Source organism: Bradyrhizobium sp. USDA 4506, assembly GCF_054058795.1.
The window spans coordinates 1-230,686 of the sequence record NZ_JBSSBM010000002.1 but is presented as its reverse complement, the minus strand read 5'-3'; the positions used below and the strand labels follow the sequence as shown (position 1 = coordinate 230,686).

Here is a 230,686-nt window from a genome sequence, read left to right as displayed (position 1 = left end):
AACAGGTCAAGACGATCGCCACTCACCTCAAGGTACCCGAACGTGAAGTCGTGAATATGGACCGTCGCCTGCGTGGCGACCTGTCCCTGAATTTACGTCACAACGATGCCGGCGACGTCGGCGATGCCCTCGAACGGCTGGTCGATCCGTCGCCTACTCATGACGTGACGTTGGCCGAGCACCAGGAATTGGCTCAACGGCGCCAAGCATTGACAGCAGCCATTGAGAAGCTAAGCCCCCGTGAAAGACGTATCTTCACAGCACGCTATTTGAGTGAGGATCCCCCGAAGCTCGAAGCGCTTGCCTTGGAGTACGAAATATCGCGCGAGCGTGTCCGCCAAATCGAGCAGCGGTCATTTGAAAAGGTACAGTCCGCGATGCTGGCAGGAGGAAGCCTGTCTGAAAAGTCCATACAACATTCGAAGGAATGGTAAACACACCTTCGGCTCAGGCGCTTGACTATACGATACTAACGCCATTCATTCTTTGTCTGATGACCGCGAACAGCATGGCCGCGGCAGGAGCCATCTGCGCGGCACGACATATCTCCGCCATTTGAAACTGCTCGCCTGCGCTCAACGTCATTACTACAAAGGCATCAGAATAGTGCTGACGTCAGCTCGTTCGCCAAAGACACGGAGATTCGCGATTCCGCCTGAGGCGGTGCCACGCATTGCAACAATAGGGATTCGGGACGCACCGTAGTGGGCTCCCTCTTCCAGGTGGAGCTTGGTAAGCCCGACGCAGAAATTTCTGCATCGAACCCAGAATTTTTCTCAGACCCCTCTTGGAGCCAAACTCGTTTTTCCAACTCATTCTTTGCCACAGCCGCGGTGCCGGCCGCCTGATCGGGGCCGGCGGATTGAACTGCACACTGGATTGGTGTCCGGCGCTCCTTCGTACCCACCTTGCTCTTTGCAGGACCTGGTTATGAGGACCACGCTTGACTTCACGTCCCTGTGGCCATGATTGGAGCACCCGTTTTCCAGTCGCCGAGTCGGCGCTTCGCATCCGTGTCAGCGGTTGTGATCGATGGCGAAGCCGTGCTGCTCGGCATCGATGGCCGGAGCGACTTCAATGGCCTGCACTCGCGCCGGCATGACAACGAGGTGCAGCTGTACGCCTTCGACACTCGCTCAACGTGGTTCGCGGATGAGGCCACCGCTAAGCTTCGCATGGAGCTTATCCAGCAGTGCACCGGCGCTTTTGTTGATTTTGTGGACCGTCGGGTCAAGTTTCAGATCGGCCATTTGATAGACAGAGGCGCGCTCGTGCATCATCTCTTTGATCGTCTCTTCTGGATTATCGGTTTGCAGTAGCGGACGCGCCGTATCCCTGGCCAAGCGCTTGGTGATCGTGTCCAGATCGGTATTGATCCAGATCGAGATTCCCTTCTCACGGGTACGGTCGCGGATCTTCTCACTCATGAAGGCGCCGCCGCCGGTTGCGAGCACAATGGGGCCTCGCTCGAGCAATTGCAGGATCTCGCTCTCTTCCAGATCCCTGAAGTACTGCTCACCATGGTCTTTGAAGATCTCGTTGATCTCTTTGCCGGCCCTGGTCTCGATCACTTTGTCGGAATCGACGAAATCGAGGCCCAGCATGTTCGAAAGCTTGCTGCCGATCGAGGATTTCCCGGCGCCCATCATGCCGACGAGGACGATCGGCCTCTCGCCCAGGGCTGCAACGATTTGTCCGGCCATGGGAGAACGCTTGGGCATCTTGGGCTGGGCATTTCGCAATGCAAGGACCGCGCTGGCATCAGCGGTGCCGTCTGCTTCTGCTTCCCAATTCGGGATACTCGTCGCTTGATCGGGAAGTGGAACCTCGCCAACGATCTGTCTTGCGCGCTGCACGAGGTGCTCGACTCTGGATTGATCCATTGTCCCGCTGCCTCGCTGCAGCATCTTGTAAGTATCGTGATTGGCAAGCTTGGCCTGGTAGCTGGCTGGTGTATGGAACTCGACCTCGAAGCGGTAACCTTCAGGCGTTGCAAAGACGGTTTTGATCCCGGCATAGGTGGGATTTCGCGTCCTGAACCAATTGGTTGTGCTGAGCTCGGTATAACCCTGCTCATCAAGCGTAAGGACGGCTTTCCTGAAGCCCGTTGTAAAATCGCCGTCAGGGATTTCAAAGACGTGCCGTACGGCGTTGCTGATCAGCTGTGAGGTGGTGCCGGAGGGGAGGCTCTTGCCGGTGAGTTGGTCGGTCAATGATTGGTCGGTCCGCAGGCGATGCTGATCGTGCGGCAGATTCACCTGAATGCCGTGTTGTTCCTCCAAGTTCGCCACGACATCGCCGACTGTTTTCGTGATCGCCTCATCTTCGCGTCTTGCCCGATCCGTCTCGCGCCTGGCGCGGACGGCAGCCTCCTCGCGGCTCAGCGTGATCATCGCGCCGTCTTCGGCGGCAGGCCGGGCGTCGGACGGCTCTGGCAGAATACCGCTTTCCACGCTGAGCCTGATCGAGGCTTCCATGACGGAGGCTGCCAGCGTCGGATTGTCCTTCAGATCGGTCAACGTCGCCTCGACGTCCAATCTGCCGCGGTTGAGATGGGCCGCCATGCTCTTGGTATAAGGCACCGACTTCGGTGTCGGGGTTGCCTGCAGCAATTCCTGCAGACGTTTGCTTTTGGCCGCGTACAGCCGAGCCCCCGTGTCGGATTTATAGGCGTCGGTGCCAACCTTGACGCCGAGGCTCAGGAAGTTGTTCGCGCTTTTGACTAGATCGTCGGCAACGTAACCATCGGGCAAGGGATGCATACGCGCGGGATAGTTGTCGACGAGAAGCTGGATGCGCTCTCGCGGCTGAACAGCTGCCGGGTAAGTCTCCGCCAGATCCGGGAAAAGTTCGCACAGCTCCGCACTTAATGTCAGCCTTGCGTCATGCGGCCCGTCGTGCGCAACACCCAAGGATTGCTCCCAGGCCTCGAGATCGGCAGTGAGCCGATCGGCCATTTCGCGGGCGACCGGATGGCGTGCCGCCTTGATCTCCGCTCTCGCTCGGTCGAGCTTGCCCTCAATATCGGTCCGGTTCACCTGTTCCTGGTCCAGCAGCCCACGCAGCTCGCGCTTGAGTTCGTGGTGAACACCTTCGTAGGTGCCGAACAAGGCACGCTCGGCAAACCAGTGTCGCGCTTCATGCGATTGCCCCAGAAAGCTTCGCAATAGGCCGGTATAGGTTTCCAGCACACCCTGCGTGGCGGCGAGGATTTGGCTCGCGCGGCTGAATTGATACCGATTGTCCTCGATCGCGGGGGTGTGCGATTTCGGCGGCTTGAGCGAACGGACGCCACGCGCCTGCTCCTCCTGATCGAATTGCCGCACATGCTGATAGAGCGCGGGACGGTCACCGACGATGATGACGGCGTCTCCGTCGAAATCGCCATCGAGCCGTTTCTGTTCGACAGGCGGCACGGCAACCAGCGAGCCCGGCGCGAACACTTCGGTCGCCTGCAGGATCCCGACGGTCTCGAGCGCGGTGTCCTGTTTCGCGCGGTCCTTACCGCTCGTCCAGCTCGAATGGATCTTGACGTCCTCGGAAGACATGACGAGGTCGCGGTCGGCAAAGTCAGCTGGCCAGATCTCGTCCGGCACCACGATCAGCAAGCCTTTTGCAAAGAAGGTCGGATCGTCCGCGACCAGTTCGTCGTGCGATTTCTGGGCGACATTCAAGCTATATTGTATGGCAACGCACCGATCGAGGAATGCCGCCGTCGGGTCCCCATCGGCTGCCGATCTGACCTGCTCAGCTGAAAATGGACGCAGGTTCGGCTTGTCGTACGGCGATCGCCCGACCAGCACGCCTGTCGTACCCGCCAAGGTGTCGCTCTTGATGGTCGGCACATGCAGACGCCCATCGCTTGAGGGGACGGCAACTGCGGCAGGAGCATCGATGTGTGCGGCCGTCACGGTCCGATAGAGCTCCTCGGACGTGAGTTCCATGTTGTCTCTGCTCTTGAGCCAGATCCTGGCCTTCTCTCTTGCCTCCTCCGCGACGGTCTCGCTGCGAGGATAATGATGCAGCGCCGAGGCAGGCAGGGATGCTCTCTTGCCCTCGGCATAAGCCGGGAGGCGATCGGGACCATTCTGGTCGCCGGCGCGGCAAACGGCGCGCATTTTCTCAGCCAGTGAGGTCTTGATGAATCCTGTGCCGTCATGCGGTCGCAACGCGATTGGACCTTGCGGTCCAACGAGCGCGAATGGATGAGCCCGCTCGGCAGGCCGGTCGGGGAGAACGGAGATTTTGAAAGCGCCTTCGAGGACGCTGTCCTGGGGCGCGAGACCTTTGATGGATGGTGAGCCCGCAAATCCCCTGCGCTGGGTATAAAAGTAAGCTTCCTTGAATGGCCCCCAGGCGCGCGACAGCTGCTCGAAATCCGTGCCCGCTGCGGTGTCGGCATACGGAATTGCCAGGAGCTTGCCGCCGGTCTGCTCGATCCGCCGCCCGCCTGGCGCGCGCGCGGCGACCTGCGCCAGGGACAATCGCGGCGGTTTGAGCTTGCTGCCGCCGAACAGATCCATCCGATACGGTACGCCATCGACTGCGAGCGTGCGGGTCAACATGAAGCTGCTGGGTTTTCCGGGCAGCTGCACCGCGACCACCGGTACTTTCCCCTGCGTCAGACGATGAAAGACCGAATATCGTACTTCCGACTCCATGGTCAGGGGCTGTCCCCGCATGTCCACGACCGGCAGCTGCATCAGTCCGGCATTGCCCTGCGGTGGACGCGGCTCGTGGTCCATGTCGCGCAACACCTGGTGGGCGTCAAATCTCGCGGCAGGACGTTGAGCATGGACCGTTGCGACATTCTGCTCGAGGAACGAATCCAGCGCATCGAGCGGGTTATCCGCCTCGATGTCCGCTATCAGGTTCCAGCTCATATTGGACAGATCGCGCTCGATCAGATCGCGTGTGCTGCGCAGGATCTCTCTGGTCCCGCGCTCCAGCTCCTGCTGCCTGATCCGCAAATCCGATCGGTCGCCTTCGACATAGGGGCGTCGATAAAGCTTCTCGAGCACCACACGGGCTTTAAGGACCTGGTAGACCGACAAAGCGGGGGTGCGGCTCGCGTGTGGGCCTCGGATCCGCTCCGCATCGGTGGCTGCCAGATGCGCCGCGATCTTGTCTTGCGTGACGCCTTGAATGTCGTTCAACAGGTTCAGCGCTTGCCTGCGATGCCAGCGCAGCTGCTTCTGCGAGCTGCGCGCCAGGGGCAAAACAGCGACACTGAGGTGACCCATGATCTCGAGGTTATGCTCGGTGGCAAAATCGTCACCGGTGCTCAGTTCCGCAAGCCTGGTCAACCCCAACGGCGCCAGCAAGGACAGATCGTCAAACAGCCGCGCCTTACCCAAGGCTTTGAAAACGTTGGCGATGCTCAGAACGCCGGCCTGCTGCAGGCGATCGTTCGCATAGTACAGATGGTGCGCGAGCTTGTGCAGGCGGTTCTTCAGAACAGCGGCTTGATCGTTCTCTCCACGATCTTCGGCCTCCATCGTGCAGCGCGCCAGAGCATTGGCAAGCATGCCGAACTCTGCCGTGGTGAAGGCATTAAATCGCCGCGCTCCGCTCCCAAAGCTGCGAGCGATCTCCATCACCGCCTGCTGGCACGCCTCCTCTTCCGGCCATTTGGCAAAATCATGCACAAGGGTCGCGACCGCCAATGGCTCAAGGTCAGACAGTCCGCCCTCGCGACGCATCATGCCGCGGGCGATAGCAGCTGTCGCCTCGCCGCAGCGTTCATGTTCCAGCTTGCCGAATCCATTCGCAAGGTTCCGCAAATTCTGCTGGGTAAAGCCGGACAGCCCATCACCCCGGCCGGCGCGGCCGCAGATTTCGGCCGCGATTGCCAACATGGCCTCGCTACAGTTCCTCTCGCGTGGCCACTTGCTGAACCCGTTGACGAGGTTTGCAAGTCCTTGCGGAGAAAATTCAGCGAGCCCGCGCGCGCCAGCCGCGCGGCGCGCGAGGTCGCCGCCCAGTAAAGCTGTCGCCTGTGCGCAGTCGTTATCGTCTGCCAGCTTGCTTAGACCGTTCACCAGCATTGACAAATGTTGGCTATTGAAGCGAGCGAGCGAGTTGGCGCGGTGACTGACCAGTTCAGTGGCGATCGAAACCAGGGCTGGGCCAGCGGCCTGTCCTGGCCACTTGGAAAAGCCGTTCGCCAGATTTGCCAGGTGCTGCTCACTGAAATCAGACAGTCCGCTGCCCCGGCCAGCGCGATCGCGCAGCTCGCTGGCAAGGGCGACGGCCATGGAATGTGAGCTCAGCTCGCCGGACCACTTGCTCAATCCGTTCACGATGTTCGCCAGGTCCTGCGGACTTGCGTTTGCAAGGCCGTTGTCGCGCTCAGCGCGGCGGCTAAGTTCCGTTGCAATCGGCACTGCGGCTTGACCTGCCCGTTCCGGCCATTTGCTGAAGCCATTCACCAGGTTCGCCAGGTGCTGAAAGCTAAGATCTGCGAGCCCGTCGACGCTCGTCGCGCGGCGACGGATTTCGGCCGCGATGAAAGCTGTCGCCTGGCCACAGTCTTCTGTCGGCCATTTGCTAAAGCCGTTCACGAGACTAGCAAGATCCTGCTGATTAAAGCGGGTGAGCCCGTCTGCGCGCGCAGCCCGAACCACGATCTGCCTTGCGACCTCGACCGTGGCCGCGCGGTTGACATTGTCGTCCGCCAATATGGTCTTGCTGAAGGCGTTCACCAGGTTCGCGAGCTCCCGCTCGTGAAAACGCGGGAGCTGGACGCGGCGGCCCACGACCTCGCGAGCGATCGCGCTTGTTGCCTGGACCGCTTGCGTCATGTCCGGCCATTTGGCGAATCCGTTCGCCAAGCTTGCCATGTCCTGTGGGTTGAATTCAGACAGACGGGCCGGTCGGTCGGCGCGGCGAAGAACCTCACTGGCTAGCGTGCGCGCAACGTCCTCGGTTGGTACTTGTCCGGTTAACTTGCTGAACCCGTTGACGAGATTGGACAGATCCTGGGACGAAAAATCCGAGAGTTGAGCTGGACGCTCGGCGCGCCAGACGATCTGCCGGCCGATCTCGCGGCTGGCGTGAACACATACTTGCTCTTCCGGCCTGTTGGCGAAGCCGTTCAGCAGCATTGCCAGGTCCTTTGGCTTAAAACCGGACAGACCCGGTCTGCCGCTTGCGCGACGATCGATTTGGGCCGCGATCAAGACTTCGGCGTGGCCAAGATTTGCGTCTTGCGGCCATTTGCCAAAGCCGTTGACGAGGTTCGCCAATTGCTGCTCATCGGCACGAAAGAGCCCGCTTGCGCCGCGATGGACGAGTTCGCTCGCAACCGCAATTGTGGCTCGCCCGCAAGCCTTCTCCTGCGGCCACTTGCTAAAGCCGTTCACCAGGGTGGAGAGGTGTTGCAAGGCAAAATCGGTCACCCCATCGGCCTCAACATGTTCTGCCACCACGAGGGCGGCGTCGCGGCAGGGCCCCTGGTCGGGCCACTTGCTGAAACCGTTGAGCAGCAAGGATAGATCCTGACTGCTTGACCTATTAAGCCCCCTTGGCTCATCGCGGCAGAATTCGGCGATCCGGATCGTCGCATCGCGACATTGCATGGACCGGGAGTGGCGGCCAAAGGAGGAAGCAAAAAGGGAGAAGGCTCCGGGGGCGACCTGTTTCATATGATCATTGTCGAGGCGCGATAGGCGAGCCGCCAGCGCTCTGCAAGCATTTGCTCCGACCTCGCCTGCGCGGCTGACCGCGTTGCATGCCATCGCGTAGGCCCATGAGGAGCCGATGTTGTCCTCGAACTGCGGAATAAAGCGCGTCTCGAAATATGCAGCCGCCTTTTGCTGGAATTCGGCGAGTTCCTGTCCGCGGAATTGTTTGCCGTGACGCACCACGGCACGCGAGAAGGCATCGATGTTGCGAGCGCCGGCGATCTCTGCGAGCGCGGCATTGAGGTCGTCCGAATCTCTGGAATGAGCTTGCGAAGTTACATGCCCAACGTTCCGGCCTGTGGCATTGTGAGCGCGCCATCCAGCTCCGCCACCTGGTCCTGCGACCGATTGAGGATGGGGTGCAAGCCGGCCTCTTTGCTCGGGGTCGACGCGGCCCTGAGTGCGCCAGGGCTGCTCTTGCGGACGCGTGTCAGTAGCCCCTCGGTAAGCTGCGCCACCGGGAACATCATAAGGCTGCGAATTCTGATGCGAAGGCGCAGCGTCAGGATGCCGTCCGTCCCTCTGGTCCTGGCGACCGGGAAGCGGCCGGGTATGTCGCTCGAGTGCACCTTGCCGCGAGCTGGCGGCCATTCGATCGCTCCGCCAAAGCTCTCCATCTCGACCCGGAAGACGGTCGTTCCCGCCTGGTGCGACATTGCCTCGATCGGGTTGATCGGAGCCTGAGCGATGAAGGGGCGTCGCAGGCACGCCCTCAAAGGGCCAGCCTGGCGCTCCGCCGCGCCAGTTGGAGACAAATTTCGATTGCGAGGCCAAGCCGCCACCTTGCGGTGCTCCGCCGGCTCGATCGGCACGCCACGAGCCGCGGTCCGAACGCGACGAGCTTGCCTCCGGATGCGGTGCGCCCCGATGACCTCCACGATCTCGCTCAAGTCCTCGACCATCGGCTGACGGCGCGGGTCGCTCCTCGAGGCGCCATCCTTGCACTCCGCTGCCCTGGCCGAAACCTGCTTCCATATGCGAGTGCCGCGGCCCTGCCGGCAAGCGTCCAGCGGCTTGATCGCCGTGCCAAGACCTGCCTGAGAAACGTGAGGAGGTAGCATCGCCATCAGGAGCAGGGCCATCGCCTCCGTAAAACCGGTCAGGGCCAGCACCAATGTTGTGCGATGGCCTATCGTCGACGCGCCAGGCTGGCATTTCGCCAGGGCGAGCGAAGCGGCCTTCTATATTAGGGCCACGCGCGCCTTCTCGCGCGCTTTCCTCCGCTCGATCAGCACGCCAGCGTTCGCCGGCCGGACGCGCGCCGCCTGCGTTCCCTAGCGGTGCGCCATGGCCGGCATCAAATCGCTCAGATCGTGAGCCGTCGGCCGCTTGTAAGGGCCTGTTATTGGTGTGCCAGCCGGGCGCCCCGCCAACACGATCCGAATTGCCTTCCCTATACGGCCCGCGCAAAACAGTTTGCGCGCTTCCATCCAATCGATTGCCACGCCACGGCTCGTCTGCCGAACGCGTGGAAGCTGCGCCCGCATTTTGTGCGGGCTCGTGGAATTGATCCGGCCTCCAGGAATCCGGAGCACGAGCGCTCGGCGCGGATCCATCGTCTACGCGCGACCTTCCTGAGACATCTCCCCTGCTGGACAAACGCCGTTCCTCCCGGAGCGCGCGCCCCGGCGAGGTTGACGTCTGCGGATCATCAAACGAGGATCTTGCAACGGTACGCAGCGCGCCGGCGGCGGCGGAAGAGCACAGATTCTGGTTGGCTCTGGTCGCGTTGTGCAGCGCATGCGCCAACATCCGATGGGCAGCGGAAGTTGGACGGACAGGCCGCTCCGACAGACCAGGGCTCGCACGGCGCTCCTCACCAGATGAGGTCGTGGGCAAATCATCAGGATCGGAGCGCATTTGATCCACGACAGAGTTGAATGATTGACGCTCTTCACCCTGCCCAGCAGCCGTTTCAACGCGAGCACTATCGGCGTTGTCGGCCTCGATGCGACCAGCCTCCGACATGAACGGTTTGCCGCGCTCATCAATGCCCCGCATAGTTCATCTCCGATCCAGACGGGAAAGCACGACCTACCCGCAACAAACTGGCTTCCCGACGCGAACAATTGTCACGAACGGCGGGGCAAGGCCGATACCGGATTCAGCTGACGGAAAGCTGACTTGAACTGATCACTGCAGTGAATTTGTCAGCTCATATGGGAGCCAGGCAGCTATCGAGCGCCGGCGATGAGCCGGGCGAAATGCAGGCCGCGGGTAATATCCGCTTGGCCTTCCGGACACCAAAATTTGCCGGCCCTTCCGCTCGAGCGCGCCTTCAAAACCCGAGCTGGCAGAGGGCGACAGATTGGCAGGTGATACCTTCTGGTGCCCGCGTACGAAATCGGCTTTCCCGACCACGTTGGCACCTCCGGCAAAACTCTGAACAACTGCACACGTAAGGACAATGGTGTCCCGGCCTCACGGAATCAGATGCACAACGGCACGCGGCCTCGTCGCAGCCAGGGACGAAGCCCGTCAGCTTCTCGCATTGATTGCCCTATCTTGGATCGATGGCGCGGCCTGGGGACTGAACGCTCGCGGCGAACGAAAGATGCGGCATTAATTGGCGATAACTCTAATATATTCAGTACCTTAGTCTAATTTTTGCATGATTTTTCAATGAGAAACTTTGCACAAGGGAGCGTTTTGGCTATGTTATCTATCATGACGAAGCTCGAACAGTTCAAGCGGCATCTCAAGCCAGGCCACGCCTATCGGCGGGCGGAATTGGCCCAATGGTCAACGTCTGTTGATCGGCATCTCAAGCAGTTGGTGGAAAGCGGCACGCTCAGGAAGCTTTCGGGCGGCCTTTACGCCTACCCGAAGGACACGGCCTTCGGTCCGGCTCCCGCCTCCGACAAGGAGGTCGTCGGCGCCTTCCTGAAGGACGACAGGTTTCTTCTCGCGTCACCAAACGCCTACAACAGCCTCGGCGTCGGCACCACGCAGCTTTACGACAAGACCGTCGTCTATAACCACAAGCGCCACGGCGAATTTCAACTCGGCAATCGCAAGTTTGCCTTTCGCGTGAAACCGCGCTTTCCCAAGTCGCTGACGCGGGAGTTTCTGCTCGTTGATCTGGTCAACAACGTCGATCAGCTTGCTGAAGCGAAGGACGAGGTTCTCAAGAGGGTCGCCCAACGCGCCACGTCATCGGACCGGCGGCGCCTGCAACAGGCGGTTCGTTCCTATGGAAACGAGCGAACAAGGAAGTTCTTCGATCGCGCCTTGAGAGCGAGCGGGTCGCATGCCGCGTGATTTCCTTCACAGCCATCCGCAATTCGGCGACTTGATCCGCATCGTGGCGGAGGAAAAAGGCATCGATCCAGCCCTGGTCGAACAGGACTACTGGATCATGCATTGCCTCCATGGACTCCAGCAGTTGGGCTTCAAGTTTCAGTTGAAAGGCGGCACGTCCGCTTTCCAAGGGGCACGGTATCATCGGCCGCTTTTCGGAAGATATCGACATTCTGATCGAGCCTCCGGCTGAGCGGGGATGTAAAGACCGGCAAGAACCACGACAAGCCGGCACATATTCAATCCCGGAAGGATTTTTACAATTGGCTGGCGCAAAGCATCAAGATCGACGGCATCGCGAAGGTCGAACGGGACACAGAGTTCGATGATGTCCCGAAATATCGTAGCGGGGATCAAGCTGACCTATCCCGGCACGGTCGAGGCCATGGAAGGTCTTCGCGACGGGGTGTTGCTCGAAGTTGGCTTCGATGCCGTTTCACCAAACGAGCCGAGGGACATCACGTCGTGGGTTTATGACTACGCCGCGGGCAAGGTCGAGATGATCGACAACCGGGCCAAGGCTGTCCCTTGCTATGACCCGCGCTACACCTTCGTCGAGAAGCTGCAAACGGTGGCGACGAAGTTCCGCCATCAGGAGGCTGACGGCCGCGACCCTATCGCGTTCATGCGCCATTACTACGACATCCACCAACTGCTGAAACGCGAGGATGTCCAAGCCTTCATTGGCACCGAGGCCTACAACAAGCACAAGGATGATCGTTTTCCGAAAGCGGACAACAAGGATATCGCCACGAACGAGGCCTTCATCCTGAGCGACGCCGAGACGCGCGCGCTGTATGCCGACGCCTACGAGCGCAGCAGCGCCCTGTACTATGAGGGCAAGCCGAGCTTCGACGAGATCCTGGTGGAGATCGGAAATTGCATCGGCAAGCTTTAGCAGGCTGTCATAAGAAAAGCGGAAACGTATTTTGAAGCTCAAACCCAACATCGCGGACCAAAAATTCTCAAAATCTGCACCTTGATCGTGATGAACGGCCCAGACAAGGAATGTCATCCACCGTCGCCGATGGCTGAGACCGGTTCATGATGGTCAAGATCAGTCGCAACCAACCGTGTCTGTGCGGGAGCGGATGGCAGTTTTGCGCGGCGCGGTGACGCCTTCCTCGGCGGTGTCGCAGAGGATGTCGACATCTTCCTGCACTTCCTTGGGCCAGGTAGATTCGGGATTGCCAACGGAGACCGAGTTGAATGTCCTCACTCACATAGCGGAGACGGCAAGGCTTGAGGTTCGCGTCTCGGCTCGTCGGTCAGATGCCGGGCTTCCGGCCTAGATGCTGCGAGATATGTTGCGCTTTCCATCGGAGCGCGGGAAAGGCTTCGATACTTTTTTTGACATCGTCATTCGCAGGAAGCGTATCGACTTCAATGCTTCCGCGGTCGTAGAGCGCGTCGAGGAAGGCCAGTTCTCCGTCATTATGCTTGAAGAGCGGCGCCAGTTTTTCTTGACATTCCGCTAGTATCCGGTCGCACCATTTCTTCGGGCCCCCCTCCGCGTCGAACACACCGTTCTTGACCACGGACAAAAGTTTGTTGTTCAGGTCGTTGAGATCGTAATTGTAGTCCTTCAGCGATACCGTGCGCCAATCCAGATTCCTGGAGGCGGCGCCGATCGCAAGCGCTCCGACCTTAACTTGCGCCCAGTCGATGTTTTCGTTCTGCATCAGCCTCCAGGCATCGTACAGATCGCGCGATGCCCGCCGGGCCACCAGGGCGACGATCTTGCCGGCGGCGATTTCGTGGAGGTCGACCACACCGACGTTCTTCGCTTCGTAGTCGCCGAGCTTTGCGGAATTCATCCTGTCCCAACCGAAGAACGGCGTCCGGAAGAGATAGTTCACGTCCACTTCCAGCGTGCCCGGGCGCTGATAGGCCGAGACGTACCTGAAGCGCCACTTGCCGCCAGCGTGTTCGCCGGAAGGATCGCGGCCGATTTCGTACCCCTTGCTCTGCAGGAGCGCGGGAAGGCGCGTGTTGATGATCTTGGAATCCCGCAGCATGGCTTCCCTATCCGGGGCGCCGACGTAGTTCAGATCGATGTCGACGGAAAGCCGGTCGAGTGCGAGATAGAACAAGTTGAGCGCGGTGCCGCCTTTGAGTGCGAGCAGCTTCCCGAGCTCGCGGTCATTTGCGATCTCGTGGAGCACGTCGATCAACCGGATGACGCGCTCGACCGAGGCCGGCTGGAACGAAACGTCGGTGGCAATCTTTTCGAGGCGTTCGACCGAGATCACGGCATCATCTCCGGTGACATCCCTTCGAAGGACGGGTTGAGGAAATCCGGAGGCAGGACGACGTTCCAGCCCTCCATTGCATGGCCTTTGGCGTCGCTTCCCAACGCGGGTCGCGGTGCCGGGGGGGCGGCACGCTTCAATTCGTCTAGTGTCTGCGTGTCGACGAAGAGATCGTCTTTCCGGCTCTCAAGCCAGGCACCGCACACGCCGACGAGCGTCTGGTTGTCGCGACCAAGCGCGAACTTCGCGAATTTGCCAACGTCGAACGCTTTGACGCTGTGGAGCGCGTTTGCGAGTTCCTCGACGCCGCCGGTCAGGTCCGGCCGCTCGATGCAGTCGACGAGCGTTCGCTCGACGCCAGTCGCAATAACGTCGAGACCGCGGCGATCCATCGTGATCGTGCCGGACATTTCCTCGGAGCGACGGCGCAGCGAGGCGGGTTGCGCGACGAACCTGACGACACCAACGATCGTTTCTATCTCGCCGGGGCGACCTGCGCTGAGGAGTTGGGTCTGAGAGCTTTCCGAATAGGCGAGCCCGTGCAGTTCGAGTGCGGTGTGGTACGCAACGACACCATCGGCGCGTATGCGCGATGCGACCAGGATCCGGTCGGGATGGAAGTTCGCCGGATCCAGGTGCGGCGGGACGAAGGCATACACACCCGGCGCGACATGGCGTATTCGTCCGGAGGCGGCGTGGTACTTGAGCAATGAGTCCGACGATGAGCGCGGCTGGCCGGGAGACACCGTTTCGCGGAACTCGGTCCGGGTAAAGACCGGGTGCGAAGACAGGAACCTTTCGACTTTCCCTTTCGGTCCGACCATCTCGATGTTCTCTTTGGGGTATATTATACCCTAAATTTCGCATTACGCAAGGATAATAAGTCCAATGTTCATATTGGGGTATAAAATACCCCAATTTCTACAACGACCCGACTCCCAGGGTACGAGACTCCAATCCGCCCCCTCCGATTCCAATAAGCCCGAATCGGGCAACAAAACCGGCGCCCATCATGCGCTGCCGCATTATCCAATGCCGCCGCTGCCGCTCAACGGTTTGCCGCCTAGTGGACGATCAGTTACCGGGACGTCGTCTTCTGGCGATCTCTTTGGTTCGCGTAGATATCGTCGATGACGATCGACATCGATGTGAACTTCATTACGCCCGAAGGCCCCGATGATCGGCAGCGCTCAAAGCTGGCTAGGCTGATGGGGCGACCTCTGGCGTCGGCGCGCCAGATGTTAAGTCCCAGGACCTTTCCGAGCCGCCTGGCGAGCCGACTCTTGCCGCCGCCCGGTTCGCCAACGAAAAGGAGTGGACGCGGTCGGACCGCGGTACGCCCCACCACATCAGTCAATACGAAGTTATCAATCGATGGCGCACGGGAATTCGAACATTAGCGTGGTTCGCCCTGGTACAGCGCGGGTACTCTACCAACGGCAGCGTAATCTTAATGGCGTTCTTTAGCGGCGCGATGATGTCCTTCAACTTTCCGTTCTTCATCACATCGTTGCTCAGACGCGCGACCCAGGTGATGATCAGGAACGATCTTGGTTGCAACTGCGTGCCGGGAAGCGACGCTTGAGCTTGCAACGCTTCCCTCTGCCAGCGGCGCCCTTTCTCCTCACGCTCGTGCTCCTTCTTGGCTTCGAACAAGGCAAGTCTGTGCCGTACTCGGAAACGTCAGATCGCCTCCGCAGGACGCTGGAGGCGGCAGGCATACGATTTCGATTCAGCAAGATGACCGCGCGGTTGGCATCGAGACGGTGGCTGACGCGGAGGACGGCTCTCGGCAGGATGAGCCGTCTCGTTGTGGCGGCACGCGTGCGGCCTGCGGTAACGCAGCAGGAGAGCTGCGCGCACTGACTCATTGCAGAGCGCGCAGCTAGGCCGGCTGGGTCTGTATTCAAATTTTGAAGCTGCCTTGATCTGCATATCCTTTGGGCCGAATGTCGAGCGCAGCGACCTGGTTCAAGCGGTGCTTTCGGCAACAAAAATGTGGCGAGCTCCCTACCTGAAGCCACGCTCCATCACGGCGCTCGAGCCAACCCGACGCAACCAGCTCGCCAGCTGAGAACCCGGCATTTGCCGCGCGCACCCGTTCTTCGCTGTCGGGTGTTGGCCAGAGCGCAACGTGGATCGACAACTCGTCCCAACCCGCGTCGCGGACCCAGCCGATTGCCGGAATACCCTCGAGGATGAACCGGTAGCTTCGACCGTCATCGCCGCGCGTCGGGTCTGCCGGCGGCCACCGGTTCTCTCCCGGACGCGGCGTGAACAGGCCTTGGTCAATGCCCGCATTGATCCCGGCCACCATCGCGTTGCGCCAGGCCCGCAACCTTTTGGACTGGCCATAGTCAATATTGCGGGCTCCACTCGACGCGGTGCGGATTACGTCGGCACTTTCATACTTGAGTCGATCAAAGGAGAAGCCACGGAGCGCATCGGCTGGCATCGGAGCACCCGTCACGGTAGCAAGCCGGCGCAAATAGGGCAGCTCCTCGAGCAGCACAAAATCCGGACGCTCCAGCCCGCGCTCGGCCATGTAGGCTCGCAACGCGGCATGGCTTGCATAGCCGCACGCGGCCGCAATCGCCTCGGTCAAATGGGATGACTTATAACTCGGGAATTTCCTGCCTGATCGCATGCTTCACGCACGTGAGAGCAGATTCAGTCAACGGGATAGCTGCCAACGGATCCACCTGTCCATATCGTTGGGCGATGTCCGCAGATTACGCATCGACCCGGATATGACGGTCGATCCAGAAGTATCGAAAAACGGTCCACTTTGACCCTGCGGCAGGTCGGGCGAGACGGCCGATTCGGATCATGCACGGTCTGCGGATCGCTTTCAAGAGAGGCGAACCAGGCTGGCTGCGCTTCAGCGAGATTGAGTGCCCCCGATCGCTGCCGCGCCCATCCACGTCCTCTCCTCGCGCAGGCGCTTGAGGCGACTTCCGACCTCCGCGTCGTCGATCCATTGGAGCTCACCGGCCGAAACGGCGCTGGCGGCCATCCATTCGTCGATAACGAACTGGATCGCGTCCGCAGTCCTCTCCGACTTTCCGCCGCGAGCCAGCGGTCGGCATACTCGAACGAGTACGCCACTACCCATCTGCTCAAGGCGATCGATCGGGACACCGCCCATCAAGACATTCAAGAACTTGCTCATCGGCCCGGTCCTTGAGAGAGCTTGGCTCGCCGAGCGCGAGGTCACCAGTGTCCAAGGGCTCGTCCCGAACGGACTTTGGAAAGCTGTCGCTGAACAAATTCACCCCCCGAATGGCCATCGCCTTGAGCACCGTCCCGAGACTTGGATTCTCGAGGCGGCCCGCTTCGAACAGGGATATCCTTTCCTGGTTGGTTCCGAGCTTGGCGGCGAGCTGCTTCTGGGTCAGGTTCCGTTTCTGGCGGGCCTGTCTCCGTCCCACGTCGTTAATTGTCTTCAGAATCATCGAACGCATGATGCTGCGATCTCCGACAAGTCATTGCACGAGGAGCTCCGGTGAGCCGATCGAGGTCCCCCAATGCGCTGAGCACGGGCCGATCCTTCTGCCGCGAAAAGGCCAGCGGCAGGGGATCGAGCTTGTGAAGCCTGAGCGTTCGGATCGATACGATGGCATACCATCACCAAGGAGGCCGGGTTTTTTCTCCTGGAACGATCCCTTGACCTGTCGGCCGGCCGTGCTCTGAGACGGGCTGCCACACGTGAGATCGGCGCACATCACGCAAGCGCATCACGGACAAATAGATCATCGGATCGCGGTCCGGTGATTGTCCTGGTAAGCGCCATTTCTGAAATCACGACGGGCGGATGGATGACCTCTGTGCGGGCAGATCAGCGCGATCTCGATCTGCTCTTTCTGGCGGATCAACGCGCCGTTCGTAATTGGCGGCCAGCTGCAACAAGCGCTTCTTGATGAACGGGTCAGCTTGCTCTGCAAGAGCCCGCACGGTCCGCGCCCTCTCTCTACAAAACTCGTCGTCCATGGCATCCCCTGAAATCGCCTCCCGGATAATGCCAGCTGAGAAGTTGGGCTGCATATGACCCAGGTTACATTGCAAGATATTTTCCCGCAGTTCCTCAACGCTTGGGAGCAAGCGCCCGCCTCGTTCAGCAACAAGCGCGAGCCCTAGGCGGTGTGGACAGTTATCGCAGCCATAGGACGATGGCTGCGAGAGTGATGACGGCAAGGTAATTTCGGGCGGTCTTTTCGAAGCGGGTTGCGACGCGGCGGAATTGCTTGAGCTTTGAGAAGCAGCATTCGACGAGATGGCGCTGGGCATAGAGATGCTTGTCGAGCGGATACTTGAGCGCGCGTGACGGGTTGTTGGGGATGACGGCGAGCGCGCCCTTGGCTGCAATGTCCTGGCGCAGGTGATCGGCGTCATAAGCCGTATCGGCCATGAAAACCTCGGCAGGCAATCCCTCGATCAATGTGGCGGCTTGCGGTGCATCGCCCTTCTGGCCTGCGGTGATCGTGAACCGTACCGGACATCCCAAGCCGCGAACGGCCATATGTATCTTGGTGCTCAGGCCGCCGCGCGAACGGCCAAGCGCCTGATCTTCAGACCCCCTTTTTTGGCCCCGGCAGCATGCTGATGGGCTCGAACAATGGTGGAATCGACAATCAGATATTCGAAGTCCGGATCTTCGGACATTGCCTCGAAGATCCGCCACCAGACGCCTTTGGCACTCCATCGGCTGAAGCGCCGGAACGCGCTGTTCCAATCCCCGAACGCTTCCGGAAGATCACGCCAGGGAGAGCCCGTGCGAACGATCCACAGCACACCTTCCACGAACATCCGATTGTCGCGCCCGGTCGAGCCCTTCTGGTCAGGCCGGCCTATGATCAGCGGCGCCATCCGCTCCCAAGCCGCATCGCTCAACACCAGACGATCCATCACACCCAAGACTGCCTCCCAAAAGCAGCCTTGAATCTGATTTGCTCCTAAAAGGGAATCCTTAGAGTCCACACCGCCTAGCCTTGCCCTTTTCCGCCAGACGACTTTGTACGAGCAGGTCCTGTGTTCGGCGGAACGAACACAGTGAACCGTTCACGAAGGGGCCATGGAGAGCCGCCCTTCAATGCTGCCTCTCTTGATGCCTCGCAGCCACAGCACGGCGACATGGACCCAATCTGATCATAGCGTCATCTAGCGACGGATTACGCGCAGGCTTTGGCCGGGTCGGAAAAAGGACAATCATTCCAAGCCCATCAACAACCACTGTAAATTTGATCGATGCTACGCAGAGCGATAGCATTTTTACCAAGGTCACGTGCCGCACGCGCCTCGCATGGGGTCCGGCGACAGCTTCATGCTGTACGTCGATCGGATCCGCCTTTCCTGCGGCGTCGCCGCGGCCTCTGACGGCGACTGCGGGAAGGAATAAGTGATAGTGTCGCATCCGCGACCGCTTGCGCAGCGCCTTCGCTGGATGAGCGATCGATGGTTGATCGAGGCAGCTCTCTTTGATCGGCGACAGCCTTTTCGAGCGCAGAGAGGAATTGCCGTCCGTTTTCCGTAATTTCCCAACCGAGAGCATCGCGAAAGACAAACTTCGCCGAAAAGATATTCAGGTCCGGCGCGTGTCCGGCTAACCGCTTCATGCGATCGGTCCAGTCATGGCCGCTGTTCATCAAGATCTCCACGGCGCGTCGGACTTCGGCAACGGAAGCCCGCCCGGCAGGCTGGCCGGCCAAGACCTTCAGGACGGTCAGCTGGAAGGACACTTGCCGTGTCTCCGATGGCTGTGTGGGTACGGTTCCCCTGCAATGGATCAAGGTCAGGGGCGCATCGTCAACAACATGGCGCCGTTAACCTCAACTATATTGACTAACCCCGAGCACCAGCGTCCTGGGATTTGACCTCGCCGCGCCGTATCAAGCTCGTGCGCGACCGGTTTTCGAGCGGGCAGGTACGTCGGCGAAGCAGAACAGACGTGCAGCCGCAGCGCCACGCGCCAGCACGGTCCATAACGGACGAACTCCGCTGTGCGGGCTCCTTCATACGCGACAGCATTACGCTTCGATCGGGAGCACCGGCCGGTGCATCGTTACTTGGGGCGAGACATCAGCAGCTTATATCTCCTGGCCTGACCGGCACGAGCGTACGGTTCGGACCGTTTACGGCCTACCTTGCCATCGCTCACGCTGTACCAGGCCGATAAAGCCTGGAACTGCTGTGGTTGCCGACCGACGGCTTGAAAAGATCAAGCCGTCATGCAGTGTGCGAGACAGCCTGATGGTTGGGAGAAAAAGTCGCACGGCAAACGCCCGGCGCAGTGACAGGACATCTCCAGACGCAGGTGCGAGAACACGCCCTGCAGGCCGACGTTTCCCGGAGGGCGAACTGGATCAGCCAACCCTGAGATCCTCGGCTGACGCCTTGCCCGAACGTCCGGCCTTGAGTTCGTAACTTACCCGGGCTCCCTCTTCGAGGGTGGTGTAACCGGCCTTTTCGACGGCACTGATGTGCACGAAGACATCGGCACTTCCGTCCTCCGGCCTGATAAAGCCATAACCCTTGGTCGCATTGAACCACTTCACAATACCCATTGCCACGGCGGCATCTCCATAAGTGAACCGTTATGATCTAGCGAAGAGTCTCGCAGCCATCAAGGTGAGCGGCAAAGAGACGCTCGTTCGCTGCGCCGGTGAAGTCCGCGACTTTTTTGCCGCACGACTCACGCGACCGACATTTCGTGCGGTGGCCGACAGCAGGACCCTGACGCCGAAGATGCTTCGCCTCACGGCTTCGGCTCCGGATGACGTCTGAAGGTGTGGCTCATTCATCGCGCGTGACCGCATTACAGGAGAGTTGCAGAGCCGAGACCATGCCATGCTCCTCCGCAGCCGAGCTGGAGCGAATGGTCTGCTCCCCCTTGCAGAACCAGGCGGCCGTAAACTCCTTCGCACAGCCCGGAGCAGGATCGCCAATCCGCGCCATGCCTGCACTGAAAGTACACTCGTCCTTGCCATTACACGCTGCTGCAAGCTCGCCCGTGGCGTTGCCGCGCGCCGAGATCCACCGGCAGTTACCGCCATACGTGGCAGAAACGACCGAAATACCTGATTGCGTGACGGCATCCCCCGCCGCATTTCGCAGCGCGTAGGTGGCTGCCGCACCGACAAGAGTGGCAAGGCCAACACTTCCCAATCGCACCAGACGCCTGCGCTGTTCCGGCGAGGCTGCCTGATAGGCGGTGCGAATTCGCCTTCGGGCCGGCACCTCGAATCCGAAATGCAGCAGGATCGCGCCACAGGTGGCCAAAGTGAAAGCTAGAGCGAGCGCACCGAGATGGCCAGCCAGTTGGCTGGCAGTTTCCCAACGCACCACCGGAAAGCGCCGGTAGATGACGATGTGTACAAGATAAAGGGCAAAGCTGGCCTCTCCGAGGAAGACAAGCCACCTTGCCGACAATAGCCGTCCTGCACTGCTGAAGGGCTGCGCCGCCGCGACAACGATGAGCGCAACCGGCGCCGCCAGGGCGATATTGTTGCGTGCGATATCGAACAGGCTCATGGTCGCCCCAAATGGCGGCTTGTGGGCGGTAAACCAGAACACCCAGACTGTCGCGCCGACACCAATGATTGCGGCGGTATCGAGCAGAGCCCGAGATGGTCTGAAATCCTCGGCCAACCACACTTCATGGAGCTTCGCCAAACAACAGCCGAGGGCGAATTCCCATACCCTGCAAAACGGCGAGAAGTAGACGACCCAGAGGATGAGCGTGTTCTTCCAGTTCGGCAGAGCCGCGTCAGTCCCATAGGCATGAAGCGCAAACAGATTGATGCGGCTCTGAAGCATGACCACCGCCAGGTCGATGCCAAGCTCGATTGTGACTGCGCCAATCGCGCATAGAATCGCGGCAGGCACGGTTCTGATCCGCGCAAGTAGCGGACAAACGAGCGGAAAAAAAAGATAGAAGAACCATTCGGTGCTCACTGACCAGGAGACGATGCCGATCTCTTCGTACTGCCAGACGGGCGCAACACCGGCTACGTTTGCGAAGAACCAGCTCTGGATCATCCCGAGTTGAAACGGGACAACGCGCCACGAAAATCCCTCGGCCGGCACCTCGGTTCCGAGAAACCACGGCCAGACCATCGGCCCGGTCAGGAGCTCGAAGAGAAAGAGAACAACAAACAGAGGATAGATTCGCGCTATGCGCGCTACGAGAAATTCCGGGATCGCTTTACGCGGGCTGCCGACAATCGAGCCGCCATAGTTATATTGAATGACAAAACCACTCAGCGTGAAGAAGACGGACATCCCGAACAGACCCAGCGTCCCGATGCTAATATCGAGTGCGAGACTTGTACCCTGCAGGAACAGGCTTCCACCGTGAGACAATGCCACTGCTGCTGCCGCGAGAAACCGGATGCCGGTCAGCGCGGGTATCTGCTTAACCATCGAAGTCGCTCGTCATTTGCGAGGTGGCACAAATCCTGGCGATCGATGGCACAAAGGGCGCGCTGCTGGGGACAGAACGCAGCAGGCAAGGAGTGCAGATCGCATCGCGCGAGCGTGCCATGCGATCTGCCACACTCCTTCGGGTAGCTCAAATTCCCTATCGGAGCGCCCGCGCAACTTACCGGGAAGCCGGTCAACGCTGAAACTCTGCCTTCTGGTAGGGCGGCCTGGATTCGAAGGTCTTATTCCGCGCTCAAGCGGCTTTGGCGCAAGGTGCGTCCCCTGATCGGTCAGCGCCATACTCGGTGCACCGCGCATTGCCTTTCCGGAACGCTTCCTCAATGGCGGGTCGCTGCGCCAATTTGCTCGCGGTGCGAACCGCTAGCTCTTGGCGCCGAACGGGCTGGATGCAAGTCCAGGTCAGAGCAGAGCAACAGGCTGCATTCGCGACACGCCATTAGGCCCAGCCTCCGGTCACAACCTGTTCAAGCGTCATCCGCAGCAACCATGACGTTCATGTGCGGCAGTGGAGCGCATAAGGTGCTCGTCCTCCGTGGCACTCTTTGCAGAGGTTCATCTCTACTGCCCCCACGAGGTGCGCTTCGGGGCCGTTGAGCGTGAGATCGCGATATCTGAGCGCATCGCGAAAGGAAGGCCGCAAGTAATGCGTCGGCCGGGCGTGATGGGCTAATGTGCGCCGAGGTCAACCGCATGGTCAACAGTCGGTGCAATTTGATCGCCATGCGACCAACCAAGGCAAGGCAAACGGTGGTCCGCAGCCTGGCGCTTGCCAATTGGGCGGGTTTCGCGATCCGCTGCCACCTCTCGACACCGGCGGGGCTCGGATGTTGAGTGATCTTGTTGTCCTCGCGGATCCGGATTACCGAGCCGCTCAGCAGCAATCGCAATCTAGGGCCGTGGGGGCAGTTCGAACACTGCGGCTGCGATTGACAATGCCGTCGAGTGGTGGCCCGCCAGACGCTCATAAGTGAGCATGTATGTGAAACGGGGGTTCCAACCGTCAGCACCGAACTGTAAATCTGGCGCCCGTCTCTTCGTCGGTTCCACCATCTGTGCATACGGCACGATCAGCTCGAGATATGCCGCGGCTCTCGGAGTCGTCCGAATTGTAGGACGGCCGCGCATGCAAATCGTCGCGTGCTGCGTCATCGACCCGATCGCGACCTGCGGATGAGAAAAATAAGGATCGCGCGATCAATTTCCAGCGGAGAACGGAACTCCGCATTTGCATGCGTGCCGCGTAACTTGCGGTATCGAGATCGCACCTTGTAAGCGGCACAGGTGCCAATCCACAGGCGTAGCGCCACCCGGGCCCTCCTTTCATTTTTCTTGACAGCGACTATCAAGGAATCTCGCTGCGGATTGGTGCGCCAATTCACTATCCTTTACCTGCACGACCGGCCGCGCGCTCGCTCGGTCTCTCGTGCCTGACAAGGAAAGGGAAGCGTGATGAGAAAGAAGATCGCTGAGATCAGGACCACCATCCGCACCACCACTCCGTACAAGGGGACGGTCTAGGCTGGTTCGACAGGTGCCTTAAATGCATCCACCTGATGAGAGCATAGCGCGACATCGGAGGGTGGTTCTTTCGACCACCCTCCTTTGCGACAGGTTGCAGGAGAATAAAATGGCTGATCTGATCCAGCAGCGCATTGCTCCGGCAATATCATCATCCGTCGATGTCAACCCGATCACCATCTTGAAGGCGGAAGCCGGCATGGCACCGGTGCCGACGATCAAATTGGCACTAGCGAACTCTAGTTCCGACTTATCGGTCAACGATGGCGACTGGCGGACCGGCGGCTATCTTGCCGGCCTGCAAAAGCTCATCGACGAGCAACTGAGGTGGGCTGCTGAAAAACGGCCAAAACTGGTTGAGGCGGCACAACAATCCCTCAAGCGGCTGTTTCCTCTCCTGGTCAGCGATGCCTTTACCGTGCCGAAGGATCTTACCAATACCTCGAGCAAGGAGGAGCGGACACGCTTCTATCATCACGAATATCAAAATAAGCTCCTGGTTGGATTAGCCGAATTCCTGATCAAGTGTGCCCAGGAGCGCAACGAACGTCACATCATCGTCATCGACCGGGCGGCTGCCCTGTCCGGTTCGGCGAAGAATCTGATCAAGCTGCTCGTCAGGCTGGATGACAATGAGCGTCTGTTTCGGTTTGTCCTGATTGATTACGAACAGCGCCTCTATTTTCAGGGCGCCAGTGAAGTCCACTTCGGCAGATATAGCTCGCAGGAAATGGAGCCGGTCCTTGATCGGGATCTCGCTGTTGAGAAACAACGGCAGATCTACGAGGCAAGTGGCGGAAATCCGCTGATCGCGGAGGCCTTAAGCAAATGCGTGGCAGCCGGATTGCCGGTCATCGGCTATCTCGACCCGATCGCGATCGTGGACCTCTATCTCGCCAGCCTCAAAACCGGGGAACGGCACATCCTTCTCAGGTCGTACATTGAATCAGACTGCACGACGGCTGATCTGATCGCACAACGAAACTATGCAACCTTCGAGCAGGCGACCGCAGATCATCTGCACGAGCAGCTGCACCGCGCTCGCCTTCACCGCTATCTGGCGGCCGAGGCGCCGCTCGTCTTGCTTCATGCTCTATCTGTACGGGACAAATACAAGCGGCTGGCACTTCTCGCAGAACCGAGTGAGATCCTCCAGAGCATCGGTCTGTACGATCTGTGGTTTGGCTACTTCGGCGAAATCTTCGCCGATCCGGCGCTTCGCGCCTACGGCTCCGGAGATGCTCCGGTGAACGCCGCCTTCATCAGCGCGGCTTTTGTGCTGTACTCGCTAGGCTGCGGTCGGGTGTCGGTTCCCTATCTGGATGAATTCTACGAGACATTCCCGAAGAGCCAATACACACCGACCGTTCTCTATGCCCAATCAATGACGTACGGACGCTACCAGCAGCCGGTCGACCTCCCGATGGCCGAAGAGTATGCCGTGCGCAATTTGCAGACCATCGAACGGGATTTCAAAGGTCACGACAAGTACGATTATATCAAGGTGTTTGCAGAGAACGCATATGCCTACATCAAGGCCAAGCAGGAAAGGTATGACGAAGCGCTGACCCTTTGCGCGGAAGGCCATGGCAAGATGCTTAAGGTGTATGGCAACGAGCGCTTCAGGCTTCATCAGTCGATTCTTATCTACAACACCAGTCAGGTCTATGAACTTGTCGACGATCTTCCTCGAGCTGAAAAGCAGTTACGTGAGGCCATTGCCTACGATCCCTATTACGGAGAGTATCACAATGACCTCGGCAACCTGCTTTCGAAAGTACCCGGACGGGAAGCCGAGGCTCTAGAGGCATATGCGCGGGCCATTGAGCTTTGCCCACCCTATTACGAAGCCCATCTGAACAGGGCAGCCCTTCGCGACAGAACGGGAGATGCCGCAGGCGCCCTAACCGATCTCGACAGGGCACTTGCCATCAAGCCGAACGAATGGCGAGCTCACTTCGAGAAGGGCAACATCCTGATGCGGCAAGATCGGCCGAAAGCTGCTTTGGAGTCCTATCTAGCCGCAGCCGAGATCAATTCCAAGAACCCCGACTTACAAAGCAATCTCGGCCTTGCCTATTCTGAGCTCGGCAAGGCGAACGAGAGCATCGCGCATTATCTTCGAGCCCTTGAAATCAACCCTCGGCATGCGCTTACGCACAACAATCTAGCCATCGAGTACTTCAACGAGGGCCGGCCAGATATCTCACTGAACCACGCCACCGTCGCTGTCGAAATCGGTGGCGATCCAGACTATCTCATCACCCGCGAGCATATCCAGTCAAGTCTGCAAGCTGATCTGGCTTCGCGACGAAACCGAACTTCTGCGTCTTCTTCCGAGCCGGCATGAGCTTGCGGCTCACGGCACTGCTTGCCGTCGCATTGGAGCCGCGTACGACAGGGTGGTCGGCAGGAACATGGCAACTGCACCTCAAAGCTGATGGGCGATGTCTGGCGGATCCTGTTGCGCGGCAAGCGTCTTCAATTCAGGGATCCGGCCAGGCAAGGAGGACCGAGTTGGCCGGCGTTTTGTCCCGAGCGACCGCACGCCACAGGGAGGCAGATATGATGCCTTTTCACCAGTCGTCCTATTGCGAGAGCGTTCGGCATCCTCTTGCGGGCTCATCGCACCGATCTCGCGGCACGATGACCTGCGTCATCTTCGCTTCTGCATCAAGCGATATTCACGCGATGACGCGAGGCTAAGTCATCATGAGTGGGGCGGGCACACGGCAACTCGTCTATCTGTCGCATCTGATCGTTCAGATCGGCGGCTGGGCCTTCCGAATCGGCATCCTGATCGGCCTTCTTCAAACCGGCATGAGCGCCGCGGGCCTTGGCGTTGCGGTCATTTTTGCTCCCATCATGCTTGGGAGCCTCTTCCTGTCGCCGCTGGTCGACAGGCGTGATCCGATCACCGCCATGATGATCGTCAATGCAGTTCGCATATGCGCGCTGCTCGCCATCTTCCACACGGACGGGGCCGATTCGTTCTTGAGCTATGTCTCGATCGCCGTCCTGAGCCTGGTCCAGCCCGTCTACCTGTCCGCTGAAGTCTCTTTCTTCCGCCGTATCACATCGGAAGACGGCATGATCTCGGTGCTGCGCAACATTGCCAACATCGACTGGCTCACCTATCTGCTCGGAATGTTTGCAGGTGCCATGCTTTCCGACCAACTGCACTTGCCTGGCGTTCTGGCGTTCAACATATCGGCGATCATCCTTTCTCTGGTCGTGCTTCTGGGCATCAAGCAGCAGTTCAGAAGGACACCACCAGTCCTTGAGGCGCAGCCTTCCGGAACCGTGCTGGATTTGACACCGCTCTATCCCGCATTCTTTGCTGTCTTTCTGCTTAATCTCGGCGCCGGCATCATCAATGTCTATCCTGCAATACGTGCCACAGCTGGAGGGGTGCTCGACAAGAGCGTTCTATTGACGATCGTCATGAGCAATGGCGTCCTGGCCCTGCTGGGGGCGCTGGCCGTCAAGCCGATTTTCGACCTGTTGGGCGCCTTACCAACGATCGCCGGGGCCGCAGTGCTGCTTGCGGCATGCCTTGCAATCATGTCACTCGATGCCGGCCTCCCTGTGGTCATCGCGTCCAGCAGCGCGATGCTGGGCCTAGGCCAAATATTTGCGGCTGCCGCTCACACGCACATGGTCTCAACAGTGGCTCCGGATCGGGCCGGTCGCCTTTCCGGGCTGTTTCAATGTTGTACGTATGGGGGCGTCGCGGGAAACGGCATTGCCTTCTCGCTTTTAGGTGATCGGCTGCCTTTCGGCGTGATCGTGCTGCTATGCGCGGCGAGCGCATTTCTCGCTTTTGCGGTCGCGACCTTCGCCGTTGTCAGATCCAGGTATTCTCAAGTTTCAGGCCCTGTCGATCGGTAGATCCGCGAACCCGCTATGCCCTGGGATCAGCTGTTCCTTTTAAAGCGCCCCTTTGCAGATCCGGCATTTCCAGGACAACAATTCTATTGCTGGCAATGCGCGCTGCTGGAAGGCGTGCTGACCGCGTTTCCAGGCCGCGCCGCGAGGCTCGACGTCCGTCGGATTGACTGGGCCAAGCCTCGAACCGCACTCATCGAGAAGCTTGGCCCAGATCATCAGTCCGCGCCTGTTCTCATATTCGAGAAGGGACGCCCCGCACCGGAGAACGCGAAGTACGCGAACGGGCTCGCCTATGTCGACGATCCGTTTCTAGTCCTTCATCTTTTAGCTGTGCGCCACGGATTTCCGGCCCCTCATCCGTGACGAGTTGCGCCCTCTAAGCCCATGATGGCCATCAACGGGCTGGCGCCAGCAGTGACGTAGCTGGCAGCTTCAATTGATCGGCCTGATTGATCTTTGAAGTTGCGGCCTGGAAAGGCAATAGCGGATGATTCCTGCTCAGTATTTCTGACAGGACCCAGCGTTCAAATTCTTTAACAGCCGCGAGCTTTCGCGCATGTCCATTGACAAACATGTAGATTGAACGATTGACCGGCACAAAGCCAAACGGAGCCACGAGTTCTGCCTTCTCGAGGTTGCTCCTGACCAGAATTTGGGAGGATATTGCGGTTCCAAGCCCACTTTTTGCCGCCTCGACAGCCAGGGAAAATGAATCGAACACGACGTTCCGGGATCCCTCCAAGCATATTGCAGCTGCGCTGGCCCATTCGTTCCAGGCGTCCATCTGAACGGCCTCGTGCAGCAGAGGAATAGATAGAATGTCTGTCGGGCTTTTGATCGCCTTGAGGGCAGCAGGCGCACAGACAGGACCAATCATCTCGTTCGATACGTGCACCTCACGGACGGGAAGCGGCCGTCTCAACAGGCCGGAAACGAACAATATATCCACCGCACCAACAGCCAGCGCGTCCAGATCGGCACCGGTCTCGAAGACAAAATCAATCTCCGAATGAAGCTGGCGGAACTCACCGATACGGGGCAACAGGCCATGCGACAAGAATGTGGTTGAGCAGCCCACCACCACCGAACGTCCTGCGTTGTTCCTCCGTAGCTCATAGCAGCCTTTCTCGAGCATTGTGAACGCGCTCGCACAGCTGCGCTTGAGCTGCTCGCCGTCGGATGTCAGCCGCACGCCTGAGCTATGCCGAACGAATAGCCTCCTGCCGAACCAGTCCTCAAGGAGGCGCATCTGGTAGCTTACCGCGCCTGTCGTCATGTTTAACCGCTCGGCCGCCCTTGAGAAGCTTGGAAACTCGCTGACCGCCTCAAACAGATGAAGGCTTTTCAGAATAGGTAGCTTGCGCATCTGACTTGCTTCTTTCCCGCCTCTAGCTGCGATGGTTGTTGTTATTGGACTTTCATGCGCCCGACTTTCTCCAGGAACGACGACCGCTATTGCTGACAGGGCATACACGCCTGACCAGTCGGACCTCGTTTGGTCCTGGCCTGTCACGCGAGTTCAGCGGCCCGGCTCTCTGCCCTGGCTGTCACCCGGATCTCGATTGAGGTACACAGGCGGCTTGGATCTTGTGGCCTCAAAGGCACAGCTGGATTTGAGATCCCGTTCGGTGCAGCGTTGACTGCTGCTCGATCTCTCCAGAACAAGACGACGGAGCTTGCCGTCTGGAGTAGCAAGTCGCGGGCCAATCAAGCCCGGCAAAACCTTGACCGCCGGCCGGGAGGCGCCGGCCAGGCACCTTACATGCCCCTGGTAATTGCGGGCTTGCGTTCGAGCGTCCTCCATAGCGCTGAGAGAATTCCTCCAGTCGCCTCGAAGTCCGGCTCCAGCATCCTGCCCGCCGGTTGGCTGGTTCGCTGCTGTCGCCTCGCTCGCGACTCGTTGAATTCAGCTGACGGACGTGGTGACGTCGAGATTATGAATGGTCTGGACTCGGTTCGATCAGCCCATCTGCCGGTTTTATTCAGAACAAAGCCGCCTCGATGCGTAGGTGTATTCAAGAGCCAGCCGACGCGCGATTTCGATGAGATTGGCCGCGGCGCTGTGCCCTCCATCGATGTTCTCGTAGTAGAAATAAGGCTGGCCCAGCGCGGCGAGCTTCGCTGCAGCCTTGCGGCCGTGCCCGGGATGCACGCGATCATCCTTGGTGGAGGTGAGAATTAAAGGCGCCGGGTAGGTCTTGCCAGGCACCAGTTTCTGATAGGGCGAGTAGGGTTCGATCCACGCACGCTGCTCGGCGATAGCGGGATCGCCGTACTCCCCGATCCAGGAGGCGCCCGCGCCCAGGCTGGTGTATCGAAGCATGTCAAACAGCGGCACCTGGATGATCGCTGCGTTGAAGAGCTCGGGACGTTGGGTGATTGCGGTGCCAACGAGCAGCCCGCCCTGGCTGCCGCCTATCACTCCCAAGCGGCGCGGACTTGTGACCTTGCGGCGGATCAGGTCCTCGGCAACGGCGATGAAATCATCCCACGTCGTCTGCTTCTTTGCCCCCTGGGCGGCTTGATGCCATTGGGGGCCAAACTCGCCGCCCCCACGCAAATTTGCAACGACATAGGCGTTGCCGTGTTCGAGCCAGAGCCGCCCCACGGGTCCGAGATAGGAGGGCAGAAGCGAAGCCTGGAACCCGCCATAGCCATAAAGAAGTGTCGGAATGGCGCCGTCAAACCTTGCGTTCGTCGGAAGCACCACAGAATAGGGAATTGACGTGCCATCACGCGAAGTCGCTTCGAACTGCTCTACGACATGAGTGGACGCATCAAAGGCAGTGAGTGTCGTCTTCAATTCCTCAAGCTTTTGAGTTTCGGCATCAAAATACCAGAGTGACGTTGGCCTGAGATAGTCTGAGACGGCGAACATCGCCTGGTCCGCTTCATTGGAGGCGGCTGATACGCTGACATTTGTATGTTCCGGCAGCTGGATCGGCGTCGCCGACCAGGCTCCCTGATCGTACTTGTAAACGAATGCTTTACTCTGAACGTTCTCAAGGATCGTCAAGATCAGCAAGTTCCTGGTAGGACGGACCCCGCTTAGAGCCTGGCGGGCCCCGGGCTGGAAGACAAGCGAGGCTTTGGCGTGCAACGGATCCTGTTTCCATTCGGTCAGGTCATACGAAATCAGCGAGCCGGCGCTGAAGCTGACATCACCGGATGGCGTCCATTCCTCGTCAAGCTTCACAAGCAGACGGCCACTCACGAGGCCTATGATCGCCGCCTTCTTCGGAAGATTGAGCTTGACGGGCCCATCGGGGCGAAAGACCACGTACTCGTGCTCGAAAAACCCGATCGAGCGGATGGCCCCGGTCGCATGGACATGGCCTTCACTGTCACGAAGTACCAGGGGCAGCGCCCCAACATCGGTGGGCTCGCCGCGAAAGATCTCGCGGGCCTCACTGAGCGGCTGAGCGCGTTTGAGCTCCTTCACCACAAAAGGGTAACCGGCTTGCGTCAAAGAGCCCTCGCCCCAGTCCCGTGCAACAAGGAGTGTGTCACGATCGACCCAGCTGAAGGTCTGCTTGCCCTCTGGAAGATAAAAGCCGTCCGCAGCGAAGGTCCTGGCCTCGCGATCGAACTCGCGCGACGACGCGGCGTCCTTGCCGCCATCGGAAAGACTGATCAGGCAGAGGCGCTCTTCAGGCGGAAGGCAGCTGCCACCCTGAAAGACCCAGTTCCTGTTCTCGGCGACCGCCAACGCGTCGACGTCGAGGATGGTCTCCCACTGCGGATCCTGGCTACGATAGCTCGCCAGTGTGGTGCGCCGCCAGACACCGCGCACCTGCTTCTCGTCTTTCCAAAAGTTTTCCAACCCGTGCCGGTCCAATGAAACGTATGGAATTCGATCCTTTGCCTGCAAGATGGTGAGGGCCTGCTCGTAAAAACGTTGGTAGCGGGGGTCTGACTGGAGGACCCCGAGTGTCTTCTCGTTCTCGGCACGAGCCCAAGCCAATGCCCCTGGCCCTTCGATCTCCTCGAGCCAGAGGAATGGATCATCAGCCGGCACCGGAGCCAAGCGCTCCTGTGAAAGCGCCGTGGAGGTGAAGCAGGCAATCGAAAGCAGCGCGGCGGAAAGAAACGATGTATTCATGGACTTCTCCGGCTGAGGTCGAACCGCGCTCGCAGGCCCGTCAAGGAGAAGCGCAAGCACGCAACCCATGACACAGCGCGGCTTACGCCATCTGGTGGTCCATTCACTGCAAGCTGCGTGCCGGCTAAAGAAACGCAAGTTTCAGCCGCTCAAGCCTGCACGACTACGTCCGGTTGCCGACATTGGTTGCGAAGCAGACACCAACAGGGGGGCGTCGGGATCGACTGTCAGACGCCACCAGTATTTTCGATCCTCAGTGATCAAGAGGGGACACAGCGACACAGCGCCGGCCAGCGCAATGCTTATCCGCATATGGGCCGGTTCGTCGCAGCGGGCGTTATCGGGCAGATTTATCGATGACGATCATCAAGACAAAGAACGGCGCACTGATCGCGCAGCCGGATCGCGATCAGGTCAAGGGCGGCGTGCGTGGTGATTTCCGGTTCGTGACCGCAAGTACCTGCCGAGTGTAACGAGCTCCGCTTTGCGAAACACGCAAAACATACCGACGACCCGGTTCATCGACTGATTGCAGATGAGCTTGCACACGACACGATGATGAGGGCAGAAGCGCAATTGCGGGCCTGCGTAGCAACGCGTGTTGGAACCGAGCCAACAGTCAACAACAGGTTCAAGCGCCAGATCAGGTTCTATCTTGAGACAAGATGGCGCAACGAAGCTGTCATCAGCAGCCTTTTAGGGAGCTGGGGTCAGGCTCGAATGATCCCGAATCGACCGGCGGGCACGAGCCCGTGGTCCTTCATCGAAGGCGTACCACGCGAAGGATGTCATCGGCGCGAGATTTTCAATCGAGCTAGCCAGGCCATCCGGGCTAGCAGGAGGCGAGTGCAAGCCTGGCTTCGAACTGTTCCGCAACAACGCTGTTGCGATGCATAGGCAAGCGCCCATTTCCGGCGCGGAACGATCAACGGACAGCATCGCGCCGACCGGTGGCGCCGCTACCCGCATCAGCGTCGTTTACATTCAGCAACAAGAAGTTGGCTGCATCGCTCCCATTCTGGTCATGGGCCAGTCGCATGCTGGCTTGACGCAGCTCATTAACGTTCCCGGTCATCACCCGGGCCTGCGCGGCCCGCAAGAACCGCGTCAGCGCCAAAGATCTGGATCGTTGCTCTATGCTGCTACAGAGACGTGTAATCCGCCGTGCTATACTTTTCGCCCGGTCACTCCACGCCGGCACCGAGCGCTTGCCCGCGACGAATATCGAGCGAAGCTGTCAGCGCCGTCCGATCCCAGAGTCTGTCCTGTGTATGCTTCAGTGGGGCCGAAAGCGCCTCAAAGGCCGACTTCACGTCTGCATAGGCAGCCTGCTTCAAAGCGGCATCCGCGGGGTCGATCTCGTTGTAGGCGGTGAGAGCCTCGGCATAGTTCCGGTACAGGGGCATTTGAGCCTCGTTGGTCCAGCCAAGACCGAGATGGTGGAACTGATCAGCCGGAACCGTGACACGGCTTTTGTCCAGCTCCTGGACGTAGTCCGCCGACCATTTGTGAATGGTGTATGATTCAAGTTTGTGCATCATCGACTCCCAGCGCTCGATGCGCTCGTCAAGCGGCATGTTGGCCGCCTTCGAAATAGCGCCAGCGATCTCCTCGGGGTGATTTGGATCCACCAGCAGCGCCTCGTTGAAATCTTCAGCCGCGCCGGCAAACTTCGATAATACCAGCACGCCGGGATCCTTCGGGTCTTGTGCAGCAACATACTCTTTCGCTACCAGATTCATGCCGTCGCGCAACGGTGTCACGACGCCAACATGGGCAGCACGGTAAAGACGCGCGAGTGCAGCCTGGCTGAACGAGTCGTTCTTGTAGTGGATCGGCCTCCACTCGTCTGTGCCATGCTGGTTATTGACGTGGTTGATCGCGTTCTCCACGTCGTCTTTGTATCTTTGATACTCTTCGACGTCAGCGCGTGACGACGGCGCGATCTGCAACAGCGATATGCTGCGCGGCGGCTCGGTGGCCAAAACCTGATTGAACGCTTCGACCCGCTTGTCGATCCCCTTCGTATAGTCGAGCCGGTCTACGCCGATTGCAAGCTTGGCGCCCTCGAAGCTTTGCAACAGCGAGGAGATTCTTTCTTGCTCTGGGGGCGAGAGGTCTGCCGCAAGATAATCCGCGAACTGCCTGGGATCGATACCGATTGGGAATTTTTGAAGTCGCGTCTGGCCGCGCTCGGTGGTCACGACGCCATCCTTGCTTTCCAGCCCGAAATGGGTTCGCAGACAGGCCACGAAATTGTTCAGATCCCGGTTCGTCTGAAAGCCCAGCAGATCGTAGTTCAGCATCGACTTCATCAGTTCAAGATGATTGGGCACGCGCTCTATCATGTCGGGCGTCGGCCAGGGCGTATGGAGGAAAAAGCCGGTTGGCCGCTCAATGCCGAGCTCATCCAGGGCGGCCCCGAGCGGAAGCAAATGATAATCATGCACCCAAAATGCGTCCCTATCTCGTACGTCGAAGGCCGCACGCGCAATAAAGTCGTTGATCCTTCGATAGCTGGCATAATCCTTTTGCGAGCCCGACATCCGGTCCGGCAGGGAATGCAATGCTGGCCACAGCGTCGAATTCGAAAAACCTCGATAGTAGCCAGGATAGTCCGCGGCTGGCAGATCGAGCCTCGCCACATGGCCTGCACCAGTCTCGACGAGTGGCAGGGGTCGCTCGGTCCCGTCGCCGCGGTTCTCCGAAGAGCCCACCCAGACCGCGCCGGAACGTTCCACGACCGGCTCGAGGGCCGCGGCGAGTCCACCGGTCTGAGGTTTATTGGGATCGAAGGGTGCAATGCGGTTCGAAATGACGACGAGCTTCAAATCGGGGTGCTGGTTGACCGCATCGAGGCGATCCTCCACCTCGTCGAAGACATCAGGATCAGAAGGACCTCCAGCGGCTTGCTGCTCCGGCGGTATCTCGTCCAGGTGCAGGTCAAAGGCCGCGTGGCCTATGGTTTCATCTTGCTGGGTGGCCTGTGATGTACTGTCGGGACCCGATGTTGCCGCGTCGAGAGTGTCATGGATTCGAACCATTACGTAACTCCGTTTGACGATGTTTCCGTTTGATGCAGTTCGCAGATCAGCCCCGAGATGACTCCACTTCGCCAGATTGGCAGGTCCAGCTTTCGGGAAGCTGACCGGCCACCAAGCTAAACAGCCGCATCGGTTCACCATCCAGGACCGCATGCGATTGTGGCGGATGAGGCGCCGGCACGTTGGATTTGAAGGCAACTCCTCCGTCATCGTCTTGATGAGTGCACGCAAGGCGATGAGCCTCACTGGCGGCCTAATTGTCGAGAAGCGGTAATTTGCGCTGATTGCGGACCCTGGCTTTCAGAACAGGCCATATTCGCGATCGCGTATATTCTCTTTTCATACGGTTTTGCGTATAGATTCTAAATATACGAGATCGCGTATATTGACAAAATATACGCAATCCCGTATATTTTTGGCGGAGGTTTGATATGATATGACGCAGGATATTGCCCGCACGGAAAAGCAGCTGGGAGCCATATTACGCCGGGCTCGCAAACAGGCCGGACTGACGCAGTCCGATCTGGGCAAGCGCATGCATCTGCGCCAGGGAACAGTTTCCCGCCTGGAGGGGGGCGCGCCTGCAATCCAGCTGCGCACCCTGATGGAAACCCTGGCGGCCCTTGATCTCGAGTTGGTCATCCGCACGCGCAGCAAGGCGAGCGCTGCCGACATTGAAAGCGTCTTCTGATGGCCCGTCCGCGAACAAACGCTCCCTTGCATGTGTTCCTCAACGGACGGTTGGTCGGCACGCTTCGGCGCGAGTCAAGCGGAGCAATCGATTTCCGGTACGATCCGCAATGGCTGGCCTGGAAAGCCACTTTTCCGATTTCTCTATCGCTGCCCCTTCGGGAGGACCGCTACATCGGCGCGCCGGTCATCAATGTATTCGACAATCTGCTTCCCGATAGCGAACCGATCCGCAGACGCGTGGCCGAACGTGTTGGCGCGAGTGGAATCGACGCCTACAGCATGCTGACCGCGCTCGGGCATGATTGCGTTGGCGCGCTCCAGTTTTTGCCTGAAGGGATCGATCCAGGTCCGGCCGGGAAGGTCGACGGCAAACCCATCAGTAACGCCGATATTGGCAAGATCATCCAGAACCTCGCCGCAGCTCCGCTGGGGGTTGGCGAGGATGAGGAATTCAGAATTTCGATTGCGGGCGCGCAGGAGAAAACCGCCTTACTTCGCCGCGATGGCAAATGGTACAAGCCGGTCGGCACTGCCGCGACCACGCACATTCTCAAGCCGCAAATTGGCCGGCTGCCAAACGGCATAGACCTCTGCAACAGCGTTGAGAACGAATATTTCTGCCTGAAACTGTTGTCCGGCCTCGGCGTGCCAACTGCCAACGCGGAGATCGGTGACTTCGGGCGACGCCGAACGCTCATCATCGAGCGATTTGATCGCCGCTGGACAGGCGACGGGCGCTTGCTGCGCCTTCCCCAGGAAGATGTTTGCCAGTCTCTGTCGGTTCCGCCCTCCAGGAAATACCAGTCGGAAGGCGGCCCGGGGATGAAAGAGATTCTGGAGCTGCTCAAGGGCAGCGACGTGCCGGCCGAGGATCTGGCGACATTTTTGCGCGCAGCCATCGCTTTCTGGCTGGTTGGAGCAGCGGATGGTCACGCCAAGAACTTCAGTGTGTTTCTAAGCCCCGGAGGGCGCTTCCGCCTCACTCCCCTGTACGACGTGCTCGCGGCCCAACCGAGCCTGGATGCAAAGCAGATTCAACCCAAGGCGTTCAGGCTCGCGATGTCTGTCGGCAAAAGCCGTCACTATAGAATGAGCGAAATTCAGCCTCGCCACTTCATCCAGACGGCCGAAATCTCCGGTGTCGGAGCTACCGTCGTCCGTGCAATTTTCGAGTCTCTGGTAGAAAGTTTCGAGCCGGCTTTCGCCCGGGTTCTTGAAAAGCTTCCGAAGAACTTTCCGTCGGAACTGACGGAGTCGATACGGATCGCCGCTCTGCACCGGATCACCAAGATCAAGCAAGCCAGGTCCGATGCAGTATCTTGATCCCGGCTGAGACCAATAAAGGGGTGCCGCCGCCAGCAAGAGATTCTTGAGGTTCGACTCATGCGTTCCTCGAAAATATAAACAACGCGCGCCTCACCTTACAGAGCTCCGATCTCAGCTCGAGAAGAACGGCATTTCAGCTCGAACGAAATATTGGAAGGAACGCGATATCGAAAGCACCCGCGGCGACGGGCAGTCGTCCACACTCGGAACGGCGAACCCAACAGGATCAATTCGCCTTAGCCGTCAATCTGGCACGCGATCACAGCCAATCGATATTTCCGCGTCTATTTAAGGCTTTACGTCTGCTCCGGCGGAGGCCGACGGCCAGGAAGCGATCCAGCATGGCATTGACCTGATCTGCAACCTCGATCGTGTTGAAATGTCCGGCGAGCATTGTCTTCGCTATTACCAGCTGCGGACAGATCTCCTGCAGCCGATCCAGGTCGCGCGTTGCGTTCACCAGCGGAACATCTGCGGAAATATAGGCCATGGGAATCCGGCAGGCTTCCGCTGCAGGGACGGGATCATAATTCAAGGTTGCGTTCCGCATCATCGAATAAGCCACATGCTGTGGCGTTTTCTCGCAGGACGGAAGCACATAGGTCTCGTAGATCGTCTTTCGCCGGACGGGATCGTCAAAATCGCAGCCCATCTCCCAGGCGTTTGCCTTTGAGACCGCCAGATAGTCGGGCCCGCCAATGCCTTCCAGCAGCCTTGTAAGCTCGCGGGATTCGCGCAAGATCGGAGGCGGCATGACGATTGTGTCGATCATGACCACGCCTGAGGCCAGGTCAGGATAGCGGCCGCACAGTTCGAGCGCGATGCGGCCTCCCATGCTGTGGCCGATCACAACCGGCTTGAGAAGTTCCAGTTGAGCGCATTGCCAGGCGATATCGTCAGCAAATCCTGCGATGGTGTACTCCTGTTTTGGCGCATCACTGGCGCCGTGGCCGCGAATATTGACGGCCACGACACGACGGCTTTGAGCAAAATGGTCGATCTGCGGCGTGAAGATGCCGTGGTCGCCGGTCCAGCCATTGACAAGAAGCAGCGGAGGGGTTTGCGGGACTGCAGGTCCGGCCTCAACATGTGCCAAACGTACGCCGTCGCGACACAACAGGACGGGCTGCAATGTGCCACAAGAAATCACGGTCTTTTCCTCCCTAACCTGGTTGGCATTCAAGCAATCTGGACGGGATGTCCGGCCGAAAGAACGACGCCGGAAGACGAAACAAAAGGGTGAAGGCGAACGAATCGGGATGAATGCGCACGGCCAGATTTCTCCTGATCGGCGTCAAGGCTGGCGCCATGTCGCAGCTTCGAGATATTTCGTCAGGGAGACAATGCATTCGACCAGGCGCATGCGCCCCATCGCCGGATCGGGACCCGATGCAGTTCGTCACGAGCGGCTCCGTCGCCGGCGTCCGATCGCGGCAAGAATCTCCATCTCCTTGACAAGAGGCGATGTATCGATATCGGCTTTGATAACTTCGCCGAGCTTTCGGGCTGCGATCTTGAATTGCGATCCTTCGATCAGTTGCTTTGTCGCTGTCGCTATCTCCGGTTCGGATGCTGTCGGCGGCAATCGAAGCCCTACGCCCTTTGCTTCGACCCTCGCTGCGTTCGCCGACTGGTCTCGTCCCATTGGCAGAATGAGTTGCGGCAAGGCATTGATGATTGAACGGGTGACCGTCCCGTGGCCACCCTGGGATATGACAAGAGAAACATCCTTCATAACGGCGTCGTGGGGCGCGCCGCAAACCAGATGGACGTTCTTCGGAGCACGAAAGCCGGCTATGTCCAGACTCGGACCTGCGGTGAAAACAGCTTCGATATCCATGGCACCGACGGCATTGATGACGCGTTGAAACAAGTCTCGCTGGCCCTGCGCCCCCGTGCTGCAGGCGATCAGCGCGCGGGGACGATCGGGTCCCGCGGACCAGGGGGCCTGCCACGACCTGGACCAGCCCGGCACATCGAGCAAGGGTCCGATATAGCGGAAGCTGCCCGGAAGAGCGTCTGCTTCGAAATCGAAGGCCTGGCTGATTGCCAGCAGAACTCGATCAGCCTGATCGAACAGGTCCATGGCGTCTGGAAGAACTGGCAGGCCGAAATCGACGCGGGCTCTATTGAGGACAGGAAGGGACGCGTTCATCGCCGCAGCGAGCGCGGCAGAGGCTGCCTCGACCTCGGCGCGCTCCTTTGGCGTTTTCGGTTGCCCCAATCCGGAAGTCGCAGGCGGCATTCCCGGAAGAATCCGAATGCTGACGTGAGGCGAGAGAAACGCGAAAGGCACGCCACATGCCTGCGCCCCCACCGCCGCGCCGAACAGGAGGTCGAGACCGAGGACCGCATCTGTTGGCACGCGGCCAATCTCGTCGCGAATATCGGCCGCGTAAGCAGAGCAAGGCTCAAAGACGACCCTGCGCATGCGATCCCGCAGGTCCGAGACATCTGTCGGGTCCGCGGCCTCCCCCTTCGGGGCACGGCGCCATGTCACGAATTCGAAATCAGCGGCCTCGACTTCTGTCCGCATGGCCGGATCGGCGATCAGGCGAACATGATGACCATGCCGGCGCAATCGGCGGGCCGCTGTAAGCAGCGGACTGAGATTTCCGAGCGTGCCCCACGAGGCGAAGAGAAAATTGTAGGAGGTCACCGCTACTCCTTTGCAGTCGCGCATTCAAAAATCTTCGCTCTCGTCATGCGGTGCTACCCGAATTCGCACGTTCGCCAGCCCGGGGCGCTGCATGCGAGCCGTCCGGCATGCGCGAGACGGAAGCGTGTTACAAGCATGACAGAAAGGCGCCGGGCTTCCGACGCGCTGGAGCGATGTGGCGCGACTTCTCGAAGAAAACCCGACCGACGCACCGCGACGATGCCCTGACGCCTGGTGCGCCGAAGTCCGGATCTCCTGAAGAGAAGCGTGAAGCTCGTGACTTGCCGATGATTCATTGACGCCGCGTGTCGTTTTCGTCATGGCCTCAAACCTACAAGCTCACGCCACGTTCGATTCAAGCTGTTTTTGGCGGTCGTCTCGCAGACCTCATTGCAGTCTGTCGCCGGCGAAGTGCGCCTCCGCGCACTCCTTACCTTCGGGAGAGAGAAACAAGCTGCCGAATGCTGCTTGTTCCGCCATCTGATCCGCCTGACGCAACTCGCCGGGATCTACAACCTCGCCGCCCAGCGCCACGCCGGTCCGCAATCCGGTGCGCACGTCGTATCCGACAGAAGACACATTGCCGCCAGCATGCCTCTGGAACGTCGCCAACGAATTGTCAGATTTCCGACATTGCTGGTTTCAACCGACGTGGCTCTGATCTCACGTCGCCATAGTCCGCGACTGACGTGCTTCAACGCGACGCGATAACTACGATCCTATTCGGACGATCGCCCGGAAGGGACGCGGAGGGCCGCGAGCAGCGAACCGTCGTCGGCAAGCAGGTCCCAGATCATGATCCCGGCGAGTGCACGCTCGCGCGCGTACCTCGCCTTGCGTGCGATGGAGAGCGGATCGTCGTAGCTGATCCATATGCGCCGTTCGGCGTCATACAGCCACGGCACCTGGGCCTCCTCGCTCCAATACCGGCGAAAGCCCCGCTCTTGCGGTCGCCGCGCGACAAGATCCCGATAATCGATGCCGTCGCTCCCTCCCCACTCCCCGCTCACCGTCGCCCCCTTCTGAAAGAGCCCGCCGTTCTCCTGCGGAACGTCAGCAACCGCCCGGCCGTAGAAGGCTGCTCCGAGCGTGATCCTGCCCGGCGGCACACCGGCCCGGATCAACGCATTCACACTTGCATCGACATTGAGATCGGGGTCCGGATCGCCTGCGGTGGCGAACAGCGGAGCATTGAAGCCGGCAAAGGCCGAGCCCGCGTGATAGTCATAGGCCATCAGATGGATCCGGTCGACCAGCCGGGCCAGAGCGGCCGCCTCCAGATTGACGATCTTGTCGGGCGCGGCCGAAACGGCAATGGTGAGCTCCAGCTCCCTGCGCTCCTGTGCGGAAAACTCGTCGAGCTTTCGGCGGAGTTCGGCGATCAGGAGCGTGAAATTCGTACGGTCATCGAGGCGCGCGAGATTGTCCGGACGTCCTCCCGAGACGGGATACTCCCAATCGACGTCCACACCATCGAACAGCCCAGGATACGGTCGCAAGAACGCCTCGATGACGGAGTGCGCGAACCGCGCGCGCGAGACCGGCGTGGCAGCGGCAGCCGAGAAGTATTTCGATCCGCTCCAACCACCCAGTGAAATCAGGATCCGAAGCTCCGGACTAGTCCGCTTCAATCCGGCGAGCTGGGCGAAATTGCCGCCGAACGGACTCGCGGTCGAGGTGCCGTCGCAGGCTCCTGCGTCGAGGCAACGATCCGCAAGTCCGGCCAGTCCTTCCGCAGAAACGGAGCCGAACGCGTACATCAAATGGGTCAGCTCGCGAGCCGGGATCGTGGTAATGTCTGGACCTCCTGCCCGCGCCTTCCATGGAGCGACGTAGCCGGCGACGACGGGGCTCCTGGCCGGCGCGGTCCGCCCCTGCTGAACCTGCGCGTATCCGCATACGAGCGCGGAAAATCCGCCTGCAGTGAAGGTTCGACGATCAACGGACACGGCTTTGGGCCCTTCCTCGGTCAGATTGTATCCAGCGCCAACCGGCATCGCGATCGCCTCCACGACGTGAGCTTTCTCCATTTGCCACGAATCCGTCGATCTCAAAATGATCGACCCGATTCTCTCCACGCCAGGCGATCCCGCTAAACCATCCATTTCACACGCTCGCTTCATCGCTGATTGCGCAGCCATGTCCGCTGCAGTCGACGAAGCTGACTGGCCTCGCGTCCAGGGGCGATTCGAGTTTCTGCCGGTCCGCGAAACGTTGATCGAGCGCGGGAGCGCGATCCTTGCTGCAACGTCTCCAGACGCGTCCTGCATGTCGCGATGCTCCCTTGTGAATGAAGCTGCTGTCCCGGATTTTCCCCTGCCATTGGTTGAACCGCCATCGGCGTCTCGGACACCCTGCGAGAACAAACCTGCGGACTTTCTACCGGATTGAGCAACCACGATACCGTGTCAAATCAGTGTCGAGAACTGCTCCTCAAATGATGCACATCAACCTGGCGCGCGGCCTCCCGGGTTCAGGTATTGTCGTCCCTGTCTTTGCCCTTATGGCGGAGCAGGTCACGCCAGTCGCCTCGAATGAGGCGCAATCCCGTCTGGACCAGGCGAATGGTCCGGCTGCGCAGATCGTGCGTCTTCCAGCCTCGATCGGGAATGCGAGGCTTGCCAAACAGGCCTTGTGCAATGTTGCGATAGCTGTGACCTTCCAGCCACCCGTCCACTGCACGCATGGCGAGGACTTGCCGATGCCGGGTCCCGATCGATTGAGCAAGCGGCGGCCGTCCAACCGGGCGCTGTTCGAGCCCGAGCCAGAATCGATGTGCAGCCTGCAAACGGAGATCGAAATTGCCGTCGAGCGGCAAGTCGAGTCCGACCAGCGATCCGTCTGGCGGATACTCTCCCAGCCAAAGCCGATGCCTGGCTCCTCCGAGCTGCACGATGGCATGCCACCCATCCGGCGCCTGACGAAGCTCGTTGCCTGGCCGGCCGACGAGATCGAGTCCGTACGAACTTGACGCGGTGGAGCGGATCGCCACGCGGACGATCAGCACCGTCGAGAGCGCCTCAGGCGACCAGAAAACAGCTTGCTCGTCGAACCTCTTTTTCGGATCAGCCGCGAAACGTCAGCCCCCACTTCCGACGGAATTGATCCGTCCCACCTGGTTGTTTGCTCCTGAGCAGGGCCCTGAAGTCTTGTTGATACTCGCGATCACGCCGCAGCCACTCCCAGGCTATGTCCGCCGCTTCTGCTTCCTTGACATCCTGGTATGCGCTCTCTGATCTCCAATCGGCACCTGACATCGCGCTATTTTCCCCGCAAGTACTGAATGCACATGTAAGGAAACGGCATGGTTGTGACGATTTATGGTTGCACTCATTCAGATACTCAACATATGACCCACTTATGTGATGGAACGATCAATTTTTGCGATGATAAGAACGACAGGTCCGCTTCTGATACCGTCTTTCCCTCATCGGCCCCTCCGATGCAGGCGATGACGATGGTCCCGATGCGCGGACTGCCCAGCTGGCGCGGCTACTGCGTCGGGATGACGCCTGCGAAAGATCGAACGCTGGCACGCCGCAGCTCCCCCCGCGGGACGATCGCGATAATGGATGCCGATATTGTCGATTCACCTCAATCGGGCGCCAGGACCCGGACAGGCGGATTCCCGCCCTTGCTGCCGTGTGAGCAAGTGATTCATGAAGACAGGTCAATTGCCGTCGGCCTCAAGGCCAGCGCTGCATTGGGGTTGCCGGCTGAGCTGCTCAGCCGGCAATGTGGGCAGGGCGATCGCCATTGCGACCGGACATGGTGCTGAGGCTAGCGGTGGCTCGTTCGTGATACGATTGCAGCGCCCGGAGCAGTACATCCAGAGTGACCTGGCCGTTGACGAGCTTTCCCCTGAGCTCGCGAGCCAGTCCATCGAGCGCATCCTGGACGGCTATCACTGCCGAGGCGTCGGCTTCAGTCGGCTCATTCGCGGCCAGAGCCGGGGCGAGGTGAAGGAGCCAGTCGACCGCGCCGGCCCGTGCATCTTCCCGCGTGACCGGCGGAAATAACTGCTCCCAATGCGCCTCCACCATACCGCGCAGGACGCCAAGGCCAATGGCAAGACCCTCGTATCCCTCGACCCGAAACAAGCCATAAGTGACCCAGGAGCCGACCAGAAGGTCTTTTGACCGGCTCGACAGGATTTTGAGCGACAGAGTGTTGACCTTGCTCCAGTCAACCGCAGCCGGTCCTTCCAGGTCGATGCGCCGAACCTCGGCTTCGAGCCGGTTGAATACGGCTGTCTGTCGAATATTATTGCCGGCAGGCAGAGGACCGGGGACAGGCGCAGCGCCGTGACGCGAACGCGTAGCGATGTTGTCGCGGACCAGGATCCAGTAATCGATCATGCTGACAAACCCGCATGCGCGTTGCGATCGGTCGTGTCATCGGAACAACCGACTTCATGCCCAGTCCGGATCAAGCCGATGATGCAGACCACCGCTGCCGCTCCTTCCACGGGCTTTGCTGCTGACATGCCCCAATCAAGCCTTGTGCCAATTCCGAAAGCCTGATTGTAAACGCCGTTTGCCCAATCGGACGTGTCATGGATCCGACAGATGTTGCGCACCCGACATCAGAGCCTCTCGCAGTCCTCAGGCCGGTTTCGGTCGTTGCTCTGCAGAGTGCCTGAGCTGACCGTGCCTTTGCCGCTGTCTGAATACAATATACGAGGACTACGGCCGAACACCTGCGGCAACCAAGCAGCGGGGTGTCCTCCCGAGGAGGGCGTGCGCTTTCACACGCTTGGCCGGCGACCCGCCGGTCTGAGAGTGTGAGGGGTGCGGACCGCGAGCGAATTGACCAGGCGCCCGTGTAGTCCGAACACCGCAGGAAAGCAGCAAGGTCAACGCAATTTCCGCCAGCAAGGGTCGAACGTGTCGTGATCGCGGAAGTTCAGCCGTGCCCGCAATCTTCAGCGATTGCCCATCAATTTGAACTCCGGTCAACTACCAGCACTCGTCATTGATCCAGATGTCAGACACATGTCACGTTCACTGACGAACGTCGGCCGGTCAAGCGCACAAGGATCCGGTATGCAGGCCCCATCAGCTTCTGTCCTCGCCAACGGTCGTGTCCAGTCCACAGACCCGTCATATGCCGAACTGATGCGCTCTCAGGTCTGTTGCAGCGGCGAACTCTCTTTCCTCATGGAAGCGCATGATGGGCTCTCCGCCGCGATCGCGGAGCGCGCAGGTTTCAAGGGCCTCTGGGCATCGGGGCTGTCGATCGCGTCCTCGCTGGGTTATCGGGACGCAAATGAGGCATCGTGGAGCCAGCTTGTCGATGTAGTCGGCCGGATCGTGGACTCCAGCCGGTTGCCGGTTCTCGTCGACGGGGATGGCGGCTTCGGGAACTTCAATAACGCCCGTCTGCTGGCTCGCAAACTCCGCCAGTGTGGCGCGGCCGGCATCACGCTGGAAGACAGCTGCTTTCCGAAAACGAACTCGCTGCTCGGCGATCGGCATCCCCTCGCCGACATTGATGAGTTCTCCGGCCGCCTGCGCGCCGTAAAGGACAGTGTGGCGGACGATCTGATCCTGGTGGCCCGTATCGAATCCCTCATAGCCGGGCACGAAATCGACGAGGCGATCTCCCGCGCCCACGCTTATGCCGACGCAGGATCTGATGCGATCCTCATTCACTCGCGAAGAACCGCCGCGGACGAGATCTTCGCGTTCGCGCGGGCCTGGCAGAACAAGTTACCGGTCGTCATCGTTCCAACAAAGTACTACCGAACGCCGGTATCGGCATATCGAAGGGCCCATATTTCCACGGTAATCTGGGCCAATCACTCCCTGCGGGCCGCAATAGCGGCAATGCGGCAGGTCTGCAGTCGCATTGTCGCTGAGGAGAGTACTGCCAGCATTGAGCCCACGATTGCTACGCTGGATGAGATCTTCGAGCTATTCAGGTACGATGAACTCGCTGATGCGGAAGCGCGATATCTGCCAGGGCGACGACGCTTTGAGCGTCATGAACAAAGCAGCAATGATTTTGAAGGACTGCTGTCATGAAGTCGCCCGGCTTCCGATTCGAAGCGAACGTCTCGACGCTCCTTTCAATGCGCATAACGTCGAACGACGGACCTGTCCCGCCGTATTCGCCATGCATTACCGCCATCCCTTCTCTCAATCGCCTCACCGTCTCAAGGACTGACCATCCAGCCACCAGAAACGTCCGCCCTGCAGGATGACCAGCCTGCTTGAACGGGATGGTGATCGCCAACTTCGCTACGGCAGCAAACAGAGCCGACACGCTGAATGAAGCGTCAGACGCCTGACGCAACGCACGGCTTTCTCACCGACGACCAAACCCGAATTGACGACGCGGCGCGCCGGACACCGAAGGATACTCGAATGGCGAGCACCGATCCTGAACATGCCGTCATTCTTGCCGCCGGCGTCGGCTCCCGCTTGCGACCACTAACCGATCTGCGACCAAAGCCATTGGTCGAGGTCAATGGAACGCCGATACTCTACAACGCCCTGCGACATCTGGAGACGGTCGGCGTCCGGGAAGTGACGATCGTCGTCGGCTACCGAAAAGACGCAATTCAATATGCGTGTGGCAGTCGGTTCGGTGAGCTGAAGATCGACTACGTGGAGTCTTCGGTCTTCGACCGCACGGGCAGCGCATATTCGCTCTGGCTGGCACGCGACGCACTCCTGCGCGGCGGCATCTACCTCCTGGAGGGTGACGTCTTTTTCGAGGAGGACACGCTGCACTGTCTGGCCCGGGATTCATCTCGTGACGTAGCGGCCGTCGCGCCATTTCAGGCAACAATGCAGGGATCTGCAGTCCTGCTTTCCGAATGCGGGTTCATCTCGGGCTTTCGCATGAAACAGTCCGGCGCCGACCTGCCAGCCGGCGGACCGATGCTTTTCAAGACGCTGAACCTGCTTCGCCTCTCGGCATCCACGCTCCAGACGACGGTTGTTCCGGCGCTCGACGATATTATCGGATCGGGAGCTACCCGGGCGTACACAGAAGAGCTCCTCGCGTTTCTGATCGAACGGCGGGACCTGCGGCTCGCGGCATCGCGATGCGACCACCTGCGCTGGTGGGAGATCGACACGGCTGACGATCTTTGCATCGCCAACAACCTGTTCGCTGACCAGATCACAGCAGGGCGACAGGCCGCACCCCGGATATGATCGATTGCACTGAGTGAGGGATATGCTCCGGTATTTGCTTGATCCGGCCAATGCGATCACTGCGTCGGGCGTGATATTGTCAGGGGTCGCCTTGTCTCTTGCGATGGACGGTCGCATCGAACTTGCCGTTGCAATCGCCCTCTGGGCAATGCTCGCAGACCATCTCGACGGAGTCGTCGCGGGTCAGATCCGGAACCGTTCCGAAACAGCCGGAAAGATGGGCAAGAGCCTGGATGGCTTCTCCGACCTTGTATATGGCGCAGTATTTCCCTCGATCGCAATACTGCATTTGCACGGCGTTACCCCTCTATCTGCGGCTCTGGGGACAACGCTGCTTCTCGCAGGCGCCCTCCGTCTGAGCTACTTTGGCATCACTGGTCTGTCAGCGGATCGCTGCTTTACGGGTCTGCCGTTGTCTTACGACGTTCCGCTCCTTGCACTCTTCGTCTTGCTGGAGCCCCTTGTGAAGCAGCCATTGTTCTCCTGGCTGCTCCTCGGCTCGTTTTCCGCAATCGCCGTGCTCCACGTTTCATCAATTCGTGTGCCGGCCCCGACCCGCCCGATGTACATCGCAATTCTTCTGTTCAGCGTCACAGCATCGGCGACCCTGGCAATCCGCGCGATCATTTCCGGTTAACCGGCTCCCCAATGCGCAAGGAGACATGCAATGCGAAACGACGTTGTCGACCTGTCACGAGCCGTACCACCAATCGTTCCCGCCCTCGAGGCGGGGCTCGGAAGGAGCGTTGAGGCGCGACTTCACCGAACAGACGCCGGAGGACTGCTAAGAACAAACAGACCGCGCGGAACCGGGGAAGATCGACGAACCGGCGCTGAATGGATCTCCCAGCGATTGGCATTCACGCCGGACATCGATCGCATGATCGTTACCAACGGCACCCTGAACGTCCTGTTCCTGCTGCTAAATCAACTGGTGGGCAGAAGCGGCACCTTGCTCACCGAAGAGATGACCTACCCCAATATGCAGGCGCTATCCGGGATTCTGGCCTTCAATATCAGGGGCATACCTATGGACCGTGACGGGCTGGATCCGAACGCGTTCGAGGACCTTTGCCGAAAGACCAAGGCGCCCAGGGTTCTCTACACAATTCCGACTGTGCAGAATCCCACTGCGATCGTGATGCCTCCGGAACGACGACTGGAGATAGCCACGATTGCGCGACGATATAATGTTCTTATCATCGAAGACGACGTACAGGCGCTTATGGTCGAGGACGCAGGCGCTCCGATTGCAACACTTGCTCCCGAGCTTACCTGGTATGTGATGGGCCTGGCCAAAACGGTCGTGATGGGAATGCGAGTCGCGTTCTTGATGGCGCCGCGAGCAGAGGATGCAGCCGCATTGATGGACAGGTTCGGCAAGATGTCGATGTGGTTTGTGGCTGCACTACACGCGGAGCTGGCCCAGGCCTTCGTTGCGAATGGAATCGCGCATGGGGCCACAGCAAACATTCGGAAGATCGCGGCGGTTCGTCGCCGGATTGTGGCGGATGTCCTGCAAAGACCTGACCTCGCCAGGGGACCGCTCGGACTTCACGTCTGGGTCCCGACCCGGTCGGACGCGAGGGACCTGGCGACGGAAGCTCTGGCGTCAGGTGTACTTGTCCGTCCAGGGTTTCAGTTTGCGGCCGAGCCGACGTTAACCGAAGCGATGCACGGACTTCGGGTGTCATACTGCGAAACCCGTAACGAGGACGATCTGCGACGCGGTCTGGCAATTCTGGCGAAGATCATCTCGACCTAGGACGCTGACAGAATATCGCCGATCCTGTGCCGTTGGTACCCATGATGCGGCGAGATCACAACAAATGCCAAACGGTTGATCGCTGCTGAACAAATGTGGCCTCAGACGAGCATTCGCGTCCCTGGTCGTTCAATTCGTAACAGCACCGCACGATCAGGACGGGACCAACGGAGACGGCATGATGCAAGCCAGTGAATTGTTTCGCGGCGCGGCGCCATACTACGCGCGACACAGGCTCGGTTATCCGCAAGACCTGTTCCGATCATTGGTTCGCGTTTGCCGCCTCGCAGACGGCAGCCGCGCGATCGACCTCGGTGCGGGGACGGGGCAGATCAGCATTCCCCTCGCTCATTCGATTTCGGACGTGCTGTCCGTCGATCCCAGTGATGAAATGATCGAGGAAGCAAGGCAAACGGCGCAAGCCGGGGGAGTTACGAATATACGGTTTGTCAGATCAAGCTCTGAAGATCTACCAGAACAGGCATCGTTGTTTCACATTGCGACGGCTGCAAGCTCGTTTCACTGGATGGAGCGAGACAGGGTATTGGCGAAGCTGCGCCGAATGCTGGAGCGCGATGGGTGCGTTGCGATCATCGATCGCGAGCGCTACGGCTCGAAACCCGATGGATGGATCACTGCCATGTGGAACGAAATGAGAGATTTCTGGGGAGGAAGCTTTCCGGCAGGCCCTGGAACGGTTCGGCAAATGACGGTGTCGCACCGTGAGATGCTCAGCGCGTCCGCTTTCAACGAAATAACAGAGCTACGTCACTATTACGCGCATGAATGGAACATCGACGACCTTCTGGGTTACCTTTATTCAACGTCTGCAGGTGCCCCGGGTACTCTGGGTTCTCGTCGTGACGAATTTACCGCACGTATGCGGCGATTCTTGCAGTCCTGTTCGCCGGCCGGCTCTTTTGTAGAGCAGGGTTACATCACGACATTGCTCGGATACAGACCTTGATCGTCACTGATCCTCGCATATCCGGCGCCGGCATCGAGCTGAAAATGAATAGCACCCCGCTTTGATCTTCCAGACCCGAAGATTCAGCCAGGGCCTTCATCGACGTATCTTCCACCTGCGCACAAGAATCCGTTGGGCGGCCGCTTCAAACCGATATTCTCCCGCAGTGTTTGTCCTGAATAACCAGATCTGAATTTTCCGCGTCGGCGCAATTCGGGGACGACAAGCTCGACAAAGTCCTTGAGCCCGCCAGGGAACGTCGCGGGCATTACGTTGAAGCCGTCGGCTGCATTCTCGTCGACGGCATCTATCATCGCATCGGCAATTTCATCCGGTGTTCCCACGACCATCAGGTGGCCTTTGCTGTCCGATATGAAGCGGATCAGTTGTCGCCAGGTCATTTTCTGGCTTGCCGCCACCTCGAGCAGCAGCTTCTGTCGACTCTGGACGAGATTTGTCGGCGGCAACGCCTCAGGGACTTTGGCGTCAAGATCAACTGAACGCAGATCCACAACGGAACCCAGGACGCGATCGGCCAATCCCATTTGAGCGTCGATATGCGTATAGGCCTGCAGCCTTCGCAGAATCCCGAACGCCTCCTCTCTGGTCCTGCCAACGATCGGGATAATGCCCGGCATGACCAGCACTTCGGCGTCTTCCCGCCCGAGCGCGCGAGTTTTCCTTTTCAGCGTTGCGTAGAATCGCTTGCCTCCATCCAGAAACGGCTCGGCGGTGAATACGATTTCGGCGAATTCTGCAGCGAACGATACACCGGCGTCGGATGCGCCAGCCTGGACGAGCACGGGATACCCTTGCGGTGGCCTTGCGACGTTAAGCGGACCTCTGACTGACAGGAAGTCCCCCCGGTAATTCAGCCAGTGCAGCTTCGTGGTATCGACGAAAATGCCGGTTTTCTTGTCCCGGATGAAAGCGTCGTCTTCCCATGTGTCCCAAAGTCCCTTGACGATCCGGACGAACTCCTTCGCTCGCGCATAGCGCGTGTCATGATCGGGAAGCTCCTCCTGGCCGAAATTGGCGGCTTCGAATTTATGACCCGAAGTAACAATGTTCCAGGCCGCACGTCCCCCTGACAGATGGTCGAGTGAGGCGAGCATGCGTGCAAGATGATAAGGCTGCTGGTACGTCGTTGTCGCAGTCGCGACAAGGCCGATGTTTCTGGTTCTCGATGAAAGCGACGACAGGAGTGTGATCGGCTCGAACCCGTCATTCCGGCCTGCACGGGCAATCGCTGCCGGATCTGGCTCCATTACGCTTGGCGTATCGGCCAGGAATATGAAGTGAAATGCCACACCTTCAGCGAGCCCCGCCAGATGAGCATAATTGTCGATATCAATCCCGCCATTCGCAGGCACGCCCTGATCGCGCCATGCGCCTTCGTGATAACCCGCCTGATTGAGGAACAGTCCCAGTTTCATGTCGCCCTTGCGCCCCATGCCCACCTCCATTCGGACCAGATACCTCACGCGCAGCGTCCGGCAGGTTGATTGTGCAAAAGGATGCGCCGGCTCGAGGCTCGCGCCGGCGCATCAATCTGTCCGGCGGGGACTCACTCTCACTGACAAAGCCAACCTGACAAGGTACGTCGAGAAACCGATCAAGTGACATTGGAGCGGCGAACCACCGTGGGCCTCATGATTATTGCAGTTGAAGGAAAAACGGAGGGAGCGCCACCCGCCAAAATGGGTAGCGGCTGACCGTTCCGGACGCGCGCAACACACCGCTTCAAGACTGTCTATTATCTTGAAGGCGCCTGGACGTTCAGAACCCAGTAACTTGATTGCGTATTGCCCGCCCGAACGTGACGACGACGCTGTGCGCTTGCCTGTTTGGTTCTGCACCAAATGACGGTCGCGGCGGTTGACTAGCAGTTCGCCGGGTAAACGTGACCTCCGAAGTACGCGCCGTCTACTTCGCCGTGTCGCTGACGCCAGTGCCATTCACTTCTGACCCATGGCTTCGCGGACTTTTGCGCCGTCATCGGAAGCAGCCTTGCACTGGCAATCCAGGTTGCGGCTGAACTCGAGCGCCCTGTGCCCTCGTTTGCTACCTGGTACTGGGATCTCAAGGTCGACACGCCGTTCGCGAACTGAATGTTTGTATTGTGAACGAATGTTCCGTTTCGCCGCGACACAACGAGGGCACACGGTCAACTACCGTCGTTGAGCGATTGATGTAGGCGGTACTGCATGCAAGTATCGATCCCTCTACAACAGTCAGCTTGCACAAGCGCGGATATCGATCCGTCGGCTGCAACCTGCAGAGGGAGAGCGCGCCCAGACCAACTTCACCTTCGGCCTTACGGAGGGATGATCCGGCACGCCATTCGGCCGGTGGGAATGTCGGGATCACCAAGCGCAGGGTTCCCCGGAGAGCCGCGCTTCTACGACACGTGATATCGAACATCGCAGGATCTCGGGCGATGAACATCTTCGATCGTCCGGTCGACGGCATCCCGGTTCCTCGCCTGGAGCGATGGTGAGCAGAATTCAGAGCAGATGTCGGGAGGCAGTCATGATTGCGGGTGAGATATTCAGTGGTGCTGCACCCTACTACGCCCGGCACGCGGTGCCCTATCCAGAGGACGCCTTCAGATCGTTGATCCGGGTTTGCAACCTCACCACCAGCAGCCGTGTACTTGATCTCGGCGCCGGCACGGGGCAGATCGGCGTTCCTCTGGCGCGATCTGTTGCGCACGTGCTTTCCGTCGATCCCAGCGGCGAGATGGTCGGGGAAGGGAGGCGAATGGCGAGGATGCTGGGAATCGGCAATCTGGAGTTCCTGGTGTCGACGTCTGAAGGTCTGCAATTGCCACCGTCGTCATTCGAAATCGCAACAATCGCTCTCTCCTTTCACTGGATGGACCGACCCGGGGTCCTGGCAAAGCTGGCGCAAACGCTGAAACCTGATGGATGCGTGGCGATCATCGACCGCGTGCGGGAGCATTCCGAACCTGGAGAATGGTATAATGCGATGGTAAGCGACATTACAGACTTCTGGGGCGGAAGCTTGCCTGCAGGTCCTGGAGGCGTTCGCCCTTTACTGACAGAGTCTCACCGGGAAGTCCTTCGCGCTTCCGATTTCAGCGAAATCACAGAACTTCGCCACTATTACCAGTACCACTGGACTATTGATGACCTACTTGGCTGGCTGTCCTCGACCGCAATGGGCGCACCAGGTACTCTGGGGCCGCGGCGCGACGGGTTTTTGACACGCATTCGTCGGCTGTTGCTGTTGTACTCGCCGTCCGGATCTTTCATGGACCGGGGTCACATCACGACCTTGATCGGATATCGAGCCCGAGGCTCAAGTCTCTGAGCGAGAGCCAGTTCATCCGGTGGCGTACGGCTTGACAAGCGTGTCCGACGGTGCAGCAGGATTATCTGCGGGTTCGCCTGCCCGGAATACGATGGTGCTCCAGCCACAGGATCAGAGCGAGCAATCGAGATCGCCGTAGTCCATGCAGCGTTCTGGTTACAGCTCATCACAGCACGACGCCCACGACCACCATCGACGTGGTCCTTACCGCCTGGTCGCCTCGGCAATAAAACGAATATGCAGGCATCCTAACTGGAATGGCGTGTTTCGTTCACCCGCGTCCTCGTCCAGAGCAGGCCTTCGCTCCATATGTATTCGACGCGTCCCCAGCGACACGCGGCTGCGACGTCGGGAAAGAAGCCGCATCCATGGTGATTGGCGCTCGTGTTGCAGAGCAGCGGAATGCCGGTAAGCTTTTCATACTCGACGAGAAGCCCGGCGACCTTGTGCAGGGAGTCTCTCGGGATTGTCTGCAATCGCGCGGACCCGTCGAGGTGCACAGCAGCAGGGATTCTGCTTCGCAGTTCAGCCCGCGTCTGATGTTCGAAAAGCATATAGCGGTCCGGCGTTCCGGGGCTGAAAAATTCCGCCGCTCGATCCTCCAGGCAAATCGGCGCCACGGGACGGAAGTGTTCCCGACGTTTGATGCCGTTGAGATGGTCCTTCATTCCTGCAGAGGTCGCGGCGGCAAGAATACTTCTACCCCCCAGTGCTCTCGGACCGAGCTCCGCGCGGCCAGCAAGGAACACCACCGGGCGGTTGTCCGCCAGGATGCTCGCAAGTTCACGCATGCTGCATGGCGACGGCTGCCATTCGGGCGGTACATCGCCGTGCAGCAGAGCCGGGCCACTGTAGACGGACCATTCCAGCGGCACGAAACCCTTGTCCTTTGCCAGGGCGGAGCAGGCAGCGCCGATTGCCGACCCGCTGTCATTCGGAAACGGCGGCACCCAGACAGCATCGAACAGATCTGACGCGCGCAGCGCCGTGTTCCATTTGATGTTGAGGCCGCAGCCGCCGGCAATACACAGATTTCGTTTTCCCGCGAGGTACGGATGACGCCGCAAGGCGGCTGTCATTTCCCGGACGAGCATACGCTCGAGAAAGCAATGAAAAGATGCAAGCACATCTTCGGGCGAGTGGTCCCTCAGCCTGGCGATGCTGATCTCGAAAAGATCATGCAGGGCTGCAAGTGCGTAATCGATGCTCGTGACGTCGCCACTGTAATTGCGACCGAGCCTGTCGTCCGCCGCAAGGCGCTCCTCGTAGAGCTTTTGAAACATCGCCACGGCAGCTTCATCAAACGAGCCGAGCGCGATGTAGGCCATCACCTTGCCGGCAATGCTCCGGTCTCCCCCTCCGGAGCGGTTCGATCTTTTGTAGGGACCAAACTTGTGGCCCGCCACCACATAGGCATGTCCGATCATCGGAAACAGGTAGTCAACAAAGCGGGCCTCGCGGCGCTCTACATGATAAAGGCGCGGAGGTATGCCGCCGTCCCACACGAGGCAGAGCGCCGGTTGTCCCGCCTTCGCAAACGGGCTCGTGCAGTAAGCGGAGGCCAGATGCCCCGTCACATGTGGATAGCTCCTGTAAGGCAGGTTCTCACCACCCAGCATCAGGCCTGAGTCATCGCGCGCATTGAGCAGACCGCCGGCGTGTGGCTCAAGATAGGGCGCCCCTTTGAGAGTGACAGGCTTGCCACCACTCAGGACATCGAACCGCGCCTCCGGGTTTCCGGGCCAACCGTCGATGACAAACTCATCGACATCCTTCGGACCAAGACCCTGCCCGGCCAGAGCGGCTACAATTTCATCCAGCTCGCCAATATGCTGATAGCGCAGATTGTTACCTCGCTTTTCCTGCTCGATACAGAAAACAAGGCGCCCGTTCTCGATGAGGGCGATCGCTCCGTCATGTGTCAATTTGATACCGCAGATGCGCATCGAACCTCCATTCTGTTGCTGCGCCCCACGGTTCACTCTCAGAATCCAGCTTCCAGAGAGATCCCGTTCACCGGTTCAGCCTGGCACCGCGCGCAAGCGCCCGTCCCTCGTTGAGCCGGTTCGATCGCTGAGGATCATTGGACTCCCGCTCTGAAGGCCGCCGGTTCCGGTCCCACCCGTTCACGTGCGTGCAGAGGGTCAATTATTCTCAAAACGCTTTTGGCGTGATTTGCGTCCCTGCTCGACATGCGTCTTGCCCTGGCTACTACAGCCGCAGACGCTGCGTCTCCCCTGTCGTATTCTGAAGTTGGCGATGCAGTATGCAGGCCAAGGTGCGGCCCGGAAGACTCGCTCGCCTTCTGTGGCCTGATGCCAGTACTGCAGGATGGCGTGGCAGATTCCAGACATCAGGCAGGTTGATTGCGGACAGTAGTGAGTGAGGTCCGCCAAATCAGGTCCAGACTGCTGTTGCGGACGCATGCCGCAGTTCCGTGTTGTTGGTCGACACCGCCCTTGTCGACGGGTGCATTTCTGGCGCGTTCACGAGCAGTGTTGATCAAGCCCATAAGGAGCGGCATCCACCTGACGTCAAAGGTCCGGCTGCCTGGTACGTCGATCATCTGGAAGTACGGGGCACGCATCCGGGAAAGCACAATTCTGTAAGGCGCCTCGCCATCAGGTCAGATTCTGCCTTTTTCGCGGTCGCTCTACCTGCGCCTCGCGGATCTTCTCAAGTGCAAGGCTTCCGGTTTCATTCGCCCTCACGGCTCGGCTCAGGAGACAAACCGAGAGCTGCGTCAGGATCTGGCCGATTGCAGGAAATGAGGACCGCCGATCTCCGCAAGGGGTCGATATGAGATTGGTCCGGGTCCACGAGGCATCAAACGCGCACCAGATACTCAATGAACATGAACGCCGTGCCCTCCAGGAAGTGCAGCCTTCGGGTGAGAGAATTGTCGCGCCTGGCGAACACAACGTCACGGTCAGACTGAACATGACAGAAGCTCGCGGTCCACTGCCCGCCCGGTTCGCGCAGGCATGAAGACGACGGTCAAAAACACCTGCCGCATCAGGAGAGGATCACCACGCCTCTTCCGATGTTGCTTGTTACAGGCGACCCGAACCATCGCATCTTCCTGAGTTCGCATCGAATTAGTTGATTATAGTCATCCATTTGTAGCGCTCCGGATGCGATGGATCCTGCGCCAAGGGTCCTAATGTTCGGGGGTATTATGCGAGTCAAGATCAGAGACCGTGCTACGAGCACATGCGTTCGGCACGAGCATCACAGTGAGCTGTACGCGCCTGCGGACAATGTCCGGCCCCGACCAATCACAAAACAGGGCAGCCTTGTCATCGCGCTGTCGACGGCAGCGTGGCTTGCCGGCAATCCTGTGCCGGCACAGGCGGCCAGTGTCCTGGATCCGAAGGGCAATCCCCAGGATGAGGCCGGGAAACGAGCGCTTCAGGGGAAACAGGACCCGGTCTCGGGAGCAGATCATCGCCACAAAAAGACAGCGGTGCGGCACGTCGACATCCCGGCGCGGTCGCCGGCCGCCGTCAAAAGCCGCGGCGCGGATGAAGTAACGAACTACACGGTTCAGAGGAAGCCGGACCCGTTCGCAAAATTCGAGAAGCTCCGTGAAAAAGGCCTGGTCGTCAGCATACCCGGTCCCGCCGACACGGTGGTTCAGGATGCGGGCGGCGTGAGATCTGCGCTGGCCGAAGCCGGCATCGGCTATCTCTTGTGGTCGCAGGTCACCTACACAAACAATCTTTTGCCGAATGCAGCCAGAAGCACCATCGCGAACCAGCTCTACAACGGGCAAAATCCGACGTTCAACACTGTCAACTACATGTGGGTGACCTACGATCTCAGTCGATATGGCATTCCGGACGGCCAGATCGTCGTGGGCGCCGAGGAGCAATCGTGGACATGGCAACCCGGCGGGCCGGACCGGTTGGGCATCAACACGATCTCGTACTATCAGACCCTTTGGGACAGGAAGCTCGAACTCAAGGTCGGCTACCTCCGGAATTCACACGAATTCGCCGGCACAGTGGTGGGCGGAAATGCGGGAACAAATGTTTTCGGTCCCTCGTCGAGCATCCTTTTCCAGGGAGGCCTGAGCGCCGCCCCGGCGCCAACTCCCGCGCTTAACCTGAAGTACAATTTTAATGATCACCTGTACACGAAGGTATCTTTCCAGCGTGCTGACAGCCCGGACGGCCTGTTTACCCAGATCACCGAGAACCCCACGGGTCTGAACTGGAGCACGACGAACGCTGGCGTTCTCTACCTTGATGAAACCGGCTATCTGAACAAAGCCGCTCCAGGCTCGCCGCAGACCTGGCTGAGGGCGGGTGCAGGTTACAACACCAGCAGCTACAAAAGTCTGGCGCTACCCAACCAACAGAGAACCGATCCGAACACCTTCTATTACATAGCTGCGGACAGGCAGTTCTTGCAAACCAACGCCCAGGATTCGGCATCTCGCGGCATCTACGCTGGCTTCTCTGTGATGGGCGCTCCCCCTGATCTGAACAAGGTCAGTCAGTATTACGAGCTTCGTTTTTATGTAAACGGACCATTCGACTGGCGGCCTACCGATCAAATCTCGATCGTTGCCACGGATACTGTCTGGAGCAATCTGGCAGTGGATGCTGCCCGGGCTAAGGGGAGTCTTGTTCATGGTGACAGCAAAGCGATCGCGGCAACATACACTGCACATCTTGGACCCGGAATTTATACAAGCGTAGGACTGACATACATAAACAATCCAACGACCATCACGTATACCCCGCAGATCGGACATGCTTTGAACTTCTCGGTGTCCACCAACATATTTTTCTAGGCGTGTACAAGACGGGCGCTCCGAGCCCAGGAGCCGGTCGAGCGGCAGCCCCTGTTCAGGGTGCTGCCGTCGCGGCCATTGCGGGAACACGAAAGGACCCGCGGCCATGCCGGAAATGCAATCGGTGAGCTCGATCAGCAACGCGCTGCACGTCGCATTGCGATTTTCGCCATCACAGCCGAAACTGGCCTGGGAGGTGCCCGATATGCTGGAAGTGTGATCCTGCCGAGGAGAGTGCCTTTTCCGTTCCATCCGAACTATGGCGATTAAGTCCAATGTCATCAGCCTCGTTAACGAGGTCGAGAACCTTCGCTACTTCTTCTGCAAGATGATCCGACCGGTTTGCTCACACTCGGTCACGTGACGGCCGCCAATCGCGCTGATGCTGAATCGGCCTAGATCGAGAGAGCGAAAGAAATCGTTCTTGACCGCGATGCTGTGTTCCGAGGCAAGACCTTGCTCGACGTAGAACTGGTCGAATTTCCGGGAGAGATGCTTTTCGATGCTCCGCCCGAGAGCGTCCATGGACTCGACGCTTTGCTTTCCGGATGTCATTGATGCAGCCTCGCCAGACGAGCCCGGATGAACCTACCTAACCAGAATACGATGGGTCAATATGATCCCGGCTTTGCTTTTCTGTTCTGGTACGCCTGCTTAGGGGCCATATCGAGCGCTCTCACCGGTTGGTTGGCAACAGATCGCCAGCACGCATATTATCGATATGGAAGCTACGCGCTGATCCGACGCGCTCATTTTGTGAGCCCGGGCGTTCCGCCCCTTTTCGGCACCCTTCACGAAACCGGGGAAAGTCTCGTCAGCCTCCACGACGCCGCCCCTGCTCCCGTGGGAGGCATCTTCAAGCCGTTGACGCGCAAGGCTTCGCGACGTGAGAAGAACCGCGCAGTCTTGAGGGTGCACGCAAAGGTTCGGCGAACTCGTTGCTGCTGATGCCTTTCTTGATGAAAGTCATCTTCAAGATTGCTTTCAGCTCAGTGGTGCATCGCAATGGCGATGATGTGCGCTGATCGAGCCGCATGTCAACGAGCAGGAGACTTGCGAGGCGAGCCATGACGTACCGGAGAGGAACACTACACTGGCCCGCTGGCCACTATTCGTGCAAGGCGGGCAAGGCCTTCCTCCAGCGCCTCCAGCGAGACGTCGGCAAGGGAAACTCGAATTCCGTCCAGACAATCCGGCTTTTCCACTGCGAATTCGGAGCCGCTTCGCACCAGTACGCCTTCCATTCGAGCTCGCTCGACAAGTTTGTCACCGGAAAGCACATCGCTCTTCAACCAGACATGCAATGCGCCGATGCTCGAAGCGGAGATCCCGGGCATCAGCTTCGCTACAAGTGCGCGTCGTCGCACTCCTTCCGATCTTATCTCCTGAAGCAGATCTGCGGCTGCGCCCTCCAGAATGGCGCGCGTGGCAAGGGCCGCTGAGGGAACGGACGCGTACCACATTGCCATCGCGCCGAACCGGGCCATGACCTGCTCGATCGCGGATCTCCGGGGTGCGACGACATACGCGATCCGCACACCGACGAAAAAGCATTTCGACAAGCCCATCACTGTCCAGGAAATATCCGGCGCAATGTCAGAAAAGCCGGGCGGAAAATCTTCGCGAACCAGACCCTGGGGATCATCCTCGAGGATCAGGACATCATGGGAACGCGCGATTTCCGCGATCTGTGCCCGCCGATCCAGTGGAATCGTGCATGCGGTAGGGTTCTGCGCATTCGGCACACAGTAGAGGAGTTTTGGCCTGTGTATACGGCACGCCTTGTCAAAGGCTTCAGGAATCAGCCCGTTCGCATCGAGCAGGACCGGCACAAGGCGGATGCCCAGGATATGCGCCGCGTCGCGTACCTGGGAGTAGGTAGACGCTTCCACCGCAATCGAGTTGCCGCGTCCAACCAGTGTCTCGAGAAGGATCAGCAATACGTTCCAGGTGCCGTTCGCCAGAAATATCCTGTCAGTCGGGACGGGACCTCTGTTGCCGTTGGCGAGGTACTTTTGCGCCGCGAGCAGATCGTCCTGACTGCCGAGCCGTCGATGATGACGCATCTCGTCTGCACCGTCCCAGCGGCGTGCCAGCGACAGCAACGTCCTTCGCAGATATTCATCCGCTCCTGCTGTCCTGGGCGACGTGATACGTCGAAGATCAATCATATTCATGTTTCCCGCGCTTGAGTTGCGATCGGAACGATGGCTGTATGAGGCTGGCTTCTGATGGCATTCACGAGAGAGGCGTGAATAATTGCTCGAGCTGCGTTCCAGGTCTGTCGTCCAGGCGGCGCGGCTCCCCGCGCAGGTTTGCCAGCCTCGACGGATGGTTCACGCAGTTCGAACGATCATTGAACACACAATTCTCGCCCCCCGCTGTTCTAGGTCGAGGTCCGGTGATGCGGGCCCTCCGCTGCTGGCTGCGGTACGCTATCCCTGATGACCCGCAGTTCATTCGTCAAAGCTGTCATCCGGCGGTTGAGATCGGCCAATGCTCTGGCCGTGGCGGCCGCGCCGTTTTCACCGACAAAGAAGAAGTGCCCTCCTTCGACGGTACGGTTCATGGCCCTGGGCCATTCCACGGCCAGGGCACGCAGCCGGTCCCAGCTCTCCGGCGGCAGCCGGTTGAGATCGATTCCTGCGAGATGATTACGCAGCAGGCCCATCAGACCAATGGCGCTCCATATCGCGGCGTCAGCCAGAGCGTGCTCCGCATCGGTCGACGCCGTGGGCGAAATCGAAGCGCAAAGCGGCGCCTGTTCGAAGACGAAGGCCTGCGAGTCCGCCAGCGCCGCTTCAACGCTGATGAACTGGCTATCCGGACCGAGGCGATCGACCTCGCCGCGAAGCATCAGCGGGCCCTCGCCGTGATAGTGGATGCTGTGTGTCTCCGCACTGATGATCGTGCGGCCGGCCTGCCGGTTGACCTCCTCCAGTCCCGCGATCGTGCTCCAATGGTACAGGCTGGAATCCCACAGACCGTCTGCCCGGATCGGCTCGCCTTCCGCCAGACGGGGCGAAAGGCCCGGCCAGGGTGGTCGCGCGCAAAGCGACACAAATCCGGTCATGAGGACACCGCGCTCCTTCAGGGCACGGTTGAGGCGCAGCACGCCCTTGCCGGCCATGCTCCAGCCGGCGACCAGCACGGGGCGCCGGCCGACCAGATTCGCCGTGATTTCCGCGACACCCGCCGCCCACCGCGACAACGTCATCAGGGGATCCGGCCTGGAAAACACCGGATGGCTGGTCGGATAGGAGATGGCGAGCAGCGCCAGTCCGCTGGCTTCGAGATGGTGATCCAGGAAATCCGCTCGCCGCGCTCCGGGATGACCATAGGCCACGCGCGCCAGGTGGGCTCCGCCCGGCAGGAACAGCACGACAGGCGCACCGGCTTCAAGGCGGGCGTGCACCAGGAACTCGCCGGCGGCATTCGCGACGAGCTCTTCGTGGTCGAAGGGCTGCGACCTCACCCCGGTCTTTGGTTCGGGCCTCGACAAAGTCATGAAAGCATCCCGATGGGTGCAGCACGACCATGGTATGCTGCCATCCGGACTTTTCGCCGAATGCTCACACTTCGTTGCCGGGATTCAGTCATGCGGGTTCTCGCCCGTCGCTGCCATCCAGTGCGGGCGTGCCTGTGGGTGGTCGCGCAGAATCGCCTGGCGGCCTTCATCCAGGCGGGCCAGATGGCGTCGGCGCTGCCTCTCGTTGCGCCAGACGGCGAGCTTCTCGAGGTAGGCTGCGCCCCCCTCCAGCAGCGTGAGCAGATAGCTTGCATCCTTTGTCGAGCTTTGACGGCGGTTATCCACCGAGACGTAGACAGGTGACGTATGGGCACCGATGTCGATGGGGTGTTGCGTGTGCAACCTGCCGCGACCGAAGCAACGCGCCGCGAGCCATGAACTGCCGTCGATCGTGACTGTTGCATCCAGAGTAGCCGCGAGTCCGTCGGCACCTGCATTCGCGCTGGCTATGACCTGGCCATTGTGCACCACGTCGATGACTTCAAACGGCTGGGCCGAACGGGCTTGCGCCGTGATGCGCACTTGCCCGCCTCCGTCAGCCAGTTCAATCTGCTCGCCCGGCATCCTGCCGTTGACGCGCAGCTCCAGCATCGGGCCGGTGGAGACAAAGCTGTGTCCCTGCGCAACGGCGCTACACCACTTTGCGTAATCAAAACCCACGCCATCGCCGAGAAAGGCATAGGTGCGCAGCGCGCCCAGTGCGGTGCCATTGGACATCTTGTCGGTTCCGCCGACAGCAGGCAGACGGTAGCCGGCGTTGAGGTAGGCGTACCATTGCTGCACGCCGGGGCAGTCAAAAGGCGTTTCTCCCCATCGGCCGTCGATGTGGAGATGGGCCGTAAAATCAAAGTTGAACCATCTGACTTCCACAGCGTCGATCAGCCCGAGCGCAATGGCTGCGGTTGCCTCCGCATGCGGAGTGGGAGTCAGCTGGTTGAACACGAGGCCCCCCTGCATCTTGCAGGCCGCGCACCAGTCGACGAGGCTCACGTCCTCCCAGCCGCCGATTTCATCCCGCTCCGGCCCGCCACTCGAGAGCGGCAGGACCGGTTGCCTGAGGTTGAGCAAAAAAACGTCCCCCATCATGTGGTGACGATTTTCGCTGTCGATGCGCACTATTCGATCGGATGAACCAGTGTTGTATTCGCGGGCGATACCATGCCCGACACCTGTGAAGCCGCGCCCCCACTGGGCGGCCAGCAGGTTTGTGACGTTGACGTCTTCCGCCGCGCTCTCCAGCGCGGCCGTGACCGGATCAAGAAAGTGGACATGGACGTCGCCGCAATACCAGCCGCGCCGGCGCATATCACTCCAACGCTCCAGCTCGAATAGCAGTTCGGTTTGCCCTGGTTTAATTTCGAGAGCCGTGCGTATGACCTTGTATTCAAAGCCGTGAACGATTTCCGCGGCGACTTTCCCGACCGGCAGCATAATCTCGAAACGGCCGGGCACGTAGGCATAGCTCATGCTGCCCAGCCTGAGATCGGCACCGACGTTCTGGCCCCAGGCATCGTCCACAAGCGCAGCATGAGCGAGCGGCGGCAGGTACTCGCCATGCGCGCCGCGGAAGTGAACGCGTGAGGGCAGCTCCGTACCGTCGCTGGCGTCCACCACGCGCACGCAGAGCCGTACCCATTCGTGAGCGGCCAGCTTGATCGGTGACCTGTTTTCCAGAATATCCTGCCAGCGAAACCTGAGAAGCGAACCGCCCTGGCGCAGGAGGAGATGGGCTTGTTGCGCCGCCGTAATCTGCGCATGGATCAGCGAGGCCGGCTCTTTCGGCACCGGCGCTCCCCAGCCCCTGACGGGAGCAGCCAGCCACTCGTAGATTGATTCCGACGGCAAGGCCGAGCAGTGGGTAATCGTCCCCAGGTCGACGGCCAGAGCCAGATCCCGGGACGTCGAACCGCTGACCGGGACAAATCCGAGACCCGGCTCATAGTTACCAGGAGATGCCTCTTCGATCTTCGTATCGGCCAGTGCGGCGAGGTCGATGATCACGCCTTCGCGCGGCCCACGGCGCAGCGGATTGGCTGAATCCGTCGAGAGAGTGATGCCTGCAATGAGCACCACATCGGCATGGCGAGCCGCCAACTCGATTGCAACGATCTCCTTCATCGGCGAGGGATTTTCGAGTGTCATCAACCAGCAGGTCTGCCGGCTGCCCGCTGGCCCGGTCGTGATGCCGGTGAAGCGGGCACGGCTGTCGACAGGCATGTCATGCCGCTCTGAGGGAGCGTGCACCGGCTGGTACCAGCTATGAGGCAATGCGGCATAGGCTTGCGTGCCGATCGTCCCTTGCCGCCCCGCAATTTCAAATCGTCGCCGCACCGGGATTTCCGCGCGGCCGCCATCGGCGAACACAATCGTATAGGTTGCCAGCAGTTCGCCAGTCTTTGCGTTTGACTGCTCGAGGTCCGTAAAATGAGCAACCAGAATGCCGGCCGCGCGCTGTGATTTGGGTAAATGAATCGTCGCCTGCTGCGCGAGCAGATCAGCCCGGCTGGTCAATGCAAGCCAGCAACGCCCGTTGTTGACCGCGGGATCGATGAGATCAAACGGGACGCCATGGAAAAACCGATGCCCCACCAGAAAGCCTTCCAGGCTGGCAGGCTCGCCCGATGGCCACTGCCGCACCACCGGTCCCATCGCGCTCCAGCGCCACTCGCCGTCTGCGGCCTGCTTCGGCCCTGCATTCGCATAAGGGCTCAGGTCGATGGGAATGAAGCGACGAACGGTCTCCGTCCCGGAGGTGTCAACGTGAGGCTGAACAGGCTTCATTTCGCTCCCTGTCGCAGGATCGATTGCTGGCAAAAAAGACATTCGGGTTACAGCCTGGATTTGAGCCGGGAGGCGCGGGTCCCCGGATCGGCCTTGCTCACTGTGGCAGGAGCGCTTCGACGTCCTTCCTCAGGCTTGAAAGCGCCGTGGCCGGATCCTGCTTCTGCGAGACCACGAGGTAGCAGTGGTCCTCGATGGTCCTGATGATCCTGGAGTTGTTCTCGCCGGGGAATGAGAACCAGCCCGCCATCATCGCAATGCGCTGGTTGGCGACGCGATGTCCGGGGTGTTTCTCGAAAAACCTGCCGAGCCCGGCAGGATCACTGACCGCCGCAAGATTCACCGGCACGTAGCCGGTCGCCTCGACCATGACGGCCTGACCGGCCGGTCCTACTGCGAACCTGATGTACTCCCAGCACGCCTTCTGCTTGTCAGGATCATCAGTCATCATGACAATGCCATTGCCGCCGGCGGGAAGCCTGTCCGTCGCCGAGGAGACCGGCAATGATCCAACCTTCAATTCGAAATTGCCGGCCGCCGACTGCTGAAAGCCGGTCAGCAGGCTGCTTGCGGTGAACAGGATTCCGAGCGTTCCCGCCCGGAATGCCTGCCGGGCCTGTTCTGTATTGAACGCCGGCTGACCTTCCCTTGCGAGACGCTGCAACAACTGCAGCGCCTGAAGGCCGGCCGGCCCGTCGAACGCGATCTTTTTTTCGTCCTCGCTCATCATCCGGCCGCCAAAGGCGCCCACCAGTGTCTGGAACGACCAGCCGTTGTTGGTGTATTCGACATAAAGGCCGCCCGTGCCCTCCCCCAGGGCGCCGATCTTTTTGCCAAGCGCGATCACGCCGTCCCAGTCCCGGGGCAGGTTGTCGGGATCACCACCGGCCTTCTTCACCAGATCGGTGTTGTAGAAGAGCACCGGAACAGAAATCGCGAACGGCAGGGCACAGGTTTTCCCGCCGTAGCGCGCGAACGATGTCATAGCTTCGGGAACGCCGATCGTCTTCCAGGCCGGATCGTCCGCGATGAAACCATCGAGCGGCACGGCAATCCTGCGATCGACCAGAGGCCGGATCTGGTTCAAGCCCTGGTGAGAAACGTCGGGAAGCTGCTTGGTTATGTTCTGCCGCAGCGTCTGCTGGACGAGGTTGTCGTAATCGACGGCAGGACTGTCGAGAACGACCCTGATATCGGGATGGGCATCCATGAATCGCTGTGCAAGCGCCTGATACAGGCCTTTGGCAGGGGCTGACGCATAGGAAAGCCGGATCGTCGTCTGCGGCTGCGCACTGGCGCCCAGGAACGGCGTTGCGGCCGCAGCGGTTGCGGTCGACAGGAAGGCCCTGCGTGAAAGAAACATCGATCGACTCCATTGGCCTATTGTTTGACCGCGCCGCCGGTCAGCCCCTCGACGAACCAGCGCTGGGCAGCAAGAAAGGCGATGACGAGGGGCAGCACGACGAGAGTGGATGCGGCCATGAGGGGACCGTAGTCATTGCCGGCCTCTCCGTTCCTGAAAGCCATGATGCCCAGTGGCGGCGGCATCAGGGACTGGTCGCGCACCGCGATCAGCGGCCAGAAAAGATCGTTCCAGTGGCCGACCACCGAAAATATCGAGAAGGCGATAATCGCCGGCAGCGCCATGGGCACCATGATCCTCCAGACGATGGCGAGTTCAGAGAGGCCGTCGAGCCGCGCGGCGTGGACCACGTCATCAGGGACGGTCCTGAAGAACTGCCGGAACAGGAAGATGCCGAAGGGCGAGACCACGTAAGGGAAGATGAGCGCCGCGTAGGTGTTGAGGATGCCGAGCTGGTAGCCGAGGATAAAGAGCGGCAGCGAGAGCACCTGTTGCGGCAGGAGCAGACCGACCATCACCATGCCGAACAGCAGGTCGCGGCCGAAAAAGCGAAGCTTGGCGAGCGCATATGCGCAAGGGGCGCAGACGATAATCTGGAGCGACAGGATGAGGGCACAGACGATCAGGCCGTTGCCCATATAGTGCGGCAGCGGCGCCTCGGTGAGCGCCCTCGTGTAGTTCTCGACGCCATAGAATTGCGTTGGCCAGAACGACGCGCGGAAGATTTCGCCCGGCGGCTTGATCGACAGCGATACCATCCACACAAAGGGGGCTAGCATCAGCGCACTGGTGGCAAGCAGCACCGCATGTCGAAACACTGCGGCACCCGGTGGCAGGTGACTGGTGGATGTGATGCCGCTCATTGGCAGGGCGCCGCGCCGTCCATGGCGTGGACCTTGCGCATGGTGAGCGTTACGACGCCGGCGGGAAACACAACGGCAGCCGTCGCCCGTCCTGATGCTCCCGATACATGCGCGGCCATGGCCATTCCCCGATCGTCAAACGCTTGCAGAACACGGATTTGCGTTCCCTCTCGCGATCGAACGCGCCGCCGTTGTGTGAGAGCACACACACCTGAATTGCTACGAGTGGATGACACGCATCGAATAAGTCGATCGCTTGTTGCGCAAATGCGATGCCGTATCCCCAATCCGTCGCAGAATGAACTTTTTTTAGAAAAACAGGTGCGCCGCACTTGTTGGTGACCTGTCGCACCGTCTCCTGGCGACCGAGGACCTGTCCCGGCAGGCCGAGACACGGCAGCATCGGGAATTTCGTCAGCTTCAAATCCCGGAATATGTGCTCACGCGGCGATGCGGCGATCTCTTCCTCGAACTGCGAGCGGTCGGGCTCTTCGGGCCGGGCGCGCGGCGGGTATATGCCGGACGAACAGGAACTCCCGCCGGGTGCCGGCCGCCAACGAAGAACAGGGCCTGACCGGTCGGCACTCCGTCATCTCCTGCCCCGCGAAGGAGAATGGCGTGCAGTTCGCACAGATACTTGCACAAGCCGATTTTTGTCGGCAGAAAATCAACAAAAATCATTGCTTTACCACCAAGGGACTTAAGCTAAACTGAGCGTTCGCGGGGGAATCTTGTACAGGCAATCTCGAGCCAGGCCTGGCAACAGGAAAGTGTCGGGATCAGACGGGCAGCACCTGCGGCGACGCCACGGTGAAGGGATGGCGGTGGCAAAAGCCCTGTTACGAAAATCCGTTGGGGCATTGCCCGTAGCGGTTCGATTCCGGTCGCCCCGCACCACTCATTCACAAGATGTGCACCCACAAATCGTAGTGGTTGCCAGAATCTGCAACCTGACGGTAGTGTCGCAACGTGAGCAGCAAAGTACGTCCCATGGCCAGCGCAGATCAACTCAAGGCGCTTCTGAAGGCATATGCCGAAGGCGATGCCGCTCAGTTCCATTCAATCGCCATGCAGATTGCAGCCGGTGAGGCCCGCAGCGGGCACGGCAAGCTTGCTGAAGAGTTGCGTGACCTGATCGACAAATCGCGGACAAGGGTACCTTCTCCGGGGCCGTCGCCCATTCCGCTGGCGCGTCCCAGAGGTGAGATTGCTGATCTGCTGACCGTTACCTACCCGCAAACGCGCCTTCATGACCTGGTGCTGGGCACGAAAACCAGGACCGTTCTTGGACGCGTCGTCCGCGAGCACAAGACGGTACGAGACATTCGTGCCCATGGATTGGCACCTCGCAAGAAGCTTCTGCTGGTTGGGCCACCAGGGACCGGAAAGACGCTGACCGCCTCGGCAATCGCCGGTGAACTTTCATTGCCGCTTTTTGTGGTTCGTCTTGACCGGTTGATCACCCGCTTCATGGGTGAAACAGGCGCCAAGCTGCGTTTGATCTTTGACGCTATCGCCCAGACCAGAGCCGTCTATCTGTTTGACGAATTCGACAGCATCGGCTCCGAGCGGGGCCTGGGTAATGACGTTGGCGAAATCCGACGCGTCGTTAACAGCTTCCTGCAGATGGTCGAGCAGGATGAGTCGGACAGCGTCATCATTGCGGCCACAAACCATCCGACCATTCTTGATCGTGCCCTCTTCAGGCGATTCGACGATATTGTTGAATATTCGCTGCCGAGCGAGCAAGAAATTGTCACAGCCCTGAAGTTCAAGTTTGCCACTCGAAAGATCGCCGGTGAAACGAACTGGCTTGCGCTGGCGAGAAAAGCCAGAGGTCTCAGCTATGCGGACGTTACGCGCGCTGCCAGCGATGCCATCAAACATGCGCTGATTGAGCGTCGCGACATAACCGGCAAAGATCTGGCCTCAGCCATATCCGAACGCAAAACTGTGCTGGCACATAGAAAGCCCGCGAGATAGCTCAACCGCTGAATGGCACGCTATCCGCACCTGTTACTGGACACTTCTGCTGAGTCCGCCCGTTATACGGCAACGCGAGGGCATTCACCTCGCTTCAATCTGCCGGACCGTAACCGGGCTACCCACGCGGCTCATCTACGCGGGGCGCTGGATACTGCGCGCGCGCAGAGGGAGCAATTTCCAGTTCAGGTGGGAAACGGATTCTACGACTCTCCTGGTATCATCCTCGCTTTCGAAAGTGATCCAAACTTCCCGCTGGCGTTCGAGAGCCTGGAGCTGAGAAAAAGCGGCATCGAGCTCCTGTCCGTAACTACTGATGATCAGAACCGCACAATTGCGACAGTCGTCGTTCCCGACAACAAGATCACACGTTTTATCAAAGTACTGGAAGCTTACCGGGACGCTGTCCCCGGCAAGCGAGATAACAGGAAGCTTGTCGAGAGTATTGCCAACATCAAGCTCGCGACTTTGCGCGAGTTGTGGACCGATGATCCGGGCCTCTACCCAACTGCCAACACAAACTTCTTTTGGGAGGTCTGGCTGCGGTCGGCGCAGGAAGGCGCGGACCCGCTCGCGCGCATGCGAGAGGCCTCTGGCGACTTTGGCTATGAAGTGATTTCCAATGAACTCAGGTTTGTTGACCGAACGGTTGTGCTCGTCCGCGGTACGCCGGAGCAGTTATCGAGGAGCGCCGAGGTCCTCGGAGTTATAGCTGAAGTCCGCAAAGCCAAGGCTACGGCCGATCTTTACTCAACTCGCAGCGCAGAGGACCAAACCCTCGAAATCGAGGGCACTCTCTCACGACTTTCGCCGGCACCAGCTGACTCGCCCGTTGTCGGCTTGCTCGATACGGGCGTCAATCGGGGCCATCCTCTCCTGGCGCCGATCATCGGCGATAACGATGCACAGACACTAAAGCAGGCGTGGGGTTCTCACGACGGCAATCAGGGCGGGCACGGCACACAGATGGCCGGACTCGCTCTATACGGAGACCTGGCAGAAATCCTTGCCGACGATGGTCCTATAGAACTTACCCACGGGCTTCAGTCATTGAAGCTTATCCACCCGGCCGACCCTCACGACCCCGATCTCTATGGCGCCGTTACAATCGAAGGCGTTTCTCGACTCGAAGTGGATGCCACTCGCCGGAAAATCTACTGCATGGCGATAACGGCGACCGACGGCCTCGACCGCGGAAGACCATCGTCGTGGTCAGCCGCGATCGACAATCTTGCTTTTGGGGCAATCAACGATACACCGCGGATGATTTTGGTTTCCGCCGGCAACACTGAAGTTGCTGATCGCGCGAGCTACCCTGAGTCCAACGAAACATCATCGGTGCAGGATCCCGCTCAGGCCTGGAACGCGTTGACGGTTGGCGGATATACCGCTCTTGCCTCTATCGACGTTGACACAAATCCAGGTTGGACCGCCCTCGCCTCCCAGGGAGACCTCGCGCCGGGCAGCACAACGTCAGTTACCTGGCCACGCTCCAACAAGACACCGTTGAAACCAGACATCGTAATGGAAGCCGGAAACATGGGGGCGCCGCCCGACGGCAGTGACCCGGACTTTCTTCCCGAACTGCAGTTGCTGACGACCAACTACGTGTTCGAGACAGGTCGACCGCCACTTGCCGAGTTCAGGGATACCAGTGCGGCGACTGCTCTCGCTGCCAACCTGGCCGGTGAATTTGCAGCGCGTTACCCCACCTGTCGTCCAGAAACCATCAGAGCGCTTATGGTGCACAGTGCGCGCTGGACCGACGCAATGCGCGACCGCGTGAGGTATCCGGACGGTTCGCTTGACACCACCCGACTGCTCCGGACCTTCGGCTACGGCGTACCCGACCGGGAGATGCTGTTTTACAGCGCGCAGAACAATCTCACCCTGGTGGCGGAGGAGACCATCCAGCCGTTCTTTCTTGACGAGGAAGACAGCGCCATCAAGAGCCACGATATCAAGTACCACAACCTGCCCTGGCCGCGTGAGGCATTGGAAGCACTCCCGTTCGATACACCTATAGAGATGCGCGTCACGCTCTCCTACTTTATTGAACCCAGTCCGGGTGAGCGTGGTTGGGACCGAAAGTACGGGTATCCTTCCCACGGTCTACGCTTCAAGGTCATCCGGCCGACCGAGACGCTTCAGCAGTTCAAGCTGCGCATCAACACCTATGACCGTGACGAGGACTATGACGAGGACCACGCAGGCGAAACCGGCCACTGGGAGTTAGGCACCGGAAAGCCTACCAACGGTTCGATCCACTCCAATACCTGGCACGGAACTGCGGCCGAGCTTGCCCGCCGCGGACACATTGCAGTCCATCCGACTTCAGGATGGTGGCGGACGCGGAAAAAGGAGGGCCGTTACGACCGGTCTGTCCGCTACTCTTTGGTCGTGTCAATCTACACGCCGCGTCAGGAAGTCGATATCTACACGCCGGTTGCGGTTCAGATTGGTATAGAGGTGCCGATTGAAATTTGACGAGGCCGTCCGCTCCATCTCTCTATCAAGCGAAGCTCCGCAGTCGTGTCAAAGCGCAGCACTATCGATGATCAGGGTATAAATATCTGATGAACGTCGTGCTGTCCGCATCGGGACATCGCCGTATTCCTCTTTCACGATCGCAGTGAGGCGCGCGAGATAATCTGCGGACATTCTTTCACCGACAATAATTTCACTGATCGCATGCTTTCGGATACTTCCTGAAGTTCGGTTCGCTATCCTCGCGGCCGGAATGCACCAGCAGCCGCCGTTCCTCTTCGTAACTCCATTCCAGCGGCTTCGCGGCAAAGGCGTGCTGCCACATTTCGTGCTTTGCTTCAGGGCGACACTGGCGGCATCCCGATAGTCCGCTATCAGGCCGCGCTGCTCGATCTTGCCGGGATATCCTATGCGCGTGCGGGTCTCCTGTATTGCCGGTCACGTGGTAAACTTCCTGGTCATGCGCAACAGCGTAGACGAAAACCGCCAGCCAGCGGAGGTTCGCAAGACCGGCAGCATCGGTGATGTAGCCTTCAGGTTTGGCCCTGACCATCCGTTGTTCATCGAACACGATGCAGAAGCCGCGGAGCCCGTCTCCGTAGTGAGACCACATCAGTAAATTGTCCCGCTCTGAACCAAAGGACGCGATCCTGATGCCATCGGCCATCTGATCGAAGGGCGGCTGCAGCTCTTCGATTGACTCGAAATAATCCCTCGAATGTTCCAGGCCGTAGACAGACTTTCCTCGCTGAAACCCCAGGCAGTTATTGCGGCTATGAAACGATCCCGCTCCTTTTCCAGTCGGGAATGCCGTCACGGAAGTCGGTCCAGAACCCGAACGGATCGTTGAAGCGCTCGTAGTGTTGACAGGACCCTGTTCCGCAGGTTTTCCGGCGCCCAGGTGGTCGGGCCGGAGAACTTGAGCAATTCTCTCCGCGTCTTCTTCATTTCGCTATTCTACCTGAATGCTGCGCACACTGACGGTGTTGCTGATCTTGCCAGAGGCGGGCCGGAATCCCGGACTCCATCTGCAGTTGCGAATCGCCTAAAGGCATCTTGAGGAATTCGCGATGGATTGTCTGCACCCGCACTGTCCCGCAGGACACGGCGCAAAAAGCTGGAAGGATGTCGTTGAATCGCCGCTTCTCCGGGCGCGGCAGGTCGACAAGCCCGTGCTGCTGGCTGCCCTGGCGAAAGACTTCGGACCGCTCTCGTCGCCGGCACGCGCAAGAATGCTGCCTGTCCCGAACGCCGCCCTGATCGACCGGCTTGTCCGGCTCTGCCCCTGCCTTTTCAACCAGCTTGACCTGGCTGCGACTGCCGAAGCTGTCGTGCATCTTTGCGAGATATCGCTTGGAGCCGTCATAACATCGGCCAACGTCTATGATGCCTTTCAGGTCCAATACCCCGGGCGAGAGAGTTTTACGTTTCCGCCGATCAAGGGCTCGGCGATCGGCGGCACCGTCATGGAGATGTTTTGCAGCGAGGTGCTGCAGAACGAGCAGATACCGCGTATGGAGACGGATGATGAGGGGTGGCCCAGATGGCGGGTGCCCGGGCACATCCTGCTCAACCAGAAGAAGATGAAGGACCTTCAGGCCCTCGGCGACATCATGATCCCCTGCGCGCCGACCAACCTGCTGATCTCCGTCAAGACGGAAGCGGCCCGCGAGCGTCTCCTCTATTCTGCAAACAGCATCGAAGGTATCGGGTTCGGGTTTTTCAGCCAGCCGCACGAGTTCTGGACACCGGGGAGGATGCGTCTGTTCAAGCGGATGGGATTCAGCGCCATCTATCTGCCAGACAATACCCATCAGGAAATCGGCAGAAAGCTCGACAAGAACAGGGAGTCGCGGTTTGCCGTAAATCTCAATGGCACTGCGCTCTACCGACCCCTGAGCGAATTCGGCTCCGACATGCGGCGGGTCGTCGGCCGGTCAAGCTTTGATCTGTAGAGCTGCCGGCAAATGGATTTGCTTGCCGGCACCAATGCCTGCTCCTGGTCGCACACTTCCGGCTTCCGGGCAACCCGTTTATTGTGGGGATTTCACCACGAGGATCGAGACATTCCGGCCTGTCCTGTGAGCATCTGAATTGTCCTCGGGGACATTCAGTGTCAGGGTGTCAAAAATTGACACAGAGCGATTCGGAAGACCATGAGCCTCAAACCGACGAAGAAGCGGACAGAATTCAAGGAACTGCGCGAGCGGGCCGGTCTGACTATCCCCGAAACAGCCGATCTTCTGAAAGTGGATCTCCGCACGGTCTACCGTTACGAGCGCGGCGAGACCCGGCCGACAAAGCTGGCGCTCGACAAGATGCGCGAGGCCGTCGAGACGCGTCTTGCGCAGGAGCCCGCCGCCGCGCCCGGCATCCGGTTCATTGACCTGTTTGCCGGCATTGGCGGACTCAGGCTGGGTTTCCAGTCCATCGGCGGCCGGTGTGTTTTCACGTCCGAGTGGGACGCGAAGTGCCAGGAGACCTACAAACAGAATTTTGCGGATAATCACGAGATTGGCGGCGATATTCGCGAGTATTCCAGCAATCCCGGCAAGATCCCGGAGCATGACCTCCTCCTGGCGGGTTTTCCGTGCCAGCCATTTTCGATTGCCGGTGTGTCGAAGAAGAACGCCCTGGGGCGTCCCCACGGGTTTCTCTGCGATACCCAGGGCACGCTGTTCTTCGACACGGCCCAGATCATCGCTCATCACCGACCGGTCGCCTTTGTTCTCGAGAACGTCAAGAACCTCGAGCGCCACGACGGCGGCCGCACGTTTGCGACGATTATCAACGTTCTGAGGAACGAACTCGGCTATCATGTCCAGCACCGGGTGATCAGCTCGGAGCCCTGGGTGCCCCAGCGGCGCGAGCGAATTTTCATCGTCGGATTCCGCGAGCCCACCGCGTTCGACCTGTCCGCACTTCGCCTGCCACCAAAAGCACAGTGGCCGAAACTCGGCAGCATTCTGCAGCCCCCCGACGAGGTCGATTCCAAATACACCCTCACAGCCCACCTCTGGAAATATCTGCAGGCCTACAAGGAAAAGCACACGGCCGCGGGCAACGGGTTCGGCTTCAGTCTGTTCGGCCCGGATGATGTCACGCGCACACTCTCGGCGCGCTATTACAAGGATGGTTCGGAGGTTCTGGTCAAACAGCGTGGCACGCGCCCGCGTCGGCTGACGCCGACCGAATGTGCGCGCCTGATGGGCTTCGAGAACGACAAGCGAAAGTTCAAGATCGTCGTCTCCGATACCCAGGCCTACAAGCAATTCGGCAATGCCGTCGTGGTGCCCGTGGTCGAATTCCTGGCAAAGGCGATGAAGACCCATCTGGAAGCGGCGCTTGCAAGGCAGGCTTCCGCTCCGCCGCGGCCCATTGTCGTCCGCCAGGTGACCCGCCCCGACCGCCAGCCAGTGGCCGTCAATGGCTGACGTCGTCACCCCTGATGTGCGCAGCCGGATGATGGCTGGCATCCGGGGCGCCCACACGAATCCGGAAATGCTGCTCCGGCGCGGCCTGTTTACAAAGGGCTTCCGCTACCGGCTTCATGTGAAAGGACTGCCCGGCAGGCCGGACCTGGTGTTCCCCAGGTACAATGCGGTTCTTTTCGCGCACGGGTGTTTCTGGCATGGACATAACTGCCATCTGTTCAGGATGCCGTCGACGCGGCCCGAGTTCTGGAAAGCGAAGATCGCCCGCAACCGCGAGGTCGATGCACGGAACGAGGCCGCATTGCGCGAAGCCGGCTGGCGGTGCGGGGTCGTGTGGGAATGCGCGCTGAAAGGCAAAACGCGCCTGCCGTACCCCGAGGTCATCAACCGATCCGCATCGTGGCTGCGCTCCCGCAAGGACTGTCTTGAAATCCGGGGCGCCTGATGACGTACCGCCGCGGCATGCTGTCCGACTTCTTCGAAGGCATTGCGGTCAAGAAGCTGACGCTGGTCGAGACCATCGGTCCCAGATCCAACCAGCATGAAATCCAGGGCACGAAACCGTTGCGACGGATGTTCGGCGACGACGACCGCAAATCCATTCCCACGCGCTTTATCTGGCTGAATGACGAGAACGAGGGACTGAGCGAGGACGGTTTCATCAGCTGGTCGAACGTCCGCAAGGGTAAACCCCGCGCCGCCGAATATCACCTCTATTATTCCGGCAACATCGTCACCGGGGCCATGAAGCCTGGTGACACCCTGTTTCTCGCCTTGCGACGCGACGGCAGCGCCATGGTTGTGGTGGTGCCGCTGGACAGCACGATCCAGAGCCAGCTGCTGTGGCTCTTCGGCATCGACGAGCAGCCGGAGCTGGCCTTCGCCTTCAAGGAAATCACCGGCGACGATTCCGCGCGGCTGGATTTCGCCGCGCGCTACGTCCTCGACGAGCTCGGCATTGATTTTGAGGAGCCGGAGGTCGACGCGATTGATCCGCTGATCGCGAGGTTCGGGACAACCTTCCCGCCCACCCGCGAGTTTTCCGCATTTGCGCGACAGACACTGCGCGACGTCTCGGCACGCGATGATCCGGACGCCGCCCTGTTTGCATGGATGGAGCGTGAGGAGCTGCTGTTCCGGCGGCTTGAACGGCACATCATTGCCGGGCAGCTGACGGGTGTAACCGGAAACGCGCTCGTGGAGGGCGTCCTGTCGCTTTCGATGCAGCTTCATCAACGGCGCCGTTCCCGTGCCGGCCGCGCCCTCGAAAATCATCTTGAGGCGGTTCTGGAGGCACATGGCGTGCGTTATGCGCGCGGTGCCGAGACCGAGAATCGCAACCGGCCCGATTTCCTGTTTCCCGGCACCATAGAATACGCCGACGCGACGTTTCCGGCCGACCGCCTCACCATGCTCGGCGTGAAATTCACGCTCAAGGACAGATGGCGCCAGGTGCTGGCCGAGGCGAACCGGATTTCCGGCAAGCATCTTCTTACATTTGAGCCCGGGATCTCCGGCCAGCAGACCTCGCAGATTGCGGCAAGCCGGCTGCAACTGGTCATTCCACGGCCCATCCACTCCACCTTTACGCCGGCGCAACAGGCCGAACTGATGGACGTCCGGGACTTTCTCGGTCTTGTCCGGGCGCGGCAGGCCGGTTAAGCGGAGCGCAATATGTACAGCTGGTTTTTGCGCGATGGAATTCTCGGCATTCGTTCGCCTGAGGGCGAGCGGATTCCCCCAGCCGAGGATATCTACCGTTATTTCGGGGAAGGCGACCGCAGTTTCATCCCTGAAGGGGTCGACGAAAGCGCGGTCGAGAGCCTGCGTTTCTCAAAATATCCGCTCCGGGTCGCTCTTTCGCTGAAGGAGGAGAATGGCGTGGAGCTGCTGGTCCTGACCGGCACACACCGCGGGAAGACGATCACGATACCCGATACCGCGGCCCTCGATGCCGGCCACCTCGTAAGCAATGACCGCTGGTATCCGCTCGATGGTCAGTCGGCTGCGGAAATCCGCGAGCTCCTTGCAAAGAACAGGGCGCGTCCCGGCGAGCGTGTCACGCTGCAGATGTATCTCGCCATGCGCCAGGCTGGCGTCGAGGCTGAAGGCGATACGCGCCCCCTGGGCGCGCTCTCCTTCCTTACACCGTCGGATGCGAGGCCGCAGAACGTAAATGCGACACTCTATCCCTATCAGCTCGACGGGTGGCGGTGGTGCCGCTTCATTGTCGCCGAAGGTCTCGGCGGCATCCTCGCCGACGAGATGGGCCTCGGCAAAACCCTTCAGGTCATCGGCGCCATCGCCGACCCACTGAAGCCGCGCCAGGAGCCGGTGCTGATCGTGGCGCCCGGCTCCCTGCTTGAAAACTGGTCGCGCGAGTTCAAAAAATTCGCGCCGCACATTCGCACGCTCAAGCATCATGGACCCGGTCGCACCGGCCGCCCCGCAGACCTGAAACAGTTTGATGTCGTCATCACCGCCTACGACACCGTCGTCCGCGACAACTCCCTGTTCATGATGATCAACTGGTCGATGCTGGTCTGCGACGAGGCGCAGTACATCAAGAACAGCGAATCCCTCCGGGCCCGGTCCGTGAAAAAGCTGCGGCGCAGCTCCGCCATTGCCATGACCGGTACGCCGGTCGAGAACCGGCTGACCGACCTGTGGTCCATCACAGATCTTGTTCTGCCCGGCTATCTCGGCACCGCGGCGGAATTCCGGAAGCGCTTCGAGGACGACCTCAATGGTGCGACCAGCCTTGAACGGCTGGCGTCACCCATCATGCTGCGGCGGCGGGTGTCGGAAGTTGCAAAGGATCTGCCCGAGCGCATCGACATCCCGCAGGTAATCGAGCTGGAGGACGATGAGGCCAGGACCTACGAGGCCATGCGTGAGGAGATCGCGTCACAGTTCGGAGCCTCGGCAACGCTGGTGGCACTGACCCGCCTGCGGATGTTCTGCAGCCATCCATGGCTGATCGACGGTACGGTTCATACCGAAGATCCTGCCGGCTTCTCGAAATACGCACGGCTGGTTGATATCCTCGAGGAAATTTTCCAGGGCGGCGAGAAGGCCATCCTGTTCACGGCCTATACCGGAATGACTGATATTGTGGTCGCGGATATTGCGGCGCGTTTTGCGGTTTTTGCCGGCTACATCGACGGCCGGGTCGCGATCGACGACCGGCAGCCGGTCATTGACCGCTTTTCCGCCGAATCCGGCCCGGCCCTCCTGGTCCTTAATCCAAGGGCCGGAGGTGCCGGTCTGAATATCACTGCCGCGAACCATGTGATACACATACACGCTGGAGTGGAATCCTGCCCTCGAGGACCAGGCTTCCGCCCGGGCTTACCGGCGCGGCCAGACCCGGCCGGTGACGGTGCACAGGCTGTTTTGCGGGGGGACGGTGGAAGAAGTGGTTGATGACCGGCTGGGCAGGAAGCGGACCCTTTCAGAGGCAGCCGTTGTTGGTGTCCGTGGCGAGGCCGACGACTACGCCGATATCCTGGCCGCGCTGCAGCGTTCGCCGCTGGCCGAGAGGTCGGCGAAGACATGAAGCGTCCAGGCCAGATCTCGAAGATTCTCAGTCCGAACGACGCCGGCGAGACCGGGGCCCACCAGGCCGGTATCCTGATCCAGAAGAGCTCGGGTGTCGTCTCGTTTTTTCCGCATCTCGATCCGGAAGAATACAATCCGCGGGTACATCTGTTCTTTGCGGACGCAGCCGGCGAGCGCTGGGAATTTGCTTTCATCTATTACAACAACAGGCTTCACGGTCGCGGGACGCGGAACGAGTACCGCCTGACCCGGATGACGCCTTACTTCCATCGGCACGGTCTCAGGCCCGGTGACGAGATCATATTGAAGCGCTCCGAGCGCGACCATTTTTCGATAGGGCATCACCGCAAGAACCAGCCGGTAAGAACAGCGGGCGGCGTGCTGCGGCTCTCCGCCGGCTGGAAGATCATTGATATCTAGAAGGGGGTACACGAGTGGCAGGGCAAAAGAAGCAGGAAGGCATCATCCTTCCGCCGGATCCGAAGCGGATGATCATGGGTCTCCGCGACACCGGCTATGAATTCGACACCGCGGTCGCAGACATCCTCGACAACTCGATAGCCGCCGATGCCAACAACATCGACCTTCGCATCGAAATGGATATCAGGGGCAATATCACCCTCTCGCTGGCCGACGACGGCTGCGGCATGAACCGCGACGACCTTCTCAATGCCATGACCTATGGCGCACGGCTTCGCCCGAATCCGGCCAGTCTTGGCAAGTACGGTCTGGGCCTGAAGACAGCATCAACCGCCTTCTCCCGCAGGCTTACCGTTGCCTCGCGCGCATCCGGCAAGGCCGATGTTCTCGCAGCGACCTGGGACCTTGACCATGTCGCCGACAGCGGCAAGTGGGAAGTCCTGCTCAGCGATGACGTCGACGATGAAATCGTCGAGCATCTCGACGAGGTCGCGAAGGATTCGTCCGGCACCGTTGTGGTCTGGCAAAAGGTCGACCGTCTTCTGAAAGACTACGCGGATGCCGGCGGCAAGCCCGCGCAGAGGGCCCTGAAGCAGAAGGAAGACCACCTCCGCAGGCATCTGGCTATGGTCTTCCAGCGCTTCCTTGATCCGAAGGACAAGCGTGCGCGAACAGTGAACGTCAAACTTAATGGCATCGCCATCAAGGCCTGGAATCCGTTCCTGCCCGAACTCTCGGAGCTTGCCGCTGCCGAGGACGTTCCGGTGGAAACGCCGAGCGGAAAGGATGCCACCTTCAGCGTAAAAGCCTATATTCTTCCCCGCCGCGAGGATTACCCGTCACCGGAACTGGCGAAGGAGGCAGCCCTGTCTTCAGAAAACCAGGGCATCTACATCTATCGCGAGAACCGCCTGATCAAGGACGCGGACTGGCTCGGCATCTATCAGAAGGAGCCACACAGCACGCTGCTGCGCGTCGAATTCTCATTCGATCACAAGCTCGACGAGGTTTTCCACCTCGACATCAAGAAGAGCCAGATCATTCTCAACGAACAGCTCTGGGACTGGCTCAGCGAGCAATTCCTGACCGCGCCGAGACGCATGGCCAACCAGCGCTACCGCGAGGGCCAGAAGAAGGATATCGCAAAGGCGACGCAGGGCGCGCACGACGCCTCGAACACGACCATCAAGGAGCGCGAGGCGGCAGCCGGAGGAGCGAAGGTCAATGTCGTCAACCCGAACACCGGCGAGTGCGTCGTCCAGAATCCGCATGGCAGCTTCAAGATCAAGCTGCCCACGGGACCGGCCGCCAGGCCCGGCGAGGTTTACGTCAAGACCGTCGACAGCATCGACAGCGGCCTGCTGTTCGAGCCGGCTCTGATCCAGGGTCATCGCGCGGTCCATATCAACAGTTCGCATCCCTATTACGCGAAGGTCTATGTTCCGAACCTCAACAAGAGCGTCCTCGTGCAGGGCATGGATTCCCTGATGTGGGCACTCGCGGTCGCGGAGCTCACCGCCTACCACGACGAGGTCTCCGAACACTTCAAGGACATGCGCTTCGAGCTGTCGAAGATTCTGTCAAAACTGGTCGAAGGTCTGCCTGATCCGGAGCTGAACGAGAATGCCGCTTGAGCCCGGCGCGCTTGCAAGGCTGGTCTCCGACAGCTGCGGATTACCGTTCGAAGGACGGCGTCTGGCGGGAGCCAACACGCTGCAGATCTATCCCTCGGGTCTGCCGGTCCAGAACACCTTCACCATCCAGACTGCTGTCGGCTGGCGCAACGTGGAAGTGAGCTTCGTCCCCGGCTCGTTTGCGGGCGACTTCGTTCGCCACATGGGTCTCGCCGATCGCGGCGCGCGCAACAGTTGCGCGGCCGTGCTGGCCAGGTGCCTGCGCGACGGAGCGACCGTCAACCTCAAGATCAACGGTCAACCAGCAAAGCCCGACGAGCCGTCCGGCTGGGACGCCGAATGGACGCGGTTCGAGCTGTCCGTGCGGCGGGGCCAGCTCGATCTCGGCAACGGCGAGGAGGACAACGAAAAGATTTGTGCGTGGACCCAGCAGGTCACCGCTGCGATCGTCGCCCTGCTGCCGCTCGAGCAGGACGAGACGCTGACCGAAAATCTGCAGGGTGGTTTCCCCGAGGGGGCAAGGACGCAGGTCGAGGTCAACCGTTACGAGCGTGACCGGCGTAACCGTGCGGCTGCGCTGGCGATTCACGGCTATGCCTGTGTGGTCTGCAGCTCCGATCTCGGTGACCGTTACGGGCCCGCGGCCGTCGGGCTCATCGAGGTTCATCACCTGACGCCGGTGTCAAAGCTTGGCCCGGACTACTGCATCAATCCTGCCACCGATCTTGTGCCGCTGTGTCCCAATTGTCATCGGGTGGCTCATCGCCGCGACCCGCCGTTTATGGTGGAGGAGCTGAAGGCGATGCTTGTGCTGGTGCCCGGTGCCGCGATCTGACGACGTTGCGTGCTGATCCGCTTCTACGATGTCATTCAATTCAACGAGTCGTCCCGCAAGGCCGCAATTGCGTGTACGGCCGCGACCTCCTGTAGGTCAAGACAGTCGCCGCTTGCCGGCACGTCCGGTGCGCCAGGAGGAGCCTAATCCGTCGGCCGCGAGCGGATCATCGATAGAGGCGGCCTCCCACGACATTTCCGGATCCGCAGCAATGAAAATGTCGGTCTCGAGACGATACCAGGAATGCTCGCTGCAGACTCTCTGGAAGACCTCTTCCTGTGCAGCTACGCGCGTTCCAGCAGCTCCCTGATTTCGGCGCGAAGGTTGCGGACCTCGGAGTATAGTTCCGTGATATGGTGAGCTGTTTCCGCGGCTCCCCTCGCCCCTACAAAAAAGAAATGCCCGCCATCGACGTCCCGGGACAAACGCGAGGGAAGCGTCCGGGTCAGGGCACGCAACCTGCTCCATCGCTCCGCATCGAAATCGAGCGCCCGGGCCTGTGCCCGGATCTTCTGTATGTTGAAGAAAGTCCAGTTAACCGGGTCACCGAGGGCGTGCCCGTCGTCGGACCGGTCTGTGGGACTGATCGTTGCGGTCAGGGGAAACTCGGAGAAGGAAGAGGCCCTCATGTCGTCATGAGCGTCCTCGAGGTTCCAGAATGAGCCTGCGCCCGAGAAACGTTGGGGCGTGCCGCGAAGCATGACGGGCGTGTTGCAGAGATACTGTTCCAGATACAATCGTTCGTCGAGAATCCTGTGACCGTTGATCTGGTTCTGGTACGAGAGGCTCGGCAGAAAGCCATCGATATATACACCTCCCGTCCAGAGGCCATCCGGCGTCAGTGGATCGCCACCCGGTTGCACAAGATTGAGCCCGGCAATCGGCGGAGAGGCGGCCAGTGAGAGAAAGCAGACGGCATCGATTCCGTGGCCCTTCAGAGCCGTGTTGACTGCCGCAACCGAGCGACCGGCCATGCTCCACATGGCGACCGCGACAGGACGATCCGGCGTTTCGCGCAATACATCAGAGGCAACGGAAGCGATCCAGTCAGCCCAGCGTGCGATGGTCAGGTCAGGCACGATCGCGTCAATGCAAGGGTGATCGGTCGGATAGGACAGCGCAAGCAGACCCAGCCCCTTTTGCTCCAGCCAGTAGTCCAGGAAGTCGGCACGATCGGAACAAGGATCGCCATAAGAAATGCGCGCCAGATGCACCCCGCCGGGCAGGAATATGACCAGCGGACAGCTGGTGTTTCCAGGTCTGAAGTACCTCAACCCCCGCACACCGGCGCACTTGACCCGTTCTTCGCCTGCGAACAGGAGCCCGCTTTCCGTTCCACCCATGACGTTGTCTTCTCTGCTTCCAGTCTGTTCAGTGAATCTGCGGTGCCCGGAGGTGCCAGTCGGTGGCGCCCTGATAGGCATGGGCAACGGCAAGGAGGGTTGCTTCGTTGAACGGCCGGCCGACGAGCTGGCACGCGACCGGCATTCCGTCGGGGGTGAAGCCGCAAGGCACGGTCAGTGCGGGCAGCCCCAGGTAGTTGAACGGCCTCGTGTAGATGTTGACGACGCGGCTATGATTGAATTCGTCCGCGAAGCGCTGGTCGCGCATCTGATCGATCGTCGGCGGCGGAACAGGCAACGCCGGCGTTTGCAGAACATCCGCATCTGCAAACACCTCGTCACAGAATTCACGAAGGTAGCGGCCGCGCAGCGCCAGCGCCTCGAGATAACGGGACGCCGGAATGAAGTTGCCCCGCTGCAGCTGATTGCGGTTGGGTTCTGTGATATCTCCCCCGCGCTGGCGCAGATGCCGGCCAAGGACCGTCGCGGTTTCACAATCGCTGAGCACCGAGGCAAGGTCCCAGAGCAGATGCCCGTCGGGAAGATCTGTCGCCCTGATCGTGGCGCCTCCGCGAGCCAGGATTTCCTGGAAGCCGGCCAGTGCATCGGCCACATCGTCATCCACCGCGGACCAGAACTGCCGCTGGACGGCAATCCGGATTCCGGCGAGCCTGATGGAAAGGCCCGCCTCGTAATCCGGGACCGGCTCGTCGCTGGAGGTCGGATCACGCCCATCAAAGCCGCCTATGCAGCCCAGCAACCTGGCCACGTCCCGCGCTGTTCGCGCCATCGGCCCGATCGCATCGAGAGACCAGGAGCGGGTGAGCGCGCCATGCCGGCTGACCCGGCCGCAGGTCGGCTTCAGTCCCACGACGCCGCATACAGCGGCCGGAATCCGGATTGATCCACCCGTGCAGGATCCAAGGGAGCCAAAGGTCAGGCGAGCGGCGAGCGCCGCGGCCGGGCCGTACGATGAGCCGGGGTTGAAGCGTTGGTTATTCCAGGGGTTATGGCATGCGCCCAGCGGCTCTTCGCCGGGCGCATCGGAGCCCGCCAGCTCCGTCATGTTGAGAGTTCCGATCTCCACTGCGCCGGCGCGATCCAGCCGCTGCAGCACGGTCGCTGTCTCTGTCGCGATCTCGCCCGAAAAAATCCGGCTGCCGCAGCTCGAGGCGCGTCCTTCTCTTGAGAATATGTCCTTGTTCGCAAGCGGCACGCCGTGCAGCGGACCGAGAATCCGGCCTGCAGCAAGGCTGCGGTCGGCGTGCCGGGCCGCGGCCAGCGCCCCGTCGCGATCGATCGCCACAAAGGCGTTTATCCGTGGTTGCCAGGTATCGATCCGGTCGAGACATGCCGTGACCGCCTGGTGGGACGATATGCGGCCCTGCCTGATCGCATCAGCCAGCTCGCACAGGCTCAGGAATGTGATATCCCCCGTCATGGCAAGGCTCCCGCCGGACGCTTCAACAGCGCCAGCATCCGGGCGAACTGCGCCGGCTCATCGCCTCTCGCCAGTTGCGATGCAGCCTCGCGGACAAGCGAATTCAGCCTCGTCACATGCTCAGCCAGCGCCGCCGCCCGCTCACCACTCAATGACAAATCGTGCAATTCATTCGCCAGATCGGATATCGTTTCCTTCTTCAGCATGCCAATGCCCCCGACTCCATCCACGCCATGACCGTCACAAGGAAGCCACGGGCACTGTCGCCATGATGTCCCATGATGCCGTGCGGTGTTCTTCTTCCGGGCGTGCGCAATCCAGCGTCGTCCACGCGGGGTAAAAGCTGCAATGAGCGGTGCTGGAGTGAATGAAAGATTCTGGCAGAAGGACCGGCAGGGGCGGGCATCCGGGATCTGTTGAGAAGCAACGCGCTCGTCCGCGTAATATCTGTGGTCACAGAAACTCTGCAAAGCCCGCCCTGACTGGCGAGCGCCGATCGCATCATGCGCAAGGAGAGCCACGGCGGGGATAATCCCTACTCGTTCAAAACAGCGACCGCACGGATCGGACTTGCAGTCCCGCCGCGGATCCTGAGCGGAAACCCGATGAAGCGAAACCGCCCCTTGCCGACGAGCCTGTCGAGATTCCACATGCACTCGATGTGGGTGATACCGCGGGCCGCGCACGCAAGGTGCGCCTTGTAGTTGGCCTCACCTTCCGGTGCCGGGCTGATGGCTTCGACGCCAAACATCAGGACCTTGCGGTCAGCGAGCCAGTGCACCGCATCGACATGCAGGCCCGGAAAGTCGTGCAGATAGCCCGCCGTCCCCCACAGTCGCCTGTTGACAGCCATCTCGATGAGCACCGTATCGCGCGGCCTGATCTCCTGGCCTGATCGCGCGAGCGCCTCTTCCATCTCGGCAACCGTGATCTCGTGCCTCAAAGGCGCGTGCGACAGATCGAGACAGATCGCTTCGGTATAGAAGTCCTCCAGCGGAATCTGGTCGATCGAGGGAGCACAAGGGTCCGGGTTGAAATGACAGGGCGCGTCGACATGGGTTCCCGAATGGTCGCTGAGCGAGAGCGCCCAGGACTTCGAGCTGAAGCGCGTCGCGCCGGCCTGCCTGATTTCGCTGTGGTCGTTCCATACGCCCATGATGACCGGCGGATGCAGCGCGGGCGCCGGAGCTCGATGGTGAAGTTCGCGGCTGAGATCGATCAATTGCATGCCTGACATCTCCTGATTAATTTCCGGGGTGCATCCGGGTGACACGCCTGCATGGTTGAACGCGCCATGGGGTTCGTTGACGGTGAAGCAGGCCTGATCTGATTTCCTGTTGATCATTCGCGCAAAGCCAGGACGCACAGCGTGGCTCGACGGCACTCGCCGCATCGGCTTGCTCAGTGTGGCAGGAGCGCGTCAACATCCTTCCCGAGGCTCGCGAGCGCCGTGGCAGGCTCCTGCTTCCGCGAGACCACGCGGTAGCAGTAATCCTCGATCGTCCTGATGATCCTGGAGTTGTTCTCGCCGGGGAATGCGAACCAACCTGTCATCATCGCAATGCGCTGGTTGGCGACGCGATGTTCGGGGTGTTTGTCGAAGAACCTGCCGAGGCCGGCAGGATCGCTGATCGCCGCAAGATTCACCGGCACGTAACCGGTCGCCTCGACCATGACGTTCTGACCGGCCGGTCCGACGGCGAACCTGATGTACTCCCAGCACGCCTTCTGCCTCTCCGGATCCTCGGTCAGCATGACCATGCCGTTGCCGGCGGCCGGAAGCCTGTCGGACGCCGAGGAGACGGGGACCGGTCCAACCTTCAGCCCGAAATTGCCGGCCGCCGATTGCTGATAGCCGTTCAGCGCGCTGCTTGCGGCGAACAGGATACCGAGCGTGCCTGCCCGGAATGCCTGCCGGGCCTGGTCTCTTTCAAAAGCTGGCTGACCTTCCCTTCCGAGACGTTGCAACAATTGCAGCGCCTGAAGGCCAGCTTCACCGTCGAAAGCAATCTTTTTTTCGTCCTCGCTCATCATGCGGCCGCCAAAGCTGCCCACCAGCGTCTGGAACGACCAGCCGTTGTTGGTGTATTCGACATAGAGGCCGCCCGTCCCCTTCCCGAGGGCGCCGATCTTTTTACCAAGCGCGATCACGCCATCCCAGTCTTCAGGCAAGTTGTCAGGGTCTCCACCGGCCTTCTTCACGAGATCCGTGTTGAAAAAGAACACCGGAACGGAAATTGCGAACGGCAGGGCGCAGGTTTTCCCGCTGTAGCGCGCGAATGACGTCATGGCATCGGGAACGCCGATCGTCTTCCACGCCGGATCGCCCGCGATGAAACGATCGAGCGGCACGGTTATCCCGTGGTCGGCCAGAGGCCGGATCTGGTTCAGCCCCTGATGAGATACGTCAGGCAATTGCCTGGTTATGTTCTGTCTCAGCGTCTGCTGGACGAGGCTGTCGTAGTCGACGGCGGGACCGTCAAGGACGACCCTGACATCGGGATGGGCCTCCATGAAGGCCCGCGCGAGCGCTTCATAGAGAGTCCTGAGAGAGGCCGGAGCATAGCAAACCCGGATCGTCGTCTGCTGATGCGCACTGGCACCAAAGATCGGCGTTGTGGCGGCCGCGGTTGCTGTCGACAGGAAGGTCCTGCGCGAAAGAGGCATCAATCGACTCCGTTGGTCTTCAGCAAGCCCGGTTCCGCCGGAACGGGTGTTGCAGCAAGCAGGTTTCGCAGGACGGCCTGATCGGCGGGGATACGCTTGACAGGGATCGGGGACACAAGCGCGCCGGGAGCACCGCATGTCCAGAAATGACACGACGCCGCGACCGATGGCTACTGGACGTGATGACGCTCATTGGTAATGCACCGTCCTGTCCATGGCGCGGGCCTGAACCAGCGTAAGCGTCACGACGATGGCGAGAAAGACGACGGCAACGGCGGCGCCATATCCGGTGTGCAGATACTCGAAGCTCTCGCGGTACAGCGTGTAGAGCAGCACTTCGGAAGCGTGGCCGGGTCCTCCCTGCGTCAGCACTTTCACGGTATCGAAAGTCTCGAATGCCTTCAGCGCCACGACGATGACGACGAACATCGAGACAGGCCCGAGCATGGGCAGTGTGACCGTACGCAGCCGGTCGAACCCGTGATCTGCACCATCGATATCGGCTGCATCATAAAGGTCCTGCGGAATGCTCTTGAGTCCGGCGAGGAACAGCACCATGGCGTAGCCGAGGTTCTGCCAGACCCCGATGACAGCGAGCACCGGGAGCGCCGTATTCTCCTCCCGCAGCCAGTTGCCAACCGGCAGGCCGAGGACAGCGAGCATCTGGTTGACGAGGCCGATCGTGGGGTGGAGCAGCGCTTCCCATGCGATCGCCATGGCAGTGATCGTCGCCATAAAGGGAAGGAAATGAATGGCACGGTAAAAGGAGCGGCAGGATTTGCCGCCTTCGATGAGCAGCGCGATCAGAAGACCGGACACAACGGTACCCGGCACGACGCTCAGAACGTAAAAGATCGTATTGAGAAGCGAGGCCCTGAAGCCGGCATCAGAAAAGACCTCGCGGAAGTTTGCGAGGCCGACGAAGGAAAGCGACCGCGCCCCGAATTGCCAGTCGGTGAACGCAATGACGAAGACGCCCGTCACCGGAAGAAAGAACAGGATGAGCAGAAACAACACGGCAGGCCCCGAAAGTATCCAGGCCGCCAGTGCTTCCGCCGCATCCCACCCGCGCGCAGCGGTTGGCCACGTGCGAAGCCGACCTGCTGATGGCTCGAGGGCAGCGCCGGAAAGCGCAGGAGGCTCTCTCATGAGGCAATCTCCCGGATCGCTGCCAGCGATACCCGGTCAGCCTCGACATCCCGGCGCAACCGCCGTCCGTCACGGGTAAAGAGAAGCACGCGATCCGGCCGGACGCCGAGATGGATGGTCTGGCCGGGAGCGATCTGAGGCGCGCGTTCGGCGCGCAGCCTTGCGATCAAGGGGCGATCGATGCCCGGCAGGTCGAGGTGAACGAAGAGATCGGATCCCATATGCTCGATCAGGCGCACGGATCCGGTCAGCGTGTCCAGGCCGCCGTGTTCGGCGAGCTGAAAAGCCTCCGGGCGAATACCGAGGGTGAGAGGCACGCCGGCGAGCGCGTCGGCCGGAATTTTGACCGTCGATCCGGCGACATCGATCAGGCCGCGCTCGCGCACCACGCCGTCGAGCATGTTAATTCCAGGCGAGCCGATGAATTCGGCAACACGTCGGTCATCGGGATCCGCATAGATGTCCCGGGGCGGGCCGACCTGCAGCAACTCACCGTCGAGCATCACCGCAACGCGATCCGAGAGCGTCATGGCCTCGGCCTGGTCATGCGTGACATAAACGAAGGTGGCGCCGAGCCTCTGGTGCAGCTCCTTGATCCCGGCGCGCATCTGCACCCGCAGCCCGGCATCGAGGTTGGACAGCGGCTCATCCATCAGGAACACGGCGGGGTGGCGCACCATTGCCCGCCCGACCGCCACGCGCTGGCGCTGACCGCCGGAAAGCTGCCCCGGTTTGCGGCCCAGCAGGTGGCCGATGCCAAGGGAGCTGGCTGTCCGGGTCACTTCCGCATCGATCCCGGCTGTGACCCGCGCTCGTCCTGGCATCAGATGACCGAGAAGAGGAAGCCTCTGGAGGGCCGAGAGCCGGCGCATCCGGAGCGGCAGCCCCATGTTGGAAGCGACCGTCATATGGGGATAGAGCGCGTAGGACTGAAACACCATCGCGACATCCCGCAGCTTTGGCCGCAGTCCATCTACTGCCCGCTCGCCGATCGAAATCGAGCCTGCATCCTGCACCTCGAGCCCTGCCAGGATACGCAGCAGCGTCGATTTCCCGCATCCCGATGGCCCCAGCAGGGTCAGAAACTCACCGTCCGCAATCGAGAGCGACACATCGCGCAGGACGGACGTCGGGCCATAGTTCTTCCGGATGCCGTCAATCAGCACGGATGCCATAGCTGTCGCTCCAGACCATCTTGAAACCTGACGTGTTCGCCAGATTGGGACGACTTCAAGACGCGGACTGCTACGGCTGGATGACACCCATCGAATAACTCGATAAGAACTTCGAAAGATGCGATAGCGACCTTCAGGCAGTTCAACGGCTCCCTAGAGAAAACCAGGCACCGCTCGATGCGGTATGCATCTGCGCGAACAGCGACGCACGGCGAGGGGCCGATACCTCTGGAGTCTTTGGGACAGGAGCATTTGCGCTGAACCGGAAACCTGCCGCGACTGACAAATCCGGATTTACGGCCGAAACAATGAGCCACTTTTCGTCGGTCTTTGCCCAGTGTCCGGCCCGATCCTGGTCTGCGCCAAGTCCGCACTGCGACGGCCGCGAACCTGACAAGTGCGCACAGCGCGCGTCACCTCTCCCCCTATTTTGTATTTCAGGCCCTGGACAATCCATCCAGGAGAGGCGACGCGGCCATCAACTCATCGTCCATCAACAACCGGCAGCTTCGACGTCGCGAGAGCTTGTACTATCGGTTCGGTTCGGACCGGACTCTGTGCCAACGGCGCTGCACGATGCGCATCCGCACTGCGGTACGGCTGAGGGACGCGCCCGACGACTCGACGCGTCCAAATTAGCAAGGACGATCTGAGCGGAGATACGCGTCAAATGCCGCAACTTTCGATTGATTGATCCAGAAATGCGATAGCCCGATTGGCTGTCCCGTCCGGGAGCGGGTAGAAACCATCGAACGATCACTTTGACTTCTCCAGGTACCCTGTCTTGTTTCTTTATGCAGCACGGCTCGATTCCTTCCGCTCCTCTGAAACCAGAACAATGAGGGAGCTGCTGCGCGACCGGGACGCCGATACCATCGCGCCCGGTCAGGGTGCCGACGATTTCGACCTCGCCGGCTGCGTCTGCGAAACAGGCTTCGCGGCGATCCGCCCTGAGCGCATCCCACGCAGACAGGCCGGCGGGATCAACCCGCTACGCGAAGTCATCTGCAAGAGCTTCAACCCGGTGCCATGCGCCCGGTTGTATCCACCAACGCAACATTGCCGCCCGCGCGCCTCTGCCCTGAAAGATTTCATCATGTGCCCAGCCAGACGCCTCCGCGCCCGCATGGCCGAGACCGGTCTTGTCCACATCATGGCCGCCCACAGTCCTCTTTCCGCAATTCTCGCCGAAGAAGCCGGATTTGATGGCCTGTGGGCCTCCGGCTTCGAACTGGCAGCGCTTTACGGGCTCGCGGATATGAGTCTGATCTCGATGACGCACCATCTCGATATGCTGCGGGCGATTGCCGGACGCACGACGCTGCCGATCGTTGCTGACATCGATACGGGGTACGGCAATGCGATCAACGTCATCCATGCGATCGGCGAATATGAGCGGGCGGGCGCCAGCGCAGTCGTCATCGAGGACAAGACGTTTCCCAAGGTCACAAGCCTTGTTGCCGGTGGTCGGCAGGAACTGCTGCGCGTTGAGGAATTCCAGGGCAAGATCGAGGCCGCTGTCGCGACAAGACACAACGCGGATTTTCTCATCATTGCGCGTACCGAAGCCTTGATTGCGGGTCTGGGCGAAACAGAAGCTTTGCGTCGGGCTCAAGCCTATGTCGAGGCTGGCGCCGACATGATCCTGATCCATTCGAAAAAGAAGGACCCTTCCGAGATCGAGAGCTTTTCGCGCGCCTGGTCTGGATCAGCGCCACTGGTCATAGTACCGAACGCCTACCCGGATCTCGACGCCAGGCGCGCCATGGCACTGGGCAATGTCCGCATGATGATCTACGGCAACTACGGCATCCGCGCTGCGGCAACCTGCATGCAGGAGACCTTCCGCCGGATCATCGCCGACGGCGGCGTCCAGAACGTCCACAAGGATATTCTGCCGGTGGAGGAGATCTTCAGACTTCAGCGCATCGAAGAGATCAGGGCGGCTGAAGCTCGCTTCCTTCGCTGAACATTGGCCCGGTATTCCCGGTAACCAGCTTGATCGTGAGAGGCATGCCGAGCGCCCGGATTTCGCTCAGGCTCTACCTGCCCCGGAACAATGTAAGTCACCCGATTTGTCCTCCTCCAGGTGCTGCGATATCGAATCCGGAAGTATTGGGTGGTGGAAACCACACCCGGCGGCGTTCCAAGGTGCTCCTCTGAACATTTGCATCCGCAACCGGAATACCGGGCCACACGGCACGAATCGTACAAAGAAGCCGCTTTTGCGCACGAGACAGCATTGATAAGCAGGATCCCGGCTCTACTCATCGAATAATGTGATGGAGTATTTATTTCGGCAAAGGCCATCCGTGGCAGCGCACATTCCAGAAGCTACCGGAGCAGAAGATGGCCACCGAACAGGATGAAGTGCCCCTCAATGCAATCCGGGTGTTTGTGACCATTGCACGGGAAGGAAGCGTAACGCGTGCCGCCAACGCATTGGGAACGACACAGAGCTCCGTCAGCCGCTATCTGGCTGTGTTACAGGATTATCTCGGTACAGACCTGGTGGAACGGCGGGGCCGGGGAAGCCAGTTGACGGAGTTCGGAAGGCTTTTCGCCAACACCGTTGCCGAACCGCTTGACACGGTCTGTTTCACGACGAAGAGGATGCGGCGGCGCAACCGGTCGGACACGAACCGGATTGTGGTCCGCACATCGCTTTCGACCTTTGCCTACTCGTTTCTGATTCCGAATCTCCAGGCCTTCTCTGCCGAGATGGATGGCGTCATCGTGGACGTGATCAGCTCGTTGTCTCCGCCGACATCATCCGACAATTTCGACATCCTGATTACCCGCGATCTTACTATTATCGAGCCGGCCGACGACTGGGAGATCCACAATGAGACGCTCGTATGCGTGGGCTCCCCAAACCACGTTATGGGAAAGACGCTCTCGATCGTTCGTTCAATGCCAATTCTGAACGTCACGTCCCGGCCCGACATACTGCCGACATGGCTGAGGGCAATGAATCTGACCGCAAGCGACATGACGTCGGGGGCGCGATACGATCACAATTACCTTGCCCTGCCGGCTGTCCTGACAGGAAAATGCCTGCTGGTCGCGCCTGAAATCATCGTCAGCGATCTCGTGCGCGAAGGCGCGCTGCATGTGATCCCGGGATCGCGTACCCCCAGTGGCATGCAATATCGAGCCTATGCGGTCGACCGCAGTGACAATCCGGAAATCGCCCGCGCCTTTTGCCGATGGGTCGCCCGGCTCTGCAAAAAGGCCGCGATTGCAGAACCCGGCTGATCGAGCCTTCCGGTTATATCGGAACCTGGATCGATGGGCCTGGATGTAAGCTCCATAACTCAAATGAAGCTCCTTCGCCGTTGAGGCAGGCGGAATGCGCAAGCAGCCCGCCGGCTCCAGATAGCAGGTTTGCGCAGAGGCCAGTACCTCATCAGAGCCTGCTCATCGCGGGTCGTGGCCACGGCCCGTCCCTGGGGCGATGTCGGTGCATCTACGCAACAGCGGCCGCATCCTGATCATCTGAAGCCGCATGAGCAGCGCAAGGCCGATGTCTCCACGATCATGGACCGGATCAAGCCGGGCACGGCGGCCAAGCGGCAACATGCAGCCGGTCCATGACCTCAGTGTCAGGCACGGAATACGGAGGCATCCGTGTTCTTGCGCACGGACCCTGCTCATCCGCATTCTCCGCGAGGCGGACAGAAATAGCTCGGCTATAGCCCGTGGTTTGATGGCCATCCGAATGGCTGCCTTGGCGCATGAAAGCTCGTGCGCTCGTGGCCTGGAATGTGCGCCGGATCCGCGTAGATCGCGGTATTCCGCAAGAGCAACTGGCTTACGATGCCGGGGTTGATCGTTCCTATATGAGCGGTCTCGAGCGGCAATCGGCCAACCCGACGATCGACCTTCTCGATCGCATCGCTGAAACGCTGGATGTTCATTTATCCGAGTTCTTTGTTCAGCCCTCAAAAGGCGCGGCGGCTCCCGCGACCTTGCGCAAGGGGCGCAAGCCCGCCCGTGGTCCTCGCAAGAAGAAATAGCCCCCTCATGTCATGGCCGGGAACTGACGACAGGCTTTTGGCTGCAAGCTGAGGGTGACGATCTGGCCGCCGGGATGACGTTTGCTGTTTTTTTCGGACGGATGGTAACCACTCGGCCTGTCCGACTCAGGTTGAAACCGCGCCCGTATCTGAGGGTGAAAGCAATCGGCCGCAATCAAAGCCTTCTTGCTATCAGCCCCGGGTTCGGTGTCCCGTGAAGGTCTTTCCCGGCGCATTCACGTAGCGCACCAGACCAGATAATTTCCTGTCGTCGAAATCCAGATTGATCCAGGTGCTTGATGGAACAGTCTACTTTCGGGATTGAACCCGGAGCTCCCAACGTCTCAAAGTTCATTGATTATTCACCCGCCGGCCGACCGCGGCGCAGGAGGTCGCGGTAGCCGTGGCGCGCAACCCATCTGGCACGAGCCAGATGGCTGTCGAAAGCGCGGCGTGCGCGATCAGGCTCAAGCGCCGGATCAATACAAAGCACAATGCGTGCGACCTCGCGCCAGTCAGCGTTATCGGCTTCGGCGTCGAGGAGACGTATGTAAGTGACAGCGTGTTGCTCATCGTAGCCCGTGAGCTCGGGAGCGCTGGGTGCCACATCTGCGACCTTGGGATCGGACGACACTATCTGAAAATCCTGCAAAACCGGAAAAGCTTTAATCCGGGCGACTGTAGCGGTATTCAGAGCCCTTTCGTAGGGAACCGATCGTCGCGGTCGACAAAAATAATCTCCCTGTCGAGCGACGGCCGGCAGCGGAATCCCGTGCAAGGCGTCTTCCCCAGTTCGCCCCCATTCGCTCACCCGTCGGAGTACATCTGGTCGCCATCCATTTCGCTGGTAACGAAATCGAACCTCCCGCCCGGCAATCGTCAGTTTTGGTCCCCGTTGCCATAAAGAATCGTCCGGTGCGGCCTCGCCAGCAATGACGTGCCTGGTTGCCGATCGATGCTTTGGCTGCGCGGTGTACCCGGGCGGGGAAGAGCCTGCTCAAGGACGAGCTCCAGATGATCGATTTGCCATTCTGGTTGCCTCGCCGCGAGCACGCGCGATATTTGCGGTCGAGTATCCATTTGGCTCGGGCAAAATGGCTGTTGAACGTTTCGCAAGCGCGCGCAGGCCGGCAATCTGGAACAATGTGCCGGACGATCCGGGCGGCTTTCCTGCAGTCGGCACGGTCGGCTTTCACATCAAACAGTCGCCAGAAGGTCATCAGATGCGCCTGCCATAGATCGTCAGGAACCGACTCGTCTGGCGCGTTCGAGATCCGGATATTGCCGGCTTTTTCATTGAAGCTTGCGCGCAGCGATAGTTCATCTGCCTTCTGGACGAACTTACCGTAATACGTCGGTTATAGCCAGTGGTTTGATAGACAGCCAAATGGCTGCTTGAGCGCATGAAAGCTCGTGCGCTTGTGGCCTGGAATGTGCTCCGGATCCGCGGAGATCGCGGTATTCCGCAGGAGCAACTGGCTTACGACGCTGAGATTGATCGTTCCTATATGAACGGTATCGAGAACCAGAAGAAGAACCCGACAATTGATCTTCTCGAACGTATTGCCGGAATACTCGGTGTCCATTTGTCGGAATTATTTATCGAACCTCCGGAAGGCGCGCCGCCTCCCAGGGCCTTGCCCAAAGGTCGAAAGCCGATGCGTTCAGGCAAGAAGAAACAGCACTCCTGACATGGGAGTTGCCTTACAGAGGCACTTTACGGCGATCAGTCTGTAACGGCGTGGAGCGACAGTTCTGCTTGATCTGAATGTGGTCCAACTCGCGGGTCATAAGTGTGCAGAAGTGCGCGAGGAGAAAGGCTCGCCGGGACCAAACTTTCCGGAGCCCTCCACCTTGCCCAACCACATTTATCAGCGATCTGGATCTGATCGGCGTGATGGATCTGTTCGAGCGGCAGCTTGCCAGGTGCCAGGCTGCCGCCACCCAATCATGACGCCGGTCAGGAGGAGGATGTTGCCCGGACATTCTGGCGCGCCAGATGCTATTCCGGTTGACCGGCTCGCGAGCTGGAGAAATGTCGTTGGCATGACGCACAGGCTCTTGAACTTCACCGGATTCCAGGTCTTGCGAGACTGCACCTGACATACAGAACCCGCACTTCAATTCGTCCGAACCGTACCGACAATTTTGTCTCCTTTGTCCGGGCGGTATTGTCCCTGTTTCTGCGTCGCGCTAAGGGAAACATGCTCGGGATGGGAATCGTGGGCAAATAGCCAAATGAGCATCGACAGTGGGTCTGTATTGCAATGGCGCACGAACATTCCATCCCGGATGCGGCCCTATTGACGAGACCTTGGTGAGCGCCGTGGCCTCTACGCGCCGCGAGACGTCGTCCGCCGCGCGCTTGAGCAGAAACTGGAGAGTGTCTACGACGGTCGAACGGCCATCGACAACCTGCTTTCGAGTGAGCTGCGGGCTGGCGAGTGTCGTGTCGGTTGCCGTCTTTGGTGAGGGCGCGCCATGAGGATCGACTGCGATGTCCACGCCTTCCGCCAGGAGGCCCGCCTGACGGCACCCTTCATCGACGGCTCGCTGGAACGATTGGAGAGCGCTGCACAAGACTGTGCGATCACCGGCTTGGTACTGGTCCAACCAGCTTTCCTGTGCGCAGACCCGACGGAGCTGTTTGCCCAGGCAAACCAGGCCCGAATACCGGTGAGAGTCATTCCGCCCCTCGTGCAGCCGGTTGAGCCCGGAATTCTGGGGGAGTGGAGCCGATCAGGCGCAGTGGGTCTGACGCTGACCCTTGACGATCCCGATGCACTGGCAGAATCCCTTGAGGCTGCCCTTCAGCTGGGCTTTCACCTCGAGATCTCCGGCGGGATCAAAGAGCGAGAGCGTGTCGCAGAGCAGCTGCTGGCTGACGGTCATCGACTGGTGTTCCGGGACTTCGGACTTGCGCACAGTGCCCGTCATCCCGCCTGTGATCAGCGACTGGACCGCCTTCTGGCACTTGCTGCAGGCGCTGAGGTATGGGTGAAGCTTTCGGGGATCGGACGCGTTCCCGACGATTGGGCCAGGGCTGCGGCGAGCAGGCTGCTCCGGGAGCTAGGTCCGGGACAACTGCTCTGGGGGTCGGAATGGCCGCACCTGACGGCCGCTCACGCATATGCGCCATCCTATCCGCAGACGCTGGACTGGCTTGAGGAGCTCGTCCCGGACCAAAATGCCAGAGGACGGATCGTCGGCGAGACCCCTGCTGGCCTCTACGGCTTCCGAAAGTAAGTTCTGATACTGAAAGATTGGGCGCGGTGCGATCCGGTATCCAGCGGCTGGGGCGGCCCGAGCCGCTCAACATAATAGAGGCGCCCACTCTGGCGGTGAGAGCGGCTCGCCTTTCACACGCGCCGCTAGTGAATCTCTCTCGCAGCTTCTGCGAAGGGATTCGCTCCGGATTGGTGCAACAAACCTCTATCCTCGGTCCTGCATGACCAGCCGAGCGTTCTCCCGGTTCCTCATGCTTTCAAGCATGGAAAGGCCGATGAAAACGATGATTGAAGTTAACACTACTTTGGCAGATTGTGTTTTCGCCGCTGTTTTTCACGGATTTCCTTTCGGCAATATGGGCACTGCTGAGGCGGCGGCCGAAGGATGAGATCGACGATGGCGTGACGTACGGCTGGCATGGTTGGCTGAGGCGGAGGCCCGTTGATTCTTTTTTTTCCGCCCCGCGTATGCGAGGCGACGATGTTGCAGGAAGGCGTAGGCAATCATTGTCATCAAGGCGTGGCGATGAAGACCTTGCCATGATCGCCCTTCGAAGTGATCAAGTCCAAGTTCCTCCTTCAACTGCTGATGCGCCTGCTCACAAATCCACCGTGCCTTGATGGTGGCTGCCAGCGTGCGCAGATCCGTCGCCGCCGGAAGATTGGCGAGATAGTATTTCTTCTCCCCGGAGGCACGTTGCTCACCAATGAGCCAGGCTTCGTCGCCTGGGAGATGCTGCTGACCTTTATCCCATATCCGCTGCGGAGGGCCGTCGGCGGTGCAGACACGGAGAGCAGCAAATCGGGCTTTAAGCCGACCTTTCGTCCCGCTACGCCAACTCAGGGTTTTCCATTTGGCGCTGGCCAGCATTTGTTCGGCCGCAATCGATAAGATATCGGGCACGTGGTGCTTTCGTGGTTTGCCACGGACTTTGGTGATCGGCCAAATGAGCTTCACATCGACCGGATACACTTTCTGGTGCCGAGGGATACCGACAGCCCAGGTCAGCCCGCGCTCTGTTAGCCCTTGTCGAAACGGTGCGCTGAGGCCGTATCCTGCATCCGCCAGCACACATCCAAAGCGCACGTTGGCTGCCATCGCGCGGTCAATCTCGGCCAAAGCGATCTCCGGCTTGGACCGTGGCGTTCGGTGTTCGACTGGCACGCGAGCGCGCTTCAAACGAGACATGTCGCTTGTCCAGCTGTCAGGCAGAAAGAGACGTAACGCGACCATCACGGGCACTTCGCCGCGTGCAAGCGTCAAAGACACCAGCGTTTGGCAATTTGCGGTTTTACCGAGAGCCGACGCGTATTGAGCCGCAACACCGACCGAGCGCTCACCCTTCTTGGGAAGTGAGGTGTCATCGATAACCAGCATCGCATCCCTGCCGCCGACAAGTCGGTCCGCCTGGTTGAGCAGCTCCGTCTCCAGCGGCGTCGCATCCCAGACACCGTCCGCAATGAAATGGTGCAACTGGTCGTAGTTGCTCGTGGCAAGGCGTTCCGCCATCGGCTGAACGCTCTTGCGATCGCCCGGACCGATCAATCCCGCAACATACAGAGGACACATCCGCTTGCCGGGTCTTATGACCCAGCCGGTCCAAGAACGGCATCAGCCAGCGTTCGAGTTCGTCTTCCCATCTCGGCATGGTCAGCCCTCCAAGAGCCGACCACCCATGAATCATTGAAAAATTGATTCGGGAATCCTATAAAACGCGGCAAAATCAACAATCTGCCAAAGTAGTGTTAAGACGAGCAGACAACATGCGACGCAGTTTCGTACTGCGCTGTCCGCCGGTGCACATTGCAGCACAGACAATGCCGCGCAGCGTCTTATCACGGTCGGCGCTGGACACGATGCTGCCCCAAGTCTCGTGTCTTACGACACGCAGTATGTAAAGCGAGACCGATCCGTTCGTCTCCCTCCAAGATTGGTAGGAGGACTGTCCATTCCCTTGCTATATTCTTCATCGATGATGACCACCGGTTCGGGCACTAAAGCAACGTAATTTGTCAGTGGTGCAAGAAATGACGATTTGAGGCGACTGGAGGTTGTGAAGCCTTTCCGGGTTTGGGCCATTTCTCGGTGAAAAAGAAAGAGCCGATGTTAGCGGTGGGTGCATGCTGGAGTTTGCGGTGAAAGCTTACCCGATTGATCCTCATAAGAACTCGCTGACGAGGTTTGCAGTTGGTACCGAAGCGGCGAATATCAATGTCGGCATTGCCGCGAACTTCACCGAGTACGACAAGGAGATTGCTGCAGCTTTCGGACCGTCAGCCCGCGATGGGTAACAGCATAGGCGGACGAGTTTACAATCGGATCACGCTAAGCGCGTAGTTTCAGGTGCTTCTCCAGACAGAAGCCCCCGCCCGAAGCAAACGGGTCGAGGATGGCCTTCTGGCTCGCGGAAAGCCGTGGTGCCGCCTCTATTCAATCCTACGTTCTTGCGCGACAACTTGGGTCAAGCGAAATGTGAATGAACACGGCCTGCCATGTACGGATCTCTGATCTTTGTGATACGGGCGGCCGTGTCGGTGGGGCTGCTTTACCTCGGGTTGCGCGGCATCAATTTCGCGACGATCCGGTTCCGGCTGAACCACATCAACGCGCTCTGGATCGCACTTGCCATTACGACGGCCGTTTTCCAGATCTTCATCGGCGCGCAGCGGTGGCGCGAGATTTCAGATCTGTGCCATGCACCGCTAGGCAACCTGAAGGCGCTTCGTTACAATATAATTGGCAGTTTCTTCAACCAGACGCTGCCGTCATCGATCGGGGGCGATGTGGTTCGGCTTTGGCTCGTCAAATGTACTGGCGCAGGCTGGCGCGCGGCGACCTATTCGATCCTGATTGATCGCGCCGTCGGCCTGCTTGCGCTGGCGTTCATTATCATCGCAAACCTGCCCTGGAGCTACGCCATCATTAGCGACGCCAACGGCCGGCTCGCGCTGGTCTTTTTTAATCTCGCAACGCTCGGCGCAGGAGTGGGCTTTCTGCTGGTCGGCCACATGCACTGGGCGTGGCTGAAGCGCCAGTGGCCGATCATACATGTCCACGCCTGCTCGGCGATTGCCAATCAGATGATCTTTAACAAAAGCACCGGCCCCAAGATTGCGGTGCTGTCGCTCACCATTCACGTGCTTACGGTTGTGATCGCCTGGTGCTGCGCACGCGCCATCGACGCACCAAGCGATTTCGAGCGGCTGCTCATGCTGACCCCACCGATCATATTGATCACCATGATGCCCATCTCGATTGCCGGCTGGGGCGTGCGCGAGGCGACAATGATGGTTGCCTTCGGCTACGCCGGCCTCGCGCAGACCGATGGGTGCCGCCGTCTCGATCCTATTCGGTGCTGTCTACTTCATCGTGGGTGCGCTCGGCGGGCTGGTTTGGATCTTTAGCGCGGAGAAGCAGTCGGATCACATACGAGTGGCTCGCGCTGCAAAGGATTGGTCGTCCTCAACACGCTAGGTCGTATAGCGCGACAACCTGGCTGGAAAGCCGTATGCCTCATGTAGCGATGTTCCCGAATGCCCAGTCGTTGCCTCACCTATTTTGCTCCCCGACCGAATGGAGGAGGAGGCCGGTCTTGGAGCTGTCAGATCGCGTAACGACCGGCCTCCTCCGGGCATCGTTTGCCTCATTGTGTGCCGTCGGAGTGCCGTACTCGTGGTGCTGAACAGGAGCGCGTTGGCCTGCTCGTTGCGCCATGATTTGAGACGGCGCTGAAGCGTTCCCAGAAGTTTGTCAGGATAGCCGCCGGGACGTTCGGCCTGCAGCTTGCCAAGAAGCTCGCTGCCGGTACGCCACGCTCAGCTTCGAACCAGGGTTCGCAGTTCCGCAGTTGCCCGGATGAGCGGATCGGGGCGGCGACGTTCTCTCTTCCTTCACGACCGGTCGGTCTGTCGGCCGTACTCCGCCGTCTTTCCAGGCCGTTCGCAGGCTTGCCAGGAAGCGCTCGATTGACTGTGGTTCGGTGGAGTTGGTAGCCGGCTTTACATCGGCAAGCGCTGGCAGCGATTCCTGGGCAGCCCTGATGTCCCGCAACAGTGCGACCAGATCCAGCCGAGCATAGATGTCTTGCAGGTGGATACGGATTGCGTCGGATGTGCGAACTTCAGCGATCACTCGCTGATGCGGAGTCGCCGGCGCGCCATAGGCTTTGCCTACCCGTGCGCCGTCGCGCTGCTTGCCGATCAGCTTGAACGCGGTTGAAAGAAGTTCACGAAGAGCCGAACCGCGCGATAAAGCTGAGCCAGCAGGGCGGCTGCCTCAAGCCTCTCAAACCGGCGGCAGCCGACCATTCGCCGCACGACCGAGCCATTTTCCTGCTCGACGAATGCCCTATCGTTAATTGCGGTACGGCCGGCAACGCGTAAAAACAATATTTGCCTGATCGCAATACGTTTTCAGCGTCTCGTTCATAAAGACCGGCCGAGAAGCGGGGACGGAAGCCGCTTGCGCAGTTTGGCCAGCACCGTGCTCAGTAATGTCTGTTCGCGGACGAGCAATGGCTCACATTCCGTCCAGCCGGTTGCTATGTCGGTCAGCACGAAGCGTCTGAATGAAACTGCCGCGCGCTGACGGGCCAGTGTGAGCGACAAGATCGGCCTCAACCTGGCCAAGCGCCGGGTCTCCCCAATCAGCCGATGTCCTTATCGGAATGCTGTATCGGAGCGCGTTTGCCGCCGCCCGACGTCGCCGAGGTCCCGATCCCTCCCGGATCGGTCGCAGCGCCCGATCGATCGTTGCCGCGCTCATCGCCAGCAGCTTGCTATAGATTTCGGGCTCAAGCCTAAGATGACCATATCGTTCCATCGCCCTCGATCAGCACCGGAAGAAGCGCCTTCAACCCCTTGCTGCAAAGTCCGTCCGAGGCCCCAAAGCAGCACGAGAGCATTTCGCTCCGCGTCGTCATAAATCCGCCGCCGCGCGCAGCGCGCCGCTTTTCCGCCTCAAGGGGCCCGAAGGAGCCTCATGGCGCGCTTGCGATGAACACCCGTGATGACGACGAATTCATCCAGAATGCGCGCCTTCTCCGCGCGGTCTGACGATTTGTAACGCTTGCCAACAGCTCTTGTCAGTTTCCGCGTCGCCATGCGACGCCGCCTCATCGTTGCCCCTACTCGTCGCGTTCGGTGGGGAGCAAATTACGTGAGGCAACGACTCAATTTTCAGGAACATTTCGGCGAGGCAATGCGCGCTCCCATCCTGATTGGGTTCTTCTGTACATTTGGTGCAGAGTGCAGGATTCACGGACAGTGCGAATAAGGGCATAAGGTCGGAATCGCAGTCGACGCCCGTGATTCGCCTTGCTCCAAGCCTTCCGCTCGCTGGTTTCCCCCGAGCTTTCGATTGTGCAGATCCTTCCGCGGGCGGATGGGGTGGTGCTCGTGGCTCGGCCGAAGTCAGCGGTCTCGCTCTGTCCCTGTTGCGGCTGCCAGACGGGTCGCATCCACAGCCATTACGTGCGACGCTTAGCCGATCTGCCGTGGCAGGGTCGGGTTGTCGAAATCCGGCTTCACGCGCGACGGTTTCGATGCGCGAATCCGCAATGCCCGCGTCGGATATTCACCGAGCGGCTACCGGCAACAGTGCGGCCGAAAGCAAGACGCACAACCCGCCTCGGCGAGAGCCAACTGGCGATCGGCTTTGCGGTCGGCGGTGAGCCTGGCGCGCGCCTGTCGCGCAAACTGGCCATGCCGATCAGCGGCGACACCTTGCTCCGAATGATTCACTCGGCTCCCTTGCCGGATTTCGTTGCCCCGACCGTCGTTGGCATCGACGATTGGGCTTGGCGTCGTGGCCAGCGATATGGAACGATCATCTGCGATCTGGAGCGCAATTGCGTGCTTGATCTGCTTCCCGATCGTAACGCCGACAGTGTTGCGAGCTGGCTGAAGCGCTGGCCGGGAATCAAGGTCGTCGCGCGTGATCGTGCGGGACTTTATGCTGATGGCACACGCTGCGGCGCGCCCGACGCGGTGCAGGTGGCGGACCGCTGGCACCTGCTCAACAGTTTGGGTGAGGCCCTGCGCCACGCGGTCGGCCGCCATCGTCACAACGTAGCCGCCGCCGTGCAAATCCTGGCGTCCGCGCAACGAGCGAAGACCGGCAGTTCCACGCGGCCGCCCGGCCTTGCACAGTTGCGGGCGGATCGAAAGGCTGCGCGATGCGAACAATGGGATGAAATCTGTCGCCTACGCGATCAAGATTACCCTACATCCAGGATCGCCCAACTGCTCGGCGTCGACAGGCGCACCGTTCAGCGCTGGCTGGCCGCCGGCGGCGAGCCGGAGCACTCGCGTCCTCACAGACCTTCGCATCTTCTCGCGCCCTTTGAGGCATGGCTCGAAGCGCGGTGGGCCTCCGGCTGCCAGGTGGGCCAGCAGCTTTGGCGGGAGCTTCAGCAATATGGTTATACTGGAAGTCGGGTGACCGTTGCGCGATGGGCCGCTGACAGGCGTGCACATGCAGACTCGGGAGGAGCAGCACAACCGCACCCGACCTGGAAAGCTCCCACGCGCCGTCGCTGTGCTTGGTATCTAAGCCAAGATCTGGATCAAATCGATGCTGAAGCCAGGCTGTTCCTCGGTCACCTGTTTGCGCAAGCTCCGGAACTCGCAACGGCGGCGGATTTGGCGAAGCGGTTTGTGTCCCTTCTCAACGGTAGCGACGTCGCCGAGCTCGATGAATGGATCACGCAAGCAGGCAACAGCGAGCTGAAGAGCTTCGCCAACGGCATCGCGCGCGACATCGATGCGGTTCGAGCGGCGATAACGACCTCCTGGACAACCAGTCCAGTCGAAGGTCAGATTAGCAGGATCAAAGCCATCAAACGTCAAATGTATGGCCGGGCAAGCTACCCGCTATTGCGTCGACGCGTCCTTCTGGCTGCCTGAGAACGACCGAGCAACGTATCCAACCCCAATCGCTCAAGCTGCACCAAATGTGCGGAAGAACCCCTGATTGCCGCGCGGCAAGGTGCGATCCGACTCGACAGCCCAAACTTCAAATGAAGTCACCATTTGGTAACCCCCTAACTCTTGCGTCAGCCAGCAGGAGAATATCGTATTGGCCAAGGACCGGTTGGATTGCTTGTTCAACCCGTCGCTCATTCCGTGCGACCGACAATGACTATAACCACCTTTAGTGACTTGCCATTGCATATTTCCTTTTTTGTTATGCATTTGCCTTCTAAATTGGGGCATGACATTCATTCGACCATCCTCGGCAATCAAACGACGTACTTCACGAGCACTTTGTGGCAATGAGCGCCCCCGTCGCAACGTTCCGACATACGATACGCCGACCACCAAACTCTCTCTAATAAAGACCATCAAACTTCCCCGGCTCGCCACTTGCGCGCTGCGCCGACGATCGCGGGCAAGGCGCCAATCCGCACGTTCTGCAGCGTACCTGCGCGATGCACACCTGCAGGCAACCCGTGATGTGCGGAAGGCCTCACTCTGGTTCGCACTCGTTAGCCTGCAAAGCACCGAGGTCTATCCGCGCGCACGCGCTTACCCTACCGAGAAGCGTTCTCCGCCATGGTGCCGCCGATGCTGAAACCCGGACGCTTCCAGGCGCCTAACAAGCTGCTCGCTGTAGAGCTATGCGGAGTAAGATCTGCGAGAAAAGCCGCGGCGGCCGCGACATTCCGCCGCGAAGTCTGCTTAACCGTGCGCTCCGCATAACGGTGTAGCCGGTCGCAAGCCACACATGCACCTCAGTCAGCAATGGGATCATCGCCGCCCAGGACAATGCCGCCAAAGCCGTCCTCGACGTCGCTGCGTCAACCGTGACCGTGTTCCGAATCCGCGGCCCGGTCGCAAACTCAATCTCGATCGCGCCCACCGCTGCCAGTTCAGCCGGTATTGACAACGTTGGAACCAACATTACCGGAAATGAAGCCGGCCAGTTTGCCCGGGGTCACCTTCCTGCCCAGTTCGACCGCATTGCAGCAGCTGCGAGCGTGAGATGCCGTACCGCCGCGCTGTCGCCGAAACTTAGCGTGCCCCTTGCAAAGCTCTCAACGACAATCTTGAGCTTCTCATCCTCGAACCAGCGATGCCGCCGCCCCATCTCTCGACCGAATCAAGCCGTCCAATCTGAGCACTGTGAGCATGTCTGTCTAGTTCTCAACACAACGGTCCACCTGACAAGGAGGCCCCGAAAGAGGGCTTACGTTCTGTATTGTCGAAGCGAGATATTGGCCGCCAACATGTGAGATATACGAACGTCGATGCTGCAATCTTCAGAGACAATCTGCTTGAAGTTCACTTTGCGAACTCATCTCCAATACTGAGGTCGTTCAAAATGGGTTTGCTGATCATAGCGGAATGTCTTCCACTGATCAGGTAGCTACCTCGTTTTGCAGGTTGCGCTGAAGTACGAGTTATTATTTCCTAGCTCATGCTGAACAACCGAAAGCGTAGTGCAGAAAGCACGCATAACCGCGAGGCCGTGCATGGCGACCAGTGCTGATCTTGTGTCTCTACAGTGGACTTTGTATAGGTCGCGCAACCCCACCCGCCGATGGTTGCATAGTGCACGACGCGTGTGGATCGAGGATGCTATTCGTAGATTCGCCCAGCGGGATGGAAGAGCCGTCGAGGTCGGGCCCGGCTCGGGCATTTATGTTCCCACACTTAAGGAAGCTTTCTCCGAGGTATACGTGGCCGACTGCGAGAGGATTTATCTTGATCAGATCGAAAAGCGCTGTGCGGACGATACAGCATTTCACATCGTATTGGACGACATAACGGTGTCACGATTGCCAGAAGAGCACTTCCATCTTGTCCTCTGCACGGAAGTAGTAGAGCACGTTTCAGACTCTCGCGCAGCCTTTCTGCATATGGCACGCATTCTGAGACCTGAGGGAGTACTCGTGTTGTCGACCCCACAGCGATACAGCTTTCTCGAGCTCACAGCTAGAGTCGCACTCTCTAGGTGGGTTATTTGGTTGACAAGGATTGTCTATCGTGAGCCTGTATTGGAAATGGGGCATATCAACCTAATGACCGCAACCAATGTGGAAGCACAACTTGCTGCCGCAGGCCTTCGGGTCATGGCGCGCCACAAAAGCGGGCTCTATCTACCTGGAATTTCTGAATTTCTCGGCGCCTTCGGCCAGAGGCTGGCAGCCCGGTTAGAGCCTCTTATCCGCAATACTTGGCTCGACGGGATCCTGTGGACGCAATACTACATCGCGTGCCGCGTTCGCAGGTGAATTGTCGCTCGGGTCGAATGGTGAAGACGGCATGAACTTTGTTGACGTGCATGGCTACGCCGCTTGGATGGAGGGGTGTCGATACAGGAGGCGTCCCGTTCTAGGGTAACACCTCGTGCAGGCGGCTCTGTGGCATGTTGGCGATGCGCGTAAGAACGTCGGCAAGCCAGGCTTTCGGGTCGATGTCGTCGAGACGCGCTGTCATGATGAGCGTGGACATCACGGCGGTCCGCTCGGCGCCGCGATCAGAACCGGCGAAAGACCATGCTTTTTTCCCCAGAGCAAAACCGCGCAATGCTCGTTCCGCAGCATTGTTCGTCATGCAGATCCTTCCGTCGTGGACAAGGCGGGCAAAACCATCCCAACGGTTGAGCAGATAGTTGATCGGCTTGATCACGTTGGACGAACGCGAGCGCCCAGCAGATTCCGCCCGGAGCCAAGCCTCAAGGCCGGTTAGCCGCGGCGCGCTTCTCGCCCGCGGATCTGCAGCCGCTCCTCGGCGCTTAGCCCATAGATATCGCGCTCGATCTCGAACAATTGGTCACTCCGACGAACCGCTTCCAGCGCAACGGGGGAGATCGTCGTCGCCGATCTTCCGCGGCGAGCGTTCTGGGCGATGTCGGCAAGTTCGAAGAATGCTCTCCGGCCATGTGTCCAGCAAGAAGGGGGGCGTGGCCGGCGACGTCTTGCGTCCGGGATCGAAGAGAGCGTTGAATCCGCTATAGGCGTCGGCCTGCCGGATGCCGGCGAAGTTCTGAAGATGCCGCGCGGGATGCTCGCCGCGCCGATCACGCGAGGCGTAGAACAGCGCCGTCGGTGGATCTCGCCCGCCGAATGGCCGATCGTCGCGAACATAGGTCCAAATCCGGTTACGACGCTTCATCGGCGGGTTCATTTTCATTCGTTTCTCGGATGCTCATCCGCTCGAGTATTTCCCGATCGTTGGCTTCAACGCTCACGACCGTGCCTCTTAATCGAAGCCGCTTGAAGTGATTTGGGACCGGCTCCTGAATGCCGATCCCGAGGGCCTTCCCTCGCTCTCACAGCTTGTGCTCACAGATTATCAGATCATCACGATCATCCTTTCTGTGTGCTCCTGCAGCGCACTGTCGTCACCGTGGAGCCTGTCGGCGGAGAGCACATAGGCTTCGATCAGTTCAAAGATCGGCTTGGTCGCAAAGGCTCCCGCGCCCACCTGGGTTCGCCAGCGTCGCGACCGACAGGGCGATCCCCTCACATTTGAAGCGCTGGCTCTGTCGATTTAACGGCTGATGCTGACCAAATTTGTCGAACAGGACCGTCGCCAAAAGCTGGGGTCCGATATAGCCCCGCGGCGTGGCATGGAACGGGCGCCGGCGGCGGCGTGATCGTCTCGCAATCCCGGCAACTGCACGTTTCCCGCACCCGGTCGATCACCTTGAACCGGCGCGGATCTCTTCCAGCGTCGAGGTCACGCTTTCGCCGAGGTTTGACAGCCAGGCCAATCCGCAGCATGGACACTGGGTCTTGGCCGGCAGCACCACGCGCTCTCGCTCGATGTCATCGGGAAAAGCTGGCGCACGGGCCGCTTGCGCGCAAACGAACGCACCGCGGCGGGCTGGCCTGACCTGGCCGTTGCCGCCGGATCTCGATGACGATGTCCGGCTCGAGAACCGCCTGTTTCCGCCACCGTCCGACTTGCCCAGCGACGAGCGTCCGCAGCCGGATTAGGCGCTCGTGCATCGCGAGCTGCGGCGGAGGAACGTCACACTGATGTTGTTGTGGGCGGAGTATTGCGGCTCCCACTCCGACAATTTCAGCTATTCGTGGTTCTGCGAATGCTACAAGGAATGGGCCAGCCGCCTCAAGCCGACCCTGCGCCAGGTTCATGTCGCCGGCGAGAAGCTGTTCGTCGACTATTCTGGCCACACGATGGAGGTGATTGACGGGCTCACCGGCGAGATGCGCAGCGCGCAGATCTTCGTCGCCGCGCCCGGCGCCCCGAACTACACCTACGCCGAGGCCAGCCTCAGCCAGAGCTTGCCGGACTGGATCGCTTCGCACGTTCGGGCCTTTGCCTATTTCGGCGGCACCGCCCGGCAGACGGTCAGCGACAATCTGAAGGCCGGCATCACCCGGGCCCGCTTTCACGAGCCGATAGTGAACCGGACCTATGCCGATCTCGCCCGCCATTACCGCAGCGCCATTGTGCCGGCGCGGCCGTATCGTCCGCGCGACAAGGCCAAGGTCGAAGTCGCAGATCGTCGGGCGATGGATTCTGGCGCGCCTGCGCAACCGCCGCTTCTTCTCGCTCGCCGCCCTCAACGAGGCAATTTACGCACTCCTTGTCGAGCTGAACGATCGATCTCTCCGAGCTGGGGACGAAGCCGGCGCGACCTGTTCGAGTAGCTCGATCGCCCGCGCTGACCACCTTGCCGGATGAGCCCTACGAGTATGCCGAGTGGAAGCGCTGACGGGTCAATCTCGACTATCATATCGAGATTGCCAAACATTATTACAGCGTGCCTCACCACCTCGTGCATCGGGAGGTCGAGGCACGGATCACCCTCAAAACCGTCGAGATTTTCCTGCGCGGCAAGCGGGCCGCCTCGCATCTGCGCAGCACCCTGCCGCATCATTCGACGACGATCCCCGAGCATATGCCTAGCTAGCTCGCATCGCCACTACCGCGACTGGACCCACGAGCGCATCCGCTCCGAAGCCGCCAAGGTGGGGGCCCGACGCCGAGACCCTGATCGACGTCATCCTACGCTCGCGGCCGCATCCGGAGCAGGGCTTCCGCTCGACCATCGGCATTCTCGGTCCGGTCAAACGCTATGGCCAGGAGCGCGTCGACGCCGCCTGCGCCCATGCCCTTTTGCTCAATGCCCGTTCCTACAAATCGGTCGCTGCCATCCTCAAGAACGGCGCCGACAAAACCGCGCCTCCGACCCAGGACGCACCCATTCTCTTCCACGCCAACATCCGCGGCCGCGGTTACTACAACTGATCAGGAGATCATCGTGCTCATCCATCCGACCGTCGAACGCCTGCGCGCACTCGGCCTCACTGCCATGGCCGACATAGTCATCGAACTGCAGAACAATCCCGAGGCCGCCGAGATGCCGCACCCCGATTGGCCCGGCCTCCTCGTCGATCGCGAGGTCACCGCCCGCGACAACCGTCGCCTCACGTGCCGCTTGACCAATGCCAAGCTCCGCCAGGCCGCCACCATCGAGAACGTCGACTATCGCACCGCGCGCGGTCTCGACCGTTCGCTCTTCCAGACCCTCGCCTCGCGATCTCGCCCGTTGCGCTGGAAGCGGTTCGTCGGATTGACCAATTGTACGAGATCGAGCGCGAGATTATGGGCTAAGTGCCGAGGAGCGGCTGCGGATCCGCCAAGTGAGAAGCGCGCCGCTGCTGGCCGATTTTCAGGCTTGGCTGCAGGCCGAATGTGCCCGGCTCTCGCGTTCGTCCAACGTCGTCAAGCCGATGAACTACCTGCTCAACCGGTGAAATGGCTTTGCCCGCCTTGCCCATGATGGAAGGATTTGCCTGACCAACAATGCCGCAGAACGAGCGTTGCGAGGCTTTGCCTTGGAAGAACGGCATCGTTGTTCGTAGGCTCGGAACGCGGTGTCGACCGGGCTGCCGTGATGGCGACGCTCATCATGATGGCGCATCTCAACAACATGCACGACTTGCTACCATGGGACTGGACGCCGTCCGCGCCGGAAGCCACTACTCAGGCGGCGTTATCATGCAAGTCAATAAAGTTCATTCCATCTTCACAATCGGTCGCGTCGCGAAGGACCTCGGCGAAGATGAGCACTGGCTCTGGACCGTGGCTACGGGATGGATCCAGCGGACGCCCTCATCTGGGTCTTCGGTGTCGGTTACGACGGCATCATCGCCTTCACCGACTTCGGAGTCGAAAACCAGATGGAGCTAATCAGGATAGACAAAACCTCGAACTCCTCAATCGGTGAAATCGGCGATCCGCTGTCCGCGCCTTAGCTCGGATGGATAGAGACATTGCGTTGCTCGCGAGCGGAAAGCCATCATCTGGGGAGGCGGCAAGCCAAGAATAATCGTATCTGACGTTAGCACCAAGTTCACCTGCAATGCCAACTCGCCCGGAGCAAGGACGCCGTCATCGATTGGCACTTCACACGCCGGGGAAAGTCGATGCGAAACGGTTTCATCGAGGGTTTCATGTAAATACGGCCCCGCGGATGCAAGGGCATTGGTCAGCACTTAGGATAAGTGTCGGATGCGTTCATATGCCGGAACAGCTTGCGACCCGCGACGGCGAACTCGATAGCTGCTGAACAAGTTCAGCGCGTCGTACAACCACGGCCTACTGCACTGCTTCTAGCCGAAGGCTTTTTATTTCCGAGGATGCGCCATATGGAGTCTGACCTTCTTCTTGATATAGCTGAAGCCCCAAGGCAACCTTTGTCATGAGGCTTCGATCCGTCCGATTGCTCGTCCAAACCGCTCGTCAGCTACTAGATTAATCGACAACTCTCCGGGTGGATCCTTCCTCCACTGGTAATACGCGCCGTCGGGGCGCAACCACAAGGTTGACGCAGACTGGCAGGGTCATCTTACATCCAGTCCAAAACGTTGGATCTCGCGCGTCCACCAGTGAGCGGCAGCTCAAGCCCCGACCCTGACCAGGGTGCGAGCGAGGAGAAGAACCAGCCTTCCAGTGAAATGAGATCTGGCTCCGCTGCTCATCGCTCAAACAAGCTGGTCCATGGCGCCCAAGACCCCTACCAAAAAGCAGCGTTGAATCACGCATGGACTGGTTAGAGAATATCTCCAAAGCTCTTAGGACCGAGCATCACATCCCCACCTGTTCTTGTGGACCTGAAACCCTGCTGCCGGATACCAAACGCGATGGATGAATGGATCGACTATTTCGATTCCACCTATCCGGTCTATGTGAGCAGGCTGCACGCCATCCTGCACTTTGAGGTCATCGCGCACGACATCATCGGCTACATCGCCTCGCCCGATGCCGTGGTGCTGGACTATGCCTGCCGCGAGGCACTCTCGGCGGCGAAGGTCGCGGATGCCTGCGCAACACTCTATCTGGCCGAGCCCGCGCCCGGCGTGCGTGGTCGGCTGATCGCGCGCTTCGCGCCCAACACCAAGATTCACGTTTGCTCGCTCGACGACATCAGATCAATCGACGACAGCTCGGTTGATCTCGTCGTGATGCATGGGATCGCGGAATACATGAAGCCGGAAGAACTGGATACCGCGTTCGACGTGATCCACCGGCTTCTGAAGCCATCAGGCCGCTTTGTACTCGGCGACATCCTGCCGCCCGACGTCGGCATGATCCGGGACGTCCTAGCGCTATTGCGTTTTGCGGCGACCCACGGGTTCCTGCGCCATGCGCTGATCGGGCTGATCAGCATCGCGTTGTCCGACTACCGGCAACTGCGCAATAGAATCGACCTGCAGCACTACGACGCAAACGGGATGATCGCAAAGCTTGGCGCCGTCGGATTCAACGCGAAGCGCGAACCACGCAACATGGGACACAATCCGTGGCGAATGACGTTCGTGGCGCATCATTGACTGTCTGCATGTCGAGGAGAAGGCTCGAGCCTGTAAACACATAAGGAAGGGTGCTGCGGGCCATTTGGTAGAGGTTGATCCGAAAAGCGTGTCGCAGTTTTCCGAAAGAACGCGCTTAATCAAAGCTCTAAAGAGCGATGATGATTCAAATAAATCCTCACCGTGCTTGAGCCGCGTCTCTCAGCCATCTCTCTTTCGGTGAGTAAATCAGCGAATGGCTCGCCCGCCAAGTGGGCGCACTCGCGCTGGTCGGTGAAACTTAGCAACTCTTCATCAACTAGAATGAAATGGCGAATACCGCTTGCGCTGGTAACGGATCGAGAAAGCTGCGCATCAGCCTTCCCAAATCCGCTTTGCGTCAAAATCATAGAGGCCGACGAAGACGGGATTCACGGCCGTCCCCGCGTCGCCAGCACGTGAAACCGCGATCAGGACAACCAGGCACAAGGCCTTCGGCTCCGCGAGCCGTTGCGAGAGCGGCGTGGAGCGAGCCGTGTTAGTGGACCTGGCGTTGGGCGTCAGTTCCTTCACTGCATCAAGGGATGGCTCGCGTGGGCTTGGATAGAGCCGCACATGCAGAAGTGCGCCGACGAAATCCGGCACCGCGCCGAACATCCCAGCGATGGTAGCAAGCTGCAGTTTTAGTTCGGCATGGATAAACTCTGGACTGGACTTTTGCAGCAGGCCCGCGCAACAGCTTTGGGAAGGGAGGAACATTCCGCCGGAGGACAAAAATGCATGGAGAGAGGTTGAACGGCACCGTCCGTTTGACGCACAGCCGATCGCACAGCGCCGGCTCGCATGCGCTCTACAGCGAAGAGATTTCCTCGCGGCCGCACGCAGAGCCACCATGACGGAAGTGGAGACGGTCGCACGCGATTCGATCGCAGATGGCGCGGTTGCCGCCGATCCCCAAATTGTCGCCACTTGGCGAGATTGGCGCAGGCCGTGCGGTGACGTTCATTCCGTGGGACTCCTTTAGCTCGGACTGTCGCGTCCCGCAGCCTCGAACTGCTTCTCGCTATGCTCGGCGACGAAGTACATCGGCCGCGCCTTCAACTCGGACAGGATCTTGCCGATATATTCGCCGACGATGCCGATCATGGTCAACTGCACGCCGCCGAGGGTCATGAGACCGACGACGAGCGAGGGGTAGCCGGGCACCTTCCTTCCGGAGGTGCAGACTTCCACGATGATTGATAGCCCCAACAAGAAGGCAACCGTCGCCAAGAGCACACCGAGCAGACTCGCAAAGCGCAAGGGCACCACCGAAAATGAGGTTAGGCCCTCGATGGCCAGACCAACCAGCCGCATCAAGCTAAAGGTGGTGACGCCATGCGCGCGCGGCATCGGCTCGTAGTCGACCCGCATCTGGCGAAAGCCGATCCAGCTCGCCAACCCTTTGAGGAAGCGATTGCGCTCGGGGAGCTGCCGCAACGCTGCGATTGCGCGCGGCGAAAGCAGACGAAAGTCGCCAGCATCTTCCGGGATCTTCTGTCGCGCGCCGAGGTTGATCAGGGCGTAAAAGCCGCGGACCGAAAGGCGCCGCAGTAGGGATTCATCGTCGCGATGGACTTTGGCAGTATAGACCACGTCATAGCCGCGCTCGATCCAGTGGCTGACGAGCTGTTCGACCAGCGCCGGCGGATGCTGGCCATCACCATCCATGAATAGCACGGCGCCGCGACGGGCATGATCGAGCCCGGCCATTAGCGCGGCCTCCTTGCCGAAATTGCGTGACAGCGAAATCACCTGAACGTCGAGCGAAGAAGCCGGCAGGGTACGAGCGATCGAAAGCGTCGAGTCGCTTGAGCCATCATCTACATAGATGACTTCGCAACTGAGTTCGTACCGCCGCCGCAGCACCTTGGCCAGATCACAGATCCGCTGATGGAGCGCAGTGAGGCCTGCCGCCTCGTTATGGGCGGGCACAACAATCGACAGTCCCTTCAGCGCTGCAGCAGTGGCCAAGCTTGAGACGTCGCTACTGAGCATCATCAGTCAGATTTCCTAACTCGCTCCGTAGTCAACAAGAGCCAAGATTATGGCAATCGTGTTGGCTTGTCGGCAACCTCAGCTGCGCTTCTGCGCAGCATCCTTTGAATCGGGTGCGAACCTCGCACTATTTTCTAGCGCGCCAATAGATTTTACCCGAGGCTATCAAGTTGGCGTGGTTGTTCAGAATCACGCCGTCGACCTTCAACCCATTTCCGGCCAAAGTCGTCGCACCATTCGTGGTGGTATCGACGATCCGCTCGGCGGGCCGCCTTTCGGTCGCACAGCGCGTTCGACGATGCGGTTATCGACGATGTCGTGGCTCGCGAAATAGTCGCCGGTGGGGTTGATACACTTGGTCTCCCTCCGCATCCGCCTGTGATGCGGGCGCGAAAGCTGTTGGCGATGTCGTCGAGATCGGTCATGGTGCGCACGTCATCTAGTCCCGCCTGACCAGCCCAATGGCGCTGCCGAAGCCGAGATTGTCGATCAGGAGGACTCGCTTCTCGGCGTTGATGGTGCGCTCGTCCTCGCCAGTTAGCCCGAAATGCACCACGCCGCGGGCAATCTGCGCTGGCGATCTCGCTCGCCGAGCGACAGCCGATCACGACATTTTTGAGACCTGAAATGGTGCCGCAGTATCCGCGCGCGAGGCCGGTCGCCTCGAAGAGCCCGACGCAGTCTTTTTGGGGCAGCGAATAGCAGAGCACCTGCGCGTCAAGACGCGAGAGCAGTAGCGATGTCCAAGAGCCCTGAGAGCCCGTGTGTCCAGTCAGGAAAATCCTGCACCCATACCAGAACATTGGGGCGATCACCATAGTTTCCTCGCGGTCGCGAAGGATATCCCTTGGTAGCCGTCGCCCAAGATCGCGCTTCGTATCCTTCGCGAGAACAGAATGACGCTGCCATTGGTCCAGCCGCCAAGGTGCTCCGCAGATTTTGAGGATGGGCCACAGAATGGGCTTAGCACCACTCTGGATCATCGGCTTGGACCGGACATGCCTTTCTTCGGAGATTCGCCTTTGTTCGGAGATTCGGATCTCAAGGCAACCCGCGAGGATCACAACTTTCACCACTGGCTCACCTTCCGGTTACGTGGCCGTTGTTGCCTAGCTTCACGGCACGATTGCTCCGCCAAGGCGGTGGGGCGTACGGGCTTGAGCAAAAACTGCCTGTGAGTATTTGGAAAGGTCCCTTCGATGACTGGGGTTTCAAACGTAGTGGCAGCGACATAGTCCGCCAGCCCGGCTCCAAAGGAGGCCATGACACGGGCTTGGTCAAGATGACGCGGGCCCTCCGGCGCGATCAGTACCCACGCTCTGGCCAGATTGGCGCAGTTCTCAAGTCCGAGCACTTCCACCGCAACTGCGCTACTGCCGGGAAAGCCCCCGATCAACCATGGTAGACCGACCGCTTGAGTCTCGAGCACATACAGCAGCGTCGGCGAGTTGGAGAGATCGACCACCGGAGTACCGACTTCAAGGCCGGCCGCGCGAGATTGGGCCTTGGCAATGGTCAGATAGTCGCGGAAGGATTGCGAGAGTATCAATTTTCCACCGCCAGGCACGGGCGTGACGGCGGTATAGGCGCGCAGATCTTTCACCTGACGGATCGGTTTGAGGATTTGGGCATTGACCACTGATGCAGTGAGCAACTGTGCGAACACGGCCAAAGGCAGTAGGGTGGCGACGTTACGTCCCTGTTGGGCAAGCGGGCTCAGGAAGGCGACGACCGCGAGCATCCAGAACAAGGCGGCAAGCGAACCGTGCCACCAATAATTGGTATTGGAGCCCAGTGCGAGTAGGTGCGGCAGAATCAAAAAGATTAGCGATAGAGCGATGCTCGTGGGAGTCTGCGTGCGCAGAACCAATCCCTTGCGATAGAACATCGCGCCAAGGGATGTGAAGGCCGGTACCAGGAAGAGGGTCGAGTACTCTGAGTATTCGATGCTAATCGGCTCGATCCCTAGGATCGCAACGGCCATTGTTACGATCAACACCGCAGCAAGAACAAGCGACAAGAGCAGCTTGTGCGCAGCCCCCATGAGAATGCTAACCAGAAAGCTTGTTGCCATCGGCACAACGACAGCAAGTTGCGAGCGACTGGTGGAGGGCCAGTCGATCCGAAACATGCGATGCAGCTCGTGCCCGGCACCCAGCAGGGCTTCCGCCTCGGCGCTGTCGACCATACGGGTCACCAGCCCCGTGATGCCGCCACCAATCCAGTAGGCAGTAACGATCAGGAGAGCAACAGCGACGATCGCCGCGCCAAGCATGGGCACCAGCGACTTCCGGCGCAAAACGACAACGTAGAGGATCACGACGAGGGCAATGGCCACAGCGGTGGTCGACTTGGCCATGAAGCAGCACCAGCCGCCAACGTCGATCAGGATCCACCCCAAGAACTGGCGCAGGTATCCTGGCCGATCGGATAGCAGCAAGCCGATCATCACCATCGAGACTGATTGAATGTTCAGTGTGTAGTAGTTGGGGGTGAGCAATAGCCAGAGATGAAAGGCGGCCAACGCTAAACTGGCGATTCCTGACGATAGCACCGCAGCCTGCGGCCAGCCCACTGTCCAAAGGCGCCGGATCACAAGGAAGCTGAGAATCCAGCCCAGCGCCATGGTGAGTGTGACATTCGCCATGCGAAGCGCGGCGATGTCCCCCCCCGTCCATTGGTATGGCCAGTGATAAATAAACGCGAAAAATGATGGAGGGCTATTAATTGTGTAGGAAAATGTCCTCGCCATAGAGTTGAGGTAAAAACCTTCGTCTCGGAGGTCGAGACCGTAGCCACTGTAGTATAGTAGCCAAGCGAAGAGGAGCCCTGTGGTTACGGCGGACAGAGCCAGCAAAGTCCAATCCAGCAAGGATGACATCGTCCATCTGTATGCAAAGTTGTTAACTCTTGGCATCGGTCCTTTCCTCAACCTCGTAGACAAAGCCCATTCCGATGGATGTCAGCCTCAAGGAGCTCTTAACTGATCCGAGCGCCGCAATCTCCTCCCAAGACTAGTAGAGTCAATCACCTTTCCCCCACCGCGCCGGCCTCAATCAAATGGCCTCCTGATAGACAGATGTATGGCGTTTCGTTCAACAGCTCCTCGCGCAGCTGGCCATTAGCGGAAAGACCCGCCCCTACCAAGCGGCGATAGTTGTCGATGTACGGATCTCCAACACGAGCTATTCACATGCAGTGCGTGAGTGGACGAACTCCTTCTTCACCGTGTGAAAGAAGTTCTCCATCGGAGCATTGTCATAGCAGTCGCCTTGTGGCTCATTCATGCCCCGAACCCAGCGGCTTGCGTCCGCTTGCGGCAATCAACGGAGGAAGCGGACTCCCACGTCCGTGTTCGAGCAAAGATCACGATTGACTCGTTTAGATTGTCGTGGTCCATGCGCAACCGCTCGTTCTCTCAAAGGTGCGATCTCTGGCGCGTGGTCCGCCGACGGCCGGCTCGCCAGCGTTGTGCGGCGCCTCGTCGTCGGCTCGCCCTCGCTGCGCCACCCACCGCCGCAGCACGGCATCGCGCTTGCCAGGCTCCTTGGCAACAGATGCGATCGAGCGCCCGCTCCACGCTACAAGTTCAACCGCTTGCCGCTCGTAGTCGTCCGTAAGCGACCGACGCCCGGCGCTCTTCCGGATCTCTTGGCTCTCTAAGTCTACCACAGGTGCCCATCAATTCGGAGGAAGTTCACGCGATTAGCCGAAAATGGTCTCACCCCCTGGCGCACGACATAGGGTGCCGCATGCCACAGATCAGTGACGAGCACGTCGCCCGTATGGAGGACGTTCTCGACCTCTACACCGAGACGCCCGATGCTAGACGGCCCATGATATGCTTCGACGAAAGCCCGCTGCAGTTCATCGGCGAGGTTCATTGGACCAGCCGGCAAAGCCGAGCCGCTCGAGTGATACGATACAAGTATCATCGCAATGGGACAGTCAATCTCCTCGTCCTTCGTGCATCGTCCCTGGCGCAAGGTCAAAACACCGAGCGACGAGCCTCATAAGAATATGCCCATTGCATACGCGATCTCGTCGAGTCCATTGTCACGATGCCGAAATCATCCGAGCCGCGCCGCTCCTTCCTGTATCACCGCCGAGGCTAGACGGATCTTGCGACCGCTCGAGCTCCACTACAGACCCAGACGCGCAAGATGGCTCAACATGATCGAGATCGGCATCCTGCTAGGGCAGTCATGGATCGCAAGATCGGCGATCCAAGCAACTGCGCGGCAACCGCCGCCTGGGAGCGCAGACGAAACACCGCTCACTCACATCAAATGAATCAAGATAAGGCCCGCGCCGCGATAGGGCGCGTTTACCCACCACTTCCAAAGAGTCATAATCGCTGTGCAAAGGCACTCGCGGCGGAACGGATTGTGGTCAAGACGACTGCGGTGCGCGGATTTATGCGTAAGCGGAGCGAGCGCCAGACGTTCTCCGAGCATCTGTGCCGCCGGCGCCGTGCCGTAACAAGGAGCCGGGCTCAACTTCTCAACCATGTCAGTTTGAGAGATTGGGTTAGCATCAGCCGCTGAATCGCAAGTCCGCACACTACCTACCAAGGATGGCAGGGCATTCTTCCTTCATTTTCGTTCTATTCTAGCGAACGAGACGACCGTTTTTCACGGCGCGGTTCAAAACGGTCAGAGAAAAGGACACGCAGTCTCGACCGCCGACGCATGGACGTATCGTGGAGTGCTCACGTGCCGAAATACCCAGCGGCTAGCGCAGGTACGAGAGTATTGATGTCGCGGCCATTCGATCGGCCGCAGCGCAAATTGCTTCGAGCGCGCCGCCGATGTGCGGATGGAAAGTCGGCATGCCATGCCTTTTTAATATGAAAGTCGTCGCCCCTCTTGTCACGTTGTCTATCGCGCAAGTCATCGGCTGGGGCACGATCAGCCTGCCGGCGATCATCGGTAGCCTTATTGCGGCCGACCTGCACATGAAGCTCTCATCGGTATTCGCTGGCGCATCAGCGTTCTACGTAGCGATGGGATTGTCCGCGCCATGGTTAACCAGACCGTTTGTTCACTTCGGCGCTCGGATCGTAATGATAGCCGGGACCATCATTGCAGCGCCCGGCTTTCTGCTGTTATCGATCGCGCAGGGTCCGATCCTCTATTTTTCAGCTTGGCTGATCCTCGGCATTGCTGGCAGCGCATCGCTTTCCACGGCATCCTACATCGCGCTCCACGAAATTGTTGGACGGAACGCCAAGCCCGCTATCGGTACATTGATGCTGGCCACGGGATTATCCAGCGCGGTGTTTTGGCCTATCACTTCACTGCTCACCGCATTAGTAGGCTGGCGGACAGTATGTCTCGTCTATGCGGCCGGGATGCTTCTGGTCTCCACCCCGTTCTACCTATTTGGTCTGCCCGAGCATCGTTTGCAGGTGGACCAAGCTACGACCCAAGGAGCCATTCCGGGGTCGGTCCCGCGTAGGAGCATCTTTTATCTAATCACGGCGGCCAGCGGATTGAATGCCGTGACGCTCGGCTTGGGCTCCGTTCTAATCGAACTGCTGAAGGCTGAGGGACTCCCTAGATCGCAGGCTATCGCGTTCGGCTCTCTGCTTGGAATCATTAAGGTCAGCGCCCGCGCAATTGAATTCATAGGCGGCGCGCGCTGGGATTCCATTAGCGGTGGCATGATTGCCACCATCATCCTGGTTGCCGCAATGGCGTTGTTGATCATGAGCGGCGGAACGTTTTTAGCTATCTTGGCCTTCGTCTTGCTGTTTGGTATCGGCAGCGGAGCACTTGCCGTCGCGCTGGCGACGATGCCGCTCGTCTTCTATGACAAGGCCGAATTCGCGAGAGCCTCCTCGCATATCGCGCTGCCACTCAATCTGATCTCCGCGGCCTCGCCTCCAGCACTTATCGAAATGCTGATGCGGTTCGGTAGCAAGGGCCCCTTAGTGCTCGCCCTGCTCTTGTCGTGCGGATCTCTCACGGCCCTGGCGCTGCTGCGCACCCGGCGATCACGATTAGTAGTTGCGACGGTACGGAATACGGACGGGGCAGAGAAGGCATGACCATAGCGGGGCAAGATATCTTCATGTCCGGCGACATTTTGACGCCTTCTTCATATAACACCATCGAAGTATGCGACCAATGGCAATTAAATCCGAGGGAGTCCGCCTTGTGGAGATTTACGGTTGTCATCATTGCAGGCGATATGGAAACCATATCTGCCCAATGATGTGAACGGGCTCAAGATCATGGATGCGGGACGACGTCGCCGTTCAACGTTTAAGCGAACCGGCGGCTTGGCGGCCCGACGGTAGGATACGTGGCTATATGTACGATATAAAGCTGAAGAAAATGCGATGGAACATCGGCTGAGTACCGTAATTCGCATAATCAAGGAAGTGATAGCCCAACCCCTATTCGATCGGTACGATCAGGTCAACGCCTCAACTTGCCGACTTCGTCACCGCCTACAACACACGCTCAGCGGCTGAAGACCCGTACGCTTCCAATGAGGATCGTCGTGTTAGAGGGAACACGTGCGTTCTGATTGGTCTAGAGCATTTTTCGATCTGAATGAATCGACTGGGATTCCCAAGATGGCTCGAGTCAGATTCAAACTTCATGCTGGCGAAGGAGGCCGGCATGCATGGCCAAGGCGCTTTCCGTTGATCTTCGCCAAAGGGTAATCGCCACTATTGATGGCGGCCTATCATGTCGACAGGCCGCCGAGCGCTTTGGCGTCAGCGCAGCCAGCGCAATCCGCTGGCGGGGCCGCCAGAAAGAGACTGGCGACATCGCTCCCAAACAGCAGGGAGGGGACCGCAAGTCGCGGCGCATCGAGGCGAAGTCCCAATTGATTCTGGAAGCTGTGGCGATGAAGCCAGACATCACGCTTGCCGAGCTGCGGGACCAGTTAAAGAAACATGGCGTATCCGTGGGCGTCGCCTCGCTCTGGCGCTTTTTCCAGCCAGGAAAATCACCCTCAAAAAAGGACAGCGCACGCCGCCGAACAACGGCGCGGCGATGTGAATGTGGCGCGGGAGGATTGGTTCGAAGGGCAGGATCTTGATCCTGAGCGTCTCGTCTTCATCGATGAAACCGCAGCCAAACCAAAATGGCGCGCCTTTACGGTCGCTCGCCCCGGGGTGAGCGATGCCGTGCGACCGTCCCGCATGGACATTGGAAGACGACAACCTTCACTGCTGGATTTCGCTCGGATGGTCTTGTTGCGTCGTTTGTGCTGGACGGCCCCATGGATGGAGATGCTTTCCTTGCCTACGTCGAACAACTGCTTGCGCCATCACTACACCCTGGCGACATCGTCATCATGGACAACTTGCCCGCTCATAAAGTTCATGGCGTGCGAGAGGCCCATCCAAGCGGTCGGAGCGAGCCTACTCTATCTCCCGCCCTATAGTCCCGACTTCAATCCGATCGAAATGGCCTTTTCCAAATTGAAGGCGCTGTTGCGCGCCGCCGCCGCGCGCTCGATGCCAGATCTTTGGCAAGCAATCGCCAACGCAATCAACCGCTTCACGCCAGACGAGTGTCGAAACTATCTCGCCGCCGCAGGACACGACGCAACGTGATCGGAATATGCTCTAGTGTCCTGAACCAAAAGTTCATGGCATTTTATGCCTTGGCGGGCAGATTGTAAGCGCAGAAGCGTTCGATTGAGCCGAGAATGTCGTCAGCTGATTTGGTCCATCGGAACGGCATTGGGTCAGCGTTGTGATGGTCGATGAAGGAGGCAATCTCGGCCCGTAGCGCCGCCACACTGCGATAGATGCCGCGCCTAATCTTACGCTCGGTGATGAGTGCAAAGAAGCGTTCGACCTGATTGAGCCAGGATGAACTGGTTGGCGTCAGGTGGACGTGCCAGCGCGGCCTCTTTGCCAGCCAGTTGCGGATCAACGGCGTCTTGTGGGTTGCGTAATTGTCCATGACGAGGTGGACGTCCAGATCGTCTGGAACCGCAGCTTCGATCTCATCGAGAAACTTGCGGAACTCTTTGGCACGATGGCGTCCATAGCATTTGCCAATGACCCGGCCGGTTGCGACGTCGAGGGCGGCAAACAGCGAGGTGACGCCATGGCGTTTGTAGTCGTGACTACGGCGCGCCGGCTGGCCAGGTCGCATGGGCAGCATGGGCTGGCTGCGATCCAGCGCCTGGATTTGCGACTTCTCATCGACACACAGTACGATGGCGCGCTCGGGCGGAGCTACGTAAAGGCCGACGATGTCGCGAACCTTGGCGACGAAGTCGGGGTCGGTTGAGAGCTTGAAGGTCTCCAACCGATGCGGCTGCAAGCCGAAAGCGCGCCATATACGCTGTACTGTTGAGACTGACAGCCCGCTGGCCCGCGCCATGCTGCGCGAACTCCAGTGGGTGGCCCCGGGAGGCTGGGTCTCAAGGGTGCGAACGATCACCGCCTCGATCCGGGCATCCTCAATCGTGCGTGGCGTCCCCGATCGCGGCTCGTCCCAAAGACCTTCAAGCCGATGCTCGGAGAACCGCCGCCGCCATTTGCCGACCGTGTCGGGAGACAGCCAAACGGGCCGCCACGACCTTGCTCTGCTCGCCCTCAGCACAGGCCAGGACGATCCGAGCCCGCAGTGCCAACGCCTGAGCAGTGCTTCGACGCGACGCCAACGATGTCAACTCAGCACGTTCCACCTCATCAAGCTCCAGCGGAGCAAAGCGCCGACCCATCGCCAATCCTCCCCAAATCAGGAGAGTCCGCTATCATCGAGTCGATTTGGAGTCCGCCGAACTTTTGATTCAGGACACTAGAGGCCTCGAACGGGCCATTGGGTCACAGTATCCGCACGTGCTCGGACGAACGATCCTCCTTTTTGTCTTCTCTTCCGGCCTCAGCTGGAGACTGTTGATGCGGCCATGTCATGGTGCCCCTGATATTGCGCAGCTCTTTGTTCGAGCCAAAGGGCCGTTCCTTCGTCCCGGTCCGCAGAACGTCGATCGCGTCGCGCGCGGGGTCGTCAAGACCGGCCGTCACCCTTGGCTTACGGCTGGCTGGGCGTCGCCAGGCTGCGCCTTGACAGCGCCGAGCACCGCGCGAGGGTCGGGCGTCTGCATCGCCGATCTTCGTCACTCGAAGGCGCGTCCTTTGGACAGCACCGCCTAGGCGATGCGGACAAGTTATTGACGAGCACGATTGCGAGCACATTGTGGTGTGGCCGCTTCTTGGCGGCTTCGATCCAGGATGTTAACCGTTCCAGTCCTTTTATCCTGACCAGCACGAACCCATGCCGCCTGCACGAATAGAACGCGCAGGAAGCGATTGCCACGCATCGAGACTTTGCCAAGTCGAGATCTGTTTGAGCACCAGTCCAAGCCAAGCGCTGAAGTCGCGGCCTTCGGAGAATACATCTCCAGTGCCGATCGCGGCCACCATGACGCTCGAAATAATCGGTCCGATGCCAGGCACCGTGATCGGGCGCGGACATGCCTGATCTTGATGTGCAAGGGCTTTGATATTTGATCTCTTCGGACAGGCCATTGATGCGCTACTCCAGCCGGCGTCAATCGACGCCAACTCCTCCATGACACACAACATGCGTGGTGATAGGGCATCGCTGCGCGGCGCAAGAATGTGGGCAGTTCTGTCCGTAGGAAGCCGATGATCCTTCGCATGGCGCCCCGCGCTCCAGCATGAAGGCACAAATCTGGTTGATGATCCCCGGTGCGTAGCGACGCCAGTCACTCGCGCATCCGATGCAACGTCTCCACACCCAGTTGCTCGGCGGTCTTGGTCGCGACGAACTTCATCGTCGGCCGCTGCGCGCTTCGGGCAATCGCTTCTGCATCATTGAAGTCGTTCGTCTGTCCCTTGCTGTAGAGGCAGACGTATTTGGCCGGCATCAGCCTAGCATTGTTACCAAAAGATGCGAGTTTGCGGCTCAGGTGATGTGCGCCGACGCAGGCCTCCATGCCGATGACGCAGCGCGACATATTGGCGAGCCGCGCCTCCACTTGGCCACGCGACGACTTTGCCGCAGCCCCTTGCCTTGAGGAGAACGTTCCGCGCTTCATCGCTGTAAACGTCAACCGCGAGTAACCATAGTCTTTCCGAGTCGTCGTGGTGTGCCAGATCATCATTGCGAGCGCGCGTGCCATCGCGACAGCCGCGACTCCTTCCCTATGCTTCCTCTGCACGCGGTGGAGGGCCCGCAGCGGATCCTGAACAGTCTTGGCTGACCACGCTGCTTCAACAAGCATCTTGCAAGCATCACGGTCGCCTCTTTGAGATCCGTCCATGCCGGGTGCTCTCCCGGTTGCCGCACTCGAGGGGACGAACCGAAGTAGCTGCTGAACTTATCTAGCTACGGGAAGCGTGCAATGTCGCCGATGGAGGCCAGCTCAGCAGAGGCGACGATCGAACTCACGCCGGTGGTCGTCATCAGTTTGAGAGCCGGCAGATCATTCAGAGCCTGTCGCGCTACGGCTCTCCGGCAGCTGCTTCGTCATGCGTTCGAGTTCCGCGATGACGCGGGAGTATCGCACGTTCCTGCGGTGGAAGAAACAGACTGACCAGCCAGTGCTGCCCGGACTCGCCGAAGAGATGGCCTTTGTAGGGACGGATAAGTGGGCATGTAGGATTGCCTTCATGCGCCCCTTGATCCGGACGATCTGCGCCAAGACGCCAGCGCGCCCGGCCCTCTGGCGGCGGCAGCGCCTCGGGATCATCAGGAAGGTTATCGCCCACAGGCAAATCAGAGCATATTCGCGCCCGTCTGACGACGTGCTCGATGCCCCTGATTCACTTCGCCGCAGCGCGGCCACAATTATCTGGCTTGCGTCGGGACGACCGTCTCCCGTCTCGCGTGGACACGCCGCCAATCGAGCCCTTCGAGCAGCACCAAGAATTCTGCCGCCGACAAACGCATCACGCCATCCTCGATCTTCGGCCAGCGGAAGACGCCTTCCTCGAGCCGCTTGGCGAACAGGCAGTACCCCGTACCATCCCAGAAGATCAGCTTGATCCGGTCCGCACGCTAGGCACGGAAACATAAACAGCACCCGAGAACGGGTCGGCCTTCATGTGCTCGCGTACCAACATAGCAAGCCCCTCCATTCCCTTGCGGAAGTCGACCGGCTTGGTTGCCACCATTACCCGGACAATTCCGAACGGGCCGATCACCGGCTTGCCTTCAGCGCATGGACGATGGCCGCAATCATCGCCACATTCGCGCCTCGGCCAACCCGGATGGTGACGCCTTCGGCTTCGATCTCGATGCCCCCAACATCCGGCTTGGCCTTGCGTCGCGCTGTCTTGCGCTCATGACCAGCAACCGCGACTGGTGCCACGGCGTCTACCATCGTAGGCACAAACTGCGGATCGTCAGCCATCGGCGCCGGCTGCCGGCGCGCTTGCCGGCGCCAGGTGAACACTTGTTGTGGGGGCAGCCCGTGTCGCCGGGCAATCTCGGAAACGACCGAGCCTGGTATCAGCGTCTCCTCGACAATCCGGGCCTTGTCGTCCTTGGAGAACCAACGACGTCGTCCCGTCTCCGTGATCACTTCCAGCCGGCGCGCCGTCACGTCCGACTTAAGCGTATGGCCAAGCATTAGACACAAGCCGATCCCTTCAAAGAGATCGTGAAATCGCCTATCCCATGTGCCGCGAGAAGGTGAGAGCGGAACGACGCTTACGCACAAAAGCAGGCAGCATGCAACTCTACCAGTGTGCCAGCATCGACCTCGCCCGCGTTGATTCGCATAGGCGATAGCCCGAACGAGCTTGGCGACCGCGGCGCGCTTAGCGTGCGGGCGCAGGAGACGTTCGATCGCCGCCCTGTTGCCAGTGATCTCGATGATCACCTCGTCATCAGGCTGAGCGTCTTGGGGACGGCGACTAGCGGATCCTGCACAATATCTACGCGGAGCTGTCGGATTACCGTGCCGTCCTCCAAGATCGCTACCTGGCCGACATGTTTAGTTCTCCTTTATTTAGGAGCCAGTGGCTTGCACGACATCTACGGATCCGCGCTCGCGGCGCAGCCCGGCAAGTCGTAGGGACGGCCAAGTAACAACGCGACCTCGTAGCTCATTGACAGGACGGCCTACCACCGTTTCGTGCTCCAGACGCCCCTATCCTGGCTTCGATAGACTAATACGAAAAGTCAGCCTCAAGCCACACTTGAGAGGCCGGTAGCATCACGTCCTTTTAACCACGCGCCGAACGCGCCTTGGGGGGCACCGCGATCGGAAGAAAGAACTGGACCTTTGCGGTTTCGGACAGTGGCGGTGATCGGTCGGTCGCCATCTACAAGTTGATCGAGACCTGCAAGATGAATGACGTCGATTCCGAACAAATGCTCTCCCATAATCTGCCATGGCTCGTCCTCCCGTGATGAGGATCGGCTCGGTACGCCCGAATAACCATAACCATCGGACGCGCAGTGTAGAACGAGCCACCTCATCGGAAGAGGCGGACATACGGCCTTACAGACCGCCGCACACGTAAGAAGAAGAGCAAATGCCAGATTTCCCAGCCAAGGCGGTTCAACCGTGAGCGTCACGGGAAGCTCACCGTGTCGGGCCTTGACTCGCGCGGAATGCTCTGGATAGCGCGGTCGGGATGATTGACGCCGCCGGCACGCGGTGATGGGGTGATTCCGGTTCGGAGCGGGCAACGAGGATCAGGATGACCAGCGAGTCGCAGCTGCGCGAGAAGCTTCGGAAGATCGAGGCGTTGTTCGTGGGTGCGGGAACTGTTGGTGAGCGCCTTGCGGCGGAAGCCGCGCTGCGGCGGGTGCGTGCCCGGGTCCAGGAGCTCGCTCGCCACGATCCACCGATCGAACAGCAATTCTCACTTCCCGACGAATGGTCGCGGCACCTGTTCTTGGCGCTTTGCCGTCGCTGCGGGCTGCGGCCGTTTCGTTATCACCGCCAGCGACGCAACACGGTGATGTCCGTGCGTCACGAGGCTTCGTCGACAAAGTGCTGCTGCCGGAGTTCTCCGAGCTGGAGAAGGCGTTGCAAGTCTATCTGCACGAGGTGACGCCGCGCGTGATCCGCGAGGAGATCTATGACGACACCCGCGATGCGCAGGAAGTTCCAGATGCCCTGCCGTCGAACTGATCAGGCGGCGAGCTTTGCTGGCGAACTGTCGCGCTCGGCCTTCCAATTCCACGGCAGCAGCGTGTGCAGCTGATTGATCTTGGTACGTCCAGAGACGATGTGCTCGAGAACATCGGTCAGATAGTGCCGCGGGTCGATGTCTTGCAGCTTTGCCGTGTTGATGAGCGAGGCAAGAATGGCCCATGTCTCGGCGCCGCCTTCACTGCCGGCGAACAAGTAGTTCTTCTTTCCCAAGCCTATTGGCTTAATGCTGCGCTCAACCGCATTGCTGTCTATTTCAATGCGTCCATCGTCGATGAAGCGCATCAGGCCGTCCCAATAGTTGAGGGTGTAGCGGATGGCTTTGCCCAGACCGGACTTCTTCGAGACTTCCAGCAGCCGCCGCCTCAAGCCAGGGTTTGAAGCCCTCGATCAACGGCCCGGTGTCGCTTTGCCGCATAGCAGCCCGATGCGCCGCCGGCAGACCGCGGATGCGATCCTCGGTGGCGTAGAACATCGCGATCCGCTGCAGCGCTTCCGCGGCAATCGGCGACTTGGTCGCGACGTGAACGTCCCAGAACTTCCGCCGCGCGTGCGCGAAGCAGAACGCGAGTTGCACCAGACGGCCGCCTTTCTTGATCAGGCCCTTGTAAGCGGCATAGCCGTCGACCTGCAGGATGCCGTGGTAGTCACCGAACAGCTGCTTGGCGCGGATTGCCTTGCGATCCTCGGCAAACAATGTAGACCACCGCCGGCGGCGCCGGCCACCCCACGGACGGTCATCGGTGGCGATCGCCCAGAACTGGCGGACTTTGGTCCGGCCACGGCCGGGATCGAGAACCGGCAGCGGCGTCTCGTCGGCAAACAGCCGCGGGTAGGACATCACTGTGTCGCGCAACAGCGTGTGAAGCGGCTTCAGCCACCAAGCGGCGCGCCCCATCCACGAGGCCAGCGTCCGCCGGTCGAGCGTGATGCCTTGCGCAGAGAACATCTGTTCCTGCCGATACAGCGGCAGCTGGTAGCCGTATTTCATCACCGCGATGTGGGCCAGCAAGGCTTCCGTCACCATCCCGCCGTCGATCGCCTGGGCCGGCGCGGGTGCCTGCAGCACACCTTGGCGGCATCCCCGGCAGCCGTACCGCGGACGCACTATGCGCTTGACCCGGTACTGCATCGGAATGACGTCGAAGGCTTCCTTGACGGTCTTCCCGATTTTGTGCAGCCGCTCGCCGCAGCAAGGGCAGATGTGGCTCTCGATATCGATCACGACGTCGATGCGCGGCAAATGCTCCGGAAGCTTTCCCCGGTTGCGTTGTGCCGGTCGCTTCCACGGCCCTCCGCTCCGTCAGGCAGCCCGCCTCCGGTCACGTCGTCGTTGGCGACGGCACCAGCCGCCTGTGCCGTGATGGCGAAGAGAGGCAGCTGTCTGGGATCCAGTGTCTCAGAGCGGGGACCGAAGATCGTGCGCTTGTACTGGGACAGGATTATCTGGAGCTCGTCGTTCTCCCGGACCGCAGCATCGCGTTGGGCAATCGCCGCATCACGCTCGGCCGCCAGCGTGCCGCATTACGCCGACAAGGCCGCAAGCCGTGACGACGGCGCCATCACGGCTTGTCGGAGCAATGCTGGATCAGAAGGCAAATCACTCATGCAGAGTGATTCTACAACAACTCCGCATGAGTGACGAACTACTCTTGATACGGATCAACCTGCTCGTGCTGGCTGATCCACAACCCGCATCGGCACACGCTTCCAGTCTGAGCCATCGAGCAGCACCGAGAGCTGAGCATGAGATAGCGGCATGACGCCTTCCTTGATCGGCGGCCAGGTGAACTGCCCCTCGATTCTCTTGTAGTAAAGGACAAGGCCGCTTCCGTCCCAGGTCAGGATCTTCACGCGATCTCGGCGCTTGGAGCGGAATATGTAAAGTCCGCCGTCGAACGGATCGGCTCCAAACGCCTCGCTCACCAGCATCGCCAGCAAGTCCATGCCGCGACGGAATCGACCGGCTGCGTCGCGATCCAGATCGACAACCCAGGTCGCAGCCCGATCATCGGCCAACCGTCCCGACTGCCAGCACCTGCACAGCGCCCGCCGGTCGACCGCCCCCCAACACGGATGCGAACCGCGCCGACCTCGATCTCGATTGTCGCCTGCTCCTCGCACGACGGCAATTTGCCCCCGCAGCCGGTGATCGCGACCGGCACAAAGCCAGGTGTCACGTCTCCGGCCCGGCGCGCCGCGACCTTCGCCCGCGTCGTCTGACGACGCCGCAGAAACAACAGGCTTGGACTGATGTCGTGTCGCCGCGCCACCGCGTACACGCTTGCACCCGGCGCAAAACTCTCCGCGATAATCGCCGCCTTCGCATCGGCCGACCAGCGCCGGCGCCGGCTGGTCCCAGTGATGATTTCGACACGCTGCAGCGTGTCAGAAAACTCCTTGAGGATAGGCGTATGCCTATTCGTATCGCTATCCTTACGGCTATCCTTAGACATGGCGAGACCTCGTGATGTTTCAGTCCACGAGATCTTCCTAACCGACCAGATTAGCCCTCAGCGCGTGGTCCCTGGATGACGCTCACGTTCAACCCGACGCATCGAGCAAATGCCAGGGATTAAGCCTATGGAATTGTCGGGTGCGCTCACCGAGCCGATCGACACCGCGTCGTAACGCGGAAACACGGCCCGGCTATGCAAACAGATCAAGGCACGGTTTCAGCCAGCACTTGACCCTTCCCGGTCCGACGTCACACCCTTGGCAGGCTCTCCCGCGTATCATCGAACAACGCTTCGGCAATTTCATAATTCACCAAAACGAGGATCTGCCAAAGCCATCCTAAGCGTGCACGAGCTGCCTAGGCCGACCAAACTGGCGGCGACGAGAAAGCGCCCATCGTCTCGCCGCGCGACATCAATCTGACCTGCAGATGGTCCAAGCAACGAACGCATGCGGAGCGACTGCAGGTCCGCATCGGCCGGATCGCCGTGAAATTTGAGAATACGCTAAACGGCATTGGGCGGCGGCTGCTTGAGGACCTTGAGGCGCATGATACTGGACCGCCCGTTGACGCTAACGGGCACGTCACCCTCGATTGTGGCGCGGCTAACGACTCGATGCTGGTTGCCGCAATCATTGACTGCGCAATGCATCGTGGCACGGTTGTCCCAAATTGCGACATCACCCCGCTTCCAATTCCAGCGCACAGTATTCTCGGGCGCAGAGACATGAGACTGCAACAGGCTGAATATCCTCTCGCCATCATATTTCGGGATATCAACAAAGCGTTTCACTACGCAGCCGAGCACGAGCGCGCGCTCGCCGGTCTCAGGATGAACACGTACGACGGGATGCTCAGTTTCCAAGATCGTTCTGGTAAACATCTCGTCATAACGCTCCTTATCCGCTTCGCTAGGGCGGACGAATACAGCGAAGTCGTATACGCTGCTGTGAACAGCCCAAAGGTCCTCGGCAAGCCGTTGCAGCGGCGGCGGCAGGTCAAGATATGCAGTCGCGGTGTTTGACCATACCGTATCGCCGCCAAACGGCGGGATCACAACGCCTCGCAGCATCGAAATCTTGGGATAGGCTTCCAAGTAGGACACATCGATATGCCACGCGTCAGCCCGGATATTACCGCGCGTGGAATCAAACTCGATGATCGAAACCGTTCCCTTTTTGGCACCGATTCTCGGATGGGGCGCAAGCTTCCCAAAACGGAGTGCAAACCGCTCTTGCTCGGCATCATCGAGATGATCTTGACCGCGAAAGAAAATAACCTTGTGCTCAAGCATCAGGTTGTTGATTGCAGCAATGGCCTGATCTGGTAAATCTCCCGACAGCCTGATATTCCTCACTTCCGCGCCGATGCGTACCGCGAGTTTGACGACATCGGTACCCGGAATGATCTTATCGATCACAGCGGTTTCAATCACGACATATTCTCCAACGTTGCTGGTTTCTCAACGAGCGCGACGACGCTCTTCACTGGCGATGCGAACGGGCGCAAGCTGTCTGGTATTCAAAAACCTACGGCAATCGACCCGTTAGTGACTCATTGAAGTCACGAAATCGAAACATACACCCTGTCGATTGGCGCTATTCCCCGCTTGTGTGAGACTTTTCGTGATCACGTATGCGGTTTGTACGCTCCAAGCGCGTGTGAGGCGCTTAGGCGTGAATGAATGGTGGGTCATTTTGCTCGTATTCCATGGCGGCCTCACGTTGCCGGGCGAGCCTAGCAAGGGCCGTTCCAGGAAGCCTGAGGCTCGAACGGTTCGTTTACGCTAAGAAATTGTATCATAATACCAACGATAGCGCGCCTCATGCACTGAAGGTGCCATGCTATGGTCGCATAGACGACCAATGCGGTCGAGATTGCAGTGTACACAACAAATAAAGGCCGGGACGGAATCAGAGTGTCGGCTCCTGTCTGTAGGAGCTCAAGCCCGGAATACGTTCACGTCTCAGGGGTTCCCACCTTTCAATAGGCCAATTTCGTAACCCGTAATAGGCGATGTGCTCGGTCGAGAAGGCGACATTGGCTTTTCGGCGAAAGCATCTCTCTTCGATGGAGGAGAAAAGCCACCATCGTGGCTCGCAAGAGGCACGAATCTGCGGTCATTGCGACATGAGCTTCCGCAATTCATTTGCTTCCGTAGGGTGAAGCAGCCGAAGACAGGCCGCCGCCGTTCAGTGTGCCAGCTTGGCCGATGTTGAGCACGCCAATCTTATCCTGCAAACCAACGTCACTTGCTTCCTGCATGGGGTCCGGTTGCAGTTCTTATGAGCAACTAATTGTGGTTGATCCCGATAGGCAGCCGCGGCGAGACCGCGGAATGCTCTGGCGAGGAACATTCGCTTGCCATGCGGCCTGTCCTTTGCGCGAATTACAGCCACTATCGTCGCAAAACTTTTGTAATATGGGCCTGTGCGGAGTTACTAAGGAATCCTGCTGCATGAATGTTCTTCGCGACGGGCGCCAGCTCCCTCAGCCCCGCAATGAAGGAACGATTCACCGACTCCTTCGTTCGCCGAAAGGTGACTTCCGGATAGGCTCCAAGAAGCGCAGCGCGCGAAATAGCCCTTTCGACGACATCCTTCGACTCAGCAATTTCATTAAAAAGTTTATGTTCCGCGCCCCATCCAACCGAAACCACGTCGCAACCAAAGACAATTTCCGACATCGCCGCGCGCCCTAGCGACTTCTCGAGCATGTAGGCGCCGATAGGGCAAGCCAGGCCGTGCTTGAGCTCCCAGCCCAGCGCCTTCGTCGTTGGCGTTCCCACACGCCAATCGCAGCAAAGTGCCATCTCGAGCCCGGCACCTATCGCGTATCCGTCAATCCCCGCGACGGTCGGTTTTGTTAGGCTTAGAATCGCAACGAAAAGCGCTATTATGCGATCTATGAACTCTTCAACGTCGGCCGCCGTTTTAAGTTCGCTTGCTTCGTTTAAATCGTCACCGGCGCAGAAAGACCGGTGCACTCCCCCAGTAAGAACTATGGCCTTCACGACCGGATCGTCCTGCGCCGATCCACAGGTCTCTACGATGCTCCGCTCAAGCTCCCGGTTGAGCGGATTGACAGTCTTCTCGCGATTGAATTCCGCCACCAGAACCCCCCCCCTCGTGTAAACACTTAAAGCTGCCATACGCATCTCCTTGGTTCGCAGGAAATCATTACTTCGACTTCGGAACGGATTTACGCAAGATCAAAATCGTTGTGTAACTCGCCCTCGTGGCGTCCTCTTGACGGCCGCAGCTGGCCGCTTGAAGTCTCCTCAATTATTCGTGCAAAGACAAGAGTAAATTCTCATAATGAGTGTGCATACATGACTTGCGATTCGCATAACATGTGCGCCCCCTATCACTAACTTCTCGATATTCTAGTACGGCGAGTATACACAGTATGCACGCCGCCTTTCGCCGAGGCCATTTGCTGAGATTGAGACGAGGTCGACAATTCGTCGAGAACGGTGAAAGAAGTAGTTCCGGGCTGCAGCGCAGTAATCTGGATCAGAACTAGTCTGACTGAGTCACAAAACCGCAGGCTTTAGACGGCCAGAATCAGCGATGGTTGACGCATCGACGATCAGCCGATGAGGCCGACATGAGCGGGCGTGGCACCAAGACCAGCGAGATGCGATTTGCGGCGTATTTGGAAGGGCTTGCCAGCGTCATCGGTCATGCGGATCGGAAGGCGCCACTGCGCGACTATCGCGTCGGCCTGATGGCCTGTGGCGGTCGCAAGAGCGTGGAGCCGATGGCGGCGGTGACGGCTCCGGAACGGACGGCCGCCCAGCATCAATCGCTGCTGCATTTCGTCGGCAGCGGCGCTTGGTCGGATGAGAAGGTGCTGGGCAAGGTACGCGAGATGGTCCTGCCGGCGATTGAACGTCAGGGCCCCATCGAAGCCTGGATCATCGACGACACCGGATTTCCCAAGCAGGGGCGACATTCGGTTGGAGTTGCACGGCAATATTGCGGGCAGCTCGGCAAGCAGGATAATTGCCAGGCGGCGGTGTCGCTGTCGATTGCCAACCACCACGCCAGCCTGCCTGTCGCTTACCACCTTTATCTTCCGAAGGAATGGACTGGGACCGCGATCGGCGGCGCAAGGTGGGCATTCCTGCCGAAGTCGGCTTCCAGACCAAGCCGGAGATCGCGCTGGAGCAGTTGCGGTGGGCCTGTGCGAGCGGCCTTCCAGGCGGTGTCGTGCTGATGGACGCTGGCTATGGCAACAACAGCGATCTGCGCACGGAGATCACGGCGTTGGGATTGACCTATGTGGCGGGTCTTCTGTCGAGCACAACGGTATGGGCGCCCGGCACCGGCCCCTTGCCGCCGAAGCCATGGTTTGGCCGTGGCCGTCCACCGAAACTGATGCGCCGCAACCGTCAGCATCAACCGGTAGCCGTCAAGGCGCTCGCGATCGGCCTGCCGGCCAAAGCTTGGCGCACCATCACGTGGCGCCAAGGAACGAACGAAAAGCTGACCTCTCGCTTTGCCCGCGTGCGGGTCCGTGCCGCGCATCGTGATTATTGGCAAACCACCCGGCGATTGGAGGAATGGTTGCTGATCGAATGGCCAAAAGGCGAGGACCAGCCTACCAAATACTGGCTCTCGACATTGCCGAAGGATGTGGCATTCCGGTCTCTCGTTGAGACAGCTAAATTGCGCTGGAGCATCGAACGCGATTATCAGGAACTCAAGCAGGAGGTCGGGCTCGGCCACTTCGAGGTACGCGGCTGGCGCCGCTTTCATCATCACGCAACGATGTGCATTGCGGCCTACGGATTCCTGATCTCCGAGCGGGAGACGATTCCCCCCTCAGGCGCTCGGCGCGCCCGGCGGATTCCGTTCACTCACGTTCCCGCAGATTACAGACCCCGCGGATCTGCCACTGCGGACCCAGCGTCACATTCCAAATTCCATCGCGACGATGCGACGGCGGCTCGAACAAGGGCTCGTCCGAACGCTGTTGAGATGTCCTTGTTGTGCGATCAAGTTCGCCCACTCCACAGACGACCGTTTGTGACGCAGTAAGACTAGCAGGCTGTTGAAGAACTTAGAAGCGGTCGCGGCGATCGCCTTAAAGGAGATGCCATCCATGAACGAAGTAGCGACGGTCGGTTCCGATTTGGTAAAGCGTGTTTTTCAGGTTCATGGGGCGGATGCAAAAAGGCGCCCTGTTCTCCAGAAGAAACTGCGCCGTGAGGAGATTCTGAGCTTTTTCGCCAAGTTGCCGCCTTGTGTTGTCGGCATGGAAGCATGTGCATCGTCGCATTACTGGGCACGCGAGATTCGCGCGCTTGGCCATGGCACCAAGATGATTCCGGCTTCGTACGTGAAGCCCTATGTCGCGCGGCAAAAGAATGACTCCGCGGACGCCGCAGCGATCTGCGAAGCGCTGACGCGATCCGGCGGTTCGCTCCGCTCCTGTGAAGTCATTGACGCAACAGGCGGCGTGGGTGGCATATCGCACGCATGAACTCCTTTCGCGGCAGCCTGTTTCGCTGATCAACGCAATTCGGAGCCATATGGCGGAGTTCGGTGTAATCGCCGCTTCAGGCCCTCAGCACGTCGGCTCTCTCATCAAGAGGATATCCGATCCGGCGACACTGATCCCCGATGCGGCACGAGCACCATTAGGTATCCTGGCTGACCAGCTCGTCGCCCTAACTGCTCAGATCAATGCTCTCGAAGCTCAAATGCGAAGGCATTGCCGTGCGGGACCCGAGTCTGCCAAGTTGCTCAACATTCTAGGTGTCGGCCCGATCACCGTCAGCGCGACATTAGCTGGAGTGCTGGATATCCGCGGTTTCCGATCAGGCCGCGACTTCGCGGCATGGCTTGGCCTTGTGGCACGTCAGAACTCGAGCGGTGGCAAAGAACGGTTTGGCCGCATCACGAAGATGGGCGATCGCACTATCCGCCGGCTCCTCGTCATTGGCACTATGTCCACGATACGCTGGTCGCGGGGTAAGCAGAACTTCGCTCAAAGTTGGCTGGGGCGCATTATCGCTCGCAAGCCGATCAAACTCGCTGCAGTCGCCCTGGCCAACAAAATGGCGAGGATCATTTGGGCAGTGATGACGCGAGAGGAGACCTAGCGCACGGCATAAGTATCGGCCGGCCCGACCAGCCGGGTCCTGGCGGTCGTGGTGCATCGGCGCCGAATGGGAAGATGAGGCGACAGGATAGACGAGATCGGGATACCCAGTAAACCTGTAGGCGCCCTAAGCGCGTCAGTTTGTTATGGACCCGATCCGCAGATCTCATCTAGGCCGTCGGCCAAATGTGCCGCCTCTTACGTAGGCCGGCTCAAACAAAACCCTTGCACCGCGGGAGCCATCCATACATGCAGGTTTCGATCAGGGTATAGACAGCGGCGGCACGATTGCCGCCAGCATCTGAACAGGCGAAAGTCCAATTCGTACGCTCGTTTGCCACCGTTGTTCGAGAGGCAAATGCGGCCATCGTCCAGGAAGTGGGTGAACGCCGCCCAGCAGTTGAGCAGGTGGTTGATCGCCTTTGCAGTATCGTTGCCTGATGAGAGCAAGGTTCGCTGCTGGCGCATCCGGATTTCGAGATCGGCAGCAGCGTTGCATGTTTATCGGCAAAGCATCGGCGCTCAGTCCAATGCTTAGGAAGGTCGAGCAATGGGCCTGCACGCCCGATCGCCGGCACTGCTATCGAGGCAAGACCCGTTTGGTGCGAAGTCTGCCCCCTCGTGCCATGTACGTCACCTCGCGTTGGGCTCGCGCGAATCACTGGGGCTAAGCCAGAATAGGGCAACGGACGGCGGTACAGTATCTGCTCCGCGAATTCTGGCGTTGCTTCCGCAGAACCTAGTAAATCCCTCCGATCACGGAGCCAAGGCAGAAAGCTTGACTGCAAACAGCATTGGCTCCTTCAATCCCAGAGCAATATCTGCTCGATAATCCACATAGAAAAACACTCCTTTGGAACCGTACGCGCTCCTCCCCACACGGCAACGCGAGCAAGACGTGCATCCCTGCGATCTACCTAGATCCACTTCTAAATATCTCCTTGATCGATTTGGGGTTCGATAACCACGCTGGATGCGCGGGTGCATATAATTTACCCGGCTGGTAAGTCAGGCCATAATCGCCTTACGACTTCGCCGTTCCGCCTGTAGGCGCAGCAACTATCGATTAAGCCAGGACGAGGGTGTTCATCGAATGCTCCTCCATCCTCCAAGACCTGCAAGATGGTCTGGAACATTACCGACCCGACAGGACCCAAGAGTTCGGCCAGGTGAATACAGCCCTGAGTTCGGCCGACGAGCTCTTTGGCCCTCCTTTTCCAACCCGGCCCGATCGTTAGACCGACGAGCCGATTGAATGCACTTACTGCTCCTGCGCACGTTGGATACGGATTCTTGTCACTTGCAACCTCGAGTGAATGAATCCTAAAGCTGGTATCAACGGTCAGCCGCATCGACATATCGTGCACAGGTTCGCCCGGAGGCACTTCTCCACGCCATGGATTGGTATACGCGTTGGCTTTCGAGTCGATCAGGCGAGCCTCAATATCCCACAGTTGATCGCGGCGGCGATAGCCAACCACTTCTATGGCCCGGCGATGCAAGAGTTCTCGTTCAACAGGAGCGGGAAGCGGCATGATTCCTCTTTCACGTACATGCAGTAATAGCACATACATTTATATCCTGCATCGGCCATGCCCGCAACGTAAATTCTTATAATAGGTGTTCTACAAAAAATGAGAGCGGACCGCGCCCCACTGCTGCGCGTGACTGATTGCGACTGCCCCTGCGTATTTCGTAAGCGGCAAGCTAAGGCCGTCAGGCAGCGTGGTTCCACGGGATAAGCTCGTCGATTTGGCTGCTCGGCCAGCCGTTGGCGATACGTTGGAGCGTGAGGGCAAGCCAGGCGAGCGGATCGACGTTGTTCATCATCGTCGTCTGCAGCAGCGTTGCGATGGTCACCCAGGTTCGTCCGCCGCCGTCGCTGCCAGCGAAGAGGCTATTCTTTCTCGTGATTGTTAGTGGCCTGATGGCGCGTTCGACGACGTTGGAGTCGAGCTCGATGCGACCATCGGTCAGGAAGCGTTCGAAGAGGCACGGCGCGAGACGGCATAGCGGATCGCTTCAGCGAGTTTTGATTTGCCGGAGATCCGCCGCATGGTCTGCTGCCAGAGATCGAAGAGATCTGCGACGATCGCCGCGGAGGCTTGCTGGCGCGCGGCGACGCGAGCGTCGGGGCTTTGAGCGCGCACGGTTTTCTCGACCTGCCAGAGCTTCGCCATCCGTTCGACCGCCGCCGTTGCCACTTCCGAGCTCCCCGCAACATGCAGCTCGTAGAACTTGCGTCTGCAGTGTGACCAGCGGCCAGCCAATGTGATGCCATCATTGCCGCGATCGGATCGCGCGAGATTGTTACAGGAGGCATAGCCATCCACCTGCAGGATGCCTGCGATAACCATTGAGATGCCAGACCGCGTATTCGCCGGCGCGGCTGTCTTCGAAGCGATAAGCCACCATTGGCGGACCGTTGCGGCTAAAGGTTCGGCCATCTTGGGCATAAGCCCATAAGTAGGCCGTCTTTGTCGATCCGGAGCCGGGAGCGAGGAGCGAGCGTCGGCAAGGTGGTTTCGTCGGCAAAGACCCGTTCGGCCTTCTTGACCTCGCTGAAGACGTAGTCGGCCATGATCTCGAGCTCGAAGCGCCGAGCTTGCCCATCCATATTGCGCCATCAGCTGGCGGTCGAGCTCGACTTATCGCGGGCGTAGATAGCCTCCTGCCGGTAGAGCGGCAGGCCATCGGCATATTTGGCGACGGCGATCTGGGCCAGAAGCGCCGTCGGAATGCCTCCTTCGATGAGGTGGGCCGGGGCCGGCGGGATGACGCCGCCCGCGTTCTTGAAGGCATACCTGGGACGGCGCGTGACGATCACACGGAACTTCGCCGGCACCGCATTCCAGACGCTCCGATACATCCTCGCCGATCAGCACCTTCTGCTTGCCGGCATGCTCAGCCAGCTCTTGCGGCTCAATGACAGTTTCGATCCATTCCAGATGGGGCGCAAAGCCCTTGCGCCGACGCGGTGCACGCTTGCCATGCGCCTGCGCACGGCCCTTGCTGACCTGGGCCCTGATCGCAGCGATGCCGGTCTCGATCTCCTCGAAGGACAAAGGCCTGCTGTTCATCGTCGCCGTTCGCCGAGCCGAGCTTTTCCGATCGTCGGCCGAACCGGGCACGGTCGAAGGCCTTCAGGAGTTCGATGCCCGCATCGGCGTCGCGGGCCTTGAGATCGGCGACTTCGCACGCCAGAGCATCGGCGCGGGCCGCTTTCCCGGCCATGGCAGAACCATGGCCTTCAGCGTCTCTACGTCATTCGGGAGGCTGAGATCGGGCAGCGCCATTGACCCGACCAGAGCACATTTTGCCCCGGTTCTCCTGCCCTTCAGCTCACTGATTCACTTCGCCGCAGTGCTTTACCCAACAATCTCCGGCGGCTTGACCGCCGCGGTCCGGACCCGCTTCCAGCATCCCATCGACCGGGGCCATCAACTGCGCAGCATTCAGCTGCACCCGATGATGTCCGATCCGCGGCCAGCAGAGCCTTCTCAAGCCGTTTTAAATAGAGGCACACGCCGGAGCCATCCTACCATACGATCTTTATTCGGTCGGCCCTTTTCGCCCGGAACACGTAAAGCGCACCGTCGAACGGATCTGAGCCCGCATCGCGCACCAGCGCAACAAGCCCATCGATACCCTTGCGGAAGTCGACTGGATGGCTGGCCAGGAACACCTCCGCGCCGGACGGGATCATGCCGAACGGACGCCCGGATCACCCGCTGCAGCTGCGCCTTCGTCGACGTCCACCGGCGCGCACGATCACCTCGCCAATGGCAATTTCGATCACAGCGCCTGACACAGACGCCACCTCACCCCCGCAACTCGAGTGCCGCTCGCGATAATGTCGTTCCGCCCGAGCATCACGGCGCCAGGCAAACAGCTGCGACGGGTGAATGCCAATCCGGCGGGCGATCGCCGAGACGCTCGCGCCAGGTTCCAGCGCCTCTGTCACGACTTGGGCCTTAAACTCGTCCGACCAGCGTCGGCGAAGCTGCCGCGGCGCTCCCTCAAGAGTATCCATTCGGCGTAGGCCGCAGGATCACCGCTTCAACAGTCCGGGGTTTTCCTTGTAGAACTTGATAAGTTCTATCAGGTTCTCGATTCCGAAGTCGGTGAACGCCTGGACGCCGTCTTCTCCGACGCCATAGACCCAGATCACGCCATCCTCGATCTCCATTTCGATGGCGATGTCCCACAGCCAATCTTCGTCTTCGCCGAGGTCCTTGGCGACCTGGGTGATGGTGGTGACGTGATGGACCTTGTTGACGTGAGTGGTCATGCCGCTCGAGCGGAGATCGCTGACGCCGGCGTCCAATTCCAGGGCAGGAGTTCGTCCAGCCGATGAACTGGGTGGGAGGCGATGCGGGCAAGAATGTCCGTGAGCCAGGCCTGCGGATCGACGCCATTCATTTTGGCCGTGATGATCAGGCTATACATGGAAGCCGCGCGCCGTCCGCCGCGATCAGAGCCGCAGAACAACCAGGATTTTCGTCCAAGAGCGATGCCTCGCAAGCCTCTTTCGGCGGCATTGTTGGAGAGGCAAATCCGTTGCGACGTGCCGTTACCGACACCAATCGTGGCCCGCTGTAGCTCTCGGAAATGATCCGTTGCTTCTCCTCCAAAGTCCAACGGCGCCGTGCGCCCGTCGAGACGACTTCAAGTCGGGAAATCTTCGGCATAGGCATATGGTCAGTCATACACCTATGTCTTCATCCTCCATCAAACCGAGCAAGGCGGTCCTCGCCGGAGCGATACCCTCAAGACGGTCGGCGACCGCTTCGATCATATGGAAGGTTCTAGTTCCAGAACCAGGCGCAGACATAGAAGCTCACATCGGCTCACAAACTCAGCAGCCGATAGCCGGTTGCTCACCCCCTGCGCCAGACGGGGTCTCTTTGCTTACCGTATTTCATTCGGATGGAATTAAACAGATTATCGCGATGTTGAAGGAGAGCATGATCCCGGGCAAGACAGCAGGCCCCGCCCGCAAGCATGAGATCTTCGACGACGATCTACAATTGGAGGGCAAATGCGGCGGCACCGATATTTCTCAGGCGAAGCGGCTGAGGGCTTTGGGGCAGGAGAACGCGAAGCTAGTGAGCTTCTGGCCGAGCAGCCGCATCGAACATCTGATCTTCGCATCTGATGCTATTCATTGCCGCCCCGCAAATACGAGCGCAATGAACTTACGAAGTATACAATTCGCAATCAATTCGGCTAACGGTAATTTCTTCGCACAAGATCCGAAGCAAGCAACCCACTGACACGTTCGTTGGCGCGATCGTCGATTTCACAACAATCGCAACCGATTTACAAAGCGGGACGATGCAAATATCGTCCACGGTCTAACGTTCGCCCATCGGTTTCGGAGCACTGGGCTTTGAACGCGGACAATGCGAGCGCCCATTACTTTGAACGGTTCGGATCCAGGTCACGAAGCATCGACGCAATCGGTTCAACGTCTGGCTGCACCTCGACATTCATGACGGCTTCGATTAACTCATTTGCGCGCGCTGTCGATAGTCTGGTCGCTATACGAAACTTTTCAACTACGTGCTTGTCACTGTATGCTGTCTCTGTCGTCCACGGATCGCCCAAAGCGAACTCGGTCTCAGCTTCAAATCGCGTACCATCGCGCATCACAATCATTGCTCGTGCGGGCATGTTGCGTATCTGGCCGCGCACGATGTGATTTGTAAATGCATCTGCGGGTTCCCAGTGCTCAACGGATACTTTTTCTCGCAACTCTCTGACGATTGGATCGTTGTCCCGCTCCTCCTCTAACCATGCTAGACCGACGGGAATGTGAAGCAGCGCCATCGCCACAGCGTGTGGGATGCTGAACTGCCGCGAAGAGAACGTACGCGGCTTAGGATTGATGAAGCGCGGAGTACACAGCAACAAGTTTGTGCCGATGACTATGCGTTTGATCTGCTGAGCGCCGATGTTTGCCTTTGCAGCGGCCTTGATGAGCGCGGTGAGCGGCTGGTGCGTCCAGCGGCAGGTTGGCCATGGCTTGTAAGTAACGTCATTGAGCATCCAACGCGAACCAAACCCGCCGAGAAGCGCGTCTAGGTCGACACGGTCCGTGCCACATACCCTGATCAGGCTGCGTTCGCCGTCCAAGATGGCAGGAAGACCCGTCGCATCCAGCCCAGCTGACCGCGCCGCGAATACGCCGGCAAGCGCTGCCCAACCCGCATCCCCGTATTTGCAGTCCGGCAGATCTGGCAACTCGGCCCACTTATTCGCCACCGGCGCCGGTGTATTTGAACCAGCGATGCCAAGTGTTTGACGAGCCAAGCTTTCGCTCTGAGATTCCAGCTGGATTGCCGACCCTGCTGCTGCGAAAACCATTGACGAAGAGAAACTGTAAACGACGGGAAGGCCGGCTGGCCGACCGTCCTTGACGATCACGGGCGGTCCGCTTGCACTTGCGACACGCCCGCCCAACTCATAGCCCGCAATCACCGCCTGCAGAAATTGCGAGCCGGTCGCCTTACGTTCCTCCGCTAACGCGAGTGCAGCGGCGACGGCGGCCACGCCGAAGTGATGGCCAACAGGGAAGGTCTCGTCCAAGTCCATACAATTTGCGAGACGGCCATTGGCATATAGGGCGCCCGCAAGGCTCGTGCGACGCTTGCGTCCGACGATGGACGCAACTTTGCCGTCTCCCATAAAATCGGCCAACCCGAGGGCGATTGGCGCTATACGTGTCTGCGTGGCTGCGATCATGCAACCGATCGAATCGAGCAGAAGACGGCGAGCGTCAGCTTTCACATTGGCTGGTACGTCAGCCATCCTTAGGGTTGAGGCAAATCGAGCAAGAGCGCCAGTTAGATCGGTATGGGTATCTCGCATCGAAAAATCCCCAGTGCAGTTAATAGAACACAGGCAGATGCCGCGACAAGCACTCGCTGTCGTCCTATCATCATCTTCAACTAAAGTATCGACTGTGTGCGTGAGCACGGGCAACTTTATCGTATCTCATAGTAAGATACGACTAGCTGCACGAACCGAGCACTTCGATGGCGTCGAGTAGGCGTTCCGCCGTCGCAATGCGACCAATTGCAACAACTATGCCGACGCTATACTCGCCGTTACGCCCGCTATACGGCATACAAACGTGGTGCATCAGCCCATCACGATGGGTGTTTTGAACCTAAAGATTTCGTTGTTGTCAGAAACCGGACATCAGGAACATCGCTTATTAGACAGCTTCAGGACGTATAACCGGTTCAGGCGCGACCGTCCGCCGCCAATCGATGCCTTCGACGAGCAAGGCCAGCTGGGCTGGCGTCAGCTGAAGCCGACCCGCCACGATCGGCGGCCAGACGAACTTTCCTTGCTCTAGGCGCTTGGCGAACAGGCACAGAGATTTCCCTTCAAGTCGGACTCGAACTGCTCAATCGTCACTCCGTCGACTGCGCCACCATTGGATCGCACCTGCTGATACGCTTCGTACACCTTTCTTTTGTCGATGTTGAACGGCTTGCTTGGCTGGTTCACCGCCGTCCTCCTGTTGCCAGTTGCAACGATGGCCAGCCCACCTGATCCGATCCCTTCGCTCCAGCCCCATTACGAGCCTTCGTCACTTGCAGGGATCGGTCCGCCCCAGTGCTCCGCATCGGTACTCTTGCCTCGCGGTTTTCTCCGCTTGTGCTTCTCCCTTTGCATCGGAGCGACTGGTTCCTACAGTTCCGCGACAGCGCCTGCATCCGATTCACGCCCCCTCAACGCCGGTCGCCGCCCGCCCAATCATCAGGCTTCCAGCGGACTGATCCCAGAGGGACGACACACCTCTGGTTTTGACGACGATTTCCATGTTGCGACGCTTCATCGGCCGGTTCATTTTCATTCGTCTCTCGGATGCTTATCCGCTCGGGTATTTCCCGATCGTTAGCTTCAACGCTCACGACCGCGCCTCTTAAGCGAAGCCGCTTGAAGTGATTTGGGACCTGCTCCTGAAAGCCGATTCCCGAGGGGCCTTCCCTTATCGCTGTCACAGCTTGTGCTCACAGATTATCAGATCATCTCGATCATCCTTTCTGTGTGCTTCTGCAGCACACTGTCGTCGCCATGAAGGCGCTCGGCTACGAGTACATGACGCTCTATCAGCTGGAAGAGCGGCATGACGGCGAAGGTTCCGTGGCCGACCTGGTCAGCGAGCGTCGACAACGGCAGGTCGATCCCCTCGGCCTTGAAGCGCGCACTCTGGCGGTTGAGCGGGATATGCATGCCGAACTTGTCGAACAGGATCGTCGCCAGCAATTGTGGGCCGATGAAGCCGCGCGGCGTGGCGTGGAACGGCGCGGGCGGCTGGCTGATCTTCTCGCAATCGCGGCAGGTGAACTTCTCGCGTACCGTCTCGATCGGCTTGAAGCGGCGCGGGATCTCCTCCAGCGTCTTGGTCACATCCTCACCGATCTTCGCCAGCCGCGATCCACCGCAGCAGGCACAGGTCGTTGGAGCCTCAATGACGATGCGCTCGCGTTCGATGTCGTCCGGCCAGGGCCTGCGTACCGGCCGCGTGCGCGTGAAGGCGCGCACGCTCTGGGTTGTCGCCGCGGCGGCCTGCGCGGCAAGCTCACCCTCGCTCGCCGTGGTGGCGAGTTCTTCAAGCTCCAATTCCAATTGTTCGATCAGCCGCGCCGTGCGCTCGGAGCGCTGCCCGTACAGTTCGCGCGCTTGAGTTTCTCGATCTGCAACTCAAGATGCGCGATCAGCGCCGCGTTATCCGACAGCTCCGCCCGCGCGCTGGCAGCCATCGCCTCGGCTCGCAGCCGGGCCTCGAGGCCACCCCAGGGCCTGTCGTCGGCGGCATAGGCCCAGAGCTGGCCGGTCTTGGTGGTAAGCGTGGCGTCGAGGCCCTTTGGATTGTTTGTGCGGAGTCTTAAGAGCACCGCTAGAAGAGTCATCTTCTGGAAGGGGACTCACAATGGACGACCATTCTGACGACATAAGACGACCGTTGTCACCGCGTATCGAAGTGTACGCAGGCGCAGGTCGAAAGCGCTGGCCAGATGATTTGAAGGCGCAGATTGCTGCGGAAAGCCTCGAGCCCGGAGCGATTGTCACAGATGTCGCCCGTCGCCATGGGTGCCGGCCCCAGCAGGTGCACGACTGGCGGCGCCGGGCGCGTTTGGGCCAGTTGGTGCTGCCGGCTTCGGCGGACACGCTGTCGTTCGTGCCGGTGGTGTCGGAATCGGCGCTACCGGCGGCCTCAGAGCCCACCGGGTCGCCGGAAGCAGCCGTGGTGACGGTCGAGTTCCAGGGGGCACGCGTGGAGGTGCGCGGGGCGCCTGGCCTTGCCGTGTTGAGTGATGTGTTCATTGCGCTCCGACGGACACGTTCATGCTGACGGCGCCCGCGAGCCTCATGATCTATGTTGCGACCCAACCTGTTGACTTCAGGAAGGGTGCGGAGGGCTTGGCGCTGTTGGCGAAAGAGACGCTGGGCCATGACCCGTTGAAGGGCGTGGCGGTGGTGTTCCGTGCGAAGCGCGCCGATCGGTTGTCGTCTGGGATGGCAGCGGCCTTGTGATGTATTGGAAGCGGCTCGATGGCAGCGGCTTCAAATGGCCTCCCATCGTGGCCGGCGTGATGCGGATGAATGCCGCCCAGCTGTCCGCGCTTCTGGCCGGCATGGATTGGACGCGCATGCACGCGCCTCGAATCCCGCAGCCGAAAGCGCTTGCGTAAAGATACAAATCTTCGCTGCATCGGGGCGCGAAGCATGGCAGTCTTGGGCCAATGAGTGATTTGCCTGATGAGCTGCCGAGCGATCCGGCCGAGTTGCGTATCTTTGCCGCAGCTCTGCTGGATCGCTGCGCCAGGCTCGAGCGGTTGCTCAAGCTTGCAAAAGATGCGCAGTTCGGTCGGTCCTCGGAAAAGCTGGACGCTAATCAGCTGCAGCTTGTTCTGGAGGACATCGAAGAGGCCGTCGGAGCCCTCGAAGCAGCCGAGGATCGCGCCAATCCTAGAACCTGCGAGAAGAGGACGGCCGAGCGCAGAGCCAACCGTGTCAGGCTCCCGGAGCATTTGCCGCGCATCGTCGAGATCCTGATGCCCGCTGAAACTTGTTGCCCGTGCTGCAAAGGCAATCTCGTTGAGATTGGTCACGATGAGAGCCAGAGGCTCGACGTCGTTCCGGTGCAATACCGAGTGATTGCGACCCGCCGGCCCAAGCTGGCCTGCCGCGCCTGTCATGGCGTCGTCCTCCAGCACGCTGCGCCCGAGCGATTGATCAAGGGGGGACTGCCCACCGAGCGTCTCGTTGCGCACGTAATTGACGCCAAGTATCATTGGCATTTGCCGCTCTATCGTCAGGCGCAGATGCTGGCGACGCACGGAATAGCGCTGGACCGTTCCACGCTCGCCTTCTGGGTCGGCTATGCCGCCCAGGAATTGAAGCCCTTGTGGCATCGTCTGCGCGAGCTTCTGCTCACCTCCTCGAAGCTCTTTGTCGATGAGACCCCGGCGCCGGTGCTGGATCCGGGGCGCGGCAGAACCAAAACTGGCTACTTCTGGGCGCTCTCGCGCGATAAGAGGCCGTGGGCCGGGCCTGATCCGCCTGGGGTGGTCTATGCCTATGCACGGGGCCGCGGCGCCGTTCATGGCTTGAGACTGCTCGAAGGCTATCGCGGCATCATCCACTGCGACGGCTGTGAGGCCTACAAGACCATGACCCGGACGACGCGTGCGGACGCGCTGTCCGGCACGCTCGCCTTTTGCTGGTCGCATCTGTGGCGCCAGTTTGTGAAGATCGATCGCGAGGCTTCGCCGGCGCCGGCTCCCGTTGCCCGCGAGGCCCTCGAGCGCATCGCCCAGCTCTATGCCGTCGAGAAAGCCCTCCGCGGCCGATCGGATGCCGAGCGCCGTGCTGGCAGGCAGGCGCATGCCCGACCTCTGGCTACAGCCTTGAAGCAGTGGTTTGAGGCCAAGCTTGATTACCTTGCACAGAAGAGCGACACGGCGAAGGTGCGTGTTTCGGCAATTTCCGGACACCGATTTCGGTAATTCGCGGACAGCGATTTCAGTAATTCCGGGACAGGGATTCCGCTAAATCGCGGACAGTTGCGGGAGGTTGGTTTTCGGAAGCGCCGTTCAGGAAATGTTCTCTCTCAAGCTGAGTTTGAGAGGGGCAATGCCGAGACGGAAGCAAGCGAAACGAACCACTGTGAAGGACCTACGATCGATCCTGAGGCTGACGTACGAGCAGGACCTGTCGGTTCGGGAGATCTCGGAACGGCTGCAGATCAGCAAGAGCTCGGTTGCCACCTACCTGTTGCGGGCACGCGAGGCGGGCTTAAGCTGGCCGCTGCCGCCGATTTACGCGAGCGAGGCGGCGTTGCAGCGGGCTCTGTTCCGGCGGGTCGGGCGGCCTCCGCAGGACTTGAGCGAGCCCGAGTGGCCGCGGGTGGCGCAGGAGCTCAAGCGCAAGGGCGTGACGCTGACGCTGCTTTGGCAGGAATACCGGACGGCGCATCCCGACGGCTATGGTTACACGTGGTTCTGCGAGAAGTTTGACGCCTGTCGGCGCCGGGCGAACCCGACCTTCCGTCATCGCCACGCGGCGGGTGCAGTGATGCAGACCGACTATGCCGGTCCGACGGTGGAGGTGATCGATCCGCAAACCGGCGAGATCCGTCAGGCGCAGATATTTGTCGCGGTGCTCGGGGCCTCGTCGCTGACCTTCGCTATGGGGAGCTTCGGTCAGCGACTACCAGATTGGATCGAAGGCCAGACCCGGGCCTTGTCGTACTTCGGCGGAGTTCCCAAGGCGATCGTCTGCGACAATCTGAAGGCCGGGGTCGTCAGGGCGTTGTGGTTCGAACCGACGCTCAACCAAACCTTTGCGGCCATGGCCGAGCACTACGACACGACGATTTTGCCGACCCGCAGCCGCAAGCCGCGCGACAAGGCAAGGTTGAAGGCGCGGTGCTGATTGTCGAGCGCTGGATTCTGGCACGGCTGCGCCATCGGCGGTCCTTCAACCTGACCGATCTCAATACTGCGATCGGCGGTTTGCTGGAGGAGCTGAACCATCGGCCGATGCGCCATATCGGCAAATCCCGCCGGCAGCTGTTCGAGGAGATCGAGCGCGCTGCGTTGACGCCGCTGCCGAGCGAACAGTTCGAATACGCCGAATGGAAAACGGCGAAGGTGCATCCCGATTATCACGTCGAAGTCGACAAGACCTTTTACTCGGTGCCGCACCGGCTGATCGGCCGTCGGGTGGACATCCGGCTCATCGACAAGCTCGCACGGGTCCAGTTGCTCATCTGACGCTTCAGGCGGCGTTTGGCTGGACGAGTAGCCATCTCTTCGAGTTCCTAGCTGGCGAAGGACGTTGGGGTATCCCTGATCCCGATGGAGATTTTGGCCCTCAGCCCATCGATGCTCGCAAGACGCGGCTCTCCAATATCGTTCAGGAGACCGGCGCGAAGACGATCCATTATCTCTACGACTTCGGCGACAGCTGGGATCACGTGATCAAGCTCGAAAAGTGGTTCGACAACACGACAACGGAGGGACTGCCCCTCTTGCTCGAGGCCACCGGCCGTTGTCCTCCGGAAGATGTCGGCGGTGCGTCAGGCTATGCCGAATACCTCGACGCCATCAGCGACCCCACCCATCCGGAGCACGAACAAATGCGCCTCTGGGGTCCGGAGCAGTTCGATCCCAACGTCGTCGACCGGAGCGCGCTCGAAGCCGCCGTCAACGCATTGTCGGAAATATGGAAGCCGCGCCGGCGCACCACGCGCTCAAAATAGACGTCAAGCGCCAATCAAATGGGCCTCAGAGCTACGCTTACTCTTGGTGCGCCCTCGACCGGGATCGAGCACCGGCACCGTCGTCTCGTCGGCGAACAGCTTGGACCTCGCGCGAAGCACTGTGAGAAGGCGCTCATGTAGCGGGCGCAGATGGAAGGCAGCATGCCCAACCCAGTCCGCCAGTGTTGATCGATCGAGAGCGATGCCCTGGCGGGCATAGATCTGGGCCTGCCGGTAGAGCGGCAGATGATCGGCATATTTGGACACCAGAACCTGGGCGACGGTTGCCTCCGTCGGCAGTCCGCCCTCGATCAGCCGGGCCGGAGCCTCGGCCTGCAGGACGCCATCTTCGCAGGCGCGGCAGGCGTATTTGGGACGCCGGGTTACGAGGATCCGGAACTGCGTCGGGACCAGGTCCAGCCGTTCGCTCCTATCCTCGCCGATCTGGTGCAGGTCGCCCTTGCAGCAGGGGCAGGTCTTGTCGTCGAGGTCGACCACGACCTCGATCCGCGGCAGATGCGCCGGCAGTGCTCCGCGGTTGTTGCGGCGCTTGCGCGCCCCGTTCCGCCCGGCCTTCCGGAGCGGTCGCGTCTTGGCTGGCTTCCGTACAGGCCGCAACCTGTTGGACGTCCTCGAGGCCCAGCAGCATCCGCTCCTCGGGAAGCGACTCCGCCTTCCGGCCAAAGCGATGACGCTGCAATTCCTTGATGATCTGGCGCAGCCGCTCGCTCTCGTGCCGCTCGGCCAGCAGCATCGCCTTCAGCGTCTCGGGATCATCAGGAAGGTTATCGCTCACAGGCAAATCAGAGCATATTCGCGCCCGCCTGACGACCTGCCCGATGCTCCTGATTCACTTCGCCGCAGCGCGGCCCACAATTATCCGGCTTGCATCGGGACGATCGTCTCCCGTGCCGCATGAACACGCCGCCAATCAAGCCCTTCGAGCAGCGCCGACAATTCCGCCGCCGACAAACGTATCACGCCATCCTCGATCTTCGGCCACCGGAAGGCGCCTTCCTCGAGCCGCTTGGCGAACAGGCACAAACCCGTACCATCCCAGAAGATCAGCTTGATCCGGTCCGCGCGCTTGGCACGGAACACATAGACCGCACCCGAGAACGGATCGGCCTCCATGTGCTCGCGTACCAACATCGCAAGCCCCTCCATTCCCTTGCGGAAGTCGACGGGCTTGGTTGTCACCATCACCCGGACAGTTCCGGACGGGCCGATCACCGGCTTGCGTTCAGCGCATGGACGATGGCCGCAATCATCGTCACGTCCGCGCCTCGGCCGACCCGGATAGTGACGCCTTCGGCTTCGATCTCGATGCCCCCGGCATCGCAACGGCGAGCCCCGACATCCGGCTTGGCCTTGCATCGCGCTGTCTTGCGCTCATCGCCAACAGCCACGGCCGATACCACGGCGTCTACCACTGCCGGTACAAACGGCGGATCGGCAGCCATCAGCGTCGGCACCGGCGTGCTTGCCGGCGCCAGGTGAACACTTGTTGTGGGGTCAGTCCGTGTCGCCGGGCAATCTCGGAAACGACCGCGCCTGGTACCAGCGTCTCCTCGACGATCCGGGCCTTGTCATCCTTGGAGAACCAACGACGGCGTCCCGTGTCCGTGATCACTTCCAGCCGGTGCGCCGTCACGTCCGACTTAAGCGTATGGTCAAGCATAGACACAAGCCGATCCCTTCAAAGAGATCGTGAAACTCACCTATCCCATGTGCCACGAGAAGGTGGAGCGGAACGACGCTTACGCCTCAACGACGTCGATCCCAAGGCCTGGCTCGCCGAGGTCCTCGCCCGGATCGCCGATCTTCCCGCGTCGCGCCTGCACGAACTGCATGCCCTGGGAATGGAAGCTCCTGCGCCAGGCCGATAAGCCCGCCGGTCAGCAGGCCGCCTGACCATCACCCAACCGATCATAGAGCTCACTGTGCCCGCGCGATGCGTCAATCAGGCGGTCTTCGTCGTATGCGTACGGCTTTCCTCGGTCAGATAACCAAATATCTGCTGAAACGCGCGCCAAGAACAGTAAGGGGCGGAATGCGTCGGACTTTTCACACGGTCTGCTAGACTTAAGGCCACACGCTTCGCGAATTACCACCCGTCACGCAAGACGGCCTCCGTCGGCCCCGTCGGATGCGTACGTCATAGCGGGTCGCGGTGTCCCTTGAGGCGGCAGAACATCCTCTCGATCACATTTCGGCCCTTGTAAGCGGCTTTGTCGTAGCGGCGAGGATGCTTGCGCGTCGGGTTTGGGTGGGATGACGGCCTTGATCCGTCGCCCGGCGAGAACCCAAATTCGCCAAACTTGTTCCACTGACCGGACCGCACAATCGAAGGAATCGCGCTCGAACGCTGCTATTCCCGAGATGAATCGAGGTGAAGACCGAGTCCTCTGCTCCGTGCATTTGCCACGGCACGTGCCCCCAGCGCGACATCAAGGGCGCCAAGCCCCACCAGAACGAGGTGGATTTTTTTGGGGGCGGCAGGAAGCTGAAGTTGACCAGATATCAATCTTCCGACCTCGCCCTCGATTCGGTTCCAGCCGGCCCCGCCCTCACGGAAATCGCCGCGCCGCATCCTCACCCCGTCAACATCATCGGCCACAATCCATGACTGAGAAATGAGTTCACGGTCAACCTCTCGGTGTGAACCAACTGAGCAAACAATCGCACTGTCCTTAAGCCAACGCGCACGCACGATATCGGTATCCCTCGAAACACCGGTTGCAGTGAATACAACATCGGCGTCCCGCACCGCGCGGCGAACGTCCGAATCAGCGCAGAGCGTGACGTCCCGACGAAGACACTCAGTTGCGGATTCACAGGCGTGATGTGCACTCGTCGCATTCAGCGATGACACCGTGACACGATTGACCAGCTGAGTTGCAACCAAGAATTTGACTAACGCTCGACCGACGGCACCAGCCCCAATCACAGCCGCGCTGGAAATTGGATGTCTGCCACAAGCCGCTACGGCGGCGACCGCCATGGCAGCGGTTCGTTGTGAGGTCAGCCAGTTGCCATCTATGATGCCTTGAAGCACCCCTGTTACTGCGTCGGAAACAAGAATCGATGCCTGTACCCGGTCCAAGCCCCGCGATGCGTTATTCGGGGATACGACAAACCACTTTGTTCCTGCAACAGAGCATGAGAGCACGCACGCAGAAACGTTGCCCATATGGAGGTGGTCGCAATCGATATGGACTCCGAAACCCGATTTTACACTCTTGATGAGATTGGGATCACTCGATTGGCGCAACGTCCGGCTTACGATGTCATAGATCTCCTCATCAGTCAGGCACCTTTGGACGGCCGCCGAGTTAAGATAGAGCGGCGTCACTGGTGCGATGACGCTTCTATTGGCTTCCATGGCTCCCTACCCTTGACATTGGACACAATGCTGCACATCGTCTGTTGATGTCAGTCCGTTAGTGCTCTCGTGCGAAGGTCGGTGACTTCCGCATTCACAAACCGCGCAATGTTAAGCGACGACACCGCTCGCTCAGTGTCGCCTCTTGGTTCATTCATCAGGCGCGATCAATAGGTTTCCAAATTCTTGCCTTGCTTAGCCATTGCTCGTGCCGTGTTTGCGTCCAATCCTCCGCGGAGCTCGCTGTAAGCCGAGGCTAAGCGTTTCACGCCCTCCTCAATCTGATCGGGCGTTACAGCGGAATAGCAAAGCCTCAGATAGTTCGTCTTCGGCTCGACCGCGAAGTAAATCGTTCCGGGGATGACGCGCACACCATGCGTTGCGCCCAGACCGGCGAGCGCATCTGCGCTGATATTCTGTGGAAGCTCTGCCCAAAGATAATACCCACCTTCGGGCTTCCTAATTTTGATATCAGGGAGGTAGCGCACAAAGGCGGCCAACATTGCATCGCGATGCCGCCTGAGGGTCGTCGTGATTTCTTGAATATGGTGAGCGATCTGTCCGTTCTTGTGCATTTCCAGCACAATACGCTGGGCCAAGGGAGATGTGCCACCATCCGACTTCTGCGCAACCATGCGGCTGACGATGTCCTCATCCGCGATGACCCAGCCGATGCGTAAGCCCGGCGCAAGAATCTTGGACACTGTGCCAAGGCCAATAACATAACCTTCCTTGTCGTAGGACTTGATCGGCGGTACGCTAATCCCCTCAAATCGCACCTTACGATAGGGATCATCTTCGATGATGACAAAGTTGAAGCGCCTAGCAAGCTCGACGAGCTTCTTACGTCGTGATGCGGACGTCGTAATACCGGTTGGATTATGGAAGTCGGGTACGTCAAACAACAGCTTCGGAAGAGGCTTGCCAGAAGATGCAATCGCGACGAGCTTCTCTTCAAGTTCAGCCGTGTCGATGCCCTCATCATCTTGACGGACGGCAAGCCAGTTCACCTGGAAGGTGCGGAGAATGTGAAGCGCGGTCATATAGCTGGGGCTCGTGACGATCACTACATCGCCAGGCTCGACAAAGACTCGACAGGCCAGATCAATGCCATGCTTCGCTCCATTGACGATAAGCACATTCTCGCGCTTACAACTTACGCCATCTTGAGCAACGCAGCCGACGACGAAGTCTCGCATCTCGTCGAGGCCAAAGCCACCTGAGTACTGCATCGTCTCCGCACGATACTTACTCGCAGCTATTGCGGCCTCCTTGGAGGCGTCGGGCAAGCAGTCAGGGAAGGCGAAACCGCCTGATAACTCAATCATGCCCGGCGAAAAATATTGTATTGTATGGGCCTTTGCATCTGCGCGTGCAGCATATCTTCTCATAGCAACCTCATTATGTTTGATCATTTCAATGCATTGCGAGCGACCACCTCCGATCACGAGCGATAGCGACGAACACAGGACGACTTTGACGGCCGAACGATTGCTTCGCACTTCTTCCTTGTCATGTGAAGGCCCCAATGAGGACTTGCGTCGCTAGCTCCAAGCTCTCCTGATACCAAGCCCGATATTGATAGTCCGCCCACCTGAAGACAGCCCGTCGTGCGTCGAGTTGGTCCACCAGCCCCCATCCTTCTCAATTCCTCGCGGGAGCCACCTAGCTTAGCAACAGATGGGCGCCGACGAAGTGTAATCCTTTCGGTCGAGATTTACTCGCACATGCAGCGGACCGTTCGCACCCCACAATCTTTGCAACAACTGTTCATCCATTTACGTCTTGGGTCGAGGGTCCTCCGCTTTAGTGAACTCTGCGTGCCATTCCCCTTCGTGAATCCCATACTTCACTACGCACAGCTCCCCTCATTGCGCCATTGCTACGCAACTCATTGAGTTAGCTTTCGAATGCATCACGGAAACGCACGTCCTCTTTATGCCCCCCCTAAATAGCAATTGCTCCTCGAGGATCTCTTTGAGTCCTCCCCGCTCATTGGAGATACTGAATGCCTCATTTGAAATGCGTCCGCTCGACCGCATCGGACTTGATTTCCTTCGTTTTCGCGTACACTTCCTGAGTTGATCCCGCCACGACCGCTAAGTTGATCTCGGGCTGCGAGCAATTTGCGAGACGCTCGTCACCTGCTTCGGATTTTCCGGAAGGACATACAGCGGTCGCTGTTTGATGAAAAAGGACGCCGAACTTGCCCACCGCCTTGCAGGCTCGTCGGTATTCGAAGCGACATCCACAAGGTCAACTTGGTGGCCTCGCAGCGCAGGGGCCTGTGCGTTCCACGCCATCAGCACTGGTGCCAGCGGTGGCAGACCAAGACGTTTGAGCACAAGATCAACAAAATAGCTGCTCGCCTGGCCCTCCGGCGACACGCCCACTACGGGGGCTGCCAAGCCGCGCACCACCTTAACTGAGCCAGATTTCTTTATTGAGGAAAGAAGCGCGCCCTCGGTTTGCGCAAGCACTGGGAATGAGGAGCCCGCGGCTGTTACCAGCATCACCAGCAGCGTGACGTTCTTGGCGGCGGAACGCAGATCGATCTCCTTCCGCCTTGGACGCGATTGCTCTGTCACGAACCCTCCCCTTAGGTCGCTATTGTTAAGCTCCGGACTCTCGTGAGCGTCGCCGCACGATACGATCACTGGCGTCAATTTCACCGCAAGCTTTGGAGATGAGCGAAGCGCACTGATAGTGCTCGCCCCCCCCCCCCCCCCACAAGTACTCGGTCGCTCATTAGATGCCGGATTTGTTACCTCGATGCATTGTGAGCAAAGGTTTCCGCAGAGGCCAATACCAACTTCGCACTGATCAAGACCGGATTGGAATTGAAGCGTACAAAGCTTGCCAATGGAGATTGGAAAGTGCTCGGCGTGCGGCGGCGCAATCTGCGCGGAATGATGTTTCTTAGCGGTGCAACGGTCACGGGCGCCCGCGCTTTTGAGCGGCCGCGGCAGCGCGTTCGACGTGGCGGCAACAACGGCTGCAGCATTGAACCTCGTCAAGCGGTGTCGGGTCTGGCCGGTCAGGGATCGATCATCTGCTACGTCTCCAGGTAAACGTCGCATGCGTTCGCTCAACCTTATGCAGTCGTATCCCGTGCGAGTTCCCTCTCGATGTGCTAAGCAACTCGAGCAGATCCTGCGTCGGCCCACCGGCAGTCGCTGCGCCGGGCAGTCTCGCCGGCTTATGCGGATTAGCGAACGACTACGGCACCCGCAAGCTGCCCCAGCCGGCGATCAAGCTGGCGCGCGACGGCTTTCCGCTCGTCGAGTTCAACGTCGAGGAGATCGCCCGGATCGGGTCGGAGTAGCACGGCTAAGCTCTATCCAGAATGGAGCTCGCATCTATCTCGAAGGGAACAGCGGTGACACGCTCCGATTCGGCGCCTTGCTCAAGTAGCAAGTAGCGGGAGTTCGCGAGCATAATTCGAGGCGATTGCCGAATAAGGCCCGTCCCTCGTTCTACGGCGGCTGGCTCGGCGAGCACCCGGTCAACCGCCTGGAGAGCTATAGGCGACGTGCCCTACCGGCAAGGTTAGTTGGCATACGTATCGGCACTTCGGGCAAGGCGGCGAAGAGCTCCCGCTGGCCGGCGCCCATTTTCATTGCAGTGGAATTTAGGCTCTTCGTCGAATGCAGATCCGTTGCTATTGATAGCCCGCACGCCAAGCTCTTTTGCTTGCGAATCGTGGGCATCAGCCCCCATCTCGGAAACGGGCTCTTCAGGAGTACACTTTGGCTCAGTGTCGTCGCGTTGGCCCTATCCGGTTCGCGCCGGCTTGTACCCCGCTTGCTCGGCATCCCATGCGCTCTGGAGATCGACCGCGATTTCGCCTTTCTTGATGCGTTGCGTCGGCCCACGTGGAAATTCGTCGACAAAGTGAACGTATCTTGGCACCTGATAGTACGCAAGACGCTCGGCGCAGAACTTGGCGATCTCGAGGGGGTTTGGCTCAAAGCCCTCACGCTGTTTGATGACTGCGAGGATGTCCTGGTCGCCTAGCGGTGAGTCTACCCCTAACACGGCAGATTCTTCGACTCCAGGCGCTGTGTTGAGCACACGCTCGACTTCCCACGCAGATACATTTTCGCCGCGGCGCCGCAGCGCATCTTTTTTTCGGCCCTTGAAGAAGTAATTGCCGTCTCGGTCAATCATCGCCGTATCGCCGGTGTAGACGCAGCCGTCGGCGCGCAGCACTTGCGCTGTTTTCTCCGGCTCGCCGAAGTAGCTGTTCATCGTAACGCCCGCGATCTTCGGTCTCAGAACAATTTCTCCGACCATTCCCGGACCGATACGTTTGCCTTCGTCGTCGATCAGCCAACTGTCGAACTCCTCTACAGGAGTGCCGACAGAACCAACGACTCCGCGCAAATTCATGTGGGTGAAATTCTGCCCCTCGGTCAGTCCGTATCCTTCGCGCACGTTGAGCTCGAAACGCTCTTCGAGTTTACGCCAGCTCTCCGCCGGGCAACCTCCTCCCCACGCGATGGAAATCTTGTTGTTTCGTTCGCTTTCGACCGGAGGTCGCGACAACATAATGTTCACCAAACCGCCTAAATAGTGTAGCTTAGTTGCACCGGCTTCGGCGAGCTGATCCCAAAGCTGTGATGCGCTGAAGCGCTCCACCATGTGGATACTTAAGCCCTTATGTAGCGCCATCATTACAGTCATCCACGCAGCGATATGATAAAAAGGTTCCCATAAGAAAAAGATGTCGTCGCGGTGAGCCTCGGAAAGGATGGCGGTATTTTTTGCTCCCACCCAATACCAGGCCTCGGACAGGACTCCTCCCTTTGGAGCTCCAGTCGTACCTGACGTATAGCTGATCGCAACGGCATCATCGAGGGATCTCGGCGCCGCGGTTCGCAAAGCGCAGCTCGTGCGCAGAAGCACATTCAGGTCGAGCTCCCCCTTACCCTGGGTGCCATCCTCAAGCCATACCAGTAGGGGCCTATGAGGTACGAGGGATAGGGCCTGCCGTACAGAGGCCGCGTACGCGCGGTTGACAATCAATACACGTGGCCTGCAGCTGTTCAGTTGTAACTCTAACCCTGCTGCCTTCAGGTGGATACTGAAAGGAACAGCTATCGCACCTATCCAAGACGCGGCTAAAAACAGCTGAATATGCTCAACCGAGGAGATCAACATGAAGCCGACGCGGTCGCCGGGTTTCACTCCGGCACTCGTGAGCGCGCCGGCCATCTCTTGGACACCGTCGAGAAGTTGCTTGAATGTGCTTCGTTGTCCTCGAAACGAACAGAAGACGCGCGAGCCACAATCTTCCGCGCGCGCATGAAGCAGCTCAGAAATTGTCTGCATGGGATGCGGGACTCAATGGTTCAGAACGGAGTGCAGGAATGCGCGTGTGCGCTCAGAGTCGGGGTCCTTGAAGATCTTCTCGGGCGGGCCCTGCTCGATGATCCGCCCTCCGTCGAAAACGACTATGCGGTCGGAAACCTCGCGTGCGAATCGCATCTCGTGCGTGACGATCAGCAGCGTCACCTTCATCTCATGCGCCACACCTCGCACAACGTCGAGAACTTCTCCGGCGAGTTCAGGATCCAGCGCCGAGGTGATTTCGTCCAGCAGGAGTATCTCAGGTTTCAATATGAGAGCCCGGGCGATCGCGATGCGTTGTTGCTGGCCTCCGGAAAGCTGGGCGGGATAGGAATTTACCTTGCTTTCGAGGCCTACCATTCGAAGGTATTCGAGGGCGCTCTTTGCAACTTGGTCTTTTGAATGGCCCAGGACGGTCGTGGGCGCCAGGATAAGGTTCTGCAGCACGGTCAAATGCGGAAACAGATTGAATTGCTGGAAGACCATGCCGCACCGACGGCGGATTCGCGCCTCCTGCGCGCGCGAAAGGGGGTTACCTGCCGCGTCGAAAATGATGCTTTGGCCGAAGACCCGAATATCTCCGCCAGTGGGCTTCTCGAGGGTCATCGCCAGCCGCAACACAGTTGTCTTTCCTGAACCGCTTGGGCCGATCAGCGCCACCTTCTCGCCGGGGCGCACTTGCAGGTCCAGATCGACCAGCACGCGGTTAGCACCGAAGGACTTCGAGACTTTCTCGAATTCGATAGACCACACAGCCTGTTGCGAGCTGGGAGCGGACGCGTCTGTCTCCATCGCGTTAGAGGCTGCGGCGGTCGGTGGCACGAAGGGGCCTGCTTGGCTAAATTCCATGATGCTAGACATGCTTGTCCTTGAATCGGGAGAGGAGATAGAGGAACGGCAGGTTCATGGCCATGTAAATGACGCCGGCAAGCGTGAATGGCTCAAGGTAACGGAAGTTTTCATAGCCGGCCACTTGAGCCTCACCCAGCAGCACCGGCACGCCGAGCGCAAACAGGTACGCGGATGTCCGAAACAGAGCGAGTACGTAGTTGAGCAAGGCGGGGATAGCCCGCTTGATCATCAACGGACCAAGCACACGCCGCCATGTGATATATGGGCTCAAATGGAGCGCCACACACGCATCGCGCAGCTCGGGTGGGATCGTGATCAGACTGCCTCGGTACACCTCCGAGCAGAACGCGGCATAAACAATACCTAATACACCAATGCCAATTGGCATTGCCGGAAGGGTGACCCCGAATTCCGGCAAGACATAGAAGGCGAAGTAGAGCATAACAAGAATCGGCACGCCCCTGAAGAGTTCAAGTAGAAAACGTACGAATGCCCGACCGAGCCTGGTGCTCGCAGTCTCCAGAATCGCAAGCAGAAAACCGGCCGTTAGCGCAATTGTCGAACTCACAATTGTGACCAGCACAGTATACCAAACGCCCAACATGAGGCGCGGCATGATCTCCAGTGCATAGCTCCAGTCCCAAGTCATTGTGCAGTTCCTGCAAGCGCACGAGCATCGGGCACAACCTCTACAGCGACGCGAGCGGCTCGCAGCGCACGGTTCAGGGGAAGAACCTGCTCAAGCGCGCGGAAAGCCATGGCGCAAACAAGGCACAGGATCCAGTAAATCGCTGCAAGCATGCAAAAGACGGTGACCGTATCGAACGTTTGGCTACGAATGTTGTTCGCAACATAGAGAACATCCTGCACGCCGACGAAGCTCACGATCGAAGTCCACTTAACCATGTCCCGTGCCAAGCTGCCGAAAGCAGGCACGATCTGCGAAAGCGCCTGCGGCAGAATCACTTTTCTAAGGCTCTGGATCTTGTTTAGCCCAAGCGCATGACACGCATCACTCTGCCCGCGATGCACGGCCTGAATGCCAGCACGCACGATTTCAGCGCCGTATACGGCTCCATCGAGCGAGAGCACGAGGATCGCCGCCGCGAGGGCGCTCAACTGCGGCATGCCAGGCAGCAGCGGCAGCACGTAAAAAACCCAGAAGAGGAGCACCAGTCCGGAGGGGCCACGAATGAATTCGATGAAGAGAATCGATGCCACGCGCAACGCGCGCGCGTTTGAAAGCCTCGCCGCGCCAAGGAAGACCGCACCGGCTGCTGCACCGATAATGGTGCAGACCGCTACCCAGACGGTAACCCATAGGCCTTGCGCTAGCGAAGGCCAGTACTCCAGCACAGCGTGCACAGCAGTTGCTCCTTAGTTACAACTCGGCACGACGTCACTGGCCTTAACAAGCCCGGAGAGCGCCTCCCAATTCGAGGCCCCGTACTTCACGGAGTACAGCTGCTCCATCGTACCATTACGACGCAATAAGTTGAGCTGCTCATTGAATGCGTCCCGGAAACCTATGTCCTCTTTGCGAAATGCCGCGGCAATCCCATTCATCGGTGCTTGCTTGTCGACGATCGCCTCGACGCCTTTCTCCTCCGGATTCGGGATGCTCAACTGACCGGCTATAAACGCATCCGCTCGAGCGCCGATCACCGTCGCAACACCGGCCTGAGGATCAGGGACGCGCAAAAGTTGCTCAGGCCTGAGCCCCTGCTTCACTGCATACGCCTCCTGAGATGACCCAATAACGACCGCCAGTCTAATTCCGGGGCTATTTGCAATCTGGCTGACGCTTACTAGATGTTTTGGATTTCTCGGTAGCACATACAACGCATCACGCATTGCAATGGCGGGGGCTGAAAATACAACTACTCTGCAGCGAGCTTCGGTGATCACAAGGGTAGGCCCAATGAACTCAAAATGGTGCACCTGCAGTCCAGGTATCATGAACTCCCATGCCGTGAGCACCGGTGAAAGCGCTGGAGCGCCCATGCCCTTGAGCGCAAGGTCCGTCAGCTCGACAATGTACCCCGTCACTTGTCCGCTCGGCGACATGGCCGCCCAAGGGGGAACCAAGCCCAGCGCCACCTTGGCTTCGCCGGCTTTGCGCATCGAGGTGAGAAGGGGAGGCTCGGCTTGTGCAAACGTCGGAAGCGAAAACCCGACAAATATGAGCAACGGGGCGAATAACAGGACTCTTGATCTCGCAAAACGCAACTCTTCGTCTCCTCTTACGGTGAAGGTTAATGAATTGTGCTCAGGTGCTAGTTGTTAATCGTCTAGCAGATCAACGCTAACTGCTTTGGGTCGTGGACTCGGTCAGTTGCGAGTCGATTCTGGCAGGCAAGCCAGCGACCGAGATGGATCGTCGATGGAAAGATACGGGCGAGGCACGTTCGCGGCATATGTTTCGGCTCGGCCAACGTTACTGATCATAGGATCGGGCCGGGGCCGCCACAGTTTCATTGGTCGGGCCTAATTCTTTCTGACTCTTCCGATCCTAGAATGCGCCATGATCGCTTCTTTATCCGTCATCTTGTTGTGGCTCATCCATGATTTTCCCGAATCCGTTGCGTGTGAAAATGGCAAGTCGCATGCCAAACGTGGATGCTTGATAGCGCTTGCGTTTTCGAACTGGCGCCTGTTGGCTTTGCGACGCGCGTCAAGTTCCCGACAACGACTTCGGACGACCGTAAGCGTAGCTCTAGGCCCATTTGATTGGCGCTTGACGTCCATTTTGAGCGCGTGGTGCGCCGGCGCGGCTTCCATATGTCGGACAACGCATTGACAGCGGCCTCAAGCGCCTTCCGGTCGACGACGTTGGGATCGAACTGCTCCGGGCCCCAGAGGCGCATGTGTTCGTGCTCCGGATGGGTGGGGTCGCTGATGGCGTCGAGGTATTCGGCATAGCCCGGCGCACCGCCGACATCTTCCGGAGGACAACGGCCGGCGGCCTCGAGCAAGAACGGAAGTCCCTCCGTTGTCGTGTTGTCGAACCACTTTTCAAGCTTGATCACGTGATCCAGCTGTCGCCGAAGTCGTAGAGATAGTGGATCGTCTTCGCGCCGGTCTCCTGAACGATATTGGAGAGCCGCGTCTTGCGGGCATCGATGGGCTGAGGGCCAAAATCTCCATCGGGATCAGGGATACCCCAACGTCCTTCGCCGGCCAGGAACTCGAAGAGATGGCTGTTCGTCCAGCCAAACGCCGCCTGAAGCGTCAGATGCAGCCGATCAAGGCGCAGCGTGAACGGCACGACAAGGCATCGCATCACCTCCGGTTTCACATCCTTGAGGGTCACCTTGATCCGGACCGCGGTCGTGTTCAGGCTCATGCCGCCAGCCTCGGATCGTGTGCATGCATCGTGTAGATCGACGCCCAAGGGAGCAGTTCGTCCAGTCGCGCCGCAGACCAGCCATTAACGAGCTTCGCGAGAACATCAGCAAGCCAGTGCTCGGCACCGACGCCATTGAGCTTACAGGTCTCGATTAACGAAGCCTGGACTGCCCAATTCTCGGCGCCCTCGTCGCAACCGGCAAAAAGGGAGTTCTTGGCGTCGAGCTTGATCGGCCGCATCGCACGCTCGACCGCATTCGTGTCCATCTCGATGCGCCCGTCATCAAGGTAGAGCGTCAGGCCGTCCCAATGACGCAACGCGTAACGCAAGGCCTTCGCCGTGTCGCTCTTCTGTGCAAGGTAATCAAGCTTGGCCTCAAACCACTGCTTCAAGGCTGTAGCCAGAGGTCGGGCATGCGCCTGCCTGCCAGCACGGCGCTCGGCATCCGATCGGCCGCGGAGGGCTTTCTCGACGGCATAGAGCTGGGCGATGCGCTCGAGGGCCTCGCGGGCAACGGGAGCCGGCGCCGGCGAAGCCTCGCGATCGATCTTCACAAACTGGCGCCTCCCCATTGTGAGCACCCTTGCAGAAGATGACTCTTCTAGCGGTGCTCTCACGACAGCGTACGCGAATTCTCAAGGGCCTCAACGCTACGCTTACGGACGACCTCCACAGCGGCGAGACTGGTTTCCGCCCTAACGGTACTACTTGTAAGCCGTGGCGAACCGGCAAAAGAGGTTGGTGATATCCGAGAGCTTTCCGGAGATCGTACAAAAGGGAATCTGCATACTCTGGCTGCTCAGTCGCGACTTGGCGGTAGGCTGTCGAATGCTGGCAGTGATTACGGGCGCCGCCCTTTGCGAGGAGGACCCATGCCGATATACGCCATCTTCTTGGCCGAGGCTATGGCCACGATCTCTGGCGGCCTACGTTCAAGTAGCCCGCTCATGAGTCGATGCGCTGCGCCTCCGTTGCGCATGCGCAATCACGCCCGCGACCAGGAGCAAGCGCAACTGGGGATCACATCTCAGAAGTGCGGCCAGTCCGGTCGTTTCCGCCGCTCGAGTTTATGTGGGGCGTTAGGCCGATCCAGGCGACGAAGTGCCTTCCCGACGAGACGGCGGCTGGGGTGGGTGCAAAGCGCTTGGAGCGTGGCGCCAGGCCCGACGCCCGGGATTATCGTCAACCGGCACCGAGCGAACGTCCGCGACGATGTCGCGCTCCAGCTGCTCGATTCCTGTCGGTCCATGGCCGGAGCTGCTCCAGAGCACAGAAGCCGCCTTCCGTGCGGATGTAGGAGCCCTTTCATTGGCGTGGTCGAGGATACAATGCGAGTAGCGTATCAACCTTCACTAATCTTTTTGAAGCGACGATCCTCAACTCGCCGAGATGTCCGCGCAACGCATTGATGGTCTGAGTACGCTGCCGGAAGCGGACGTCGCAGTCTTGAACCGCCTTCTGACTGGCTTTGCACTTTATCGTCTTAATGGCACAAACCGCATAGTCGGATGCGACACTGCCTCACAAGCAGCCTCGACGTCAATCGAGTCTACTTACAAATAGTAGCCGTCCACCGTAAGCGTAGCTCTGCGGTCCCTGGCGCTTGACGTCTAGTTTTGGTCGCAGCTTGTGCCGGCGAGGCATCCACTTTTCTCATAATGCGTTGACGGCGGCGTCGAGGGCCGCCCGAATGATGACGTTCGGATCGAACCGCTCGGAGCCCCAGAACCGCATATTTTCGTGCTCCGGATGGGTGGGATCGCTGATGGCCTCTAGAGGCATGCTGTTTTATACGGAAACATAGCCTGAATTCTTGAGATAGTTGGCGCACTCCTGCCTGGAGGAAGAGATCGAGGAGTTCGCCGACTTTTCGCCAGGTTGCTTCGACGTCACGCGGCTCGGCAGCTCGGATCAGGTGTTTGAGTTTGGCGGAGACCTGCTCGATCGGATTGAGGTCGGGGTTGTAGGGCGGCAGAAAAGCAGATGCGCTCCCTTGGCGCGGATGGCGTCGCGGGCCGGCTTACCCTTGTGACTGCCGAGGTTGTCGAGGATGACGACCTGGCCCTTGTCAGGGTGGGCGCCAGCACCTTCTCGACATAGAGCGTGAAGAGCTCGCCATTGATGGAACTATCAATGACCCAGGGGCCGCTGATTCGGTCGTGGCGCAGTGCCGCGATGAAAGTCATGGTCTTCCAATGGCCGAAAGGTGCAGATGCTTGGAGACGGTGTCCGCAGGGGCCCCCAGCCGCGCAACGGCGCCATGTTGGTTTTGGGATGGATCGCTTTTTTTGAAGCTAAGCCCCTCGACGTGAACAAAAGTCCACACCGCTCGCACGTCAGTTTTGATCCCGCGTGCGGCCAGTTGCTGTGTCAGCTTGCGCAAGGTGAACGGCCCCGAGCGAATGCGCTCGCGCAGCCAGTCGGCATTGGTATCTGACAGAACCCGCTTCTTGTGGCCGCCGATCTTGCCTGGCGACAGGCTCCCGGTATCCCGCCTCAGATTCTTCCACTTCGTCACACAGGACGGACTGATCTGTAGCGCTTCTGCAATCGAACGAACCGTCTCGCCCGCGTCAGCCCGCGCCAAAGCTCCTTCGCGAATATCTTCCGAATAGGGGCGCGTCATCCATGCTGGCCCCCGTGCTCCAGCATGGAGTTTGAATCAGAAATTAGCCCTTCTGGGAATCCCGATTCCAGTCAAAAACAACACGCTCCTAGGTAGTCGGTATAGCCGGTCGGCCCACCGACATCTCCTCCGGAGGGCAGCGGCCGATGGCATCGAGCAAGAGCGGAAGACCGTCCGTCGGCGTGTCATCGAACCATTTTTCGAGCTTGATCACATGGTCCCAGCCGTCGCCGAAGTCATAGAGATAGCGGTTCGTTTTGGCACCGGTTTCGCGAACGATAGCGCAGAGGCGCGCCTTGCGGGCATCGATGGGCTGGGGGCCAAAGTCACCATCGGGATCAGGGATGCCCCAATGTCCTTCGCCAGCGCGGAACTCGAAGAGATGGCTATCCGTCCAGCCAAACGCCGCCTGAAGCGTCAGATGCAGCCGATCAAGACGCAGGGTGATGGGGACGACGAGGCGTCGCATCACCTCCGGTTTCACGTCCTTGAGGGTCACCTTGATCCGGACAGCGATCGTGTTGAGGACTCCCGCCGGCTCCGGATCCTGCGCACACATCGTATAGGTCGATGCCCAGGGAAGCAGCTCATGCAGTCGCGCTGCAGGCCAACCATTGACGAGCTTTGCGAGGATGTCCGCAAGCCAGTGCTCGGCACGGACGCCATTGAGCTTGCGTGTCTCGATCAGCGAACCCAGCAATGCCAATTTTCAGCGCCCTCGTCGCAACCAGCGAACAGGGCGTCCTTGGCATTGAGCTTGATCGGTCGCATCGCACGCTCGACCGCATTCGTGTCCATTTCGCCAGCAGAGCCGCCGCAAAGGCACGCAGCTCGGTTGGATCGCTCGGCAGCTCATCAGGCGAATCACTCATTGGCCCGAGTCTGCCGTGCTTCGCGCCCTCGATGCAGCGAAGAGTTTATTTTCTACGCAAGTGCTTTCGGCTGCGGGATTCGAGGCGCGTGCATGCGTGTCCAATCCATGCCGGCCACAGGCGCGGACAGCTGCGCCGCGTTCATCCGAATGCCCCCCGCCGCAACGGGAGGCCATTTGAAGCCGGTGCTATCGAGCCGATTCCAATACATCACAAGGCCGCTGCCATCCCAGGACAATCTTCACACGGTCGGCGCGCTTCGTACGAAAGAACACCGCCACGTCCTTCATCGGATCAGGGCCCAGCGTCTCCTTCGCGAGGAGCGCCAAGCCATCCGCGCCCTTCTGGAAGTCCACGGGCTGGGCCGCAACGTAAATCATGAGGCCAGCGGGTGGCGTCAGCATGAACGTGTCCGTCGGAGCGCCAAAAACACATCACTCAGCACCGAAGGCCAAGCGTTCCCCGCACCTCACCCCGTGCACCTAGGAACTCAACCGTAACAGCAGCTGCTTCCAGCGATCCGGAAGGCTCCGCAGCTGCCGTTAGCGAAGATTCGGACACCAACGGCACGAACGACAGTGCATCCGCCGAAGCCGGCCGCGCCAATCGCCCCGAACGTGCCCTGTGTCGTCAGTCATGCACCTGCCGGGACCGGCAGCCATGGCAGCGCGCGATATCTGTCACGACTGCGCCCGGCTGGAGGCTTTCCACCACCGAGCTGCGCCTTTAAATCATCCGGCCAGCGCTTTCGACGTCCACCTCAATTCCGATCTGATATAGTTCGTTCCCAAGATGGTATTTGTGTTCTGCCGCACCAATTACCAGATTGGCGGCCGAAACAACTGCAGCAGACGAAGATATGCATTCCGAACAGCCTGCTCGGCAGCCAATGCTTTATCGGCCCGGTATCATGCGACGTAATTCGCAGGTCTTTATCAAAAATGCGATTCTGGCGAGAGTTTCGCTGCAAGATCTTGCGGTAATAGGAGGCTTCCTGGAGCCTATTATCCTGAGGGAACGTATGATTCTGCAAGAGCTGAAAAAAAATCCTGATTACGTCTATTTCATAGAGGCGGGTCTCGTCTCGCTTAGAATTGTCGCGGCGGGAAGCATTCTTGAAGTGGCCACGATCGGGTATCGGGGCGCGGTCGGCGCATCAGCGCTATTGGGAACACATCTTTCGACCCATCAAGCTATTGTACTTGTTGCCGGAAGTGCGCACCGGGTCCGTGTTGAGGATTTGCGTCGAATAACGAATGAACGACCCGATGTTAAGGAGCAGCTTTATCGGTATGCTGAAGCGCTGGCGTTGCATTGCGCTCAGACAGGATTGTGCGGTGTTCGGCACGATCGCGAGAAGCGGCTCGCATCTTGGCTTTGCCTAGCGCGTGATGCCCTTGACGCTAATGTCCTTCCAGTGACTCATGAGTACCTTTCGTCGGTCTTGGCGTTGCGCCGTGCCGGTATAACGGAAACTCTGATCCGGTTTGAAGAGCAAAGGTTGATTAGCAAGATGCGCGGTGTCCTGCAGATTGATGATTACCAGTGCCTCCGAGGAAGAGCATGTAGCTGCTACAACCTTATTTCAGGTGCCTATACTTCACTGGAGACCCGAACTGAAGGAAAACGGCCGCCGGGCTAACGAAAAGTGCACGAGTTCAGATCATCGTAGCGTCCTATGCGGAAGAGCCAGCAATTTTTCGACTCATTTCAAGTTCGTGTGCCAGAGTTCGCGGACCAGCAGATTGTCTCGGTTCCGATGCGTTTCAGTTCTGCAGTTCGTATTTGGAGACGGTTGTCGAGGACGGTGTCCTCTGCGGGACCGCTCAAGATATCCGTCCGAACATTTCGCGACCGAAGCAATGAACGGGCTTCGCTCCAGTAGTCGTGATCTCTGAATCAGGCCTTTATCTGGTCGGCAAGATCCTGTCTAAAATCGTATAGGAAAGGTATCGCCGCATTCGCGTCCTGCTGCGTCGTGAAGGTTGACGGGACGGCCGGAACAAGGCCGGGCGCGTCTACGCGAGTTGGACCTGAAGTGCGCAAGAAGAAGACGCTTGCAGCTGTTGCGATGACAGCCGCCGACGCGATCAAGCGAGACTTGGGCGATGAATTTCGCCAGACCAGTTAGCGACGGGCATGAGCTTCGCGTGCTTTTTTGTGGACGCCTACGAAAAGCTGGAGGATTGGCGCGGATGCGCAGATAACTACAGTGAAGAGCAGTGCCATGGTGGAGATCGGAAATCGGCCGCCGATTTTTGCTGCAGAACCACGTCGGCGCAGCCAGCCCGCAACGTGATCAGTAGCGCAATACTCTAGTTTTGAGTGGTCAAAAACTCCGGTGTCGCTGCTAGACGCGGAGACGCTACCGTTCCCAGATAAAACTCAGCGGCGGACAACCGGGTATCATTCGGCCAATCTCCACTCACGATCTTTTGAGGCGAAACATTTGCCGTCACCACGCGAACGAGGGTCGGAAAATTTCAGAGAGAGCATCGTAGATACCGCTCGGGAAGCAAAGGGTGCGGAGGGCTTGGCGCTGTTGGCGAAAGAGACGCTGGGCCATGACCCGTTGAAGGGCGTGGCGGTGGTGTTCCGTGCGAAGCGCGCCGATCGGTTGTCGTCTGGGATGGCAGCGGCCTTGTGATGTATTGGAAGCGGCTCGATGGCAGCGGCTTCAAATGGCCTCCCATCGTGGCCGGCGTGATGCGGATGAATGCCGCCCAGCTGTCCGCGCTTCTGGCCGGCATGGATTGGACGCGCATGCACGCGCCTCGAATCCCGCAGCCGAAAGCGCTTGCGTAAAGATACAAATCTTCGCTGCATCGGGGCGCGAAGCATGGCAGTCTTGGGCCAATGAGTGATTTGCCTGATGAGCTGCCGAGCGATCCGGCCGAGTTGCGTATCTTTGCCGCAGCTCTGCTGGATCGCTGCGCCAGGCTCGAGCGGTTGCTCAAGCTTGCAAAAGATGCGCAGTTCGGTCGGTCCTCGGAAAAGCTGGACGCTAATCAGCTGCAGCTTGTTCTGGAGGACATCGAAGAGGCCGTCGGAGCCCTCGAAGCAGCCGAGGATCGCGCCAATCCTAGAACCTGCGAGAAGAGGACGGCCGAGCGCAGAGCCAACCGTGTCAGGCTCCCGGAGCATTTGCCGCGCATCGTCGAGATCCTGATGCCCGCTGAAACTTGTTGCCCGTGCTGCAAAGGCAATCTCGTTGAGATTGGTCACGATGAGAGCCAGAGGCTCGACGTCGTTCCGGTGCAATACCGAGTGATTGCGACCCGCCGGCCCAAGCTGGCCTGCCGCGCCTGTCATGGCGTCGTCCTCCAGCACGCTGCGCCCGAGCGATTGATCAAGGGGGGACTGCCCACCGAGCGTCTCGTTGCGCACGTAATTGACGCCAAGTATCATTGGCATTTGCCGCTCTATCGTCAGGCGCAGATGCTGGCGACGCACGGAATAGCGCTGGACCGTTCCACGCTCGCCTTCTGGGTCGGCTATGCCGCCCAGGAATTGAAGCCCTTGTGGCATCGTCTGCGCGAGCTTCTGCTCACCTCCTCGAAGCTCTTTGTCGATGAGACCCCGGCGCCGGTGCTGGATCCGGGGCGCGGCAGAACCAAAACTGGCTACTTCTGGGCGCTCTCGCGCGATAAGAGGCCGTGGGCCGGGCCTGATCCGCCTGGGGTGGTCTATGCCTATGCACGGGGCCGCGGCGCCGTTCATGGCTTGAGACTGCTCGAAGGCTATCGCGGCATCATCCACTGCGACGGCTGTGAGGCCTACAAGACCATGACCCGGACGACGCGTGCGGACGCGCTGTCCGGCACGCTCGCCTTTTGCTGGTCGCATCTGTGGCGCCAGTTTGTGAAGATCGATCGCGAGGCTTCGCCGGCGCCGGCTCCCGTTGCCCGCGAGGCCCTCGAGCGCATCGCCCAGCTCTATGCCGTCGAGAAAGCCCTCCGCGGCCGATCGGATGCCGAGCGCCGTGCTGGCAGGCAGGCGCATGCCCGACCTCTGGCTACAGCCTTGAAGCAGTGGTTTGAGGCCAAGCTTGATTACCTTGCACAGAAGAGCGACACGGCGAAGGCCTTGCGTTACGCGTTGCGTCATTGGGACGGCCTGACGCTCTACCTTGATGACGGGCGCATCGAGATGGACACGAATGCGGTCGAGCGTGCGATGCGGCCGATCAAGCTCGACGCCAAGAACTCCCTTTTTGCCGGTTGCGACGAGGGCGCCGAGAATTGGGCAGTCCAGGCTTCGTTAATCGAGACCTGTAAGCTCAATGGCGTCGGTGCCGAGCACTGGCTTGCTGATGTTCTCGCGAAGCTCGTTAATGGCTGGTCTGCGGCGCGACTGGACGAACTGCTCCCTTGGGCGTCGATCTACACGATGCATGCACACGATCCGAGGCTGGCGGCATGAGCCTGAACACGACCGCGGTCCGGATCAAGGTGACCCTCAAGGATGTGAAACCGGAGGTGATGCGATGCCTTGTCGTGCCGTTCACGCTGCGCCTTGATCGGCTGCATCTGACGCTTCAGGCGGCGTTTGGCTGGACGAACAGCCATCTCTTCGAGTTCCTGGCCGGCGAAGGACGTTGGGGTATCCCTGATCCCGATGGAGATTTTGGCCCTCAGCCCATCGATGCCCGCAAGACGCGGCTCTCCAATATCGTTCAGGAGACCGGCGCGAAGACGATCCACTATCTCTACGACTTCGGCGACAGCTGGATCACGTGATCAAGCTTGAAAAGTGGTTCGACAACACGACAACGGAGGGACTTCCGTTCTTGCTCGAGGCCGCCGGCCGTTGTCCTCCGGAAGATGTCGGCGGTGCGCCGGGCTATGCCGAATACCTCGACGCCATCAGCGACCCCACCCATCCGGAGCACGAACACATGCGCCTCTGGGGCCCGGAGCAGTTCGATCCCAACGTCGTCAACCGGAAGGCGCTTGAGGCCGCTGTCAATGCGTTGTCCGACATATGGAAGCCGCGCCGGCGCACCACGCGCTCAAAATAGACGTCAAGCGCCAATCAAATGGCTGCAGCGCTACGCTTACTTCCAGATTAAGGTCTCAGCCTGTAAACTGATCGCTGCTCGACGCCAAACTGGGGGGATATCGCAAAGCATCTCAGCCATCGCTGCTGCGCTTGGATCCGGTCCTCGCATCGATCTCGTAGTCGCTCCGATAGGATTTCGGGATGATGCCGCCTGGGGACGGGCCTTTTTCTTGGCTCCCGTGGGGTGTCCATTTCGGGGTGCGAAGTGGACTCCCGACCTCGACAGAAGGGTTTGCGTTGCACCTATCGCGCAATCTCATCAGCATGAAAGCGGCAAGACTGCCAAGCAGTGCGAGATTGCGCAGCGATTTGGGGGGCTCGACGACAGGACCAACGATCTGGTTCGAGGCGGTGGGCCCGAGTTCGCCGCTGCAATGATGCCGCTGACGGCTTTGGAAGCTTGCCGGTCACGATGTGCCGGTGACGGCGTTGCGGTGGTGGTCGACTGACGTCGAACCTCGAGAGCGGCGGATTCGATTTCCGCTGGCAATCAACTTAGTCGCTTGATTGAGACTACCCTCAGGTCTAGTAGCTGCGCGCATTCCCTGCGACTGGTTTAATACCGCTCGCAGATCGCGCAGATCAACCACAGATGCATCCACGTGAAGCGTTCTTAGAAAACTTGATCGAGGCAATTCCTCATGACGGTCAAAACCTTGAACTTTGGTAGGTCTGTTGATCGAAACGATGGCCGAGTCCATTCTGAGTATACAATGAACGGAATCGCTACTGATGTAGATCGCTTTTTTGGTGAAGGTACTGGAGTGTCATTGGAGAATTCGTTTCCTTTGGTCGAGAGGATCTCGGAATGACCGAGCGTCTGCGCCTAATGGATACGACACTGCGGGATGGTAGCTACGTCATCAATTTCCAGTTCACCGTGCGCGATATAGCCGTCATTGCTGGAGAGCTCGAAGCTGCTGGCTTCGAGCTGATCGAGCTTGGCCACGGGATCGGCCTTGGAGCCTCGCAGCGAAAATATCCCCCTGCGGCAGAAACAGACGAAGCCTATTTGGCCGCCGCCGCCGATGCGTTGAAGCACGCTATGTGGGGAATGTTCTGCATTCCGGGAGTCGCGACCGTCGAACAAATAGATATGGCCGCTGACTATGGGATGAAGTTCATCCGTGTAGGTACCGACGTAACAAACGTTTCCGATTCAAAGGAGTTTATCGAGCGGGCAAAGAAGCGCGGCATGTTTGTCTGCGCCAACTACATGAAGTCGTACGTCGCGACGCCCAAGGAATTCGCGCGCAATGCCTTGCTATCACAGCAATATGGCGCAGACGTCGTCTATATCGTGGACTCCGCCGGCGGCATGCTAACGCGTGATATGGAAGGCTACTTCCGCGCAGTGCGCGATGTCAGTGATGTCAATATAGGCTTCCATGGGCACGATAATCTTGGTCTGAGTGTAGCCAATGCAGTCCGCGCGGCTGAGCTAGGAGCGGCGATTGTCGACACGTCGCTGCAAGGCATGGGCCGGGGCGCGGGAAATACGCCCACCGAGTTGTTCATCGCGGTAATGGAGCGGCTCGGGGTTTCCACCGGCTTCGATCCGTTGCGCGTTATGGATATCGGCGAGAAATACATCAAGCCGCTTAATCGGCGCGACGGGTTAAGCTCGCTCGATATCGTGGCTGGATATGCACAGTTTCACTCGAGCTATATGGGCGTGATTCGGGAGTTTTCATGCAAATTCGGAGTTGATCCGCGGAAGCTCATCGTCACTTTGTGCGAAAGAGATAAGGTCAACGCCAAACGCGCCATAGTCGAAGAGTTGGCGCGTGCGCTGAGCGCCGAGCCAAAGGATGCATTCTCGGCCAGATTCCAGCTCGACCGATATCACGGCGCTGAACAGAATTCTGATCCGGAGAAATCCTGATGCAGACCTGGTCTACGCGGCTCGCTCGCATTTTCAGCGATAATGCGGAACGTACGTACATGCTGGACTCCGTAACCGGCGAAGTAACGACTTATGCAGAGCTGGCTCGCCGATCCGCTTCTCTGGTGACGCAGCTCGAGTGTCACGGAATAAAGCGGGGGGGGCGAGTCGGAGTCCAACTGCCAAACGGCTCGACTTTCGCAACGGTCTATTTTGCGTGCCTTCTTGGCGGCTTGACCATCGTTCCTATGAGCAACTCGTTAACTGAGAGGGATCGTACCTCTGTGCTCGATAGCGCTTGTTTGTCCGCACTTATCACGGATGAAACTGACGTTAGATCAGCTTCTATCGATGCCGACCTGCGTCCCAAAGCGCGGCTATTTCGCTCGCTAAGGCTGACAATTTGTGGCGACGGGTTGGTGACCGACCTCTCGCTCCAGAATGCACACCAAGATGAGCCGGATCGCTATCTGGCCACGATTGACGATGATCATCTTTGGTCGGTTCATTTCACCTCGGGAACGATGGGTTTACCGAAGGGCGTGGCGCATCGCGTCGGCAACCTGCTTGCCAACGCTCATTCGTTTAACGGCGCTGTTGGGCTTGGCCGTGACCGGCGGTTCGTGCACGTGATGCCGATGTCTTACATGGCTGGATTTCTAAATACACTCTTGAGCGCATTTGCGGCGGAAGCTTCCGTTATTATTGCGCCGCAGTTTGGGCCGCAAAGCGCGCTCCGCTTCTGGGAACCGGTCAAGGCGCATGGTGGAGACACCATCTGGTTGTCGCCGACGATGCTCGCGACGTTGGCGCGGATGGATCGCAGTCCGGTGGGCGTGGATATCTGCCGCTCGAAATCGATGCGGATCTTTAGCGGTACAGCGGCTCTGTCCACTAAGGTACGGCGCGAGTTCGAAGCCAAATATGGCGTCGAAGTGACCGAGAGCTATGGCCTTTCTGAACTGTTGTTAGTTACGGCAAATGACGGCACTGCCGGACGAAAGGACCTGTCGGTGGGGCCGTGCTTGCCGGAAGTGCGCATCGCCATTCGCGATGAGTTGGGCGCGGAGGTGACGCCAGGTGAAGATGGCATCATTTTCGTCAATACGCCGTTTGTCTGCGCTGGCTATGTCGACTTCGACACGGCTGCGCCTGCAGCGCAGGTCGGACCCTGGTTTGATACGGGAGACATCGGTCACTTGGACAATGACGGATATGTCTTTGTTACGGGGCGTGCAAAGGATTTAATTATCCGGGGGGGGGTTAATATTAGTCCGCGGCAGATCGAGGAGATTCTAATGCTTCATCCAACCGTCAATGACGCCGCAGTGGTCGGCATTCCGCATGGGTTCTACGGAGAGGAGGTTGTTGCGGCGATCATACCGATCGCCGGTATTAAGCTGAAGGATGTCGAGGTAAGCCTTCGTGAGCGTTGTGTTGCCGCTTTGGGGCCATCCATGGTGCCAGACCGGATCGTTGCCTTTGACGCATTTCCGATGACGAATCTCGGGAAGGCTCGGAAGCAGGCGATACGAGAGGTGCTCATCCAGCGCCCGCGGAGCGATTGCATCACGGGGGCTAGTTCGTGAGCGGCCGTACCATCCGGATCGAGCCGCGCGACGGTGGTGATTGTGGTAGCAAAGACCCGAGTGTCTGTGTGGATGCGGGACAAAGGGCATTTCTGTTTGCCCGCGAAGAGTCCAGCCGTTCAGTGTGCCACGTATCTTCTTTAAAGAATGCAGGCGCCGCAACAATTCCACGTGGAAAAGGATCATGGTGTGTTAGGAAACGAGCGCTGTTTATGAAGGCGATCGAACAAATAGACGTGCCTACGGGCGGCTTTAGTTCTTCGGAAACCTCCTCGATTCTAGATGATGTGATCGATGATTCAAACCTGCAAAATTTGCGCAGATCGAGCAATCAACTAAAGGAATTTGAGAGAAGCTGTGCTCGCATCGTCGAACCATTCGGCTGTGCCGATGACGGGAGTTTAGAATCATGAGACGGTTTGTGGATCTTTCATATACGTTACATGACGGTATGGCGACTTATCCAGTGCCTTGGTCGTCGTCATTTGAAATGACGCAGTTGGGTAGGCACGGGATCGAAGGCCGCGAGTCGCGGAGGATCGTCATCGGAACGCATTGCGGTACGCATGTAGACGCGCCGCGACATTTCATTCCTGGCGGAATGACGATAGACGACCTGCCGCTCGAGCCCTTCGTTGGTCCTGCAACAATACTGAATTTTACCGACGCGAAGCCCTTGCAGAAAATTGAGGTTTCCGACCTCGAAGGACGGGTCGCAGATGGGCGCATCGATCGCCTGATCATGAGATTCGACTGGTCTGATCACTGGGGAACATTGAAGTATTATTCGGAGCAACCCTACATCTCGGAAGATGTTGCTCGTTGGCTGGTAAGGCGCGGCGTTCGCCTGTTGGGAATGGACACTCCGCAAGCCGATAATCCGAAGAATGGACACGGTTCAGAGCGAGACTCGCCCGTGCACAAGATTTTACTCGGAGCGGGCGTGGTCAAGCTCGAATACATGACCAACCTCAGGGCGGTGGGAGCGGACGAATTCGAATTGATCGCCTTGCCGCTGAAGATACGAGAAGGAGACGGTTCGCCTGTCCGTTGCATAGGAATTGTCGAGGACAAAAGCTTAAGTGAGACTGCAATGAGAAGTGAAAAGCTAGTTCGTGAGTTTTTTGTGCGGCATGCGAAGTCGCCTCTTCCTAGCGGAGAAGATGCATTTTCAGTGCGCTATCTCGATGATGGTTTGATTGATTCACTTGGCATCGTCACGATGGTTGATGAGCTTGAGACTGCGCTCGGTGTTACCTTCTCAGCGGACGATATGCAGTCGTACGAATTTCAGACGGTCGGAGGGCTGATAGGCATACTGGATCGAATGAGAAAGCGCGTCTGATGGCGATCGTTCAAGGGCGTTATTCCCCTGTCGGAGGCTGCGGCCGATATCGCGTGGCAAAATAGATCGCGATGAACATTCCTTCAGTAACGGCTTGGGTTAGCAGCTATGATTGATTACCACTACACCCGCGAAGATCTGTTGAGTGCAATCAAAGCGACTGGCATCCGTGCTGGGGACATTGTCTCGTTGCAGGTAAGTCTCGGTCGCCTCGGTTTACCGCAAACGATCGAATTCAACTATCCATCGCTGTCGAACTTCGTGATAGATACTTTCCTCGATGTGCTCGGGGCGAATGGAACACTTCTTGTCCCGACCTACAGCTATCGTTCATGCGGTCAAGTGTATGAGGTCGAGTCAACCCCCTCGTCGATCGGCGAATTCCCGGACGTGTTTCGGAGCCGGAAGATCGCCGTGCGGTCCCGAGATCCGGTAATGTCATGGGCGGCGATAGGACCTGGCGCTCAAATCCTCGTGCGAAACATTTCCAATCATTCTCACGGTGTGGGCAGTGTGTTTGACAATCTTATGAAGGCTGGTGGGCTGATATGCACATTAGGACTCGGAATGTGGAGCGCCGGCTTTTGCCACTATATCGAAAAGATGGCGAATGTGCCGTTTCGCTTTGACAAGCGGATTCGGCGCATTATCCGTGAGCGGGGGCTGGAGTGTGAAGAGGAATGGATACGTTTTTACCGGCCTCGCGTCCCGAATTGCGAGCCAAACGGTGCTGCGTTGGAGAAGAAGGCGACTGAGCGATCTCTTATTCGGGTCGCTCCGGTCGGACGTGGCGAGATTCACGTCGTCGGAGCACGGGAGTACTTCGCATTTGGAAAGGCAGAACTTCTGGTGAACCCCTGGCTAACAGCCAAGGGCCCCCCTGCCGCACCCGAAGTCATCTTCAGAGATGAACGGCAGTGGTGGAAGGCGAGATCTGCCGCTGGCTGTAGCGCTGAGAGTATTCCGGCTCTCTTCAAACGAAGCTAGTGTGCCGCCGGACGTTCCGTACGCACAGATCCTTCCAATGTAGCTTGAAGAGGAGGTCATCCGTGTTGCGCTCGACGAGGAATTGTCGTTCGCAGGTCGAAAAAGGTGCTAACCATGCACAATCATCGATGATGACGTGATCGGCGCTTTCGGCACGGTGATAGGGACCGTCTAAGCAGAAGACATGCCGCCGAACGAATTTCAGACAGTCAGGGAGCTCGGATGCCGATTGTTCCGAAGGATGTTATTTTTCTGCCGGAATCAACGGCGGAATATCCCAACAGATGGATCGCGATGAACGTCTTTTCGCGCACCGCCTTGGGAATCAGCAGTGATGTGTTTCGCCTACTGGGCGCGCCGAATTTGGCCGAGACAGAGGATGATGGACCTTACCGTTGTTGGAAGATCGAATACTTTTCTAACGAAGCCGGACTGCTTGCCGATCCCAGCCGGTTTCGTCGCGACCTTCGACAGTGGCAGGAATTGAGCCTTAGTTGGCAAGAACTATTTAATGAGTTGAAGAAACATTGTATCATCATCGACGATGAAGGAGGATATCGTAAGCGTTTTCGACCGAAACGGCACATTCTCGACCATCAAAACTTTGGTAATTTCCATCAACAGCACGGTCAATACATGGCGCTGATCGGCAAGAAGGATCCGGCTAGCTGGTGGATGCGACAGAAATTTTCGTCCGATCAGTTGTCGGTCCGCCGGGATACGCTTTACGGCGCGATACAGAACGCGTTTCTCGAGGAATACACTGAGCAACGCATCGCGAAGGGAATGTCGATTGTCGATCTCGGTTGCGGAACAGGTGTGTATTCGAATCTCATTGCCAGCCGAGGGGCCAGCGTCTTGGGCATCGATCCTAACGACGAGTATATCGCAGTCGCACGCAAGCACGCCCGGGAAGGGGCTCGCTTTCAGCAGATGCAGATCGGTCAGGCTGGGGGGCTCGACGGTGTTCCGACCGGTTCGGCAGATATCGTGTTCATGAGCGATGCACTTCTCTTCTATTACGTTCCATTCTTCCCAAGTCAGAAAGCCGACATTAACGTCCTGCTTGCAGATATTGCACGTATCCTGAAGCCCGGAGGCGCTTTCGTGAGCCTTGAGCCGCACGGAGTCTTTTATTTGATGCCTTGGCTCGGAGCTGAAGAGCGGCCGTTCGTCATCGTGACGGAATATCTCAGGAAGTCATTCGGGATCGTGCCGCCTTTGTCTTGGCTGATCCGAACGGTTTTGGCGGGCCGGCTTCGTTGTTGGCGACATGCAGGAGCTCACTCCGGCAAGCTATTTCGCCGAAATCGATCCGCGCGGCTACCATTTTGCAAGTGAGTTCCCGCTTTGGCACCTGCTTGAGTTCAGGCTGGTTCGATAAATGGACACAGGATACCAGGCAAAGATCTGCTGAGGTGATCGAATTGGTATCCGGGACATACCATCTCGTTGCAGGTAAGTCTTGGTACAGGCAATCGACGCGACTATCTTGTCTCTTGAACCTTTGTGATAGATGGCTTCCTCAGCGTTTCGGACGAGCGGAGCGCCTATCGTGGATTCTTTTGCTCGCGGCCAGATGTTTGAGGTCGAGTCAATCGTCCCGTTGGCGAATTCTCCGAGGTGTTCGAAGCCGCATTAAAGCTGTAAAGTGATCGTGTCCCTGAAGGTAGTGAACTGGTGGTGCGATACCGCGTTCGCCGGCGGGGGCCGGACAGGTCAGCTGGCAATTGCCGGAAGGCTAACGGTGGGATCATCGCTCAACGGCGCGATGGTTTCCAGCGTCATGTAGCGAGCGCGCTGGACGGCCCATTCATCGTTCTGCCCGAGCAGGATCGCGCCGAAGAGGCGACCGATGGCGTCCTCATTGGGGAAGATGCCGATCACCTCGGTGCGTCGCTTGATCTCGCCGTTGAGGCGCTCGATCGGGTTGGTCGAGTGCAGCTTGGTCCGATGCTGGGCGAGAAGGACATGTAGACGAGGTCTTCGCTTCATCGAGGAAGCCGGTGACCTTCCGCCACTGCGCGCGTGCGTCGTCCTCGGCATCGTCTTGGGCAAACGCGGTGGCGATGAAGGCAGAGAGTACGCATACTGCTCCAGATCGCGCTCAACCGCATGCTGGCATGCTGGCGCTGGCGCGACAGGTGCTCGGCCAGAGGCTGCACCGTAAGCGTGGCGTCGAGGCCCTTTGGATTGTTTGTGCGGAGTCTTAAGAGCACCGCTAGAAGAGTCATCTTCTGGAAGGGGACTCACAATGGACGACCATTCTGACGACATAAGACGACCGTTGTCACCGCGTATCGAAGTGTACGCAGGCGCAGGTCGAAAGCGCTGGCCAGATGATTTGAAGGCGCAGATTGCTGCGGAAAGCCTCGAGCCCGGAGCGATTGTCACAGATGTCGCCCGTCGCCATGGGTGCCGGCCCCAGCAGGTGCACGACTGGCGGCGCCGGGCGCGTTTGGGCCAGTTGGTGCTGCCGGCTTCGGCGGACACGCTGTCGTTCGTGCCGGTGGTGTCGGAATCGGCGCTACCGGCGGCCTCAGAGCCCACCGGGTCGCCGGAAGCAGCCGTGGTGACGGTCGAGTTCCAGGGGGCACGCGTGGAGGTGCGCGGGGCGCCTGGCCTTGCCGTGTTGAGTGATGTGTTCATTGCGCTCCGACGGACACGTTCATGCTGACGGCGCCCGCGAGCCTCATGATCTATGTTGCGACCCAACCTGTTGACTTCAGGAAGGGTGCGGAGGGCTTGGCGCTGTTGGCGAAAGAGACGCTGGGCCATGACCCGTTGAAGGGCGTGGCGGTGGTGTTCCGTGCGAAGCGCGCCGATCGGTTGTCGTCTGGGATGGCAGCGGCCTTGTGATGTATTGGAAGCGGCTCGATGGCAGCGGCTTCAAATGGCCTCCCATCGTGGCCGGCGTGATGCGGATGAATGCCGCCCAGCTGTCCGCGCTTCTGGCTGGCATGGATTGGACGCGCATGCACGCGCCTCGAATCCCGCAGCCGAAAGCGCTTGCGTAAAGATACAAATCTTCGCTGCATCGGGGCGCGAAGCATGGCAGTCTTGGGCCAATGAGTGATTTGCCTGATGAGCTGCCGAGCGATCCGGCCGAGTTGCGTATCTTTGCCGCAGCTCTGCTGGATCGCTGCGCCAGGCTCGAGCGGTTGCTCAAGCTTGCAAAAGATGCGCAGTTCGGTCGGTCCTCGGAAAAGCTGGACGCTAATCAGCTGCAGCTTGTTCTGGAGGACATCGAAGAGGCCGTCGGAGCCCTCGAAGCAGCCGAGGATCGCGCCAATCCTAGAACCTGCGAGAAGAGGACGGCCGAGCGCAGAGCCAACCGTGTCAGGCTCCCGGAGCATTTGCCGCGCATCGTCGAGATCCTATCAGCCCATCGATGCCCGCAAGACGCGGCTCTCCAATATCGTTCAGGAGACCGGCGCGAAGACGATCCACTATCTCTACGACTTCGGCGACAGCTGGATCACGTGATCAAGCTTGAAAAGTGGTTCGACAACACGACAACGGAGGGACTTCCGTTCTTGCTCGAGGCCGCCGGCCGTTGTCCTCCGGAAGATGTCGGCGGTGCGCCGGGCTATGCCGAATACCTCGACGCCATCAGCGACCCCACCCATCCGGAGCACGAACATATGCGCCCCAGGGGCCCGGAGCAGTTCGATCCCAACGTCGTCAACCGGAAGGGCGCTTGAGGCCGCTGTCAATGCGTTGTCCGACATATGGAAGCCGCGCCGGCGCACCACGCGCTCAAAATAGACGTCAAGCGCCAATCAAATGGCTGCAGCGCTACGCTTACGCTGCACCAGCGTGGACCGAACGTCTACTCGCTGCACGCGCCGGAGGTGGAATGCATCGGCAAGGGCAAGGCGCACCGGCCTTACGAGGTTGGCGTCGAGGTCTCCGTCGCCACCACGCTGGCGCCGGCCTGCGGCGGCCGGTTCGTCACCCGTGCGAAGACGCTGCCCGGCAACCCTATGACGGCCACACCCTCAAAACCGTGATCCCAGACATGCAGACATGCAAACGCTGATCGGCGACATCATCGAGCGCCTCGTTCTCGACAAAGGCTACCGCGGCCACAATGCGCCACCCGAATACAAGTTCAGGGTGTTCATCCCAGGCCAGAAGCGGCGGGTGACGCCCAAGATCAAACGTGAGTTGCGCCGGCGTTCCGCCGTCGAGCCGATCATCGGCCATCTCAAATCCGAACGCCGGATGGGCCGCAACTACCTTTGGCACCGCCAGGGCGATGCCACCAATGCCATCCTTGCCGCCGCCGGCTACAACTTCTGTCGCCTCCTCCGATGGCTGGAGCTCTTGTTGCGCCAAATCTTCGCCCAGCTCATCATCCGACTTCAGCTCGGCCCAAGCTCAAATCCGTGTTCTTCACGGACGACTACTGAACTGCGAGGTAGCTCAGTATCTGCCATTGGCCCGGAACGAGAAGTCGCATACACGCCCGGCCAGTTCTGCGATAGTGGTAGTAAGCGCTGAAGGTCGATCATTCCGGTACATGGCAGCGTAAGGTATGGCCGGCAGCAAAGGTTTGACCGGAATGATTGCGAGCTTCTTCTCGTCTACGAGGGGACGAAAGCACTGTCGCGGCAAATAACTCACGCCAATCCCAGCCGTCACTAGACCGACCACAGCCGTTAGGCTGTCGCACGAGATCGTGCGCTGCAATGCAACCCCGTTAGATCTCAGCCATTTGTTCATGAGCAGACCCGATCCTGATCGGCTGCCCTGAGTCAGGATGGTGTATTCTGCGAGCTCCTCAAACCCGAGAGCGCGGCGGAACGCCTTGATCATGCCCGGACGCGCTGTCCACACATTTGAGACCTGGGCAAGCCTAACCGAGGTAATCTCAGGATCGGAAAATGCTTCCGGAATGACGATGAGGTCGATGGTGCCATCGAGCAGCCGTTCATATAGATTGCGGCTCATATCGACTTCCGGTTCGAGGATCATCGTTGGATGCGCGTCTCGAATGGCCGAAACGAGCCGTGGAAGCCAGGTGAGCGCGGCCATTTCCGTGACGCCAAAGCGAAGGCGCCTTGCTGGGGGCAGTTTGGCGTCCTTGAGCTCGACAATCCGTTGCTGGATGTCGAGCATGTTGCGGCCCAAAGCCAGGAGCTGTTCTCCCTGTTCGGTCAGACGGGCTCCGCGCTGATTCCGGTCGAACAGAGCCAAACCTGTCGAGGTCTCGAGCTCCTGGATCCGCTTGGAAATGCCTGATTGCGTCGTGTTGAGCTTCGCCGCCGCTCGCTCGAATGTGCCGAGCTGAGCGATCCAGTGCAGGGCTTCAAGTTGCTTTAGAGTGACGACCATCAGCAGTCTGGCTTGTGGTTAGGTGGTGTTAGAGCAAGGCTCGGCCACATTAAAAAAAGAGATGCATAGAGATGATATTTTATCGGTTTTTTGAATTGCAATCCAGCCCTATGGTACATTGCACTCACACCTCGTAAATCGGGCCTCTCAGGAGACAATCAATGTCGTTGAAGCTGGCCGAACGCGTCGCCGCGCTGAAGCCGTCCGCGAGTATCGCAGCAAAGAAGAAGGTCACGGACCTGCTGGCGGCGGGCCGTAGTATTATCGACTTCACGATCGGAGAGCCCGACCTCGATACGCCTGGCCATATCGTCGCCGCGGCTATCGCCGCGATGCGCCGGGGCGACACGCACTACACGGCTACACCCGGTACGCCCGCGCTTCGCGAGGCGATCTGCGCAAAACTGCAGCGCGAAAACGGATTAAGCTATAGCTCGGACCACGTGGTGGTTGGCTGCGGCGCCAAGCAGCTCATCTTCGAGGCGTTCGCAGCCACCCTGAGCAGGGCTGACGAAGTCATCGTTCCCGCGCCATACTGGGTCTCCTACCCGGACATCGTTAGTCTCAACGAAGGAACGCCTGTCATCATCGAATGCGGCGAAAACGTTGGCTTCAAGCTGACGCCGGCTGCACTTGATGCCGCCATCACACCGCGCACGCGCTGGGTCATCCTCAATTCGCCGAATAACCCGACTGGTGCAGTGTATTCGCGCGATGAACTGGAGGAGTTGACCGCCGTGTTGAGGCGTCATCCGCATGTCTGGCTGATGACTGACGAGATCTATGAGCACCTGGTCTATGATGGTCAGACTGCAGTCAATGCGCTTCAGGTCGCCCCAGATCTTGCGGATCGAACCGTGATCGTCAACGGCCTGTCAAAATCCTACGCAATGACCGGGTGGCGTGTCGGATATGCCGCGGGTCAAAAGGATCTGATCAACGCTATCGCCAAACTGCTCGGTCAGAGCACCACCTGCCCGAGTTCGATCAGTCAAGCCGCGGCGCTGGCTGCTCTCACCGGTGACCAATCGTGCGTCAAGCAGGCCAGAGCGTGCTATGAGACGCGCCGCGGGCGCATGATCGAGCTGTTGGACGGGACGCCGGGCCTGCGGATGGGCAAACCGGAGGGCGCTTTCTACCTGTATCCGTCGGTCGCAGGTCTGATCGGCCGCACGACAGGTTCGGGCCAGGTTCTAAAGAGTGATCTCCACGTTGCCCTGTATCTGCTGGACGCTGCGAACGTCGCGGTGTTGGACGGGACGTCGTACGGCTTGTCTCCATACCTTCGACTTTCCTTTGCAACGTCGATGGGCGCCATCGAGCTTGGCTGTGCCAACATTCGAAACGCCTGCGAAGCCCTTTTCTGACGATGCACCAAGCTATTGACGAAACGATTTGGAAGTTCTGGACGGAGGCTCCGTACCGCAAATGATTGAACCGCAGAACCCCTGTGCGCCGTCGGCCGACCCTGCCTTGATCGAAGCGTTCAAAACAGTGGCCACATCGATCATCAGCGACAATCTCGATCGCCTGCCGGGGGCAACGGGTCTGAGGCCCTTCCATCGCGGCGGCCCGATGGCGGGAACGGCCATAACCGTTCGCACCGCGGCAGGAGACAATCTGTTCATTCACAAAGCCTTGGACTTGATCCGCCCCGGCGACGTTTTGGTCGTCGATGGCGGAGGTGACATCTCGCGTGCCTTGATCGGCGAGATCATGCTTCTAATCGCCTCAAGCCGGAGTGCGGCCGGTCTCGTCATTGACGGTGCGATCCGCGATGCAGGCGCGATTGCCAAATCCCACCTGCCGGTGTTCGCCCGGGCTGCTAACCACCGCGGGCCATACAAGAATGGCCCAGGGCACATCAATGTTCCAGTTTGCGTCGGCGGTCTGACCGTGTCGCCAGGCGACATCGTGATCGGCGACGAGGATGGCGTCGTCAGTTTCCCTCAGGCCATTGCGACCGACCTGCTCGCAACGGTGCGCCGCCAGGAGAAACGCGAGGCTGAGATCATGCAGAACATTCGAGAGGGGCGATACACCGGGGTCTATAGCAAACCTCAAACAGGCTGACGCTAGATCCCGGTGCGAATCACCACAGTTCTCCGCGATTTGAAGGTGCGTTCAACTCCAGGCCCTTCCTTACCGCGTTGCTGCTTGGTGAATTAGCGCTCAAACTGGGGACCCAGATGGGCCTGCAGCATCCAGGCAGCAGCTGCGCTGCCGCTTGGCGCTCAATTGGTCGCTCGTCTTCATGCCAAAAAGAGATGCTTGCTGATCACGTGCCATTTTGGAGGCCCGCTCAGCCCTAAAAGGCCCTCACGAGCCTCTCGAAAGTAAGGGAAAGTGGCGTCGTGCTTGGCCCGGGCGACCGGAATCGGACGAAACCTTTCGCTCGATCGTTTCAACTGTCGCGAACTTCTTCCACGTTCAAGACGCTCACAGAATTAATCGTCGGCGAGTGCTAGTTGTCGCGCCGACCTCTTTCAGGAGTTCCGAATTCATGGCCACAGCAACGTTGACGGGCACCTCACCTATGAAGAGGATCCTCGTAGCAAACCGTTCGGAAATTGCCATTCGAATCTTCAGGGCCGCTACCGAGCTGGGTCTTAGAACCTTTGCCATATACGCGGAACAGGACAAGCTGTCCTTGCATCGCTTCAAAGCGGACGAGGCATACCAACTCGACAAAGGCAAAGGACCGCTCGAAGCCTACCTCGCGATCGACGAAATCATTAAAATCGCTAAGACGCACGACATTCACGCGATCCATCCCGGTTACGGGTTCCTTTCCGAAAGTCCCGAACTCGCGGAAGCTTGTGCGCGAGCGGGTATCACCTTCGTTGGGCCTTCACCTGAGACAATGCGTACCCTGGGTAATAAGCTTGCCGCGCGTAAGCTCGCAATTTCCTGTGCTGTTCCGGTGATGCCGGCCAGTGAGCCGCTGCCCGATGATCCTCATGCGATCCTGTCGGCTGCGCGCACGATCGGGTATCCCGTCATGATCAAAGCATCATGGGGTGGCGGTGGACGAGGCATGCGCCCGATCGAAAGCGAAGACCGTCTGGTGGATGCGGTGATGAGCGCCAAGCGTGAAGCGCTTGCTGCTTTCGGCAAGGACGAGGTGTACCTGGAGAAACTTATTCAGCGTGCGAGGCACATCGAGGTTCAGATCCTCGGAGATCGCCACGGTAACCTTGTGCACCTGTTTGAACGCGACTGCTCAATCCAAAGACGCAACCAGAAGATCGTTGAAAGGGCGCCTGCGCCCTACCTCGATGCAGCAACACGAGATGCGCTCTGTGCCGCCGCCCTCCGCATTGGCAGAGCGACCGATTACGTTGGGGCTGGCACGGTCGAGTTCCTCATGGATGTCGAGACCGGGAAGTTCTATTTCATCGAAGTGAATCCACGCATCCAAGTCGAGCACACAATCACGGAAGTCGTGACCGGACTCGACATCGTGAAAGCTCAGATCAGGATCGCTGACGGGAACAAGATCGGGGATGTCGGCGAGAGTGGCATTCCAACACAGCCTGAGATCCGTCTCTTCGGGCATGCCATGCAATGCCGCATCACAACAGAAAATCCTGAGAACAACTTTATCCCCGATTATGGGCGGATTACGGCTTACCGCGGCGCCATGGGTTTCGGAATCCGTATTGACGGTGGTACCGCGTACTCCGGCGCTATCGTCACGCGCTTCTATGATCCGATGCTAGAAAAGGTCATCGCCTGGGCTCAGACGCCGCAGGAGGCAATAGATCGAATGAGGCGCGCGCTCACCGAGTACCGCATTCGCGGTGTGACGACAAATCTCGCTTTTTTGCATAACGTGGTCAGCCACCCGGACTTCCGCGCCAACAATTACACGACGCGATTCATCGATGAAACGCCGGAGCTCCTCGATTTTAAGGCACGTCAAGATCGCGCTACCAAGTTGTTGACTTGGATCGCCGAGGTTTCAGTGAACGGCCATCCCGACATCAAGGGGCGGGTAATGCCCTTAGCCGATGCACAAATGCCTCAACTGCCGCGGCTTGGCGCGGCCCCAATCGCTGGAACGCGGGAGCTTCTCGTGCGGCTCGGCGCCAAGGGGTTCGCCGACTGGATGAAAGAGCAAAAGCGTGTCCTGGTAACCGACACGACTATGCGCGACGCCCATCAGTCGCTTCTGGCGACACGTATACGTACTAAGGATATCGCGGCGATCGCGCCAGCTTACGCGAGCGAGCTGCCACAACTTTTCTCGCTAGAATGCTGGGGCGGCGCGACATTTGACGTGGCCTTGCGCTTTCTCTCGGAGGATCCGTGGGAACGGTTGGCCGAAGTCCGCGCCAAGGTGCCGAACATTTTGACGCAGATGCTGCTGCGTGGATCGAATGGCGTCGGGTACAACAATTATCCAGACAATGTAGTTCGGTACTTCGTGACTCAAGCCGCGAAGGCCGGAATGGACCTGTTTCGCATTTTCGATTGCCTAAACTGGGTGGAGAATATGCGTGTCTCAATTGATGCCGTAATCGAAAGCGGCAAGGTTGCGGAAGGTGCCATCTGCTATACGGGTGACATTCTGAACCCAGCGCGTTCCAAATACGACATCAAGTATTATATTCACTTGGCGAAGGAGCTTGAGGCCGCCGGTGTTCATATCCTCGGCTTGAAGGATATGGCTGGCCTGCTGAAACCGGCTGCAGCGCGTGTCCTAATCACCGCACTGAAGCAGGAAATTGGGCTCCCGATCCATCTTCATACCCACGATACTTCGGGAATAGCAAGCGCTACCGTGCTGGCAGCCATAGAAGCTGGTGTGGATGCGATCGACGCGGCCATGGACGCTATGAGTGGTACAACGTCACAGCCTAACATCGGATCTATAGTCGAAGCGCTTGCGCGGACTGAACGAGACACCGGCCTGGATCCCGACGCCATTCGCCGTGTCAGCTTCTATTGGGAAGCGGTGCGAAGCCAATACGCCGCTTTTGAAAGTAATCTTAAGGCTGGGGCATCGGAGGTCTATCTGCATGAGATGCCGGGCGGCCAATTCACTAATTTGAGGGAGCAAGCCCGCTCGCTCGGACTGGAGACTCGCTGGCACGAGGTTGCCACCGCATACCGGGCAGCCAACGACTTGTTCGGTGACATTATCAAGGTCACGCCGTCTTCCAAGGTCGTTGGAGACATGGCCCTCATGATGGTCTCGCAGGCGCTAACGCCAGAGGATGTCTGTTCTCCGGACCGGCCCATAGCGTTTCCCGCCTCTGTGATCGAGATGTTGCGCGGCGAATTAGGCCAACCGCCCGGAGGATGGCCGGAGAACTTGCAAAGGAAAGCTCTAAATGGGGAGAAGCCGATTTCTTGCCGCCCAGGTTCGCTCTTGCCGGATGCAGACCTCTTGGCGTGTCGGCAGGAAGCGGAGCGCCAGTGTGGTGGTGCGCTCGATGACTTCGATTTTTCGACCTATCTGATGTACCCTAAAGTATTTGTGGACTTCAACGATCTGCAGCGGAAATACGGCCCCGTTTCAGTCCTGCCAACTTCCGCGTTTTTCTACGGCATGAAGGTCGGGGAGGAGCTAACCTTCGAGATCGAGTCTGGAAAAACATTGGTCTTGCAATTGACTGCCATTGGTGAAACCCGCGACGATGGTCAGGTGGAAGTCTTCTTCGAGCTCAACGGGCAGCCCCGGATCGTTATCGTGTCAGATCGGACGGCCGTTCCAACAGCGCAGGTCCGTCGTAAGGCAGAAAACGGGAATGCGGCGCATATCGCAGCTCCCATGCCGGGCGTGGTCTCAACCGTCAAAGTCGCGAAAGACCAGATGGTCAAGGCTGGAGATGCCCTAATAGCTGTTGAAGCAATGAAGATGGAAACAGTGCTGTATGCGCCGCATGACGGTGCCATTGTAGAGCTTTTCGTAGCTCCGGGCGCGCAGGTAAATGCGAAGGACTTGTTAGTTGAGCTACGACCAACCGGGGCAGTTCAATAGACTAATTGCATGTTGCCAGCGGCGCCTCTGTTCTGCTCGGTGATAGCGGTGATACTTCTTGGGTGCTCGCTGTCGGTCGGCCAAGACGCTCCAATTGAGTACGCGACGTCGAATTCGGAGAGATCACTGAGCAACTAGAGACGTTCGCGGCCCGGCTTCTTGTCATTTGCGGGCAGCATGAACTTTTCGGAATATAGGCCGCAGAGTTTTTCTAGCTCTTAAGCTGTCCGAATTCCAAGCCATCGTGAGTCCTGTCGGGCGCTCTCGCATTTCCGGACACAGCGCGCCACCGCTCTTCGTGTTTAAGAGTGGATGGTCGCAGTCCTTAGTCAGCAATTTGCTCGCTGAGATCACGAGAATCGAAGAACTCCTTTTCGGCTAGATCGGTATAACGAACCGACCGCCGGAAGGACTGGCAACGTGTCTTTCGAGCTCCCTTCTCTCGGGAGACGGGCCCTGCACTAGGCCCGGGGACCTTGACCGGCGCCGCTTGGCGCCGGCCCCTTTTTGGTGTCCCGATTGTTCGAGCTTTCCGGAACTCGTGCCTGAACTGCCGTGCCAGCTGGCGGCCAGGTTTTGCGGCAGTCTCTGAGAGCAAAGTACGGACGCTGTAGATGTTGAACGCCGCGGACAGCGCGGATCCGCGACGGGTTCCCTTTTCACAAACGAGCTTGGCGCTCTTCAATTTGCTGAATAAAGCAGAGGCAATGGGCCATGCCGAATGTCATTACTCAATCCCGAACTCGATCCGTTCAAAGCGAAATTCATTCTTCCGGCGTGATCGTCTCAAACAAGGGATCACCGGCAAGGATATCGCGTGCAAGGTACATTTCATGCTTGAAAATAAGTCATGAAGGGACATGAATTTCTTGCGCTTGTTGCCCAGGCGAAATGCTTATGATCATTTGATCACGACCGTTCGAGCATCGGCTTCGGGTCGAAAAGAGTATCGGGAGTGAAGCGCGTTACCTGTGCCGGTCCGATGTGAACGGATCGAGCGCACTTACCGGAGGGGAAAATGTCTAAAATCGAAGCTACGTATGGCGAGGCCTCAATTGCTGCGACCGCAGAAGAACTTCCGTCTGCATGGAAGCCGTCTTTGATCGCAAGTCTGGGCTCCGTAGTAGAATACTACGACTTTGCCCTCTACGGCCTGTTAGCATCGACAATCAGTCCATTGTTCTTTCCGAAACAGTCGAGTGCTGAGGGACTGCTTCTCACTTTGGCGATTTTTGGCAGCGCCTTCGTGGTTCGTCCAATCGGTGGCCTCGTTTTTGGCTGGCTCGGCGACAGGCGCGGTCGGAACAGCACGCTAATTTTCACAGTGTTGGGTACCGGAATATCGAGTGCGGCGATTGGTTTGTTGCCGACTTACAATGACGTCGGCGTCCTAGCCGGCGTTGCTCTACTCATTTTCCGTCTAGCTCAGGGATTTTTTGCCGGCGGAGAAGTATGTGGTGCAGTGACCTACATAGCGGAAGTCGCACCACACAATCGCCGCGGCTTTTTTGGCGCATTCAATCCGGCAGGAGTCGCCGTGGGTTTCAGTTTGGCGGCCGTTGCCGCTGGAATTATGCAATCCCTCCTGGCCTCAGAACAGATGAGCTCTTGGGGATGGCGGGTACCATTCCTGCTGTGCATTCCGCTTATTGTTCTGACGGTTTACGCCCGAACAAATCTTGAGGACACGCCAAGGTTCAAGAGACTAGCCGCGGAGCGACAAGTCGCACGCACCCCGCTCAAAGAGGTGGTTACCGCCTGCGGCGCGCCTTTAGCGAAGGTCATTGCCGTAGCATCCGCGCAAAGTGCGACCGCCTATCTCGGACTTGTCTATTTCAATATTTTTTTGACTCGCACACTTGGATACGACAAGGCTGCCGTCTTTTGGCTCATGACTGTCGCGCCTTTGAGTGCAGGGATTCTCATGCCGATGTTCGGCGCACTCTCGGATCGCATCGGACGGCTTACGATCCTGAGAGTCGCATATGTCGCCTACATCGTGGTCCTTCCGGTCGCCCTTTGGACTATGAAGTTCGGTTTCCCGCTTGCATGTGTTGCAACAATCGTGGCTTTTGTTCCGTTCGCCGCAACGCAGTCAACCGGCTATCCACTCTACGGCGAACTATTTCCGACGCACGTTCGCTACAGTGGCGTCTCGCTCGGCTTCAACATCGCAACAATTCTCGGTGGGGCAACCACTCCTTATATCGCTACTTGGCTGCTGGAAAAAACGGGCGACTACCTCGCCCCGTCCTATTTCGTGATGGGCGCAGCGGCGATTGGCGTGATTGCACTGCTGACTGTACGAGAAACTGCTCATCAGAATCTCGCGGATTGAATCCGAAACGGGTAGCCAAACAGTCGAGTCGATCAGTAGCGCTTGCAAGATGCTCAAGATCGTCTCGACAGCCAACCTTGATCGCGGCCTTCATCGTGACGCAATCGCAATGTCGCATACGGTCATGTCAAGGACGTATATCGTCAAGGCAAACCCCTGACTTGGTCTAGTGGTTTGCTTACAACTGACCCGCAGGAAAGCCATTGCTCGTCGATCTTCGTTCCGAGGAATTGTCTGGCAATTTGCTGCCGTGGCAATTTGAATTCTGTCGTCCCGAAGCGCTCCGGGGCCGTCCGCAACGTTTTGCGCAGCTAGGCGATCCGAGGTCGAGCTTTAGCCCCAGAGCGCGGAGGCGGTGCAATGAGAAGAGATTTAGACGCATCAATTCCTTTAGCCTTCATAGGCGACGTCTCGCGAATTGTTTGGTCTGATGCTGTCTCAGCAGATTATATGGAACGATTGTTCGAGGGCGCTAATATTTCGCGGTTATCCGAATTTGCGCTCCTGGACATGTCAAACGTTTCGACCCGCATTCTGTGCCCCTGCACTAAAGGGCGCAGAATCTAACTGGAACTCGTGGCTGCGCTCGCATTTCGCATTGACAGGATGAGATTGCTGAAATCTAGCGCCGCACCGGCGCACAGCAGTTCGCGACCGGCGTAAAGGGCGTCATCTTAAGAACAACAGCAAAACGTCGGCAGCCTGCAAACTTGCGAGAGCTTACGACGCCGATCAGTGATACTCTCGAGAAATAGCCATGACTGCTAGTCTAATCGATGGGAAGGCCATTGCTGAGGTCCTTCGGGCGAGCGTTGCGCGCGACGTGGCGAAGCTCCAAGCTGCGTGCAATATTACCCCCGGATTGGCGGTGGTGCTCGTCGGTAACGATCCGGCCAGTTCGGTTTACGTCAAGATGAAGGCCAAACAAGCACGGGCCGTGGCGATCAACTCTCGGCAATATCAGCTACAAAGCGATGTTGATGAAGCCGAGCTAGTAAGGCTAATCGAAGAGCTTAACGCGGACAATTCCATTGATGGGATTCTCGTTCAGCTACCGCTGCCGGCGCACATCGATCGCTGGCGTGTGCTGGAGGCTATCGATCCTGCCAAGGATGTAGATGGTTTTCATCCATACAATGTCGGACGATTGACAATGGGGCAACCCGCTCTCACCCCTTGCACTCCGCTGGGGGTCGATCATCTCATCAAGACGGTCGTGAGCGATTTGAACGGGCTCGACGTTGTTGTCATCGGTCGCTCGAACATCGTGGGAAAGCCTCTGGCCGTTCTGCTGGGCGATGCTGGATGTACCGTGACGGGTGCGCAGCTGCAGACGCGAAACCTGCCGGACCTATGTCGAAAGGCTGACATTGTCGTCGCGGCCGGAGGCTCCGCAGAGCTCGTTCGCGGCGATTGGCTCAAGCCTGGCGTCATTGTGATCGATGTAGGTATCAATCGTACGATCGATTCAACGGGCACTGCCAATCTTGTCGGAGATGTAGCCTTCGCCGAGGCGATCGAGCGCGCGAGCTACATTACCCCGGTGCCTGGCGGCGTTGGGCCCATGACCGTCGCCTACTTGCTCGCGAATACCGTCGAAGCGGCGGTTTCGCGCCGGGGTTTGTCTTCCCTGGGAAGTCCTGACACCCGCCAGATTGCGCTCTCCTCGAACGCTGTGTCCGAGCGCAAGGGGCCGCACGCAAGTTTGCGGCGCGCGACGCATGAGGATCTCGACGTCAGCGTCGTTTAGCATTCGTTTCGCGCAATCGCTCCGTTCGCGGCGCTTGCCCGAAGCGCGCGCGGTAGCTACGAGAAAAATGGCTCGCGCTTGTGAAACCGCAAGCCAGCGCTATCTCAAGCACCGACAAGCTGCTTTGCCGGACGAGATCGCGTGCTCGGTCCAGGCGTAGCGCTAGATAGTGCTCGCCGAGTGAACAGCCGAGATGCTGTCGAAAAAGACGCTCCAGGTGTCGTAGCGAGACTTTGGCAACACGCGCCAGCTCTTCTCGCGAAACCGGGTTCTCTATGGTTTGCTCCATTCGGTCGATCACACGAAGCAGCGGGGCGTGCGCGATACCAAGGCGTTCCCGCAACGGCATTCGTTGAGGACCTGTCCCTTCGCGAACATGGGTCTGCAGGAACCACTCGCTAACTGCCATCGCCAAATCTGTGCCATGTTCGCGCGCAATGATGGCATGCATCATATCTAGAGGGGCGGTGCCACCGCCCGATGTTAGTCGTTCGCGGTCGACCTCGTAGAGAGAGCGCCGCAGGTCCAGCTCGGGGTATTCCTCGACGAGTGCGGGCGCGTGCTCCCAATGAATGGTGAATCGGTAACCGGCGAGCAAGTTCGCGCGCGCGAGAAGGTAAGGCCCGCCCGATACGCCGCCTATCTTCGTGCCGCGACGTGAGAGTTGTCTCAGCCAGGCGAAGGTCGCGGGATGCTTGAACAGAGCTGGATTGCCCCCAGCACAGACGAAAACATAATCGAAATGCGCATCCGTCCCGACACGAAATTCGGTTTGAATGCGCACCCCGTTGGAGGCTGCTGCGGGCTCTCCATCAATTGAGATATGGCTCCAGCGGTAGAGCGTACGTCCTGATAGACGATTTGCAGCACGTAGAGGCTCAATTACAGACACGTACGGAAGCATCGCGAAGTCGGGAATGAGCAGGAAGCCGACATGAGCGGCCGGCAGGCCGGGGCTGTCGTTTTCAGGCATCCGAAGGTCGTTAGCGATCATGCCCGCGAAACTACGCCGTTCAATCTGGTCCAGACAAGCCGGAGTTCTAGCTCATCCGATTCTGAATTGGCGGTCGAGTATCTCAAGTCAGGCAGGTAGTCATCTGCCACATCAACTTCTGGTTAAGGAGTTAACGTGACCGCGTACAGCGGGGCCAATCTTCGAGCTGGCCGTAGAGCAATTCGAGGTGATCGCGGATTATCTATCCATACCGGAAGATGCCAGAGCCCGGTTATTGATGCCGAAGGGGCGGTCACAGTATCCTGCCCGATTCACCGTGGTGACGGCACGATCGCCGTCTTTGAGGGATATCGTGTGCAGCATCACCTCACACTTGGTCCTACGAAGGGTGGCACACGGTTCGCCGCGAGCGTCGATCTCGGCGAAGTCGCAGCATTGGCAATCTGGATGAGCTGGAAATGCGCGTTGGTCGGGTTGCCGTATGGTGGCGTTAATGGCGGCATCAATGTCGATCCCCCAAGCTTGTCAAGGCGTGAGCTCGAAGCGCTGTCGCGCCGATATATGCAGGAAATGATCCCATTCGTTTAACCGCACACAGATGTGATGACGCCTGACATGGGGACGAACGAGCGAATCATGGCCTGATTCATGGATACGTACCCGACGTATCAGGGGCCAAACGGTCGCTGAAATCGTCACAGGCAAGCCCGTCAGCGCGGGCGGAACGTTGTGAAGGTATGAAGCGACGGGCAGGGGCGCGGCGCATTTGGTTCGTCGGGCCGCGAATGAGCTAAAGATTCGTCTCAGGGTACAACGGCAGTTGTCCAAGGATTCGGCAACGTCGGTTGGATCGCGGCGCTCGAACTGCACAACAATGGAGTCAAAATCATCGCGGTGAGCGATCACGCAGGTGCACCTATCGACCTACGGGCTTCGATATTCCAAGATTGGTCGGGTATGCGACCTCACGAGGTAGCTTGCAGGGCTACTTCAACGAACTCGCTTTGGATTCGGCGGAACTCCCATCGGTGCCGTGCGACGTACTTGTTCCGGCTGCAGTCGAGCGAGTGATCGATGCCACAGTGACAAGCAATTTGCGGTGTCGTATCCTTGCCGAAGGAGCTAACGGGCCGGCCACACCCGAAGCCGATCAGATATTGGAAAAAGGTCACGAGGAGATCTTTCTAATCCCGAACATTTTGTGCAACCCGGGAGGAAGTAGTAGTTAGGTACTTCGAGTGGATCCAGTACCTCCAGCGATTGTTCTGGGAGAAGAAGGAGGTAATGCGGTGCGAGTATCAAGTGTTAGATCGGGCCTTCAACGAGGTATTGGCACGCGGTAAGCGGGGACAACGTGTTCTACCGGAACTGCAGCTATGGCCATCGGTGTGGAGCGCGTCCGCGGTGCAAAGGAGACACGTGGGTTATTCCCATAACGTCTTCATTACTGCTTAGAGCGTCGCAGACCGGGCGGCTTCCTGAAAGGACTAGGATTGGACCGCAGAGGAATTCAACGCCGAAAGCCCAAAGTGGCTCAAATGGTGAAACAGACACGACGATGAATGGGCGCGCTCACAAAAAGTCCAACAGCCGGAACGATTGAGCTCTCATAACAGAGCTACGAACTCGACAGTTCTAAAGGTCTGCTGGCAGACCGGACGTCTGAAAAGTGATCTCGGATCGTGCAAGTGAGGGTTGTCTTGCCTGGGTCCGCTGCCCGAGGGCCTGTCCTTTGGTGAAGCAAAGATGCGCGGCCGGTCGCATTGGCCCTAGCCGTACGGGATCACGATTCTTCCTGCTTCGCGTGTGCCGGTATCGTTAGCCGGTTCTCGTCGATAGATAATATAGCGCACGCAGTAAAGCCGCCGCTTCACGAGTTGCAGTGCGTCACATCGGTCGGACGAATCGTAGGTGCCCCGATCTGACATGAGCGGTCGGTTTGGACCGTGCTGTCGTTTTCAGGCAATCGAAGGTCGCTAGCGATCATGCCGGCGAAACTGCGCCGTTCAATGTGGGCAAGGCGAGCGAAGTTTCTCCGACAGCTTCTACAAACAGCCTCGAACCCACCAATGCGCTATTCCATCTTCTCCCTCATTGCACAAGCGTTAAAGAACCATCGTGGCTGGCAACCGGCTTGGCGCGATGCTGCACCCAAACCCGAATACGACGTTCTGATCATCGGCGGCGGCGGTCACGGCCTCGCTACTGCTTACTATCTTGCCGACGAGCACGGCATCCGCAATGTCGCCGTGCTCGAGAAAGGCTATATCGGTTCCGGCAATGTCGGCCGTAACACCACGATCATCCGGTCGAACTATCTGCTGCCTGGAAACACCCCCTTCTACGAACTTTCGATGAAGCTCTGGGAAAGGCTGGAGCAGGACCTAAACTACAACGCGATGATCAGTCAGCGCGGGGTGCTCAACCTCTTTCACTCTGACGTTCAGCGCGACGCCTTCGCTCGCCGGGCCAATGCGATGCGCCTCGCCGGCGTTGATGCTGAGTTCATTGATCGTGAGCGGGTGCGCGCCATGCTGCCCTTCCTCGACCACGACACAAGTCGTTTCCCGATCCAAGGTGGGCTGTTACAGCGTCGTGGCGGCACGGTCCGCCACGACGCCGTCGCTTGGGGTTACGCGCGTGCCGCCGACACTTGCGGCGTTGACATCGTACAGAATTGCGAGGTGACCGGTATTGATATTGCCTGCGGTCGCGTGATCGGCGTCGAGACTACGCGTGGCCCAATCAAGGCGAAGAAGATCGCGCTTGCTGTCGCAGGCAACTCCTCTCGCCTCGCCGCGATGGCCGGGATGCGGCTGCCGATTGAAAGCCATGTGCTGCAAGCCTTCGTCTCCGAGGGCCTCAAGCCGCTGATCGACTGCGTAGTGACCTTCGGCGCAGGCCATCTCTACATCAGTCAATCCGACAAGGGTGGTCTCGTCTTTGGAGGCGACATTGATGGTTACAATTCGTACGCCCAGCGCGGCAACCTTCCCGTGATTGAAGATGTCATGGAGGCCGCAATGGGCCTGTGGCCCGGCTTGGGCCGAGTACGGCTGCTGCGCCACTGGGGTGGCATCATGGATATGTCGATGGATGGCTCGCCGATTATAGATCACGCTCCAGTCCGAGGGCTCTATCTTAACGCCGGCTGGTGCTACGGCGGTTTCAAGGCGACACCGGCGTCGGGCTTCTGCTTTGCGTATCTCATAGCTAAGGACGAACCGCATCGGGTCGCAGCCGCGTATAGGCTCGATCGCTTCGCCACCGGTCGGCTGATCGACGAAAAGGGCGTGGGCGCCCAGCCCAACCTTCACTGAGAGCTCGTTGGAACAGACCCGATGCGCATTTTATGTCCCCATTGCGGCGCGCGTGACGTCCAGGAATTTACCTACTTGGGTGACGCCGGCCCGCAGCGCCCGGACGGCCCCGCTGCCACGGAAGCTGCGATGTTCGAATATGTCTATCTGCGCAACAACCCGCGCGGTCTTCATGAAGAGCTCTGGTATCACGGCGCCGGCTGTCATGCTTGGCTTGTAGTGCGCCGTCATACTCTGACCCACACGATCGAGTCGGTGATCCCGGCCAAGAACTCGAGAGCGGGAGCGGCAGCATGAGCACGCAGCCGTTCCGGCTGTTGAGCGGGGGACTGGTCGATCGCACTCGGACGTTGTCCTTCCGTTTTGATGGAAAGAGCTATGATGGGCACTCCGGCGACACCCTAGCCTCGGCGCTGCTCGCCAATGGCGTGCGGCTCATCGGTCGGTCTTTCAAATATCACCGCCCCCGCGGCGTCTTCTCGGCCGGCTCCGAGGAGCCCAACGCGCTGATCGAGCTGCGCACCGGCGCACGGCGCGAACCGAACACACGGGCAACTATTGTCGAGCTGTTCGACGGACTTGAGGCAACGAGCCAGAACCGCTGGCCCTCGCTCGCTTTCGATTTTCTATCCATGAATCGTCTCGCCGGCCCGGTATTGGCCGCCGGCTTCTATTACAAGACTTTCATGTGGCCGGCCGCATTTTGGGAGAAGCTCTACGAGCCGCTGATTCGCCGCGCTGCGGGACTGGGTCGCGCTGCCGAAGTCCCAGACCCTGATCACTACGAGAAGGCCTTCGCCTTCTGCGATGTCTTGGTAATCGGTGGTGGGCCGGCGGGCCTCTCTGCCGCCCTCACGGCAGGCCGTACCGGCGCGCGCGTCATCCTTTGCGATGAGGATTTTCAGTTTGGGGGCCGTCTGCTCGCCGAGAGGCGTGAGATAGACGGGCGTCCCGCCGCCGATTGGCTCTCGGCTACATTGGCTGAGCTCGCCTCTCTTTCCGAAGTGCGCATCATGCCCCGGACCAGTGTCTTTGGGCTCTACGACCATGGCATCTTTGGCGCGGTGGAACGTGTCAACGATCACGTCGCCGTCCCGCCAGCTCATCAGCCGCGTCAGCGCGGGTGGCGAATCTACGCAAAGCGCGCGATCCTCGCCTCCGGTGCGCTCGAACGGCCGATCGTCTTTCCAGGTAACGACCGGCCCGGCATCATGCTTGCCGGCGCCGTGCGTGCGTACGTCAACCGTTTTGGCGTCCTGCCCGGTCACGAGGTTGTCGTCTTTACGGCCGGCGACAGTGGCTGGGCCGCGGTCAGCGATCTTGTGGAGGCGGGCGCTCGCGTGTCAGCGATTGTCGATTCCCGCGGCGAAATCGATTCTGGGTTCAGAGCGCTCGCCGAGCGTGCCGGCGTCCTGGTGTTCGCAGGCGGCGTTGTCGAAGCGACCCTAGGCGGCCATCACCTGCGGGGCGTCGCAATACGCGACAGCTCTGGAAAACGCACGACGGTAGCTTGCGACTTGCTCGCAGTTTCCAATGGGTGGAACCCGACACTTCACCTCACCTCGCACCAGAATGGCAAACCAATTTGGAACGACGCAGTGCAAGCTTTCGTGCCCGGCGCGCTGCCGCCGGGCTTAGCTGTCGGGGGCAGCGCCGCTGGCCGCTTCACTCTTGCCGAGGCGCTGGAAGATGGCGCACGGCTCGGGCGTGAGGCGGCAACGGAGTTCGGCTTCGCCCCTGCGGCAGTCGAGCCTGTTCCCACTACTGACGCCGAGACGAGCGGCCTCAAGCCGATCTGGCGGGTGACGGGCGGCAAAGGCAAAGCCTTTGTTGATTTCCAGAACGACGTCACGGAGAAAGATGTTGAACTAGCGGCGCGGGAAGGCTTCCGTTCAGTCGAACATCTCAAGCGCTACACGACGCTTGGTATGGCAACCGACCAGGGTAAGACCTCGAATATCACCGGTCTGGCCATCATGGCGGAGCAAATGGGTAGGGCGATCCGCGATACCGGTACTACTGTTTTCCGGCCTCCCTACACGCCGGTCGCGATCGGTGCTCTCGCGGGGCATCACCGGGGCAAGGAGTTCCGTCCGGTGCGTCTGGCGCCGACGCATGACTGGTCAGAAGAGCAAGGGGCCGTCTTTGTCGCGACGGGCCAATGGCTGCGAGCACAATACTATCCGAGGTCCGGCGAGCAGGATTGGCTGACCTCGGTCAAGCGCGAGGTGCTTGCTGTCCGCAGTGGCGTGGGCATCTGCGATGTCTCGACGCTCGGCAAAATCGATATTCAGGGCATCGATGCCGCCGAATTTTTGGAGCGCGTCTATATCAATGGCTGGAAGGCGCTGCCAGTCGGCAAGGCTCGGTACGGACTGATACTGCGCGAGGACGGCATCGTCATGGATGACGGTACCACCTCGCGCCTGTGTGAAAATCATTTCCTCATGACCACCACGACGGCCAACGCCGGCAAGGTGATGCAACATCTCGAATTCTGCCATCAGGTGCTTTGGCCGGAGCTCGACGTGCGGACGGTCTCGGTCTCCGAACAATGGGCGCAGGCCGCAATTGCCGGCCCGAAATCGCGCGAGGTTCTGCGCGCCATAGTTGATGCCGCGCACGATATCTCGCACGAGAGCTTCCCATATCTGGCCGCGCGCGCAATCACAGTCGGTGGAGGCATCCCAGCGCGGCTGTTCCGGATTTCGTTTTCAGGCGAGCTGGCCTACGAGCTCGCGGTGCCGGCCGACTATGGCGAGGCGATGATGCGCGCGCTGATGGCGGCGGGCGAGCCGTACGGGATCACACCTTACGGCACGGAAGCGCTCGGTGTCATGCGCATTGAGAAGGGGCATGTCGCGGGCAACGAGATCAACGGTCAGACGGCAGCCCGTGATCTTGGCCTTGGTAAGATGATGTCATCCAAAAAGGATTTCATCGGACGACTGATGGCGAGGCGAGAGGCATTCTTGCAAGCCGACCGTCCGACCCTAGTGGGACTTCGGCCAGTCAATTCGGGAGAGCGGCTGCGGGCCGGCGCGCATTTCATCGCAATGGGCCGTACCGCCAACATAGACAATGACGAGGGCTACATGACCTCTGTGGCCTATTCGCCGAACCTAAGGCACTGGATTGGATTGGGCCTGCTCAAGGATGGGCCCGCGCGCATCGGTGAGCGCATTCGCGCCGTCGATCCGGTCCGCAACAACGAAATCCAGGTCGAGGTTTGCTCACCCGTCTTTCTCGATCCCGAAGGGACTCGTCTGCATGGCTGAGCAACCGACTTCTATTTGGCGTCCCCGTAACGCTTGGGCCGGCATCGTCAAGGCTGGCCAGATCGGAGCCGCACGCGACCCCGGTGTCACCGTGCTGATGTCGGGCAACCTGCAGCTCGCGACGTTGATCGCGAAGCCGGGCGCAACCGGCCTGCAGCTTGTTATCAAGCGGCTGATCGGTCTCGATCTACCGCAAACATCTTCCATCGCGCTGACCGACATGCATGGTTTGGTATGGTCAGGCCCGGATCAGTGGCTGCTTATTGCTCGACAAGGAACAGGCTTCTCTGATCTCCTCGGATTGCTTTCGGGCGAGGCTGCTGTGAGCGACCAGAGTCACGCCCGCGCGGCACTGTGCGTATCGGGGGCGCGGGCACGTGAGGTTCTCGCCAAGGGGGCGATGATCGATCTTCACTCGAAAGTATTTCCGGTCGACACGACCGCTCTGACGAGCTTCGCGCATATCGGTGTACAGCTATGGCGAACCAAGGACGGACCGGATGGTCCCATCTTCGAAATTCTTGTGCCGCGCAGCATGGCGGGCAGCTTTTGGTCCTGGTTTGCCGCTTCCGCCGCAGAGTTCGGCTGTCGCGTTGCCACTCTCCGAAGTTGATCCTATGCGTTCGCGGTGCTTTCGCCTCTGGTTTCTTATACGCATTCTGCGAGGAGCCGCCATCTGGCGGTGACTGATATGTCCGATCGTTCCATGATTCTCGCCTTGTCTTGCCCTGATCGCCCAGGGATTGTCTCAGCAATCTCGGCTCTTCTGTTCGAAGCTGGCTGCAACATTCTTGATGCTCAGCAGTTCGATGATACCGAGACCGGTCGCTTTTTCATGCGCGTTGTCTTCGATCGCCTCGAGCACGCGAAATCAGAGGCGGACATCAGTGCAGCCATTGAGGACCTCGCCCAGCGCCTCGCAATGACGTTTACTCTGCGGCACGGTTCCGCCAAGAAGCGTGTGATGTTGTTGGTCTCGAAATTCGATCATTGTCTGGCGGATTTGCTTTATCGCTGGCGTATCGGCGAACTGCCGATGGAGGTGACCGCAATCGTCTCGAACCATGGTCGCGAGCATCTGGCCTCCACCGACTTGGCTGAGTTGCCATTCCACCACTTCCCGGTTACCAAGCAGACGAAGATGGAGCAGGAGACGCGAATTTGGGAGCTGGTGCAGAAGACCAATACTGATCTCGTTGTTCTCGCGCGTTACATGCAGATCCTTTCGGATGGCTTCTCGGCCAAGCTGTCGGGGCGCTGCATTAACATTCATCACTCGTTCCTGCCGGGCTTCAAAGGAGCCAAGCCCTACCACCAGGCTCACGAGCGGGGCGTCAAGTTGATCGGTGCGACAGCGCATTATGTGACCTCCGATCTCGACGAGGGACCTATCATTGAGCAAGATGTGGAACGGATCTCGCATCACGATACGCCGCTCGATCTGGTCCGCAAAGGGCGCGACATAGAACGGCGCGTACTCGCTCGCGCCATTCGCCATCACCTCGAGGATCGGGTGGTGCTCACTGGAAAGAAAACAGTTGTCTTTACCGGCTGACCGGAGCTTCGCTCATAGCGTGATGCAGCTCGCAGCAGGCGGTGGTTGGTATCGACAACGCCTCGTAGAGGCCTCGCGATTGTTCGTCCACGGTGACGAACGGAGCCCTAAAAACTGGGATCATCGGTCGCCAAACAAAGGCGCGCGCCTACGTGTTCACTGCGACGCTAAAAGTCGCAGCCGTACGACCGCGATCAGCTAATTCAAGCAAACCAAAGCCGTTGCTTTTGAGAAAACCTCGCGTGGCTCACCCAACGCGCAGACGCCTGGCTGGTGGCGGACGCGACAAGCGCTCATGTCGCCTTCCGCCCGAACCAGGATCCGACCGGATCAGTTATGGATATTCTGGTAAATCACGAAAACAGCTATCTCGCCTCAGGCAGTTTTATCCGCAGGGCAAGGTCGTGATCCCAATCAATTCCGCTTGGCCCAGCGTTACCTGCCCGGTGGCGGGGGGCCACGTCGCCTTCGCTGAGGCTCTGCGTGTGGTTCGACAGTAGCCAGGCCGAGCGCTAACTACACGCAAAGATCGGCTATTGACGCCCATTCAACGAACTTTGATTGGATGAAACGCGGCCGATGTTACGTTATTGAGTATACGGGTCGCACGAGCGGCCGGGTCAAGCCACTTCAACGCACGCCCTTGTGGTTCGATCTGCTAACGAGGCGCGAAAGGCTCTATCGTCTTGACGAGTACCTCCCCGATCGGCCTTCAGTACGACGGCGCGCGCCTCCCCGGCGGGGAAGCAAACACGGATCGCGCGGCCCGCGATCAACTCAATCAGGCTATTCAATGCAATAGGACGGACAGCTGCGCTTTCGATTAGGCAGGCATGAAAACCGGCTTTCCCGTGCCCTCGATGAAATCTCCGATGCGACGCCTGAACCGTTCGGCGTGATTGGTGATCGTTTCCAAAAGCTGCTTGCGGTCCGCGTTGCGCAACGAATCGATTATAGCGATGTGCTCGTCAACAATTATACGCTGCCTGTGCTGGAACGCCTGCTGTTCACTCGCCTCTCGTTGATACACGTAATAGGCCAGCCGTCGCGCAATGTTGTGCAGGCGGTGTGCAAAGCTGATGAGATATTCGTTCTCGGTAGCTTCGGCAATTCGTAAATGGAAAGCCGCATTGTAGCGGGAGATTTCGACAAAGATCTGATTGCTGACCGCCCGGGTGTGATGAACCTGTATAGCCTCCAGATCCCTGACAAGATGCGGATGGGTCATGCGGCAGTAATAAGCTGAGCTTCGCTCGATGACGAGATAGGCTTCGAAAAACTGCGTCAGATCACCGAGATCCAGTGGTCGAACGAAGAAACCGCGATTGGGTCTCATCTCGATAAGACCCTCCGTCGTCAGGCGGTTGAGTGCTTCGCGGGCCGGTGTACGGCTGATCCCAAGGTCGTTGCGAAGCATCGTTTCGTCGAGTTGAAGTCCCGGTTGCAGGGTCAGATCCAGAATCCGGTCGCGGATTGTGTTCGTCGCAGCCACGGCGAGCGAAAGCTCGGCTGCTCCCTCATCCTTGGCGCTCTTTCGTGGCGGCATGTGTCTCGACTTTCGCTGATCACCAAATCGCTGATGATATGTCGGCGATATATACCCGATCCCCAGCATTTTCGAGGTGTCTGCTGTTGCGGCAATGATCCAGCTCATTGCCGCTGTCTCCGCCATCGTGGCTCGGCTCAATTGTTTGTTGACGTGAGGCTTCGCAGATCATATATGCGACATATACGAATGGAAAGGCAAACAATATGCCCCTGAAAGTAGGGGTCGATGTGGGCGGAACCTTCACGGACTTCTTTGTCATCGACGAAGAGGCAGGGCGCACGATCCGCTACAAACGACCGTCAACGCCGGCCCAACCGCAAGAAGCCATCCTCAAAGGACTCGGGGAACTCCTGGCGCTTCATGACCTGCAGTTCTCGGCGGTGGGAGCGCTCTTCCATGGGACCACAGTCGGGACGAACGCGCTGATACAGCGACGCATCGGCAAGGTCGCTCTAGTCACCAGTGAGGGCTTTCGTGACCTGATCGAGATCGGCAGGCAGACGCGGCCGAAAGTCTACGACATTCACCAGGATTTCCCGGCGCCGCTCGTCACGCGTGACTGCCGCTTCGAAGTGCCGGCGCGTGTCCGGGCTGATGGTGCTGTCGTCACGCCTCTGGACGAGGAGCGCCTTCGTGGACTCATTCCGTCATTGCTTGACAGGAAGGTCGACTGCATCGTTGTGGCCTTTCTCCACTCGTTCGCTTATCCCGAACACGAGCGCCGCGCGGTCGAGGTGCTGCGCGCGACCTTGCCTGACAGTATTCATGTCATCTCGTCGGCTTCCGTTTATCCTGAGTTCAGAGAGTATGAGCGCTTCACAACTGCCGTGCTAAACGGAGCGCTCCTGACCGTAATGGATCGCTACATCGGCCGCCTGATCTCCGGAGTAAAGGCCCTTGGGACGATGGCGCGACCGCTGATCTCTCAGAGCAGCGGCGGGCTCATGTCCGCCCAAATGGCGAAGGAGCTTCCGATACGTGCATCGCTCTCTGGCCCCGCGGCTGGCGTTTCAGCGGTCGTGCACTGGGCGCGCCAAATGGGCTATCGCGAGGTAATCACGCTCGACATTGGGGGTACGAGTTCGGACGTCGCGCTGATCCGTAATTGCGAGCCTAGTGAGGTCTCGTTGCAGGATGTGGGTGGCTTCCCGGTACGCATGCCGGCCGTTGACGTGACGGCGGTTGGCGCCGGCGGCGGCACGGTCGCCTGGATCGACAGGGATGGCCTTCTTAAGGTTGGGCCGCACAGCGCTGGTGCCGATCCCGGGCCCGCATGTTACGGCCTTGGTGGCGTCGATGCGACGACGACGGACGCCAACGTGCTTCTTGGTCGTCTGAGCAACGAGGCTCTGCTCGGTGGACGGATGCCCATCACGCCGGACTTGGCGCGCAAGGCGATAGCCGGTCTTGCGGAAAAACTTGGGTTGGAGACCCTTGATACGGCGTTGGGCATCCTGAAGCTTGCAGGCAGCACGATGGTCAAAGCGTTGCGCCGGATGTCAATTGAAAGAGGCCACGACCCTTCGAAGTTCGTGCTGTTTGCTTTTGGCGGAGCAGGGCCGTTGTTCGCTATCGACGTTGCCAGAGAAATCGGCATTTCCACCGTCGTTGTGCCCATTAATCCGGGTTTGATGTGCGCCGAGGGGCTGCACTTTTGTGCTTTGTCGAACGATTTCGTTGGTACCTATCTCGGCGAACTGGTGGGGGCTGCGGAACCGGCTATCAAGACACTGCGCGATTCCCTGGTTGCCGACGCGCAGTCGTGGTTCTCTAACGAAAAAGTTCCCGAGAATCAGCGTAGCTACGAGTGGCGCGCGGAGCTGCGATACCGCGGCCAGAATTTTGAACTTTCGCTACCGCTCGCCGATGAGAGGCTCGCCGGCAATGGCATCGAGGCGCTACGACAGGCGTTCCATGCAGCACACGAACGATCCTACGGGTTCTCGATGACTGGCGAAGTCATCGAGTTGGTCAGTATCAAGCTGAAGGCCAGGCAAAAGGTTGAATTCGTGCGCCCGGCGGAATTGCCGGAGGCTAAGCATGGCCGGCCAACCCACACGCGCAAGGTAGTCTTTGATCAGATCGAACCGGTCGAGGCGGCGATCTACGAGCGAGCCGACCTTGCGAAAGGGCAACGCCTCCGGGGGCCGGCAATCATTGACCAGCAGGATGCAACCACCCTTGTCTACCCCGGCGACGAGGCTTTTGTCGATCAGTGGGGCAACATCGTCGTCCAACTTCGCCGAGAGCTCGCCTGATGTCCCTCAATCCCATCGAAATTGAGATGATGCGCAGCGCGCTCTCCAGCATATGCGACGAGATGTATGTCGCAATCATGCGCAGCGCCTATTCCACAAACATCAAAGAGCGGCGGGACCACAGCACGGCCATCTTCGACACGAAGGGGCGGACCATCGCGCAAGGGGAAAGTCTGCCGCTGCTGCTCGCTTCCATGCACGGCCTAGTGGAGGTCGTTCTCGGAAAATACGGCGTCGACGCGATCAGGCCGGGCGACATGTTTTTGTCGAACGATCCCTATGTGGGACGAGGCTCCCATCTTCCCGACATTGCCGCGGTCATGCCCATATTTTCCAGCGGAAGATTGGTCGCTTTCGTTGCCGACATCGCCCACCACGCCGACGTCGGCGGAATGGTGCCCGGCAGCATGGCGGGCGGAATGACCGAGATCTACCAGGAAGGGTTGCGCATTCCGCCGCTTCGTGTGATGCGCGACTATAAGATTGACCAGAATGTGATGGACCTCGTGCTGTTGAACGTGCGGGTTCCGCACGAGAGGCGCGGCGACTACAATGCCCAGTTCGCGGCGAACCTGCTCGGCGCGCGTCGGATGGAGGAATTCTTTCGACGCTGGACCATCGAGCAATTCGAAGAGGGAGCTGAAGCGATCCTCAGTGCCGTCGCCCGTCGGATCCGTTCCGGCATAAGCGAGCTGCCCGACGGGAAATACACTTTGGAGGATTATCTCGACGACGATGGAGCCGGTACGACGGATATCCCAATCAAGGTGGCGGTTGAGATCAAGGGCGATGAAATCTCCTTCGATTTCGAAGGTTCGTCGCCGCAGGTCGCGGGCAATATCAATGTCACCACGAGTGGTCTGGAGGCGAGCGTACTTTATGCGCTGAAGGTCCTCGTTGACCCAGACGGTCCGACCAACAGCGGCATGATGGAGCCGGTGGCGATCACCGCTCCGGAGGGTTCAATCGTCAACGCTAAGTTCCCAGCCGCGACCGCGGCGCGCGCTCAGACCTGCCAGCGCATCATCGACGTTGTTCTTGGCGCGCTTGCCCAAGCGGCGCCACAGCTCGTGGTCGCAGCGTCCAACGGCAGCAACACGAGCTGCTCGTTCTCCGGCACGGCACCCGACGGCACACACTATGTCTACATGGAGACGATCGGTGGCGGTGCGGGTGCCCGTGCCTACAAGGACGGTACCGATGGAGTCCAGGTGCACGTCACGAATACCTCCAATCTTCCGATCGAGGCTCTTGAGCGCGAGTATCCCCTTCTGATCGAGCGATATGAATTCATCGAGGGCTCCGGCGGCGCCGGCAAGTGGCGCGGCGGTCTTGGCCTGCGCCGTGTCTACCGTCCCATAGGCCATACCTGTCACTTTAGCGGACAGGGCGAGCGCTTCATTTTTCGGCCGTGGGGACTGTTTGGCGGCAAGCCTGGACGATCGGGACGGTTCACTTTCGTCAACGGCGAGGGCAAGACGATGCCGGTCTCCGCAAAGCTGACGGGTCTGCAAATCCCTGAAGGGGCGCACCTGCAGGTCGAGACGCCGGGGGCGGGCGGGTATGGCGACCCAGCGGAACGAAATCCCACATTCGCCGAACAGGACATCAGGTTCGGAAAAATCAGTCCCGAAGCTAGCGCGGATACCGCATAGCCAACTAGCTCCCTCAAAGAAGGATAGGAAGATGAAAATCGATGTCATCGTAGTCGGCGCAGGCATAACCGGCGCCGCAACAGCCTACTTCCTGAAGAAGCGTGGAGTCGCGAATGTGCTGCTGCTCGACCGCGAAGAGCCAGCAGCGGGCGGTACGGGAAAGAGCGCGGCGATCATCCGCCAGCATTACTCTAACCCACTTGCGGCGAACCTCACGCGCGAATCGATGGAGATCTTGTCGGCGCTTTCCAAAGACGGCTTCGACACAGGTTTTGCTCGCACAGGCTATCACATGCTCGTGCCGGAAACGATGCTAGAGGGCGCGCGCGCAAATATTGCGATACTAAACGGGATCGGCATCGCGACCGAGTTGCAGGAGCTCGCTTCGTCCAAGATTGCCGAACTGGTCAACCCAGATGGAGTTGCGGGAGTTGTCTTTGAGCCCGATGGAGGGTACGCCGATCCCGTCCGTGCGACCGAAGCTTTCGTCGCGGCCTTCAAGGCGCTCGGCGGAGAATTCCGCGGCAGAACCCCAGTGGATGCACTCGTCGGAGATGTCAATCGTGTGACCGGCGTGAAGGTCCGCGGAAAAACCATCCAAGCGAACTTCGTTGTCAATGCGAGCGGTCCGTGGGCAGGCAAGCTCGGCGAGAGCATCGGTATTAATATGCCGCTGCGTATCGTTCGTGAACAAGACACCGTCTGGGAAGCCCGGCCTGGCCGTCCTATCCCCGATGGCCCGGTCTCCAATGCCGTCGACGCGATCTATATGAGGCCACTCGGCAACCGCCGTTTCGTCGTCGGACGAGGCTTCCCAAAAGAGTATTACGACGTCGACCCGAACGACTACGACACGAAAGCCGACGAGGAGTTCGTCAGCGATGTCCTAGAGCGCTTGGAAAAGCGCTTTCCCTCATTTAGCAGCGCGCTGCGGATAGATTCTTATGCTTCCCTCTATGATGTGACCCCCGACTGGTATCCTTTCGCTGGGCCGCGGACTGGTGTTGGAGGTTATGCCGACGCGTGGGGCGGCAGCGGACACGGGTTCAAACTGGCGCCTGCGATCGGCCGCCACCTCGCCGACTGGCTCATCGACAGCCGGACGGACGACGAGTTCAGGCAATTGTCTCACGACCGGATCGCCCAAGACCGTCTATTCATCCAGAAGTATGGCGGCAACCGCGGCTAAGGGACGCCTTGGAGATGGGCTCATCCTCCGGCCGCGATCTCGACCAAGACCAGATATTACGCCGTGCCACACGATGGCAAGGGGCCACCTCCGTAAGGCGGCTGGATGGTGCTTGACATGCGGCCGCTTATTTTTCTCCGGATGGAGTTAGAGTCCGGCTTGGAGAAGAACGGATAGATGAAGCGATGAAGGTCACGGAAGGGAAGATTGTCGCGCTTGAAGGAGCATGAGGTTGCGGCAAACAGCGGCGACTTCGCCGCAGGTTATGAGACATCCGAGACGACGATCTATAATAAAAGGCGAAATTCGGCGGCACGACGTTTCCGACGCGAAGCAGCTGAGGGCGTTGGAGGAGGAGAACGCGAAACTGATGAAGCTTCTGGCGGAGCAGATGCTCGATGCGGCTGCCCTTTCGCGACTCCTCTCAAAGAAGTGGCAGCGCGCGCCGCCAAACTGCATTCGCTCGTGCATCCGCAAGCCGTCGTTGGCCTGTCGGGACGGCGGCGGGGCCTGCTCGGGTTTGGGCGCCAATCGGAGACGACTGTAGACCAATCGTCGATGCCCCGACGACGAATCCGGCAAGTAAGCCGCGCGAATCGTTCGGAGCAAGATGTCGGCGACCGGGGGGCCGAAGCGCCACAGTTCGTGCCGGCGTTAGCCGCGTTGCAGATGCCAACCTGATCGCCGCCATCGTTCAGGCGCTGAAGGCGAACCGTTGATCGGTCCATCCGAGACGGGTTCGTGTGATAGAAGCGACCAAGCCGGTCGACTTCCGCAAGGGTGCCGAAGGATTGGCTACGCTGATGCGCGAGGTTATGATGGCCAATGTGTTCTCGGGTGCGGTCTATGTGCTCTGGGCCAAGCGGGCGGTCCGGATCAAGCTGATCTTCTGCGATGGGACAGGCCTGTGCCTGTTTGCGAAAGTCTGAAAGACGGCGTCTTCCGCTCGTCGAAGATTTGAAGATGCCGTCATGCCCTTGTCGGCGGCGCAACTCTCGGCGCTGCGAAGGGCATACATGAGGTCCGGGCGACGACGGCATGAAGCAGCCTGGATAGTTGCAGGTCTCGCGCTGCGGCGAAGTGAATCCGCCAGACGGCGACGAATATGTTGTGAGTTGGATATGAGCGATGCCCTGCCTGACGATCCCGAGACGCTGAAAGCGATGCTACTTGCCGAGCGGTGCGAGAGCGAACGGCTGCGTCAAATCATCAAGGAATTGCAGCGGCATCGGTTTGGCCGGCGGGCAGAGATGCTGCCTGAAGATCGAATGCTGCTGGGCCTAACTAGAGCATGTTGTTTTTTACCGGAATCGGGATTCCCTGCGGGACCGATTTCTGATTCAAACTCCATGCTGGAGGACAGGGGCCAGCATGGATGACGCGACCCTATTCGGAAGACCTTCGTGAACGCGCTCTGGCGCGGGCTGACGCCGGGGAGACGGTTCGTTCGATTGCAGAGGCGCTTCAGATCAGCCCGTCCTGTGTAACGAAGTGGAAGAATCTGAGGCGGGAGACCGGAGGCGTTTCGCCCGGCAAGATCGGCGGTCACAAGAAGCCGGTTCTGTCCGGTGCCAATGCCGACTGGCTGCGCAAGCGCGTTCTCTCGGGGCCATTCACCTTGCGGAAGCTGACACAGGAACTGGCGGCGCGCGGGATCAAGACAGATGTCCGGGCGGTGTGGGCGTTTGTGCATGCCGAAGGGCTGAGCTTCAAAAAAACGATCCTGCCAGCCGAACAAGATCGTCCCGATATCGCCCGTAAACGGACGCGCTGGACGGCCCATCAAGGCAAGATTGACGCCTCACGCCTGATCTTTATCGACGAGAGCTGGATCAAGACCAACATGGCGCCACTGCGCGGCTGGGGTCCGAGTGGACAGCGGCTCCAAGCATCCGCGCCTTTCGGTCATTGGAAGACCATGACTTTCATCGCGGCGTTGCAGCACGACCAGATCAGCGCACCCTGGGCCATCAACGGGCCCATCAATGGCGAACTCTTCACCCTCTTGTCGAGAAGGTGTTGGCGCCAACTCTGGCAAAAGGCGAGGTCGTCATCCTCGACAATCTGTCACAAGGGCAAGTCCGCCCGTAATGCCAGCGCGGCGGCCATGTCACGGTGAACGAGCACATGCCCAAGGTCCATCAGCGTTACGCCAATATGACGCCGGCATCCCTGATCAAGATGGCGGGGCCGATTGGCGTCTGCGTCGCCACGCTGGTCGAGGGGGTGATGCGCGAGCCCCGCATCCCGAACAGGGGTATCGCTCGCCATGGGCATCATCGCGCTGGCGCGACGCTACGAGCGAAGTCAGGCTGGAAGCAGCCTGCGAGAGGGCGCTCGCCATCAACGCGATCAGCTACTCCTCCGTGAGCGCCATCCTCAAGTCCGGCTCGACCGTACGAGCCCTGCTACCGAACCCGTCAAAGCCATGCTCTCCCACGCCAACATCCGTTGCGGGGCCTACTATCAACGAAGGAAGACCATCGTGATGCTAACCCACCCGACCAAATGCAGGCACTCGGCCTGGCCGGAATGGCGGCCGCCTACCGGCAATTGGGCGAAGAGGACAATGCCGCCGATCTCAGCCGGGAGGAGTGGCCTGACCTGGCTTGGCCTGATGCTCGATCGCGAAGCCGCTACGCGTGCCGACAAACGCCTGACCAATCGCCTGGCCGAAGCAAAGCTGAGCTTCGTCGACACCTGTATCGAAGATATCGACTTCGCAGCTCGACGCGGGCTTGATCGGCGTAATACCTTGCAGCCGGCGCAAGGCGCCTAGCTCAAAGCTCATGAGCACCTCATCGTCACCGGACAGACCGGTACCGGCAAAACCTGGCTGGCCTGTGCCTTCGGACGTCAGGCTGCCAGGTTCGATCATTTCGTGCTCTACTTGCGGATGTCACGCCTGTTCGAAGACCTCGCCATGGCCCGCCTCGACGGTCGCTTCCCTCGTCTGATCGACAAGCTCGCGAGCGTCCAGTTGCTCATCGTGGACGATTGGGGACCCTCAATGACCAGCAACGCCTCGATCTCCTGGAAATCGTCGAAGAGCGCTACAGGCGCAAATCCAAGCCCGTTGCGCAATGGCATGACATGATCGGAGAGCCGATGACTTCATGATGCCTCCTTCTTCGAACGCTTGGTGCGTCGCACCCGCTTGCGAAGTCGACTGATTTGCTCGTCTGAGAGCTCGATCTGCCATGGCTGGCCCTTGGCCAACTGACGACCTGCCAGCAATCCGCGCGCAAGATAATCGAAGATTGTTTGCGGAGTTACTCCAAGCTCAGCCGCCGCGCCCTGAATCGAGAAGCTCCCGTCGGGCCAGCGCATCGGATTATTGTCCACACCGTTGATTTTGACGGTTGGAATGCCCCAGCGGGTACGCAGTACCCAGACGTTCTCGCCTTTGAAGGCGCAGCCTCGGGCTGCGACGAAGCCTTCCTGATTGAGTATGGCTGCGATCTCGGCGTCCATTTTGTGTTCAGCATTCAACTCGATGATCCGTCGCCGCAACCGATCAATGTCGATGTAATTGCGGTAGGTGTGAACCCGCCGTTGAACGTGATACTCGCTGGTTGCGCCGGTCTGCCAGACGATCTTGAGCCAGACCTGACCTCGGGCCCGCTTCTGATCAAGAACGACTTCGCGGATGACAAATCGTAGAATGCGCTTGCGATCGGCTGCCGACGTGGTGGTCGCGTTCCAAATCCGCGGCAGGTTCTCTCCGAGCGCTTGTAGCCCAGCGCGTTCCGCCGGGCCAATCAGAAGCGGCTCTTGTACGCGCCAACGCGCATGCTGCTGCTCGACCGCCTCGACGACACGCAGCTTCTCTTCCCAAGCCCGCTCAAGTGAGCGCGCCACAAGACGGTTCTCGGGTTCGACAGCGTCATACTGACGCCGAGCGCGCTCGGCCTCGTAGCGGGCACGCTCCACGCGAAGCGCCCACTGGCGCTCGAGCTGACGACTCTCCTGCTCCAGTTGGCCTGCCGCTGCGAGTGCGATCTCAATCTGATCCGGCGCCAGGGCATCGAGGACCACTCGCTCGACCAGCGCGTCAACCGCCAACGCCCGGACTTCCTGACAAAGTGCACTGCCTTGCTGGTCCCGATCCGAGCGGCAGCAATAGACCGGATAGTCAGCATTCGGGCCCGTGTAGCGCATGCTCATGCGCCGTCCGCAACGGCCGCAGATCGCAATTCCTTGTAACAGGGCTGCCCCCTTGCGCGGTACGCCAGAATGTCCTGCCTCATGGCGGAAGACGTTATCCGCCAGTCGCCCCTGGTTGGCCATGAACTCCTCCCAGCTGATATAGCCTGGGTGAGCGGCGTGGAGGCAAACCGCCCAATCCTCAATCGCCACCTTGACCGTTCCCGTCAGCGATCCCGGCCGGCATCGGCTCGGATCCTTTTGCCGGCGGCCATAAACGTACGCCCCAGCATAGGCCGGATTTTGAAGGATGCTAAGGACGCGTGCACTATCTGGCGCACGCCAGACGATCTCGTGTGGAGATGGTCCAAGCAGCGGTCGAACCGGCAAGGACAATCCGTTCCTATCCAAGTAACGCATCACACGGCGAGCGCTTTGCAGTTCCTGGAATTTGGCGAACACGAGCCGAAGTCGGGCCTGCACCTCCTCATCGGGATTGAGAACAATTGCGCCCGCCCTATCATAGGCAAGCCCGGCCGGCAGGGGCAGCCGCAGTTCGCCTCGTGCCGCCTTCTGGCGCTCGCCTTGATGAAGGCGCATCCGAAGCTGATGCAGCTCCGCTTCGCTCATGATGCCGGACAAGCCCAGTAGAAGGCGGTCGTGATAGGCGCGCGGGTCGTAAAGCCGCTCGCCATCCGCAATGAGCACGCCGAATACCGAGCACAGTTCGAGAAGCTGATGCCAGTCCCGATTGTTGCGGGCCAAGCGCGAAGCGTCGAGGCTCACCACGAGACCGGCGTTGCCAAGGCCGATCTCGGCAATGAGCTTCTGGAAACCATGACGATCCACACCGCCAGCACCGGATTTGCCCAGGTCCTCGTCAATGACCTGCACGCGCTCCGGCGGCCAGCCTAGTCCGATGGCGCGATCGACGAGGCGGTACTGCAGCTCTGTGCTCTCCTGGTGCTGGCGCACCTGGTTCACGGATGACTGCCGCACGTAGACATAGGCCAACTTGGCTCGGTGCGCAGTCGTGAGCCGCTCGTCAGCGACGTTCAAGCTGATCAGCACGACCCAGTCCCCTTCCGGGCCTGCCAGGAACCGCTTGCATTCGCCGCAGCAGCGTCGCGAGGATTTGAGCGATCTGGGTTTGCGTCGCGGTCGACAGATTCGGCCACAGGCGCGGAATGTCGGCCATCGGACGGCCAGGTGGACTTGCCAATGTCGGTAGGGGTCGATACGCAACGCGACCTGGAAGCGGTCGGTGGGTCATCGCGAATCACCTTCTCGTCGAGAAGGCTCAGACTCGCGCTCAAATGTTGCATCAATGGGATCAGCGTACGTGCACTGATGCGCGGCAGATCGGCGGCGTTCGGGCGGGAAGTGATCGTCTCGGCAAGATCCGTCGACGCGATCCGAACCGCCCGCGGCCGGCCGTCCGGCAGCGCGACAACGACGTAGGCGGGACCGCGCCCCGACCGCTCCTTCAGCACCTCAAGCCGGTGCCCAAAAAGAAAATGATGCGGGTCAGTGATCGTGACGTGAGACACGACCCGCTCAAAAATAGGGGTACTCTGACGTGTTCGGCGAGCCAACCATCGCAGACGCTATCCTCGACCGGATCATCCACTACTCCCACCGCATCGCTCTCGAAGGCGACAGCATGCGAAGGAAAAAAGCCGCGCGCCCCTTGACCGACGTTGAAAACAGCGAAACCAATACCAACTGACTTCAACAACCAGGCAACCAAAAGCCAGCGCCGCCACGCTGTCCGCGATTTAGCGAAACTGCTGTCCGTCCGTTAGCGAAACCACTGTCCCGTTTTTGCGAAATACGCAAATCCGGCCAGTTCACGCGCGATAGCAGTGCAGACCACCGTCATTCGTTTGCCGCACGCAGCCAGCTCCGGTAGCGGGCCGTCAAGCGACTCTGCGCCTTCCAAGCAATCTCTCGCACTGCTGGCGATCCCTGCTCGAGCAAGTATAGCGCTTTGGATCGTGATTCCTAGGATCAGGAAATCATCCGGCTCGCTTTTCAGTTATGTGGACCTGGAGGCTCGGGTTCGCGTCGACCACCCGTTACGGGTGATCCTGACTTGCCGAATGCGGCGCTGGGCGATCTTTCTGGGAGTTCGACAAGCTCTATACGGACTTCGGTCGCCCCTCAATCGCACCGGAGAAGCTGCTTCGGGCGATGCTTCTGCAGGCGTTCTATGGAGTTCGCTCGGAACGACAGCCTGCTAGAGCGGTTCACGAATTTACTGAATCTGGAGGGATCCGGTTCGGCAGCGAATATGATTCAAGATGTTGGCTGGATTGGAGGCCAGCATCGATGGTCAGACCCCTTTCCAACGACCTGCGGAAGCGGGTTGTCGCAGCGGTATCGAAGGGTGAGAGTTGCCGCTCGGCGGCCTTGCGTTTTGGCGTTGTCGTCTCCTCGGTGGTGAAGTGGTCGCAGCGTTATCGGGCGACCGGCTCTGTCAAGCCGGACAGGATGGGCAGACAGCGCAAGTCTGTGCTGGATCCGCACGGCGACTTCATCAAGGAGCGGATCAGGCAGCCCCCGCATTTGACGCTGACGCGCTGAAGGACGAGTTGGCGGCGCGCGGGGGCGCTGTGTCGCATAGTGCGGTGTGGCTGTTCATGCGCCGCGAGGGGCTGCGGTTCAAAAAAAACGCTGTTCGCTCTTGAACAAGGCCGTTTCGATATGGCCCGCCGACGGCGACGCTGGCGATCGTGGCGGCCTTGATCCTCAGCGCCTCGTCTTCATCGATGAGACTTGGATCAAGACCAACATGGCTCCGCTGCGCGGATGGGCACCGAAAGGAGCTCGCCTCCGCGGCTTCGCTCCACATGACTCCTGGCGCACGATGACCTTCCTCGGCGCCCTGCGCTACGACCGCCTCGCGGCTCCCTGCCTGTTCGACGGGCCGATCAATGGGGAATGCTTCCGCGCCGATGTCGAGCAGATCCTGCTGCCATCGCTGAAGCCTGGCGAAGTTGTCATCATGGACAATCTCGGCAGCCACAAGTCGGCCGCGCTCCGCCGTACCCTCAGGGCGGCCGGAGTCAGGCTTTGGTATCTGCCACCTTACTCGCCTGACCTCAATCCGATCGAGCAGACCTTCGCCAAGATCAAGCACTGGATGCGCGTCGCCCAAAAACGCACGATCGACGAGATCAGCCGACACCTCGGCGAGCTCATCCAAACCATCCAGCCAGACGAATGCAAAAACTACTTTGCAAACGCCGGATACGCTTCAATAAAAACGTGAAACGCTCTAGCGCCAGGCTGACGTGACCGCTCATCTTGCAGGCTTCAAGGAAACCCTGCAGGTCGACGGCCTATGCCAAACTCGCCGAGCGTGGTGAACGTCGAGTTTGCGTTCTGCTAGACGTAATTTTCGGCGTAACTTCTATGAACTCGCAACGTCTGGTCTCGCGCCGATCGCGAGCGAGAAGCTCAAGCGCAACGGGGAGATAATTGAAACGCATCGGGTTGCGTATTCAACCAGCGGACGAGCTCGAGGTCATTCGGTCGCGTACAATTTGCCGCATAGCTAAAGCTGCATGGACGAACTCAGAAGTGATGTTCGGCTTTCTCATCGAACGATATCTGGAGAGCTGGGGTCGTCGACGGTGAGCGGTTCTTTGACCGGCGGTACGACGAATGTTGGACCGCCCCGTCCACTTCTGCTCCTCGTTACTTGCAGTTTGGCTCAAGGTCGCCCGCACTAGCGAGCTTCGCGAGCACATCCCAATTTGGGAGCGCGTGCTTCACAGTGTATAGTTCGTTCATCACACCGTTGTCTCGCAATTCGTTGAGATGCTCATTGAATCGGTCGCGGAAACGCGCGTCTTCCTTGCGGAAGGCTATGCCAATCCCCTTTAATGGCAACTGGTTGTCGATGACCACCTCGAGACCGTTCTGCTCCGGCTTGAGAATGCTGTATCGGCCGACCTGAAATATGTCGGCCCGGCCGCCAATGACGGTCGCAGCACCAGCCTGCACATCGGGAACCTGCACGAGTTGTTCAGGCTTGATGCCGTGCCCCTTCGCGTACACCTCCTGAGTTGACCCTGTAACCACCGCGAGCTTGATCTCCGGGCTGTGTGCAACTTCGTCAACGCTCGTCACATGCTTCGGATTACCTCTTAGAACGAACAGCGCGTCGCGGTCGATGAAAAAGGGGGCTGAAATCGCCACCGCTCTGCAGCGCTCGTTAGTTATTGATGCAACCCCTCCAATGTCGATCTGGTGCGCTTGCATTGCGGGCGCCACCGCGCTCCATGCCAAGACCACCGGCGTAAGCGGCGGCAGCCCCATATGCTTAAGCGTCAGGTTGATCATTTCAACAATATAGCCGGTTGCCTTCCCGTCCGGCGACACGATCACGAGAGGAGGCGCCGAGCCAAGCCCGACCTTGACTTCGCCAGTCTTTCTAATCGAGTCGAGAAGCGGGTCCTCAGTTTGCGCAAGTGCCGCGAACGGAAGGACGGCAGTTGCACACACTATCAGTTGCAGCAGCATAGAGTTTAGCTTGATCGAACCCATGACAAACCTCCCTTGATACTTAAACACCGAAGCCAGCTTGACGCCGCTTCTGCCCATTCGGTTGTGGCGACCGCCGCCGAAGCGACCAACAGAAATGTTAATTCCAATCGATAGACGAGTCCGACTACGGCTTGCATAACCATCGTGCAGCGCGAGAAGGCAGAGTGATTATATGCGGCGGTAAATAATCCCCGAGAGCATCGGCTACTCCCATAAATAACTCTCGCTCCCTTTCGGAAAGTCCACTGCCCACTCGGAGGGCAGGTTCGCGATGTTCGCGGTATGGATCGAAGGGCCATCACCGCTCTATCACCGGCAGAATAATTTGCGAGGGATGCGCTCGGTCAAGGTAGAGCGTGTTTTGGGTCTTAACGGTATGCGTATGGCGGCCTAGAGGCTCACCGGTGCCGGGGTTCACGTCGTAGCGCGGAAAATTGCTCGAGGCGATATCGACGCGGATCCGGTGGCCCGGCTCGAAGAGGTTGGCCACCGGTGGCAACGGCACGGTGATGGCGTATACCTTATCCGGCTCAAGCAGCCGCTCGCGATCAAAGCCGCCAGCGAAGCGCAGGCGCAGAATTCGATCGACCAAAGGCATGTGGAAGCCATCCGGATAGTCTACGTTTGGCGGATGGATGTCCAGCAGCTTGACAGTAATGTCAGTATCGAGCGCCGTTGAACTGACCCAGAGTCTCGCCTCGATGTTGCCGGCGATTTCGACCGGGGACTTGAGTGGCTCAGTCTGGAAAACGACGACATCCGACCGCTCCGAAAGCAGGACCCAAGGCGCACGGCAGCCGACTAGATCGGGGCGCTCCTTCTGGTGCAGGGGTCCGTCCGGGACCAAGCTACGCATGCGCGCACGCGGAGAGAGATAGCGTCGGTTCAAGTTGTCGGGTAGCTTGGACCATTCATAGAACCCGGTGACTGCTGCGCCGAGTGTCGGCACTGGATTATCCGGATCGTGGACCCAGCGTGCCGGCTCGGCCTTTTCCGGCGGTCCATGTGGCGAGAGTCTGCCTTCCGCGTGAAGATACCACGGCACCGACGTTAAACCGGGCAACGGCCAAGTCTTGGCTTCTCGCCACCGGCCGCCGTGATTTACGCGGCCATTGACCAACCTACCGTCCCCACCGCCCATGACGAAGATCTGCACCGGCGGATCGTCCTCGACGCAGTTGGGCACATCGCCCAGCCAGCGATCGAACCAGCGCAGCCGCTCACGGTTGTAGACGGCGTCGCCCCAAGCCGCGGCAGGCCCGAACTCGCATTCGCCCACGTAGGAAGCGCCGTCGCCCTTCATTGAGGCATGGTTCCAAGGCCCGAGCAGCAGCCGCGTCATGGATTTGTTCTGCTTCGCGAGCGAGGCGAACTGGCGTGCGGCATCGAGCGCGAAGGGGTCGTACCACCCACTGGAGAGAACAACAGGGATGTCGGCAAAGCGCTCAATGTTCGGCTGCAGATCCATGACCGGCATCCTCCACCAGTCATCATAGACGCCATTGCATTGGTAGCGAAACAATAACTCCTCGAAATTCGGATTCGGTGTGAATGGAGTGTGACCGCGTTTGAATGGAATGCGCGCCAGCTGGTCGCGCAGGTTCTCAACGGCGCATTCCAGCCGCTTGCGCGCGGCGAGATCATCCCGGATCTCCTGGGCATCGTAGCCGTGCAGGAACAGCGCGCCGACCATGTGCAGCGCTTGGGCGCCGCCTTCGCGGGCACAGCCGTCGAACATCTTCGTCGGCGCCACATCGATCCATAGCGCCTTCAGGTGGGGCGGCCGCTCCAGGGCCGCTGCATTCTGCGCGATGCCGTGATGCGAGCTGCCGAGCATACCGACACGACCGTTGGACCAATTCTGCGACGCGGCCCATTCAATCGTATCATAGCCGTCGCGCCCCTCATTGAGGTTCGCGACGTGGAAGTACTGCCCTTTGCCCTCGGACTTCCCGCGACCACGCAGATCCTGCAGCAGGCAGACATAGCCGCGCGGCACGAAGAAGCGTGCCACAGGCTGGACATGAGCGACAGTTTGTGACTTGTCATAGGAGGTCCGGTACAAGAGCGTAGGGAAAGGGCCAGGCAGCGCCGTGCCGTCGGGCGCGGCTGGCCGGTAGATGTCAGTCGCCAGCTTCACCCCATCCCGCATCGGGACCATGACGTTCTCGGCGATAAGGACCCCATAGTTTGGCATGGCTTTCCTTTCAGCAAAATACTGCATGCGGACCGCACGTGGCTTGGATTTCGATGAACATAGCGCGAGGGCAATAGGACTGCGTCGAACAGCACGAAAGACACGGCTTGCGCCAAGCCGACGCCCCTGCATTGCGAACATCGAGAAAGCCTGCCATCGCGGCACTCGTCTCCTGAAGTATCCGTCGGAGCCACCAAGAAATGCCATGCTAAGCGAACGGCCTCCGGCCAAGCCAATACCAATCACGGAGAGATCAATATCAATTTGGAATTCGATGCGCGTACTTGCCGGAAGCAATCCGTAACCGGGAGCAATCGAGACGCGCTGCAGCAAACTACTTCTACGATGCACATCGGTCGCATAGCGGCTAGAGTCCGAGGCGCCAACGTCCTGATCGGATCATGTCCCACTCTGTCGGAAAATTCGTAGCTCGGCTCAAGGCCAGGAACTTGACTTGATGCTGGAGCACGGCGGTCATCGAGGCGAATAGCCAGTTCGTTTAAGGGCATGCCGTTAGAGCGTTGGCCGCGCCATTACGGCGGCGCGACGACGACCTTGCCAACTCGAACGCCCCACATAAGCGGTCATCAGCGCGACGCCGTTGCGCAATCTCGTATCCCTCGCGCACTTGGTTTATGGCTGTGGTGTAGACGCCGATTCCGTCTCAGCTCCGGAGCCGCCGAGTCCGGGACGTGAACTTCAAAAACAAACGATAGGTGAAACGGGAGCTTCACGCATCAAGCGGCCGCTTGGAGGGGCTCCCTATAAGCTAGTGAAGAGGTCAAGCATCATTGTCCGAGTGCAGCTGCGGGCGCTCGCTTTGGGATCATAAAAGTGAGCCACGTCAATCTGGTCGCGCAGCTGATTCGGACGGCGACGCTCAAGATTAATCATCCTTAATGCGCTCTAGCACTACTTTGGCAGATTGTTGATTTTGTCGTGTTTTATAGGATTCCCGAATCAATTTTTCAATGATTCATGGGTGGTCGGCTCTTGGAGGGCTGACCATGCCGAGATGGGAAGACGAACTCGAACGCTGGCTGATGCCGTTCTTGGACCGGCTGGGTCATAAGACCCGGCAAGCGGATGTGTCCTCTGTATGTTGCGGGATTGATCGGTCCGGGCGATCGCAAGAGCGTTCAGCCGATGGCGGAACGCCTTGCCACGAGCAACTACGACCAGTTGCACCATTTCATTGCGGACGGTGTCTGGGATGCGACGCCGCTGGAGACGGAGCTGCTCAACCAGGCGGACCGACTTGTCGGCGGCAGGGATGCGATGCTGGTTATCGATGACACCTCACTTCCCAAGAAGGGTGAGCGCTCGGTCGGTGTTGCGGCTCAATACGCGTCGGCTCTCGGTAAAACCGCAAATTGCCAAACGCTGGTGTCTTTGACGCTTGCACGCGGCGAAGTGCCCGTGATGGTCGCGTTACGTCTCTTTCTGCCTGACAGCTGGACAAGCGACATGTCTCGTTTGAAGCGCGCTCGCGTGCCAGTCGAACACCGAACGCCACGGTCCAAGCCGGAGATCGCTTTGGCCGAGATTGACCGCGCGATGGCAGCCAACGTGCGCTTTGGATGTGTGCTGGCGGATGCAGGATACGGCCTCAGCGCACCGTTTCGACAAGGGCTAACAGAGCGCGGGCTGACCTGGGCTGTCGGTATCCCTCGGCACCAGAAAGTGTATCCGGTCGATGTGAAGCTCATTTGGCCGATCACCAAAGTCCGTGGCAAACCACGAAAGCACCACGTGCCCGATATCTTATCGATTGCGGCCGAACAAATGCTGGCCAGCGCCAAATGGAAAACCCTGAGTTGGCGTAGCGGGACGAAAGGTCGGCTTAAAGCCCGATTTGCTGCTCTCCGTGTCTGCACCGCCGACGGCCCTCCGCAGCGGATATGGGATAAAGGTCAGCAGCATCTCCCAGGCGACGAAGCCTGGCTCATTGGTGAGCAACGTGCCTCCGGGGAGAAGAAATACTATCTCGCCAATCTTCCGGCGGCGACGGATCTGCGCACGCTGGCAGCCACCATCAAGGCACGGTGGATTTGTGAGCAGGCGCATCAGCAGTTGAAGGAGGAACTTGGACTTGATCACTTCGAAGGGCGATCATGGCAAGGTCTTCATCGCCACGCCTTGATGACAATGATTGCCTACGCCTTCCTGCAACATCGTCGCCTCGCATACGCGGGGCGGAAAAAAAAGAATCAACGGGCCTCCGCCTCAGCCAACCATGCCAGCCGTACGTCACGCCATCGTCGATCTCATCCTTCGGCCGCCGTCTCAGCAGTGCCCATATTGCCGAAAGCAAATCCGTGAAAAACAGCGGCGAAAACACAATCTGCCAAAGTAGTGCTAGAGCCTGTCCTCAGTTGAGCAAGATGAAAGCTGAGTCCAAGTGGACGCCGGCGAGAAAGTTTCTGGCGAGTTTGTCGTAGCGGGTCGCGATAGCGCGAAAGTGCTTGAGTTTGTTGAAGAAGCGCTCAAGGTGGCGCTCGCAATAGAGGGCAAAATCACACGGCAACGGAATTGCGCGGCGGGAATGGGAAGGAATGACCGGCGTGATTTGCCTGTCGGTGAGGGCTTGGATAAAGGCATCGGCGTCGTAGCCCTTATCGCCGATCAAGGCGTTGGATTGGAATTCTCAAGCAGCGGCTCTGCACAAGTGAGATCGTTGGCCTGTCCTGGCGAAAGCATCACGGGATTGCCCAAGGCATCGACGAGCGCATGAATTTTGGTGCTCAGTCCACCCCGAGACCGGCCGATCGCTTGGTCGCCGATTTTTTACGCGCGCCAGCACTGTGTTGATGGGCACGCACGATCGTGGCGTCAATCATCATGTATTCGTTGTCGCGATCACTCGCAAAAGCTTGAAAATGCGCTCGAAAACGCCACTCTTCGCCCGCCGGCTGAAGCGCTGATAGACCACTTTCCAGTTCCCGAAACGCTCCGGCAGATCGCGCCAAGGGATCCCCGCTCGGTATCGGTACAGAACCGCATCGACGAACAGTCGATTGTCGGCCGCGGTGCCACCGACATGGCCTTCCGGTCCCGGCAGAAAATCTTTGATCCGCTCTCATGGTCGTCGCGCAATGCATAGCGTCGCATCGGCCGGCCCCTCCAAAAGCCGACCACCCATGAATCACTCATCCCCTGATTTGGGAATCCCTCAACTGAAGAAAGGCTCTAATGCGGCAGCGGATTCTTCGGAAGGCTATTTTTGGTCAAAGCAATGCAGGCTTACCTTTAGTCTGCGCCACTCCTTCGGAGTGGCTAAAGCTTTGTGCGGTCCGCTAGGCGAGTTGCCTTTGAGCAGATTTGGTCGACCAACACTGGGCATTCTAAGTTGTTCCATGACATAGTAAAAAGTACGCGCCGGATCGATAAAGATGTCGCGGCGGCCCAGCGCCAGCATATTCGCATTGCCGATTTCGCGCGGATGATCGGTGTAGTATTGCGTTCATTTGAGCATCGCGCCTAACTTCTGGCAAGGCCAGGATTGGCGCACGCAGTGTGCCCAATCAGAATAGCTGCTAGTGTCCTGAATCAAAAGTTCGGCGGACTCCAAATCGACTCGATGATAGCGGACTCTCCTGATTTGGGGAGGATTGGCGATGGGTCGGCGCTTTGCTCCGCTGGAGCTTGATGAGGTGGAACGTGCTGAGTTGACATCGTTGGCGTCGCGTCGAAGCACTGCTCAGGCGTTGGCACTGCGGGCTCGGATCGTCCTGGCCTGTGCTGAGGGCGAGCAGAGCAAGGTCGTGGCGGCCCGTTTGGCTGTCGATCCCGACACGGTCGGCAAATGGCGGCGGCGGTTCTCCGAGCATCGGCTTGAAGGTCTTTGGGACGAGCCGCGATCGGGGACGCCACGCACGATTGAGGATGCCCGGATCGAGGCGGTGATCGTTCGCACCCTTGAGACCCAGCCTCCCGGGGCCACCCACTGGAGTTCGCGCAGCATGGCGCGGGCCAGCGGGCTGTCAGTCTCAACAGTACAGCGTATATGGCGCGCTTTCGGCTTGCAGCCGCATCGGTTGGAGACCTTCAAGCTCTCAACCGACCCCGACTTTGTCGCCAAGGTTCGCGACATCGTCGGCCTTTACGTAGCTCCGCCCGAGCGCGCCATCGTACTGTGTGTCGATGAGAAGTCGCAAATCCAGGCGCTGGATCGCAGCCAGCCCATGCTGCCCATGCGACCTGGCCAGCCGGCGCGCCGTAGTCACGACTACAAACGCCATGGCGTCACCTCGCTGTTTGCCGCCCTCGACGTCGCAACCGGCCGGGTCATTGGCAAATGCTATGGACGCCATCGTGCCAAAGAGTTCCGCAAGTTTCTCGATGAGATCGAAGCTGCGGTTCCAGACGATCTGGACGTCCACCTCGTCATGGACAATTACGCAACCCACAAGACGCCGTTGATCCGCAACTGGCTGGCAAAGAGGCCGCGCTGGCACGTCCACCTGACGCCAACCAGTTCATCCTGGCTCAATCAGGTCGAACGCTTCTTTGCACTCATCACCGAGCGTAAGATTAGGCGCGGCATCTATCGCAGTGTGGCGGCGCTACGGGCCGAGATTGCCTCCTTCATCGACCATCACAACGCTGACCCAATGCCGTTCCGATGGACCAAATCAGCTGACGACATTCTCGGCTCAATCGAACGCTTCTGCGCTTACAATCTGCCCGCCAAGGCATAAAATGCCATGAACTTTTGGTTCAGGACACTAGCGTGATTTCGGCAGCAGGTACTCCATGCGGTGGATGCCACCGGAGCAAGGACGTGAAATGCGTCCGCCGCTTTTCGATCGCATACTCTGATTGCGGCGAACCGTTGCGCATGCTCGGCCATCGATCCGGGTTCGCGGCGTGTCTCATCTCGGATCAATACCACCTTGGTATTGATCCGACCGAATTTGGTATTGGCGCCCTCGCCGGCCGTCCGGACAGAATGCATCGATCGATACAATTGATGAATTGTGAAGGGAGGAGAGATACGATGGAGCAGCTGTACTCCGTGAAGTACGGGGCCTCGAATTGGGAGGCGCTCTCCGGGCTTGTTAAGGCCAGTGACGTCGTGCCGAGTTGTAACTAAGGAGCAACTGCTGTGCACGCTGTGCTGGAGTACTGGCCTTCGCTAGCGCAAGGCCTATGGGTTACCGTCTGGGTAGCGGTCTGCACCATTATCGGTGCAGCAGCCGGTGCGGTCTTCCTTGGCGCGGCGAGGCTTTCAAACGCGCGCGCGTTGCGCGTGGCATCGATTCTCTTCATCGAATTCATTCGTGGCCCCTCCGGACTGGTGCTCCTCTTCTGGGTTTTTTACGTGCTGCCGCTGCTGCCTGGCATGCCGCAGTTGAGCGCCCTCGCGGCGGCGATCCTCGTGCTCTCGCTCGATGGAGCCGTATACGGCGCTGAAATCGTGCGTGCTGGCATTCAGGCCGTGCATCGCGGGCAGAGTGATGCGTGTCATGCGCTTGGGCTAAACAAGATCCAGAGCCTTAGAAAAGTGATTCTGCCGCAGGCGCTTTCGCAGATCGTGCCTGCTTTCGGCAGCTTGGCACGGGACATGGTTAAGTGGACTTCGATCGTGAGCTTCGTCGGCGTGCAGGATGTTCTCTATGTTGCGAACAACATTCGTAGCCAAACGTTCGATACGGTCACCGTCTTTTGCATGCTTGCAGCGATTTACTGGATCCTGTGCCTTGTTTGCGCCATGGCTTTCCGCGCGCTTGAGCAGGTTCTTCCCCTGAACCGTGCGCTGCGAGCCGCTCGCGTCGCTGTAGAGGTTGTGCCCGATGCTCGTGCGCTTGCAGGAACTGCACAATGACTTGGGACTGGAGCTATGCACTGGAGATCATGCCGCGCCTCATGTTGGGCGTTTGGTATACTGTGCTGGTCACAATTGTGAGTTCGACAATTGCGCTAACGGCCGGTTTTCTGCTTGCGATTCTGGAGACTGCGAGCACCAGGCTCGGTCGGGCATTCGTACGTTTTCTACTTGAACTCTTCAGGGGCGTGCCGATTCTTGTTATGCTCTACTTCGCCTTCTATGTCTTGCCGGAATTCGGGGTCACCCTTCCGGCAATGCCAATTGGCATTGGTGTATTAGGTATTGTTTATGCCGCGTTCTGCTCGGAGGTGTACCGAGGCAGTCTGATCACGATCCCACCCGAGCTGCGCGATGCGTGTGTGGCGCTCCATTTGAGCCCATATATCACATGGCGGCGTGTGCTTGGTCCGTTGATGATCAAGCGGGCTATCCCCGCCTTGCTCAACTACGTACTCGCTCTGTTTCGGACATCCGCGTACCTGTTTGCGCTCGGCGTGCCGGTGCTGCTGGGTGAGGCTCAAGTGGCCGGCTATGAAAACTTCCGTTACCTTGAGCCATTCACGCTTGCCGGCGTCATTTACATGGCCATGAACCTGCCGTTCCTCTATCTCCTCTCCCGATTCAAGGACAAGCATGTCTAGCATCATGGAATTTAGCCAAGCAGGCCCCTTCGTGCCACCGACCGCCGCAGCCTCTAACGCGATGGAGACAGACGCGTCCGCTCCCAGCTCGCAACAGGCTGTGTGGTCTATCGAATTCGAGAAAGTCTCGAAGTCCTTCGGTGCTAACCGCGTGCTGGTCGATCTGGACCTGCAAGTGCGCCCCGGCGAGAAGGTGGCGCTGATCGGCCCAAGCGGTTCAGGAAAGACAACTGTGTTGCGGCTGGCGATGACCCTCGAGAAGCCCACTGGCGGAGATATTCGGGTCTTCGGCCAAAGCATCATTTTCGACGCGGCAGGTAACCCCCTTTCGCGCGCGCAGGAGGCGCGAATCCGCCGTCGGTGCGGCATGGTCTTCCAGCAATTCAATCTGTTTCCGCATTTGACCGTGCTGCAGAACCTTATCCTGGCGCCCACGACCGTCCTGGGCCATTCAAAAGACCAAGTTGCAAAGAGCGCCCTCGAATACCTTCGAATGGTAGGCCTCGAAAGCAAGGTAAATTCCTATCCCGCCCAGCTTTCCGGAGGCCAGCAACAACGCATCGCGATCGCCCGGGCTCTCATATTGAAACCTGAGATACTCCTGCTGGACGAAATCACCTCGGCGCTGGATCCTGAACTCGCCGGAGAAGTTCTCGACGTTGTGCGAGGTGTGGCGCATGAGATGAAGGTGACGCTGCTGATCGTCACGCACGAGATGCGATTCGCACGCGAGGTTTCCGACCGCATAGTCGTTTTCGACGGAGGGCGGATCATCGAGCAGGGCCCGCCCGAGAAGATCTTCAAGGACCCCGACTCTGAGCGCACACGCGCATTCCTGCACTCCGTTCTGAACCATTGAGTCCCGCATCCCATGCAGACAATTTCTGAGCTGCTTCATGCGCGCGCAGTGCGCAGATTTGATCGCCCCAATATCAGGAGGCGTTACGATCAACTCGTCTCATCAGGTACCATCGCATCTACGGCACGCCTTCTTACATCTTAACGGAGGCATCCGCCGAAGCCGTGCCGGTCACACACCAAGGGTTTCGGGTAGAGACGAACTCAATTGCTATTTGCCACAATTGCGGGGAGGCCCCTCTTTTTGCTTATTTTGCTACTTGTATTCAAATTTCCTTTCCCGAGACGGCGGGCGTTGTAAGGCTAGGCCGCCCGTGAGCATAACCTAAAGGATTCGCGCAGAGCAACGGTCGCGACCTCGGGATGCCGCAGTTGCAGCGTCTCCAGCGTCAGATGCTTCGTGAATTGCGCCTGTCGCAAGCTGGTATAGGAAGGAGACGGGGCGCCACGAATCATCAGTGCATGTAAGTATCCGAACAAACATGGCGCCCTCCACTGTATCGTTGTCTCGGCACTAGGCCGAGCTTGGCCGCGGCCGGCCGCGCCGGAGTCGCGGCAATGACAATCCACCCCTCGGACAGAAGACCGAGAATCTAGTTGACGGACCTTACTCAATCGGCGACCGAACGCCGCCGAATGCGATTAGACGACTTGCACTGTGAGGAAGGGCACGGGACAGAGATACGCCTTTCAGTTGGCAGGGATTATCGAAGCGGGCGAAGTCGCCCATCCAAGCCTCCACTGTTGCAGCGACGATGAACGCGACACCGCACGGCCTCCGCAACCTCGACCACCATGCGATCGACCACTGCGGCGCTAGCCGTCGATCTACTTGTCAAGCGGTTCAAGCCGGGCGTCAACGCCGTCACGGAGTGAATGGTAGTCCTGCAGGACGATATGAAAATCAACTACGCCCATTCTTCTCAGACGAAGATCACGAGAAGACTTTAGCGTTTAGTGCCCTCTGGCGCTCAAAATGCGCAGAGGGAGTGCAAATATCCATCGTGATGAAGTGGGGAACATGGAAGGCGCGTTGGCTAGTTGAAGACCTGTCGCTTTCTTGACTAATGCGACGAAGGTCAAGGGTCCTGTCCCGTAGCGACATACCTGCTTTCTCGCTGGTTCACTACCCACGTTGGTAGCTGATCCATATCAGAAACACGTCAATTATTAATGGATCAACATCGGTCTGACCAAACATCGGTCTGGTTAAAAGTCACCCGCGAGGAGTTCGGCATGCAACACCGACCAATCTACTTCTCGCCGGCGGCCCTAAAGGATTTGTTAATGGACCTGCTTCGTGGAGCCGTACAAAGCTTTCCGCGACGAGTCTCGATACCCTTTCACAGCTTCCGCGGGCGCTAAAGCCAACGGCATCAATCTCAAATTACTCGCCAAGAGCTCGGCCCATGACAACTGCGGCTCCACACGTGAAACTGAACTCTCGGTCTGCAAGATTCCTGAAATCAAGAAGGTTGAATTTCAACCTTTCAGGCCACGCTATCGTCATTCCTATGGCGGGTCTCCGCAAGATCCTGCCCGTCCAACAACTGGGAGGAAGAGTCGCGCGAACGTAGATCGGCGACCCGCAGTAGTGCGGCTCGGCATCGATCGCGACGTGTTGCTCTGCTGAGTGGCCTCGTATCAATGAAAGGGACTAAGAAACATGAATCAGATTTTGAACAGTATCACACCCCGTTATCGGTGGGCCGAACGGGCGCGCGATACTGTCGCCCCGACCGTCGTCTCGACGGTCCACAACGACATCATCGAGCTCGGAGGAGGCTACGGCTTTCCTGACACGTTTCCCGACATCGTGTCCGAAGCGATTTCGGCGGCCGAGTCGAAGCACGAGACGTTGCAATATGGTCCGCTCTATGGCCTAGAGGATTTGCGCGAGGCCATAGGCGACTATCTCCGTCAAGACGGGATCGAGACAACTCGTGAGAATATTCTGGTCGTCAATGGCGCCAAGCATGGGTTAGACTTGGCCTGCAGAGTCTTCCTCGAGAGCGGAGACCCCGTGATCGTGACCGCTCCCACTTACGTGACGATGATCAACATTCTCAGACACGCAGGAGCGAAGTTGATTTCCATACCGCAGGATCAAGAGGGCATTGACGCGGAGATCCTCCGCGACCTGCTGCGAGCTCGGCAAAAGGTCGGCGAGCCCATACCCAAGCTGCTGTTCGATATGCCGGACTTCCACAATCCAACCGGTATCACGATGTCGGCTGCTCGCCGCCAAACACTCGTCGAGCTAGCGACGCAGTACGACTTCGTCATTATTGAAGACGACCCCTATCGCCGCATACGGTTCTTGGGCGAGGCAGTAGCTCCGATCAAGACTTTCGATGACAGCGGCCGAGTGATCAACCTCGGGACCATCTCGAAGATTCTTGCGCCAGGACTGCGGATCGGATGGGTGAGCGCGGACGTCGCAATCATCCGCCGCATGGCCTCGCACAAGTCCGAAGGCGGCACTAGCCCGTTGCTGCAACGAATCGCCGTCCAGCTCCTCCGCAACGGGAAGATGGAAGAGCACATCGCGGTTCTCTCGAAGCTGCTGCGAGCTCATCGCGACGCGATGATAGAGTCCGTTCGCAGGAGCCTCCCCCGCGCATCGCTTTGCGTACCGAATGGCGGGTACTACCTATGGGTGCAGCTGCCGCCCGAGATCGATCCAGACGAACTCGTGCGCCGCGCAGCGAAAGAGGGAGTATCCATCCTGTCGGGGCGGCTGTGCTTCGCCGAAAGGCCGCTCGGTTCGTTCCTGCGCCTCGCGTACAGTTTCAGTACGCCTTCTCGGATCGCCGAGGGCGTCGACCGTGTAGGTCGCGCCTGTGCCGCCATGTGACCCGGGCTCCGGGCTGCGAAAATGGGTCGACTGCCCGATCACTAGCTTGATCAACTGTAGCGCTTCGCCTACGAATTCAGGCGAGTGATAGTGTCGAGTAATCCTGACCAAGAAAGGTGTCGGACAACTCCTGTCGGGAATAACATCTAACCGGAAATCGGACTATAGACTGTGTACGTGGCGTGACCAGCCACCGGGTTTTCATCCGGCGGCCCTGCGGATGTAGAAAACGGCCGCGCGTTTCCTACGCGGCGAAGTCAGGGAGGAAACGCCCGATAGGGCTGTTGGAGGAGGTTGAGACGGGGGCATAATTGCCCCATCAAGAGCTCTCCAAGCTTGTGACAAGCTAATTCTAAACAACCGAAATGTCTTCACTTAGCTTGTGCCGTTATACGCCGACGAGAGCTCGTAAACGACCTAATTAAAGAGCGAGAATCTTCAGCCTGACGCCTGCAACGCAGATACTCCGGCCACAACCGCTGCACAGGCGCTCCACATACTTGCACCTCCGTCATCCCGGCACCGCGGGCAACTCAATGGCGGTTTTCTAGCGAGTGAACCTCCTCCGAATGAGTGGACACCTGTAGTAGGCTCGGAGAGCCAGGAGGTGTCGAATGCAAGGTCGTGAACGTCGGTCATTCACGGAGGACTATAAGCGCCAAGCCGTTGAGCTCGTGATGTCGAGCGGTCGCTCGGTCCCGTCGGTGGCCAAGGAATTCGGTCTGCGCGATTCGGTGCTGCGACGCTGGGTAGACAAGGTCCGGCAGGAGCCCACATCGGCGGCGTGGCGCCCCACCACGCAGGCGACGCCGATGTCGGCGGACCAGGCTGCGGAGATCGCCCGGCTGCGCCAGGAGAACGAACGGCTACGCATGGAGCGCGACATTTTAAAAAAGTCGATCGCGATCTTTGCCGGAACCCGGACATGAGCTTCCGCTTCATCGAGGATCACCGCAACATGTATCCGGTTCGTCTGATGTGTGAGGTGCTCGAGGTCTCGCCGGCCGGCTATTACGCTTGGCGCACGCGCCCGGTGAGCGAACGGACACAAGCCAATGCCACGGTGCTGGCTGAGGTCCGGCAGGTCTATCAGGACAGTGGCGGGCGCTATGGCAGTCCGCCAATCCATGCCGCTCTGACGTCGCAGGGACGCGGCACCAGCCGTGGCCGGATCGAGCGGATGATGCAGCGGCATGGCATCCGAGCCATCATGGCGCCACCACGCCGGGTTCGCACCACCGACAGCCGTCATGACCTGCCGATCGCACCGAACCTGATCATGCGCGACTTCACGGCGCCTGCTCCGAATCGGGTCTGGCTCGCCGACATCACCTACATCCCGACCGCGGAAGGCTGGCTGTACCTGGCGGCCGTGATGGACCTCTTCAGCCGTAAGATCGTCGGCTGGGCCATGGGCGATCACATGCGCACGGAACTCGCCTCGTCGGCCCTGACGATGGCGATCCAACAGCAACGACCGGAAGCTGGATTGATCCACCACTCCGATCGCGGGGTGCAGTATGCCTCACACGCTTACCGCCAAGCCCTCACCACCGCCAGGATCACCGCATCAATGAGCCGCAAGGCCGACTGTTACGACAACGCCCCGATGGAGAGCTTCTTCCACACCCTCAAGACCGAGCTCGTCCATCATCGTGACTACCGCGCCCAGGCAATGCGCGACGTCTTTGCCTATATCGAGGGCTTCTACAACCGCACCCGGCTCCATTCCGCCATCGGATATGCCACTCCGATCGAGATGGAGCGAAAAGCAGCTTAACCCTGTCTACTTTTTTGGGGGAAGATCACGAGCAACACCTTGCCGGAGAGCAGTGCCCCAGTGTGAGTAAGACGTGTCGGCCTCTTTTCGTCCACAACCTCTGGCGAGGCCAATACCAATATCAGGAAGCGTCAACATCATATTGGCAATGCTATCTCTTACAGACGAAATGTAACACTGGACGGCAGATGACGATGGACCATGGCTGCGGATTTCGACGATGTCGCCCGGGTGTACCGATTTGAAGTCGCCCGGGGATTCCGAGACGATGTCGCCCACTTCTTCGATTTGATCTCGCCCGGGGCGAGGCGTTCTGGCCGGCTGGTTCTCTGGCATCGAGCAAGCCGCGTGGTCAATCTGGAATCGCGGCTCAAATCTGTTTTTTCTTCTGCTGCGGTTGCTGTGGGCATGTGGGCAACGCCTTGGGCGTTGTCCAAGCGCAGCGGCATGTCCACAGCGCCACGGGCTCAGGCCTTTCGGGCGGATTGCCGGGTTCGACGCAAGCTTTCGCCGGAGAGATCGAGCCGATGGGCGTTGTGGACGAGGCGATCGAGGACGGGGTCGGGTGGGTGGGTTCGCCGAACACGTCAGAGTACCCCTATTTTTGAGCGGGTCGTGTCTCACGTCACGATCACTGACCCGCATCATTTTCTTTTTGGGCACCGGCTTGAGGTGCTGAAGGAGCGGTCGGGGCGCGGTCCCGCCTACGTCGTTGTCGCGCTGCCGGACGGCCGGCCGCGGGCGGTTCGGATCGCGTCGACGGATCTTGCCGAGACGATCACTTCCCGCCCGAACGCCGCCGATCTGCCGCGCATCAGTGCACGTACGCTGATCCCATTGATGCAACATTTGAGCGCGAGTCTGAGCCTTCTCGACGAGAAGGTGATTCGCGATGACCCACCGACCGCTTCCAGGTCGCGTTGCGTATCGACCCCTACCGACATTGGCAAGTCCACCTGGCCGTCCGATGGCCGACATTCCGCGCCTGTGGCCGAATCTGTCGACCGCGACGCAAACCCAGATCGCTCAAATCCTCGCGACGCTGCTGCGGCGAATGCAAGCGGTTCCTGGCAGGCCCGGAAGGGGACTGGGTCGTGCTGATCAGCTTGAACGTCGCTGACGAGCGGCTCACGACTGCGCACCGAGCCAAGTTGGCCTATGTCTACGTGCGGCAGTCATCCGTGAACCAGGTGCGCCAGCACCAGGAGAGCACAGAGCTGCAGTACCGCCTCGTCGATCGCGCCATCGGACTAGGCTGGCCGCCGGAGCGCGTGCAGGTCATTGACGAGGACCTGGGCAAATCCGGTGCTGGCGGTGTGGATCGTCATGGTTTCCAGAAGCTCATTGCCGAGATCGGCCTTGGCAACGCCGGTCTCGTGGTGAGCCTCGACGCTTCGCGCTTGGCCCGCAACAATCGGGACTGGCATCAGCTTCTCGAACTGTGCTCGGTATTCGGCGTGCTCATTGCGGATGGCGAGCGGCTTTACGACCCGCGCGCCTATCACGACCGCCTTCTACTGGGCTTGTCCGGCATCATGAGCGAAGCGGAGCTGCATCAGCTTCGGATGCGCCTTCATCAAGGCGAGCGCCAGAAGGCGGCACGAGGCGAACTGCGGCTGCCCCTGCCGGCCGGGCTTGCCTATGATAGGGCGGGCGCAATTGTTCTCAATCCCGATGAGGAGGTGCAGGCCCGACTTCGGCTCGTGTTCGCCAAATTCCAGGAACTGCAAAGCGCTCGCCGTGTGATGCGTTACTTGGATAGGAACGGATTGTCCTTGCCGGTTCGACCGCTGCTTGGACCATCTCCACACGAGATCGTCTGGCGTGCGCCAGATAGTGCACGCGTCCTTAGCATCCTTCAAAATCCGGCCTATGCTGGGGCGTACGTTTATGGCCGCCGGCAAAAGGATCCGAGCCGATGCCGGCCGGGATCGCTGACGGGAACGGTCAAGGTGGCGATTGAGGATTGGGCGGTTTGCCTCCACGCCGCTCACCCAGGCTATATCAGCTGGGAGGAGTTCATGGCCAACCAGGGGCGACTGGCGGATAACGTCTTCCGCCATGAGGCAGGACATTCTGGCGTACCGCGCAAGGGGGCAGCCCTGTTACAAGGAATTGCGATCTGCGGCCGTTGCGGACGGCGCATGAGCATGCGCTACACGGGCCCGAATGCTGACTATCCGGTCTATTGCTGCCGCTCGGATCGGGACCAGCAAGGCAGTGCACTTTGTCAGGAAGTCCGGGCGTTGGCGGTTGACGCGCTGGTCGAGCGAGTGGTCCTCGATGCCCTGGCGCCGGATCAGATTGAGATCGCACTCGCAGCGGCAGGCCAACTGGAGCAGGAGAGTCGTCAGCTCGAGCGCCAGTGGGCGCTTCGCGTGGAGCGTGCCCGCTACGAGGCCGAGCGCGCTCGGCGTCAGTATGACGCTGTCGAACCCGAGAACCGTCTTGTGGCGCGCTCACTTGAGCGGGCTTGGGAAGAGAAGCTGCGTGTCGTCGAGGCGGTCGAGCAGCAGCATGCGCGTTGGCGCGTACAAGAGCCGCTTCTGATTGGCCCGGCGGAACGCGCTGGGCTACAAGCGCTCGGAGAGAACCTGCCGCGGATTTGGAACGCGACCACCACGTCGGTAGCCGATCGCAAGCGCATTCTACGATTTGTCATCCGCGAAGTCGTTCTTGATCAGAAGCGGGCCCGAGGTCAGGTCTGGCTCAAGATCGTCTGGCAGACCGGCGCAACCAGCGAGTATCACGTTCAACGGCGGGTTCACACCTACCGCAATTACATCGACATTGATCGGTTGCGGCGACGGATCATCGAGTTGAATGCTGAACACAAAATGGACGCCGAGATCGCAGCCATACTCAATCAGGAAGGCTTCGTCGCAGCCCGAGGCTGCGCCTTCAAAGGCGAGAACGTCTGGGTACTGCGTACCCGCTGGGGCATTCCAACCGTCAAAATCAACGGTGTGGACAATAATCCGATGCGCTGGCCCGACGGGAGCTTCTCGATTCAGGGCGCGGCGGCTGAGCTTGGAGTAACTCCGCAAACAATCTTCGATTATCTTGCGCGCGGATTGCTGGCAGGTCGTCAGTTGGCCAAGGGCCAGCCATGGCAGATCGAGCTCTCAGACGAGCAAATCAGTCGACTTCGCAAGCGGGTGCGACGCACCAAGCGTTCGAAGAAGGAGGCATCATGAAGTCATCGGCTC

General features: G+C 59.3%; 166 protein-coding genes and 45 pseudogenes (1 of these 211 cut by a window edge). 108 read left to right on the top strand and 103 right to left on the bottom strand.

What is annotated here, in order from left to right; genetic code table 11:
• Positions 1-434, top strand: the 3' portion of a protein-coding gene (rpoH, locus tag ACVIHF_RS03580; RefSeq protein ID WP_456791652.1) for an RNA polymerase sigma factor RpoH. Its footprint begins 469 nt before the window's first position; 434 of the gene's 903 nt are visible here — the last part of the coding sequence; its start codon lies off the left edge, out of view; its stop codon occupies positions 432-434.
• Positions 435-1,136: 702 nt separating this feature from the next.
• Here rpoH and ACVIHF_RS03575 read toward each other — a convergent pair.
• Positions 1,137-7,868 (bottom strand): shikimate kinase, encoded by a 6,732-nt coding sequence (locus tag ACVIHF_RS03575; protein ID WP_456791651.1) that lies wholly within the window; start codon positions 7,866-7,868, stop codon positions 1,137-1,139.
• 92 nt (positions 7,869-7,960) lie between these two features.
• Positions 7,961-8,800, bottom strand: coding sequence for a hypothetical protein (locus ACVIHF_RS03570; protein ID WP_456791650.1), 840 nt, complete (start codon positions 8,798-8,800; stop codon positions 7,961-7,963).
• Between the two features lie 769 nt (positions 8,801-9,569).
• Between ACVIHF_RS03570 and ACVIHF_RS03565 the strand changes: the two genes are divergently transcribed.
• The 5 genes from ACVIHF_RS03565 to ACVIHF_RS03545 all read left to right on the top strand — a co-directional run bounded on the left by ACVIHF_RS03565 (position 9,570) and on the right by ACVIHF_RS03545 (position 12,101).
• On the top strand, positions 9,570-9,797 hold the full coding sequence (locus ACVIHF_RS03565; protein ID WP_456791649.1) for a hypothetical protein: 228 nt from the start codon (positions 9,570-9,572) through the stop codon (positions 9,795-9,797).
• Between the two features lie 510 nt (positions 9,798-10,307).
• On the top strand, positions 10,308-10,946 hold the full coding sequence (locus ACVIHF_RS03560; protein WP_456791648.1) for a hypothetical protein: 639 nt from the start codon (positions 10,308-10,310) through the stop codon (positions 10,944-10,946).
• On the top strand, positions 10,936-11,178 hold the full coding sequence (locus tag ACVIHF_RS03555) for a hypothetical protein (RefSeq protein ID WP_456791647.1): 243 nt from the start codon (positions 10,936-10,938) through the stop codon (positions 11,176-11,178). Before ACVIHF_RS03560 ends, ACVIHF_RS03555 begins: the two co-directional genes overlap by 11 nt.
• A 132-nt stretch (positions 11,179-11,310) precedes the next feature.
• Positions 11,311-11,883 carry a nucleotidyl transferase AbiEii/AbiGii toxin family protein gene (locus ACVIHF_RS03550; RefSeq protein ID WP_456791646.1) on the top strand — a complete coding sequence of 191 codons (573 nt, stop codon included), beginning with the start codon at positions 11,311-11,313 and terminating at the stop codon, positions 11,881-11,883.
• Positions 11,884-12,029: 146 nt separating this feature from the next.
• On the top strand, positions 12,030-12,101 hold the full coding sequence (locus tag ACVIHF_RS03545; protein WP_456794063.1) for an SEC-C metal-binding domain-containing protein: 72 nt from the start codon (positions 12,030-12,032) through the stop codon (positions 12,099-12,101).
• Positions 12,102-12,253: 152 nt separating this feature from the next.
• Here ACVIHF_RS03545 and ACVIHF_RS03540 read toward each other — a convergent pair whose 3' ends face one another.
• The 10 genes from ACVIHF_RS03540 to ACVIHF_RS03495 all read right to left on the bottom strand — a co-directional run bounded on the left by ACVIHF_RS03540 (position 12,254) and on the right by ACVIHF_RS03495 (position 21,655).
• Positions 12,254-13,237 carry a nucleotidyl transferase AbiEii/AbiGii toxin family protein gene (locus ACVIHF_RS03540; protein WP_456791645.1) on the bottom strand — a complete coding sequence of 328 codons (984 nt, stop codon included), beginning with the start codon at positions 13,235-13,237 and terminating at the stop codon, positions 12,254-12,256.
• On the bottom strand, positions 13,234-14,061 hold the full coding sequence (locus ACVIHF_RS03535) for a type IV toxin-antitoxin system AbiEi family antitoxin domain-containing protein (protein ID WP_456791644.1): 828 nt from the start codon (positions 14,059-14,061) through the stop codon (positions 13,234-13,236). The genes ACVIHF_RS03540 and ACVIHF_RS03535 overlap by 4 nt, the downstream gene beginning before the upstream one ends.
• 529 nt (positions 14,062-14,590) lie before the next feature.
• On the bottom strand, positions 14,591-14,893 hold the full coding sequence (locus ACVIHF_RS03530; RefSeq protein ID WP_456791643.1) for a hypothetical protein: 303 nt from the start codon (positions 14,891-14,893) through the stop codon (positions 14,591-14,593).
• A 250-nt stretch (positions 14,894-15,143) separates the two neighbouring features.
• Positions 15,144-15,842 carry a hypothetical protein gene (locus ACVIHF_RS03525; protein ID WP_456791642.1) on the bottom strand — a complete coding sequence of 233 codons (699 nt, stop codon included), beginning with the start codon at positions 15,840-15,842 and terminating at the stop codon, positions 15,144-15,146.
• A 514-nt stretch (positions 15,843-16,356) separates the two neighbouring features.
• Positions 16,357-16,701 (bottom strand): helix-turn-helix domain-containing protein, encoded by a 345-nt coding sequence (locus tag ACVIHF_RS03520; protein WP_456791641.1) that lies wholly within the window; start codon positions 16,699-16,701, stop codon positions 16,357-16,359.
• Between the two features lie 337 nt (positions 16,702-17,038).
• Entirely contained in the window at positions 17,039-17,227 is a 189-nt protein-coding gene (locus ACVIHF_RS03515; RefSeq protein ID WP_456791640.1) for a hypothetical protein, read from the bottom strand.
• Between the two features lie 160 nt (positions 17,228-17,387).
• Positions 17,388-18,151 (bottom strand): IS5 family transposase gene (locus tag ACVIHF_RS03510; protein WP_456791639.1). Its coding sequence is split into 2 segments (ribosomal slippage): positions 17,388-17,813 and positions 17,816-18,151, totalling 762 coding nucleotides; the frame shifts between segments, so codons are not numbered across the junction.
• A gap of 404 nt (positions 18,152-18,555) precedes the next feature.
• A complete protein-coding gene (locus tag ACVIHF_RS03505; protein ID WP_456791638.1) occupies positions 18,556-18,972 on the bottom strand; it encodes a hypothetical protein in 417 nt (138 codons plus the stop codon).
• A 624-nt stretch (positions 18,973-19,596) separates the two neighbouring features.
• On the bottom strand, positions 19,597-19,803 hold the full coding sequence (locus ACVIHF_RS03500) for a cold-shock protein (protein WP_456781580.1): 207 nt from the start codon (positions 19,801-19,803) through the stop codon (positions 19,597-19,599).
• 223 nt (positions 19,804-20,026) lie between these two features.
• Entirely contained in the window at positions 20,027-21,655 is a 1,629-nt protein-coding gene (locus tag ACVIHF_RS03495) for an acyltransferase family protein (RefSeq protein WP_456791637.1), read from the bottom strand.
• A 1,648-nt stretch (positions 21,656-23,303) separates the two neighbouring features.
• Here ACVIHF_RS03495 and ACVIHF_RS03490 point away from each other — a divergent pair.
• The 3 genes from ACVIHF_RS03490 (at position 23,304) to ACVIHF_RS03480 (ending at position 27,448) form a co-directional block, all read left to right on the top strand.
• Positions 23,304-25,544, top strand: coding sequence for a tetratricopeptide repeat protein (locus ACVIHF_RS03490; RefSeq protein WP_456791636.1), 2,241 nt, complete (start codon positions 23,304-23,306; stop codon positions 25,542-25,544).
• A 362-nt stretch (positions 25,545-25,906) separates the two neighbouring features.
• On the top strand, positions 25,907-27,085 hold the full coding sequence (locus ACVIHF_RS03485) for an MFS transporter (RefSeq protein ID WP_456791635.1): 1,179 nt from the start codon (positions 25,907-25,909) through the stop codon (positions 27,083-27,085).
• A 15-nt stretch (positions 27,086-27,100) separates the two neighbouring features.
• Positions 27,101-27,448 (top strand): DUF3088 domain-containing protein, encoded by a 348-nt coding sequence (locus ACVIHF_RS03480; protein WP_456791634.1) that lies wholly within the window; start codon positions 27,101-27,103, stop codon positions 27,446-27,448.
• 31 nt (positions 27,449-27,479) lie between these two features.
• Here the strand turns inward: ACVIHF_RS03480 and ACVIHF_RS03475 are convergent, their stop codons facing one another.
• The 3 genes from ACVIHF_RS03475 to ACVIHF_RS03465 all read right to left on the bottom strand — a co-directional run bounded on the left by ACVIHF_RS03475 (position 27,480) and on the right by ACVIHF_RS03465 (position 34,231).
• Positions 27,480-28,451 carry a LysR family transcriptional regulator gene (locus ACVIHF_RS03475; RefSeq protein ID WP_456791633.1) on the bottom strand — a complete coding sequence of 324 codons (972 nt, stop codon included), beginning with the start codon at positions 28,449-28,451 and terminating at the stop codon, positions 27,480-27,482.
• Between the two features lie 612 nt (positions 28,452-29,063).
• Positions 29,064-31,187: a prolyl oligopeptidase family serine peptidase gene (locus ACVIHF_RS03470; RefSeq protein WP_456791632.1), complete on the bottom strand. Its 2,124-nt coding sequence runs from the start codon at positions 31,185-31,187 to the stop codon at positions 29,064-29,066.
• A 1,184-nt stretch (positions 31,188-32,371) separates the two neighbouring features.
• The gene (locus ACVIHF_RS03465; RefSeq protein ID WP_456791631.1) at positions 32,372-34,231 is read right to left on the bottom strand and encodes an alpha,alpha-trehalose-phosphate synthase (UDP-forming); all 1,860 of its coding nucleotides are present in this window, start codon (positions 34,229-34,231) and stop codon (positions 32,372-32,374) included.
• A 436-nt stretch (positions 34,232-34,667) separates the two neighbouring features.
• On the opposite strand from ACVIHF_RS03465, the gene ACVIHF_RS03460 reads away from it, so the two are divergent.
• Together ACVIHF_RS03460 and ACVIHF_RS03455 are read left to right on the top strand one after the other, a co-directional pair.
• On the top strand, positions 34,668-34,922 hold the full coding sequence (locus ACVIHF_RS03460) for a helix-turn-helix domain-containing protein (RefSeq protein ID WP_456781602.1): 255 nt from the start codon (positions 34,668-34,670) through the stop codon (positions 34,920-34,922).
• Complete coding sequence (locus tag ACVIHF_RS03455; protein WP_456791630.1) at positions 34,922-36,247, top strand: type II toxin-antitoxin system HipA family toxin; 1,326 nt, start codon at positions 34,922-34,924, stop codon at positions 36,245-36,247. The genes ACVIHF_RS03460 and ACVIHF_RS03455 overlap by 1 nt, the downstream gene beginning before the upstream one ends.
• 262 nt (positions 36,248-36,509) lie before the next feature.
• Here ACVIHF_RS03455 and ACVIHF_RS03450 read toward each other — a convergent pair whose 3' ends face one another.
• Positions 36,510-37,433, bottom strand: coding sequence for an alpha/beta fold hydrolase (locus ACVIHF_RS03450; protein WP_456791629.1), 924 nt, complete (start codon positions 37,431-37,433; stop codon positions 36,510-36,512).
• Between the two features lie 216 nt (positions 37,434-37,649).
• Positions 37,650-38,909 (bottom strand): glycosyltransferase, encoded by a 1,260-nt coding sequence (locus ACVIHF_RS03445; protein WP_456791627.1) that lies wholly within the window; start codon positions 38,907-38,909, stop codon positions 37,650-37,652.
• A 107-nt stretch (positions 38,910-39,016) separates the two neighbouring features.
• Between ACVIHF_RS03445 and ACVIHF_RS03440 the strand changes: the two genes are divergently transcribed.
• Entirely contained in the window at positions 39,017-39,208 is a 192-nt protein-coding gene (locus ACVIHF_RS03440; protein ID WP_456791626.1) for a hypothetical protein, read from the top strand.
• A gap of 88 nt (positions 39,209-39,296) precedes the next feature.
• On the opposite strand, the gene ACVIHF_RS03435 is transcribed toward ACVIHF_RS03440, so the two are convergent.
• The 5 genes from ACVIHF_RS03435 to ACVIHF_RS03415 all read right to left on the bottom strand — a co-directional run bounded on the left by ACVIHF_RS03435 (position 39,297) and on the right by ACVIHF_RS03415 (position 43,267).
• Complete coding sequence (locus ACVIHF_RS03435) at positions 39,297-39,521, bottom strand: hypothetical protein (RefSeq protein ID WP_456791625.1); 225 nt, start codon at positions 39,519-39,521, stop codon at positions 39,297-39,299.
• Positions 39,522-39,628: 107 nt separating this feature from the next.
• Entirely contained in the window at positions 39,629-40,939 is a 1,311-nt protein-coding gene (locus ACVIHF_RS03430) for a glycoside hydrolase family 18 protein (RefSeq protein ID WP_456791624.1), read from the bottom strand.
• A gap of 443 nt (positions 40,940-41,382) precedes the next feature.
• Positions 41,383-41,916 (bottom strand): DUF2285 domain-containing protein, encoded by a 534-nt coding sequence (locus tag ACVIHF_RS03425; RefSeq protein ID WP_456791622.1) that lies wholly within the window; start codon positions 41,914-41,916, stop codon positions 41,383-41,385.
• 58 nt (positions 41,917-41,974) lie between these two features.
• Positions 41,975-42,166: a transcriptional regulator domain-containing protein gene (locus ACVIHF_RS03420; protein ID WP_456791621.1), complete on the bottom strand. Its 192-nt coding sequence runs from the start codon at positions 42,164-42,166 to the stop codon at positions 41,975-41,977.
• A gap of 468 nt (positions 42,167-42,634) precedes the next feature.
• A complete protein-coding gene (locus tag ACVIHF_RS03415; protein WP_456791620.1) occupies positions 42,635-43,267 on the bottom strand; it encodes a type VI secretion system ImpA family N-terminal domain-containing protein in 633 nt (210 codons plus the stop codon).
• A gap of 759 nt (positions 43,268-44,026) precedes the next feature.
• Here ACVIHF_RS03415 and aepX point away from each other — a divergent pair.
• The 5 genes from aepX to ACVIHF_RS03390 all read left to right on the top strand — a co-directional run bounded on the left by aepX (position 44,027) and on the right by ACVIHF_RS03390 (position 48,807).
• Positions 44,027-44,935: a phosphoenolpyruvate mutase gene (gene aepX, locus ACVIHF_RS03410; protein ID WP_456794062.1), complete on the top strand. Its 909-nt coding sequence runs from the start codon at positions 44,027-44,029 to the stop codon at positions 44,933-44,935.
• Between the two features lie 342 nt (positions 44,936-45,277).
• Positions 45,278-46,075, top strand: coding sequence for a phosphocholine cytidylyltransferase family protein (locus ACVIHF_RS03405; RefSeq protein WP_456794061.1), 798 nt, complete (start codon positions 45,278-45,280; stop codon positions 46,073-46,075).
• Between the two features lie 22 nt (positions 46,076-46,097).
• The gene (locus tag ACVIHF_RS03400; RefSeq protein WP_456791619.1) at positions 46,098-46,712 is read left to right on the top strand and encodes a CDP-alcohol phosphatidyltransferase family protein; all 615 of its coding nucleotides are present in this window, start codon (positions 46,098-46,100) and stop codon (positions 46,710-46,712) included.
• Between the two features lie 30 nt (positions 46,713-46,742).
• Positions 46,743-47,840, top strand: a complete 1,098-nt coding sequence (locus tag ACVIHF_RS03395) for an aminotransferase-like domain-containing protein (RefSeq protein ID WP_456791618.1) — start codon at positions 46,743-46,745, stop codon at positions 47,838-47,840.
• A gap of 178 nt (positions 47,841-48,018) precedes the next feature.
• Positions 48,019-48,807 (top strand): class I SAM-dependent methyltransferase, encoded by a 789-nt coding sequence (locus ACVIHF_RS03390; protein ID WP_456791617.1) that lies wholly within the window; start codon positions 48,019-48,021, stop codon positions 48,805-48,807.
• Positions 48,808-48,890: 83 nt separating this feature from the next.
• Here ACVIHF_RS03390 and ACVIHF_RS03385 read toward each other — a convergent pair whose 3' ends face one another.
• The gene (locus ACVIHF_RS03385) at positions 48,891-50,261 is read right to left on the bottom strand and encodes an LLM class flavin-dependent oxidoreductase (protein ID WP_456791616.1); all 1,371 of its coding nucleotides are present in this window, start codon (positions 50,259-50,261) and stop codon (positions 48,891-48,893) included.
• 1,078 nt (positions 50,262-51,339) lie between these two features.
• On the opposite strand from ACVIHF_RS03385, the gene ACVIHF_RS03380 reads away from it, so the two are divergent.
• Complete coding sequence (locus tag ACVIHF_RS03380; protein WP_456791615.1) at positions 51,340-52,143, top strand: class I SAM-dependent methyltransferase; 804 nt, start codon at positions 51,340-51,342, stop codon at positions 52,141-52,143.
• Between the two features lie 248 nt (positions 52,144-52,391).
• Here ACVIHF_RS03380 and nodU read toward each other — a convergent pair whose 3' ends face one another.
• Positions 52,392-54,089, bottom strand: coding sequence for a nodulation protein NodU (nodU, locus tag ACVIHF_RS03375; RefSeq protein WP_456791614.1), 1,698 nt, complete (start codon positions 54,087-54,089; stop codon positions 52,392-52,394).
• A 1,232-nt stretch (positions 54,090-55,321) separates the two neighbouring features.
• On the opposite strand from nodU, the gene ACVIHF_RS03370 reads away from it, so the two are divergent.
• On the top strand, positions 55,322-56,944 hold the full coding sequence (locus tag ACVIHF_RS03370; RefSeq protein WP_456791613.1) for a carbohydrate porin: 1,623 nt from the start codon (positions 55,322-55,324) through the stop codon (positions 56,942-56,944).
• Between the two features lie 312 nt (positions 56,945-57,256).
• Here ACVIHF_RS03370 and ACVIHF_RS03365 read toward each other — a convergent pair whose 3' ends face one another.
• From ACVIHF_RS03365 to ACVIHF_RS03335, 7 genes are all read right to left on the bottom strand, one after another.
• Positions 57,257-57,499, bottom strand: a complete 243-nt coding sequence (locus tag ACVIHF_RS03365) for a hypothetical protein (RefSeq protein WP_456791612.1) — start codon at positions 57,497-57,499, stop codon at positions 57,257-57,259.
• A gap of 533 nt (positions 57,500-58,032) precedes the next feature.
• Positions 58,033-59,115, bottom strand: a complete 1,083-nt coding sequence (locus ACVIHF_RS03360) for an aminotransferase-like domain-containing protein (RefSeq protein WP_456791611.1) — start codon at positions 59,113-59,115, stop codon at positions 58,033-58,035.
• A gap of 215 nt (positions 59,116-59,330) precedes the next feature.
• Positions 59,331-60,452 (bottom strand): hypothetical protein, encoded by a 1,122-nt coding sequence (locus ACVIHF_RS03355; RefSeq protein ID WP_456791610.1) that lies wholly within the window; start codon positions 60,450-60,452, stop codon positions 59,331-59,333.
• A gap of 84 nt (positions 60,453-60,536) precedes the next feature.
• Complete coding sequence (locus ACVIHF_RS03350; protein WP_456791609.1) at positions 60,537-63,254, bottom strand: CehA/McbA family metallohydrolase; 2,718 nt, start codon at positions 63,252-63,254, stop codon at positions 60,537-60,539.
• Between the two features lie 97 nt (positions 63,255-63,351).
• Positions 63,352-64,617 (bottom strand): ABC transporter substrate-binding protein, encoded by a 1,266-nt coding sequence (locus tag ACVIHF_RS03345; RefSeq protein WP_456791608.1) that lies wholly within the window; start codon positions 64,615-64,617, stop codon positions 63,352-63,354.
• A gap of 17 nt (positions 64,618-64,634) precedes the next feature.
• Complete coding sequence (locus ACVIHF_RS03340; protein WP_456791607.1) at positions 64,635-65,480, bottom strand: carbohydrate ABC transporter permease; 846 nt, start codon at positions 65,478-65,480, stop codon at positions 64,635-64,637.
• Between the two features lie 49 nt (positions 65,481-65,529).
• A complete protein-coding gene (locus ACVIHF_RS03335; RefSeq protein ID WP_456791606.1) occupies positions 65,530-65,904 on the bottom strand; it encodes a hypothetical protein in 375 nt (124 codons plus the stop codon).
• Between the two features lie 566 nt (positions 65,905-66,470).
• Between ACVIHF_RS03335 and ACVIHF_RS03330 the strand changes: the two genes are divergently transcribed.
• Positions 66,471-67,463, top strand: a complete 993-nt coding sequence (locus tag ACVIHF_RS03330) for an AAA family ATPase (protein ID WP_456791605.1) — start codon at positions 66,471-66,473, stop codon at positions 67,461-67,463.
• 12 nt (positions 67,464-67,475) lie between these two features.
• Positions 67,476-69,950 (top strand): S8 family peptidase, encoded by a 2,475-nt coding sequence (locus tag ACVIHF_RS03325; protein ID WP_456791604.1) that lies wholly within the window; start codon positions 67,476-67,478, stop codon positions 69,948-69,950.
• A gap of 193 nt (positions 69,951-70,143) precedes the next feature.
• Here the strand turns inward: ACVIHF_RS03325 and ACVIHF_RS03320 are convergent, their stop codons facing one another.
• Positions 70,144-70,767: a DUF2971 domain-containing protein gene (locus ACVIHF_RS03320; RefSeq protein ID WP_456791603.1), complete on the bottom strand. Its 624-nt coding sequence runs from the start codon at positions 70,765-70,767 to the stop codon at positions 70,144-70,146.
• A 253-nt stretch (positions 70,768-71,020) separates the two neighbouring features.
• On the opposite strand from ACVIHF_RS03320, the gene ACVIHF_RS03315 reads away from it, so the two are divergent.
• From ACVIHF_RS03315 to ACVIHF_RS03275, 9 genes are all read left to right on the top strand, one after another.
• On the top strand, positions 71,021-71,905 hold the full coding sequence (locus tag ACVIHF_RS03315; protein ID WP_456791602.1) for a hypothetical protein: 885 nt from the start codon (positions 71,021-71,023) through the stop codon (positions 71,903-71,905).
• 201 nt (positions 71,906-72,106) lie between these two features.
• On the top strand, positions 72,107-73,384 hold the full coding sequence (dcm, locus tag ACVIHF_RS03310; protein ID WP_456791601.1) for a DNA (cytosine-5-)-methyltransferase: 1,278 nt from the start codon (positions 72,107-72,109) through the stop codon (positions 73,382-73,384).
• Positions 73,377-73,829: a very short patch repair endonuclease gene (locus tag ACVIHF_RS03305; protein ID WP_456791600.1), complete on the top strand. Its 453-nt coding sequence runs from the start codon at positions 73,377-73,379 to the stop codon at positions 73,827-73,829. The genes dcm and ACVIHF_RS03305 overlap by 8 nt, the downstream gene beginning before the upstream one ends.
• Positions 73,829-75,046 (top strand): type II restriction endonuclease, encoded by a 1,218-nt coding sequence (locus ACVIHF_RS03300; protein WP_456791599.1) that lies wholly within the window; start codon positions 73,829-73,831, stop codon positions 75,044-75,046. Before ACVIHF_RS03305 ends, ACVIHF_RS03300 begins: the two co-directional genes overlap by 1 nt.
• Positions 75,047-75,058: 12 nt before the next feature.
• Positions 75,059-76,810 (top strand): DEAD/DEAH box helicase, encoded by a 1,752-nt coding sequence (locus ACVIHF_RS03295; RefSeq protein ID WP_456791598.1) that lies wholly within the window; start codon positions 75,059-75,061, stop codon positions 76,808-76,810.
• Entirely contained in the window at positions 76,794-76,943 is a 150-nt protein-coding gene (locus ACVIHF_RS03290; protein ID WP_456791597.1) for a hypothetical protein, read from the top strand. The genes ACVIHF_RS03295 and ACVIHF_RS03290 overlap by 17 nt, the downstream gene beginning before the upstream one ends.
• Complete coding sequence (locus ACVIHF_RS03285) at positions 76,940-77,365, top strand: EcoRII N-terminal effector-binding domain-containing protein (RefSeq protein WP_456791596.1); 426 nt, start codon at positions 76,940-76,942, stop codon at positions 77,363-77,365. The genes ACVIHF_RS03290 and ACVIHF_RS03285 overlap by 4 nt, the downstream gene beginning before the upstream one ends.
• A gap of 14 nt (positions 77,366-77,379) precedes the next feature.
• Positions 77,380-78,999 (top strand): ATP-binding protein, encoded by a 1,620-nt coding sequence (locus ACVIHF_RS03280; RefSeq protein WP_456791595.1) that lies wholly within the window; start codon positions 77,380-77,382, stop codon positions 78,997-78,999.
• Complete coding sequence (locus ACVIHF_RS03275) at positions 78,989-79,834, top strand: HNH endonuclease (protein ID WP_456791594.1); 846 nt, start codon at positions 78,989-78,991, stop codon at positions 79,832-79,834. The genes ACVIHF_RS03280 and ACVIHF_RS03275 overlap by 11 nt, the downstream gene beginning before the upstream one ends.
• Before the next feature lie 284 nt (positions 79,835-80,118).
• On the opposite strand, the gene ACVIHF_RS03270 is transcribed toward ACVIHF_RS03275, so the two are convergent.
• The 7 genes from ACVIHF_RS03270 to ACVIHF_RS03240 form a co-directional block, all read right to left on the bottom strand.
• On the bottom strand, positions 80,119-81,177 hold the full coding sequence (locus ACVIHF_RS03270; protein WP_456791593.1) for a hypothetical protein: 1,059 nt from the start codon (positions 81,175-81,177) through the stop codon (positions 80,119-80,121).
• Positions 81,178-81,205: 28 nt separating this feature from the next.
• Positions 81,206-82,618 carry an amidase gene (locus tag ACVIHF_RS03265; protein WP_456791592.1) on the bottom strand — a complete coding sequence of 471 codons (1,413 nt, stop codon included), beginning with the start codon at positions 82,616-82,618 and terminating at the stop codon, positions 81,206-81,208.
• Complete coding sequence (locus ACVIHF_RS03260; RefSeq protein ID WP_456791591.1) at positions 82,615-82,824, bottom strand: hypothetical protein; 210 nt, start codon at positions 82,822-82,824, stop codon at positions 82,615-82,617. Before ACVIHF_RS03260 ends, ACVIHF_RS03265 begins: the two co-directional genes overlap by 4 nt.
• Before the next feature lie 329 nt (positions 82,825-83,153).
• A complete protein-coding gene (locus tag ACVIHF_RS03255) occupies positions 83,154-83,846 on the bottom strand; it encodes a cyclase family protein (protein WP_456791590.1) in 693 nt (230 codons plus the stop codon).
• A gap of 173 nt (positions 83,847-84,019) precedes the next feature.
• The gene (locus tag ACVIHF_RS03250; protein ID WP_456794060.1) at positions 84,020-85,285 is read right to left on the bottom strand and encodes an extracellular solute-binding protein; all 1,266 of its coding nucleotides are present in this window, start codon (positions 85,283-85,285) and stop codon (positions 84,020-84,022) included.
• Between the two features lie 189 nt (positions 85,286-85,474).
• A complete protein-coding gene (locus tag ACVIHF_RS03245) occupies positions 85,475-86,434 on the bottom strand; it encodes a carbohydrate ABC transporter permease (protein WP_456791589.1) in 960 nt (319 codons plus the stop codon).
• On the bottom strand, positions 86,431-87,609 hold the full coding sequence (locus ACVIHF_RS03240; RefSeq protein WP_456791588.1) for an ABC transporter ATP-binding protein: 1,179 nt from the start codon (positions 87,607-87,609) through the stop codon (positions 86,431-86,433). The genes ACVIHF_RS03245 and ACVIHF_RS03240 overlap by 4 nt, the downstream gene beginning before the upstream one ends.
• 838 nt (positions 87,610-88,447) lie before the next feature.
• Here ACVIHF_RS03240 and ACVIHF_RS03235 point away from each other — a divergent pair.
• The 3 genes from ACVIHF_RS03235 to ACVIHF_RS03225 all read left to right on the top strand — a co-directional run bounded on the left by ACVIHF_RS03235 (position 88,448) and on the right by ACVIHF_RS03225 (position 91,628).
• Complete coding sequence (locus tag ACVIHF_RS03235) at positions 88,448-89,578, top strand: isocitrate lyase/phosphoenolpyruvate mutase family protein (RefSeq protein WP_456791587.1); 1,131 nt, start codon at positions 88,448-88,450, stop codon at positions 89,576-89,578.
• Between the two features lie 380 nt (positions 89,579-89,958).
• The gene (locus tag ACVIHF_RS03230; RefSeq protein WP_456791586.1) at positions 89,959-90,867 is read left to right on the top strand and encodes a LysR family transcriptional regulator; all 909 of its coding nucleotides are present in this window, start codon (positions 89,959-89,961) and stop codon (positions 90,865-90,867) included.
• Positions 90,868-91,346: 479 nt separating this feature from the next.
• On the top strand, positions 91,347-91,628 hold the full coding sequence (locus ACVIHF_RS03225; RefSeq protein ID WP_456791585.1) for a helix-turn-helix domain-containing protein: 282 nt from the start codon (positions 91,347-91,349) through the stop codon (positions 91,626-91,628).
• A gap of 358 nt (positions 91,629-91,986) precedes the next feature.
• On the opposite strand, the gene ACVIHF_RS03220 is transcribed toward ACVIHF_RS03225, so the two are convergent.
• Positions 91,987-92,265: a DNA -binding domain-containing protein gene (locus tag ACVIHF_RS03220; protein ID WP_456794059.1), complete on the bottom strand. Its 279-nt coding sequence runs from the start codon at positions 92,263-92,265 to the stop codon at positions 91,987-91,989.
• Between the two features lie 766 nt (positions 92,266-93,031).
• On the opposite strand from ACVIHF_RS03220, the gene ACVIHF_RS03215 reads away from it, so the two are divergent.
• Both ACVIHF_RS03215 and ACVIHF_RS03210 read left to right on the top strand, forming a co-directional pair.
• Positions 93,032-93,319: a helix-turn-helix domain-containing protein gene (locus tag ACVIHF_RS03215; RefSeq protein WP_456791584.1), complete on the top strand. Its 288-nt coding sequence runs from the start codon at positions 93,032-93,034 to the stop codon at positions 93,317-93,319.
• 790 nt (positions 93,320-94,109) lie between these two features.
• Entirely contained in the window at positions 94,110-94,874 is a 765-nt protein-coding gene (locus ACVIHF_RS03210; protein ID WP_456791583.1) for an amidohydrolase family protein, read from the top strand.
• Between the two features lie 315 nt (positions 94,875-95,189).
• Here ACVIHF_RS03210 and ACVIHF_RS03205 read toward each other — a convergent pair.
• Positions 95,190-96,540 (bottom strand): annotated as a pseudogene (locus ACVIHF_RS03205) (IS701 family transposase).
• 436 nt (positions 96,541-96,976) lie between these two features.
• On the opposite strand from ACVIHF_RS03205, the gene ACVIHF_RS03200 reads away from it, so the two are divergent.
• Together ACVIHF_RS03200 and ACVIHF_RS03195 are read left to right on the top strand one after the other, a co-directional pair.
• Entirely contained in the window at positions 96,977-97,147 is a 171-nt protein-coding gene (locus tag ACVIHF_RS03200; protein WP_456791582.1) for a hypothetical protein, read from the top strand.
• 201 nt (positions 97,148-97,348) lie between these two features.
• Positions 97,349-98,330 (top strand): annotated as a pseudogene (locus ACVIHF_RS03195) (lysylphosphatidylglycerol synthase transmembrane domain-containing protein).
• Between the two features lie 200 nt (positions 98,331-98,530).
• Here the strand turns inward: ACVIHF_RS03195 and ACVIHF_RS03190 are convergent.
• Positions 98,531-99,973: pseudogene (locus ACVIHF_RS03190) on the bottom strand (ISNCY family transposase); the annotation flags it as partial.
• A 198-nt stretch (positions 99,974-100,171) separates the two neighbouring features.
• Between ACVIHF_RS03190 and ACVIHF_RS03185 the strand changes: the two are divergent.
• On the top strand, positions 100,172-101,761 hold the full coding sequence (locus ACVIHF_RS03185) for an ISL3 family transposase (RefSeq protein ID WP_253639277.1): 1,590 nt from the start codon (positions 100,172-100,174) through the stop codon (positions 101,759-101,761).
• A 33-nt stretch (positions 101,762-101,794) separates the two neighbouring features.
• Here the strand turns inward: ACVIHF_RS03185 and ACVIHF_RS03180 are convergent, their stop codons facing one another.
• Positions 101,795-102,199: a hypothetical protein gene (locus ACVIHF_RS03180; RefSeq protein WP_456791581.1), complete on the bottom strand. Its 405-nt coding sequence runs from the start codon at positions 102,197-102,199 to the stop codon at positions 101,795-101,797.
• A 1,130-nt stretch (positions 102,200-103,329) separates the two neighbouring features.
• On the opposite strand from ACVIHF_RS03180, the gene ACVIHF_RS03175 reads away from it, so the two are divergent.
• The gene (locus tag ACVIHF_RS03175; protein ID WP_456791580.1) at positions 103,330-104,091 is read left to right on the top strand and encodes a class I SAM-dependent methyltransferase; all 762 of its coding nucleotides are present in this window, start codon (positions 103,330-103,332) and stop codon (positions 104,089-104,091) included.
• Between the two features lie 100 nt (positions 104,092-104,191).
• Here ACVIHF_RS03175 and tnpC (ACVIHF_RS03170) read toward each other — a convergent pair.
• Both tnpC (ACVIHF_RS03170) and ACVIHF_RS03165 read right to left on the bottom strand, forming a co-directional pair.
• Positions 104,192-104,959: pseudogene (tnpC, locus tag ACVIHF_RS03170) on the bottom strand (IS66 family transposase); the annotation flags it as partial.
• 231 nt (positions 104,960-105,190) lie between these two features.
• Positions 105,191-105,712 (bottom strand): annotated as a pseudogene (locus tag ACVIHF_RS03165) (IS66 family transposase); the annotation flags it as partial.
• A gap of 131 nt (positions 105,713-105,843) precedes the next feature.
• Between ACVIHF_RS03165 and ACVIHF_RS03160 the strand changes: the two are divergent.
• The 5 genes and pseudogenes from ACVIHF_RS03160 (at position 105,844) to ACVIHF_RS03140 (ending at position 108,090) form a co-directional block, all read left to right on the top strand.
• The gene (locus ACVIHF_RS03160; protein ID WP_456791579.1) at positions 105,844-106,479 is read left to right on the top strand and encodes a hypothetical protein; all 636 of its coding nucleotides are present in this window, start codon (positions 105,844-105,846) and stop codon (positions 106,477-106,479) included.
• A 113-nt stretch (positions 106,480-106,592) separates the two neighbouring features.
• Complete coding sequence (locus ACVIHF_RS03155; protein ID WP_456791578.1) at positions 106,593-106,742, top strand: Mu transposase domain-containing protein; 150 nt, start codon at positions 106,593-106,595, stop codon at positions 106,740-106,742.
• A 165-nt stretch (positions 106,743-106,907) separates the two neighbouring features.
• Positions 106,908-107,312 (top strand): annotated as a pseudogene (locus ACVIHF_RS03150) (hypothetical protein); the annotation flags it as partial.
• A 59-nt stretch (positions 107,313-107,371) separates the two neighbouring features.
• Positions 107,372-107,792 (top strand): annotated as a pseudogene (locus tag ACVIHF_RS03145) (IS66 family transposase); the annotation flags it as partial.
• 136 nt (positions 107,793-107,928) lie between these two features.
• Positions 107,929-108,090: a hypothetical protein gene (locus ACVIHF_RS03140; RefSeq protein WP_456794198.1), complete on the top strand. Its 162-nt coding sequence runs from the start codon at positions 107,929-107,931 to the stop codon at positions 108,088-108,090.
• On the opposite strand, the gene ACVIHF_RS03135 is transcribed toward ACVIHF_RS03140, so the two are convergent.
• Positions 108,052-108,330: a hypothetical protein gene (locus ACVIHF_RS03135; protein ID WP_456791577.1), complete on the bottom strand. Its 279-nt coding sequence runs from the start codon at positions 108,328-108,330 to the stop codon at positions 108,052-108,054. The genes ACVIHF_RS03140 and ACVIHF_RS03135 overlap by 39 nt on opposite strands.
• Before the next feature lie 648 nt (positions 108,331-108,978).
• On the opposite strand from ACVIHF_RS03135, the gene ACVIHF_RS03130 reads away from it, so the two are divergent.
• A complete protein-coding gene (locus ACVIHF_RS03130; protein ID WP_456791576.1) occupies positions 108,979-109,668 on the top strand; it encodes a class I SAM-dependent methyltransferase in 690 nt (229 codons plus the stop codon).
• A gap of 333 nt (positions 109,669-110,001) precedes the next feature.
• Here the strand turns inward: ACVIHF_RS03130 and ACVIHF_RS03125 are convergent, their stop codons facing one another.
• The 5 genes and pseudogenes from ACVIHF_RS03125 to ACVIHF_RS03105 all read right to left on the bottom strand — a co-directional run bounded on the left by ACVIHF_RS03125 (position 110,002) and on the right by ACVIHF_RS03105 (position 115,335).
• Entirely contained in the window at positions 110,002-110,385 is a 384-nt protein-coding gene (locus ACVIHF_RS03125; RefSeq protein ID WP_456791575.1) for a hypothetical protein, read from the bottom strand.
• A gap of 261 nt (positions 110,386-110,646) precedes the next feature.
• On the bottom strand, positions 110,647-111,666 hold the full coding sequence (locus tag ACVIHF_RS03120; protein ID WP_456791574.1) for a glycosyltransferase family 2 protein: 1,020 nt from the start codon (positions 111,664-111,666) through the stop codon (positions 110,647-110,649).
• 127 nt (positions 111,667-111,793) lie between these two features.
• A pseudogene (locus ACVIHF_RS03115) lies at positions 111,794-112,319 on the bottom strand (ATP phosphoribosyltransferase); the annotation flags it as partial.
• Positions 112,320-112,732: 413 nt separating this feature from the next.
• A complete protein-coding gene (locus ACVIHF_RS03110) occupies positions 112,733-114,310 on the bottom strand; it encodes a hypothetical protein (RefSeq protein WP_456791573.1) in 1,578 nt (525 codons plus the stop codon).
• Between the two features lie 734 nt (positions 114,311-115,044).
• Entirely contained in the window at positions 115,045-115,335 is a 291-nt protein-coding gene (locus tag ACVIHF_RS03105; RefSeq protein WP_456791572.1) for a transposase, read from the bottom strand.
• A gap of 1,177 nt (positions 115,336-116,512) precedes the next feature.
• Here ACVIHF_RS03105 and ACVIHF_RS03100 point away from each other — a divergent pair.
• Both ACVIHF_RS03100 and ACVIHF_RS03095 read left to right on the top strand, forming a co-directional pair.
• Positions 116,513-117,715, top strand: a complete 1,203-nt coding sequence (locus ACVIHF_RS03100) for an MFS transporter (RefSeq protein WP_456791571.1) — start codon at positions 116,513-116,515, stop codon at positions 117,713-117,715.
• A gap of 584 nt (positions 117,716-118,299) precedes the next feature.
• Positions 118,300-119,242: pseudogene (locus ACVIHF_RS03095) on the top strand (IS630 family transposase).
• A gap of 43 nt (positions 119,243-119,285) precedes the next feature.
• On the opposite strand, the pseudogene ACVIHF_RS03090 reads toward ACVIHF_RS03095, so the two are convergent.
• The 5 genes and pseudogenes from ACVIHF_RS03090 to ACVIHF_RS03070 all read right to left on the bottom strand — a co-directional run bounded on the left by ACVIHF_RS03090 (position 119,286) and on the right by ACVIHF_RS03070 (position 124,483).
• Positions 119,286-120,366, bottom strand: a pseudogene (locus ACVIHF_RS03090) (IS630 family transposase).
• Positions 120,367-120,730: 364 nt separating this feature from the next.
• Positions 120,731-121,701, bottom strand: a pseudogene (locus ACVIHF_RS03085) (IS110 family RNA-guided transposase); the annotation flags it as partial.
• Between the two features lie 758 nt (positions 121,702-122,459).
• Positions 122,460-122,785, bottom strand: a pseudogene (gene tnpB / locus ACVIHF_RS03080) (IS66 family insertion sequence element accessory protein TnpB).
• Positions 122,786-122,811: 26 nt separating this feature from the next.
• Positions 122,812-123,243, bottom strand: a complete 432-nt coding sequence (gene tnpA / locus ACVIHF_RS03075) for an IS66-like element accessory protein TnpA (protein ID WP_456791570.1) — start codon at positions 123,241-123,243, stop codon at positions 122,812-122,814.
• Between the two features lie 949 nt (positions 123,244-124,192).
• On the bottom strand, positions 124,193-124,483 hold the full coding sequence (locus tag ACVIHF_RS03070) for a hypothetical protein (protein WP_456791569.1): 291 nt from the start codon (positions 124,481-124,483) through the stop codon (positions 124,193-124,195).
• A gap of 134 nt (positions 124,484-124,617) precedes the next feature.
• Here ACVIHF_RS03070 and ACVIHF_RS03065 point away from each other — a divergent pair, with 134 nt between their 5' ends.
• Positions 124,618-124,758 carry a hypothetical protein gene (locus ACVIHF_RS03065; protein WP_456791568.1) on the top strand — a complete coding sequence of 47 codons (141 nt, stop codon included), beginning with the start codon at positions 124,618-124,620 and terminating at the stop codon, positions 124,756-124,758.
• Here ACVIHF_RS03065 and tnpC (ACVIHF_RS03060) read toward each other — a convergent pair.
• The 5 genes and pseudogenes from tnpC (ACVIHF_RS03060) to ACVIHF_RS03040 all read right to left on the bottom strand — a co-directional run bounded on the left by tnpC (ACVIHF_RS03060) (position 124,759) and on the right by ACVIHF_RS03040 (position 130,388).
• A pseudogene (gene tnpC, locus ACVIHF_RS03060) lies at positions 124,759-126,294 on the bottom strand (IS66 family transposase).
• A gap of 147 nt (positions 126,295-126,441) precedes the next feature.
• Complete coding sequence (gene tnpB / locus ACVIHF_RS03055; RefSeq protein ID WP_456791567.1) at positions 126,442-126,798, bottom strand: IS66 family insertion sequence element accessory protein TnpB; 357 nt, start codon at positions 126,796-126,798, stop codon at positions 126,442-126,444.
• Entirely contained in the window at positions 126,702-127,235 is a 534-nt protein-coding gene (locus tag ACVIHF_RS03050; protein ID WP_456791566.1) for a transposase, read from the bottom strand. The genes tnpB (ACVIHF_RS03055) and ACVIHF_RS03050 overlap by 97 nt, the downstream gene beginning before the upstream one ends.
• Before the next feature lie 507 nt (positions 127,236-127,742).
• A complete protein-coding gene (locus tag ACVIHF_RS03045) occupies positions 127,743-128,672 on the bottom strand; it encodes a TauD/TfdA dioxygenase family protein (protein ID WP_456791565.1) in 930 nt (309 codons plus the stop codon).
• Positions 128,673-129,635: 963 nt separating this feature from the next.
• Positions 129,636-130,388, bottom strand: a complete 753-nt coding sequence (locus tag ACVIHF_RS03040; protein ID WP_456791564.1) for an enoyl-CoA hydratase/isomerase family protein — start codon at positions 130,386-130,388, stop codon at positions 129,636-129,638.
• A gap of 458 nt (positions 130,389-130,846) precedes the next feature.
• Between ACVIHF_RS03040 and ACVIHF_RS03035 the strand changes: the two are divergent.
• Positions 130,847-132,282 (top strand): annotated as a pseudogene (locus tag ACVIHF_RS03035) (IS701 family transposase).
• A gap of 64 nt (positions 132,283-132,346) precedes the next feature.
• Positions 132,347-133,349: pseudogene (locus tag ACVIHF_RS03030) on the top strand (IS110 family RNA-guided transposase).
• A 253-nt stretch (positions 133,350-133,602) separates the two neighbouring features.
• Here ACVIHF_RS03030 and ACVIHF_RS03025 read toward each other — a convergent pair.
• The 7 genes and pseudogenes from ACVIHF_RS03025 to ACVIHF_RS02995 form a co-directional block, all read right to left on the bottom strand.
• Positions 133,603-133,831 (bottom strand): annotated as a pseudogene (locus ACVIHF_RS03025) (IS66 family transposase); the annotation flags it as partial.
• Between the two features lie 509 nt (positions 133,832-134,340).
• A complete protein-coding gene (locus ACVIHF_RS03020; RefSeq protein WP_456791563.1) occupies positions 134,341-134,883 on the bottom strand; it encodes a DUF2889 domain-containing protein in 543 nt (180 codons plus the stop codon).
• 181 nt (positions 134,884-135,064) lie between these two features.
• Positions 135,065-136,644: pseudogene (tnpC, locus tag ACVIHF_RS03015) on the bottom strand (IS66 family transposase).
• Between the two features lie 242 nt (positions 136,645-136,886).
• Positions 136,887-137,054 (bottom strand): IS66 family insertion sequence element accessory protein TnpB, encoded by a 168-nt coding sequence (tnpB, locus tag ACVIHF_RS03010; protein ID WP_456791562.1) that lies wholly within the window; start codon positions 137,052-137,054, stop codon positions 136,887-136,889.
• 168 nt (positions 137,055-137,222) lie between these two features.
• Positions 137,223-137,381 (bottom strand): annotated as a pseudogene (locus ACVIHF_RS03005) (transposase); the annotation flags it as partial.
• A gap of 18 nt (positions 137,382-137,399) precedes the next feature.
• Complete coding sequence (locus ACVIHF_RS03000) at positions 137,400-137,639, bottom strand: hypothetical protein (RefSeq protein WP_456791561.1); 240 nt, start codon at positions 137,637-137,639, stop codon at positions 137,400-137,402.
• Positions 137,636-137,908, bottom strand: a pseudogene (locus ACVIHF_RS02995) (transposase domain-containing protein); the annotation flags it as partial. The pseudogene ACVIHF_RS02995 and the gene ACVIHF_RS03000, both read right to left, overlap by 4 nt.
• Before the next feature lie 407 nt (positions 137,909-138,315).
• On the opposite strand from ACVIHF_RS02995, the gene ACVIHF_RS02990 reads away from it, so the two are divergent.
• Positions 138,316-138,624, top strand: a complete 309-nt coding sequence (locus ACVIHF_RS02990; RefSeq protein WP_456791560.1) for a hypothetical protein — start codon at positions 138,316-138,318, stop codon at positions 138,622-138,624.
• A 142-nt stretch (positions 138,625-138,766) separates the two neighbouring features.
• Here ACVIHF_RS02990 and ACVIHF_RS02985 read toward each other — a convergent pair whose 3' ends face one another.
• From ACVIHF_RS02985 to ACVIHF_RS02965, 5 genes and pseudogenes are all read right to left on the bottom strand, one after another.
• Complete coding sequence (locus ACVIHF_RS02985) at positions 138,767-140,221, bottom strand: MmgE/PrpD family protein (protein WP_456791559.1); 1,455 nt, start codon at positions 140,219-140,221, stop codon at positions 138,767-138,769.
• 349 nt (positions 140,222-140,570) lie between these two features.
• Entirely contained in the window at positions 140,571-140,729 is a 159-nt protein-coding gene (gene tnpB / locus ACVIHF_RS02980; RefSeq protein ID WP_456794058.1) for an IS66 family insertion sequence element accessory protein TnpB, read from the bottom strand.
• On the bottom strand, positions 140,711-140,869 hold the full coding sequence (locus ACVIHF_RS02975; RefSeq protein ID WP_456791558.1) for a hypothetical protein: 159 nt from the start codon (positions 140,867-140,869) through the stop codon (positions 140,711-140,713). The genes tnpB (ACVIHF_RS02980) and ACVIHF_RS02975 overlap by 19 nt, the downstream gene beginning before the upstream one ends.
• A 214-nt stretch (positions 140,870-141,083) precedes the next feature.
• Positions 141,084-141,218, bottom strand: a complete 135-nt coding sequence (locus ACVIHF_RS02970; protein WP_456791557.1) for a hypothetical protein — start codon at positions 141,216-141,218, stop codon at positions 141,084-141,086.
• 203 nt (positions 141,219-141,421) lie between these two features.
• Positions 141,422-142,128, bottom strand: a pseudogene (locus ACVIHF_RS02965) (IS66 family transposase); the annotation flags it as partial.
• Between the two features lie 170 nt (positions 142,129-142,298).
• Between ACVIHF_RS02965 and tnpA (ACVIHF_RS02960) the strand changes: the two are divergent.
• The 5 genes and pseudogenes from tnpA (ACVIHF_RS02960) to ACVIHF_RS02940 all read left to right on the top strand — a co-directional run bounded on the left by tnpA (ACVIHF_RS02960) (position 142,299) and on the right by ACVIHF_RS02940 (position 146,135).
• Positions 142,299-142,721, top strand: a complete 423-nt coding sequence (gene tnpA / locus ACVIHF_RS02960; protein WP_456791538.1) for an IS66-like element accessory protein TnpA — start codon at positions 142,299-142,301, stop codon at positions 142,719-142,721.
• Positions 142,715-143,061, top strand: a pseudogene (tnpB, locus tag ACVIHF_RS02955) (IS66 family insertion sequence element accessory protein TnpB). The gene tnpA (ACVIHF_RS02960) and the pseudogene tnpB (ACVIHF_RS02955) overlap by 7 nt, the downstream one beginning before the upstream one ends.
• Before the next feature lie 51 nt (positions 143,062-143,112).
• Positions 143,113-144,339, top strand: a pseudogene (gene tnpC / locus ACVIHF_RS02950) (IS66 family transposase); the annotation flags it as partial.
• A 166-nt stretch (positions 144,340-144,505) separates the two neighbouring features.
• Positions 144,506-145,632: pseudogene (gene istA, locus ACVIHF_RS02945) on the top strand (IS21 family transposase); the annotation flags it as partial.
• An 11-nt stretch (positions 145,633-145,643) separates the two neighbouring features.
• Positions 145,644-146,135: a plasmid pRiA4b ORF-3 family protein gene (locus ACVIHF_RS02940; protein WP_456794057.1), complete on the top strand. Its 492-nt coding sequence runs from the start codon at positions 145,644-145,646 to the stop codon at positions 146,133-146,135.
• 39 nt (positions 146,136-146,174) lie between these two features.
• Here ACVIHF_RS02940 and tnpC (ACVIHF_RS02935) read toward each other — a convergent pair.
• The 4 genes and pseudogenes from tnpC (ACVIHF_RS02935) to ACVIHF_RS02920 all read right to left on the bottom strand — a co-directional run.
• Positions 146,175-146,889: pseudogene (gene tnpC / locus ACVIHF_RS02935) on the bottom strand (IS66 family transposase); the annotation flags it as partial.
• Positions 146,890-147,011: 122 nt separating this feature from the next.
• The gene (gene tnpB, locus ACVIHF_RS02930) at positions 147,012-147,338 is read right to left on the bottom strand and encodes an IS66 family insertion sequence element accessory protein TnpB (protein ID WP_456791556.1); all 327 of its coding nucleotides are present in this window, start codon (positions 147,336-147,338) and stop codon (positions 147,012-147,014) included.
• A 26-nt stretch (positions 147,339-147,364) separates the two neighbouring features.
• Entirely contained in the window at positions 147,365-147,598 is a 234-nt protein-coding gene (locus ACVIHF_RS02925; RefSeq protein WP_456791555.1) for a hypothetical protein, read from the bottom strand.
• Positions 147,598-147,816: a transposase gene (locus ACVIHF_RS02920; protein ID WP_456791554.1), complete on the bottom strand. Its 219-nt coding sequence runs from the start codon at positions 147,814-147,816 to the stop codon at positions 147,598-147,600. Before ACVIHF_RS02920 ends, ACVIHF_RS02925 begins: the two co-directional genes overlap by 1 nt.
• A gap of 82 nt (positions 147,817-147,898) precedes the next feature.
• On the opposite strand from ACVIHF_RS02920, the pseudogene ACVIHF_RS02915 reads away from it, so the two are divergent.
• Positions 147,899-148,049 (top strand): annotated as a pseudogene (locus tag ACVIHF_RS02915) (transposase domain-containing protein); the annotation flags it as partial.
• Between the two features lie 457 nt (positions 148,050-148,506).
• Here the strand turns inward: ACVIHF_RS02915 and ACVIHF_RS02910 are convergent.
• The 3 genes from ACVIHF_RS02910 to ACVIHF_RS02900 all read right to left on the bottom strand — a co-directional run bounded on the left by ACVIHF_RS02910 (position 148,507) and on the right by ACVIHF_RS02900 (position 152,108).
• Positions 148,507-149,520: an NAD(P)-binding domain-containing protein gene (locus ACVIHF_RS02910; RefSeq protein WP_456791553.1), complete on the bottom strand. Its 1,014-nt coding sequence runs from the start codon at positions 149,518-149,520 to the stop codon at positions 148,507-148,509.
• Positions 149,521-149,687: 167 nt separating this feature from the next.
• A complete protein-coding gene (locus ACVIHF_RS02905; RefSeq protein ID WP_456791552.1) occupies positions 149,688-150,935 on the bottom strand; it encodes an aminotransferase-like domain-containing protein in 1,248 nt (415 codons plus the stop codon).
• A 684-nt stretch (positions 150,936-151,619) separates the two neighbouring features.
• The gene (locus ACVIHF_RS02900; protein WP_456791551.1) at positions 151,620-152,108 is read right to left on the bottom strand and encodes a hypothetical protein; all 489 of its coding nucleotides are present in this window, start codon (positions 152,106-152,108) and stop codon (positions 151,620-151,622) included.
• A 246-nt stretch (positions 152,109-152,354) separates the two neighbouring features.
• Here ACVIHF_RS02900 and ACVIHF_RS02895 point away from each other — a divergent pair, with 246 nt between their 5' ends.
• Together ACVIHF_RS02895 and ACVIHF_RS02890 are read left to right on the top strand one after the other, a co-directional pair.
• Positions 152,355-152,591, top strand: coding sequence for a hypothetical protein (locus tag ACVIHF_RS02895; RefSeq protein WP_456791550.1), 237 nt, complete (start codon positions 152,355-152,357; stop codon positions 152,589-152,591).
• A gap of 59 nt (positions 152,592-152,650) precedes the next feature.
• Positions 152,651-152,845, top strand: a complete 195-nt coding sequence (locus tag ACVIHF_RS02890; RefSeq protein ID WP_456791549.1) for a gamma-glutamyltransferase — start codon at positions 152,651-152,653, stop codon at positions 152,843-152,845.
• A 449-nt stretch (positions 152,846-153,294) separates the two neighbouring features.
• Here ACVIHF_RS02890 and ACVIHF_RS02885 read toward each other — a convergent pair whose 3' ends face one another.
• From ACVIHF_RS02885 to tnpB (ACVIHF_RS02830), 12 genes and pseudogenes are all read right to left on the bottom strand, one after another.
• A complete protein-coding gene (locus ACVIHF_RS02885) occupies positions 153,295-154,854 on the bottom strand; it encodes an AMP-binding protein (protein WP_456791548.1) in 1,560 nt (519 codons plus the stop codon).
• Positions 154,855-154,866: 12 nt separating this feature from the next.
• The gene (locus ACVIHF_RS02880) at positions 154,867-155,664 is read right to left on the bottom strand and encodes an amino acid ABC transporter ATP-binding protein (protein WP_456794050.1); all 798 of its coding nucleotides are present in this window, start codon (positions 155,662-155,664) and stop codon (positions 154,867-154,869) included.
• Positions 155,665-155,725: 61 nt separating this feature from the next.
• Positions 155,726-156,373: an amino acid ABC transporter permease gene (locus ACVIHF_RS02875; RefSeq protein WP_456791511.1), complete on the bottom strand. Its 648-nt coding sequence runs from the start codon at positions 156,371-156,373 to the stop codon at positions 155,726-155,728.
• Positions 156,370-157,089: an amino acid ABC transporter permease gene (locus ACVIHF_RS02870; protein ID WP_456791512.1), complete on the bottom strand. Its 720-nt coding sequence runs from the start codon at positions 157,087-157,089 to the stop codon at positions 156,370-156,372. Before ACVIHF_RS02870 ends, ACVIHF_RS02875 begins: the two co-directional genes overlap by 4 nt.
• Before the next feature lie 12 nt (positions 157,090-157,101).
• On the bottom strand, positions 157,102-157,953 hold the full coding sequence (locus tag ACVIHF_RS02865) for a transporter substrate-binding domain-containing protein (RefSeq protein WP_456791547.1): 852 nt from the start codon (positions 157,951-157,953) through the stop codon (positions 157,102-157,104).
• 518 nt (positions 157,954-158,471) lie between these two features.
• Positions 158,472-159,070, bottom strand: a pseudogene (locus ACVIHF_RS02860) (plasmid pRiA4b ORF-3 family protein); the annotation flags it as partial.
• Positions 159,067-159,639 (bottom strand): annotated as a pseudogene (locus tag ACVIHF_RS02855) (IS66 family transposase); the annotation flags it as partial. The pseudogenes ACVIHF_RS02860 and ACVIHF_RS02855, both read right to left, overlap by 4 nt.
• Before the next feature lie 454 nt (positions 159,640-160,093).
• Complete coding sequence (locus ACVIHF_RS02850; RefSeq protein ID WP_456794056.1) at positions 160,094-160,234, bottom strand: transposase; 141 nt, start codon at positions 160,232-160,234, stop codon at positions 160,094-160,096.
• Between the two features lie 627 nt (positions 160,235-160,861).
• Positions 160,862-161,699, bottom strand: a pseudogene (locus ACVIHF_RS02845) (IS630 family transposase).
• An 88-nt stretch (positions 161,700-161,787) separates the two neighbouring features.
• Entirely contained in the window at positions 161,788-162,258 is a 471-nt protein-coding gene (locus ACVIHF_RS02840) for a plasmid pRiA4b ORF-3 family protein (protein ID WP_456794055.1), read from the bottom strand.
• Positions 162,244-162,500, bottom strand: a pseudogene (locus ACVIHF_RS02835) (transposase domain-containing protein); the annotation flags it as partial. The gene ACVIHF_RS02840 and the pseudogene ACVIHF_RS02835, both read right to left, overlap by 15 nt.
• A gap of 123 nt (positions 162,501-162,623) precedes the next feature.
• A pseudogene (tnpB, locus tag ACVIHF_RS02830) lies at positions 162,624-162,951 on the bottom strand (IS66 family insertion sequence element accessory protein TnpB).
• A 479-nt stretch (positions 162,952-163,430) separates the two neighbouring features.
• Between tnpB (ACVIHF_RS02830) and ACVIHF_RS02825 the strand changes: the two are divergent.
• The 10 genes and pseudogenes from ACVIHF_RS02825 to ACVIHF_RS02780 all read left to right on the top strand — a co-directional run bounded on the left by ACVIHF_RS02825 (position 163,431) and on the right by ACVIHF_RS02780 (position 174,779).
• The gene (locus tag ACVIHF_RS02825; RefSeq protein ID WP_456791546.1) at positions 163,431-164,213 is read left to right on the top strand and encodes a Crp/Fnr family transcriptional regulator; all 783 of its coding nucleotides are present in this window, start codon (positions 163,431-163,433) and stop codon (positions 164,211-164,213) included.
• Between the two features lie 986 nt (positions 164,214-165,199).
• Positions 165,200-165,376, top strand: a pseudogene (tnpB, locus tag ACVIHF_RS02820) (IS66 family insertion sequence element accessory protein TnpB); the annotation flags it as partial.
• A gap of 51 nt (positions 165,377-165,427) precedes the next feature.
• Entirely contained in the window at positions 165,428-166,993 is a 1,566-nt protein-coding gene (gene tnpC / locus ACVIHF_RS02815) for an IS66 family transposase (protein ID WP_456791545.1), read from the top strand.
• Positions 166,990-167,591 (top strand): annotated as a pseudogene (locus ACVIHF_RS02810) (plasmid pRiA4b ORF-3 family protein). The gene tnpC (ACVIHF_RS02815) and the pseudogene ACVIHF_RS02810 overlap by 4 nt, the downstream one beginning before the upstream one ends.
• A gap of 849 nt (positions 167,592-168,440) precedes the next feature.
• Entirely contained in the window at positions 168,441-169,517 is a 1,077-nt protein-coding gene (dmpG, locus tag ACVIHF_RS02805; RefSeq protein WP_456791544.1) for a 4-hydroxy-2-oxovalerate aldolase, read from the top strand.
• Positions 169,517-171,106, top strand: a complete 1,590-nt coding sequence (locus ACVIHF_RS02800; protein WP_456791543.1) for a class I adenylate-forming enzyme family protein — start codon at positions 169,517-169,519, stop codon at positions 171,104-171,106. The genes dmpG and ACVIHF_RS02800 overlap by 1 nt, the downstream gene beginning before the upstream one ends.
• Complete coding sequence (locus ACVIHF_RS02795; RefSeq protein ID WP_456791542.1) at positions 171,103-171,519, top strand: hypothetical protein; 417 nt, start codon at positions 171,103-171,105, stop codon at positions 171,517-171,519. The genes ACVIHF_RS02800 and ACVIHF_RS02795 overlap by 4 nt, the downstream gene beginning before the upstream one ends.
• Positions 171,516-172,451: a cyclase family protein gene (locus ACVIHF_RS02790; RefSeq protein WP_456791541.1), complete on the top strand. Its 936-nt coding sequence runs from the start codon at positions 171,516-171,518 to the stop codon at positions 172,449-172,451. The genes ACVIHF_RS02795 and ACVIHF_RS02790 overlap by 4 nt, the downstream gene beginning before the upstream one ends.
• Before the next feature lie 108 nt (positions 172,452-172,559).
• Positions 172,560-173,438 (top strand): AAC(3) family N-acetyltransferase, encoded by an 879-nt coding sequence (locus ACVIHF_RS02785; protein WP_456791540.1) that lies wholly within the window; start codon positions 172,560-172,562, stop codon positions 173,436-173,438.
• Between the two features lie 222 nt (positions 173,439-173,660).
• A complete protein-coding gene (locus tag ACVIHF_RS02780; protein ID WP_456791539.1) occupies positions 173,661-174,779 on the top strand; it encodes a class I SAM-dependent methyltransferase in 1,119 nt (372 codons plus the stop codon).
• A gap of 378 nt (positions 174,780-175,157) precedes the next feature.
• On the opposite strand, the pseudogene ACVIHF_RS02775 reads toward ACVIHF_RS02780, so the two are convergent.
• Positions 175,158-175,524, bottom strand: a pseudogene (locus ACVIHF_RS02775) (transposase); the annotation flags it as partial.
• 168 nt (positions 175,525-175,692) lie between these two features.
• On the opposite strand from ACVIHF_RS02775, the gene tnpA (ACVIHF_RS02770) reads away from it, so the two are divergent.
• From tnpA (ACVIHF_RS02770) to ACVIHF_RS02750, 5 genes and pseudogenes are all read left to right on the top strand, one after another.
• Complete coding sequence (gene tnpA, locus ACVIHF_RS02770) at positions 175,693-176,115, top strand: IS66-like element accessory protein TnpA (protein ID WP_456791538.1); 423 nt, start codon at positions 175,693-175,695, stop codon at positions 176,113-176,115.
• A pseudogene (gene tnpB, locus ACVIHF_RS02765) lies at positions 176,109-176,455 on the top strand (IS66 family insertion sequence element accessory protein TnpB). The gene tnpA (ACVIHF_RS02770) and the pseudogene tnpB (ACVIHF_RS02765) overlap by 7 nt, the downstream one beginning before the upstream one ends.
• A 51-nt stretch (positions 176,456-176,506) precedes the next feature.
• Positions 176,507-176,818 (top strand): annotated as a pseudogene (locus ACVIHF_RS02760) (transposase domain-containing protein); the annotation flags it as partial.
• A 102-nt stretch (positions 176,819-176,920) separates the two neighbouring features.
• On the top strand, positions 176,921-177,142 hold the full coding sequence (locus ACVIHF_RS02755; protein WP_456794053.1) for a plasmid pRiA4b ORF-3 family protein: 222 nt from the start codon (positions 176,921-176,923) through the stop codon (positions 177,140-177,142).
• Positions 177,143-177,253: 111 nt separating this feature from the next.
• Positions 177,254-177,794 (top strand): annotated as a pseudogene (locus ACVIHF_RS02750) (IS5/IS1182 family transposase); the annotation flags it as partial.
• A gap of 72 nt (positions 177,795-177,866) precedes the next feature.
• On the opposite strand, the gene ACVIHF_RS02745 reads toward ACVIHF_RS02750, so the two are convergent.
• A complete protein-coding gene (locus ACVIHF_RS02745; protein ID WP_456791537.1) occupies positions 177,867-178,778 on the bottom strand; it encodes a LysR family transcriptional regulator in 912 nt (303 codons plus the stop codon).
• 161 nt (positions 178,779-178,939) lie between these two features.
• Between ACVIHF_RS02745 and ACVIHF_RS02740 the strand changes: the two genes are divergently transcribed.
• From ACVIHF_RS02740 to folD, 6 genes are all read left to right on the top strand, one after another.
• Positions 178,940-180,145, top strand: coding sequence for an aminotransferase class I/II-fold pyridoxal phosphate-dependent enzyme (locus tag ACVIHF_RS02740; protein ID WP_456791536.1), 1,206 nt, complete (start codon positions 178,940-178,942; stop codon positions 180,143-180,145).
• Between the two features lie 61 nt (positions 180,146-180,206).
• Complete coding sequence (locus tag ACVIHF_RS02735; protein ID WP_456791535.1) at positions 180,207-180,851, top strand: RraA family protein; 645 nt, start codon at positions 180,207-180,209, stop codon at positions 180,849-180,851.
• Between the two features lie 430 nt (positions 180,852-181,281).
• Positions 181,282-184,767 (top strand): pyruvate carboxylase, encoded by a 3,486-nt coding sequence (gene pyc, locus ACVIHF_RS02730; protein ID WP_456791534.1) that lies wholly within the window; start codon positions 181,282-181,284, stop codon positions 184,765-184,767.
• A 614-nt stretch (positions 184,768-185,381) separates the two neighbouring features.
• On the top strand, positions 185,382-185,621 hold the full coding sequence (locus ACVIHF_RS02725; protein WP_456791533.1) for a hypothetical protein: 240 nt from the start codon (positions 185,382-185,384) through the stop codon (positions 185,619-185,621).
• Positions 185,622-185,785: 164 nt separating this feature from the next.
• Positions 185,786-187,105: an MFS transporter gene (locus tag ACVIHF_RS02720; RefSeq protein WP_456791532.1), complete on the top strand. Its 1,320-nt coding sequence runs from the start codon at positions 185,786-185,788 to the stop codon at positions 187,103-187,105.
• Positions 187,106-187,862: 757 nt separating this feature from the next.
• Positions 187,863-188,855 (top strand): bifunctional methylenetetrahydrofolate dehydrogenase/methenyltetrahydrofolate cyclohydrolase FolD, encoded by a 993-nt coding sequence (gene folD, locus ACVIHF_RS02715; protein WP_456791531.1) that lies wholly within the window; start codon positions 187,863-187,865, stop codon positions 188,853-188,855.
• On the opposite strand, the gene ACVIHF_RS02710 is transcribed toward folD, so the two are convergent.
• Positions 188,842-189,828, bottom strand: coding sequence for a GlxA family transcriptional regulator (locus ACVIHF_RS02710; RefSeq protein ID WP_456791530.1), 987 nt, complete (start codon positions 189,826-189,828; stop codon positions 188,842-188,844). The two genes, folD and ACVIHF_RS02710, sit on opposite strands and share 14 nt — an antisense overlap.
• Before the next feature lie 156 nt (positions 189,829-189,984).
• On the opposite strand from ACVIHF_RS02710, the gene ACVIHF_RS02705 reads away from it, so the two are divergent.
• The 7 genes and pseudogenes from ACVIHF_RS02705 to purU all read left to right on the top strand — a co-directional run bounded on the left by ACVIHF_RS02705 (position 189,985) and on the right by purU (position 197,963).
• Entirely contained in the window at positions 189,985-190,398 is a 414-nt protein-coding gene (locus ACVIHF_RS02705; RefSeq protein ID WP_456791528.1) for a Glu/Leu/Phe/Val dehydrogenase dimerization domain-containing protein, read from the top strand.
• A 261-nt stretch (positions 190,399-190,659) separates the two neighbouring features.
• Positions 190,660-191,039 (top strand): annotated as a pseudogene (locus tag ACVIHF_RS02700) (hypothetical protein).
• Positions 191,040-191,879: 840 nt separating this feature from the next.
• Positions 191,880-193,130 carry a sarcosine oxidase subunit beta family protein gene (locus ACVIHF_RS02695; RefSeq protein ID WP_456791527.1) on the top strand — a complete coding sequence of 417 codons (1,251 nt, stop codon included), beginning with the start codon at positions 191,880-191,882 and terminating at the stop codon, positions 193,128-193,130.
• Positions 193,131-193,205: 75 nt separating this feature from the next.
• Complete coding sequence (locus ACVIHF_RS02690) at positions 193,206-193,427, top strand: sarcosine oxidase subunit delta (protein ID WP_456791526.1); 222 nt, start codon at positions 193,206-193,208, stop codon at positions 193,425-193,427.
• A complete protein-coding gene (locus ACVIHF_RS02685; protein ID WP_456791525.1) occupies positions 193,424-196,408 on the top strand; it encodes a sarcosine oxidase subunit alpha family protein in 2,985 nt (994 codons plus the stop codon). Before ACVIHF_RS02690 ends, ACVIHF_RS02685 begins: the two co-directional genes overlap by 4 nt.
• Positions 196,401-197,021 carry a sarcosine oxidase subunit gamma gene (locus ACVIHF_RS02680; protein WP_456791524.1) on the top strand — a complete coding sequence of 207 codons (621 nt, stop codon included), beginning with the start codon at positions 196,401-196,403 and terminating at the stop codon, positions 197,019-197,021. Before ACVIHF_RS02685 ends, ACVIHF_RS02680 begins: the two co-directional genes overlap by 8 nt.
• Positions 197,022-197,099: 78 nt before the next feature.
• Complete coding sequence (gene purU, locus ACVIHF_RS02675) at positions 197,100-197,963, top strand: formyltetrahydrofolate deformylase (protein ID WP_456791523.1); 864 nt, start codon at positions 197,100-197,102, stop codon at positions 197,961-197,963.
• Between the two features lie 823 nt (positions 197,964-198,786).
• Here purU and ACVIHF_RS02670 read toward each other — a convergent pair.
• The gene (locus ACVIHF_RS02670; RefSeq protein ID WP_456791522.1) at positions 198,787-199,617 is read right to left on the bottom strand and encodes a GntR family transcriptional regulator; all 831 of its coding nucleotides are present in this window, start codon (positions 199,615-199,617) and stop codon (positions 198,787-198,789) included.
• Between the two features lie 98 nt (positions 199,618-199,715).
• On the opposite strand from ACVIHF_RS02670, the gene ACVIHF_RS02665 reads away from it, so the two are divergent.
• From ACVIHF_RS02665 to ACVIHF_RS02625, 9 genes and pseudogenes are all read left to right on the top strand, one after another.
• Positions 199,716-201,770 carry a hydantoinase/oxoprolinase family protein gene (locus ACVIHF_RS02665; RefSeq protein ID WP_456791521.1) on the top strand — a complete coding sequence of 685 codons (2,055 nt, stop codon included), beginning with the start codon at positions 199,716-199,718 and terminating at the stop codon, positions 201,768-201,770.
• Complete coding sequence (locus ACVIHF_RS02660; protein ID WP_456791520.1) at positions 201,770-203,425, top strand: hydantoinase B/oxoprolinase family protein; 1,656 nt, start codon at positions 201,770-201,772, stop codon at positions 203,423-203,425. The genes ACVIHF_RS02665 and ACVIHF_RS02660 overlap by 1 nt, the downstream gene beginning before the upstream one ends.
• A 31-nt stretch (positions 203,426-203,456) precedes the next feature.
• Entirely contained in the window at positions 203,457-204,614 is a 1,158-nt protein-coding gene (locus ACVIHF_RS02655) for an NAD(P)/FAD-dependent oxidoreductase (RefSeq protein ID WP_456791519.1), read from the top strand.
• 743 nt (positions 204,615-205,357) lie between these two features.
• Positions 205,358-205,543, top strand: a complete 186-nt coding sequence (gene tnpB / locus ACVIHF_RS02650; protein WP_456791518.1) for an IS66 family insertion sequence element accessory protein TnpB — start codon at positions 205,358-205,360, stop codon at positions 205,541-205,543.
• 192 nt (positions 205,544-205,735) lie between these two features.
• Positions 205,736-205,906: pseudogene (locus tag ACVIHF_RS02645) on the top strand (IS66 family transposase); the annotation flags it as partial.
• Between the two features lie 83 nt (positions 205,907-205,989).
• A complete protein-coding gene (locus tag ACVIHF_RS02640) occupies positions 205,990-206,733 on the top strand; it encodes an IS630 family transposase (RefSeq protein WP_456791517.1) in 744 nt (247 codons plus the stop codon).
• Positions 206,709-207,084: pseudogene (locus ACVIHF_RS02635) on the top strand (IS21 family transposase); the annotation flags it as partial. The gene ACVIHF_RS02640 and the pseudogene ACVIHF_RS02635, both read left to right, overlap by 25 nt.
• An 18-nt stretch (positions 207,085-207,102) precedes the next feature.
• Positions 207,103-207,393: an ATP-binding protein gene (locus ACVIHF_RS02630; RefSeq protein ID WP_456794052.1), complete on the top strand. Its 291-nt coding sequence runs from the start codon at positions 207,103-207,105 to the stop codon at positions 207,391-207,393.
• Positions 207,394-207,414: 21 nt separating this feature from the next.
• Positions 207,415-207,711 carry an ATP-binding protein gene (locus tag ACVIHF_RS02625; RefSeq protein ID WP_456794051.1) on the top strand — a complete coding sequence of 99 codons (297 nt, stop codon included), beginning with the start codon at positions 207,415-207,417 and terminating at the stop codon, positions 207,709-207,711.
• 17 nt (positions 207,712-207,728) lie between these two features.
• Here ACVIHF_RS02625 and ACVIHF_RS02620 read toward each other — a convergent pair whose 3' ends face one another.
• The gene (locus ACVIHF_RS02620) at positions 207,729-209,831 is read right to left on the bottom strand and encodes a recombinase family protein (protein WP_229180235.1); all 2,103 of its coding nucleotides are present in this window, start codon (positions 209,829-209,831) and stop codon (positions 207,729-207,731) included.
• On the bottom strand, positions 209,825-210,310 hold the full coding sequence (locus tag ACVIHF_RS02615; RefSeq protein WP_456791508.1) for a hypothetical protein: 486 nt from the start codon (positions 210,308-210,310) through the stop codon (positions 209,825-209,827). The genes ACVIHF_RS02620 and ACVIHF_RS02615 overlap by 7 nt, the downstream gene beginning before the upstream one ends.
• 29 nt (positions 210,311-210,339) lie before the next feature.
• Between ACVIHF_RS02615 and ACVIHF_RS02610 the strand changes: the two genes are divergently transcribed.
• On the top strand, positions 210,340-210,489 hold the full coding sequence (locus ACVIHF_RS02610; RefSeq protein WP_456791515.1) for an ATP-binding protein: 150 nt from the start codon (positions 210,340-210,342) through the stop codon (positions 210,487-210,489).
• Between the two features lie 72 nt (positions 210,490-210,561).
• Here ACVIHF_RS02610 and ACVIHF_RS02605 read toward each other — a convergent pair.
• A pseudogene (locus tag ACVIHF_RS02605) lies at positions 210,562-210,755 on the bottom strand (hypothetical protein); the annotation flags it as partial.
• 5 nt (positions 210,756-210,760) lie between these two features.
• Between ACVIHF_RS02605 and ACVIHF_RS02600 the strand changes: the two are divergent.
• Positions 210,761-210,995 (top strand): annotated as a pseudogene (locus tag ACVIHF_RS02600) (transposase); the annotation flags it as partial.
• A gap of 96 nt (positions 210,996-211,091) precedes the next feature.
• A pseudogene (locus ACVIHF_RS02595) lies at positions 211,092-212,034 on the top strand (IS630 family transposase).
• A gap of 428 nt (positions 212,035-212,462) precedes the next feature.
• On the opposite strand, the gene ACVIHF_RS02590 reads toward ACVIHF_RS02595, so the two are convergent.
• Both ACVIHF_RS02590 and ACVIHF_RS02585 read right to left on the bottom strand, forming a co-directional pair.
• The gene (locus ACVIHF_RS02590; protein ID WP_456791514.1) at positions 212,463-213,314 is read right to left on the bottom strand and encodes a transporter substrate-binding domain-containing protein; all 852 of its coding nucleotides are present in this window, start codon (positions 213,312-213,314) and stop codon (positions 212,463-212,465) included.
• Between the two features lie 298 nt (positions 213,315-213,612).
• The gene (locus ACVIHF_RS02585) at positions 213,613-215,844 is read right to left on the bottom strand and encodes a CocE/NonD family hydrolase (protein WP_456791513.1); all 2,232 of its coding nucleotides are present in this window, start codon (positions 215,842-215,844) and stop codon (positions 213,613-213,615) included.
• Positions 215,845-216,482: 638 nt separating this feature from the next.
• Between ACVIHF_RS02585 and ACVIHF_RS02580 the strand changes: the two are divergent.
• Positions 216,483-217,833, top strand: a pseudogene (locus tag ACVIHF_RS02580) (IS701 family transposase).
• A gap of 49 nt (positions 217,834-217,882) precedes the next feature.
• Here the strand turns inward: ACVIHF_RS02580 and ACVIHF_RS02575 are convergent.
• Positions 217,883-218,622, bottom strand: a pseudogene (locus ACVIHF_RS02575) (IS5 family transposase).
• Positions 218,623-219,128: 506 nt separating this feature from the next.
• On the opposite strand from ACVIHF_RS02575, the gene ACVIHF_RS02570 reads away from it, so the two are divergent.
• The 6 genes from ACVIHF_RS02570 to ACVIHF_RS02545 all read left to right on the top strand — a co-directional run bounded on the left by ACVIHF_RS02570 (position 219,129) and on the right by ACVIHF_RS02545 (position 227,477).
• Positions 219,129-220,211 carry an IS630 family transposase gene (locus tag ACVIHF_RS02570; RefSeq protein ID WP_253604297.1) on the top strand — a complete coding sequence of 361 codons (1,083 nt, stop codon included), beginning with the start codon at positions 219,129-219,131 and terminating at the stop codon, positions 220,209-220,211.
• 407 nt (positions 220,212-220,618) lie between these two features.
• Positions 220,619-221,338, top strand: a complete 720-nt coding sequence (locus tag ACVIHF_RS02565) for an amino acid ABC transporter permease (RefSeq protein WP_456791512.1) — start codon at positions 220,619-220,621, stop codon at positions 221,336-221,338.
• Positions 221,335-221,982: an amino acid ABC transporter permease gene (locus ACVIHF_RS02560; protein ID WP_456791511.1), complete on the top strand. Its 648-nt coding sequence runs from the start codon at positions 221,335-221,337 to the stop codon at positions 221,980-221,982. The genes ACVIHF_RS02565 and ACVIHF_RS02560 overlap by 4 nt, the downstream gene beginning before the upstream one ends.
• A 61-nt stretch (positions 221,983-222,043) precedes the next feature.
• Complete coding sequence (locus ACVIHF_RS02555; protein ID WP_456794050.1) at positions 222,044-222,841, top strand: amino acid ABC transporter ATP-binding protein; 798 nt, start codon at positions 222,044-222,046, stop codon at positions 222,839-222,841.
• A 1,665-nt stretch (positions 222,842-224,506) separates the two neighbouring features.
• Entirely contained in the window at positions 224,507-225,697 is a 1,191-nt protein-coding gene (locus ACVIHF_RS02550; protein WP_456791510.1) for an aminotransferase-like domain-containing protein, read from the top strand.
• Between the two features lie 614 nt (positions 225,698-226,311).
• Positions 226,312-227,477 (top strand): IS3 family transposase gene (locus ACVIHF_RS02545; RefSeq protein WP_456791509.1). Its coding sequence is split into 2 segments (ribosomal slippage): positions 226,312-226,603 and positions 226,603-227,477, totalling 1,167 coding nucleotides; the frame shifts between segments, so codons are not numbered across the junction.
• Between the two features lie 467 nt (positions 227,478-227,944).
• Here ACVIHF_RS02545 and ACVIHF_RS02540 read toward each other — a convergent pair.
• Positions 227,945-228,063 (bottom strand): annotated as a pseudogene (locus ACVIHF_RS02540) (ATP-binding protein); the annotation flags it as partial.
• Between the two features lie 29 nt (positions 228,064-228,092).
• Here ACVIHF_RS02540 and ACVIHF_RS02535 point away from each other — a divergent pair.
• On the top strand, positions 228,093-228,578 hold the full coding sequence (locus ACVIHF_RS02535) for a hypothetical protein (protein ID WP_456791508.1): 486 nt from the start codon (positions 228,093-228,095) through the stop codon (positions 228,576-228,578).
• Complete coding sequence (locus ACVIHF_RS02530; protein WP_456791507.1) at positions 228,572-230,674, top strand: recombinase family protein; 2,103 nt, start codon at positions 228,572-228,574, stop codon at positions 230,672-230,674. Before ACVIHF_RS02535 ends, ACVIHF_RS02530 begins: the two co-directional genes overlap by 7 nt.
• Positions 230,675-230,686: the final 12 nt, after the last annotated feature.

Excerpts from the sequence above, each read along its gene's own strand:
- ACVIHF_RS03560 (WP_456791648.1), top strand. The coding sequence starts at position 10,308 with ATGAGAAACTTTGCACAAGGGAGCGTTTTGGCTATGTTATCTATCATG.
- ACVIHF_RS03555 (WP_456791647.1), top strand. The coding sequence starts at position 10,936 with ATGCCGCGTGATTTCCTTCACAGCCATCCGCAATTCGGCGACTTGATC.
- ACVIHF_RS03550 (WP_456791646.1), top strand. The coding sequence starts at position 11,311 with ATGATGTCCCGAAATATCGTAGCGGGGATCAAGCTGACCTATCCCGGC.
- ACVIHF_RS03535 (WP_456791644.1), bottom strand. The coding sequence starts at position 14,061 with ATGGTCGGACCGAAAGGGAAAGTCGAAAGGTTCCTGTCTTCGCACCCG.
- ACVIHF_RS03520 (WP_456791641.1), bottom strand. The coding sequence starts at position 16,701 with ATGCGTTCGATGATTCTGAAGACAATTAACGACGTGGGACGGAGACAG.
- ACVIHF_RS03515 (WP_456791640.1), bottom strand. The coding sequence starts at position 17,227 with ATGGACGACGAGTTTTGTAGAGAGAGGGCGCGGACCGTGCGGGCTCTT.
- ACVIHF_RS03495 (WP_456791637.1), bottom strand. The coding sequence starts at position 21,655 with ATGGTTAAGCAGATACCCGCGCTGACCGGCATCCGGTTTCTCGCGGCA.
- ACVIHF_RS03490 (WP_456791636.1), top strand. The coding sequence starts at position 23,304 with ATGGCTGATCTGATCCAGCAGCGCATTGCTCCGGCAATATCATCATCC.
- ACVIHF_RS03485 (WP_456791635.1), top strand. The coding sequence starts at position 25,907 with ATGAGTGGGGCGGGCACACGGCAACTCGTCTATCTGTCGCATCTGATC.
- ACVIHF_RS03480 (WP_456791634.1), top strand. The coding sequence starts at position 27,101 with ATGCCCTGGGATCAGCTGTTCCTTTTAAAGCGCCCCTTTGCAGATCCG.
- ACVIHF_RS03475 (WP_456791633.1), bottom strand. The coding sequence starts at position 28,451 with ATGCGCAAGCTACCTATTCTGAAAAGCCTTCATCTGTTTGAGGCGGTC.
- ACVIHF_RS03470 (WP_456791632.1), bottom strand. The coding sequence starts at position 31,187 with ATGAATACATCGTTTCTTTCCGCCGCGCTGCTTTCGATTGCCTGCTTC.
- ACVIHF_RS03465 (WP_456791631.1), bottom strand. The coding sequence starts at position 34,231 with ATGGTTCGAATCCATGACACTCTCGACGCGGCAACATCGGGTCCCGAC.
- ACVIHF_RS03460 (WP_456781602.1), top strand. The coding sequence starts at position 34,668 with ATGACGCAGGATATTGCCCGCACGGAAAAGCAGCTGGGAGCCATATTA.
- ACVIHF_RS03455 (WP_456791630.1), top strand. The coding sequence starts at position 34,922 with ATGGCCCGTCCGCGAACAAACGCTCCCTTGCATGTGTTCCTCAACGGA.
- ACVIHF_RS03440 (WP_456791626.1), top strand. The coding sequence starts at position 39,017 with ATGCGCGAGACGGAAGCGTGTTACAAGCATGACAGAAAGGCGCCGGGC.
- ACVIHF_RS03430 (WP_456791624.1), bottom strand. The coding sequence starts at position 40,939 with ATGGAGAAAGCTCACGTCGTGGAGGCGATCGCGATGCCGGTTGGCGCT.
- ACVIHF_RS03420 (WP_456791621.1), bottom strand. The coding sequence starts at position 42,166 with ATGTCAGGTGCCGATTGGAGATCAGAGAGCGCATACCAGGATGTCAAG.
- ACVIHF_RS03415 (WP_456791620.1), bottom strand. The coding sequence starts at position 43,267 with ATGATCGATTACTGGATCCTGGTCCGCGACAACATCGCTACGCGTTCG.
- aepX (WP_456794062.1), top strand. The coding sequence starts at position 44,027 with ATGCGCTCTCAGGTCTGTTGCAGCGGCGAACTCTCTTTCCTCATGGAA.
- ACVIHF_RS03405 (WP_456794061.1), top strand. The coding sequence starts at position 45,278 with ATGGCGAGCACCGATCCTGAACATGCCGTCATTCTTGCCGCCGGCGTC.
- ACVIHF_RS03400 (WP_456791619.1), top strand. The coding sequence starts at position 46,098 with ATGCTCCGGTATTTGCTTGATCCGGCCAATGCGATCACTGCGTCGGGC.
- ACVIHF_RS03395 (WP_456791618.1), top strand. The coding sequence starts at position 46,743 with ATGCGAAACGACGTTGTCGACCTGTCACGAGCCGTACCACCAATCGTT.
- ACVIHF_RS03390 (WP_456791617.1), top strand. The coding sequence starts at position 48,019 with ATGATGCAAGCCAGTGAATTGTTTCGCGGCGCGGCGCCATACTACGCG.
- ACVIHF_RS03385 (WP_456791616.1), bottom strand. The coding sequence starts at position 50,261 with ATGGGGCGCAAGGGCGACATGAAACTGGGACTGTTCCTCAATCAGGCG.
- ACVIHF_RS03380 (WP_456791615.1), top strand. The coding sequence starts at position 51,340 with ATGATTGCGGGTGAGATATTCAGTGGTGCTGCACCCTACTACGCCCGG.
- nodU (WP_456791614.1), bottom strand. The coding sequence starts at position 54,089 with ATGCGCATCTGCGGTATCAAATTGACACATGACGGAGCGATCGCCCTC.
- ACVIHF_RS03370 (WP_456791613.1), top strand. The coding sequence starts at position 55,322 with ATGCGAGTCAAGATCAGAGACCGTGCTACGAGCACATGCGTTCGGCAC.
- ACVIHF_RS03365 (WP_456791612.1), bottom strand. The coding sequence starts at position 57,499 with ATGACATCCGGAAAGCAAAGCGTCGAGTCCATGGACGCTCTCGGGCGG.
- ACVIHF_RS03360 (WP_456791611.1), bottom strand. The coding sequence starts at position 59,115 with ATGATTGATCTTCGACGTATCACGTCGCCCAGGACAGCAGGAGCGGAT.
- ACVIHF_RS03355 (WP_456791610.1), bottom strand. The coding sequence starts at position 60,452 with ATGACTTTGTCGAGGCCCGAACCAAAGACCGGGGTGAGGTCGCAGCCC.
- ACVIHF_RS03350 (WP_456791609.1), bottom strand. The coding sequence starts at position 63,254 with ATGAAGCCTGTTCAGCCTCACGTTGACACCTCCGGGACGGAGACCGTT.
- ACVIHF_RS03345 (WP_456791608.1), bottom strand. The coding sequence starts at position 64,617 with ATGTTTCTTTCACGCAGGGCCTTCCTGTCGACCGCAACCGCTGCGGCC.
- ACVIHF_RS03340 (WP_456791607.1), bottom strand. The coding sequence starts at position 65,480 with ATGAGCGGCATCACATCCACCAGTCACCTGCCACCGGGTGCCGCAGTG.
- ACVIHF_RS03330 (WP_456791605.1), top strand. The coding sequence starts at position 66,471 with ATGGCCAGCGCAGATCAACTCAAGGCGCTTCTGAAGGCATATGCCGAA.
- ACVIHF_RS03325 (WP_456791604.1), top strand. The coding sequence starts at position 67,476 with ATGGCACGCTATCCGCACCTGTTACTGGACACTTCTGCTGAGTCCGCC.
- ACVIHF_RS03315 (WP_456791602.1), top strand. The coding sequence starts at position 71,021 with ATGGATTGTCTGCACCCGCACTGTCCCGCAGGACACGGCGCAAAAAGC.
- dcm (WP_456791601.1), top strand. The coding sequence starts at position 72,107 with ATGAGCCTCAAACCGACGAAGAAGCGGACAGAATTCAAGGAACTGCGC.
- ACVIHF_RS03305 (WP_456791600.1), top strand. The coding sequence starts at position 73,377 with ATGGCTGACGTCGTCACCCCTGATGTGCGCAGCCGGATGATGGCTGGC.
- ACVIHF_RS03300 (WP_456791599.1), top strand. The coding sequence starts at position 73,829 with ATGACGTACCGCCGCGGCATGCTGTCCGACTTCTTCGAAGGCATTGCG.
- ACVIHF_RS03295 (WP_456791598.1), top strand. The coding sequence starts at position 75,059 with ATGTACAGCTGGTTTTTGCGCGATGGAATTCTCGGCATTCGTTCGCCT.
- ACVIHF_RS03285 (WP_456791596.1), top strand. The coding sequence starts at position 76,940 with ATGAAGCGTCCAGGCCAGATCTCGAAGATTCTCAGTCCGAACGACGCC.
- ACVIHF_RS03275 (WP_456791594.1), top strand. The coding sequence starts at position 78,989 with ATGCCGCTTGAGCCCGGCGCGCTTGCAAGGCTGGTCTCCGACAGCTGC.
- ACVIHF_RS03270 (WP_456791593.1), bottom strand. The coding sequence starts at position 81,177 with ATGGGTGGAACGGAAAGCGGGCTCCTGTTCGCAGGCGAAGAACGGGTC.
- ACVIHF_RS03265 (WP_456791592.1), bottom strand. The coding sequence starts at position 82,618 with ATGACGGGGGATATCACATTCCTGAGCCTGTGCGAGCTGGCTGATGCG.
- ACVIHF_RS03260 (WP_456791591.1), bottom strand. The coding sequence starts at position 82,824 with ATGCTGAAGAAGGAAACGATATCCGATCTGGCGAATGAATTGCACGAT.
- ACVIHF_RS03255 (WP_456791590.1), bottom strand. The coding sequence starts at position 83,846 with ATGCAATTGATCGATCTCAGCCGCGAACTTCACCATCGAGCTCCGGCG.
- ACVIHF_RS03250 (WP_456794060.1), bottom strand. The coding sequence starts at position 85,285 with ATGCCTCTTTCGCGCAGGACCTTCCTGTCGACAGCAACCGCGGCCGCC.
- ACVIHF_RS03245 (WP_456791589.1), bottom strand. The coding sequence starts at position 86,434 with ATGAGAGAGCCTCCTGCGCTTTCCGGCGCTGCCCTCGAGCCATCAGCA.
- ACVIHF_RS03240 (WP_456791588.1), bottom strand. The coding sequence starts at position 87,609 with ATGGCATCCGTGCTGATTGACGGCATCCGGAAGAACTATGGCCCGACG.
- ACVIHF_RS03235 (WP_456791587.1), top strand. The coding sequence starts at position 88,448 with ATGAGGGAGCTGCTGCGCGACCGGGACGCCGATACCATCGCGCCCGGT.
- ACVIHF_RS03230 (WP_456791586.1), top strand. The coding sequence starts at position 89,959 with ATGGCCACCGAACAGGATGAAGTGCCCCTCAATGCAATCCGGGTGTTT.
- ACVIHF_RS03225 (WP_456791585.1), top strand. The coding sequence starts at position 91,347 with ATGAAAGCTCGTGCGCTCGTGGCCTGGAATGTGCGCCGGATCCGCGTA.
- ACVIHF_RS03215 (WP_456791584.1), top strand. The coding sequence starts at position 93,032 with ATGAAAGCTCGTGCGCTTGTGGCCTGGAATGTGCTCCGGATCCGCGGA.
- ACVIHF_RS03210 (WP_456791583.1), top strand. The coding sequence starts at position 94,110 with ATGAGGATCGACTGCGATGTCCACGCCTTCCGCCAGGAGGCCCGCCTG.
- ACVIHF_RS03200 (WP_456791582.1), top strand. The coding sequence starts at position 96,977 with ATGCTGGAGTTTGCGGTGAAAGCTTACCCGATTGATCCTCATAAGAAC.
- ACVIHF_RS03180 (WP_456791581.1), bottom strand. The coding sequence starts at position 102,199 with ATGGTCTTTATTAGAGAGAGTTTGGTGGTCGGCGTATCGTATGTCGGA.
- ACVIHF_RS03175 (WP_456791580.1), top strand. The coding sequence starts at position 103,330 with ATGGCGACCAGTGCTGATCTTGTGTCTCTACAGTGGACTTTGTATAGG.
- ACVIHF_RS03160 (WP_456791579.1), top strand. The coding sequence starts at position 105,844 with ATGTTGTTGTGGGCGGAGTATTGCGGCTCCCACTCCGACAATTTCAGC.
- ACVIHF_RS03140 (WP_456794198.1), top strand. The coding sequence starts at position 107,929 with ATGGATCCAGCGGACGCCCTCATCTGGGTCTTCGGTGTCGGTTACGAC.
- ACVIHF_RS03130 (WP_456791576.1), top strand. The coding sequence starts at position 108,979 with ATGGATGAATGGATCGACTATTTCGATTCCACCTATCCGGTCTATGTG.
- ACVIHF_RS03125 (WP_456791575.1), bottom strand. The coding sequence starts at position 110,385 with ATGTTCCTCCCTTCCCAAAGCTGTTGCGCGGGCCTGCTGCAAAAGTCC.
- ACVIHF_RS03120 (WP_456791574.1), bottom strand. The coding sequence starts at position 111,666 with ATGATGCTCAGTAGCGACGTCTCAAGCTTGGCCACTGCTGCAGCGCTG.
- ACVIHF_RS03110 (WP_456791573.1), bottom strand. The coding sequence starts at position 114,310 with ATGGCGAATGTCACACTCACCATGGCGCTGGGCTGGATTCTCAGCTTC.
- ACVIHF_RS03100 (WP_456791571.1), top strand. The coding sequence starts at position 116,513 with ATGAAAGTCGTCGCCCCTCTTGTCACGTTGTCTATCGCGCAAGTCATC.
- tnpA (WP_456791570.1), bottom strand. The coding sequence starts at position 123,243 with ATGCTTGGCCATACGCTTAAGTCGGACGTGACGGCGCGCCGGCTGGAA.
- ACVIHF_RS03050 (WP_456791566.1), bottom strand. The coding sequence starts at position 127,235 with ATGTCTAAGGATAGCCGTAAGGATAGCGATACGAATAGGCATACGCCT.
- ACVIHF_RS03040 (WP_456791564.1), bottom strand. The coding sequence starts at position 130,388 with ATGGCAGCTTTAAGTGTTTACACGAGGGGGGGGGTTCTGGTGGCGGAA.
- ACVIHF_RS03020 (WP_456791563.1), bottom strand. The coding sequence starts at position 134,883 with ATGCCGCTTCCCGCTCCTGTTGAACGAGAACTCTTGCATCGCCGGGCC.
- tnpB (WP_456791562.1), bottom strand. The coding sequence starts at position 137,054 with ATGATCCCGTCCGGCGCGGAGGTGTTCCTGGCCAGCCATCCAGTCGAC.
- ACVIHF_RS03000 (WP_456791561.1), bottom strand. The coding sequence starts at position 137,639 with ATGACCACTCACGTCAACAAGGTCCATCACGTCACCACCATCACCCAG.
- ACVIHF_RS02990 (WP_456791560.1), top strand. The coding sequence starts at position 138,316 with ATGATCCCGGGCAAGACAGCAGGCCCCGCCCGCAAGCATGAGATCTTC.
- ACVIHF_RS02985 (WP_456791559.1), bottom strand. The coding sequence starts at position 140,221 with ATGCGAGATACCCATACCGATCTAACTGGCGCTCTTGCTCGATTTGCC.
- ACVIHF_RS02970 (WP_456791557.1), bottom strand. The coding sequence starts at position 141,218 with ATGAAAATGAACCGGCCGATGAAGCGTCGCAACATGGAAATCGTCGTC.
- tnpA (WP_456791538.1), top strand. The coding sequence starts at position 142,299 with ATGGACGACCATTCTGACGACATAAGACGACCGTTGTCACCGCGTATC.
- tnpB (WP_456791556.1), bottom strand. The coding sequence starts at position 147,338 with ATGGTGACAACCAAGCCCGTCGACTTCCGCAAGGGAATGGAGGGGCTT.
- ACVIHF_RS02925 (WP_456791555.1), bottom strand. The coding sequence starts at position 147,598 with ATGGCTGCCGATCCGCCGTTTGTACCGGCAGTGGTAGACGCCGTGGTA.
- ACVIHF_RS02920 (WP_456791554.1), bottom strand. The coding sequence starts at position 147,816 with ATGCTTGACCATACGCTTAAGTCGGACGTGACGGCGCACCGGCTGGAA.
- ACVIHF_RS02910 (WP_456791553.1), bottom strand. The coding sequence starts at position 149,520 with ATGGAAGCCAATAGAAGCGTCATCGCACCAGTGACGCCGCTCTATCTT.
- ACVIHF_RS02905 (WP_456791552.1), bottom strand. The coding sequence starts at position 150,935 with ATGATCAAACATAATGAGGTTGCTATGAGAAGATATGCTGCACGCGCA.
- ACVIHF_RS02885 (WP_456791548.1), bottom strand. The coding sequence starts at position 154,854 with ATGCAGACAATTTCTGAGCTGCTTCATGCGCGCGCGGAAGATTGTGGC.
- ACVIHF_RS02880 (WP_456794050.1), bottom strand. The coding sequence starts at position 155,664 with ATGGAGACAGACGCGTCCGCTCCCAGCTCGCAACAGGCTGTGTGGTCT.
- ACVIHF_RS02875 (WP_456791511.1), bottom strand. The coding sequence starts at position 156,373 with ATGACTTGGGACTGGAGCTATGCACTGGAGATCATGCCGCGCCTCATG.
- ACVIHF_RS02840 (WP_456794055.1), bottom strand. The coding sequence starts at position 162,258 with ATGTGTGCGCAGGATCCGGAGCCGGCGGGAGTCCTCAACACGATCGCT.
- ACVIHF_RS02825 (WP_456791546.1), top strand. The coding sequence starts at position 163,431 with ATGCATTCCGAACAGCCTGCTCGGCAGCCAATGCTTTATCGGCCCGGT.
- tnpC (WP_456791545.1), top strand. The coding sequence starts at position 165,428 with ATGAGTGATTTGCCTGATGAGCTGCCGAGCGATCCGGCCGAGTTGCGT.
- dmpG (WP_456791544.1), top strand. The coding sequence starts at position 168,441 with ATGACCGAGCGTCTGCGCCTAATGGATACGACACTGCGGGATGGTAGC.
- ACVIHF_RS02800 (WP_456791543.1), top strand. The coding sequence starts at position 169,517 with ATGCAGACCTGGTCTACGCGGCTCGCTCGCATTTTCAGCGATAATGCG.
- ACVIHF_RS02790 (WP_456791541.1), top strand. The coding sequence starts at position 171,516 with ATGAGACGGTTTGTGGATCTTTCATATACGTTACATGACGGTATGGCG.
- ACVIHF_RS02785 (WP_456791540.1), top strand. The coding sequence starts at position 172,560 with ATGATTGATTACCACTACACCCGCGAAGATCTGTTGAGTGCAATCAAA.
- ACVIHF_RS02780 (WP_456791539.1), top strand. The coding sequence starts at position 173,661 with ATGCCGATTGTTCCGAAGGATGTTATTTTTCTGCCGGAATCAACGGCG.
- tnpA (WP_456791538.1), top strand. The coding sequence starts at position 175,693 with ATGGACGACCATTCTGACGACATAAGACGACCGTTGTCACCGCGTATC.
- ACVIHF_RS02745 (WP_456791537.1), bottom strand. The coding sequence starts at position 178,778 with ATGGTCGTCACTCTAAAGCAACTTGAAGCCCTGCACTGGATCGCTCAG.
- ACVIHF_RS02740 (WP_456791536.1), top strand. The coding sequence starts at position 178,940 with ATGTCGTTGAAGCTGGCCGAACGCGTCGCCGCGCTGAAGCCGTCCGCG.
- ACVIHF_RS02735 (WP_456791535.1), top strand. The coding sequence starts at position 180,207 with ATGATTGAACCGCAGAACCCCTGTGCGCCGTCGGCCGACCCTGCCTTG.
- pyc (WP_456791534.1), top strand. The coding sequence starts at position 181,282 with ATGGCCACAGCAACGTTGACGGGCACCTCACCTATGAAGAGGATCCTC.
- ACVIHF_RS02725 (WP_456791533.1), top strand. The coding sequence starts at position 185,382 with ATGTTGAACGCCGCGGACAGCGCGGATCCGCGACGGGTTCCCTTTTCA.
- ACVIHF_RS02720 (WP_456791532.1), top strand. The coding sequence starts at position 185,786 with ATGTCTAAAATCGAAGCTACGTATGGCGAGGCCTCAATTGCTGCGACC.
- folD (WP_456791531.1), top strand. The coding sequence starts at position 187,863 with ATGACTGCTAGTCTAATCGATGGGAAGGCCATTGCTGAGGTCCTTCGG.
- ACVIHF_RS02710 (WP_456791530.1), bottom strand. The coding sequence starts at position 189,828 with ATGCCTGAAAACGACAGCCCCGGCCTGCCGGCCGCTCATGTCGGCTTC.
- ACVIHF_RS02695 (WP_456791527.1), top strand. The coding sequence starts at position 191,880 with ATGCGCTATTCCATCTTCTCCCTCATTGCACAAGCGTTAAAGAACCAT.
- ACVIHF_RS02685 (WP_456791525.1), top strand. The coding sequence starts at position 193,424 with ATGAGCACGCAGCCGTTCCGGCTGTTGAGCGGGGGACTGGTCGATCGC.
- ACVIHF_RS02680 (WP_456791524.1), top strand. The coding sequence starts at position 196,401 with ATGGCTGAGCAACCGACTTCTATTTGGCGTCCCCGTAACGCTTGGGCC.
- purU (WP_456791523.1), top strand. The coding sequence starts at position 197,100 with ATGTCCGATCGTTCCATGATTCTCGCCTTGTCTTGCCCTGATCGCCCA.
- ACVIHF_RS02670 (WP_456791522.1), bottom strand. The coding sequence starts at position 199,617 with ATGAGCTGGATCATTGCCGCAACAGCAGACACCTCGAAAATGCTGGGG.
- ACVIHF_RS02665 (WP_456791521.1), top strand. The coding sequence starts at position 199,716 with ATGCCCCTGAAAGTAGGGGTCGATGTGGGCGGAACCTTCACGGACTTC.
- ACVIHF_RS02660 (WP_456791520.1), top strand. The coding sequence starts at position 201,770 with ATGTCCCTCAATCCCATCGAAATTGAGATGATGCGCAGCGCGCTCTCC.
- ACVIHF_RS02655 (WP_456791519.1), top strand. The coding sequence starts at position 203,457 with ATGAAAATCGATGTCATCGTAGTCGGCGCAGGCATAACCGGCGCCGCA.
- ACVIHF_RS02640 (WP_456791517.1), top strand. The coding sequence starts at position 205,990 with ATGACGCGACCCTATTCGGAAGACCTTCGTGAACGCGCTCTGGCGCGG.
- ACVIHF_RS02630 (WP_456794052.1), top strand. The coding sequence starts at position 207,103 with ATGCTAACCCACCCGACCAAATGCAGGCACTCGGCCTGGCCGGAATGG.
- ACVIHF_RS02590 (WP_456791514.1), bottom strand. The coding sequence starts at position 213,314 with ATGGGTTCGATCAAGCTAAACTCTATGCTGCTGCAACTGATAGTGTGT.
- ACVIHF_RS02570 (WP_253604297.1), top strand. The coding sequence starts at position 219,129 with ATGGGTCGGCGCTTTGCTCCGCTGGAGCTTGATGAGGTGGAACGTGCT.
- ACVIHF_RS02560 (WP_456791511.1), top strand. The coding sequence starts at position 221,335 with ATGACTTGGGACTGGAGCTATGCACTGGAGATCATGCCGCGCCTCATG.
- ACVIHF_RS02555 (WP_456794050.1), top strand. The coding sequence starts at position 222,044 with ATGGAGACAGACGCGTCCGCTCCCAGCTCGCAACAGGCTGTGTGGTCT.
- ACVIHF_RS02550 (WP_456791510.1), top strand. The coding sequence starts at position 224,507 with ATGAATCAGATTTTGAACAGTATCACACCCCGTTATCGGTGGGCCGAA.